We start from the raw sequence: 225,369 nt of genomic DNA on the forward strand, positions 1-225,369 counted from the left end.
TCAATGTAATCGTGGACATCACGGATGAAACCGGCACCAAGGTCAACGAAATGACCGTGGCTTGGCATGTCACTCCCGCCAGGACCTGACAGGTCACAGCGCGGAAGGCTTATGCATACACGCGCCGCGCGTGGCTTTCACTTTCCGAAATATCCGCGCCGCAGGCATCCTACCGACGTCTGGAGCGTGTGCTTTTATTTCCCCGCGCGCCCGTCACGACCGGCGTGTTGTCGCGGTTTTCGTCCGATAGCTTGCGCCAGCGATCCAACCGCGCCGGGTCCAGCGTTCCATCCGCGATTGCGAATTGGACAGCGCATCCGGGCTCATGCGCATGGGTGCAGTCGCGAAACCGGCACCGGGGGGCCAGTTCGGTAATCTCCGCGAACACGATATCCAGCCCGTCGGCCACATCGCTGACATGCAGGGTGCGCATTCCCGGCGTATCGATGACCAGACCACCGCCCGCGATCGGGTGCAGGGAGCGGGCCGTGGTCGTGTGCCGACCCTTGGCGTCACCCTCACGAATGCCGCCGGTGGCCTGTGCGTCCGCGTCCGATTTCCGGGTCAGGGTGTTGAGCAATGTCGATTTGCCAACGCCCGAGGAACCGACCAGCGCCACCGTCTGCCCCGCGCCACACCATGGTGACAGGATCGCGGTCGCCTCCACCGACTTTGCGTTCAGGCTGACAACGGCCAAATCGCGCTGCAACGCTGCGGCTTCGATCTGATAGGAGGCTGCGTCCATCACCTTATCCGCCTTGGTCAGAACGATCACCGGGCGGGTGCCAGCCTCGTTCGACAGGGCCAGATAGCGCTCCAGCCGGGCAGGATTGAAATCATCGTTGCACGAGGTGACGATGAACAGCGTGTCCACGTTCGCCGCGATCAATTGCTGCGCCCGCGCGCCCTCGGTGCGCCGCAGAAGCAAGGTGCGTCTGTCGAGACGCCGCACGACGGTGGCATCCCCGACACCCAGCAGCACCCAGTCGCCGACCGCGAAATCCGTTGTCTTCATTGGCGAAGGAAGGATAAGCCGCATCTGTCCCAAGGCGGTCTCAGCCCCGATGCGCGACCGATGGACCGTCGCGATACGGGCCGGCAGCAGACCAGTTTCCCCCTCCCCAACCTGATCCGCGAAGAACGCGGACCATCCGAGATCGGCAAGAGAAACAGCATGGGGACCGGACGAAATCGACATATCCGCCTTGATGATCCGGGCACCCGTGCGATGCAAGCGTTTCCGATACTCGGCCACATAGCACAGGCGGGTCATGTCCCGTCAGGGTGCTACAGTATCATGTCAGCAATATCATGGTGCCCGCTGCCGGACTCGAACCGGCACGGCCTGAGGCCGGGAGATTTTAAGTCTCATGTGTCTACCAATTCCACCAAGCGGGCAGGCCTTGTTTGTGTCGCCTGCCTGCGCGGCGGGGTCAAGCGAGTTGGCGCAGTTCGACCATCGCCGCTTCGAGCAGGGCGGCATCCGTACAGCGGGCCACGATATTGACGACGAAACCGCCGTTCACAACGCGCGGATACGAGCCGATGGAGACATCGGGATGCCGGCAGGCGATTTTTGCCAGCGGACCGGCCAGAGCCCCCTCCCCCTTTTCGATCAGCACATCGTCGGACAGCATCGGCACACCCCCGGTCAGGGTCGGCATGACGCTTTCCACCATGCAGGCAAAGACCTTGGGCACGCCCGCCATCACGTGCACATTGCCCAGGGTAAAGCCGGGTGCCTTGCTGACCGGGTTGTCGATCAGGGTCGCCCCGTCGGGGATGCGGGCCATGCGCAGGCGGGCCTCGTTCAGATCGCGCTCCGGATTGACGTAGTTCGTGGCGAGGATCGCACGGGCATCGTCGCGGACCGAAATCCCGACACCGAAGGCCTGCGCGATGCAATCGGCGGTAATATCGTCATGGGTCGGTCCGATGCCGCCGGAGGTAAAGACATTGTCCACCTGTCCGCGCAGCGCATTCACGGTGCCGACGATGGTATCCACGTCATCGGGTATCATCCGCACCTCGCTCAGCGCGATGCCGCGCGCGCCCAGTGCCTTGGCCAGTACCTGAACGTTCACGTCCTGTGTCCGGCCGGACAGAATTTCGTCTCCGATCACGATCATTGCGGCTGTGGGCATGGTGCGGTTCCTTCATCTGCGATAGGCGGGGGAATGGAATTCGATCCCCCTTTGATCCCGGCTGTCCTGATCCGCAGGTATAAGCGGTTCCTTGCCGATGTCATCCTGCCTGATGGTCGCGAGGTGACGGTGCACTGCGCCAATCCCGGCCGCATGATCGGCGTGGCGCGGACGGGCGCGAAGATCTGGCTGCAACCCAGCACCAATCCCAGGCGCAAGCTGCAATGGTCCTGGATGCTGACCGAGGTGGAGGGCGGCGGCCTGTCAGGTATCGACACCGGCCTGCCAAACCGCATCGTCGGTGATGCCCTGCGCGCCGGTCAGATCGCGGAGGTTGCCGCCTATACCGGCATCCGCGCCGAGGTGCCCTATGCCGATCGCAGCCGCGTGGATTTCCTGTTGAGCGAACCGGGACTGCCCGATCTGTATCTGGAGGTAAAGAACGTGCATCTGAGCCGGGATGGCACGCTGGCCGAGTTTCCCGACTGCGTGACCGCGCGGGGCACGCGGCATCTGGGCGACCTGATGCAGATGGTGGATCGGGGGCACAGGGCGGTGATGCTATACGTCGTACAACGAACCGATTGCGATGCGGTGAGCTTCGCCGCCGATCTGGATCCCGCCTATGCTGCAAAAGCGGCGGAGGCAGCGGCGGCGGGGGTTCGGATGATCGCCCGCGCCACGCAGATTTCCACCGCAGGCATAAGTCTGGGCCGCGCCCTGCCTGTCATCCTGCAATAAAAGCTCCTATATGAGAGAAGATCGAATCCCCGAGGACCGCACCATGAACCGAGCCGATACCGCACTGTCCATCCCGACGAACCGCGACGGGATCTATATCCACTCCGCCGAAATGTTCGACGGGATGCGAAAGGCCGGACGGCTGGCGGCGGAAATCCTCGACGAAATCGGGCCGCATGTGGTGCCGGGCGTCAGCACCGCCACGCTAGATCAGGTCATCCAGGATCGTATCGTCGCCGCAGGCGCGACCTCGGCCACTATCGGGTACAAGGGGTATCAACACGCCTCGTGCATCTCGATCAACCATGTGGTCTGCCACGGCATTCCGGGGCCGAAGGTCCTGCGCGACGGCGATATCCTGAACATCGACGTGACCGTGATCGTCGATGGTTGGTACGGCGACACCAGCCGGATGTATTGGGCAGGCAAGCCCAGCCGCAAGGCGGAGCGGCTGATCCAGATCACTCACGACGCCCTGATGCAGGGGATCGCAGCCGTCAAGCCCGGCAACACCTTCGGCGATATCGGCCACGTCATTCAGCGCTTCGCCGAGGCGCAGCGATGCTCGGTCGTGCGGGATTTCTGCGGTCACGGGCTGGGCCGCCAGTTCCATTCCGCGCCCAACGTGCTGCATTACGGTCGTGCCGGCGCGGGGGCGAAGCTGGAACCCGGCATGTTCTTCACGATTGAACCGATGGTGAATCTCGGACGGCCCGAGACGAAAATTCTGGCCGACGAATGGACCGCCGTAACCAAGGACAGATCGCTCAGCGCGCAATACGAACATTCCATCGGCGTGACGGAGGAAGGCTGCGAGATCTTCACCCTGTCACCGGCAAATGTTTACGCTCCCAACTTCTCGATCTGAGATATCCCGTTTCTGGTTAAGGTTCGGTTAACCACTGCGCCCCATGTTGAAACGCATGAGTGCGCGACCGCCCCTTCCCGGATTCTCGGAAATGCCGCTGCCAACGATGGGGGCCGCGCGGCCCGACCAGATGAACCACCGTGCGCGCCTGCGTGAACGGTTCATGCAGGGCGGGGCGGCGGCGCTGCCGGATTACGAATTGCTGGAACTGGTGCTGTTTCGCGCAATCCCGCGGCGCGACGTAAAACCACTGGCCAAGGCGTTGATCGCGCGGTTCGGCGGCTTCAACGCCGTTATCTCCGCCCCGCCCGCCCGGTTGACCGAGGTTCAGGGCGTCGGCTCCGCCGTTGTGCAGGAGCTAAAGATCGTGGAGGCCGCCGCCCATCGTCTGGCCCAAACCCGCGTGGCGAAAAAGAACGTGCTGGGCAGTTGGGACGCCGTGCTCGACTATTGCCGCGCGATGATGGCCCACCGTGACACCGAGCAATTCCACATCCTGTTTCTGGACCGCAAGAACGTGCTGATCGCGGATGAGGCGCAGGCCAGGGGCACCGTCGATCACGTGCCCGTCTATCCGCGTGAGGTCGCCCGGCGGGCGCTGGAACTGGGGGCCACGGCCATCATATTGGTGCACAATCACCCCTCCGGCGATCCATCACCCAGTGAGGCGGATATCACGATGACCGGATCCATCGTCGCGGCCCTGATGCCCCTGTCCATCGTCGTGCACGATCACCTGATCATCGGCAAGGGGGCGGAACTGAGCTTTCGCGGCAGCGGCCTGTTGTAGGGGTGCGCCTCCGGCGGGGGTATTTGGGGAAAGTGAAACGAAACCGGCGCCACTGGGGCGCCGGAATCGCAAGGTTCAGCCCATGAGGCTCAGACCCATGAGGCTCAGACGCGGTCGCGCACCCAGATTTCCACGCGACGGTTGACCTGACGACCAGTAAAGGTCTCGTTGCAACCCACCGGTGAAATCTCACCGAAGCCCAGCACCGAAATCTGATCCGTGTCGATCGTTCCACCGGGGGCGGCGTCCAGGATCGCGCTCAAGACCTGATCCGCACGCCGCTCGGACAAGGCGCGATTCAAGTCCGGTCGGCCGATGGAGTCCGTGAAGCCGACAAGCAGAACTTCCTTGTTGTCGAACCCACCGCGCGAGAGCGATTCAGCGATACGTACCACGTCGCGCTGCGCCTTGGCATCCAGCAGCGAGGAGCCGGGCTGGAAACGCAACGTCGTGGACAGACGTTCCGCATTCAGCATCAGCGAGGCAAAATCCCGCACGTCAGACAGCTGGTCCAGATCCTCGGCCGCCATCATTGCGGAGGCGAGGCGAAGGCCCTGCTCGTTCATCGAAGCGCCAGAGATACCCTGATCGATGAAGCCCGCATCGGCGATGATATCCTGCGCCGCGTCGGAGTTAACGAACTCGATCAGGTTGCGGGCGTGGTTCGGCAATGCGGCATTGGTCGTGTACAGATACAGACGACGGGCCAGCGGATATTCCTCGGCCTTGATGTTGAAGGCGGAGGGCTGGGTGACGATACCGCAAACCTCCTCGATCCCTACAGGCTGCGCGTTGCGGGCGCTGGCGTAGCCGGTGATGCCGATGCCGAACGGATCGGAGGCGACCGCGTCGGACAAATCCGCGTTGTTCTCGATCACTTCGGCGGTGGAGGAGATGCTGGCACCGATCACGTCCATGACGTTCTGTTCGAACACGGCGCGGGTGCCCGAACCCTCCTCACGAATGTAGACGTTGATCGGGGCATTCGCGCCACCGACCTGCGACCAGTTCGTAATCTCACCGGCGAAGATGCCCGCCATTTCCTCGATCGACAGATTGCGCACCGGGTTGGAGCGCGCCAGCACCACCAGGATGCCGTCGAGCGCCAGAATATGCTCCTGCGTGGGGTCGGTGACGTTGCCCAGATTGGCATCATTGAAGGCCTGCGCCTCACGCGGGCGGACGGGCCGGGACGCCATGCCGATGGAGGCGGTGCCGTCGAGCAATGCGTCGAAACCCTCCCCCGACAGCGATGCGATCTCGATATCAGCGATGCGTCCACCGCTCAGATCCTCGATCGCCAGACCGATGGAGCCGTCGGCGTTGATCTCGTTCGAGGCAATGTCAGCATCCAGCGCGAAGGAATACCCCTCGACCAGCGCGGGCATCAGATCGGCCCCGATGGTATCGGAGCCCGCAATGCGAAACTCGGAGCGCAGCAATGACGGGTCGGGACAGGCGTCCCCCTCGCATGAGACCTGATAGGCGTCGATGGTGATCGCACCGATAGCCGTGGCAATCTGATAGTTCTGTCCATCGAATTCGACGAGGTTTCCCCGCAGGGTGATCGAGCCGTCATAGGACTGCAATGTGACCTGTTGCGCCAGTGCCGGTATGGCAATCAGTGCCATAGCCGCAGAGAAGCCGGCGCGGATCAGCCCGCTGCGTGCCGTCTTGATCGATGTCATATGTCCCGTCCCTCGTCCTTGGTATTCTGTTTATTAGCGTTGATCGCCTAGATTTCCTGCGCTCAGCGGGCGGCTACGGAGATGCTCCTAACAGCCGCATCGATCGAGACCACTTCACTGTCCTCGCTACACCGTGCGGTTTCGATACTGACGCTTCGATGGTCAGCACGCAAAGCCTGATTGTTGTAAAGTGAAAGGACTTCGATACGTCCGTCGCAGATATCCGCATCATTGGTGAACCGGATCTGGGTATCTATGACACCGCTGTGCGTGCGCCTCGACACGGGCAGGGTGTAGACTTCGGCCTGACGCGCGCCGGGCAGACCCAAGCGGGTCAGATAGCCCCCGCCATTGCGGCGCGAGGCGCGATAGCTGCGCGCGTTCCCCTCCCAGACGTGGCCCTCGGAATTTTCGGCCGCTGTGTATTCGAATGCGTGAAGGTCGAGATTGGCGTCCCCCTCCCACGCGATGGCGACCCGTGCGATGCGGTCGATCCCCCGCACCGTGATGTCCGAGCTGGCGGAAGTGCCGTCCGCGAACTCCGCCGTGATGGCCGTCTGTTCGTCGAATGCGGGCACGTCGATCTGCAATGATCCCTCCGCATCGGTTATCGCGGTGAAGCTCAAGCCCGAATAACTGATGGTCACTTCGCTGTGTGGCCGGCAGGGAGAGGTCAGCGTCAGGGCCAGCATCTCACCCAGCTTGGATGAAGTCACCAGGTTGGCGTTGCATGTCACGTCCGCTCGTGCGGTTCGCGGCGTTGCATCGATGGCAGGCATGTCCGGCACATCCGCGCCCAGCGATGCGGAGCGGACAGGTGGTTCGTTCGGCGACGAGCCGCCGAAACTGGGCGTCTGCGGAACCATCCCGCCGCCGAGCGAGGCGATGGATTGTTCGACTGGCATCGAGGGTGCTTGCGGCGACGATCCGCTGCGCACGGCAGTCGTTTCCGTCGCCACGGGAACGATGATCTGGGCTGCACGCTCCGTCACGACAGCGGAACCTTGCAGCCCCGGGTTCAAGTTGACGCGGGGGCGCGCGCTCGCCTGTGCGGTCACGGTCGGCGTCTCATCTTCAACCGTGGAGCCGACGGGGCGGAACATCGAGGTGACGGACCGCAACGTCAGGCGCCCCGCGTTGCGCTGGGTCACGGCACCGCTTTCGGATGCGGCCGAAGCGAGTTGAGATTGGCCGGAGCTGATGACGGGTGGGGCGGTAGACCCGGATACGCGCACACCGGCCTGCGAAGGCGCGGGTGGCGTGCCCAGCCCGGTAGGCCGCGCACGGACCGGGGTTGATGGCACATTGGCGGCAAAGTCTCGCCCGACGCTGCCCAATTGCGGTGTTGCGCCCCGTGCGATGGTCACACGCTCCGGCGTGTCGCCACGGCTGAGATTAGGCAGGACTGAATCGGCACCGGGTGTCGCTGCGCCGAACCCGCCTGAAACCCCTGCCCCGCCGATGGAGACGGCGGCGCTTTGCTGAGGAGCGATACCGGCACCAGCGCCGGTGGCAGGACGACCGATCCGAACCGGCTGCACATCGCGGTTGCGAATCGCGGCAGTCGCCTCCGCAGGGGCCAGACCGACATCGCTGTCCGGCGTTGCCAGCGAAGGTGCGCGCAAGGTCGGAAACCCGGTGGCGCCCGCAGCCACGGCCATGCCGTCGCGCCCCGGCAGCGCCTCGGGGAGTGAGACGTTCAGCACGACCTGCGCACTGGGGCAGGTATCGCCCTGAATGACGCAATAGGTGAACACCATGCGTCCGCCACATGCGTCACTGTTGAAATACTCGATACGCCCGCCACTGCGCCGCGCGGTCCCGCACACCGGTTGCTGCACGATCAGGATGCGATCTGCATCGCCCTCCTGCGCATTGATGTCATTGGACAGAACATCCAGCGGTTGTGTCCGCCCGGCACGAACCGTAAAGGCATCGTCGACCGCCTCGTATTCATCGACGGAACCGAAAGCGGCCATGATAAATTCGCTGCGTTGCGCCATGGTGCCAATCGCCACCACGAGCACGACAGCGGTCAATACCACCATTAGCCGATCATCGGCCTTCATAAGCTGATCCCCCACGAATCATCTTTAACGAGTGAAGCTCACTCCATTTGAGGTATTAACCGATAAATGAAACTCGATTTCAATCCGGCAAAACTCGAATGACCCTCATTGTTCCAATTACATATCAAAATGCCACCTGTGTGACCAGTACGCTGCACTCTAGCCTGTGTTCGGCCCATAAATCGTTCTGTCGCAAACTCGCGGCACCTGCAGAATCGGAGGAAATCGCATGAAATTCGGCATCGGTCAGGCGGTGAAACGCACCGAAGATCCACGATTTTTGACGGGTCGCGGGCAATACGTCGATGATATCGACCTGCCCGAAATGCTGTTTGCGCAGGTTGTCCGGTCCGATTTTGCGGCTGGAAGGCTGGTCGGGGTCGATGCGGAGGAAGCGCGGCGAATGCCCGGGGTCGCACTGGTCTACACCGCTGCCGACATTGCCGGGCGGCTGGTGCCGATCAGTGCGGGCATGGGCATGGTGCAGGCCGACGGCAGCCCGTTTGTGGACGTACCGCACCCGCATCTGGCCGAAGACACCGTGGCCTATGTAGGGCAACCGGTTGCGGTCGTCTTCGCGAACAGCCGTCAGGCCGCCATGGATGCGGCGGAGGCTGTCGCGGTTGAAATCGAGCCCTCAGACGCCGTTGTCAGCGCGCAGGACGCCCTGCACGCCGCCCCCATTCACGAGGGGTTGGACGGCAACCGTATTTACCGATGGGAGGTCGGCGATCCCGATGCGGTCGCCCGTGCCTTTGACAATGCGCATATCGTGCAACTGGACGTTCGCAACCAGCGCCTCGCCGTGACGCCGATCGAGCCGCGCGGCATCGTCGTGCGATACGATGCGCAGGGCTGGGAAATCTGGGTTTCCAACCAAGGGGTGCATTCGGCGCGCGACGATATCGCCCGCGACCTGCGCACCAAGCCCGACCGACTGCGCGTGCATGCACCCGATGTGGGCGGCGGCTTCGGGATGAAGCTGATCGACCACCCGGAATACGCCCTGTGTGCCCTTGCCGCGCAGCAGACCCGTCGCCCCGTCAAGTGGACATCCACCCGCGCCGAAGCGTTGCTCAGCGATGTGCAGGCCCGCGACCTGACGACACGTGCCGAAGCGGCATTCGACCCAGACGGCACCTTGCTGGGCCTGCGCTGGCGCTCCACCTCGAATGTCGGCGCATTCACGCCCGGTTTCGGCGCGGGGGTGCACACCTCCTTTTCCGCTCATCTGATCGGTGGGGTCTACGATGTGCGCGCGGTGCATCACGTGGTCGAGGGTGTGGTGACCAACACGACTCCCGTCGATGCCTATCGTGGTGCGGGCAAGCCCGAAGTCCTGCACGTGATGGAACGTCTGATGAGCACGGCCGCGCGCGAACTGGGGCTGGATCAGGTCGCCATACGCCAGCGCAACCTGATCCGTCCGGATCAGATCCCCTATCGCACGGCGGGCGGCGTGGATTTCGACGCAATCGACGCCCCTGCGATCCTGAATCGGGCCGCCGAACTGGCGGATGTCGTCGGGTTCGACGACCGCGCGCGCGGCAAGCTGGCCGGACTGGGCGTTGCGTATTATTACGAGCGCACCGGCGGTGGCCCGGTTGAGATGGCGACCATCCACATCGCAGCGGATGGCGCGATCATCGCAGATGTGGGCACCGAATCCGCAGGTCAGGGGCATGAAACCGCCTGGGCTCAGATCGTCGCCAACCAACTGGGCGTCCCGTTCGAGGCCATCACTGTGCGCCGCGGCGACACCGGATCCTTGCCGCGGGGCAGCGGCACCGGCGGCTCACGCTCCGCCGTGCAGGCCAGCCGCTCGTTTCTGATCGCGGCGGAGGATGTCGTGGAACAGGCGCTGATCCGGGCGGAGGATTTGCTGGAGGTCGCGCGCACCGATCTGGAATTTCGCGACGGCACTGTGCGCGTCACAGGCACCGACCGCGCGATGAGCTTGATCGAAATCGCGGCGCAGACCGGCCCTCTCGACGGTGTCGGTGAGGTCGATTCCGTCGTCACCACCACCCCCAACGGCGCCCATATCGCCGAGGTCGAGATCGACCCGGAAACCGGGCATGTCACGCTGACCCGCTACAGCGTGGTGGACGATTTCGGCAATGTCATCAACCCGATGATCGTCACCGGCCAGGTCCATGGCGGCGTGGCGCAGGGTGCGGGACAGGTTCTGTGCGAGGAGATGGTCCGCGATGCCGACGGACAGCCGCTGTCGGGCAGCTTCATGGATTACGCCATGCCCCGCGCCGCCGATCTGCCGATGATCGACGTCGAACTGGTGAGCGTGCCGACCCCGTCCAATCCCCTGGGCCTCAAGGGATGTGGTGAGGCTGGCGCGATCGCCGCCGTGGGTGCCGTGGCCAACGCGGTGGAGGATGCGCTGGCCCGTGCCGGGGCCGCCCCTTGCATGCCGCCCTACACCGCGGGACGGGTCTGGTCCGCATTACACCGGATTTGAGAACGACGTGTTTCCTTTGCAAAGCGCGATCCACCCCCCAAGTGTGGTGCCGCTACATGTGCAAGGAGCTAAGCATGACCAAGTTGTTCGATCCAATCACCGTGGGTGATGTAACACTCGCCAACCGCATTCTGATGGCGCCCCTCACCCGCAACCGGGCCCGGGCCGAGGATGACGCCCCCTACGACATCCACGCCGACTACTACGCCCAACGGGCGGGTGCTGGCCTGATCATCACAGAGGCGACGCAGATCTCGCCCGAGGGCAAGGGCTACGCCTGGACCCCGGGCATCCACTCCAAGGCGCAGATCGACGGCTGGAAGGCCGTGACCGACGCCGTTCATGCTAAGGGCGGCAAGATCGCGCTGCAATTGTGGCATGTGGGCCGCATCTCGCACACATCTCTGCAACCGGACGGTCAGGCGCCGGTCGCGCCCTCGGCCATCGCCGCACAGGCCCAGACCTTCGACGGCAAGGGCTTCGTCGACACCTCGACCCCTCGCGCGCTCGAAATCTCCGAGATTCCGCGCCTGATCCAAGAATACCGCACCGCGGCGCGCAATGCGATGGACGCGGGCTTCGACATGGTCGAGGTCCACGCGGGCAATGGCTATCTGCTGGACCAGTTCCTCAAGGATGGCGCGAACAAGCGCGACGATGCCTATGGCGGGTCGGTCGAAAACCGGGTGCGACTGCTGCGTGAGGTTCTGACGGCCGTGGCAGATGAGGTCGGCGCAGGCCGCACCGGCGTGCGGTTCTCTCCGTTCTCGAACGCAAACGCGATTTCGGACAGCGATCCGATGGCGACCTTCAGCGCGGCGATGGATGCAGCCGAGGAGGTGGGCATCGCCTACGTGCACATGGTCGAGGGCCAGACCGGCGGCAGCCGCGAATTGGACGAAGGGTTGAGCATCGACGCGCTCAAGTCCCGGTATTCCGGCACCTATATCGCCAATAACGGTTATAATCGCGACATGGCGATCGAGGCGGTGGACAGTGGCAAGGCCGATGCTGTGGCCTTCGGCGTGCCTTTCATCGCCAATCCCGACCTGCCCGAGCGTCTGCGCCAGAACGCGCCGTTGAACGAAGCGGATCAGAGCACGTTCTACGGCGGCGGGCGTGAGGGATATACGGATTATCCCACCCTGTAATTTGCCGTGATCGCCTGATCGGGCACGATAGACATGAAGGGGCGGCACTGCGGTGCCGCCCCTTCATGTCAAAGCTGAGGTCTGAGCGCCCCTGACCCTGCGACCCGATCCCGGATCACAGTTTGCCGTGGCAATGCTTGTACTTCTCACCGGAACCGCAGGGACACGGCTCATTCCGCCCCACGACGCCCCAGGTTTCGGGGTTTTGCGGATCGCGTTGATTGCGCGATTGCGGCGCGTTCGGCATGGGATTGGGCACTTGGTTCGGTTGGGTGGCCGATTGCGGATTGGTCCCTTCGGCCCGCCCCTGATTTTGCTGGTTCACGCCCAGCGCCTGCATCTTCGCAATGATCTCCGCGCGTTCTTCCTCCGTCAGGATCTGTATGTGGAACAACTGCCGGGTGACCTGCACGCGCAGACCTTCGAGCAGATTGCGGAACAGCTCGAACGCCTCCGTCTTGAACTCGTTCAACGGATCGCGCTGCGCATACCCCCGGAAGCCCACGACCGAGCGCAGATGGTCGAGCGTCAGCAAATGGTCGCGCCATTCCTTGTCGATGGTTTGCAGCAGGATCTGCTTTTCGACGGTGCGCATGGTTTCCGGACCGTGCTTTTCCGCCTTGGCAGCGGCGGCCTTGTCTACCTCCGCGGTGATCCGCTCCTCGATGGTGTCGTCATCGACGCCTTCCTCCGCCGCCCATTCGGCAATGGGCAGGTCGAGCGCGAAGATCTCCTTCACCTGATCGGTCAGTTCCTGCGTCTGCCACTGATCGGCATAGGCGCGGGCCGGGATGTATTCGGAGACGAGATTCTCGACCACTTCGTGACGCATTTCCTCGATCGTCTCGGACAGATCGGTCGCTTCCATGATTTCGCGCCGCTGACCGAAGATCGACTTGCGCTGGTCGTTCATTACGTCGTCGTATTTCAGCAGGTTCTTGCGGATGTCGAAGTTGCGACCCTCGACCTTGCTCTGCGCGCGCTCCAGCGCCTTGTTCACCCATGGATGGATGATCGCCTCGCCCTCACCCATGCCCAGCTTGGACAGCATGGTGTCCAGCCGGTCGGAGCCGAAGATGCGCATCAGGTCGTCTTCGAGGCTGAGGAAGAAGTTTGTGCGGCCCGGATCGCCCTGACGGCCCGAACGGCCACGCAACTGGTTGTCGATGCGGCGCGATTCGTGACGTTCCGTGGCCAGAACGAACAGTCCGCCCGCTTCGAGCACCTTCTGCTTTTCCGCCTGAACGGTCGCTTCGTGCTTTCGCTCCAGCTCGGCAATGGCGGCGGGATCGGTGATGCCCTGCTCGGCGGCCTCGACCTCGGCCATCATCTCTGAATTGCCGCCCAGTTTGATGTCCGTGCCGCGCCCGGCCATGTTGGTGGCGATGGTCACGGCGCCCAAGCGGCCCGCCTGTGCGATGATCGAGGCCTCCTGCTCGTGGAACCGGGCGTTCAGCACGTTGTGCTTGACCCCTGCCGCCGTCAGCATCTGAGAGATCAGTTCCGATTTTTCGATCGAGGTGGTCCCAACGAGGGTCGGCTGGCCCTTGGCGTGGGCCTCCTTGATGGTCTTGACGATGCCATCGTATTTCTCACGCGCGGTGCGATAGACCTGATCGTCGAAATCCTTGCGCGCGATGGGGCGGTTGGTGGGGATTTCCACCACGCCCAGCCCGTAGATCTCATCGAACTCGTCGGCCTCGGTCATCGCGGTGCCGGTCATGCCTCCGAGTTTTTCGTACAGGCGGAAATAGTTCTGGAACGTGACGGAGGCGAGGGTGACGTTCTCGGGCTGAATCTTGACGCCCTCCTTCGCCTCGATCGCCTGATGCAGCCCTTCGGACATGCGGCGGCCGGTCATCATGCGGCCGGTAAATTCGTCGATCAGCACCACCTCGTCGTTCTTGACGATATAGTCCTTGTCGCGGGCGAACAGCTTGTGCGCGCGCAGGGCTTGGGTGACGTGATGCACGATGGTGGTGGATTCCGGATCGTAGAGGGTCGCCTCCCCCTCGATCAGACCAGCTTCCTTCAGTTTGTCCTCCAGAAACTCGTTGCCCTCCTCGGTCAGAGTGGCGGAGCGGGCTTTCTCATCCAGCTCGTAATGCTCATCGGTCAGATCGGGAATGAACTTGTCGAGCGTGATATACAACTCGGACCGGTCCTGCGTCGGGCCCGAGATGATCAGCGGCGTGCGCGCCTCGTCGATCAGGATCGAATCAACCTCATCCACGATGGCGAAGAAGTGATCGCGCTGCACCATCTGGTCAACGCTGGTCTTCATGTTGTCGCGCAGATAATCGAAGCCCAGTTCGTTGTTCGTCGCATAGACGACATCGCAGGCATAGGCCTTCTGCTTGGCCGGCTCATCCATGCCGGGGACCACGACGCCGACGCTCAGCCCCATCCAGTTATACAGCTTTGCCATCCACTCCGCATCGCGGCGGGCGAGGTAGTCGTTGACGGTGACGACATGCACGCCCCGTTTGGTCAGCGCGTTTAGGTAGACGGGCAGCGTCGCCATCAGCGTCTTGCCCTCACCGGTCTTCATCTCGGAAATATTGCCCTGATGCAGGAAGATGCCGCCGATCAACTGCACGTCGAACGGGCGCATTCCCAGCGCGCGAACGGCCCCCTCGCGCATTGCGGCGAACGCCTCGGGCAGCAGGGCGTCCAGAGTCTCGCCCCCGTTGTGCCGCTCAATGAAGTCCTGTGTCTTTGCCTTCAGCGCGGTGTCATCCAGCGCCTGCATCGCGGCCTCGTGGCCGTTGATCTGATCGACGAGTGATCGCACGCTTTTGACCTTGCGGTCATTGGCGGTGCCGAACACCTTTTTCGCCACCGTTGCCAGTCCCAGCATAGAGTATCCTCGCGTCTCGTCCTGCGGCCAGGCCGCCCGCGTCGTTCACCAAACTGATACCAACGGGTGGTTGCCCGACCGTGATCGACAATCTAGGTTGGCGCGGCGGCGGTGCGGCTGGCCCTAAAAGCTGATCGGGATGTAAGTCCCGCACCTGACACTGTCAACGTTACCGGCACCGGGCTGAACCGCTGCCGCGCTCTATTTCAGGAAGACCGCTCCGGTCGATACCGAGCAGTTCGGAGAACTTATGAACAAGCTGATTGCACCTTACGCGATTGCATTCGCCCTCACCCTGTCGGGCACCGCCTTCGCACAGGATACGACGACCCCCGCTGAGGAAAGCCCTGAGGTTACCACGGATTACGATCTGGACACTGTTGTCGCCACCGTCGATGGCGTCGACATCACGGTCGCCCACGTCATCGCCGTGCGCGACCGCCTGCCGGAGAATTACCGCTCCTTACCGCCCGAGGTTCTGTTCCCCGGTCTGGTCGATCAGTTGATCGATCAACAGCTTCTGGCCGAGGCCGCGAAGGAAACCGGCGCCGCCGAGACGCGCCGCGTCCGCGTCCAGCTCGACAACGAACGCCGTGGCGTCCTGTCGAACGAGACGATCGCATCCGTCCTTGAGGATGCCGTGACCGAGGACAAGATCACCTCCGCATACGAGGCGCTGACCGCCGAGATGACGCGCACCACGGAATACAATGCCTCCCATATCCTGCTGGAGACGGAGGAGGAGGCCCTCGAAGTGGTCGCGGCCCTGAACGACGGTGGGGACTTCGAAACGCTGGCTCAGGAACGCTCCACCGGCCCGTCCGGCCCGACAGGGGGTGAATTGGGCTGGTTCGGTCCGGGCCAGATGGTTCCCGAATTCGATGCGGCGGTTCAGTCGCTGGAGGTGGGCACCGTGTCGGAGCCTGTGCAGACCCAGTTCGGCTGGCACGTCATCGTCGTGAACGAAACCCGGCTCAGCCCCTTGCCCCCGTTGGAGCAGATCCGGCCCGAAATCGTGGGTCAGCTCAATCAGGACGCGCTTCAGGCGCATATCGACAGCCTGCGTGAGGGCGCGGACATCACGACGCCCGAGGTCGCAATTTCGCCCGAGGCGATCACGACCCTTGATCTGACGAACGAATGACCTCAATCCTCCCGGACAAAGCATCAGTCGCGTCCGGGAGGACACCATGACCACGATCACCCGTCTCTTGCCCCGGACGCCCCGGGCGAATGCAGGCCCGCTCGCCCCGACCGAGGGCGCGACCGCCCTGCCCGTCATCGACGGCGTGCGCCTGTCCGCAGTTGAGGCCGGCGTGCGCTATTCCGGCAGGCTGGATGTCATGCTGGCCGAGATTTGCGCCGGGGCGTCCATCGCTGGCGTCTTCACCAAATCCTCCACCCGCTCCGCCCCGGTCCTGATGTGTCAGGAACATCTGGCGAAGTTCGATGGCAGCGCCGGCACTGCGGCGATTCTGGTGAACTCCGGCAATTCCAACGCCTTCACGGGCAAGAACGGCTTCGACGCCACGCAGACATTGGCGGAGCGGACGGCCGCTGCTCTAGGTTGCCCTGCGACCCATGTCTTTCCCGCCTCCACCGGCGTGATCGGTGAGCCGCTGCCGCATGAGCGTATCACCGCCAAGCTGGATGAGCTGGTCTCCACCCTCTCCCCCGATGCGGGTGCGGACGCCGCTGCGGCGATCATGACGACCGACACTTATGTGAAGGGGGCCTTCTGCACCGTCGATCTGGGGGCGGAGGTCACCATCTCCGGCTTTGCCAAGGGATCGGGCATGATTGCCCCCGACATGGCCACGATGCTGGTCTATATCTTTACCGACGCCGAAATCGCACAGCCGGTATTGCAGGACATCCTGTCCGAACACAACCAGCGCACGTTCAACGCCATCACGGTGGACGGCGATACCTCGACCTCAGACAGCCTCGTCATCGCGGCGACGGGACGTGCGGGAAATGATCGGATCGAAAGCCGGGACGACCCGCGCGCCGAGCAGTTCGCCGACGCCCTGCACGCCGTGATGCTGGACCTCGCCCATCAGGTCGTGCGCGACGGTGAGGGTGCGACAAAGTTCGTTGCCGTCAACGTCACCGGCGCGGCCTCCGACACCTCTGCGCACAAGGTCGGGCTGTCCATAGCCAACTCGCCGCTGGTCAAGACCGCCATCGCGGGTGAGGATCCCAACTGGGGCCGCATCGTCATGGCCATCGGCAAATCGGGGGAGCCTGCGGACCGCGACGCCCTGACGATCCGCTTCGGTCACATGCTGGTCGCAGAAAACGGCTGGCGCGCCCGCGATTACCGCGAGGAAGACGCCGCCGCCCTGATGAAACAGCCCGAGATCGAGATCAACGTGGACATGGGCATCGGTGGCGGGCAGGCGACCGTCTGGACCTGCGATCTGACCCACGACTATATCAGCATCAACGCGGATTACCGGTCGTGAGCCAGCCGCTCAGAACCGTTCTGGTGGCCGCCGTCGCCCTGATCGACCCCGACGGGCGCGTGCTGATGGCCCAGCGCCCCGAGGGCAAGAGCATGGCGGGTCTGTGGGAGTTTCCCGGCGGCAAGATCGAGCCGGGCGAAACCCCCGAGGTGGCCCTGATCCGCGAGTTGCAGGAGGAGTTGGGCATCGACACTTGGGCCAGTTGCCTTGCCCCGCTGACCTTTGCCAGTCACAGCTACGAGACGTTTCACCTGCTGATGCCGCTGTTCGCGTGTCGCAAGTGGAAGGGCATCCCGCAGGGGCGTGAGGGGCAGGCCCTGAAATGGGTCCGCGCCGACGCGCTCATGGACCTGCCGATGCCTGCCGCCGATGTGCCGCTGGTGGCCCATCTGCGCGACTGGCTCTAACGCAACGCGGCCTGCAACCGCCGCATCCCCTCAACAATATCGTCGGTGGAGGGCAGCGAGAAGCTCAACCGCATGGTGTTGCGCCCGCGCCCGTCCGCATGGAACGCGTGACCGGGGACAAAGGCGATGCCGTGATCCGCGACCGCGCGCGCCAGGATTGCGGCGGCGTCCATCCCCTCGGGCAAGGTCACCCAGACGAACATGCCGCCCTCCGGCTCGGACCAGCGCGAGCCCTCCGGCAACGTTCTCGCCATCAGCGACAGCATGACATCACGCTTGGCGCGATAACTGTCGCAGGACCGGGCCACCTGCTCGTCCCAGACATTGCGGGCCAGATGCAGCATTACGCGCTGGTTGATCGCCGGGCTGTTCAGATCGGACGATTGCTTGATAAGCCCCAGTTTCGTGATGATCGACGTGGCGGCACAGACCCAGCCGACCCGCAGACCGGGGGTGAATATCTTGGAGAAGGATCCGCACGAAACGACCCGCGACCTCTCGATGCTGCCACAACGGGCTATGTCGAGCGATTGCAGGCTTGGCTGATGCTGCCCCTCGAACCGCAGCGCGGAATAGGGGCTGTCCTCGATGATCGGCATTTGCAGTTCGGCGGCTAGCGTCAGCAGTTCCTCACGCTCGGCGATGTCCAGCGTCTGCCCCGTCGGATTGGCGAAATCCGGCACCACATAGGCGAAGGAGACGCGCCCCCTCGCCGCCTCGGAATATGAGGCCGCCGTTCGGGTCCTGCCCGCAAGATCCAATTCGTCAAAGACCGGCTGCGACGGCGCGAAGGCTTGCAAGGCCCCCAGATAGGTCGGTGCAGTGACCAAGGCGGTGTCGCCGGGCGACAGGAACAACTTGCCCAGAAACTCCAGCGCCTGCTGCGATCCACTGGTGATCAGAATGTTGTCCGCCGTGCAGTCCACCCCCTGCGCGCGGATATGGCCGACGATCCACGCGCGCAGGTCCGGATCCCCCCTCACTGATGGAATATTGTAGCGCCGCAGCTGCCTGCACATCGTCGCCCAGAATGGCATCGTAAGCCTGCCGGATCGCCGCCTTGGGAAACAGCGCCGGGTCAGGTATGCCGCCGGCAAAGGAGATTACCCCCGGCTGCGCGATCACCTTGAGCAATTCGCGGATTTCCGAAGCATGCATACCCTGCATCCGCTCGGCATAATGCGGGGTCCACTCTTGTGCGTCGGACATGTCAAATCTCATGTGGAAGGTATTTTAGGTCACAAAGCCATACCTAATGCCGGGACGCGAGTCATTTTCCGTGTTGCGTCGCATCAGAGCCTGAAGCAAAAGCATTGTCAGATTTGGACCGCAACGCGGTACAAGCCTGCCCCGCTGGGCTTTGCGAGTACTCAGACTTCGGCAGACAGCCTACCGCACCGCAATAAAACTACCCTTCATGCCAAATTTCACGCAACAATATTACGTATGAAATTGACAGGTCTGTGATATTCACTAATCTGAGCTTACTCGAGGACAAAAACATAACGAAGGGACACCCCATGCTCCGCACCATAATGCTCAGCCGCTACATTGCCGCGCAGGGGCGACTTGTCGAAGTGCTTACGGATGGTCGCATCACGATCCGCGTGGGTGAAAAACTGTTGCAGGGCTATCCGGTAACCTGACCGATACCCTGACGTCCGCATGAAATTCGAAAGGGGGAGGCGCAGTCACCTGCGTCTCCCCCTTTTTCGTGCGGTGATCGGGTGTCAATCCAGCCAGCCGGCCAGTTCGCGCTCCAATATGGCGGCCATCATGTCGATATGCGCCGGGGCGTCGTTTAGACACGGGATATAGGTGAACGTCTCGCCGCCCGCATGTTCGAAGCTCTCCTTGATCTCCTCGTTGATCTCCTCAAGCGTCTCGACGCAATCGGAGGAGAAGGCAGGTGCCATGACGGCGATGTTCTTCTTCCCATCCTCGGCCAGCCGCGCGACATGCTCGACCGTGTAGGGTTGCAGCCAATCCTCGGGTCCGAACTTCGACTGGAAGGTGGTGACGATCTGCGTCTGATCCCAGCCCAGACGTTCACGCAGCAGGCGCGTCGTCTTCTGGCATTGGCAATGATAGGGGTCGCCCTCCATCAGATAGCGTTTGGGCATGCCGTGGTAGGACACGACCAGAATGTCGGGCCGCCTCTCCACCTTGGCATAGGTTTCCTCGATCGAGAGGGCCAGCGCCTCGATATATTTCGGGTGGTCGTAATAGGCGGGCACGGTGCGAATGTAGGGTTGCCACTTCATCTGCATCAGCGCGCGGAACGCCTCGTCATTCGCGGTGGCCGTCGTGGCCCCGGCATATTGCGGGTAGAGCGGGAAGAACACGATCCGCTCCGCGCCTTGCGCCTTGACCCGCTCGATCACCGATTTGGTTGAGGGGTTGCCATAGCGCATGGCGAAATCAACGATAACGTCATCGCCGTAGCGGGACTTCATGACCTCGGCCACCTTCTCCGCCTGACTGCGGGTGATGGTCAGCAGCGGGCTTTCGTCACGCTCCTTGTTCCAGATGCCCGCATAGGCCTTGCCTGAAGAAAACGGCCGCTTGGTCAGGATCACCAGTTGCAACAGCGGTTGCCACAGCCAGGGCGAATAGTCGATGACGCGGCGGTCGGACAGGAACTGCCCCAGATAACGGCGCATGGACCGGTAATCGGTAGCGTCGGGTGTGCCCAGATTGGACAGGATCACCGCGACCCTGGCGCGCGGAATCGGCGGATGATCGGCATCGGCATGGGCCAGACGCCCCTGTCCCGGAGCATCCAGGGTTGGCTTGATATCATCTGGCATCGGACCCTCCATATCTGGTGCGCCGTGTGTGACGGGACTGGGGGTCACGGTCAACTCAAACCCTGCACCTCGGACACTGCGCGGGGTTTTGTCGCATGGTCTGCGCGGGGCGGGCTACTCCCCCAGCGGGCGTTCGGGAACGCGCAGCGCATCGGCAAGGCGTGTCCGGGCCGACCCGGGACGCAGGGGTTGCTGCTGGCCGTCCGCAGGTGCCCAGCCGGTCAGGAAAACGATCTCGAACGTGGCATCGATCCGCCCGTCGGGGCGCGCGAAATGCGTCGCGTAATGGCTGACGGCGGCCATCAACGTCTCACGCCGCAACCCGCCGCGTCTGCGCGCGGCCATAGCGTTCGTTTCCCCCATCGCGCGCAAATCGCGACACAGGACCAGCGGATCGGCGTAATCCACCGTCAGGGCCAGCGAATCCGCCACAGGCAGCGCCAGATTCGCTCTTTGCAACAAGGCCCCGAGGTCGCGGATTTCTCCCATCGGGGCGACGCGGGGGCTCAGCCCGCCCTCCACCGCGATTTCCGCCTCGGCAAAGGACGTGCGCAATTCGTGCAGTGTCCGCCCCCCGAACAGGGCCGCGATCATCATGCCGTCGGGGCGCAGCGCCCGGCGCATCTGGACAAGCTGACCCACCGGATCCTCCGCCCAGTGCAGCGCCAGCCCGTGCACGATCAGGTCACACTCGCCAACCTTCAGATCCAGCGTCGCATCATCCGCGATGCAACGGCCCGGAATGCCTGTCAGCCGGGACCAGAGCGCGGCTTCCGGCCCGATGAAAACCGCGTTGGTAAACGTCCTGTTAACCTCTTGCAGTCTTTCTGAAAGCTCATGCGCCGCAGCCTCGTGCAGAAAAGTGGCGCCGCCCGCGCGCTGTCGGTGCAGGGCCAGGGCAGTTTGGTCGAACAGGTCGGGGCGGTCGGTCTGGGTCATGATGGCATCATCTATGCCGCGACGGCTTCTGTGGAAAGGGGTGGCACAATGTTGAGCGCGATACGCGATCTGATCTACCCGCCCCGGTGCCTGTCCTGCACGGAGGAGACGGACGTCGCAGGCGGTCTGTGCGCCACATGCTGGCGCGATGTGCAATTCATCAGCGGCCCGGTCTGCGCGCTGTGCGGCACCCCCGTGGATGGCGGCGGGCGCGCGGCTGACCTGCGCTGTGACGAATGCGAACGTCACCCGCGCGATTGGTCCGCGGGCCGCAGCGCCGTAGTTTATGGCGGGGCGGGGCGCACGGTGGTGCTGCAACTGAAACATGGCGACAGGCTGGACATCGCGCCGACGCTTGCCCGCTGGATCGCCCGTAGCGCCGGGGACCTGATCGCAGCGGCGGACATTATCGCGCCGGTGCCCCTGCACTGGTCACGTCTGGTCAAGCGCCGCTACAACCAATCCGCCGAACTAGTCGGCGCCCTGTCGCCGGACAAGGCCGTGCCGGACCTGCTGCGCCGCACGCGCCGGACGCCCAGCCTCGACGGCGCGACCCGGGTTGAGCGGGGGGCAATTCTGGACGGTGCAATCGCCGTCGGTCCATCGCACGATGTGACTGGACGCCGGGTGTTGCTGGTGGACGATGTGCTGACAACCGGTGCCACACTGGGCGCCTGCGCCCGCGCCCTGCGCGCGGCGGGTGCGGCCGACGTCACGATATGTGTCCTCGCACGTGTTGTGCGCGATGCCGCCGATCCTATATCCTACCCCAACAGGAGGGATCCCCCATGAAGACTGTCGAGATCTATACCACCCCGATTTGCGGGTTCTGCCACGCCGCCAAGCGCTTGCTGACCGCCAAGGGCGTGTCCTTCACCGAATATGACGTCATGTCCGACCCGGCCAAGCGGACAGAAATGACCAAGCGGGCCGAGGGCGGGCGCACCGTGCCACAGATTTTCATCGACGGCACACCGATCGGCGGCAGCGATGAACTGCACGCGCTGGAACGCTCGGGCAAGCTGGACGGGTTGCTGGCGTGAGCTTGCTGCGGGTCGCCCTGGTCCAGATGACGTCCACCGACGATCCGGCGGTCAACACGGCCTATGTGACGCAGGCGATTCGCGCGGCGGCTGACGGCGGTGCCAGCCTGATCGCCACACCCGAGGTGACGAACTGCGTCTCCGATTCTCGCAAACATCAAGCTGAGGTCCTGCGCCGGCAGGAGGACGACCCGACCCTCGCCGCGATACGCAGCTTGGCGGCGGAACTGGGCGTTACGATCCTGATCGGCTCCCTCGCGCTGCTGGGCGGTGCGGGGGGCAGGTTCGTCAACCGCTCGTTCCTGATCGGGCCGGATGGGGGCATCCTCGACCATTACGACAAGATCCACATGTTCGATGTGGATGTGGACGCGGAGAATACGTACCGCGAATCCGCCGGCTTCGCGCCGGGCGACCGTGCGGTCACGGTGGATGCGGCTGGCACCACGCTGGGCCTCAGCATCTGCTACGATATGCGGTTCCCGCCGCTCTATGCCGCGTTGGCCCATGCCGGTGCGCGGATCATCACGGCCCCTGCCGCCTTTACCGTGCCCACCGGTCGCGCCCATTGGGAGGTGCTGCTGCGCGCCCGCGCGATCGAGACCGGCTCTTTCGTCCTGGCGCCCGCGCAATGCGGGACACATCCCGGTTCGGGGCGCAAGACCTGGGGCCACTCGCTGATCATTTCCCCCTGGGGGCGCATTCTGGCGGAGGGAGGCGACACACCCGATATCATCACCGCCGATCTGGATGTGGGGGAGGTGGAATCTGCCCGCGCGGCGATCCCTGCTCTTGCCAATGGAAGGGCGTTCACGGCACCTTCGCGCACATGACCGAAAGCCCGTCAGACCCGCTCGCCATCGCCCTGTTCAGTGAGATCGACACTCTGGAACAACTTGTGCAATCGCGGCTGCAACGCGCCCTGCCCAAGGGGATGGAGCTGTCCCAGTTCTCCGTACTGAACCATTTCGCCAGATTGGGGGGGGAGAAGACGCCCGCCCAGCTTGCCCGCGCATTCCACGTCACGCGCGGCACCATGACCAATACGCTCAAGAAGCTGGAGGCATCGGGCTGGGTGCACATCCGCCCGGACTGGGATGACGGTCGCAGGAAGTGGGTCACGATCAGTCCCGCCGGTCGCGCCGCCCGCGACTATGCCGTGCAGTGCATCACCCCCCTTTTCGAGGATGTGATCGAGGGGTTGGGCCGGGAGCGCATTCGCACCGCCCTGCCGTTTCTGCGCGACCTGCGCAAACATCTCGACCGCTGAGCCCCCGCCCGACACAGAGCATGTCGCGCGCCATGATCGTCACTATCGGTGCGTTCGCATTAGCAGCCACAACATGTAGGCGATGATGCGGCAAGGCCGATCCGGCTTGCGCATTTCGGCTCCTTCCGATCGCAGCCGCTCCGTGTCAGGGTGGCAGGACAGATCCGGCGCGGCATGGGGCGAGGTCGGCGCACAGCGAGGCAATCACATGTCCGATGCATTCTTTCATCCGATTTCAGGGCAGGAGTTGCCCCGCTTCGCCGGGGTGCCCAGCTTCATGCGCCTGCCCCATCTGGTGCCTGAGGATACAAGACGCGCGCAGGTCGAGATTGGCCTGATCGGCATTCCGTGGGATGCCGGAACCACGAACCGCCCCGGCCCGCGGCACGGCCCGCGTCAGTTGCGCGACTACTCGACAATGATGCGCCGGGTGAATCCTGCCTCCGGCATTGACCCGTTCGACCTGTGCAATTGCGCCGATCTGGGCGATGTGAACCCCAATCCGGTGGATGTGCAGGACACGCTGGGCCGCATCACCGAATTCTACGCCGCCGTCGCGGCACAGGGCATCGTGCCGATGACCGGCGGGGGCGATCACCTGAGTTCGCTGCCCGTGTTGCGCGCCCTGTCCGCCGCCCACGCGCAACCGCTGGGCATGGTGCATTTCGATGCGCACACGGATCTGTACGACACCTATTTCGGCGGCTACCGCTACACCCACGGCACCCCCTTTCGCCGTGCGATCGAGGAGGGCATCCTCGACCCCACGCGCGTCGTTCAGATCGGCATTCGCGGCCCGATGTACGATGGTGAGGATATCGAGTTCGGGCGCTCCGTCGGGGTGCGGATCATCACGATTGAGGAGTTTTTCGACCTCGGCGTGAAGGAGGTCATGCGTCAGGCGCGTGAGGTTGTGGGCAATGGTCTGACCTATTGCAGCTTTGACATCGACTTCATCGACCCCGCCTACGCGCCCGGTACCGGCACGCCGGAAATCGGCGGTCCGACCAGTTTTCAAGCCCAGCAATGTGTGCGCCTGCTCGACGGTGTGAACCTGATCGGCGCGGATCTGGTCGAGGTCTCGCCGCCGTTCGACCAGTCCGGCGGCACCGCGTGGCTGGGCGTAAACATCATGTTCGAACTGATGTGCGTCTTGTCGAGAGCGATTGCCGGACGGCGCTAATCCTTCAGCCGCGCCACGACCCAGACGCCGGTCATCAAGGCCCATCCCAGCGCCAGCCCGAACCAGGTGATGACATATTCCAGGTGCCGGTTGTGATACGCGGCTGTCAGCGGAACCGGTTGCGGACCACCCTCGATCGAGCTGGCCGCGACCGCGATCATGACCTCCTCCGTTCCCAGAACCTCAGCCATCTGATCGACATCGCGCGCCAGCCAGTAATTGTCCTCGACGTCATTTTCCGGCGTGTCGAAGGTTCGCTCGTCCGGCCAGTGCAACACACCGTTCAGCTGCGCCGCGCCGATGGGGCGTTCCGCGTTCTTCTGCTCCTCGGGCACATAGCCGCGATCGACCAGAATGCGCCGGCCTTCATTTGTTTCAAATGGTGCAATAATCCGAAAACCCGGCCCCGCGATACGCTGGGTGGTCAGGACGTGAACTTCACCCTCGCGAATGAAACCGTCGACGAAAACGGGTACATATTCGTCGGTCGCCTCGGTCGGCGCTTCGGGAAGGGCGATGGGCTGGGCCGACATCATCCGCTCCGTCGTGTCGATCAGATCCTTCTTCCACGCAAGCCGCTGCATCTGCCAGACGCCGAGTGAGATCAGAATCGCGCAACCGATTGCGCCAAACGCCAACGGTCCCAGAATACGTTTCATGCAAACCCCTGAAATAGGACGGAAAACGCCGCGCAAGCTGTGCTGCGCGGCGTCACTACAAACCTGCGATGCGAAATTCAGCCGCCCCAGATATAGACTGCGGCGAACAGGAACAGCCACACCACGTCAACGAAGTGCCAGTACCAGGCCGCGGCCTCAAACCCGATATGCTTGTCAGCGGTGAAGTCACCCCGACGTGCACGAACCAGACAGACCAGCAGAAACACCGTTCCGATCAGGACATGCGCGCCATGAAACCCGGTGGCCATAAAGAAGTTCGCGCCGTAGATCGAGTTGGAGAACCCGAACGCCGCGTGGCTGTATTCGTAGGCCTGAAACATGGTGAACACTGCCCCCAGCAGAACGGCGATCAGCAGGCCCTGCGACATCGCCTTGCGGTCATTGTCGTGAACGATCGCATGGTGTGCCCATGTCACGGCGCAGCCGGACAGGAGCAGGATCAGGGTGTTGATGAGGGGCAGGTGCCACGGGTCGAACGTCTCCACCCCGACAGGAGGCCAGACACCGCCAACTGTTTCGACACCGGCCGGATAGATCGCGTGTTTGAAGAAGCTCCAGAACCAGGCGACGAAGAACATGACCTCGGAGGTGATGAACAGGATCATGCCATAGCGCAGACCGATTTGCACGACGGGGGTGTGGTCGCCAACCTTGGATTCGACGATCACGTCGGACCACCAGCTGTACATGACGAACAGCACGCCGACGAAACCGATGGCGAACACCCATGGCTGCTGCATGGGGGAGTGCGGGGACATCCACAGTACCGCGCCGAACAGCATGACAAACGCCGAGACGGCGCCCGCGAAGGGCCAATAGCTTGGCGCGAGAATGTGGTAGTCGTGATTCTTGGCGTGGGCCATTTTATCCCTCTTCGTCAGCAGGCTGCGCGGGGGCGAGGCTGACCTCACCCTCCGGAATGTCTATTTCAAAGAATGTATAGGACAACGTGATCTCCTGCACAAACCTCGCTTCGCGATCGTTCAGGATTTCAGGGTCCACATAGAAGGTGACGGGCATCTGCACCGTCTGTCCGGGCTGCAAGACCTGCTCCGTAAAGCAGAAGCAGTCGATCTTGGTGAAGTACGCGCCGGCGGAATAGGGCGTGACGTTGTATGACGCCTGACCGGCGATCACACGATCCGTGGGGTTGTGAGCCTCAAAGAACGCCAGCCCGGTCTGACCGATCTGCAAGCTGGAGACACGCTGTTCGGGCGCGCGAAACTCCCACGCCATGTCGCGGTTTTTCGAGGCGTCGAACCGGATGGAGATCATCTGGTCCAGCACGGTGTCGGAGCCGCGCCCCTCTGCCGTTGTGCCGCCGTAGCCGGTAACGCGGCAGAACAGATCATAGAGCGGCACGGCAGCGAAGCTCATCCCCACCATGAACACGACGAGGCCCAGCAGGCCAAAGGCTGTGCGTTTGGGGCTCATTCGCTCACCTCGGGCAGGATCGAGGGGCGGATCGCGTGGTCGAAAGCCTCCATGCTGGCGCCATTGCTCATCTTCACGATGGTGACGGCGAAAACCAGCGCGACGAAGGCCAGCAGGATCAACAGCACGGCGACATTGCGGCCCTTGCGGCGGGTATAGATCTCATGGGTCGCGGTTTGGTCAATGGACATGATCGCTCCTCAGAACAGAACCGGCCAGCCGGACCAGCTCAGATCCAGCGCGCGCAGTATGATTTCGATCCCCAACGCAATGAACAATGCAAAGAGGTATCCGATTGATTCGAGGAAGACGCGAAGCTCGGTCTTGAACTTGTCAGCGGTCGCAGTCGCCTCATCCCGCTTCCAGATCGACCATGCGCCCCAAAGGAAGCGGGCGTTATAGGCCAGCGCCACGGCAAAGTAGACCGGCCCGCCGACGGAGGTGAATGCCAGCACCATCGCAACCGGGAACAGAAGCAATGTGTAGACCAGGATCTGGTTGCGGGTCGCGCGGTCGCCCGCCACCACCGGCAGCATCGGCACGCCCGCCTTGACGTAATCCTCGTTGCGAAAGATCGCCAAGGCCCAGAAATGCGGCGGTGTCCACAGGAAGATCAGCGCGAACATCAACAGTGATTCGAGGCTGACACCCCCCGTTGCCACGGCCCAGCCAATCATCGGGGGAAACGCACCGGCAGCACCGCCGATCACGATATTCTGCGGCGTCGAACGTTTGAGCCACATGGAGTAGATCACGACGTAGAAGAAGATCGTGAAGGCCAGGAACACGGCGGAGAAGATGTTGCCGAAGATGCTGAGCATCAGGACCGACATGATCGACAGCGCCACACCGATACCCAGCGCCTCACCCGGTTCCACCACGCCCGACGGCAGGGGACGGTTGGCCGTCCGCTTCATCACCGCATCGATATCGGCATCCCACCACATATTGAGCGCGCCCGAGGCTCCTGCCCCGATGGCGATGCACAGGATGGTTGCGAGGGCGATCACCGGGTGAACTCCGCCGGGTGCGGCGAACATGCCGATCGCCGCCGTCAGGACAACCAGCGACATGACACGCGGCTTCATCAGCGCGAAGTAGTCCTTCACCTGCGCCTCACCGGTCTGTGTGGTTTCAATATCCATGGCGGTATCGGTCATCGAAGATCACTCGCAAACTTAAACTACGCAAATAGCAGCGACGAAGGGACCGGGCAGCACCCGGTTCCCTGCAAAGCGCGTGCGCCCCGATCACTCGCGGGCGGCAAGCTGCGTCGTCGCGCCACCGCCGTCAGCATAGCGCGCGACGGCAGCCTCAAGCCATGCGTCATATTCGTCCTGCGGCACGGCCTTGACCGTGATCGGCATGTAGGAATGCGAAATCCCGCACAGCTCGGAACACTGGCCAAAATAGATGCCTGGCGCGTCTACGCGGAACCAGGTTTCGTTCAGACGGCCGGGAATGGCATCCAGATGCACACCGAAGGCCGGGATTTTCCACGCGTGGATCACATCCGCCGCAGTCGTCTGCAACTTCACGACTGCGCCGACCGGAACCACCACGGCAGTGTCCGTGGCCAACAGATAGGCTTCAGGGCCGTAGCCGTATTCGGCAAGCTCATCCTCGGCCAGCATGAAGCTTTCGAAATAGACGCCCGAATCGGGATATTCATGACCCCAGTACCACTGGTAGCCCGTCGCCTTGATCGTCAGATCAGCCTCGGGCACCTCAAGCTGATCGAACAGGCGCGGCAGCGAAAATGCGCCGATCACGACAAGGATGATCACGGGAATGATCGTCCAGGCGATTTCGATCGTGCTGTTATGGGTGAAGCGTGCGGCCTGATGTCCGCGTCCGGCGCGGAACTTCACCGCGACCACGACCAGCAGCATGGTCACAAACAAGGTAATCAGCGTGATGATCACCAGCAGCATGTTGTCGAGGAAGTGGATATCCTGCGCAACGCTGGTCGCGGCAGGCTGAAACGCGATACCGCCCGGCTGTGGCATGCCGATGATGGGAAGATCGCTGGTCAGCACCTCTTCCTGAGCGTAGGCGGCACCGCCTGCAAGAAAGCCGAAGAAGGCTGCCGAAAGGGTCTTGGCAAGTTGCATGTGTCGAATCCCGGATCGTCGTCTTGCAACCACGCGCGTCAGGGCATCGCCACTGAAACGGCGCGGTCAATTGATTGCTGCTTAAAACCACACTAGGTGCCTCAGGACAAGGCGGGAGTATGCCGCAAACCGTCGCATGGCAAAACCGCCGCATTTCGATCCAGGAGCTTTCATGAGCACACCGACAGCGCCATTTCGCCCTTTCGAGACCGATCTGGACCCCCAGGCGTCCCTGACGACCCTGCGCGAGGCCCTGAACGGCGCGGATGATGGGGAGCTTTTTCTGGAACGGCGCCGGTCGGAAGTCCTGATGCTGGACGACCGGCGCGTCAAGACCGCGAACTACACCGCATCCGAGGGGTTCGGCCTGCGGGCGGTCCGGGGGGAAATGGCGGGATATGCACATTCCACCACGCTGGATGCGGCGGCCCTGCGCCGGGCCAGCGAAACCGTGCGTCTGGCCATCCGCGACGGCAACGGCGTGGTCGCCGGCGATCCGGTGCGCACCAACCGCAAGCTCTACGATGAGATCGACCCGACGGCAGACGCCGAATTCGCGGTAAAAATCGACGTGTTGAAGCAGATCGACGACTATCTGCGCAGCCGCGATGCGCATGTGGTGCAGGTCAGCGCCTCAATGGCGGCGAGCTTTCAGGAGGTCGAAATCCTGCGCGCCTCGGGCGAACGCTATGTCGATGCGCGGCCGATGGCGCGGGTCAACATTTCCGTCATCGTGGAACGTGACGGGCGCCGCGAATCAGCGGCGGCGGGGGGCGGCGGGCGGTTCGGCCTCGCCGGTATGCTGGAACCGTCGCACTGGCAACCGGTCGCGGATGAGGCGTTGCGCGTGGCGCTGGTGAACCTCGACGCCGTACCTGCCCCCGCCGGAACCATGGATATCGTGCTGGGGCCAGGCTGGCCGGGCATCCTGCTGCATGAGGCCGTGGGGCACGGGCTGGAGGGGGACTTCAACCGCAAGAAAACATCCGCTTTTGCCGGGTTGATGGGCCAACAGGTAGCCTCGAAGGGAGTGACGGTCATCGACGACGGCACGATCCCGGACCGCCGCGGCTCGATCACCTTCGACGATGAGGGCACGCCGTCGGCGCGCAACGTGCTGATCGAGGATGGCGTGCTGGTCGGCTATATGCAGGACCGTCAGAACGCGCGCCTGATGGGGGTGGAGCCTACGGGCAACGGGCGGCGGCAGGGATTCGAGCATGCCCCGATGCCCCGCATGACGAACACCTACATGCTGGGCGGCGACGCGACCCCTGCGGACATGCTGTCGGGGTTGAAGGACGGCATCTACGCCGTCGGCTTCGGCGGCGGACAGGTGGACATTACGAATGGCAAGTTCGTCTTTTCCTGCACCGAAGCCTACAAGGTGGAAAACGGCAAGGTCGGCCCCCCGGTCAAGGGCGCGACATTGATCGGAGACGGAGCCACTGCCTTGCAAAAGATCCGCGCCATAGGCAACGACATGGCGTTGGACCCCGGCATGGGCAATTGCGGCAAGGCTGGCCAGTGGGTGCCGGTGGGCGTCGGGCAACCGTCCCTGCTGATCGGCGGCCTGACGGTTGGCGGCAGCGCCTGAGTGGGCTTCGCCACGGTCAGCAAGACGCAGTACGCCTGCTAGCTCAGGAGCGATTTCAAATCGATTTGCGGGTTCGCGACCGCTTCGGCAGCCGGGGACGTGCCCGCTTCGATCATGCGCTTTCCAATCATGTAGGCGCGCGGATCGTTCATCGCATCGACGGCCAGCAGGTCCGCTCCGCGAAAATACCAGACCGATTGCGTCCCTTCGCGCGGGCCGGGTCGCACCACGATATTGTCATAGCCTGTGTTCAGGCCCGCAATCTGAAGCTTCGTGTCGTATTGATCCGACCAGAACCACGGCTTCGCGTGGTATTCCGCATCCCCACCAGCCATGTTCTGCGCGGCGATTTCAGCCTGTTCGATGGCGTTCGGCACGGATTCGAGGCGAATGCGGGCGCTGCGATAGGGGAACGAGGCGCAGTCACCTGCGGCGAAGATTGCCGGATCGCTGGTGCGGGCATGCGCATCCACGCGGATGCCGTTCTCAACCTGCAAACCCGCCTGCTCGGCCAGGGCGGTCTCGGGCACGATGCCGATCCCGACGACGACGAAATCCACGTCCAGCTCCGTTCCATCGCTGAGGACCGCGCCCGAAACGTGGCCCTCGCCCGTCAGATGATCGAGGCCGGTGCCCTCACGAATATCCACGCCCTGCGCGGCGTGCAGCGCGCGGAAATAGTCCGAGGTCTGCGGCGCGGCGACACGTTGCAGGATGCGGTCCATCGCCTCCACCAATGTGACGTCGAGACCGCGAGAGGTCGCCACGGCGGCGGCCTCTAGCCCGATATAGCCGCCCCCGACGATCAGGCAGCGCGCACCGGGCGCGAAGACCTTCGCCATCTCGTCGATATGCGCCAGCGAACGGACGGAATAGACCCCCTTCAGCCCTCCTCCGGCGGAGGCAGGCAACCTCCGGGGGGTGGAGCCGGTGGTCAGGGCAAGCGTTCGGTAGGACAACACCTCACCCGATTGCACCGTTACCGTCCTGGCCGCACGGTCGATGGCCGTGACCCTTGTGGACAGGCGCAGGTCGATATTCTGTTCGTCGTAGAACCGTGCGGGGCGCAGGTACAGACGCTCCAAATCCATCTCACCCATCAGGTATTTCTTGGACAAGGGGGGGCGTTGATACGGGGGCACGGGTTCCTCCCCGATCAGGGTGATCGGGGTATCGGGGTCCATCTGCCGCAGCTTTGCCACCAGTGCCGCGCCGGCCTGTCCTGCGCCGATTACGATATGTCCGTCCATGACCCTCGTCCTTTGCCTCGTTCGCCCCTACCTTACTTGCGTCAAACGAAGCCAAACCGAAAGGTCACAAACACCATGACGATCGCCAAAGGGGACATGCTGCCCGACGCTACATTCATCACCATGGGTCAGGAAGGACCGCAATCCGTCAAAGCCGCCGATCTGTTCACCGATAAGACGGTCGTGCTGTTCGCACTGCCTGGTGCATTCACCGGGGTCTGCACGACCGCTCATATGCCCAGCTTCATCCGCACCGCCGATCAGTTCCGTGAAAGGGGTGCGGACCATATCGTCTGCGTCTCCGTCAACGATCCGTTCGTGATGAAGGCGTGGGGCGATTCCACCGGCGCGACCGAGGCTGGCATCGAAATGCTGGCCGATCCCGTATCCGAGTTCACCAAGGCCGTGGGCATGAATTTCAGCGCACCGCCCATCGGCTTCGTCGACCGGTCGCAACGCTATGCGTGCATCGTGCGTAACGGAGAGGTCACGGCCGTCGGTGTCGAGGCATCGCCGGGTGAATGCGACCTGTCGGGCGGTGAGGCCCTGCTTGAACAGATGTAAACTATTCGGCCCCCGGTTCGCACCGGGGGTCGAGAATCAAAGCGCGTCGAACTGCGCGGCCAGCGCGAAATCGCGCTCGGTCAGGCCGTTCGCATCATGGGTGGTCAGCATCACCTCCACCCGATTGTAGACGTTGAACCATTCGGGGTGATGGTTCGCCTTCTCCGCGAGGATCGCGGCAGAACTCATCCAGCCGAACGCCGCGACGAAGGACTTGAACTTGTACGTCTTGGTGATGGCCACCCCGTCGCGGGCAAAATCCCATCCGGTGAGGTCGGCCAGTGCGCGCTCACAATCTGCCTTATCCAGTTTCGCTGTCATCAGTCCTCTCCCTGTACCTTTCGAAACGGGCCGTATTCGGTGAGGATTTCGATCTCCTCATCCACGGCGGCGCGTTCCCTCTCCAGATACTGCTCCACCGCGCGGCGAAATCCAGGGTCCGCGATCCAGTGCAGCGAATAGGTCGGCGTGGGCAGATAGCCGCGCGCCAGCTTGTGCTCCCCCTGCGCGCCGGCCTCTACCCGAGACAGACCGTGCGCCAGTGCCCAGTCGATGGCCTGATAATAGCACACCTCGAAATGCAGGCAGGGGTGATCCTCGACACAGCCCCAATAGCGACCATAGAGCGTATCCGCCCCGATCATGTTCATCGCGCCCGCGACCCAGCGCCCTTCGCGCTCGCACATGACCAACAGGATATCGTCGCGCAGCGTGGCGTGGGCCTCCTCGAAGAAAGCGCGGGTCAGGTACGGCGTGCCCCATTTGCGCGCGCCCGTATCCTGATAAAACTGCCAGAAAGCATCCCAGTGCTGCGGTTCGATCTGGTCCCCGGTCAGCAGGTGGATCGTGCCGCCGAAATCCTGCGCTGTGCGGCGCTCCTTGCGAATGGTCTTGCGCTTGCGGGAGCTGAGGTCGGCGAGGAAAGCGTCGAAATCGGCGTAGTCGCGGTTGAACCAGTGGAATTGCTGCCCGGTCCGCTGCAACAGGCCAGCCGCACCGCCCGCCTCATATTCCTGCTGCGTGCAGAAGGTAACATGGGCGGAGGAAAGCTCATTCTCACTGGCAAGCTGTACCAGACCTTGCAGCAGCGCGGACTGGCCCACGGCCTCCTGCCCCGGACGGCACAGGAAGCGGCGCCCGGTCGCGGGGGTGAAGGGCACCGCCGCCTGCAACTTCGGATAATAGCGCCCGCCCGCCTGCTCATAAGCATGGGCCCAGTTGTGATCGAAGATGTATTCGCCCTGCGAATGCCCCTTGGCATAAAGCGGCATCACCGCGATGACCTGACCACCGGCGCGCGCGACCAGATGGCGGGCCTGCCAGCCCGTTCCCCGCCCGACGGAGCCGGAGCGTTCCAGCGCGCTTAGAAATCTGTGCGTGGTGAACGGATCATGCGGACGGTCGTCACTGGGACAGGCGCAGGCATCCCACTGCGCCGCCTCGATCTGCGAAAGGTCGTCCAGAACGTCGATCTCGATCCGTGTGTCGTCGCGCATATGTCGCCTCCTGCCGCCTCACACTTGGCGTCGCGCCGGAGCAGATCAACCTGCGCAATGTCGCCGGGGGGCCTATCGCGGGGTAAATCCCTCGAACGTAATCTGATCCGCGATCTCCAGGGCCGCGTCCGCCTGCTCCTGCGAACGGACGGTCCACGTCAGGATCGGAAAGTCCCGATCGCGCAAGGCCAGCACCTGTGGCAGATGCAGGCTTTTCCTGTTGTGAGAGATAAACGTCGCGCCGCACGGGATCAGATCGCGCATCGCGGCAAGTTTCTGCCGTCGTGCCAGGGGCACCATCGGCCAGTCGTCCGCAGTGAACGCATCCGTGACCAGACCGCGTGGAATGTCAGGAGCGAATCCGCCGAAGACCCGGACCGAATTGGGGTTGAAGCTCATCACAGCCAAGGGCCCGTCATAGCGGCGCAAGACCTCGGCCGTGGCCCGCTCCAACGCGCCGACGGAGGGGCCGAGGCTGCCGTCCTGGTCCTTGATCTCGACAATCAGGGGCACCTGCCCCGCCACCTCATCGAGTACCTGCTGCAAGGTCGGAATACCCTCCTGCCCGCCCAGCAGATGGATGCCCTGCAACTGTTCGACATCGTGCATCCGGACCCAGCCCTCACGCCCGGTCAGACGCTCCAGCGCGTAGTCATGAAAGACCATCGGCGTGCCGTCCGAGGCAGGCTGGACATCGACCTCAATCCCCCATCCCGCAGCCACCGCCGCGCGGATACCGGACAGGGAGTTTTCGGGGCAACCTGGCCCGTGCAAGGCACGATGCGCCAGCGGGCGGGCGAGCATTTCGCGTGGAAACTTCATTCGATTTCAAAGATGCCTTCAACCTCGACCGCGACCCCGAATGGCAGCGAGGACGATCCGACGGCGGACCGGGCATGGCGACCCTTTTCGCCGAACACCTCGACCATCAGGTCGGACGCGCCGTTGATCACCGCCGGGTGTTCGCCGAAATCGGCGGTGGCGTTGACGAAGCCGTTCAGCTTGAGCACCCGAACCTTGTCCAGATCGCCGGAGGCCTTGCGCACCTGCGCGATCAGCGACAGGCCGCACAGCCGCGCCGCCGCCTTGCCATCCTCGACACTGTAGCCCGCGCCAAGCTGGCCCACGACCAGTTTGCCATCCTGCTGCGGCACCTGCCCGGACACGTAGAGCAGATTGCCCGTGCGCACGAAGGGCACGTAATTTGCGGCTGGCGCGGCGGCGTCCGGCAGGGCAATGCCGAGTTCGTTCAGACGGGCTTCGATGGACATGGTATCTCCTTTCGGCGCACGCTCAGGTTTCGCGAAACGCCTTGGTGAAATAATCGGTAAGAGGTTTGGTCAGGAAGGTCAGCGGGCTGCGCTCCCCCGTCTGGATGAAGGCATCGACGGGCATGCCGGGGACCAGTTCCAGCCCCTGAAGCTTGTCGATCTCACCATCATAGGGCAGGATCTGTGCCTCGTAATAGTTCATGCCCGAGACCTCATCCGTCAGCACATCCGCGGAAATGCGGGTGACGACACCGTAGAGTTCAGGCGTGGTACGCTGGTCGAAGGCGGCGAAGCGCAGAACGGCCTCCTGCCCCACGACGACCTGATCGATATTGATCGTTTCGATCCGGCTGGTGATGACCAGCGGACTGTCCTGCGGCACGATGAACATCACCGGATCGGCGGGCCGGATGACCGACCGCACCGCGTGGACAGTGGAACCGTAGACGATGCCTGAGACGGGCGCGCGAATTTCGAGACGCGACAGCGTTTCGATTGCGGACAGGCGCCGCTCACGCAGTTCGTTCTCACGATATTGCATGTCGCGCAGGGTGGTGATCGCCTCCTCCTGCCGGGTGGTTTGAAGTCGGATGATCTCGATCTCCAGCTCTGCGATGCGGCCCCGGCTTTCCGCGACCGAGGCGACGAGTTCACCGACCTGCCCGCGCAGCGACGCGTCCTCACGCCGCAGGGAAAGCACGCGGCTGGCCTGTGCCAGCCCGCGATCCAGCAGGGATTGCTGGTCGATCAGTTCCTCCGAGATCAGGCCGAGCTGTTCGTTGAGCGCGGCAAGCTGCACATTGCGCCCCTCGATCAACTCCTCGATCTGGATCTGGCGTTCGCGAAGCTGGCTGATTTGCTGCGCGTTGGAGGCGATGCGCGCTTCGAACAGGCGGATCTGGCCGCCGACCAGTTCGGCGATCTCCTCGTTCTGTTGCGCGATTTCCAGCAAGCCCTCATCGAAGCGGATCGCGGGCAAATCCTCGCTCTCCGCCCGCAGGCGGCCGCGACGGGCGATCAGTTCGTAATACTGACTCTCGATAATGGCGAGTTCGGAGCGCAGCATCGTGTCGTCCAGACGGATCAGGATTTCCCCCGCTTCGACCATGTCACCGTCATTCGCATAAATCGTGCCGACCACGCCCCCCTCGGGGTGCTGTATGATCTGCCGGTTCGATTCGACCTCCAACTGTCCCGATGCGATGACCGCGCCCGCGATGGTGGTGGCGATAGACCAGGTGAAGACCCCGCCGACAAGGAACAGAAGGGCGAGCACCCCCAGCATGATCGGACGAACGGCGCTCCACTTCTCGGGCTGGCTCATGTTCCCTGCTCCGTCCCTGAGGGTTTTACCGGCGCGATCTGACCGATCCGGGCGGATGATTGCGGCGACGGCGCAACCTTGGGCGGCTGGGATGGCTGGGCTTGGGCGACACGTTTCGCAGGGGTGGGCTTGCCCGCGACCTGTTCGTAATTCTTGACGTTGTTGCGCAGCACATCGTCGCGTTTGCCGAAGTCCTTCACGCTGCCGTTCTCCATCACCATCAACAATTCGCATTGCGTGATCGCGGCCGGGCGGTGCGCCATGATGATGACGCTGCCCCCCGCCGCCTTCATGCCCTCGATGGCGGAATTGAGCGCATTTGAGCCCTCGCTGTCCAGATTCGCGTTCGGCTCATCCAGCACCAGCAGGACCGGCGCGCCATACAGCGCGCGGGCCAGGCCCAACCGTTGGCGCTGACCGCCCGACAGGCGACTGCCACCGGACTGGATCCGGGTGTCGTAGCCGTCGGGCAATTTCAGGATCATCTCATGGGCGCCGGCCTTCTTGGCCGCCTCGACGATCTGGGCGGGGTCGGGATTGGCGGACAGGCGGGCGATGTTGTCAGCGACACTGGCGTCGAACAGCGACACGTCCTGCGGAAGATAGCCGATATGCTGACCAAGTGTCTCGCTCGAAAACTGCTCCAACGATGCGCCGTCCAAGCGGACCTTGCCCTGAAAAGCGGGCCAGATGCCGGTAATGGCGCGGGCCAGCGTGGATTTGCCCGATGCGCTCTGCCCGATCACCCCAAGGGCCATACCCGGACCGACGCGGAACGATACCGCCTTTAGCGTGGGAATCTTTTCCCCCGGCGGGATGACCGTCAGGCCAGCCACGTCGAGCATGGCGCGCGGACGCGGCAGTTCGGTCTTTTCCTCTTCCTCCGGCGTCGCCTCGAGCAGTTGGGTCAGTGATACCCAGCCTTGCCGGGCGCGTTGAACCAGCGACCATTGCGCGATCGCCTGCTCGACCGGGGCCAATGCGCGGCCCAGCAGCACCGAGCCCGCGATCATGGCACCGGGGCTAAGCTCCCCCTGAAGGACGAGATATGCCGCGAGTGCGAGCATCCCCGATTGCAGGAAGAAGCGCCACGTCTTGGAAAAGGTCGAGAATGTGCCGGATACGTCCGCCGCTCGGATGGACGTATCCAGCGCCATGTCACGCTGTTGCCGCCAACGGCCCAGAACGGCACCGCGCATCCCGAGGCTCTGCACGACCTCAGCATCGCGGCGCACGGATTCAGCGAAGGATTCGGCCGTGGCCGAGGCCTGCATACTCTCACGCTGCGGTGCTTTGGACAGAACCTGATTCAGCACGGTCGCCACGATCAGCACCAGCCCGCCGGCAATCGCCAGCCAGCCCAGCAGGGGGTGGAAGATGAAGATCGCGAACAGGAACAGCGGTGTCCACGGCAGATCGTAGAACGCAAACAACGCGGGAGAAGACAGCAGCCGCTGGATGGATTCCAGATCGCGCAGCCCCGTGGCGGGTCGATTGCGAAAATTCGGATCGACCGAGCGCCGCAGCAGGGCATCGAAGACGCGGCGGTCCAGCATGCTTTGAAACCGCGCGCCGACACGGCCCAGAATGCGCCCCCGGGCATAATCCAGCACACCCATGATAGCGTAGAGCACAGCAACCAGCGCGAACAGCGCCACCAGTGTCGCCTCGGACCGGCTGGACAGCACACGATCGTAGACCTGCAACATGAATAGAGGGCCCGTCAGAACCAGGATGTTCGCGAACACGCTGAACAGCAATACGACCCGGAACAGGCTACGGCTCTTGCGAAGCGTCGCGCGCAGCTCTTCACGTCCGGGTGCGGGGCCTCTTGCCGCCATGTTCACCTACCTGTACTGATCGTCATATACCGTGCTGACACTAAAATATGACCAATTCGTGCAGCTGGTCGTTTGTCTTGTTGAAAATGGCTATAGCACCGCTTTTCGGCAGGTCCAACGATTGGCGACCTTGATGTGCACGATATCTGATACTGTAAACTGCATACCGTACCCGACCTGTTTCCGAGTGAATGAGAGCCCAGTGATGAAATCTGCCCTGCCCGCCGTCGTTTTTTCCGCCCTTTTCGTGATGTCGGCCTGCACCGGCGATACCACCGACCAGACCTCCCTGATCGCGGATCCGCTGGAGCCTGCGAACCGCGGGATTCATGCGTTCAACAAAGGGGTCGATACGGTGGTCCTGCGCCCTGCCTCGCAGGTCTATGGCGCCGTACTGCCCGAACCGGTGGAGCGGACTGTCGAGAATTTCATCGGCAATCTGGCGCTGCCGGGCGACATCATCAACAATACGTTGCAGGGTGACACTGTCGCACTGGGCGACAATCTGGGCCGGTTCCTGATGAACACGACGCTGGGATTTGGCGGCCTGCTCGACATTGCCGGCGAGGCTGGGATCCCGCGTCATCCCGCCGATTTCGGACAGACGCTGGCAGGGTACGGCGTGGCCGAGGGGCCGTATGTCGAACTTCCGATCTTTGGGCCCAGCACCGCGCGTGACGCGACGGGAACCGTGGTGGATTTCGTCCTGAACCCCTTCACGTGGAGCGAGAGCGATACCGCCGAGGAGGTTCTGATCACCTCGGGCGTCGTGGATGCCATTGATACGCGCGATGATCTGGGTCCCGTGCTCGACGGTATCCTCTACGAGTCCGAGGACAGCTACTCCGCCGCGAAAACCGCCTACATCCAGAATCGTCGCGCATTCGTGAATGGAACCGATGGTGGAGACGACGGGTTCGTAGACATATATGCTGAATAATTCAGTTCGGAGAGTACAGTTTACCATGTTCATTTTGAAATCTGCCCGCGCGACCATGCTTGCCGCTGCCATGGCAACCCTGCCGATCAGCGCTCAGGCGCTGACCCCGCAGGAGGCGACCGCGCTGACGAACACCATCGCTGACGAGGTCGAAGGTTACGTGAACAGCGATATGTCGCTGGCGCAAAAACAGGCAGCGTTCCGTCAGACGATGGATCGCTATGCCGACACCTCCGCGATCGGTCGATACGTCCTGGGCGTCGCATGGCGCAGCGCGACCCCCGCGCAGCAGGAGGCCTTCACCACCGCGTTCGCGGAATATCTCGCCAACAAGTACGGATCGCAGTTCAGTGGCTATGAGGGTGGTGAAATCACCATCGGTAGCGCGAACGATCTGGGCAATCGCGGCATCGTCGTTGAAAGCACGGTCACGCGGCCCGGTTCGAGCCCATTCATCGTGCAATGGCAGTTTTCCGATCGCTCCGGGCAGCCGCTTCTGATCGACATTGTGGCGGAGGGTGTCAGCATGCTGACAACGGAGCGGTCGGCCATCGCCTCCATGCTCGACCGTCGTAATGGTGATCTGGACGCATTGATTGCGGACCTGCCCACGGCAGGGTGATGGCGCAGACAAGACGTGCGGCATCGGACCACGCGTTTTGAAAGCACCCTGAAACAACCGACCGCACCAACTTCGGTTCGGTTTTCCACAGCTATGTTCAGTGAGAATATCACGTTTGACGGCGGGGGAAATCCTCGCCGTCTATACCTTTATCAAGAGAAAAGAGCGTCCAGCGCGTCGTCCACTGCCTTGGCGTCCGTCAGACTCAACCGCACCGGCAGCGGCATCACGTGGGGGCGAAACCAGTCCGGCAGACGGGCAATGTCCTTCTCCGTCGTGACCAGACGCGCATTCTCACCCTGCGCCTCATGAAGGAGACGGTTCAGAACCGTCTTGGAATACGGTTCGTGATCACCGAAGGCATGGCTGGCGATCAAATCGACACCCAGTTCACTCAATGTCGCGAAGACCTTTTCAGGCCGCCCGATCCCGGCAAAGGCTATGACCCGCATTCCCTGCCAGGGCATTCCTGTCTGCAAGGGCAGGATCTCCCCCCTCGCGACGGGCACCCCCCGGGTGTCAGGTAGCGTGCCAGCGCCTATGGCCAGCATCACATCCGCCCGCGACAGGCCCTCTGCCACCGGTTCGCGCAACGGGCCTGCCGGCAGAACCCGGCCATTCCCGAATCCGGTTTGGGTGTCCACCACCAGGATCGAGATGTCCTTGATCAGCGCGGGGTCCTGAAATCCGTCATCGAGGATCAGCGCATCCGCCCCCGCAGCACAGGCGGCGCGCGCCCCGGCCACCCTGTCGCGTGCGACCCAGACAGGTGCGAACGCGTCGAGCATCAGCGGCTCGTCGCCTACCTCATCCGCCGTCATGTCCTGCGTGACACGGATCGGCCCGGTCTGCGTGCCGCCATAACCTCGGCTGAGGATGTGCGGCGTCAGATTGCGGGCCTGCAACCGTTCGATCAGGGCGATGACTGTCGGGCTTTTGCCCGTGCCACCGACGGTCAGATTGCCGACGCAGATCACCGGAACACCAACGGCCTCCCCCCGCCCGCGCGCCTGTCTGCGTTTGGCACCGACGCGCCAGAGAGCTTCGAGCGGTCGCAGCGCCAGTGCCTGCCAGCCCGGGCGGGCGTACCAGAAATGCGGCGCCTTCACCGCTGCACCGCGGCTGTCACGACAGGCGTCAGCAAGGACAGCACCCGGTCCAGCGTGCCCGCCCCGGCGGAGGAAAGATCCCACGCGGCGGTCGCCATGACTGCCGCCCGGTCAGGGCGAAGCAGATCGGAAATCGCGGCTGCCAGATCGACGGCACCCTGAACCTCCACCGCGGCACCGGCGCTGTGCAGTTGCCGGTAAGCCTCGGCGAAGTTCGAGATATGTGGACCATGCACGATAGCGGAGCCGAGGGCCGCCGGCTCGAACGGATTGTGCCCTCCGATCGGCACGAGGGAACCGCCGACCAGCGAGACCGGGCACAGGCGATACCACAGGCCCAGTTCGCCGAGTGTGTCCGCCACGTAGATCTCGACGTTTTCCCCGATCTCGTCCCCCGCGCTGCGCAGACCGACGCGCCAGCCATCATCCGCCAGATCCGATGCAATCTGCGGCCCCCGGTCGGGATGGCGCGGCACCAGGATCAAGGCCAGATTGGGCGCGCCACGTCGCGCCAGCCGATGCGCCTGCGCGACGACGGCCTCCTCACCCGGATGGGTCGAAGCGGCACACCAGACCAGCGTGGCGCCCAGCCGCGCGCTCAGGCGTTTGCGCTGCGTCTCATCATGCGGCAACGGCGCGGCACTGTCCTTCAGTGAGCCTGTCACCTCGACGCAATCGGGCAAGGCCCCCATGCGCAGCAGCCGGTCCCGTGTGGCCTGATCCTGCGTCATGATCATATCGAACTTGCGAACGATTTGTTTTCCCGCAGATGGCGCCCAGCGCCAGACCTTCGCGGATTTTTCCGATATCCGGGCGTTCAGAAGGATCAACGGGGTGCCCCGTCGTTTCACCTGATCCAGCATGGTCGGCCAGAACTCGCTCTCTGTCCACAGAACCAGATCGGGTTTCCAGTGGTCGAGGAACCGCGTCACACTTGCCTTGAAATCCAGTGGATAGAATTGATGGATCGCACCCTCGGGCAAGCGGCTGACCATCAGTTGCGCCGAGGTGACGGTTCCGGTCGTCACGAGCACGTGCAGTTCCGGCCAGCGCCGCTCGATCCGCCGGATCAGATCGAGGACGGACAGCGATTCCCCGACGGAGGCCGCATGGAACCAGACCAGCGGACCGTCGGGACGGGCCACCTCGGTATAGCCCATCCGCTCGCCCACACGCTCGGGGTCTTCCTTGCCCTGCCCCATACGCTTGTCCAGCGCGCGCTGGCCCATACGCTCACCCAGGCGCGCGAAGACATCATATGCTCCCAGACCAAGCGATGGCATCACTTCGCCCCACCCTGACAGAACGGTTCCGCACGACCGGCATTTCGGTCGGCTGCCAGCGTCACGTCAAGCAGGGCGCGTTCGACCTCGCCGCGAAATTCCTCGATCACGGTGCGGTCCGCCGTGGCGGCCGGTGGGGTCAGCGCCTGCCCCCAGATCAGATGGATGCGGCTGAAGGGCAACGGGATCAGCGCCCGGTCCCAACTGTTGAACGTCAACGCGTGTTTCGATGACCAGGCCACGGGCACGACCGGGGCACCGGTTCGGACCGCGATCGCAGCCACGCCGTGCTGGCAGACCCCACGAGGTCCCTTCGGTCCGTCCGGCGTCAGCGCGAGGATCCCGTTATCGGTCTGGCGCAGGAACCGCAAGGCAGCGGCGAGTGCTGCCGCCCCGCCCTTTTGCTTGGTCGGTTTGTTGGGATTCGCACTGGAACCACGGATCAGGCGAAATCCGAAAAGCTCAAGGAACCGGGTCGCGAATTCACCGTCGCCGGATCTCGACGCGATACCTGTAATGGTGGCCCCTTGTAACGCATCATAGGTCACGCCGGTCAGCCGCCCATGCCACAGGGCATAGACGAACCGCGCACGCCCCTGCAAAGCCTGCGCCCGCAGGTCTGTGTTACCCGAAACCTGCACCCGCGCGGTGAACCAGACCAGCCGCAGATAGTAATACATCAGCCATCCCAGAACCCGCATCGCGGCCGCTTCAGTCCAGTTCTTCGGTGGGCGACGCGGCGATTTCCTCATCGCGCAGGCGGTGCAGATGGGCGATGAAATAGCGGGTCTGAGCCTCATCCACCGTGCGGTGAGCGGCGTCCTTCCATGCGCTGTAGGCGCTCTTGTAATCGGGATAGATGCCTACGATGTCGATCTTGGACACGTCCGCGAACGTCGTCCTTTGCGTATCGATCAGTTCGCCGCCGAATACCAAGTGCAAGCGCTGTGTCATAGGTCTCTCCACTACCGGGATTGAAGTTGCCCGCACCGTAGCCACGGCGCGTCGAAGGTCAAGTTCGCGCCGTGCGCGTCATCAGATCGGCATGCAGGTCAGGTGCCGCCGCGATCAGTCCGTTCAACTGCGCGCTGGGCGAATTAAAGCTCAGGTCCAGGCCGGCCCGGTCCGATACCCGCGCCCCTGCCTCCGCCGCGATCAGGGCGCCCGCCGCGATGTCCCATTCCCACACAGGCCGAAATGTGACCGTGCCGTCCACATCCCCCTCGGCCAGACGGGTCAGGCGCAGGGCCAGCGCCCCGCCATGCACCGGAGTGATCTGGGCAGGGCCCGCGGGCCAGAATTCGGCTGCCAACTGGTTCTTAGGGATCGAGATGCGCGGCAGGTCCGCGACCCGTGTCAGCGTCATCGGCTGTTCGTTCCAGATCGCCCCACGCCCCCGTGTCGCGCTGTAGACATGGCCGGTTACGGGCATTGCGACGACCGCCGCAACCGGCGTACCGTTTTCCACGACAGCGAGAGAGATCGCCCAGCTCGGCTTGCCCTTGAGGAAACTGACCGTCCCGTCGATGGGATCGACCACGAAGCAACGTTTGCGGCGCAACCGGTCGGGCGCGTCGGCGGTTTCCTCTGACAGCCAGCCGTAATCGGGGCGCGCGGCCAGCAGGCCTTCGCGCAACAACTGGTCCACTTCCAGATCGGCGGCGGAAACGGGGCCTTGGCCGCCGCTCTTCTGCCAAACCTGCGGCGAGGCTCCGAAATGGCGCAGCGCGACCTGCGCCGCGTCCTGCGCAGCCTCGATCAACAGTGTGCGGTCGGCTTCATGCTCCGGCAATGGTCAACCCCTCGACCAGCAGGCTGGGGACAACCCTGCTCAAATGCGGACGGGCGTCGTTGCCGGGGACGATGCTCATCAACATGTCACGCAGATTTCCCGCGACCGTGCATTCGTTGACGGGGCGCACGATCTGGCCGTTCTCGACCCAGAAACCCGATGCGCCGCGCGAATAATCGCCGGTCGTGGGATTGATCGACGATCCGATCAGCGAGGTAATCAGCAAGCCGGTCCCCATATCGGCCAGCAGATCCTCGCGCGTTCTGTCACCTTGGGTCAGCGTCAGGTTGCCTACTGCGGGCGATGGCGCACCGCCCGTTCCCCGCGCCGCGTTCGCGGTGGATGTCATGCCCAGTTGCCGCGCCGTGGACAGGTCCAGCGTCCAGCCTGTCAGGCGGCCATCCTCGACCAGAGCACGGCGCCTCGTGCGCAGACCTTCGCCGTCGAAGGGACGGGAGCCTGCGGCGCGGACGCGGTGTGGATCCTCGATCAGGTCAATGCCATCAGGCAGAACCTGCTTGCCCAGCGCATCGTTCAGCCAGCTTGATCCACGCGCGATGCTGGCACCGTTCGACGCCTGCACCAGATGTCCGATCAGGCCGGAACTGATCCGCTCATCATAGAGCACAGGGAACCGGCCCGTGGGCGGTTTGCTGGCACCTGAGCGCATCACGGCCCGCTCACCCGCCAAGCGTCCGATTTCCGTCGGGCTCATCAACTCATCCGAATGGGTGCGGCTGTCGGCGTAGTAGTCACGCTCCATCCCCAGCCCCTCGCCCGAGATCGCAACGGAGGAGACGGACCAGCCGGTGCGGCCATAGCCGCCGCTGAAGCCATTGGTCGCCGCCAGATGCATCCGGCGTCGCGACCAGCCCGCGCCCGAGGCCTGCGTCTGCATGACGCCACTGACCTGCAGTGCCGCGGCCTCAGCCTCCAGCGCCCAGCGTTCCAGCTCCTGCGGATCGGGCTGGCTGTCGTCGATCAGGTCGAGCGTACCGGCATCCCGCACATCCGACAGCATGTCCGCATCGGCCAGCCCGCACCAAGGGTCGTCCGGCGCGATGCGCGCCATTGCAACAGCGCGCGCCGCCAATGTGGCAATCATCTCAGACCGCGTGTCGGAGCCTGAGACGCTCGCCTGTTTCTGCCCGATCATGACGCGCAGGCCGATTTCGGTCCCCTCGGACCGTTCCGCATGTTCCAGGGCACCCTTGAGCACCTCGATCGAAAGGCTGTCATCGGAAATCGCGACAGCGTCAGCGGCATCGGCACCCGCCGATCTGGCGGCGTCGATCAGGGCGTGGGTCAGGTCGGAGAGGTTTTGTGTCATGTATCCGACTTGGCGCGCGGGCGGGTCCTGGTCAAGGCCGCAGAGGGTCTGCCGCGCCACAATCCGACGCGCCCAAGCTGGAACCGGTCCACCTCGGGCCGCGCCAAATGGCCAAATCTCCCCCACCCTTCGCAAGTCATAGAGCAGGAGATTCAAATCACACAGGTTCTTCACCCGCAATTTGCGCAGGATGGATCCGCGTGTCAGCCTTGTTGCAAGGGGAGCGCGCGCACCATTACCAGCGCGTCCACCATGCCCCCGCCACGGCGATAATATCCCGCCCGCCGTCCCGTCTGGACGAAGCCTGTGGCACTGTAGAGGGCAAGGGCAGCGGCATTGTCCGCGGCGACCTCCAGAAACATCGCTGTCGCACCGCGCGCCTGCGCCTCTGCGATCAGGCGGTTCAGCATCGCGCGCCCGCGACCCGCCCCCTGCGCGCCGGGATCGACGCAGATCGTCAGCAACTCCGCCTCATCCCCGACCACCCTGACCACGCCTAGTGTATCGGGGCCGTGCAGGACGTAATCCAGATCGGAGGCCAGAAAATCCGCGAACTCCGTCACGCTCCACGGTCGCGGGCCGTCACTGAAACAGCGTGCATGAAGCGCCGCGAGCCGTTGCGCCGTCATGGCAGCAGAACCGGCGGTGCCTCGCTGGAGATCGCGGCATCGGCGGGCCGCAGGTATAGCGGTGACGGGCGTGTCACGTCGCCTGCCGACACGCGTGCCTGCGCAATGCGGGCCATGTTTGACAGGTCGGCATGGGCAGTCTCGTCCCAGCTCGGCGCGGCAAGTGCCTGCGCGACCTCCTCCGCTCTATGACCGACGATGTGCCAGTTTTGCGGTGCGGCCTGCGCGATTTCTTCCATCTGCATCATATCGGGGTCGCGCACCGCCTGCCCGTCCCGGTACAGCTGTGTATAGAGCCGCCCTTGGCGTGCATCGGCGAGGACCAGAGCCTCCCCTTCGCGCGGCGCGAGGCTTTCGAGCAGGCTAGCACCGACCGCTGGAATGGACATTGCCATCGCCAGCCCCCGCGCCGCAGCGACAGCGATGCGGATGCCCGTAAAGTTGCCCGGCCCGGTGCATACGGCCAGCGCGTCTACGTCGAAACCGTTACCGACGGAGCTGAGCATCGGCATCAGACGATCCGCCTGTCCGCGGTCCATCTCCTCACGCTGATGGGCAAGCATCCGTCCTCCCGCGAACAGAGCGACCGCGCAATGCGCGGCCGATGTGTCGAAGGCGAGGATGCGCAGGTCAGACCCCGACAGGACGAACCTCGGTCACTTCGGGGATGTAATGGCGCAGCAGATTCTCGATCCCGTGCTTCAGGGTCATGGTGGAGGAAGGGCATCCCGCACACGCGCCCTGCATGTGCAGATAGACCACGCCACGGTCAAAGCCGTGAAATGTGATGTCACCGCCATCCTGGGCCACGGCCGGGCGAACGCGGGTGTCCAGCAGGGATTTGATCTGGGTGACGATTTCCTCATCCTCACCGGAATGTTCCGCATGATCGACCGTGCCGGCATCAGTGCTCATCACCGGGGCGCCAGACTGGAAATGCTCCATCACGGCACCCAGGATCGCAGGCTTGATGTGATCCCACATGACCGCATCCGTTTTGGTGACCGTCACGAAATCCGGGCCGAAGAACACACCGGCCACACCCTCCACCGCGAAGATGCGCATGGCTAGGGGCGACGCCTCGGCGGCCTCGACGCTGGGAAAATCGGCGGTGCCGGCTGACATGACCGCCTGACCGGGCAGAAACTTCAGGGTCGCGGGGTTCGGCGTTGCTTCGGTCTGGATGAACATGGGGGTACTCCTTGGTTACTTTTCAAAATGCCCATCCTGAGCGAAATGTTCAAGATATATCTGGAATGATTCCAAGTTGGCGTGGCGGTTCCCCATCCTGTGTGACCTTCCACGCCATTGCAGACGCCGCCAGACAACTCTGCCTCAGGCAACCTAATCGTTTTGAAGGCCGATAGGCCAGGTCCGCGATTCAACAAACCGAACGAATCTGCTCCAGTGTCATCCCCCCCGGCACCACCGTCACGGGCACGGGCATGTCGCCCGCCATCCGTCCCGCAAGCTGCGTGACCAGCGGGCCGGGCCCGTCGCCATGCGTGCCCGCCGCCAGAACCAGAACGCCGATTTCGCGATCCTCCTTGATCTGGGCGAGGACTTCCTTCGCCGTTTCCCCCTCACGGATGACCAGCTCGGGGTCGATCCCCTCGTTCTGGCGCATCTTTTCCGCGAAGAAAGCGAATTTTTCCTCGATCACCTGTCGCGCCTCGGCCCGCATCAGATCACCGACCCCCACCCAGTGCTGAAAGACTTCGGGCTGGATCACCGACAGGATTTGCACCCCGCCGGTCGTGCTGCACGCCCGCAACGCGGCGAAGCGAATGGCGTTGATGCACTCAGGGCTTTCGTCCAGAACCACCAGGAATTTGCGCATTGTAGAGCCTCCCTCTCAATCGCGCGGCACAGGCGCGTCGGTGAGGATGACCTATCGCCTTGCACCGCGCAACCGCCTGTGCCGGGTCAGATGATGGACCAGCAGACTGGCGATGATCCCAGAAATCTGTGTCAGCAGGGCCAGAATCAGGACGCCGAGCGCGATCATCGGCCGGCTGAGCCTGACCAGCGCGCGAAAGACCCGGCCCTTGCCCAGAACCTCGAAATGCCCGCGCGTGGCGGGACCGGCGGCCTCCGCTACGCGGGCCAGGCGGGCGGCGTCGCCTGCATCATCCACATGCGCCAACAATGCTACCGTATCGGCCAGCGACGTGTGCTGTCGCACATCCGCCAGATCGCCCGCCATGACGCGCAAGCCGCGCAGTCCCGCCGCGCTGTCCGCACCTTGCGACACCGCGTGCAACAGGCGGGCGTTCACACGACCCAATCTGTGACCGACCCGCAGGACAGACGCGCCAATCTTTACCGTGACGCTGGTTCCCCCGCTGGCCACCGCCAGACCCGTCGCCGCCAGCCCGACCGATGCCAGTGCCACGTCGAACCTATCCACCGGCTGATCCTGCCACCAATCGACGGCCCCGCGCCGCAGGGCGTTCACGTCTCCCAGCGGGGTCAGCTCCACAGGCAGATTGCACGAAACGACTTCGGCCAGACCGGGGCAACTGTTCAGATCGTAGGCGCAGGCGCCGCACACGATCACGCCTTGCGCAACGGAGATCTCACCCACCTGATCCGCCTGCGCCTTCAACGCCGGGTCCAGCGGCACGTCATATCGCTCGGCCAGCCCGGCAATCAGAGCGACGCGGTCGCGATCCTGCGCGGTGACGGCCAGACGAAGCTGCGCGTCCACCCAGCCCGGGTCGAGGTTTCGCGCCGTCGCCGCGTCGAGGATAAGGGCGACATCCCGGGCCGAACGCTCCACATAGGGGGTCAGCCATGGGTGCGATTGCGCCACGCCCCACATCAAACCGACCGTGGTCATCAAGGCCGCGATCCGCGCTGCGATCCGAACTGCGTGAATGGGTGCCAGCCCCGATCCTTTCGAAGATCGCCTTGCCCGAACCAGCCTCACCGCAGTAGCCTCGTCGCCATGTCCGGGTGCATCCAGACCGGACGGCCCGCTGCGAACGTCGCCATCAGTGACAGGTTGTCCGCGTTCAGCACGACGAGGTCCGCCCGCGCCCCGATCGCGATCTTGCCCCGATCCGACAGCCCCATCAATCGGGCCGGGTTCGCGGAAACATACGACCATGCCTGGCCCAGCGCCATCCCCCCGGCCACCAGTCTGTGCACCGCCTGCAGGGGGGCGGGATAGTGATAGTCAGAGGTCAGCGCGGTACATTTCCCCTGCCCGATCAGGTCAATGGCCGAAGGCCCGCGCCCGTGCGACCGCCCCCGGACCACATTCGGCGCACCGAGGATCACAGCCCCCTGTGCGACCCCATGCGCAGCCTCAGGCACGAGGGGAAATTCCGCTATGGCGACCCCCATGCCAGCGAAGGTTTCCCGGACCGTGGCGCTTGTATCGTCATGCGAGCCCAGCCGGATCGGCGGCAACTCCGCGATCAGACGGGCCAACGCCACCGGGACTTGCGGCGCGTTCGCGGCCAATGTGCGGATCAGGCGCAGATGCGCCTCAGGCGACCGCTTTGCCCGCAACGCCGCGCCGGTCAGACGCTGCGGTATGACTTCGCGGGCCAGGGCCGCGTGGGGCAGATGATCATTGAACACGACGTAGTCGATACCCGCCTTGCGCACAAATCGTGCGATCGCGTTGAAATCCGCGATCATGTGCGTTTCAATTCGCAACTGCATACGCAGATCAACGTCGCCGCGCCAATCGGCCAGCGCATGTGCCAATGCTTTTGCGAAGTCGGGACTGCGCATTCCGCCCTCCCAGCTCCAGAATTGAGCCAGATAGGCTGTGGTGATGCCGCATGCCGCCAGCTCGGACGACAACATGGGCAGCCCGTCAGCCGGAGTGCGGACCATACCCCTCCGGGGCGCAACGTGCCTGTCGAAGGCATCGCCGTGCAGATCGACGATCCCCGGCAGCAGCAGGCACCCCGACAGATCCACATCCCGCCCGCCACTGGCCGCGATCCGCCCCCCCACGATGGAGATTTCGGCAGGTTCGGTGTGCAGATCGAACAGGGCCCGCGCCCCCACCAGACGCAAGGCCGGTGCGCCCTCATCCTCCGTACGAATTTGCGAACTGACAGGAATGGGAAAGGCCCCGATACGTTGGAAAGAAGGTGAACCAGATGCGTCGCACAGTATGCAACGCATCGTGGCGCTGCAATTCCCGCGAACGCGATGCGCCCTAGCGAGCGCAGTACAAACTGTGAAGCGTCTTCAGCACGACCGCTACTTCACGGCCCTTAATGGCGTAGAAGATCGTCTGCCCCTCCCGGCGGCCAGTGACCAGCCCTGCCTCTCTCAAACGCTTGAGTTGTTGTGACATGGTCGGTTGCGACAGGCGGCATGCCTGCGCCAGATCGCCGACGGATCGTTCCCCTTCCAGCAATCGGCAGAGGATCTGCAATCGCGCCTCGGAAGCAAGCATCGTCATCAACGACGCCGCACCGGCAATATCCCCCTCCAGAAAATCGTCCGCGCCAATCATATTCCACCCGTTGAATATTCGCACACATGAATATAGGATCACAGCAAGACGAGCAAGGCGCATCGTAGCAGGCAGCACGGCACGGAGTTGCAAGATGGAAACCGAATTTACCCCCTGGCTGTCACTGGGCGGCGGCATGATGATCGGCGGCGCATCCGTGCTGCTGATGGCCACAACCGGAGGAATTGCAGGCATCAGCGGGCTGACATCGAACATATTCGCCCGCAAGACAAAGGGTGAGGAGCGCGGCGTTTCAGCGGCCTTCATTCTGGGTCTGCTACTCGCCGCGCCGATATGGTTTCTGGTAACGGGCGGATGGCCACAGCAATGGGTGCCGTCCAATTCGGCTTTGATGGCACTTGCAGGCCTGCTGGTGGGATTCGGCTCGGTCTATGGCAACGGTTGCACATCAGGGCACGGCGTGTGTGGTATCAGCCGAGGTTCGGCCCGGTCCATCACGGCCACTGCGACCTTCATGGCCACCGCGTTCGCGACCGTGTTGATCGCCCGCCATTTGACCGGAGTTTGACATGAAGCAGCTTTTCGCCCTCATATCCGGTTTGATCTTCGGTCTTGGGCTGATCATCTCGGGCATGTCCGATCCTGCGAAAGTTTTGAACTTTCTGGATGTTTTTGGCACTTGGGATCCCAGCCTGGCCTTTGTCATGGGGGGCGGGATCCTCGTCACCGCGCCCGGCTTCGCTTGGCTGACCCGCCGCTGTGACCGCCCGTTTTTCGACGAACGGTTCCAGATGCCGCGCCGCACCGATCTGGACCCGAAATTGCTGACCGGCGCGGGCCTGTTCGGCATAGGCTGGGGGCTTGGCGGGTTTTGCCCGGGTCCGGCGCTGACGGCCCTGCCCATTAGCGCAACGGGCACTCTGGTGTTCGTTCCGTTCATGCTGGCGGGCATGTGGCTGGCCCGCCACACACCCGATCCGACCGTATTCCGCAGGAAAGGAGCCGTTTGATGGAAGACCCTCTGAACAGTCGCACCGTGCGCCGCTCACCCTCGACAGGACAGGGCAGCCCCGATGTCTGGGGCGTTTATGAGCCGGACACAGGTTCCATACAGTATATTTGCGCCGATCCGAAAACCCGCGAAGCCGCATTGATCGACGTGGTATGGAATTTCGATCCCAAGAATTATCGCTTTTCCACCGGGAGCATGGATCAGATCCTCGATATCGTACGCGACAATGACCTGACCGTGCGCTGGGTGCTCGACACCCATCCTCATGCGGATCATGTCATGGCCTCCGCCCAGTTGAAGGAGCGGACAGGCGCGCCCAACGCCATCGGCGCTATGGTGCCCCGGATCGCGGAGATCTGGGCGGACCTGTACAATATGCCGGATACGTTCGACGTGAACCGTGATTTCGATCATCTGTTCGAGGATGGTGAGACCTTCATGATCGGAGAGTTGGAGATGCGCGTGATGCTGTCGCCGGGCCATACGCTCGGGTCGATCACCTATGTCTGCGGGGACGCGGCCTTTGTGCACGATACACTGATGCAACCGGACGCCGGGACATCACGCTCGGATTTTCCGGGCGGCGACACGGCGGAGTTGTGGGATTCGATCCAGGCCATCCTCGCATTGCCGAAAGAAACCCGCCTGAATGTCGGCCATGATTACGGCACGGACCAGCGTGACCATCCCGCGTGGGAGGCCACGGTTGCCGAACACCGCGCGCACAATATTCACGTCAAGGACGGAACCGACCGACAGGATTACATCGCGCGACGGCAAAAGCGTGATGCGACGCTTTCCCTGCCGAACCGCATCCTCGCGGCGCTGCAGGTGAACCTGCGGGGCGGCAGGCTCCCCCCGGCGGAAACTGACGGAAACGTCTATTTGAAACTGCCGGTCAATCGCTTCGACTGAGAAGGCTCAGGGCCGCTGGCAGGGTCGGCGGCACTGCCTGAGAAGCCCCGAAAATCAGTCCTGATCGCAGGGCGCGTCGAGTTCGGCGGCGATTTCCTGTAGTTTTCGGGTCACATGGCCCATCGCATATGGCTTTTGTATCACCACCGACCCATTCGGCAGGGGTGACTGATCCACATTGAAAATTCCCGATGTGATGAGGATCTTCACCGACGGTCGGGTGTCCCTTACATGGGCGGCAAGCTCCAACCCGTTCATGGAACCGGGCATATCGACATCCGTAAACAGGATCGCAATGTCATCGACACGCTCCATCACCAGCAAAGCGGCATCGGCGGAGGCGGCCTCATAGGTTCGGAACCCCGCATCCTCGACAATATCAATGGCGTCCATACGGATCAGCGGCTCGTCCTCAACGATGAGAACGGCAGGAGGTTTGCGGGTATTCACGGTCATTCGGCACTCATATCGTTAACTTCGGCTCGCATTATTGCAGCGTCAAACCAGTCAACGGTGCTGTGAGGTCAAAACTCAAACCCGCGGGGTCATAAGACAGTTCCGCCCGTCCGTTAAAATATCCGGCGAGGGCCTGTTCGATCATGCGGCTGCCGAAGCCACGACGTGAGGGCGGGGCGACCGTGGGGCCGTCACGCTCAACCCAATGGAACCGAAACGTGTTGTCATCGTTGTGAGATTCAACGCACCAGGTGACGCACACCTTTCCCTGCTGCACTGACAAGGCCCCGTATTTGCTGGCATTCGTGGAAAGCTCATGCAGCGCCATGGTCAATCCCAGTGCCTGTTTGGAACCGATGGGGATATCCGGCCCCTCGATCTCGAATCGTTTCTCACCCGTGCGATGGGGCGCCAGGGCGGCGTTGATGACCTCGCGGATATGGGTCTCCGTCCAGGTTGCGTTGATCAATTGGTCATGCGCCTGCGCCATCATCCCGATCCGCGACTGGATTGAGAGCTGCGCGTCCTCCAGGCTGTCGGCCCGGCGCAAGGTCTGGGAGACCATGACGTTAACCATAGCGAGGGTGTTCTTTACCCGGTGATTCATCTCACCCAGCATGAGTTGGCGCTGTTCCTCCGCCATCTTGATCTCATGTATATCGGTACAGGTGCCGTACCAACGCACGATCGTACCGTCCTTGTCCCGGACAGGCTGCGCCCGGCCCAGCACCCAGCGGTATTCGCCGGATCTGTGACGCAAACGATATTCGATCTCATACGGTTCACCCGTTTTCAGGGACCGGTCCCATCGCTGCCACGCGCGCTCCTGATCATCGGGGTGGAACATTCCGTTCCATCCCTCCCCGTCCGTCGATCCATGGGGAACGCCGGTAAAGGCGTACCAGCGATCGTTGTAATAATCGTGGAACCCATCCGGCAGTGTGGACCAGATCATCTGGTCCACGGAATTGGTGATCGCATGGAATTTCGCCTCACTCTCGTACAACTGACGTTCACGAAGCTGCAACTCCTCCATCTGATCGCGCGCGGTGTATTGCCGGCATCTGGCCGTCAGGGCAGACCGGATCGCGCGGATCAGTTCCTCGGCGTGCAACGGACGCGACAGCAGGACGGCATTTCGGAGCACGTCCATCTTGCTCGCAGCATGATCACTTCGACGGGCGATGGTGCCGTTCGCCAGAACAATGAACGGCACATCCGACCAGGACGGTTGCGATGCGATAGCCTGCGCCACTGCGTCCGCGCCGGGGCCGCTCAGAGCTTCCTCCGTGATCAGGATCGCCCCGATCTGTCTTTCGATCAGGTACGCCAGTGCCTGCAAGTTCGGAACGGATTGCGATGGAATCCCGGCTTTGGAGAACACCTGAACAGCGACCGCCGCGTCGCGCCCCTTGGGTGCGAGCACAGCGACCGACGTCGAAACATCCGCCGAGGTAGCCCCCCCGCCATCGAGGTGATCGGATGACGTGCTCACTTCTCGCTGCCCTCCTCCGAAAGCAGGTTGCCCAGTTCTCGAGTATAGACCGGCGATCCGGACAGAATGCCGGTAAAGCTGCGGATGGGCTCGCCTATCCCGATCCCGTTCGGGGTGATCGTAAATTCGCGTATGCTGCGTTCATGATCCGATGTTCGGGTCTTGATAACGGCGATAGATTTGCGAACCTCGCCCCCCGCCTCGAAGAAGCGCAGCATCATGACGGTATCGGCCAGATAGCTGATGTCGAGATCTGTTCGCAGATCGCCCGTCACCCCATGCTGGCCCAAGATCATAAGCGCCACGACACCTTGTTGCGAAAGATAGCTGAGCAATTCGTGCATCTGAAGAACGAGGAAATTATCGCTCGGCATCGCGTGCAGATATGCGTTGAGGCTGTCGATCACGACAACGCTTGCCCCGTCACCCTCAACCGAGTCGCGCACGGCGCTGGCAAACTCCCCCGGGGACAATTCGGCGGGATCAATCTGGCGAATTTGAAGAAGACCGTTGTCGATATAGGGCTGCAGATCCATCGACAAAGCCTTGGATCGGATCATGAGTGTGGACAGCCGTTCGTCGAACAGGAAGTAAGCGGCCCTCTGCCCACGCTTCAACGCCGCGATCATGCAATGCACAGCCGTGGTCGTCTTTCCGATCCCCGCCGGCCCCGTCAACAGCGCATTGGTGCCTGGAAACAGACCCTCGCCCAGCAAGGCGTCCAGCTCCGCCAGACCTGTCGTGACTGGTTCGGCGGGAAATTCCCGATGGTGATGTGCCGCGATCAGGCGAGGATAGACACAGATGCCCCCCGTTTCGATGGTGAAATCGTGATAGCCCCCCCGATATTTGAGGCCGCGCATCTTGATGACCCGCAGCCGGCGGCGCTCGGAGCCAAAATCGGTGGCGAGATGTTCAAGCGAGATGACACCGTGCGCGATCGAATGAAGTTGCAGATCGCCGGGTTCCGCGGTGCGATCGTCCAGCATCAAAACGGTGCAGTTGCGACGCGCGAAAAAGTGTTTCAGCGCCAGGATCTGACGGCGATACCGCAAGGGGTTTTGCGCCAGAAGGCGCAGTTCGGACAGGCTGTCGAGCACAACGCGGGCGGGGTCGAGCCTCTCGACCAATTCGATGATTCCGCGCACAGTCTCACCCAGTTCCACCTCACTGGGATGCAACAGGGACTGCTCGTTCGCCGTGGCGAATTCATCCTCGGCGATGATTTCGAACAGTTCGATCCCGTCGAGAGTCCAGTCATGCGATCGGGCGACTGCGGTAAGCTCGTTCACGGTTTCGGACAGAGTGATATACAGACCGGTTTCGCCCTGTGATCGCCCCTCCATCAGGAATTGCAACGCCAGGGTCGTCTTGCCCGATCCGGGCGTCCCCTCGACCAGATACAGGCGACGCGGCGTGATCCCGCCATTCAAAACATTGTCCAAGCCAGCCGTGCCGGTTGCCAGCCTCCGGTCGGGATCTGTCGTGGAGGTGCTTGGCATAATTACGTCTCCTGTCTGGCGCTACACGATTCCTCAAATACAACTGGGACATGCTAGCAATATTTCACGTTTAATTTGCCTGAACTTGGGCAAAGCGTCGGGTATTTATTTCGCAGTTGCTCAAGAGCGTAACACAATCGGGCCCGACGCTGTATCTCCGTCGCAATACCTGCCACAGGATGACGTCGCGTGCCGCCTCCTTGTGTGGCGACGTACCTCGCGGGCGGGGCGGTCCGCTCGCCCGCTCATTCACAAACAACCCGTCTGTATGGCGCGGCACTTGCGGCACCATGCAGACGGGCAACGTCATTTGTGGAGTGTCGGAATGTTCCGCGTATCAGCGGACAAACTTCTTGTGCTTCATCCGCTTCGGCTCCAACGCATCGGCACCCAGACGGCGTTTCTTGTCTTCCTCGTAATCCTCGAAGTTGCCTTCGAACCATTCGACATGGGCTTCGCCCTCAAAAGCGAGGATGTGCGTACACAGACGGTCGAGGAAGAAGCGGTCGTGGGAGATAACGACGGCGCAACCGGCGAAGTCCACCAAGGCATCCTCCAGGGCGCGCAGGGTCTCCACGTCCAGATCGTTGGTCGGCTCATCGAGCAGCAGGACGTTGCCCGCTTCTTTGAGCAGCTTGGCCATGTGGACGCGGTTACGCTCCCCACCTGACAGCATGGCGATCTTCTTTTGCTGGTCGCCGCCCTTGAAGTTGAAGGCGCCTACGTAAGCGCGTGAGTTCATCTCCGCATCGCCCAGCTTCATGATGTCCAGCCCGTCGGAGATCTCATGCCAGACGGTCGCGTCGCCATCGAGCGCATCGCGCGACTGGTCCACATAGCTGAGCTTGACGGTATCGCCATATTCCACCGTGCCCTCATCCGGCTGTTCCTGCCCGGTCAACATGCGGAACAGGGTCGATTTACCCGCGCCGTTGGGACCGATCACGCCGACGATGCCACCCGGCGGCAGCGAGAAGCTCAGCCCCTCGATCAGGGTGCGATCGCCGTAGGATTTCTTGAGGTCCGCGACCTCGATCACCTTCGCGCCGAGGCGGGGACCGTTGGGGATGACGATCTGGGCGCGGCCGACCTTGTCACGCTCGGATTTGTTGGCCAGTTCGTTGTAGGAGTTGATGCGGGCCTTCTGCTTGGCCTGACGGGCCTTGGGCGATTGGCGCATCCATTCCAGCTCACGCTCCAGCGTCTTCTGGCGGGAATTGTCCTCACGCGCTTCCTGCTCCAGCCGCTTGGCCTTCTGCTCCAGCCACGCGGAATAGTTGCCCTCGTAGGGAATGCCGCGGCCGCGATCCAGCTCCAGAATCCAGGAGGTGATGTCGTCGAGGAAATAGCGGTCGTGGGTGACGATCAGGATCGTGCCCTTATAGTCCATCAGGTGCTGTTGCAGCCAGGCGATGGTTTCCGCATCCAGGTGGTTCGTCGGCTCATCGAGCAGCAGCATGTCGGGCGCTTCGAGCAGCAGCTTGCACAGCGCGACGCGGCGGGCCTCACCACCCGAGAGCGTATCGACCGAGGCCTCGTCGGGCGGGCAGCGCAGAGCCTCCATCGCGACGTCGATCTGACTGTCGAGATCCCAGAGGTTCGCGGCGTCGATCTGGTCCTGAAGGGCCGTCATCTCGTCCATCGTTTCTTCGGAGTAATTCATGGCAAGCTCGTTGTAGCGGTCGAGGATGGCCTTCTTCTCCGCCACGCCCAGCATGACGTTTTCGCGCACGTTCAGCCTGTCGTCCAACTTGGGTTCCTGCGGAAGGTAACCGACCTTCGCCCCCTCGGCGGCCCATGCCTCACCGGTGAAGTCCTTGTCCATGCCGGCCATGATCTTCATCAGCGTGGACTTGCCCGAACCATTGGTGCCCACGACGCCGATCTTGACACCGGGCAGGAAGGACAGGCGGATGTTCTCGAACAGCTTCTTGCCGCCGGGATAGGATTTGGACACGCCGTCCATGTGGTAAACGTACTGGTAAGCGGCCATGGGAACACTCCGGGTCTGAATTCAGGTTTGGAGTGGAGATAAGGGTTTTGAAGGTGAGGAGCAACGGGAGCAGTGATGGAACTCAAGGAACTGATCGCGCTCACCGGCGGGCCCGGGCGGGTGGAGTGGATCGGCATCCGGCCCGCCCGGCGTGAGGCCCTGCTGCCGTGCGAAGAGGTCGAGATCGGCGCAGACGGACTGACGGGCGATCATGGCCGACCGGGCAAGCGGGCGGTGACAGTGATACAGGCGGAGCATCTGGACGTCATCGCCGCGTTGATCGGGCGCAACGTGCTGCCTCAGATGCTGCGTCGAAACATCGTGGTCAGCGGTATCAACCTGACCGCGCTCAAGGGACGGAGCGTCCGTATGGGATCGGCACTGCTGCGCTGGTCGACGGTTTGCGCGCCATGTTCGCGGATGGAGGAGGTTCTGGGAAATGGCGGATACGCGGCTCTGCGCGGACATGGCGGATGGTGCGCCGAGGTGATCGAGCCGGGCACCGTGCGCGTCAATGATCGCGTATCCGCCCTGCCCGTCGGTTGACAACGGGTCCTTGCAAATCCGACAAGCACACATCGCAAGCGGTTGGAGCGCGAAGCAAATGCAAACGGGGCAGCCGCGCGCCGCCGACGGGCAGATCGTCGGGTTGTTGGGGGGGTCGTTCGATCCGCCCCATGCCGGGCATGTCCATATCACGCGTGAGGCGCTGAAACGGTTCGGGCTGGATCGCGTCTGGTGGCTGGTGTCACCCGGCAATCCACTAAAGGCCGATGCACCGGCAGCGCTGGCCCGGCGCGTTGCGGCCTCACGCGCGATCATGCGACACCCCCGTGTAGATGTGACTGATATCGAGGCTCAGCTTGGCACGCGCTACACGGCCGAGACGATCCGCGCCTTGCAGGCACGGTATCTACGGGTGCGGTTCGTCTGGCTGATGGGCGCGGACAATCTGGCGAGCTTTCACAAGTGGGATGACTGGCAGCGGATCGCCCGATCGGTTCCGATCGGCGTTCTGGCCCGACCGGGGGAGCAGGTCCGCGCGGGTCTGTCACCGGCCGCGCGGATGTTCACGGATGCACGGCTGGAAGAAGGAGCGGCGCATCTGCTGCCGCATATGACACCGCCGGTCTGGACCATGGTGACCGGCCCGATGGTCGATCTCAGCTCCACCGCGATCCGCAATGCGGGTCTTTGGACACGCTAGGACTTGCCTCGCACGCGACGCTCACGCGGGCGTGAGGGTATAATCATCCTCACTTACTGCGTCCAGCCAGACGGTCTCCCCTTCCGGTTCCTCCTGAAAGGCGATGTGGCTCATCCCGGTGGTCGGCGTGGCGCCGTGCCAATGCTCGACATCCGGCGGGATGAAGACGGTATCGCCCGCGCGGATTACCTGAGGAGCCTCGCCGCGCAACGCCACCAGCCCCATGCCGGAGGTCACGCGCAAGGTCTGCCCCATCGGATGGTGGTGCCAGAACGTCCGCCCACCGGGCGCGAAGCTGACATCGACGGAACGGATGCTGGCAGGCTTTGGCGTCACGATCACGGGGGAGATCAGGACAGTTCCGGTAAAGGCTTCGGCAGGGGCGGACACGGTCGCGCGGTCGCCGTTGCGGTGGATGATCAGGCTCATCGTCGGATCCTTCTTGGTCGGGTCGTGGGAAATATTCCCGTTTGAGGCGCACCTGCCCCGCAGGAGCTCAGCCGGGCAATCTGGCATGGCGGGCACGGGCCCCCCGCTCGATAGCGGAGGCGACCAGTCGATCGACGTTCATGTCGTGCCGGATGATTTCGAGCAGGCGCAGTTCCTCCATCTGCACGGTGCCGTCGGCGGCGGCGACATCACAGGCCAGCGCGTACGCTGTCTCGTTCAGGGTGCCGGGCAACGCATCATCCACCAACCCGACCAGAGCATCGACGCCGTCCTCATCCTCGAACAGGTCGAACACGATCTGCGCCACAGTGGGCAGATGGGCGGGATCGTAGCCGTCGAAGATCGGCAGCACCGCAATCATCCGTCTGATCGAATCCGTTTCACGGTCGCTGAGCGCGCCATCCGCGGCAGAGACGGCAATCATGGTTGCGACAAGCGCATCCTGCGCCGAAAGCTGAGCTGTCATGGAATTCTCCTGTTGTCGGTCAATTCCGATATATTGACGCGGCACCGCCCCCTCAATAGGTGTGCGCGCATTCCATGGAGTATGACCCGATGACCGACCTCGCAGAACTTGCACTGACATCCAAGGCCTGGCCCTTCGAGGAGGCGCGCAAGCTGGTCAAACGGTTCGAGAAGAAGCCGCCTCAAAAGGGCTTCGTCCTGTTTGAGACGGGCTACGGCCCGTCCGGTCTGCCCCATATCGGCACGTTCGGGGAGGTTGCGCGCACCACGATGGTGCGTCAGGCGTTCGAGACGCTGTCGGATATCCCGACGAAGCTGCTCTGCTTTTCGGACGATATGGACGGTCTGCGCAAGGTGCCCACGAACATACCGAATGGCGAAGTGCTGGAGCAGGATCTGAACCTGCCGCTGACCCGCGTGCGCGATCCGTTCGGCACGCATGACAGTTTCGGGGCGCATAACAACGCGCGGCTTATGGCGTTCCTCGATTCCTACGGGTTCGACTACGAATTCGCCTCCTCCACCGATTATTACCTCTCTGGCCGCTTCGATGAGATGTTGCAGCGCGCGCTGGAGCGGTTCGACAAACTGCTGTCGATCATGCTGCCCACTTTGGGGGAAGAACGCCGCGCGACCTACTCTCCGTTCCTGCCGGTGTCGCCCAAGACGGGCCATGTGTTGCAGGTTCCGACGCTGGAACGCAACGTGGCCAAAGGCACCATCGTCTATGCCGAGCCGGATGGCGAGCGCGTGGAAATCCCCGTTACCGGCGGCCACGTCAAGATGCAGTGGAAGCCGGACTGGGCGATGCGCTGGGCCGCACTGGGCGTGGATTATGAAATGTCGGGCAAGGATCTGATCGACAGTGTCACGCAGGCCAAGAAGATCTGTGCAGCCCTGGGTGAACCGCTGCCCGAAACGCTGACTTATGAGTTGTTCCTTGATTCCGCAGGGCAGAAGATTTCGAAGTCCAAGGGCAATGGTCTGAGCATGGAGGACTGGCTGACCTATGCCAGCCCCGAAAGCCTGTCACTGTTCATGTACCAAAAGCCGAAGACTGCGAAGCGATTGCATTTCGATGTGATCCCCAAGGCTGAGGATGAGTATCACCAGCATTTGCGTGCCTATGTGGATCAGGACGACGCCCAGCGATTAAACAATCCCGTGCATCATATCCATGGCGACACGGTGCCGGTCAGCGACATGGAGGTGACGTTCTCGATGCTGCTGAACCTCGCCTCGGTCGCGAATGCCGAGGACAAGGATGTTTTGTGGGGGTTTATCCGCAAATATGCGCCGAATGCGTCAGCTGAGAGCCATCCCGGGCTGGACCGCGCCGCAGCCCACGCGGTGCGCTATTTCCAGGACTTCGTGAAACCTGCCAAGGTCTACCGCTTGCCCACCGAACAGGAGCGCGCCGCGCTGAGCGATCTGCGCGAACGACTGGCGGCGTGGGACGGCCCGGTGGAGGCGGAAGCATTGCAATCCGAGGTCTTCGCTGTTGGCAAGGCGCATGGGTTTGAGCCGCTGCGCGCGTGGTTCGCGGCGATCTACGAGGTGCTGCTGGGAGCAACCCAGGGACCACGTTTCGGAGGATTCGTGGCGCTCTACGGCGTGAATGAAACGGTGGCCCTGATTGATCAGGCGCTGAACGGGGTCTTCGTCACCAACTGAGCCGTGAAACAAACAGGAGTGGTGGCGCGTAGCTTCCATAGAGTTTCGATATGTCGCTGCGGGACGCTTCGCTGCGGCATGCTATCGAAGCACCGGAGGAGGATCGTCATGCGCATACTACTCAGACTGATCGTCGTGCTCGCGCTGATGCTGCCCGGTGCGGCACGGGCGGATGAGGCGGCAGTACGCGACGTGATTGCCCAGCAGATCGACGCCTTTCAGCGCGATGATTTCGATGCGGCGTTCGCGCATGCCTCACCCATGATCCAGAACATGTTTGGCACCGCCGACGGTTTTGGCGCAATGATACGGGAGGGTTATCCGATGGTCTGGCGGCCCGCCTCCATTCGGTTCTCACTGTTACGGCAGGAGGGTGAAAGGTTCTTTCAACAGGTCGTGCTGGGAGGGGACACGCGCAGTTACGTCGCTGAATACGAAGTGGTGCAGGTGGACGGAATCTGGCGGATCAACGGCGTTCAACTGCTGCCCGAAAGTGGTACCGGGGCCTGAATTAACCCCACGTTAACGGGCATATGCGACAAAGACCTTCGCCGGATTCGTCCCGGTGATATTTTTCAGTGGAGATTTTCAGCACCGGCACAGTCGGCGCGATACCGATTTTCACTTCAAATCCTTCGCGCCCGTCGGGCGAAAGGATTTGATCGATGAACAAGGCAGTCACCGACGGTATCGACCTGATGCCGCCCGCATTTTCCGACGGTCTCTCCGTCTGGTCCAGTCAGGACGGATTGGCAGGTCAGGCGACCTATCAGGACGCCCCGAACGCGGCATTGGTTGCGGGGGATGCGGATTTTGGCGAATGCCTCGAAATCTTCAAGACCGACAGCGTGCAGCAACTGCGCTATACTGAACAGACTGCCATCACTCCAGGTTGCTATCTGCGCGTCTCCGCCCGGGTCAAGCTGGTCGGCGGCAATCGCCCCTCGGTTCGCATCGCGGCCTATCCCCTGACCAATGGCGGGGCAGAGGCAACGATGCCGACCACCGGCGACGCCGTCTTTCTGGAAACCTATGGCGAGGTTTACGAGGTCTCCGCAATCGTCGGCCAGGGCGCGCGCGGCGGGGTCGATCTGGTCTGGGCTCAGAATGTCGCCGGGGCACATTTTGGGCTGGACCTGATCGGCGACAACAATTGTTCCGTGCGGATTGAGAGCATCGTGATCGAGGACGCCACCTCCAACTTTCTGCGCAATCTGATGGATTGGGTGGATGTGCGCGATTACGGCGCGGTAGGCGATGGCGTCACCGACGATACCGATGCGTTCTATGCGGCCGACGCGGCCAGCGCCGGGCGCGATCTGCTGGTGCCTGAGGGCGAGTTCTATATCGGGTCGGAACTGACGCTGGACGCGCGGGTGCGGTTCACGGGAAAGATCGCGCATTCCTCACCCGGTCGGGTCGCACTGACGCATAACTACAATTACGACACCTATCTGGACGCATTTCAGGACGAACAGGTCGCGCTGGAACGCGCGCTGGGGGCGCTCTATGCCTTTACCGACCATGACAGCCTGGACCTGTGCGGACGTCAGATCCGCTTGACGCGCCCGGTGGATGTGCACGCCGCTGTGGGCGACCGCGACACGTTCGGAAACCGCCGCGCGATCCGCAATGGCTATCTGGAGGCGGCCAGTTCCTCCGCCTGGAACGAGGCCACAGCCACCTCCTCCGCCAGCTATGACAGCGCGAAACCGCTGGAACTGACCGATGTGGTCAACGTCGCGCAGATCGAACAGGGCAGCCTGGTCGAAGGCACCGGCGTGGGGCGTGAAGTTTATGTCCGCGAGGTCGATATCCCGAACGCGAAGCTGATCCTGAGCCAACCCCTCTATGCCGCAGCGGGCACGCAGACCTACAGCTTCACCCGGTTTCGCTACATGCTGGATTATTCGGGATTCACCTCGATCAACCGGCAATGCCTGATGCAGATCGAGTTTCTGTGCAACCGCCGGGCCTCCGCCGTGATGCTGGCGCAAAGCGGTACAGCCTGGCACATCCACGATTGCTGGTTCGTGCGGCCCAAGGATCGGGCCATCACCTCGATCGGGGAGGGTTGCAACGGCATCTCGATCGAGAGCAACGAATTTCTGTCACCGGATGGCGATCAGGATGTGGGACAGCGGACCTCCATCGCGTTCAACACCAACAAGAACGACATGAAGATCCGCAACAACCGCGCCGTGCAATTCCTGCATTTTGCCGTCGTGGCGGGTGGCGGGCATCTGTTCGTTGGCAACCACTGGTGGCAGGGTGACAATGCGGGGGAAGGCGCCGCACGCTCCGCCGGGGTCGTGCTGACCAACAAGAACGTCAAGACCGTGTTCACCGGTAACTACTGCGACAATGCGTTCATCGAACTGACCGATGAGCACAATGCCAACACGACAAACGACAATCCCTATGGAAACCTGACGATCACGGGCAATATCTTCACCTGTTCCGACGTGCTCAGGAGCTTTACCTATATCCGCATCGCCCCGATCGGAGCGAACCGGTATATCGACGGGATTTCAGTGACAGGCAATGCGTTCAAGACCATCGGGGGCGATATCATCCAGCGTGTGGACGATGTCGATACGGACCGGGGGACGCTGGACCCGACGCGCACGCGCGGCGTGACCTTTACGGGCAACGTCTATGAGAATGTTGTGATACGGACGCAAAACCCTGCGGCGGTGCCCTACACCAAGTTCGGGTCCGCGACGACCTGGACTGTTCCGACTGCGGGGCGTCTGCCCTTCGGCTTGAGGGCGTTGACGGTCGATGGGGTCAGTCCAACATACGCGATCAACTCCGGCTGGGACGGACGCCTGCCGCGCGTGGCGGTCAAGCAGGGCAGTTCCGCCGATGCGATCGGGCTGACCTGGTCCGAACCTGTGGGCGGCGGTGTCATCGTGCATGTCCGTTGCGATCTTCACAGTTGATCCTGCCCTCGAAGACGGAGGAGATTTCCGCGCGCAAGGCTCTTTTGTCGAGCGGTTTTGCCAGATAGCCGTCGAGGCCCGCACGCAGATAGCGTGCGGTGTCCTCGGGCATGGCGTCAGCGGTCAGGGCGATCACGGGAATCGAGGCCCATGCCGTGTTCGAGGCCCGGATGGCTTGAAATGTTTCCAGGCCGGACATCTGCGGCATGTTCATATCCAGCAGCACGAGGTCAAACTGGCCCCGAGCAAGAAGATCGAGCGCCTCGGCCCCGCTTGCCGCCTGCGTCGCGTTGAGGCCTTCCGCCTCGACGAACGCGGCGGCGACCATGCGATTGGTGGCGATATCGTCCACCACAAGGATGTTTCGCACAGCCATCGTCAGGGGATTTGCGGCGGTGTCGGTCGTGTCGGGCTGCTTCGGACCAGCCACCTGCGCTGTGAAGGTAAAGCGGAATGTCGCGCCCATCTGAGCATCGATCTGGGAAACCAACGTGATGTCCCCACCCATTTGCCGTGCGAGCATACGCGAGATGCTCAGCCCCAGACCAGCACCGCTCGGACGGTGGCAGGAGGATGAGGCGGGGGGAACGTCAGACTGGTATCCGCTTTCGAACAGATGGTGGCGCATTCCGGGCGGAACACCGATGCCCGTATCGCTGACCTCGATCTCCACCCGGACCTCGTCACCCTGCGCTTGCGCGGTCCTGACGGTCATGCTGACATTTCCGCGATCCGTGAACTTCAGCGCATTGTTCAGCAGATTGGTGGCGCATTGGCGTACCCGCAACGGATCGAAGATAAGGTCTTTTGGTATATTCCGCGCGAAGCGCAGTTCGAAGGACAGCCCCTTCGCGATCGCGACGGATCGGTGCAGCTCCGCTATGGCGGAGATCTCGTCCTTCAGGTTCGTGCGAACCGGACGCAATTCGATCATGCCCTGCTCGATCCGCGTCAGGTCCAACACGTCGTCCACCAGAGCCTTGAGACTGAACGATGCCCTTTGCAGCGCCGCGATGCGAACCGCAGAGGCCGGATGATGCGGTTGATCGTGCAACAGCTGGCTAACACCCATGATCGCGTTCAGCGGGGTGCGCAACTCATGACTCATCGTGGCGAGGAACTGACTTTTCGAGGTGCTCGCCGCCCGTGCGGCGTCGCTGGCAATCAGCAAAGCGCGCTGGAAGCGGTTGTAGGTAAACACTGCCAACATGAAATACGCGTTGAATGCGGTCACGCCTAGCAGACTTACGAGCAGAACCCCCACATCTGCTCTTTCAAAATATTGCAGTATTATCAAATAGTAGAAAGCGCAGATCAACGGGATGGTCGTGACAACTGCGAATCTCAAGTGGGGCGAACGGATCAGTGCGACGTGCAGGAATGTCGCCGTCAGGATCGAGACGCATATCACGCGCGGATACATGGTCCCCAGATGCCACATCATGACGACAGGCAACAGGACGCTGCTGACCGCGAGGGTCGAAGCGATCATCATCTGGGCGTAATGTTCTTTGCTGGGATTCTTGATGTATTTGCGTCCGATGCGATACTGCATGAGCTCACAAATATAATAGATCGCACCTGAATAGATGGCCGCCGACAGGTCCACGAAGTACAGGAAAATGATCAGCATCACGGTCGTGGCCGGGACGCGAAACCTCATATCGCTGTTCAGCACGGAAATCTGTCGCGTGACTTCGGCTGTAGTGGTTGTGGCCCCCGTCGGCACGTCGCATCGCCCCCTCTGCTGAGGGCCAGCATGCCATCCCACACAAGCGGTTTACAGCCCTTATCGCTACGTCACCCTCCGAATTTCTTCTGACTCTTGCCCCTGTAGTGCCGGGTTCCGCCCTTGCCTGCCGTGGAACGACCGGAGGCTCTCTTCGCATCAGTGACGGCCTGTTCCACCGCGCTTTGCCGGGCGAGCGGATCGTCCGCGATGGTCAGTTCGACCGTTTCCAGGCGCTTGACCTCATCGCGAATGCGGGCGGCCTCCTCGAATTCCAGGTTCTCGGCGGCCTTGATCATATCCTTGCGCAGCGCCTCCAGATGGGCGGCCAGGTTTTCGCCCACCATCGGCTTGTCCACCTTGACGGTGATGCGGCTCTGATCTGTATCGCCCTTGTAGAGACCGGCCAGAATGTCATCGACGTTCTTCTTGACGGTTTCGGGCGTTATTCCGTGTTCCTCGTTGTAGGCTTGCTGCTTCTCACGTCGGCGGTTGGTCTCTCCTATCGCCCGCTCCATTGAGCCGGTGATGCGGTCGGCATACATAATAACGCGCCCATCGGCATTCCGGGCCGCCCGCCCGATCGTCTGCACCAGCGAGGTTTCGGAGCGCAGAAAGCCCTCCTTGTCCGCGTCCAGAATCGCGACGAGGCCGCACTCGGGGATATCCAGACCCTCACGCAGCAGGTTGATGCCCACCAGAACATCGAACGCGCCCAAGCGCAGGTCGCGCAGGATCTCGATCCGTTCCACCGTGTCGATATCCGAGTGCATGTAGCGGATGCGGATGCCCTGCTCGTGGAAATATTCCGTCAAATCCTCGGCCATGCGCTTGGTCAGAACAGTCACCAGAACCCGCATTCCCTGCGCTGCAACGATGCGGATTTCGTCCATCAGGTCATCGACCTGCATTTCCACTGGCCGAATCTCGACAGGCGGATCCAGCAGGCCGGTGGGGCGGATCACCTGTTCGGTAAAGACGCCGCCCGCCTGCTCCAGCTCCCACGCGGCGGGGGTGGCGGAAACATAGATGGATTGCGGGCGCATCGCGTCCCACTCCTCGAATTTCAACGGTCTGTTGTCCATGCAGGACGGCAGGCGGAATCCGTGTTCGGCCAGGGTGAACTTGCGCCGGTAATCGCCCTTGTACATGCCGCCGATCTGGGGGACCGAAACATGGCTTTCGTCGGCGAAGACGATGGCATTGTCGGGGATGTATTCGAACAGGGTGGGCGGCGGCTCGCCGGGCGCGCGGCCCGTCAGGTAGCGCGAATAGTTCTCGATCCCATTGCACACACCGGTTGCCTCCAGCATTTCCAGATCGAACTGGGTGCGTTGTTCCAGGCGCTGCGCCTCCAGCAACTTGCCCTCGTTTACCAACTGATCGAGCCGCTGCCTCAGCTCCTTCTTGATGCCGACGATGGCCTGCGCGATGGTCGGGCGCGGGGTCACGTAGTGCGAATTGGCGTAGATGCGGACCTTGTCCATCGTGCCGGTCTTCGCTCCTGTCAGGGGGTCGAACTCGGTGATGCTTTCCAGTTCCTCGCCAAAGAAGCTGAGCTTCCAGGCGCGATCGTCCATATGGGCGGGCCAGATCTCAACGGTATCGCCGCGCACGCGAAACGAACCGCGCTGAAAGGCAGCATCGTTGCGCTTGTATTGCTGGGCGACCAGATCGGCCATGACCTTGCGCTGGTCATAGCTTTGCCCGACGACGACATCTTGCGTCATCGCGCTGTAAGTCTCGACCGAGCCGATGCCGTAGATGCACGACACCGATGCCACGATAATCACGTCATCGCGTTCGAGCAGGGCGCGCGTGGCCGAATGGCGCATCCGGTCGATCTGCTCGTTTATCTGCGATTCCTTCTCGATATAGGTGTCGGAGCGCGCGACATAGGCCTCCGGCTGGTAATAATCGTAGTAGCTAACGAAATACTCGACGGCGTTGTCCGGGAAGAACCCCTTGAACTCACCGTAGAGCTGCGCCGCCAAGGTCTTGTTGGGGGCGAGGATGATGGCGGGACGCTGCGTCTCCTCGATGACCTTGGCCATGGTGAACGTCTTGCCCGTACCCGTGGCGCCCAACAGAACCTGATCCTGTTCGCCACCCTTCACCCCGTCTGACAGCTCGACAATCGCCGTGGGTTGATCGCCGGCGGGGGAGAAGTCGGTTCGCATCACGAATTTGCGCCCACCCTCCAACTTGGGCTGTTCGGGGCGGACGACTTCAGGAAGCGTGATGGTGTCGTTCATGTTTTTCCCCTCGGCTGCACTGATGAGATATAGCGAGGATTGCACATGCTTCAATCACCCGCGCGGCCTCCGGTAATGACTAAAATTGAATCGATCTCTTGCAAAAAGCGAATTGTCAGAGTGTGGCGCGCCCCTATGTTCTGAAGTGCAAGCAGCAGAGCCGTCGGTGTCTGGCAATACCACCACCTACCCACGCTCCCTTGTCAGGGATCGACGGCGTCTTGTCCTCACGTTTCGGTCGAAACGTCTTCCGATACATTCCACGAACCGTATTCAACGGCTTTATTCCGTGGCGGAATTCCATGGCGGGAAATTTGCGCGGCAATTGCAGAAAATTCATCTGAAATGATTCTTTTTCTGAATCGGCGGGAACTTGCCGACGGATGCCGAGTTGATACTGCATACAACGAATAAATTATGTTATTTCAATGGAGTGTATAATGCGTACCCTTGTGAACGCCCTGTTTGGCTTGTCTGCTCTTTTCACCTTGATCATTGCGACAACCGCCCCCAGACCGGCGGAAGCAGAACTGGCCGCCGTGGCTTCTGCCTTTACCAACGGAGTCGGCGCAGCGGGCAGCGGTTACCTTGATACGCTCTACCTGACCCAGCAAAGCAACGTTGAGCGTGGCTTCGTCGTCGCATCGGCCGATTGAAGACAGCAGGCGCGCCGGAATGCGCGCCAGACACTTCCAATCCACATCACGCCCGCGCCCCTTGCGCGCGCGTTATTTTTTGCACATACCCTATAGCGGAATTCTAATTGGGATATGATCCATGTTTGCCCGTATCTATCAGCCAGCAAGAGCCGCTATGACCTCCGGAACGGCGAATCTGAACCACTGGGTTCTGGAATTCGAAGCCGCTCAGGCGAAAAGACGTGATCCTTTGATGGGCTGGCAGGGATCGGGGGATACGAACGGTCAGGTACATATGCAGTTCGACACCCGCGAGGCGGCTATCGAGTATGCACGGCGGCACGGAATTCCGCATCAGGTCATGGAGCCCAAGAAACGCAAGCCGAACATCAGAAATCGCGGTTACGGCGACAATTTCGCCCATAACCGTCGGGGCGCCTGGACCCACTGACCCCCTACGGCCCCTTAGCTCAGCTGGATAGAGCAGGTGACTTCTAATCATCAGGTCGGGGGTTCGAATCCTCCAGGGGTCGCCATTTGCTTTCGTTGTTGTAGATGGCGCATATGAATGCGCAAAATGGCGTTTTTCCATGCGCACCGTGTCAAGCGTTTTTTTTCGGCAATTCCCGAAGAAAAGCGCAAACATCTGGTAAATATAAATTATATTAAGATTCAAATCTCACGAGCATCGGATGGGGGAAACGCCCCGAGTGGCCATAGGACCGATGACACGGAGTTCCCAAGAGCGTCGATGAGACTAAAGATTGTACAATCAGCAGGCCCAGTGACTGAGGCGGGCATCCTGACCACGGCACGATTCACATTTCGACTGACTGAAATTCCCGAATTGTCCCAGTGACAGGTCGTGACCTGCCGGCCCGTCCAGCGAGGTTGCGAGAAAGCCACTTCAGCCTAGAGCTGAACTTCACTGAGGTGGTCACCGCTACGGTGCCTCGTCCTGCTGACCGGCCCATACCGGACTTTTGTCGTCTTTGTCGCTGCTGCAGTCGTTCGGGACCCCGCGCTTCAACCGTTTCACCTAACATAGACTACCTTGGCTTCGTCACGGCCAGCGACGGGCATGGATACACCCCAAGGATAGGCGACAGGCTCGCCGCGCTCATACTGATAAACTACGATTTCCGGCAGGTTCCGCTTATCGTAGCGCCTACCAAATGTGAAAACCACGCTGTTCGGTGCGGCCAGCACCAGATGCAACCGCTTCACGCCTTTCCCGGCGAGGTTCTTCACGACCTCCAGAAATTCCTGGGCCAGGCGGTTCTGCTTTTGTTGCGACCAGTGTCCGTCCGAAGATATGCCATCAAGGGTAAGTCTGATCCTTGGGAAGTTAAAAGTCGTCGCCAACTCGTCATCTTGAATCGGATATGAAAATGCCGTTGCTAATACGACTTCTGGCGCACCCTCGATCGCTTCGACCCCGTCCACATGAAATTGGGCGCCGTCGTCAGGGCCTTCGATCTTGCGCCATGCTTCCTGAGTGCGGTCCCAGTCATACGTGATGATGCTTCCTTCATCGTCGAGCAACACGCCCGTCAGGAATGTGTAGGGGACCGATGTCAGCCCGCCATAAATCGTCCTAAGATCAGCTCTGTCTCCATCCTTCTTGCTCTGCAAACAGATCGGTGCATTGACGTTATCTCTTGCAGGGCTCTTTCTGGCGCGATCACCAGGCCGTCCAATCTGTTTCTCAAGTCCAGCAAAACGGGCACCACTGTGCCCTTCTGGTGTTTCGCCACCTTGTCTGCCAGTGGGTTGCCGTCGTCGTCCCGCAAACCGCGCGCCTCGATAACCATATTCCGCAACTTCGATCGCGCCCGGGCCTCTCCCACGAAGCTGACAGTCGCAAATGCAAGGCCGGCGGCTATGAGAAGGAGCGCGACTCCAAAGATGAGGACATCGATGGTTTCGAGTGCGGTTTCAAAGCGGACAACGCCTTCTGGAAGGGCCCCAAGCACAAATCGCAAAAACTCAAGGATCAAGGGCACGCCACCAAAGATCGCGATCAATAGACCTACGCCTGTTCCGATTAGGAACCGCTCGATTGTCGTGACGCGAAACCACCAGTCGATGAGCTTGGTAAGAAAGTTGTCGAAGTGTCGTCTTAGCATTTGTGAATAGGTCTTTCTTCTAAGGGTTCGACTCCACACGTGCGACGCTTACCACGGACGGTGAATGGCCGCGCACAAAGAGATGTGCGCTGCATTCAAAGCCCCAATTCCATCTCAGCCGACTGATGAAGAGCACGGCAAAATCAACGCCTCCAGAGCCGTCGACGAGATCTTGCATGGCATGTATATCTTGAAGACTGGGGTGTACGCTGAAGCTTGGGTGGCTGTGCCATTCGCCCAGATAGTTGAAGCGACCGTACTCTCCGCCCGTTCTTTCAAAGAAGGCCGAAAGGGCCTCATCATGCTGATCGGCGTCGCGCACAAATTGGGCACGCGTCCCGCTGGAGGTGTCTACGCTGAAATCAACAATCTGGAACTCTTCGTCGCCGACCTCTTCGCCCATCAAAACCCCGCCGATCTCACGTGACCCTGACTTAAGAAGATGGCGTCGCATTCGTCGCAGAACATCAGTCGGTAACTGCAACTGCTGAAGTGGTCCCAGAAAACTGGACAGTTGGCTAAGGTGTATCCCGAACCTTTGAAGGGATACGAGAATGGCGAAGCGCCGGAAGTTTACAGACCAGTTTAAGGCCAAGATCGCGTTGGAAGCGCTGCGTGGCGACAAGACGATCCAGGAGATCGCCGCGAAGCATCAGTTGCATCCGAACCAGATCAGCACGTGGAAGCGTCAGGCTGTCGAAGGCATGGCCGATGTGTTTGCGCGTGGCGGCAGGCCGGAAGGGCCGACAGAAGCAGAAATCAAGGAGCTCCATGCCAAGATCGGGAGGCTGGCCGTCGAGAACGATTTTTTGTCCGAAGGGCTGAAGCGGTGAGCCCGGAGAAGAAACGCGCGATGATCAAACGGGATCATCCTGAACTGAGCATAAGCCAGCAGTGCAAACTGGTGCGGCTGAGCCGGTCGGCCTTCTACTACACGCCGGTCGGTGTTGATGCGGACACGCTGGGATGATGAAAGAGATCGACCGGATATTCACCAAATACCCGTTCTTCGGCAGCCGCCAGATCGCTGCCTACATGCGGCGGGAAGGAACCATTGTCGGACGTCATCGCATCAGGCGGCTGATGGCCAAGATGGGCCTGCAAGCGATTTACAAACGCCCTCGGACCAGCCAGCCCCATCCTCAGCACCCGGTCTATCCGTACCTGCTCAGAGAGATGCAGATCGACCGGCCCAACCAGGTCTGGTGCGCCGACATTACCTTCATGCCGGTGCGAAACGGGTTCTTGTATCTGGTCGCCATCATGGATTGGGCGTCGCGCAAGGTTCTGAGCTGGCGCTTGTCGAACACAATGCACGCCGACTTCTGTGTGGAGGCCCTGCACGAGGCCATCGCCAAACACGGCCCTCCCGAGATCATGAATACCGATCAGGGCAGCCAGTTCACCGGTTCGGCCTGGATCACGACGCTGACCGAAGCGGGCATACGTATCTCAATGGACGGTCGCGGTAGATACCTCGACAACATCTTCATTGAGCGCCTGTGGCGGAGCTTGAAACAGGAAGCGATCTACCTCGAAGAGATCAATGACGGCTTCCAGGCCCGAAAGGTCGTCAAAAACTGGATGGCATTCTACAACAGCGAACGCCCCCATTCCGCGCGTGATCGGCTGACGCCCGAGGACGCATATTGGGCAGGCTTGGAAGAGCAAAGAGCAGCATGAAATCTAAACCCGATACACCTTAGAAAAGCTGCAAAACTGTCCGAAAAGGTGGGACCACTTCACCCTAATGGAATGGGCCGAAAACAAGGGCATCGCCTTGGCCCACATTCAGCCGGGGAAACCGCAGCAGAACGCTTATGTCGAGCGCTACAACCGGACGGTCCGGCACGAATGGCTGGACCTCCACATCTTCGAAAGCATCGACGAGGTGCAGCAGATTGCTACTGAATGGCTCTGGTCTTACAACCATGAACGCCCCAACATGGGCAACGGCGGGATGACCCCCGCCCAGAAACTGAGAATGGCCGCGTAAATTCTACGGCCAAGCCCCCGCAAAAATGGGGGGATTACCGCTCAAAAGTATCCCGATCGACAAGTAGCCCTCGGGCTTTGCCATCATTGTCCAAGTAGCGCCGTAAGGCGATGGAGTAAGGTGAATTTGCCACGGCCAATTTGCCCTCATCCTACTTGAGGATCGATGACCTTCAAAAGGAGGCCGACCGACTCGCGCACGTGGAATACATCCCCATGGCGCGCACCGGACCAACGATCGCCCCGGGCAGTATCATGGATCGAGTTCCAGGGCATTCACCCATGATCCCGGAACTCCCTCACGAGGGGGAAAACGTGAACCCTGAAAATACCGGACCTGAAACGCCTCCTTCGAAAGCCCATCCCAACACCGAGGAAGCAGCTATGGATATCGCGCCCGACACCCGACTGGCCCGTTCCTTCAAGCCTATCACGGAGAGTAAATTGTGAACGAATTCGTCATCCCTGAGGTCCGCAATACGGTAGCCGATACCGTCGACTGTGTCTTTCCACTCGAACGGGCAGTACGCCTCAGAGATGAGTTTGCCCGCGTGTTCAGCCAGCACCTTGGATCTCTTGAAAGTGGGTCACGGTTTGAAACGGAAAGCATTCTTGTCACCGGACAGTCCGGAAGTGGCAAGACCAAGGAAATCGCTGAACTCTTGAAGCGGTTCAACAGCAGCGAAATCCCGTTGCCTTCGGGTCGTTCAGCCCTGTTCGCCGAATGCATCCTGACGGGCACCCAAGGCTGGAAGGATTTGGGCCGCAATACCATCCGCGCCATCGGCTATCCTCTCGACGACAGATCGCGCTCACCCAAGCAGAAATCTGGGACCGCGTCGTCACCGAGGCAAAGTTGGCCGGTGTTGTCGGCATCCACTATGATGAAGCACAGCATATTTTCCGCAAGAAGAGCGACACGGACCGGCTTGCGGTTCTTGATTCTTTCAAGACCCTCATGAAGTCGCACGATTGGCCGCTGATCCTTATCTTCTCCGGTGTTCCTGAACTCAACGGATATCTTCGCCAGGAGCCCCAACTCTATCGCTTGGTCAACCGCATCCAGTTCGACGACGTCTCGTTGCCGGAGGACTATGAAACGGTCCACGAGATTGTCGGAAGCTATGCCATCAAGTCGGGGATTGGGGTGGGCGAGACCATTCCTACCGAAGAGTTCTATGATCGCCTCGTCGCCGCCGGTGCCTTTCGTTGGGGGCTCATCATCAAGCTTACCATCAGCGCGATCAGCGCGGCCCGTGTCGCGGGCGCAAATACTCTCATGATTGACCACTTCATCGACGCATGGGTCGCGAAGACGCAAGCGAACCGTGCCGCAACCCCGTTCACCCACACCAGGTTCGAGACCATGTACCGGAAGGATCATCCTTTCGTCGAAGCCCTGACTGGCTGAACACCACAACAGCTCAAGAGCCCGAAGGCCCGCGTCCCCCCGACGCGGGCTTTTTCGTGTTTTCGGCTCCGTTCACCCTGGGCGAAAAGTTCCAAAAAAATCTGCGCGTACTATTGGTTTCCTGCGCAGGCTATTGGTTTATCGCGATTTTTCGAACCGGATAACATCTTGAGAACACGAAAGGAATCATAGGCGCATGTTCACACTACGTTCTTTTCGCGCGCACTTCTGGTTTCTCTGGCAGTTGTGCCCGTGCATTGTAACTTTTCACGTTTGCCAGCTTTCATGCGCCGTTCCTGACAACGTGAAACTGTCAGGGGCACTCATATGGCAAGCGCGGGAAAACGCGCTATTCTGTCTGTCGTAACAAGATGGAGAAACCGGTGCGCATTCTTATATCCGCCCTTGCCATGCTGGCCGTGACGGCCTGCGAACCCACCTTTCAGGTGCCTGACGCCGCGGGCGCCGTGGCCCCGCCTGCAACTGCCGCGCCTGCGGCGAACAGATCGCTGTCGCAGGGGGAGGACCTAATGCGTCAGGTTGCTCAACGCATTGAGCCGATTGCAGAAAGCACCTGCCGTGCCGAAACGGGTCGCAGCGGCAATTTCTGCGATTTCCAGTTTCAAATCGCGGCGGGCGATCAGCCCAACGCCTTTCAGACCTTCCAGAACGGCTACCCTCTGATCGTGTTCAACGAGGCGATGCTGCGCACCGTGCGCAACGCCAATGAGGTGGCCTTCATCATGAGCCACGAGGCAGGTCACCACATCGCCGGGCATTTGCAACGTCGCCAGCAACAGGTCGGCCTCGGCGGGCTGGCCGGGGCGCTGATCCTGGCGGGACTTGGCGGTGATGCGCAGGCCGGCGCGGACCTTGGCCAGCAGATCGGCGGACGCGCCTATTCGCAGAGCTTCGAGCTGGAGGCCGACGTTCTGGGCACCTATATCGCGGAGCTTGCGGGCTATGATCCCGTTGACGGCGCGGCCAGCTTTGCCCGTTTTGCCGGGTCCAGCTCCATTCTTGCCACGCACCCCCCCGGCGCGCAGCGCTATGGCACCGTCATCGCCACCGCCCAACAGATCGAGGCCCAGCGCGCGCAGGGTTTGACGCCTACCATACCGCGCAACTGAGCCCGCAACTGAGATTGAGGAGTTGCGCGGACGTGCCCGTGCACCTACCTCCGGTTCACGCCTGTAAACGAATCGAGGATACACCATGTCCCTGCGCATCAACGATACCGCCCCCGACTTCACCGCCGACACGACTGAGGGTGAGGTAAAGTTTCACGACTGGATCGGTGACGGTTACGCCGTTCTGTTCAGTCACCCGAAGGATTTCACACCGGTCTGCACCACCGAACTGGGCGCGATGGCCGGTATGATCGACGAGTTCGAGAAGCGGAACACCAAGGTGATCGGAATCTCCGTTGATCCGGTCGAGGATCACCAGCGGTGGAAGGCCGATATCGAAACCGTATCGGGATCAACCGTCAGCTATCCAATGATCGGCGATACCGACCTGAAGGTGGCCAAGGCCTTCGACATGCTGCCCGCGGAAGAGACAGCGGGTGAGGAGCGCACAGCCGCGACCAACGCCACGGTACGCTCGGTCTTCGTGATCGGACCGGACAAGAAGGTGAAGCTGTCGCTGACCTATCCCATGACAACGGGCCGCAATTTCGCGGAAATCCTGCGCGCCATAGACTCGATCCAGCTGACCGCAGAACACAAGGTCGCGACCCCCGCGGACTGGAAGCAGGGCGATGACGTCATCATCACCCCCGCCGTCAGCGATGAGGAAGCAGAACAGAAGTTCGGATCGTTCGAGCGCATCCTGCCCTATCTGCGCAAGACGAAGCAGCCGGTCTGAACCGAACCGAAGCGACTATGATCGAGGGGGCCACGCGCCCCCTCTTTCGTCAGGTGTCACGTTCGCGGGACGTTGACGCAAGACTGCCATTGGGGTGAGAAGGAGGCGAACGCCTCGTCCCCCTCAAACCGCGTGGTAAACCTCATGAAACGCTCCCAAATCAATCAGATCCTTGCGGATGCCGCCGCGTTCATCGCGCAGCATGGCCAGCACCTTCCCGGTTTTGCAAACTGGTCGCCCGAGGATCTGGTGGCGCGCGTGCGCAGCGATGCGCGGCAGATCATGGACCGCCGTCTTGGTTGGGACATTACCGATTACGGCGCCGGGCGGTTTGACGAGATGGGATTGTTCCTGTTCACCACCCGCAACGGCGATCTTTCGGAACGCGACAGTGGCACCGGTATGCTCTACGCGGAGAAGATCATGATCTCGCGCCGCGATCAGCTCAGCCCGATGCACACCCATGTGCACAAGGTCGAGGATATCATAAACCGGGGCGGGGCGACGCTGGCCATCGAGTTGTTCGGCTCGGACGATGCGGGCAACTTCGCGCAGGATCGCGGTTGCACCGTCGCGTGCGACGGCATCGCGCGCACCGTCGCACCTGGTGACAAGTTGATGCTCGCCCCCGGCGAGAGCGTCACCCTGCGCCCCGGCGACTGGCATGCCTTCTGGGGTGAGGGCGGCGACGTCCTGATCGGTGAGGTTTCGACCGTCAATGACGATCTGACCGACAACATCTTCCGCGAACCCATTGGACGGTTCGCCACCATCGAGGCGGACGTCGCGCCAACCCATCTTCTGGTATCCGATTATGACGATTGGGTGACCCAGGGCTAAAGCTCTCGACAGTCCGGCGCCATGGGAATAGGGGAGGGTCACTGACCTTTCTTTCCCTTCCTGACCGGACAGTTTCCATGACAGATTCCAGTTCCCGCCACGCTCCGCTCGGCTTCAACGCCTTTGTCGCCATCATGGCCGCGCTGATGGGGCTGAACGCGCTGGCCATTGATATCATGTTGCCGGGGCTGCCCTCTATCGGGGCTGCGTTCCTGCTGGACGATCCCAACCGGGCGCAGACGGTCATCGTCGCCTACATGACGGGCTTCGCCGCTGGGCAGCTGGCCATTGGATTGCTGGCGGACCGGTTCGGGCGCAAGCCGATCCTGATGGTCGGACTGGCCGCCTATACGGTCGCAGCGATCGGCTGCATCTTTGCGCCCAGCTTCGAGCTTCTGCTTCTGGCGCGTGTGGTGCAGGGGGTCGCGTCCTCCGCGCCTCGCGTCATCAGCACCGCGATCGTGCGCGACTGCTATTCCGGACGACAGATGGCGCAAGTGATATCGCTGATCATGATGGTGTTCATGGCGGTTCCCGTCGTGGCGCCCAGCATCGGCCAACTGGTCCTGTTCATCGCGCCCTGGCAGGCCGTGTTCGGTGTGCTGGCGCTCTATTCCATCGTGATGTGGTGGATCTGCGCCAGGTTCCTGCCGGAAACGCTCGCACCACAGAACCGGCGCGAGATCCGCCTTCCCGCTGTGGCAGATGCCTTCCGCTCGGTTCTGACCTCGCGTTTGACGATGGGCTATACACTGGCCGCAGGGACGTTCATGGGGGCGCTGTTCGGCTTCATCACATCCGCGCAGCAGATTCTGGGCGATGTCATGGGGCTTGGCGTGTGGTTTCCGCTGGTGTTCGCGCTGATCGCGGGCAGCATCGCGCTGTCATCCTTCGCGAATGCCTGGCTGGTGGAGCGGTGGGGGATGCGCTTTCTAAGCCACGGCGCGGTCCTCGCCTTCATCGTGCTGAGCACGCTGCTGGTCCTGACGGCGGACATCATTACCGTGGTGCCGTTTCTGCTGGTCGTCTCGATGTCGATGTTCATGGTGGGGATGACATTCTCGAACTTCAACGCGCTGGCGATGGAGCAACAGGGGCATGTGGCCGGCACCGCGGCATCCCTGATCGGAACGATCACGACTGTGATCGGCACGCTTATCGGTTTTATGATCGGGCAGTCCTTTGACGACACGATCGTCCCCCTCGCTGTGGGGTATCTGTCATGTGGCGTGCTAACCCTCGTCGTCCTGCTGGTGACCGAGAGCGGGCAACTTTTCCGTCGCACGGCCTAAAAATATGGAACGAAATCACATCACCGGACGTTCGGTCCCTTAAACGCAAAGTTGCACGCAGACACCGGAAAGACAGCACCACATGAGTTTCATCGCGCGCGCGGCACTTTTCCTGCTGCTCAGCTTCTTCGTCATGCAACCGGCCAACGCACAGGTCATTCCGGGATTGGGCTCCGGCACAGCATCCGAGGAAAGCTCGGCGGAGGATCCCGCCCAGGAGCCGGACGTCATAAGCGGACAAGTCGATGCGTTGGTGGATTTACTGCGCAATCCCGGTGTTCTGGACGCGCTGACCGAACGGCTGGCAGCCTCCGAAGCGCCGGTTGAGGTGACCCCGGAGCCCGTCGAAAACGATCCCCCCGCTTCCTTTGGCCGTCGCATCGCCAATGTCACAACCGACGCGGCCGAGGATGTCGCGCGATCCGCAAATCGTCTGTGGCTGGGCATCAGCCGCCTGCCGACTATCATCGAACGGTCCCTAGGGGCATTCGACCAGCTGGTGCTGATGACGGCGCTGACCGAACTGGCGCTGGTCGTGGTCATAACCTATGCCGTGTTCCTGACGTTGCGCTATCTGGGGCGGCGCTACGATCTGCGGATCGCACGCCGTGTGAACGAAGCGAACGGGGCCGTCCTGTTCGCATTCGCCCTGCTGGCATCGTTCAAGGATCTGGTGATCGCCATCGTCGCGGGGGCTGCTGGATATGGGCTGCTGCTCGTCTTTACCCGCAACAGCGGCGGTATCGGAGAGACGCAGGCGCTGTACCTGAACGCCTTCCTGCTGGTCGAAGCCACCAAGATCCTCATTCGCACGGTTCTGTCGCCCCGCGTTTCTGCCCTGCGACTGGTCCGCTTGCCGGACCGGGGCGCGGTAATTCTGGCGCGATGGCTGACCGTCTGCACGACGATATTGGGATACGGCCTGATGCTGGTGGTCCCGCTGGTGAACGTGAACGCATCCGTTCTGGCCGGCAGCGCGACGGGAACCGTGATCTCCATCGCGGTGGTGCTCAGCGCGCTGGTGATGGTGTTGTATCACCGAAAGGCCATTACGGCGTGGCTGATACCTCGAAACGCCTCGCGCCGCGGGATCGTCCGGGTGCTGATCTCTCTCTGGATCGTACCGACGGTCATCTACCTGCTGGGGCTGCTGGCCATCGTGGCGACACGTCCGGGGGGCATTCTGGTGCCGCTGTTGCAAAGCACGGCCATCATTCTGGGTGCAATCATCCTGGCGATGATCACGCTTCAGTTCCTGACCGGAGCCATCGCGCGCGGCGTAAGGCTGCCGGAAAGCTGGAAGATGCGGTTTCCCTTGCTGGAACGTCGCCTGAATTCCTTTGTGCCCAAGATCCTGTGGGTGCTGCGATTTGTCCTCTTCATCGTAGTCATCGGTGTCATTCTGAGCGTCCTTGGCGTTTTTGATTTCAGGGAGTGGGCCAGCAGTGATCTGGGTGCGATGGTGCTGTCCAGCGGCTTCAGCGTCCTGTTGATCACCATCGTGGCGTTCGCGATCTGGCTTCTCCTCAGCTCGTGGGTGGAGTTTCGCCTGAACCCCGATTTCGGCAAGGCGGCGACCGCGCGTGAGCAGACCCTGCTGACATTGCTGCGCAACGCCGCGACCATCGCGTTGCTGATCATCACCGCGATGATCGTGTTGAGCGAGCTGGGCCTCAATATCGGGCCGCTGCTTGCCTCCGCCGGGGTTCTGGGTCTGGCCATCGGTTTCGGTGCGCAAAAGATGGTGCAGGACATCATCACCGGCGTGTTCATCCAGTTCGAGAATGCGATCAATGTGGGCGACGTCATCAGTGTAGGTGGCATCACCGGCGCGGTGGAGCGGTTGACCGTCCGCTCCGTCTCGCTGCGCGATCTGCACGGTGTGTTCCACATCATACCGTTCTCCTCCGTCGATCTGGTATCGAACTACATGCGCGAATTCTCGTTCTACGTCTGTGACATGGGCATCGCCTACCGTGAGGATATCGACGACGCCAAGCTCGCGATGCACGATGCCTTCGAGGAGTTGAAGCGTGAGGAAGCCGGTCGCGACATTCTGGGCGATCTGGAATGGTTTGGTCTCAACAGCTTCGGTGACAGCGCGATTGTCGTACGCGCGCGGATCAAGACCCTGCCCGGCCAGCAATGGGGCATCGGACGCGCTTACAACCTGATCCTCAAACGGATGTTCGACGAACGCTCCATCGAGATTCCGTTCCCGCATCAGACGATCTATTTCGGTGAGGACAAGCAGGGCAAGGCGCCCCCGATGCGCGTGCTCAGCGAACAGGTTCAGGCCGCGCGCGAAACCCCAAAGCCGGAGGAGTTCGAGCGCCGCGAAACCGAACGGCCCGAAACCACGGTCGAGAACGATCCGCACAAGCACATGCCCGAATCCGACGAAACCCCCGATGGCGGGGACGCACCCCGATAGGTGCTCTGCCGGCGCGGCTGGCCGCCTCAGGCCGCCTGCCGCGCCCGGCGGTCACGCCGTACCGTCACCACGAAGCTGAACACGAAGACCGCCGTCAGCAGCAGAATGATCGTCGGCGCGGGGGCCGAATCCAACCAGAAGCTGAGATAGACCCCCGCCACGGCAGCAACCACGGACACCACCGTCGCGATGATCAGCATCGCGCCGAAGCGGCGCGTCCACAAAAAGGCGATGGCGCCCGGTGCGATCAGCAATCCGATGGCGAGGATTATGCCGATGGCCGTCAGGGCGCTGACCACGCTCAGCGATATCATCGCCAGCAATCCGTAGTGCAGCCACCGCACCTTCAGCCCGATCGCCTGCGCATGGGCAGGGTCGAAGATCAGCGCCATCAGGTCGCTGCGCAGCAGCAGCAGTGCCAGCGTGATCCCCACAGCGACCGAACCGGTCCAGACGATGTCGCGCCACCCGATGCCCAGCATGTCACCGAACAGGATGTGATCCAGATGCAGGTTGGACGGCACCGCCGCGAACAGCACGATGCCCAGACCGAACATGCCGGAAAACACGATGCCCATCACCGTGTCCTCCTTCAGCCGGCTGTTGAGGTTCAGCCAGCCTGTCGAGACGGCACAGAACATTCCCGCCAGAAACGCCCCGATGGCCAGCGGAATGCCCGCCACATAGGCCAGCACGATCCCCGGCAGGACGGCGTGCGAAATCGCGTCGCCCATCAGAGACCAGCCGCGCAGCACCAGAAAACAGCTCAGCAACGCCATGGGGACCGCGATCAGTATCGAAATCGCAAAGGCACGCTGCATGAAGTCGAATACGAAGGGTGTCGTCCAGTCCATCATGCGGCCCCTGTTCGTCGTGCCCGGCGCTTCGCCGCGAGAATGCCATGCTTGGGTGCGAACACGAATGCCGCCAGAAAGATCAGCGTTTGCAGGCACACGATGATTCCGCCCGTCGCACCGTCCAGAAAGAAGCTGAGATACGCGCCGAGAAAGCTGGACCCCGCGCCGATTGAGATGGCGATCACGATGACGCGTGACATCCGGTCGGACAGCAGATAGGCCGTCGCCCCCGGCGTCACCACCATCGCGATCACCAGAAACGCGCCCACCGTCTGCATCGCCGCCACGGTGGAAGCAGCCAGCAGGGTGAAGAACAGCACGCGCAAGCCCTGCGTCGGCAACCCGATGGAGCGTGCATGCGCCTCATCAAAGAAGGTCAACAGCAGGTCGCGCCACTTCACGATCAGCACCAGCATCGTCACGGCCCCGATGATCGCCAGTTGCAGCGTATCGGCGGGCGTGATCGCCAGAACGTTGCCCATCACGATGGTCTGCACGTTCACGCTGGTCGGGTTGAGTGAGACCATGAACAGGCCCAGCCCGAAGAAACTGGTGAAGATCAATCCGATCACCGCATCCGCCTTGAGCCGGGTGCGCGCCTGCAAGAACAGGATCGCCACCGCCGCCAGTCCGCCCGACAGGAACGCGCCCACCGCGAAAGGCAATCCCAGCATGTAGGCCCCCGCCACTCCGGGCACGATGGCATGGCTCAACGCGTCGCCGATCAGGGACCAGCCCTTGAGCATCAGGAACGCGCTGAGAAAGGCGCAGATCGCCCCGACAAGGGCGCTGACCCACATTGCGTTGACCATGTAGCCATAGGTAAACGGCTCAAGAAGCATCGTCGTCCCGTTCCCCATAGATCACGAAGGGTCGCTCATCATCGGAAATCACCGTGACGTGACGCGCATCGTCGTCGTCATGGTGCAGATCCGCGCCGCCCAGAACGAAGTGCCGCAGCACCCCGCCAAAGGCCATTTGCAGGTTCTCGGCGGTAAAGACCTCCTCCGTCGGGCCCTCCGCCAGAACGGTCTTGTTGATCAGGACGGTCCGGTCGCAGAATTCCGGTACAGAGCCGAGATTGTGGGTCGAGACCAGCATCACCCGCCCCTCGTCACGCAATTCGCGCATCAGGGCGACGATCTGCTCCTCGGTCGTGACGTCCACGCCGGTGAACGGTTCGTCCAGCAGGATGATCTGTCCCTCCTGCGCCAATGCGCGGGCGAGGAAGACCCGTTTTTTCTGTCCGCCCGACAGCTCCCCGATCTGGCGCTTGGCGAAATCTGTCATGCCCACGCGGGCCAGCGCGTCGTGCACAGCCTCACGATCCACGGCCTTGGGGATGCGCAGCCAGTTCATGCGGCCATAGCGGCCCATCATCACCACATCCTCGACCAATACGGGGAAGTCCCAGTCCACCTCCTCCGCCTGCGGCACATAGGCCACCAGATTGCGTTTCAGCGCCGCATCGCGGGAGCCGCCGAACATGGTAACAGACCCGTCCGAGACGGGGACAAACCCCATCAAGGCCTTGAACAGCGTTGATTTGCCCGAGCCGTTCACCCCGACAAGTGCGGTGATCGAGCCCTTGGGAATCTCGAAACTGGCATCGTGCAATGCGGTGTGGCCATTGCGGTACGTGACCGTCAGGTCCGCCACGCTGAGGCCGGGGCTGACGACGTCCTTCATTGCGTCAACCCGGCGGCAATCGTCTGAGTGGTGACGCGCAGCAGGTCCAGATAGGTGGGCACAGGGCCGTCCGCCTCGCTCAAACTGTCGACATACAGCACCCCGGCATAGTCCGCGCCGGTTTCCCGCGCTATCTGACGCGCCTGATCGTCAGGCACCGTGCTTTCGGAGAAGACGGCCCCGATATTGTGCTCCCGCACCGCGTCGATGACCTGACGGACCTGCTGCGGGGTGCCCTGCTGATCGGCGTTGATCGGCCAGATATACAGCTCCTTCAGGTCGAAATCGCGGGCCAGATAGCTGAACGCGCCCTCGGACGTGACCAGCCAGCGGCGGTCCTGCGGCACGTCGGCCAGGCTGTCACGGATCGGCTGCACCATGGCGTCGATCTGGGCCATGTAGGTCTCGGCGTTGGCGATATAGGTCTCGGCATTGTCAGGGTCATGGGTGACCAGCGCATCGCGTATATTCGCGACATAGATCTTCGCATTGTCTGGCGACATCCACGCGTGGGGGTTGGGCAGCCCTGCATAAGGACCGGACCCGATGCCGACAGGTTCCACCCCTTCGCTGACGGTCGCCTGGGGAATCTCACCAATATTGCGAAAGAACCGCTCGAACCATTGTTCCAGGTTCAGCCCGTTCCACAGGATCAGATCGGCGTCCTGCGCGGCCATAATGTCGCGCGGCGTCGGCTGGTAATAATGCACCTCCGCCCCCGGTCGCGTTATGCTGCGCACCTCCGCCGCATCGCCCGCCACGTTGCGCGCCATGTCCGCGATGATGGTGAACGTCGTTACGACCTTGAAATCCTGCGCCTGGGCCAAGGCAGGAAACATCAGGGCGACGATCAATGTCAGACGGATAAGCATGTAATCCTCCAGTGGGTTCGATGGAAAGCTATGGCCTTGCCCGGCCTTGTCAATGCAAATGCGACTTATTCTCATTAAGACTTGCTGTTGCGACGCAAATGCTGCTTATTGCGAAACATGAACGAGCTTTCGCGATATGAACGACAGATCAAGCAGGCCGGCCTGCGCTTGACGGCGCCGCGCCGAATCATCCTGCGCATTCTGGAACAGAGCGGCGACCACCCCGACGCGGCGGAGATTTTCCAGCGCGCGGCCAAGATGGATGCCCGCATATCGCTCGCCACGGTCTATCGCACCATGAAGGTGCTGGAGGAGACCGGCGCGGTTGAGCGTCATGCCTTTCAGGGTGGCCCTGCCCGGTTCGAGCAGGCCGACCGCGAACATCACGATCACCTGATCGACATCGAAACCGGTGCGGTGGTCGAATTCACCTCCCCCCGGATCGAGGAGTTGCAGCGCGCCATAGCCGAGGAACTGGGCTATGAGATCGTCGATCACCGATTGGAGCTGTACGGGCGCAAGATGACATGAGGATCGTCGGCGGTGAATTTCGCGGGCGCGCGCTGGCGGCGCTGGGAAAGGGCGACGCAGCCGCGCATTTGCGCCCCACCACCGACCGCGTACGTGAGACGCTGTTCAACATCCTGCGCGCCTATGACCTGCCCCAGGGGGCGCGGGTATTGGATTTGTTTGCCGGAACCGGCGCGCTGGGGCTGGAGGCGCTGTCACGCGGGGCCGTGCATCTGACGGCGGTCGATAACGGCGCGAAGGCATCCTCGCTGCTGCGGCGCAACGTCGAGGTGCTGGGCGTCCCGGATCGTACGCGCATTATCAGGCGGGACGCACGAAAGCTGTTCGTGACCGACACGCCGAACGACCTGATCTTCCTCGACCCGCCCTATGGCAGGTCTATGGGCACCGCAGCCCTGACCAGCGCCCTGGATGGCGGCTGGATCGCGCCCGACGCCCTGATCGTGTGGGAGGAAGCCACCCCGCAACCCGTGCCTGTCCCCCTGCGTGAGGTTGAGCGGCGCAGCTTCGGCGATACCTCGGTGCAGTTTCTGACGCCCGACTAAGCCAGCCCCACGATGTTCATCGGCGCGTCGGTGCTCCAGCCCGGCGGCACGGTCCGCTCGAATTTCGGCAGACGCTCGATCTTCTGCTCCCAATTCTTCAATGCCGGATTATGCATCATGTCGTGCAATTCGGACGGCTCCAGATGATCCAGCGACCGTCGCATCCACTGGATACCGGGATACAGCACGATATCGGCGGCGGAGATCTTGTTGCCACCCAGCCAGGGCATCAGGCGCAGACGATGCAGAATCGTCGCAAATTCCCGAACACCGACCTGCATCGCCCCGGCCAGATCGGCGGCCCGTGTTTTCTGTTCGCCGGTGAAGGCGATTGTCGCCAAGGTTACCATCGCGCCGCGCAGGTGATTTTCGTAATCCATGATCCATTGCCAGATCACCCCTGCCTCGGTCGCGCTGCGTCCGAACAACGGCGGCTCCGACTTAACCCGGTCCAGATAGGCAAGGATCGCCAGAGATTCGCGTATAGGACCGTCCGGCGTCATCAGAACCGGCACCTGCCCGCGCGGGTTGATTTGCAGAAAGGACGGGTCGGACATTTCGGCGCTGCCCGGATCGAACCTGGTTTCGGTGTAGCGGATTTTCTTGAGGTTGAGCGCCAGCATGACCCGCCAGACAGAGGGTACACCGCTGAGCCAGTAAAGGTGATACGCCATGTCTTGCCTCTCGTTTCGTCTAGCGGCCCCAATGGGCGCGCGTCTGTCGAGACATTCGCGTCCTGGAAGACCGAAATTCTCATGATGCTCCTCGCCCGGAAATGCGCGCTGTAACCGTTGCGCATTGTCCTGGGAGGAAAGTGGTGGGGGGGACAGGATTCGAACCTGTGTAGGGTTTCCCCGACGGAGTTACAGTCCGTTGCATTTGACCGCTCTGCCACCCCCCCGACGCGATCGTCTCTAGGTGACGTGGCGGGTGGATACCGGGGGGGGTGGGGCGCGTCAACACGAAATGCGCAAACCTTTACGCGGTGGGCGCACCGGACTATGCAAAACAGGACTATGCAAAACAGGCCTGTGCAAGAGGGGCCATGCAAACAGGCCTGTGCAAAGCGGCCCTCTGCAAAGACGACACCGGAACGGAGAGACCATGGCAGGCCAGGCAGACAAGAAACCCAAATGGGTCGTCGCAAAGGAACGCAGCCGCAACGGCCAGCCGGACACCGTCTGGTTGTTCGGCCTTCATGCCGTGCGCGATGCCCTACGCAACCCGAACCGGCAGAAATTGCGGTTGATGGTGACCAAGAACGCCGCCGACCGACTGGGCGATGCGTTGAGCATGGGGCCAGAGCCCGAAATCGTCGATCCGCGCAAATTCGACGCTCCCCTCGACCCGCAATCGGTGCATCAGGGGGCCGCGATGGAGGTCAAACCCCTCGACTGGGGGTCGGTCAGTGAGCGTTGCGCCTCGGGCGATGGCGCGCCCTTGGTGGTGCTGCTGGACCGGGTGACCGATCCGCACAATGTCGGCGCCGTGCTGCGCTCGGCCGAGGTATTCGGCGCACGGGCCGTCATCGCGCCGCACCGTCATTCCGCGCCCGAAACAGGTGCGCTAGCCAAGACGGCCTCCGGCGCGTTGGAGCGTCAGCCCTATCTGCGGGTCCCCAATCTGGCCAATGCCATGACAGCCCTGCGCGAAATGGGGTATTTCATCATGGGGCTGGACGGAGAGGCGGAGCACACGCTGTCCGGAACCCTTGCCGAACTGCCCAACGTGCCGATCGCCCTCGCCTTGGGGGCGGAGGGGCCGGGCCTGCGCGACAAGACGAAGGAAACCTGTCACCGGCTGGTGAAGATCCCGTTCGCAGGCGAATTCGGCTCTCTCAACGTCTCCAACGCGGCGGCGGTATCGCTGTATGCGGCACAGACACATATGAACCGCTAGGGGCCGCTTCAGCCCCCATCGCCCCCACGATATGCAGCATTGTGGATGCTACGTTGCACCCTCACCAGCCGCCCAGGTTCAGGCGCGGGGCGAAGGTTATTGCCAGATCCATCGACGCGCCGATGACATCTGACCGGCGAGCCTCGACAGGCAGAGAATCACCCTAGAGTTGTGTGGCGTGAAGAAGGCGGGATCGTGGTATTTTCGTGGCGAAGCACCGTATCGAATCGCACAAATATGACCCAAGCTATTGAACTATAATTGTTTTATACGCCTCCCCAAGGCGAGGTATGGCTTAGCGTTGAGGGAATCCCATGCTACACTCTAATTTGGAGGGGGGTGTGAACGGCCCCCGGTTTTCTCCACTACTGTCCCTCGTTCCCACCTCACGCCCGGAGCGCTGCTTCGGGCGTTTTTTTGTGACGGATCGCGGCTGCGGGACTATCGTGGGGATATGACCTATTCCGATGAGATGATGAAAACCGTCCTAGAACGCACACGCACGATCGCGTGTGTGGGTGTTTCGCTGAATGAGGTGCGGCCCTCCTACTTCGTTGCGCGATACCTCAAGCTGAAGGGCTTCGACGTGCATGGGGTGAACCCGGCTTACGCGGGCCAGACCGCCTTTGGTCATACGATCGTGCCTAGCCTGGCCGATCTGCCAGCCGACACCCGAATCGACATGGTCGATGTGTTTCGTCGATCCGATCAGGCGGGCACGGTGGTGGACGAGGCGCTGGAGGTCCTGGCCGAGCGGGGCCTGTCGACGATCTGGATGCAGATCGGTGTCGAGGATGCCGCCGCAGCCGCACGCGCGCAGGCACAGGGCATCACCGTCATCATGAACCGCTGTCCCAAGATCGAATACCAACGTCTGTTCGGCGAATTGCGGTGGGGCGGCTTCGCAACCGGGGTCATCTCGTCGAAGCGTTGATCGCGACAGGCAGCGACCACGGTGCCCTTCATTCCAAAATCGTATTTTGCCAGAAATGTGCAAAACCGGATGCGTTTTGCGACACGCGCAATTAGTGTTCGCGAAAACAACGGGGAGATTCCGAGATGACCGATACCGCACCCACCTATTCCTTCGAGACGCTGCAAATCCATGCGGGTTCTAAACCCGACCCCGAGACTGGTGCCCGGCAGACGCCGATCTATCAGAACACCGGCTACGTGTTTCGCGATACCGATCACGCGGCGGCCCTGTTCAACCTTCAGGAAGTCGGCTTCATCTATTCGCGCCTGACCAACCCCACCGTCTCCGTCTTGCAGGAGCGGGTGGCCACGCTGGAGGGCGGCGTCGGCGCGACCGCCTGCTCATCCGGTCACGCGGCGCAGATCCTGGCGTTGCTGCCGCTGATGGGTCCGGGCGACAACATTGTCGTCTCCACCCGCCTGTATGGCGGCACGGTCACGCAATTCTCGCAGACCATCAAGCGGTTCGGATGGGAGGCGAAGTTCGTCGATTTTGACGATCGCGGCGCCGTCAGCAGGGCCTGCACCAAGAAGACCAAGGCGATTTTCTGCGAATCCATCGCCAATCCCGGCGGTCACGTCACCGACCTGCCCGCCATCGCCAAGATCGCGGAGCGCAAGGGCGTGCCCCTGATCGTGGACAACACCACCGCGACCCCGTATCTGTGCCGTCCGTTCGAGCATGGCGCGCATATCGTCGTGCATTCGACCACGAAATACCTCAGCGGCAACGGCACATCCATGGGCGGGATCGTCGTGGATTCGGGCAATTTCGACTGGTCCGCCTCCGAAAAATTCCCGAGCCTCAGCCAGCCGGAACCTGCTTATCATGGCCTGAAATTTCATGAGACGTTCGGCCCCCTCGCCTACACGCTGCACGGCCATGCGGTCGGTCTGCGCGATCTGGGGCCGTGCCAGTCGCCGCAAAATGCCTTCCAGACCCTGCTGGGAATTGAGACGTTGAGCCTGCGGATGGAGCGTCACTGCGAAAACGCCAAGAAAATTGCCGAGTGGCTGGAAAACGACGACCGCATCGAGAGTGTCAGCTATGCCGGGCTGAAATCCTCACCCGTGTACCGCCGCGCCCGCAAGCTGTGCCCCAAGGGCGCATCCGGCCTGTTTACGTTCAAGGTAAAGGGCGGGTACGAGGCGTGCCGCAAGCTGGTCGAGTCGCTGAACATCTTCAGCCACGTCGCGAATCTGGGCGACACCCGCAGCCTGATCATCCACTCCGCCTCCACCACGCACCGGCAGCTGTCACCCGAGCAGCAGGAGGCAGCGGGCGCCGGGCCGGACATGGTGCGCGTGTCCATCGGTCTGGAAAATGCTGACGATCTGATCGCGGATCTGGATCAGGGGCTGAAGGCCGCGCTGGCCTGAGCACAGTAGGGATAGGAAACCGCGCGCCCCGGACGCTCCAGGGCGCGCGCCTGTCGCATCACTCGATGGCGAACACGACGTTGACGCGGGCGTTCAGGCCGACCTCGCCCTCCGCAATCGGAACGGACATGTCCGATGCCATCCGCGCCATTGCCATTTCCGGCTGAGGACGAGAAACGCCCCCGGCTTCGTCTATGCTGATAACAGGTCCCAGCGTCGCACCGGCGGCTTCGACATATAGCCGTGCGCGCGCCATCGCGTCCTCCACCGCTTCGCGACGGGCCTCCTCCATTAATGCGTCGGTATCGGACAGGCCGAAGCTGATACCGTTGATCCGGTTCGCGCCAGCCACGGTCACACCGTCCAGAACGTCGCCCAACGTGGGCAGCTTGGTCACGCGGATCAGCAGGGTGTTGGTCGCCTCGTACCCGACGATGCGCGGCCCCTGACCATTGCGCACCTCCGAATGGTCATAGATTGGTTGCAGGTTCAGCCCCGAGGTCTGCCTGTCCGCCCCTTCGATCCCGGCAGTGTCCAGCACGTCGAACAAGGCCTGCATCGCGCGGGTGTTCGCCCGCAGAGCATCGGTGGCGGTCTGCCCCTGCTCGCTGACGCCGATCGTTATCGTGGCAAGATCGGGTGCTGCCGTGACCTCACCCACTCCCGAAACGGTCACACGCCGTTCCGGCATGTCCTGTGCGACAGAGGCGGACCCGGCGGCCAGCCCCAGCAACATCACGGGAACAATCATCAAACGGCGCATGGCTCACTCCTTGAAACATCTGAAACTGTTCTAGCATGTAGGGTGCGCGCGATAGCGAACCAACTGCGACTGGCGATCTTGACCGGTCGCGCCTAGATATTGAGCAAGCAGCAGGAGAGAGACGTGCAATCAGGCGGTTTGACATCGACGCTAAGGTTCGCTTTCGCGGCAATCGTGATCGCGACGGGCGCACATGCGCACGCGACTGCGGATTTTCCTGCGCCCGCCTCCTCCGCTATCGGTCCCGCGCCCGCTGTCAGTATGGATATTCCACTGCACGGCCATCTGTCGCGCAACGTATCCCCGGTCGCGGGTCTTCGTGTTGCACAGGCCGGCGAACAGACAAGTGGAGCGGTGGAGACCTCCATGCCGCCCCGGCCCCGACCGAGCGGCATCAACATGTCCGGGCTGGTGGGTGAAAATTCGATCATCGGTGAACCGGTTGCCGTCGATCAGACCGGCACCATCGTTCGCCCGCGCCCCCGCGCGACCGTCGCGACCGACATCACCGACCGCGCCGTCGTCGAACAACTGCCTGACACCGATGCACCGATCGACGTGGTCAGCGAACCGGCCAGCGACATCCTGCGCCCCCGCCCCCGGCCCGAGGGGTTCGGGCGGGAGATCCGCTCTATCGTCACCCAGCAGCAGATCCAGCGCGTGCAGGAGGAGAACGAGAGCACGCCCGCCACCGCGACCGTGCGCAACGCGGCGAGCGATGATGACCGGATTTCGCTGGACCGCATCACCCTGATCGGCGTGTTCGGTACAGAGGAAACGCGCCGCGCCCTCCTGCGGATGCCCAATGGCGATTTCCAGCCCATTGCCCGTGGCACGCTCGTGGATGGCTGGCGTGTCCTGACGATTGATCGCGACACGGTGCGCATTGGTCGAAACTCCGAGGTGCTGATCCTCGAAATGCCTTGATCAACGCCCCTCGCGCCAGCTTTGCCATGCTTCTGGCGTGTCCAGATCGGTGGTCGCGGTCTGAGCGTCCAGCGCGACCTCGACCAGATATTCCTTCGCCTCGCGCAGCAGATCGCGCGCGCCGCGATCGCCCTCCAACCGGGCGAGACTCTCGAAAAAGCGGGCGCCGAACAGGATGGGATGCCCCGGTGTGCCGTCCTCATCGGTCGCGCGCACGATCTCCCGTCCGTCGGCGGGGCTGAACGCCGCGATCAGCCGGTCGATATGAGCGGATGTGATATCGGGCATGTCGGCCAGCATGACGATCACCGCGTCCGCATCGGTCCTGCGTGCGGCGAGCCCGGCACGGATCGACGCGGCCATCCCCTCACCCGGATCGGCGACCTTCACGATCTGCGCGCCCCTGTTCGCGACGCTGGCCTGCCGGGGGGAGGCGGGCGGCAACATGACGTGCACCCGGTCGGCCGAACTGGCCACCGCCTGACCCACGACACGAGACAACAATGCCTCCCCCCCCACCTGTTCCAGCAACTTGTCGCGCCCGCGCATCCGACTGGAGGTTCCGGCGGCGAGGATCAGAACCTCCACCCACGGTTTGCGCGATGATGCTTTGCGATCGCGCGGTTGCGGACGTGTCGGAATCTCCTTGAGCAAGCCGCCGACACCCATCCCCGCGATGTCGCCCCCGGTCACAGGCAGATCGGCGGCGAGACGCTCCAGTATCCAGTCGGCACCGTTCAGCGCCGGCGAACGTGCGCAACCGGGCAGGCCGACGACGCGCCGCGCGCCGATCTGCGCCAGAAACAGCAGATTGCCCGGATCGACCGGCATCCCGAACCGCTCGATCCGGCCCCCTGTGGCGATGACGGCGGCGGGGGCCACATCCGCACGGTCCGACGTGGCCGATCCGCCGAGGATCAGCGCCAGTTCCGTTTCGCTTTGCCCCAGCGCATGTGCCAGCGCCTGAACCTCGTGTGGCAGGTGGTGAACCTCACCCGTTGTCATTCCCAGCCGATCCAGCCGCCGGCGCACTGCGGCCTCGCCCTTGTCCAGCAGCGAAGGTTTCATGCCAGGGGTGGCTGTCAGAAAGAGGTCGATCCGTCGCGCGCGAAACGGATGCAGTGCCAGGGCGGGTTGGCCCAGACAGGCCTCTGCCGCAGCAACGACATCATCCGGCACCGCATAGGGAATGACCTTCACCGTCGCCAGCATGGTGCGTGCCTCGACCCGCGCGTAGTCGGGCAAGGTGGCGAGGGTGATCGCCTCATCCACACCGTTCAGCGCATCGACGACAGCGCGATCCACGCGCAACAGGCCTGCCGTTTCGGCATAGAGATTGACCCGTCCGGTAAAGGGCGACGCCACGCGCATATTCGGCCCCGCCATACGGGCCGCCACATTTTCCGCCGCACGGTCCTCGCCCATATCGGCATCGCCCAGGCGGGCCACCACCACGCGCCCCACGCCAGCCGTTGCCAGGGCCTCGATATCCGAAGGCGACAACCTGCGCCCCTTGCGCAACCGCAGGGTTCCCACGCTGACCGAATGGGCGAGGATCGCGCCTGCTGCCTCTGCGGTTTCCACCTCACCGAATTGCATGGTTCACCTGCCGGGCCGCGTCTCGACCCGGCGCAACCGCTCGGTGATCTGGGCGAGGATGGAAACGGCGATCTCCGCCGGGCTTTTCGCGCCGATATCCGCCCCGACGGGGGCATGGATCCGGGCTATCGCGTCGGGGCTGAACCCCGCCGCCTGAAGGCGGGTCACCCGCTTGGCATGGGTCCGTGTCGATCCCAGACAACCCAGATAGAACACATCCATTCCCAGGGCGGCCACGATAGCGGGGTCGTCCAGCTTGGGGTCGTGGGTCAGGGTCACGATCGCACTGCGGCCGTCCGGCCTTGCCTCTCTCAATGCATCATCCGGCCATTCATGTTTCAACTCGACCGTCGGAAACCGTTCGGTGGAGGCGAATGCCTCACGCGGGTCGATCACGGTAACGGCATAGCCCAGCATCTGCGCCATCTGGCTCAACGGTTGGGCGATGTGAACGGCCCCCACGATAAACAGGCGCAGGGGCGGGTTGTGCACCGCGATGAACCACTCCTCCCCCTCCACCGTGACGATGGCCGAACGGTCGGATGCGATCGCGTCACGGACATGCAGGCCCAGTGGCGTACCGGCAGACCCATCCAGCAAGACCCGCGACCAGTCGTGCAGGCTCGTCACGCAGGTCAGCGCCCGCCCTGACGCGCGCGCCTCAACCAGAACGCTCAACAAGGCCTCATCCAGCCCGTTCTCACCACCGACAGGTTCGACGAGGATGCGGATCGTGCCCCCGCAGGCCAGCCCGACGGCGAACGCGTCGTCATCGCTGACGCCATATGTCAGAACGCGCGGCTGACCGTCCTCCAGCGCGGCGAGCGCTTCCTCCACCACCGCCCCCTCGACGCATCCACCTGAGACGGAGCCCATCATTTGCGCTTCATCCGAAATGACCAGCTGCGAGCCGACGGGGCGCGGCGCCGATCCCCATGTCTGGATCACGGTCGCCAAGGCGATACGCCGCCCCGATTGCACCCAATCGAGCGCGATCCGGGGAATCTCATCCAGATGCTGCGTCATCGCACGGACCTCCATCGTAAACCGACGCAATACTATTGCCTGCCAGATAGATCATTTGAAACTTTCAATATCAATCGTTCGTAGCTTTTACTTAGGGCGCAAACAGCGAGGGACTTCAAAATGAGCCGAATACGAACGCCATCCTCACTAGGGACCGCACTTTTGACGGGGCGGGTCCCGGTTGAGGTCACGCCCGCGAATGCAACGATTGTGCCCGGTTTGGAAACAGCGATATGCCCATTTCCGGCCTTTTAGAGACCGCCGGTCACAGTCATATACGTCATCCCGATATAGTTGATTAAAGGTTCCATTATGTACCGTATTTTGAATACTGCCCTGATCGCAATTACGCTGATCGCCATGCCGATCGCCGCCCAGGCCGAAAACAGCCATCTTGGCGGTTTGACAGGGCTGAGCAGTGAGCAGCTCGCTGATATGACCCTTGAGGAAATCGCGCTGGTCATTCAGTCGCGCGGCGAAAAGTAAGCTCTGCCACGGGATCATCTGTCGGACATCATTCCCATCATCCGACGTTGCATCCCGGCATCCTCGGGCCGGGTCAACGCCTTGGACAGATCCTCCAGTGATGCAATGGAATGTGCGGAACGAAAGCTGTCCACATGTGGCAGCAATGCCCGCACGCCCCGAGCCCTTGGCGCGAAACCATCGAAGCGCAGCAGCGGGTTCAGCCAGATCAGCTTGCGACTGGACAGGCGCAACCTCTCCGCCTCGCGCAGCAGTTGCGCTGGCTCCTCCCTGTCCAGGCCATCGGTGATCAGCAGCACCACCGCCCCCTGCCCCAACACCCGCCGCGACCAGTCGCGGTTGAAGGTATGCAGGGAGGCCCCGATACGTGTGCCGCCCTCCCAATCCCGCGCCTCGGCCGCTGTTGCCGCGAGGGCCGCATCCACATCGCGGTGGCGCAGATGCCGTGTGATATTGGTCAGACGCGTGCCGAAGGTGAAGGCATGGACCTGTGCCCAACCGGCCCCCTTCTGATTGGCCGCGGCATGCAGGAAATGCAGCAACATCCGACTGTAGCCGGACATGGAGCCGGAGATATCGCACAGCGCCACCAGATTGGGCCACCGCTGCCGCCGCTCGCGCATGTGCAGCTTTCGCAGGTCACCGGACCGCATCGCATCACGCATCGTGGCGCGCCAATCCGGCAGATGCCCGCTGACCGCAGGGCGAGTCCTGCGTGAGGCGATGGGCTGTACCGGCAATTCCAGACGCGCGATGGCCCGGCGCGCCTCGGCCAGTTCGGCGGTGGTCATCTGTTCGAAATCCGTGTGGCGCAGCTTCTCATCGGCGGAAAAGGTCAGCGTGGCGTCGATCTCGATCAGCTCGTCGGATTCCTCCTGCTCGACCGGGGGCGGGGGCATGTCGGGCTCGTCCAGCAAGGCTTGCGCCGCCCGCCGTTCTGCCGGCTTCGGATCGGGTGCCTCGTTCACGCCGCGCATCATGGGCATCAACATTTCCATCATCTTTTCGAGGAATTGCGGGTCGCGCCAGTACAGCCGGAACACCTGCCCGAAAACATCGCGCTGCTCCGGCTTGCGCACGAAACAGGCGTGCAGCGTCCAGAAGAAATCCTCGCGGCGTGAAAAGCCTGCGGCCTCCACCGCGCGGATCGCGTCGAGCACTTGCGCAGGCCCGATCGGCAGACCCGCGCGGCGCAGCGCCCGCGCGAAATGCGTCAGGTTCTGGGCCAGCCTGGGGTTTTCCGGCAGGGGCAGGTCAGTGAACTCAACCACGCTTCGGCCTTTCTGATCGTGCAAATATCCCCGCGCAGCGCCGCGCGCTCAAAGCTCGGCCTTCGCGGCATCGAGCAGCCTCTTGGCCTCGGACCCCTGCAATTTCTGAATGTCGTCCTGATATTTCAGGATCGCGCCCAATGTATCCGCGATCACGGCGGGGCTAAGCTCCACCGCGTCGAGCGCGACCAGACATTTCGCCCAGTCGATGGTTTCGGCCACGCCGGGTTTCTTGAACAGATCCTCGCCGCGCAGTTTCTGCACGAAGGCCACCACCTCCCGGCTGAGGGTTTCGGCGGCTTCGGGCGCGCGGGCGGTGACGATCTCCATCTCCCGCTCGAAACTGGGGTAATCGACCCAATGATACAGGCAGCGACGTTTCAGGGCGTCGTGCACCTCACGCGTGCGATTTGAGGTCAGAATCACAATCGGCGGTTCGGGCGCGGTGATGGTGCCAAGTTCGGGAATGGTGACGGCGAAATCGCTCAGCGCCTCCAGCAGGAAGGCTTCGAACGGCTCATCCGTGCGGTCCAGCTCGTCGATCAGCAAGATAGGCGCGCCGCCCTCCTGCGGGCGCATCGCCTCCAGCAAGGGGCGCGAGATCAGATAATCCTCGGAGAACAGCTCACGCGTCAGGGCCGCGCGTTCCGCCCCACCCTGCGCCTCCGCCGTGCGGATCGCGACCATCTGCGCGGCGAAGTTCCACTCATAAACGGCGGAGGACGCATCGAGGCCCTCGTAACATTGCAGGCGGATCAACCGACGGTCGAGCGATGCGGCCAGCGCCTTGGCGATCTCGGTCTTGCCGACACCGGCCTCCCCCTCCAGAAACAGCGGGCGACCCAGTTTGAGCGCGAGAAACACCACCGTGCTCAGATCACGCCCCGCGACATAGCCGACATCCCCCAGCATGGTTTGTGTCGCGTCGATGCTTGCGGGTAATTGCGTCATGGTCGCCTCCTCGTGCCTGAGAGGCAAGGTGCCGCTCCACACGGCGGGGTCAAGATGCGAAAGGTCCTATTGACTCGGGCGTGCCCGCGGGCGGGCATATTCGACGACGTGAAAACCAAGGTCGGCTGTCCGTAGATACACGCCAGATCGGTCAGCGCGCAGCGCATCATCAACCGTTTCAACGATCCTAGCTTGGGCCATGCCGCAGCATCGCAAAAAATAATCACTGGAGATTACCGGGGCGACCGCTTCGCAAGTATCCTCTGCAAGGTCCGGCGGTGCATGTTCAACCGCCGCGCGGTCTCGGAGACATTGCGATCGCACAGTTCATACACGCGCTGGATATGTTCCCAGCGCACCCGGTCCGCGCTCATCGGATTTTCGGGCGGGGCGGGTTTATCCTCGGGCCGGGCAAGCAGGGCAGACACGATATCGTTGGCGTCAGCCGGTTTGGACAGGTAGTCAGTCGCCCCGATCTTGACCGCGGCCACGGCCGTGGCGATCGCGCCATAGCCGGTCAGGACCACGATCCGCGCGTCCGGGCGCGCCTCTCTCAAAGCTTCGACCACCTCCAGACCATTGCCATCGTCCAGCCGTAGGTCGAGCACGGCGTAGGCAGGTGGCGAGGCCTTAACGGCATTCAGTCCGTCGGCAATGCTTCCTGCCTCACGCACGTCGAAACCGCGCTTTTCCATCGCCCGGGACAGCCGCCGCAAGAACGGTTCATCATCGTCGAGCAGCAGCAGGGACGGGTCCGGACCCAAGTCAAGCTCGGCAGTAGCGACAGACATAGTGAAATTCCTTCCGGTTATCTGGCGTATGGTAAGTATACGCACGAACCTGCCAATTGGATCATTCGATCAGAGTTGCGAAGCGAAGCAGGCAACTCTGGACGCCATTTCCTCGGGCGAGGTCGAACTGGGGAAGAAATCCAGAAAGCCCTCCTCCGGCGCCATCAGATAGGTGTAGGAGGAATGGTCCATCAGGTAATCATCGGGATCGTCGCCGACCCGGTTGGAATAGACACGATATGCGGCGATCGCGGCATCTATATCATCGCGCGGCCCGGTCAGGCCCACCATATCGGGATGCATGAAGTCGGTATATTCCGACATCTGCTGTACGGTATCACGTTCTGGATCAACGGTGATGAAGACCGGCTTGACGTCAATCCCCTGCTCCTCCAGCGCATAGACGGCCTCACCGTTGCGAAACAGATCCACCGGGCAGACATCCGGACAGTAGGAATATCCGAAATAAACCAGGCTCAACCGATCAATCACGTCCACGTCGCTGACCCGTTCGCCCGTTTCCGAGATAAGGGAGAACGGTCCGCCGATGGAGCCACCACCACCGGTAACCACACCGGCCCGGCACTGCGCGAAGCGATCCTGCCCCTCACGCGGCCACAGCGCGACAAAGGCCGTTACCCCCAATCCAAGGAATACGACGGCGGCGGCGGCATAGGCGGCAAAGCGGGTCATTTCTGTCTCCATCCGGTTTTGCACGATGTGTAGAGGTCGGGCGCGGCAGATGCCACTCAAGCTTCCATGAGGATCGCACCGGGCCTACGCAGATCGGTCAATGTCTGCGCTCCGAATTGCGCCATCGAATTGCGCAGATCATCGGTCAAGATATGCAGTGCCTGATCGGCGCCAGCCTGCCCGGCCGCCGCGGCACCATACAGGAAAGGCCTTCCTGCAAAGCAAAAATCCGCGCCCAGCGCGATGGCGCGCGCGATGTCGCCGCCATATCTGATGCCGCTGTCAAACAGCACCGGAAGACGCCCGCCCAGCGCCTGCACGACCGGCGGCAGGGCCGTGATCGCCGCCGGAGCCGCGTCAAACTGCCGCCCCCCGTGATTCGACAGCCACACCGCGTCGGCCCCTGCCCTTTCAGCAATCAGGGCGTCCTCGGGGTGGAGCACGCCCTTCACCACCAGCGCGCCCTTCCATTCAGCGCGCAAGGCTTCGAGATAGGCTAGGGACGGGTTGTGCGAAAATTCGTTGACGAAATACTTCCGCACCCCCGCCAGATCTTGCGTTCCGGCATATTTGGCGATGGTCGCCAGCGTCGCATTGCCATGACGCAGCGTCGCGAGGGCCCAGGCCGGTCGCCGCGCCACATGGCTCAGCATCTGACGGCTGACCCCGGCCTGGATCGACAGACCGGCACGGCGCTGACGCTCCCTGCGGCTGGGCCTGGGGATATCGACGGTCAGCACCAGAACCTTCATCCCGCTGTTCCATGCGCGCGACAGCACGTCTCGCATCAGGTCATGTGATCGGGGCGGGTAGAGTTGGAACCACCCCATATCGCCCGCCACAGGCCCGACCTGCTCGGGCGTTTTCGCGGCGACGGTGGACAGGCAATAGGGCACGCCGCCCCGGCGGGCGGTATCGGCCAGCATCAGTTCCGCTCCCGGCCACATCACCCCGGTCATGCCAACCGGCGCCATGCCAATGGGCGCGTCATAGCGTTGGCCGAACAGGGTCGTGCCCAGGTCCGGCTCCTGCTCACCCTTCAGGACTCGAGGCAGCAGCCTGATCCGATCCAACGCGGCCCGGTTTGCCGTCATCGCCGCATCCGCTGTCGTGCCGCTGTCCAGATATTCCCATGCGAAATGGGGTATCCTGCGCTTTGCGGCCGCAGCCAGATCGCTGATTGAGGGAAACTTGTCGTCCAGATTTACCATCCGGGTACAAAGCACCGGAGCCACAAATCCGTCAAGCGCGGCAGGCCCGGAACCACAGGGTCAACTGTAGTCGACCCACCGTCGCGGGCCATGCAATCTATTGCGCCGCCACAGTGAATAACCTGCGAAAAAGGGAGTTAAAAACAAGCTAATCAAGCTGAAGCGCAGCCAGCTACGCCCGGTCAGATACGCTGCATATCCAATGCCCGCGGAAAAGGCGACCCACACGATAGCCAAGGCCCAGAGTAGCATCCCTGTCCATTCCCTTCTCCCCCCTGTAGTGTATCCCACCATGAACAGTATCATATTTCTGAAGCCATGCACGATATTTCGCAGTATTGAAACATTGTTACGAAGTCGGGAGGCTTCCATGTCTGCCCCCCTCCACTTCAAGCCTGACAGCACCTGAAATGGCGCCGACGCCTTTGAATGCCACGCCATTGCAACTGGTTCGAGATGCATTGCTGCCCCGTACCGCCCTGGCATGTCCCATGCCTCGACCCAGCGGAACGATACAGGAACGGCGCTTTAATTTCCGGACCGGGCGCGCTACATTTCGCGCATGAACGATTTCGACGACGACCCATTTGAGAGCTTCGAGCGTGAAAGCCTGTCAGCACGGGCGATGGCCGCACGTCCAGCGCCCTATCTCGACGATCTGAACCCTGCGCAACGCCAGGCGGTGGAGACTCTGGACGGGCCTGTCCTGATGCTGGCCGGTGCCGGCACGGGCAAGACAAAGGCGCTGACCACCCGCATCGCGCATCTGATGAACACCGGACGCGCCCAGCCGAACGAAATTCTCGCCGTGACCTTCACCAACAAGGCTGCGCGAGAGATGAAGACTCGCGTGGGGCGTCATGTCGGCGGCGTGATCGAAGGGATGCCGTGGCTCGGCACCTTCCATTCGCTGTGCAATCGCTTGCTGCGCCGCCATGCCGAACTGGTCGATCTGAAATCGAACTTCACGATTCTGGACATGGATGACCAGTTGCGCCTGCTCAAGCAGATCGTTCGCGCACATAATATTGATGAGAAACGCTGGCCGCCCCGGATGCTGGCCGGCATCATCGACACGTGGAAAAACCGCGGCTGGACGTGGGACAAACTACCGGCCTCGGAACAGGGCGCGTTCAACCATCGCGGGGCGGAGCTTTACGAGGAATATCAAAAGCGCCTCATCACGCTGAACGCCGTCGATTTCGGTGATTTGCTGCTGCATGTCGTGACGATCTTCCAGACATATCCAGACGTGCTGGCGAAGTATCAGCGCTGGTTCAAATACATTCTGGTGGATGAGTATCAGGACACCAACGTCGCGCAGTACCTCTGGCTGCGATTGCTGGCGCAGGGCCACAAGAACATCTGCTGTGTGGGCGATGACGATCAGTCGATCTATGGCTGGCGCGGCGCAGAGGTCGGCAACATCCTGAAATTCGAGAAGGATTTCCCCGGCGCGACCGTGATCCGGCTGGAACAGAATTATCGCTCCACCGAGCATATCCTCGCCGCGGCTTCCGGCGTTATCGCCTCGAATGCAGACCGGTTGGGCAAGACCTTGTGGACCGCCGCCGAGGGCGGTGAGAAGGTCCGCCTGATCGGCCACTGGGACGGGGATGAGGAAGCCCGCTGGATCGGTGAGGAAATCGAGAGCTATCAGCGCGGCACCCGCGGTCTCGACCCGATCGGGCTGAACGGTCAGGCGATTCTGGTGCGGGCCTCGTTCCAGATGCGCGCGTTCGAGGATCGGTTCCTGACGCTCGGCATGCCCTACCGCGTCATCGGCGGGCCGCGTTTCTACGAACGGCTCGAAATCCGCGACGCCATGGCCTATTTCCGTGTCGTGATCTCGGAGGAGGACGATCTGGCCTTCGAGCGGATCATCAACACCCCCAAGCGCGGTCTGGGGGACAAGGCGCTGGCCACCATTAACGGTTTCGCGCGCGACAACGGCGTCTCGATGATGGACGCGGCGCGAACCGTGGTCGCAGACGGCGCGATCAAGGGCAAGGGCGGCAAGAACCTGGGCGAACTGATCCGCAACCTCGATCGCTGGCGCGCGATCATGGCCTGGTCGGACAAGCCCGGTCCACACTCGGATGATGTGATCGACCTGGACGAACCCATCGTGGCCAGACCCACCGGGGTGGAGACGCCGTTGAGCCATATCGAGCTTGCCCAGATGATCCTGGACGAGTCCGGCTACACCGCCCATTGGCAGAACGACAAGACGCCCGAGGCACCGGGCCGTCTCGAAAACCTCAAGGAACTTGTCCGCGCGCTGGAGGAGTTCGAGAATCTGCAAGGGTTCCTCGAACACGTTGCCCTCGTCATGTCCAACGACACGGAGGACGCGGCGGAGAAGGTCACGATCATGACCTTGCACGCGGCCAAGGGTCTGGAATTCCCGGTGATCTTCCTGCCCGGGTGGGAGGACGGCCTGTTCCCCTCGCAACGCTCCATGGACGAAAACGGCCTGAAGGGGTTGGAGGAGGAACGCCGGCTGGCCTATGTCGGGATCACGCGGGCGGAGCGGCATTGCACCATCTCCTTCGTTGCGAACCGCATGACCTATGGACAGTGGAACAGCGCCATGCCCTCACGTTTCATCGACGAATTGCCTGCGGAGCATGTGGACATCCTGACGCCTCCGGGCCTTTACGGTGGCGGTTTTGGCGCGGCGGCGACGGCCAGCCCGCGTGAACAGGCCATGCAAGGCAGCGATCTGATGGACAAGGCGGCGAAGGCCGATGTCTACAGCTCCCCCGGATGGGCACGCATGCAGCGCAACACCAGCCGCCGCGCCGTTCGCGCCCCGGCCGAGGCGCGGAACATGACCATTGATGTCACCGCCACCCCCGCCTTTGAATTGGGTGAGCGTGTGTTCCATCAGAAATTCGGCTACGGCACGGTGGAAACGCTGGAGGGCGACAAACTGACTATTGCGTTCGAGAAGGCCGGTCAGAAGAAAGTCGTGGCGAGCTATTTGACGACAGCGGACGACGTTCCGTTCTAGGCGGCAGATGCTGCCTGTTCGGCCCCCAAAAACAAGAACGGCAGCGGCCAGCGGGGGGAGGACCCGCGTGCACACTGCCGTTCAGGTTAACCTCACGCTGCGCGTACGCGGCGTGGGTTGGCTCCCTCTTTCGAGGGAAAGCAATTAGTTTCCGTAGACGGCCCGATGGGCAGTGGCGTGGATCGACCCGCGCGTCAGGCCCAGATCGGCCAGCTCGCTGCCGCTCAACGCGGACAGTTCGTTTACCGTCTTGCGGTACACACGGTGGGCCACAAACGCCTCACGCTTTTTCGCCGCAAATGCGGTGATGCGCGCCATCAAGGTGTTTTCGGTGTTGAAGTCGGTTGCAGTTACAAATGCCATTTTTTCGGTCCTTCAAGTTTGAGGCCGTCCGTGGCCTCCATGCTGTTGCTGCAGTGCAATATATGGGTCGCAGCTTTCTCCACAATCGTCGTTCTATCCGCATCGCCATGCACAAAATGCATGGCTGTGAATTGGGGAACGGCGTTAATGACCCAGCGTCACCCGCGCATTCCGTAGGTGGAACGCCGCGCCAGATCGCGGATTTCACCCCGCGCGATACCGAGATCTTCGAGCTCATGCTCGTTCCGCAGGCTCAATTGCCGAACAGAATCACGGTATGTCCGCCAACGGGCGAAGTTCTGTGCCTGATCGTGCATCCATGCCGTCAGTCCACGTCCTTGGTTCGTATCGTGTGCTAGCATAGCCATATCAGGTCTCCTTTCTGATGCCGGTCACCTATCACCATTGATCGGCTCCGTTCGTGCTGCACCGCAATAAGTGTGCATGTGCCCGAACAATTCAAAGCGCTTTGACGCCGTGCCGCCTTGCAAGTCTCGCATGGCTCTGACGGCAAAGGGGTATATGTGTGGGGGATGATCCCATCCGCACTGACACACCGCGATTTCCGCATATATGTCATAGGCAATTTCTTCGGCCTGAATGGCGTGTGGATTCAACGCATTACCATCTCATGGCTCGGCTGGTCCCTGACCGACAGCGCCAGTTTCGTCGGTATCCTGGCCTTTCTGATGATGCTGCCGACACTGATCTTCGGCCCGTTTCTGGGTGTGATCGCTGACCGAACCGACGTGCGCCGCGCCGCCATTGGCACCCAGGCCGCGCTGTTCGGCGTAAGCCTCGCATTGATGACCGCCTATTTCACAGACCTGCTCAGCGCGGCCGTTCTGGCCGTCTGCGCCGTATCCATCGGTCTGGTCACGGCCTTGCACCACCCGATCCGCATGGCCATGGCCCCCCGGCTGGTCCCGATTGAGGCGATCGGGGCCGCCGTGCCGATCATCTCGATCAACTTCAACCTCTCACGCTTTCTGGGGCCTTTCATCGCGGGCACCTTGATCGCCACGATGGGCGTCGGATCGGCTCTGATCGTCAACGCCGCCGCATTCGTGCCCTTGCTGTTTGCGCTGAACATTATCCGCCCCCGGCCCAAGTCCGGGTCGCCAACGGACAGGATCGGATTTCTGGAGAGCTTCCGCGACGGCATCGCGCACACCCGGGCCGATCCATTGATCCTGACGGGCATTCTGGTCACCGCGATCACCTCCCTGTCCGCGCGCGGCGTGCAGGAGATTCTGCCGGTGATTGCCGATGGAGCCTTCGCGCGCGGGGCATCGGGCTTAGGGCAATTAACGGCGGCTGCGGGGCTGGGAGCAATGGTATCCTCCATCAGTCTGGCCAGACATCCCATCGCCCCGGCGGACGGGCTGCCGCGTGCGTCCCTGATCGGGGCGGCGGCGTCCCTCGTGCTGGTGATCGCGCTGGCCCATGCGCCGTACTGGTGGCTGGCCCTGCTGTGCACTGCAGGATTGGGCGCGGCGGGAACGCAGGTCGGGGTTGGTATTCAATCCGCGATCCAGATCAGGCTCGACGACGACATGCGCGGCCGGGTGATGAGCCTGTGGACCACAACGGCCATAGGCGCGACCGCTCTGGGTGCGCTGGCACTTGGGGCCGGGGCGGATGCGTTCGGCCTGAAGCCCGCGTTGGTCCTCGCCGCATTGTTGAGTGCGACGGCCCTTGGCGTGGTATTGCTGCGTTACCGCACGGCCTTGCGTGCCAGGGCATCCAGTTTGTCCAGAAACCGCGATCGGTCCGATTTGGAGAACGGCTTGCCCCCGCCCTGACGAAACGGATCCGCGGCCCGCAGATCGGTCATCAGATCGCGCATGGCCAGTTGATGCCCGATGGAGCTTGCGGTGAAGACCTCGCCATCGGGGCGAATCGCAGCAGCCCCCGACTTGATGATCCGGTCGGCTAGGGGGATGTCCGATGTGACGCAGATATCCCCCGGCCCCGTGCGATCCGCGATCCACTGATCGGCAACATCCGGTCCCGCCTCGACCACAACGGTCTGCACGTCCGGGTGCGGATCGGGCCGGATGCCACCATTCGAAACCACGAAAACCCGCAGCTTGTAGCGGTGCGCCACCTTCTTGGCCTCATCCTTGACCGGGCAGGCATCCGCATCGATGTAGAGGGGCATTGGCAAATCCTGCTCAAAACGCGATAACGCATCCGATCTATCCCGAGGGCTTATCGATGACCAGCTTCACCCCACGCGTTTTTTCCGGCATCCAGCCGACCAACCACCTTCAGCTCGGCAACTATCTGGGCGCGGTGAAACGTTTCGTCGCCATGCAGAACGACGGGATGGAGACGATCTATTGCATCGTCGATCAGCATGCGATCACCGCGAGCTTTCAAAACCCTGCCGATCTGCGCCACGCCACGAGGGAGCTTGCCTCCGCCTATCTGGCCTGCGGTCTGGACCCGGCAAAATCCGTCCTGTTCAATCAAAGCCAGGTGCCCGCGCACAGCCAGCTTGCCTGGGTGTTCAACTGCGTCGCGCGCATGGGCTGGATGAACCGGATGACTCAGTTCAAGGACAAGGCCGGTAAGAACGCCGAAAAAGCCTCCCTCGGCCTCTACGCCTATCCCGCCCTGATGGCTGCCGACATCCTGCTCTATCACGCGACGCATGTGCCGGTGGGTGAGGATCAGAAACAGCACGTTGAGCTGACCCGCGACATCGCCGCGAAGTTCAACCACGATTACGGTGTCGACTTCTTCCCCGAGACTCAGCCCATCATCGAGGGGGCGGCCACCCGCGTCATGTCCCTGCGCGACGGCACCAAGAAGATGTCGAAATCCGACCCGTCCGACGCCAGCCGCATCAATCTGACCGACGACGCCGACACGATTGCCAGGAAGATTCGCAAGGCCAAGACCGACCCCGAGCCGCTGCCCGAAACCGTCGAGGGTCTGGCTGATCGCCCCGAGGCCCGCAATCTGGTGAACATCTACGCCGCCTTGGCCGAAATCACCGCGGCAGACGTGATCGCACAGCATGGCGGCTCACAATTCGGCAGCTTCAAGCCGGCGCTCGCTGACCTCGCCGTCGACAAGCTGGCGCCGATCAGCACCGAAATGGCCCGACTGATGGGCGATGTGACCGAAATCGACCGCGTCTTGTCCCAAGGCGCGGAGCGTGCCGCCGCCATGGCCGAGCCGATCATCGCGCAGACCTACGACATCGTGGGCTTCGTCCGCTGAGCGTTTCACTTTCGCAAAATATCCCCGCCGGAGGCGCATCTTACGATATGCGCCTCCACCGATTGTTCAGCCTCAGCCCGCCTTCTCCAACAACAGTGATTTCAGGTCGAAGGCCGCACGCATCAGGTCGCGTGTATAGGCGGTCGCCGGGGTGTCGAATATCTGCGCCGTGGGGCCTTCCTCAACCACCACACCTTCCTTCATCACCATCACATAATCGCTAAGCGCGCGCACCACCGCCAGATCGTGACTGATGAAGATGTAGCTCAACCCGTATTCCAACTGTATCCGCCGCAGCAGTTCGATCACCTGCTTTTGCACGGACCGATCCAGCGCGGATGTCGGCTCGTCCAGCACGATCACATCGGGGCGCAAGATCACCGCGCGGGCGATGGCGATCCGCTGGCGCTGACCGCCTGAAAATTCATGTGGGAAGCGGTTTCGGAACGATTCTTCCAGCCCCACATCCTTCAGCGCCTGCGAGACCTTCGCGTTGCGCTGTTCCCGCGTCAGGTTTGGCTCATGCACGCTCAACCCCTCGGCAACAATCTCTCCCACGGTCATGCGGGGTGAGAGGGAGCCGTAGGGGTCCTGAAACACCATTTGCAGCTCGTCGCGGTACTTGCGCATCCCGGCGCGGTCCAACCCGTCAATGCGGTCGCCCTGATAGACGATCCGCCCCTCGGATGGCAGCAATTGCAGCAGGGCGCGGCCCAGCGTGGACTTGCCGGACCCGGATTCGCCCACCACGCCAATCGTCTGCCCCTTGTGTAGCGCCAGCGAGATACCATCGACGGCTGTCAGGGTCGTATCCTTCGAGAACAGGCCCGCAGGCGTGCCGAAAGTGACGCGGACGTCGTCGCCTTGCAGCAGCACCGGGGCGCCCTCGGCCACCGGCGCCTTGGTTCCGTCCGGCTCCGCCGCCAGCAGCATCCTAGTATAGTCCGTCTGCGGATTGCCGAAGATCGCCTCGGTCGGGCCTTCCTCCTCCAGCAGGCCCTTGCGCATCACGTAGACCCGGTCGGCGAAGGCCTCGACGATGGTCAGATCGTGTGTGATGAACAAGATCGACATGCCCAGTCGCGCCTGCAATTCCGCGAGTAGTTCCAGAATCTCCGCCTGAATGGTCACGTCCAGCGCCGTTGTCGGCTCATCCGCGATCAGCAGGTCGGGGTCGTTGGCCAGAGCCATCGCGATCATCACCCGCTGGCGCTGACCGCCCGACATCTCATGCGGATAGGCGCGCAGCTTCGCCTCGGGGTTGGGGATCTGGACCAGTTTCAGCAGCTCCAGCGCCCGGGCCATCGCGGCCTTCACGCTGAGCCCCCCGTGCACGCGCAACGGTTCGATCAACTGATCACCAATCCGGTACAGCGGATCGAGCGAGGTCATCGGCTCCTGAAAGATCATCGTGATCTTGGCGCCGCGCAGATCGTTGAGCGCGCGCGGCGCCAGCGTCAGCAGGTCGGTCCCGCGATAGCGCACGGCCCCTTCGGCCCGGCCATTGCCTGCCAGCAACCCCATGGCCGCCATCATGATCTGCGACTTGCCCGAACCGGACTCCCCCACCACGGCAACGGTTTCCCCCGGCATGACATGCATGGACACGCCCCGCACCGCGTTCACCGGCCCGTCCGCCGTGTCGAAGGTCACGCGGATGTCATCGATTTCCAAAACAGGTTGGGTCACTTTGCTCTCCATATCACCGATCCTTCGGATCGAGCGCGTCGCGCAGGCCATCGCCCAGGAAATTCAGCGCGAACAACAGGATCGTCAGCGTCAGCGCCGGGAAGATCAGCATGTCGGGCGCGTTCTGCATGTTCTTCGCCCCTTCCGAGATCAGCACCCCCAGCGAGGTCAGCGGCTCCTGCACGCCCAACCCCAGGAAGGACAGGAAGCTTTCCAGCAGGATCACCTTGGGGATCAGCAACGTCATGTAGATGATGACGGTGCCCAGCGTGTTGGGGATGATGTGCCGTTTCAGGATCGCGCCTGATCCGACGCCCAGCGCCTCCGCCGCTTGCACGAATTCCCGACGGCGCAGGGACAGCGTCTGCCCGCGCACGATCCGCGCCATGTCCAGCCATTCGACACAGCCCACCGCGATGAACATCAGCACCACGTTCCGCCCGAAGAACACCACCAGCAGGATCACGAAGAAGATGAAGGGCAGCGAATACAGCACGTCCACCACGCGCATCATCATGTTGTCGGTCCGCCCGCCCAGAAAGCCCGCCGTAGCACCATAGAGCACACCGATCACCAGCGCGACCCCCGCCGCCAGCAGGCCGATCCCCAGTGACACGCGCAGAGAGATCAGGACACGGCTGAACAGATCGCGCCCGTTGGCATCGGTGCCGAACAGGAAATAAAGCCGGTCCACATCCGCCTGCATCTCGATCCGGTTGCCATCGTCGGAAACCTCCACCACGCGGGCGTTGGTGAACAGGTCGGAGCGGTCCAGATAGCGCGTCACACGCTCATCCACCCCGCGCTCGGACGTGCCGATCACGGTCAGGACCTCGCCGTTCATCTCAACCAGTTCCAGATCCAGCCGCGCCCGGCGCAGGGCGCTCTGCGCCTCGGGGATCACGTCATCCGCGCGCGGATAGGCGCTGATCGAGGCGGGAACCTTGACGTAGGCGGGATAAACCTCGGCATAATCATGCGGCGCAATCATCGGGCCGAATATCCCGCACAGCCCCAGAAAGCCCAGCACGAAGATCGACAGCATCGCCGCCACGTTCTTGCGCAGGCGAATCAAGGCTGTCTGCCACAGCGAGCGGCTCTTCACCTCCGGCACCATGCCGGCGGACACTTCCGTCATATCAGTCATAGCGAACCCTCGGGTCGAGTACGGCGTAGAGCAAATCCACGATCAGGTTGAAGATCACGACGAACAGCGCGACCACGATCACCGTGCCCATTACCAGCGTATAATCGCGGTTCAGCGCGCCCTGCACGAAGTAGCGTCCGATGCCCGGAATGCCGAAGATCTGCTCGACAACGATGGACCCCGTCAGCAAGGCCGCCGCTGCCGGTCCCATATAGCTGATGGCGGGTAGGCAAGCGGCGCGCAGCGCGTGCTTGATGACGATCATCCGCGTGGGCAGGCCATAGGCCCGCGCCGTGCGCACATGGTCCGAGCGCAGCGCCTCGATCATCGCGCCACGGATCAGACGCGCCACGACCGCGATCTGCGGCAGGGACAGCGCGATCACCGGCAAGACGTAGCTTTGCCAGCCGTTCAGCCCGCCTGCGGGAAAAATGTCGAAATACAGCGCAAAAACCAGCAGCAATACCGGCGCGACCACGAAATTCGGGATGGTGATGCCGAAGGTCGCCACCGCGATAACCCCGTAATCCACCGCCGAGTTCTGCCGCAGCGCCGCGATGGAGCCGAGCGCGGAGCCGACCAGCATCGCCAGGGCCAGCGCCATGCCCCCCAGCTTGATCGAGACCGGCAATCCGATGGCCAAAATCTGATGTACCTTTAGATCGCGGTACACAAAGCTGGGCCCCATATCGCCTTGCACCAGATTGCCCAGATAGATCACGTATTGCTTCCACAACGGCTCATCCAGACCGAAGGTCGCGTTGAGGTTGGCCATCACCGTCGCCTCCAGCGCGCGCTCCTGATCGAAGGGGCCGCCGGGTGCCAGACGCATCATGAAGAACGCCGCCGTGATGATGAAGAATAGGGTTGGAATGGCGCCCAGTAGACGCCGGATCGCATATGAAAGCATGTCATTACGCCCGATAGGTGATGCGCCGCCCCCGCCATGGGGACGGCGCGGTTGTCACAGCCTTACTCGGCGATGCTCAGGAACCGTGTCGCGTGCACGTTCTGGATGTTGTCTTCCCACCCGTGCAGGTCGTCGGACACCATCGAACGGGACGAGTAATACAGCAGCGCGATCTGCGGTGTATCGGCCAGGAACATGCGCTCGGCCTCCGCCAGAATCTCGGCCCGGGTGTCCAGATCGGTCTCTGCCGCGGCCTTGTCCATCAGGGCGTCGTACTCGGGATTCTGATAGGCCGGGTAGTTGAAGCCGTCATTGTCGGATTCGACCAGGAACAGGAAGTTCTGCGGATCCGAATAATCCCCGATCCAGCCCGCCCGTGCGACGTCGAAATCCTTCTCGTCGCGCAGCATGGCGTAGTGGGCGGAGGCGTCGCGCACGTTATATGCCGTCTCGATCCCCAGAATGGACCACATATCCGCGATGGCGGTGGCGGCGTTGCGGTGATTTTCCGACGTGTTGTAGGAAATTTCGACGGGTAGCGGCGTGTCAGGGCCGTAGCCGGCTTCCTCCATCAGCGCGATCGCCGCATCCTCACGGTCCAGCATGGACATGTCCGCCCAGTCGAAGCGGGGCGAGTCCTCGACATAGTTGCCGATGCCCGGCGGCACGAAGCTTTCGGCCGGAACCATGGTGCCGGTGAAGATTTCTTCGGCCAGGAATTCCCGATCGATGACCATCGACATCGCCTGACGCACGCGCGGGTCGTCGAATGGCTCACGCGTGGTGTTCACGGAATAATAATAGGTGCCCAGATACGGCGCGATGCGCACGTTGTCGCCGTAATCTTCCTTCAGCCGGTTGATGTCCTCCGCCGGCAGGTCGGAGCATGAATGCACCTCGCCCGCCTCCCAACGGCGCACGCAGGTTGCGCGATCCTCGAAGGGCAGGAACTCCACTGTTTCGATGCTGACACTGTCGGCGCTATGGAACTCGGGGTTCTTGTTCAGCACGATCTTGTCGCCGAGCGAGAATTCTTCGAGCGTATAGGCCCCGTTCGAGACGTGGTTCTGCGGCTGCACGAAATCCGCGCCGAATTCCTCAACCGTGCCGGGATGTACAGGCAGGCCGGTCTGGTGGGTCAGCAATTCCAGGAAGAACGGCGTCGGCTGCTCCAGGTTGATCTGAAGCGTATGATCGTCCAGCGCCACGACACCCAGCGTCTCGGGCTCAGCCTCACCCGAGTTGATCGCGAGGGCATTCTTGATCGGATACAGGATGTTGGCGTATTTCGCGCCAGTCTCAGGATTCATGATCCGCTGTAGGGAATACACGAAATCGCCCGCGACGACGGGATCGCCATTCGACCATTTCGCATCGTCGCGCAGGTTGAACGTATAGGACAGACCGTCGAGAGAGACCTCCCAATCCGCCGCCACGCCGGGCACGACATTGGCCGAAGCGTCGTAGACCACCAGACCTTCGAACATGTCACGCAGCAGATTCGCCTCGACCACGGTCGAAGTCTTATGCTGGTCGAGCGTTTCAGGGTCGCCGTCCGAACCGCGAAAATAGGTCTGTGCAATGGCCTGCGATCCGATGGTCAACGCCAGAACGGACGTAAGCACCGCTGTATTCAGGATAGAGCGAGGCATCAGTAATCTCCCTGTGGTTGAATGGTCTGTCTGAAATGCTGACCCAATCACAGGGAGGTTGCAAGATGGCGTCATCACGCGACGTCGAGTCATCCCCGAACGAAAAAGCAGAATTTCACTGCGCTCCGCGTTCGGGAATCGCCCGCATAAATGCCCCGGCGCCCGCGCGGACGCGACGGTGATCGCCTGCTTCAGCCTTGCGGCGCGAGGCACCATTTCAGGACCGCCTTTTGCGCATGGACCCGGTTCTCAGCCTCGTCGAACACAACGGATTGCGGGCCGTCCATCACGGCATCGGTGACTTCCTCACCCCGGTGGGCCGGCAGACAATGCATGAACAGCGCCTGCGGACCGGCCGCGGCCATCAGCCGTTCGTTCACCTGATAGGGCTGCAACAGGTTGTGACGCCGCTCGCGCGCCTCGTCCGCGTCATGCATCGAAACCCATGTGTCCGCGACCACCAGATCGGCCCCGGCCACAGCGCTGGCCGCGTCGCGCTCGATCCGTACATCGACCCCCTTGGATCGGGCGAAGGCGATGGCCTCCTCGTCGGGGTCCAGGGCGTCGGGCCCTGCGAAGGTGAAGTCGAACCCGAACTGGCCCGCGGCATGCAGGAAAGAGGCGCAGACATTGTTGCCATCGCCGGTCCAGACCACACGCTTTCCGCGAATCGGGCCGCGATGCTCCTCGAAGGTCAGAATGTCGGCCATGATCTGGCAGGGATGCGTCCTGTCGGTCAGGCCGTTGATGACGGGCACGCTGGCGGCCTCTGCCATCTCCAGCAAAGTCTGCTCGGCAAAGGTGCGGATCATGATCAGATCGACGTAGCGGCTCAACACCCGCGCGGTGTCCGCGATGCTCTCCCCATGGCCCAGCTGCATTTCGGCACCGCTCAGCACCATGGTCTGCCCGCCCATCTGGCGCACGCCCAGATCGAACGAGGTGCGGGTGCGGGTGGACGGCTTCTCGAAGATCAACGCGACCATACGGTTCTTGAGCGGTTGATCCGCGTCGGGGGCGCCCTTGGGCTGACCGGCGCGCGCGTCCTTCACAGCGCGGGCGTCGTCGATCATGTCGCGCAACGCGTTCGCATCGGTCATGTGCAGATCGAGGAAATGTCTCATGTCGTCGTCCTTCCGGGGGCCTGTCCCCCATGGAATGTCATTACCCGCACCGGGGTTGCCTGCTCGCCCTGCGTGATCGTTTCGCCAGCGAATCCGGCTTTCTCATATGCCGATACCGCCTTCAAGTTGGCGGGATCGGGATCGACCGCGACGCACGGCGCGCCCGCCGCGATCAGCTCCCCGGCCCTGGCCCGCAGATAGCCCGGCGCGTGCCCCTGCCCCAGATAGGCGGGATCGCCCAGAAAGGTGTCCATCGCCCGACTGCCCGCAGGCAGGTGAGCATATTGTGGAATGCCCTCGTGATGCACATTCCGATCCTGAACATAGGCGAAGGGTGCGCTGTCCAGCCAGACCATTCGCATATCGGTCCGGCCCTGATCCAGATCCAGTTTCAGATCGTTGTCGATCAGGGCCAGCTCCCTGTCCGCCGGACCCCACCACCCGCCGATATGCGGGTGGGACAACCATGTGGCGATCAGCGGGAAATCCGCACGTGTCACCGGAACGAACCGATAGTCACGCAGCACGGCCGGAGAGGTCCGTGGCAGCAGCTTCCAACCGGCGCAAGGCTTCGTCCACGTCCTGCGTCGTGACGATCAGAGGTGGCAGAATGCGGATCACGTTGTCACCGCCCGGCACGGTCAGCAGCTTGTGATCGTATCCCGCCGCCACAACTTCGCCATTGGGCACGACGCATTTGACCCCGATCATCAGGCCGGAGCCGCGAACCAGTTCGAACACATCCGGAAAGCGGGCGACCAAGCTGTCCAGCCCCTGACGCAAGTGGCCGGAGACACGGCTGACATGTTCCATGAAGCCGTCCTCGGCCATCACTTCCATCACCGCGCAACCTACCGCACAGGCCAGAGGGTTGCCGCCATAGGTCGTGCCATGGGTGCCAGCGGTCATGCCGATCGCCGCCTCCTCCGTCGCCAGACAAGCGCCCAGCGGGAAGCCACCGCCGATCCCCTTGGCCACGGCCATGATATCGGGCGTCGCACCGGACCATTCGTGGGCGAACAACTTACCGGTCCGACCCATGCCGCACTGAATCTCATCATAGATCAGCAGAATGCCCTGTTCGTCACACAGCTTTCGCAACCCTTGCAGACACTGGTCGGGAACCGGCAGGATGCCGCCCTCGCCCTGTACCGGCTCGATCATGATCGCAGCGGTCCTGTCGTTGATGGCGGCGTGCAACGCATCGTGATCGCCGAACGGCACATGCACGAAACCGGGCAGCAACGGGCCGAAACCCTTGGTCAGCTTCTCCGCCCCCGCGGCCGAAATCATGCCCAGCGTCCGGCCGTGGAACGAGCCGTTGAAGGTGATGATTTCATCACGTCCGGTTTCCTTCGCATGATGGTACTTGCGCGCCATCTTCACTGCGGCCTCCGTCGCCTCGGTGCCCGAATTGGTAAAGAACACGGTGTCCGCGAAGGTCCGCTCCACCAGCATTTCCGCCAGTTTCGTCTGGTTGGGGATTTCATAGAGGTTGGACGTGTGCCACAAACGTCGACCCTGCGTTTCCAATGCCTCGATCAGACGGGGATGCGAATGGCCCAGGGCGGCCACGGCAATGCCGGCCCCCATGTCCAGATAGCGCGTCGCGTCTTCGGTCATCAGCCAGGGGCCTTCGCCTTCCACAAAGGAAAGCGGAGCCCGCGCATAGGTCGGCAATACGGGCGTGATCACATCGTTACTCCTCTAGATCACCGGCTGGAAGGATCGCCGCCCAGGTCCCAGCCAAACCTGTGCGGAAGATGCGGTTATCCGAAGCGTATGCGCCCAAGTCAACGCAAACGCGCGTTTTGAGGCTGTTTGGGGTACAATAAGCCGGATATTCGGAGGAAACCTGCGCCTCCGGCGGGGATATTTAGGGAAAGTGAAAGCGGAACGCGTTTGCTTCAGAGGCCTTCGCCCGAAGTATTTCCCCGTGCCAGCGCGATGATCCGGTGCGCGTCCTCAGCGGACCAGGCGCGGCTTTCCCCTGCCATTACCACACGGGTGTACAGGTCGCGCCATGCATCCTCGCGCATCAGTTCGGCAAAGCGGCTGTGGCGCCACGCGACGCCAGCGTCGTGCAGGCGGGCGATCTGTGCATCCGTCATCAGGTCTGCGCACTCCACCTGCAATGAAGTGTCCGTGACCTGATTGAAGTTCCGCTCCACCCAGTATCCGGCATCGACGGGGGAGCCTTCGCGATTGGCGCGCCCCCGCGCGGACTTGACCACGAAACTCTCCGCATCGCCAAGGGCGTAGTGGTTGAGTTGTACCAGATCGTAGGATGGCGCCAGATAGTTGGTGAACACCCCCCGCTGCGCAAACCGTTCGGGCAGGCGCGTGCCGTTGCTGTCCACCCAGACCGGCGTTCCTACCGGGTCCAGCGGGCGGTGCACACCGGGGCGGGCATGACTGCCCCGCCGCCATAGGGTCTTGATCATCGCGCAGCGCCACGGCCAGTTCAATGGGTCCGGCGCACAGCGGGTGAAGCGCTGCGTGACGGGCGCATCCTCATACCGGGTCAAGCCGGACGAGCCGAACATCCGCCATGTCAGCGCGATGCAATCGGCCTGCGGCACCTGCGCCACCAGATCGGGCAACCCACCTGCACGCACGTTGATGAACTCATCTACGTCCAGGCAAATCACCCAGTCCGCGACGCGCATCAAGGGATGCTCCGCCGCCTCACGCAGGGCGCGCCATTGCGGCCCCCGCTGGCCTGAGCGGCCGCGCATGTGCGTCAGCAGGCCCATCGCCTCGAACCGGTCCAGCATCGCATCCGTGCCGTCCGTGCAGTCGTTCGAGAAGGCCAGCACATCCGTCACGCCGATCTTGCGGTGATGCGCCAGCCACTCGGTCAGCACCGCGGCCTCGTCCTTGACGCAGAGGATCGCCAGAACCCTCACCGTCGCACGACCTTGCGCAGGCCTGCCAATGTCACGGCCTTGGTTACAAGCGCGAGTGCGCCATAGGTCACGGCGCCCATCACCACCAGCGCGAACAGCGCGGGATAGCGCCAGCCGGGCAAGTCGATCACTTCACCGAAGAACCGCACCAGCAGCGCCAACAGCAGCCCCATCAGCGCCGCCGACAGCAGAATGCGCGGCGCGGCATGCACCAGCCTCGGGTCCATCTTCGCCGCGTCACCGAACCGGCGCGAGGCGCGCCACAGCAGCGCGAAGTTCACCCAGGCCGCCAGGGTCGTCCCCCATGCCGCCGCCAGAAAGCCCAGCCACGGCGCGGCCCCGACAGCCACCACCACGTTCACCACCATCGAGATCGCGGCGAACCGGAACGGCGTCTTGGTATCCTCCCGAGCGAAGAAAACCGGAGAGATCACCTTGATCAGCACGAAGGCCGGCAAGCCCCACCCATAGGCCGCAACCGCCTGCGCCGTCAGCGCGGCATCGCGAAACTCGAACGCGCCACGCTGGAACAGCACCGCAACCAGCGGCAGAGGCACCATTATCAAGGCCACCGCCGCAGGCACCGCCAAGGCCAGCGAAAACTCCGCCGCGCGGTTCACCGCATCGCGCCCGCCCGCCGCATCGCCCGCGCCCAAACGGCGCGACAGATCGGGCAGCAGCACCACGCCGATGGCAATTCCCACCACGCCCAATGGCAGTTGGTACAATCGGTCAGCGTAGTTCAGATAGGCCACCGCCCCGTCGAAGAAGCTGGCCACTTGCCGCCCGACCAGCAGGTTGATCTGCATGACGCCCCCGGCCATCGCGGCGGGAAAGGCGATAATTGCCAGCCGCTTCAGTTCCGGCGTTAGACGCGGGCGGTGCGGCACGATGCGGAACCCGGCACGGGACGCCGCGATCCAGACCAGCACCAGCTGCGCCACGCCTGCCAGCGGCACGCCCCAGGCCAGCGCCATGCCGATATCCGCACCCAATGCGGCACCCGTCAGCATGGCAATCACCAATATGATGTTGAGCACCACCGGCGCCGCTGCCGCCGCCGTGAACCGGCCCAGCGCGTTCAACACTCCCGACAGCAGCGCCGCGAGAGAGATGAACAGGATGTAAGGGAACGTGATCCGCCCCATCTGCACCGCCATGTCGAACCGGGCATCGTCAGCGAAGCCCGACGCCATCAACAGAACCAGCCCTGGCATCGCCAGCTGCGCGATCAGGGTAAAGACGATCAGAATGCCCCCCAATCCCGCGAACGCATCGCGGGCGAAAGTCAGCGGGTCGCGGTCCTTCTCCAGCTTCTTGGAAAACATCGGCACGAAGGCCGTGTTGAACGCCCCCTCGGCAAAAAAGCGGCGGAACATGTTGGGCAGAGCGAAGGCAACCAGAAACGCCTCCGCCACCGGACCGGCACCAAGAAAAGCCGCGATCAGGATATCACGCCCGAAGCCGAACACCCGGCTGGCCAGTGTCCATCCCCCGACGGTCAGGAATGCGGACAGAAGTCGGATCGGTTTCATGGGGGCTCTCCGCGACGTGCCCCCCACCGATACAGATGTTTCCCGGCAATCGTAAGGGGTCACACGATGGCGCGCCGTTCCACATTTGCCTGCCGCAGGATCTGTACCGCCGATGTCGTGAACAGCCCCGCCATGATGCCCGCGACGATCAGGTCGGGCCAGCCGGTCGCCGTGCCCCAGACGCCCAACGCCGCGATCATCACCGCCACGTTGCCGATGGCGTCGTTGCGTGAACACAGCCAGACCGAGCGCACATTGGCATCGCCATCCTTGTACCGCAGCAGCAATGCGACGCTGATCAGATTGGCCAACAGGGCCAGGAACCCGATCACACCCATGACCTCGGCCTGCGGGACGCCTTGAACGAACACCTTGTGGATTGTCGAGCCGAAGACCCACGCCCCCATGGCCAGCAGGCTGAACCCCTTGATGATCGCCGCCGTACTGCGCACCCGAATCGAGGCACCGATGACCGCCAGCGACAGACCGTAGGTCGCCGCATCGCCCAGAAAGTCCAGCGCGTCGGCCTGCAATGCCTGTGAACGGGCCGCCTGCCCCGCCGCCATTTCCACCACGAACATTACGGCGTTGATCGCGATCACCATCCACAACCTGCGCTTGTAATCTGGCGAAAGGCCCTCAAACGTGGCCTCTTGATTGCAGCATCCTGCCGACATGGGAACTCCTGTACTTGCGTCAGCGAGCAACCTAATGTCTCTAGCTGCTAGAGGTTCAAGGGGTAATTCATGTTTTCCATCGGCACGATGTCCGACCGCACCGGGGTCAAAGTTCCGACGATCCGCTATTACGAGGATATGGGTCTGCTCGCCCCGGCCGAACGCACCGCAGGCAACCAGCGCCGCTACGACCAGGCCGCGCTCGATCGTCTGACATTCATCCGGCACGCCCGCGATCTGGGCTTTTCGATCGAGGCGATTTCGGAACTGATCGCGCTGGGCGAACACCCCGATCAGCCCTGCGCGGGGGCCTCACGCATTGCGCACGACCAGTTGGCGGACGTGCGCGCGCGTCTGGCGCGCCTGCAACGGCTGGAGGTCGAACTGACCCGGATCGTCGCAGGATGCTCGGGCGATGGAACGCTGGACCAGTGCCACGTCATGGCGGCACTGGCCGATCACGATCATTGCCTGACGGAGCATTAGGCCCGATATCCACCCGTTTCGGCGCGGCGGACCGCAGCGCTCCCGTTCAGCAGTCCCCCCCGGTCAGCGCGTTCCCTCGGGCCTGCGCATGACCGCGGTACGCAGGGCATTTTCCACCTGCCGCCGCTTGGAGTCAGAGGCAAGCTTCATCCCGAACAGATCCTTGACATAGAACGTGTCCACCGCCTGTTCACCATAGGTCGCGATGATGGCCGAGAATATGTTGATGTTTGCCGCCGCCAGCTCTCGCGTCAGGTCGTGCAGCAAACCGGGGCGGTCGCGGGTGTCCACCTCGATGATGGTGAACAGATCGGATCCTGAATTGTCGAAGGTGATATTCGTCGGCACCACGAAATCGCGCTCACGCCGTTTGATCTTGTCGCGTGTCTCCAGCTCCTTTCGGGCCAGAACCTCGCCCATCAATGTGCTGCGAACCGTTTTTGCCAACCGGTCCAGCCGCCGCGCCTCATAGGGGTTTTCCTCACCGTCCTGTATCCAGAACACCGAAATCGCATAGCCGTCCGAGGTGGTATAGCTGCGTGCGTCCAGAACGTTCGCCCCCACCATCGCCAGCGCCCCGGCCATGCGCGCGAAGGCACCCGGATGGTCGGAGTTCACGAAGGTGGCGCGGGTCGCGTCCCGGTCCGGGTCCTCGGTAAAATCGCTGCCGATGGAATTGTCGCCCACCGTTCCGATAATGCGTGCGACAGTGATATGCGTCGCCGTGGGCAGGCCCAGCCAGTAGGGCGTGTAGTGCCGGTCCAGCTCCCGCTGGATCTGTGCCTGCGGCAGGTCAGAGATAGCCGCGACCAGCGCAGCCTTTGCTTCCTCTTCACGCTGATGACGGCTGGGGCTGTTGATCCCGTCCGTCAGATAGTCGCGCGTGGCGGAATAAAGCTGGCGCAGAAGAGTCGCCTTCCAGTTATTCCAGGTGTTCGGACCGACGCCGCGAATGTCGCAGACGGTCAGGACCAGCAACAGCTTCAGCCGTTCCTGACTGGCCACGGTGCTTGCGAATCCACTGACCGTGCGGGCATCGGATATATCGCGTTTCTGGGCGGTATCGCTCATCAGCAAGTGATTGCGGACCAGCCAGACGACCGTCTGCGTGTCCGCCTCGTTCAGCCCCAGACGCGGGCAGATCTCGGCTGCTATCTCCGCGCCCACAATGGAATGGTCCTGTGGCAGGCCCTTGCCGATATCGTGCAGCAACACCGCCACATACAGGGCGCGGCGATTGACGACGCCGCCCATGATCGACGTGGCGTAAGGCAGTTCGTCCTTCAGCACGCCCCTCTCGATCCGCGACAGGACCGACAGGCAGGTGATGGTATGCTCGTCCACCGTGTAGTGGTGATACATGTTGAACTGCATCATCGCGACGATCCGGCCGAATTCCGGCATGAACGCGCCCAGCACGCCCGTCTCGTTCATGCGCCGCAATCCGCGTTCGGGGTTGGAGCGACCAAGCAGGATGTCCATGAAGATCGCATTCGCGCGCGAATCGTTGCGGATTTCCTCCAACCGATCCAGATTCGCCGTCGCCAGACGCAGCGCATCGGGGTGGATCAGCGCATCCACCTCCAGACCGATCTTGAAAAGCAGCAACATGTTGACCGGATCGCTCAGGAACGTCTCAGGGTCGGTGGCGGTCAACCGTCCATCCACCAGAGTGAACCCTTCGGGTGTCGTGTCGTCGTCGCGCCCGAAAATGCCGCGCAGCTTGCGCCCCAGCGACGGCTTGGCCTTGATGTGCTTGGCCTCCAGCGCGACGAGGAAGATCCGGCTCAACTCCCCGACCGATCTGGCGTGCAGGAAATAGACCTGCATGAAGCGCTCGACGGCGCGTTGCCCCTCGACATCCTCGAACCCCATCGCGGCGGCGACCTCGACCTGATTGTCAAAGCTCAGATGCTCGTTCGCCCGACCGGAGACCAGATGCAGGTGGCAGCGAACCGACCACAGGAATCCGTCCGCGGCGGTGAAGATCGCATATTCATCCTCGGTAAAGACGCCCTTCGCGATCAGCGATTGCGTATCCTCCACATCGTAGAGGTATTTCTCGATCCAGTAGAGCGCCTGCAAATCGCGCAATCCGCCCTTGCTCTCCTTCACGTTCGGTTCGACCAGATAGCGTGAGCCGCCATTGCGTTCATGCCGGGCCTCACGCTCGGCCAGCTTTGCCTCGACAAATTCCGGGCCGGTGTCGCGAAACAGCTCCGGCCAGATTCGGGTGTCCAGCTCCATCGACAGGCTTTCGTCGCCCCAGATCAGGCGGCGTTCCAGCAGCGAGGTTCGGATCGTCATGTCGTCACGCGCCAGTCGAAGGCACTGATCAACGGTGCGGACCGATTGCCCGACCTTCATCTTCAGATCCCACAGAACATAGAGCACCGCTTCGATCAGGCTCTCACCCCAGGCGGTCTGTTTGTGCGGCACCAGAAACAGCAGATCGACATCGGAAAACGGCGCCATCTCCGCTCGACCGAAACCGCCCACGGCCAGAACGGCGACCCGCTCGCCCTGTGTGGGGGTCGGATTGGGATGCAGCCACCGCGCGGCGGCGTCCATCGCCACACGCACCAGACTGTCAGTCAGGCGGGAATATGCACGGGCGGCCTCCGTACCGCAAAGCGGCGCGTCGGCCAATGCGGCTGCGATCTTGGCACGGCCCTGATCGCGTGCAGCGCACAGAACGTCGATGATTGCCTCACGCCGATTTTCGGGATCGGCAGCCTCCATCCGTGACAGGAGGGCCTTTGGGTCGACGATATAGTCCGCCAACTCGAACGAGCTGGCGGACGGATCTGTCATCGCAGTGTCAGAGACCGGAGAATCCGAGTGTTCCGGGGGCGGGATCAACAAGCTTGGGTCCGTCACGGGTCACTTCCATGATCGCGAGCGCACGATCCGTACCGCCATCGGCACGGAAGCGGAATGCGCCCTCCGCCCCGGTGAAACCTGCGGAACGGGTCAGGTTGCGCGCATCGAAGGCACGCGCGTCGCGGCTAGACCGCGCTTCCGCGATCAGCGTATCCGTTGCAGCAATACCATCATAGGCCAAGCTCGCAAGGGGATGTGGGCGCGCACCGTAACGCGCGCTGTAGCGGTTGGAGAACGTGGCGCTGCTGGAAGGATCAACCACGGTGTACCACGCGCCGGCCAGCGCACGCTCGGACGCCATCGCGCCTTCGGTCAGTTCCTGAAGTCCCATGACCTGCGTGCGATCGACGTTCAGCCCATGGAAGGGCAGGAACGAGGCGGCATAGACCAGACCCGTTCCGCGATCGGACAGCAGCAGATTGTCGACACCGTTGCGGATCATCTCATTGGTGAAGAATTCCGCCGCCGCAGGAATCCCCTCGCGCGACCGGGGGTAGGATGCGGTCGCCACCAGTTGCGAGCCTGTTTCACCCGCAGCCTGCCGAACGGCATCCAGGGCGGCTTGCCCTTCGGTATCCTGCGTGTAGATCAGGCCGGTGTTGCGCAGACCGCGAGATGCCGCGAAGGACATCAGGCGCCGCGCGCTGGTGCCGAAGCTGCGTCCCAGGATATAGACGTTGTCGCCCGCCACGGCAGAGTTGTTCGAGAACGACAGCACCGGAATACCCGCCTGCTGCGCAATCGGCGCGACCGCCGCAACGGAGGAGGAGAACAGCGGCCCCACGATGATGTCGGCATCAAGCGCGACCGCCGACGCCGCCGCATCCGCCGCCTGCCCCGGATCGCCGCCTGTCGACAGAACGCTCAGCTCGATGCTGGAATTCGGACGGTCGGCAAGCGCCAGCCGCGCCGCGTTCTCCAGCGCCGAGCCCAGCGCATCACGCTCCGCATCACCACTGCCCGTCGGAACCAGAAGCGCCACACGCACCGGCCCGCTCATGGGGATCTCACCCGGTTGGGGCGTGGACGGAGTGGTTTGCAGGATTGATCCCAGCGAGCCGGACGAGGTTGTCGGCGTGCATCCGGCAAGTGCCGCAAGGCCGAACAGCGCGGCGCCGACGATCCTCTTGAAACGGGGGGCAGGTAAGGTAAGGGCGGACATGAAAACCTCGCTTGGGCAAAACGCATCTGGATGACAGGATATCACAAAGTGTAGTACGGCGGCCTGAGCGGGCAACATTTCGTTTGCTTGCCGACGCATACCATCGGAAGGATCGCTTCATGGGGACAGGACCCGAGCCTGCGCTGCATCTGGTCGCGACGCCGATCGGTGCGGCGCGCGATATCACATTGCACGCCCTCGACATTCTGCGCGATGCGGATGTTCTGGTCGCCGAGGATACCCGCACCTTGCGCCGGTTGATGGAGATCCACGGCATCCCCCTCGCCGGACGCACCGTGCTGGCCTATCACGACCATAACGGACCCGCGATGCGGCCCCGTCTGATGGCCGCGCTGGCCGAGGGGAAGAGCGTGGCCTATGCCTCGGACGCGGGCACGCCGCTGGTCGCAGATCCCGGCTTTCAACTGGCCCGCTCTGCAATCGCCGAGGGGCACAAGGTCCGCGCTGCGCCGGGTGCCTCTGCCGTTCTGGCGGCGCTGACGGTCGCCGGTTTGCCCACAGATCGCTTTCTGTTCGCGGGGTTCGCGCCACAAAAACAGGCCGCCCGCCGTACTTTTCTAAGCACGTTCGGTCGGGTGCCTGCGACGTTGGTCTTCTACGAAAGCCCCAAAAGGGTGGCCTCGATGCTGGCGGACATGGCCCATTCGCTCGGCCCGGATCGACCCGTGGCGGTGTGCCGCGAATTGACGAAGCGGTTCGAGCAGGTGCGGCGCGGACCGCTGGGCCAGATGGCCGAGGAATATGCCCACGAAACCCCGCCGAAAGGAGAAATCGTCATCGTGGTCGGCCCGCCCGAGAGCGAACGCCACGATCAGGAAGATATAGACGAGATGTTGCGGAAAGCCCTCGAAAACCTGCGCTTGCGCGATGCGGCAGATGCGGTCGCACAGGCCACAGGCCTACCGCGACGGGACATCTATCGCAGGGCGCTGGAATTACAGGACGAGTATTAGGGATTTGTTAGCTTTCCGGCGCGATTGTAGCTGGATGAGCATCGAGCCACGCCAACTTGACTTTCTGTCCTGCCTGACCTCAGTGCAGGCCGCGCCTACGGATGCGGCAGCGCGAGCCAAATTTGCACGTCAGCAACGCGGCACCCGGGCATATCACAGCGGTCTGGCAGCCGAGGACACAGTCCTGCGGACATATCGCGCCATGGGCGCTCGCCTGCTCAAACAGCGCTACCGCGTGCGAGAGGGGGAGATCGACCTGATCTTCGAAATGGACGGTGGCATCGTTTTTTGCGAGGTGAAATCCCGACGCACGATCGAGGAGGCCGCTCATTCCATCAGCGCCAGGCAATGGCAACGCTTGGAGCAGGCTGCAAACAGATATATGATGGAGCAAGATGTGGGTGCCGCGACCGACCTTCGCTTCGATGCCGTTTTGATGGACCGCACCGGCGCGATGGAGATCGTTGAGAACGCCCACCTGTTCTGAGGCAGTTGTTTGCAGGTTCGAAAAGGGCGAAAGACGATGATTTTGCGAAATGGAATGATAGTGGCCGGGCTTGCCGCCATGGCGGTGTTGGGCGCGTGCGCGCCGGTCATCTTCGGGGGGGTTGCCACCGGCGCCGTTTCCACCGCCCAGACCCGAAGCACGGGCGAGGCTTTGACCGATGCCGAGATCAAGCTGCGCATCAGCGACGCTCTGCTTCAGGAGGACAGCACCCTCTTCTCACAGGTCGAGACAAGTGTCACCGAAGGGCGCGTGGTCCTGTTGGGCGCGGTTTCGTCGCAGGCCGACAGACAGCGGGCCGAACAACTCGCCCGGGGCATCAATGACGTGCGCGAGGTTATCAACGAACTGATAGTAGCCGATCGCGGCTGGCGCGAGATCGCCAACGATACGCGGATCGATACGGAGATCAGCGCCCGGATTCTGGGGGCAGAGGATGTTCTTTCCGTCAATTATGACATTGAAACGGTCAACGGCACCGTTCATGTGATGGGTCTAGCGCGCAGCATGGAGGAATTGCAGCGCGTCACTGAAATTGCGTCTCGCGTATCGGGCGTAAGGCAGGTGGTCAGCCACGCCCTGCTGACCACGGACCCAAGGCGGCGGCGCGACAACACCTGAAAATCCATTGGATTTCAGACGAAAGGATACGGAATGCCCCTCAAGGTCGCGGTTCAGATGGACCCGCTCGAACATGTCGATATCGACGCGGACAGCAGCTTTCGCATCATGGAGGAAGCGCAGGCCCGCGGGCATTCCCTATTCTACTACACCCCCGACAAGCTGAGCTGGCGCAACGGTCACGTCCATGCCACGGGGCGTCCGGTCGAGATACGGCGCGAGCATGGAAATCACATGGTCGCCGGTGATCCGGTCGAGGTCGATCTTGCCGACATGGACGTGGTCTGGCTGCGACAGGACCCGCCCTTCGACATGGGGTACATCACGACCACGCACTTGCTGGATTTTATTCACCCTGAAACGCTGGTGGTGAACGACCCCACCTGGGTGCGCAATTTCCCCGAGAAATTGCTGGTCCTGCAATTCCCCGATCTGACCCCTCCCACACTTGTGGCGCGGGATCTGGAGGCTTTGCGGGCCTTCAAGACGGAGCACGGGGACGTAATCCTCAAACCGCTCTACGGCAATGGCGGTGCCGGGGTGTTCCGTTTGACGAAGGAGGATCGCAACCTGTCCTCGCTGCATGAGCTGTTCACCAGCATCAACCGTGAACCGCTGATCATGCAGAAGTTCTTGCCGGCGGTCAGCAAGGGCGACAAACGTGTCATCCTCGTGGACGGGGAGCCTGTGGGCGCGATCAACCGCGTTCCGGCAAAGGGTGAAACCCGGTCCAACATGCATGTCGGCGGACGGCCGGAGAAGGTGGAACTGACCGCGCGGGATCGTGAAATCTGCGCGGCGATCGGGCCGACCCTGCGTGAGAAGGGTCAGATCTTCGTTGGCATCGACGTGATCGGTGACTGGCTGACCGAGATCAACGTGACCTCCCCCACCGGATTGCAGGAGCTGGAGCGGTTCGACGGCACCAATGTCACCGCGAAGATCTGGGAAGCGATCGAGCGGCGGCGCACCGGCTGATGTCGTTCCGGCTGACGCTGCTGAATCTGTTCTACCGGTATGTCGAACGACCCCTGCTGGCGCGGGCTACGGATTTCGGCAGGGTCGGCGCCAGACTGGACCGGCAGGCGGCAAGGCTTCACGAACCCGCGGGGACCCATGCCAACCCCGTTCGCATTCCGTATGAGGATGGCTGGATCGACGCCCGCTGGATCAGTACCGGCCGGGCGTCGCGCAGCAAGGTCATCCTGTTCTTTCACGGCGGGGCATATCTGTTCGGCAGCTCCACCTCGCATCGACCGCTTGCCGCTGCCATGGCGGACAGGACGCGGGCGCGGGTGCTGATACCGGACTACCGTCTGGCACCGAATCATCGCTTTCCGGCAGCGATCGAAGACGCGGTATCGTGCTACCGCCATCTGCTGAAGGTCGGTCATGCGCCCGAGGATATCGCCTTGCTGGGCGACAGCGCGGGGGGCGGCATGGTGATGGCCCTGCTGCATCTGTGCGGCACGACCGATCTGCCCTATCCCGCCTGCGCCGTGGCGTTCAGCCCCTGGGTCGACATGACGCTGAGCGGGGCCAGCCATGGACGCAATGCACAGCGTGAGGTCTTGCTGCCAGGACGGAGAATCCCGGAGGCCCGCGATCAATATCTCGGCTCGGCCCCGACCGACGATCCGCGAGCCTCGCCCGTCTTCGGCACCTTCGACGGTGCACCGCCGGTGCTGATACAGGCCAGCCGGGCCGAGATTCTGGAGGATGACGCCCGCGCGATGGCCGCGACACTCAGCAGGCAGGGTGTCGATGTACAGGTCGATTTCTGGGAGAAGACACCGCATTGCTGGCAACATTTGCAAGGGCGCCTGCCCGAGGCGGACGATGCGCTCGACAAGGCAGGGGCGTTCGTGCGGCGCCATTTGGGAACCGACCCACTGGAAACTGACCGTCAGGCGCGCTAGGGAACGCACGTATCCTTCGACGCGAGGCACTCATGACACATCGGATCAACGCGCAGCCCGGCATTCTGGACATCACCCCCTATGTTGGTGGTGAGGGAAAGACCCACGGCGCGAACCATGTGACGAAGCTGTCCTCGAACGAGAATCCGCTTGGCCCCAGCGCACGCGCGGTCGAGGCGTATACCGCCCTTGCCACGAACATCGCGACCTATCCCGACGGCAGCCATTTCGCCCTGCGCACCGCAATCGCCGAGGTGCATGGCCTGCGCGCGGACCGCATTATCTGCGGCTGCGGCTCGGATGAGATCCTCAGCCTGCTCTGTCAGGCTTATGCCGGGCCGGGGACGGAGATCGTCCACACGCAGCATGGCTTCGCGATGTATGCCATCTACGCCAAGGTAGCCGGCTCGACCCCCGTGGTCGTGGCAGAGGATACGCGGCGCACCGACGTGGACGCCCTGCTGGCGGCTGTCACAGACAGGACCCGGCTGGTCTTCGTCGCCAATCCCAACAACCCCACTGGCACGCTGATCCCCGATGCCGAGATTGAGCGTCTGGCCGACAATCTGCCGCCACATGTCCTGCTGGTGATGGACGGGGCCTATGCCGAATTCGTGCGCGAACCGGGCTATGACGGCTACGCCGGATTGGTGGGGCGGCGCGACAACGTGGTGATGACCCGGACGTTTTCAAAGGTCTACGGGCTGGGCGCGTTGCGCGTGGGCTGGGCCTACGGGCCGGATCACGTGATCGACGTGCTCAACCGTGTGCGCGGGCCGTTCAACGTGACGGCTGCCGGCCTCGCCGCAGCGGAGGCGGCGGTGCGCGACACCGAATGGACAGAACATTGCGTGATCCAGAACGAGGTCTGGCGCGAATGGCTGGCGCGGCAACTGGCCCGCGCCGGGATCGACAGCGACCCCTCGCACGGGAATTTCATCTGCGCCCGTTTCCCCGATGTGGACACCGCGAAGGCCGCCGATGCCGCGCTGCGCCAGCGCGGCTATATCGTGCGCGACGTGCAGGGCTATGATCTGCCCGGTTGCCTGCGGATCACCATCGGGGACGAGACGGCAACCCGAGCCGTTGCGGACATCCTGACGAAATTCATGGCCGCGCGATGATTTATGAACGTGTCGCACTGATCGGGCTGGGCCTGATCGCGGGATCCATAGCACTGGCCGCCAAGCGGCGCGGGCTCGCGGAGGAAATCGTCGGTACCGCCCGCACGGCGCAAACGCGAGAGACCGCGCTGCGCATCGGACTGGTGGATCAGGTGTTCGCCACCCCGGCGGAGGCTGTCGCCGGGGTCGATCTGGTGATCCTGTGCGTTCCGGTCGGCGCAATGGCCGATGTCGCGGCGGAGATCGGACCGCATTTGAAACCGGGCTGCGTCGTGTCGGATGTTGGATCCGTCAAGCAGGCGGTGATAGACGCCGTGGCACCGCATCTGCCCGCCGGAACAGTCTTCGTTCCTGCGCATCCGCTGGCGGGGACCGAGCATTCCGGCCCGGAATCCGGCTTTGCCACGCTGTTCGACAACCGCTTTTGCATCCTGACCCCGCCGGAGGATACGGCACCGCAGGATGTCGCCCGCTATCGCGGTTTCTGGGAAGGGATGGGCGCGCGGGTCGAGGAGATGGACGCCGAACATCACGACCGGGTGCTGGCGGTGACCAGTCATGTGCCGCACCTGATCGCCTATACCATGGTGGGTGTCGCGGACGATCTGCGCCGCGTGACCAATTCCGAGGTCATCAAGTTTTCCGCCGCCGGGTTTCGTGATTTCACCCGCATCGCCGCGTCCGACCCCACGATGTGGCGGGATGTGTTCCTGAACAACGAGGCCGCGACGCTGGAGATTCTGGGCCGCTTCACCGAGGAGCTGTTCACCTTGCAGCGCGCCATCCGCAAGGGCGACGGCGATCTGCTGTTCGATCATTTCACCCGCACCCGTGCAATCCGGCGCGGCATTCTGGATGCGGGTCAGGACACGGACGCGCCTGATTTTGGACGCAAGCGGAACGATTAACGCAGGCGCGGCGCCTCTCCCAACGGCAGGGGGCCGATCCGGGTAACGCCGTCCGAAAACGTCAGCGGTGCGTCCAGCGTGTTGCTGTCCCCACCCGCGGCGGCGAGCAGGCGCAACCCGAACTGGGCGGCCTGCGCCGTGCTCTGGTCCAACGCGCCGTTGGCCACTGCCAAGGCCAGCATATCCTCCCAATTGCGGGCCCGCACATTCATGCGACCCTCGGCAAACCCACGGGCATCGGCCACCACATCCCCTTGGGCCCGCAGGTCGAGCTGCCCCCAAACGGCGCTGATATCCGCGATGTCCAACGCGGCCAGCGGCGGGGGATCACGCTCCAACGTGCGCAGGCTGACCGGCGCTTCGAATGTGGCGAGGGCATCGACATGCACCGTCTCGATGGTGGCGGGCAATAGGTTTCTGGGGTCGAACTGCCGACGCAGATCGCCCGAAAGCGTGGCATCGGTCAGTGTCAGGCCGAATCTGTGCCGGGTCGGGTCCGGCGTATCCTCCGGCTGCTGCGTGGCGACGGCCAGTTCAGGCACCTCGACTGTCCAGCCGGCTGTGCTGTCGATGGTCACGTCGCGCCCTTCGATGCGCGCGCGGTCCAGCTCAAACTGTCCGTTCGCGGACACGGCCAGCGAGGCGCGCAGAACCTCACCCTCGACGCTCACACGCTGATAGGGGGACGCGATCATGTGCTGGCCGGGCCAGACGGCGATGATTTCGAACGGTTGATAGCTGAGGGTCAGCATCTCGAACCGCGGCCCCTGCCATGACCAGCCGCTGTCTGGATCGGCCAGCGCCACGTCGGTCAGGATCGTGTCGACGCGGTTGGGATAGCCGGTCACGCGCAGATCGCCATATTCCGCGACCCAGCCATCGGCCTGTCGCTCGGCGAACCATGTCTCCACCGCGTCGCGACGCATGCCGGCATTGACCCACCAATAGGCGGACCATCCGACCACGGCGACGATGAGCACTACGAATATTGCTTTAAACGACATGACGATCCCTCTCGATCCTTCGGTCTCAAGGGCCTATATCATGGCGCTGTCGGGAGGAAGAGCAATGGACATACGCGGATTATGGGTCTTCGGCTACGGTTCGCTGATGTGGAATCCGGGCTTCGCGCATGAGGAGCGGCAGGTCGCCACCTTGCAGGGATACCGCCGTTCGTTCTGCATGCACTCGATCGAACATCGCGGCACGCGGGAGGAGCCGGGACTGGTTCTGGCATTGGAGGAGATGGCCCCGGCCCATTGCTACGGCGTCGCCTTTCGCCCGGTTGCTGACCATGCGGATGCGACCCTGGCCTATCTGCGGGAGCGCGAGCTGGTGACCGATGCCTATCTGGAACGGGTCTGCCCGATCGAGTTGGCCGATGGGCGCGAGGTGCAGGCGCTGACCTACGTGATGGATCTGAACCACGTGCAATATGCGCGCGGTCTGACGTTGGAGGAGCAGGCCCGCATCATCGCGCGCGCGGTCGGCGGGCGTGGCCCGAATACGGAATACCTGACCGCCACCGTCGCCGCCCTGCGTGAACAGAACATCGCGGACGACGAACTGCACACGCTGGAGGAACTGGTGAGCGGCCTCAGCCGCCGCTGAGCTGTCGCGCCACGATACGGAACCACGACCCGTCGGCACGCATCGCCGCCAGCCCGCGATTGAGGCGGGAAATCGCCGCGACCCCCGCTGGATTGGACTGATTTGCGACCGCATGAAGGGTCACGCCACGTTCCAGCGCCGGAACCGCGACGACGCGCCCCTCCAGACCTGTCGCCGCGATGGCCGCGGGCGCCTGGTTTCGGGGAATGCTGACCACATCGGTCTGACCGGCGGCCAGCGCCTCGAAACAGGCGGTCGCATTGGCCGGAGTGCTCAACGCGCCCCCGCGACCGGGCAGACGGTCCGCGTCCAGATCGAAGGTAAACAGGCCCTCAGGACGGCAGATGCGCGACCCGCTCAATTCAGCAGGATCGACGGCCCCTGAAACCGGGCTGCCGCTCAACGTCCATGCCGCCATCGGGATCTCGTGAAATGGCTGGGAGAAGGCGTATTTCGCGCACAATTCGATCATCTCGACGGCCAGAGTCTCGATCACATTGCAATCGGGGCGGATGGACGGAAAGCCGACATCATAGGCCTCACTGCCCATCGCGCGCAGGAAACCGGGCAGATCGCGCACGACCGTGGTTTCGATCTGCGCATCGGGCAGAGTGTCGAGATACGCGGTTTCGAGCAGCTCCGTCGCCAGGCCACCATTGGGAAGGTCGCGCCCGGAATAAGGCGCGTTTCCGTCATATGTCACGAAGCTGACATTGAGGGCGGCGGGCGATTCCGGCGCGGTCATCTCGCTTTCGGGCACGGGGTCCTGCACTGGCGCGGCCGCCGGGACGGGCTGTTCGCGAGGCTCTGGCTCCTCCACGCGCACCGGTGTGCCGGCCGCAGTGCCGTTACCGGCACACGGTATATCCAGAACGCTGCCGACCTCGATCAGATTGGGGTTCGGCCCGATAACCAATTGATTGGCTTGGTAGAGAGGGCGAAAATTGTCTTCGCCATAGGCCCGCAGATTGATTGCGCGCAGGGTATCGCCGGGCTGAATCGTATAGGGCTGACATGCGGTCTGCGCCATGGCCGTGGTCGCGCCGAGCACGCCGATTGCGCCCACGGCACACAATAGTAGCTTCATTTTCACGCCTGTCCCCTGCGTATGGTCTTCGGTGGTGTCGGGACATTTGCGCATGAAACGCCAAGTCTTTGCAAGTCTGGCTGCGGTCCCCACCCTGGTCCCCCTTGCCGCGTCCGGACGCAAGTATGCGATTGGATTGCCGGGCCAAGCTGCGTAAGATCGCGAAAAAGACAGGCGGGCGCGCGGAATGCTATTGGAAACCGAAAAAGAACCTCAGTTCTCACAGCCGATCAGACAAGTCGTGCTTATGGTGCTGGTCCTGGTGCTGACAGCGATCGGGGGCGGCCTGATCTATAGCAGCATCGCGCCGATCTTCCTTGCGAACATCTATCTCAACGGCTTTATCCTCGCCATGTTTGTGGTCGGCGTGCTGGCGTGTTTCTGGCAGGTTCTGCAACTCATCAGCTCCGTGAACTGGATCGAGGGGTTCGCGCTGAACCGACCGGGCCACGAATTCGTGCAATCCCCGCGATTGCTGGCCTCGCTGGCGGCCTTGCTCAAGGATCAGCGGGCGCGGCTCGGCCTGACATCCAACTCCAGCCGGTCCATCCTCGATTCCGTGGCGACCCGTTTGGATGAGGCGCGCGACATCACGCGCTACATCATCAACCTTCTGATTTTCCTCGGTCTTCTGGGAACGTTCTACGGCCTTGCCACAACCGTGCCCGCGGTGGTGGAGACGATCCGCTCCCTCGCGCCGTCCGAGGGGGAGCAGGGCATCGCCGTGTTCGAGCGGTTGATGAGCGGTCTGGAAAGCCAGCTTGGCGGCATGGGCACGGCGTTTGCCTCATCCCTTCTGGGCCTTGCCGGATCGCTGGTCGTGGGGATGCTTGAGCTGTTCGCGGGCCACGGGCAGAACCGGTTCTATATGGAGCTGGAAGAGTGGCTTTCCTCGATCACGCGCATCGGCGTGGCAAGCGCCGATGGTGAGGGGGAGGCCGAGGGCGGCGTGGCCTATGACCTGGCCGGTCTGGGTGAACTGATGCACCGGGCCGAGGAACGCCGGGTCGAGGATGGCGCCCGCATGGCTGAGCTGATCGGCAGCATTTCCGCCCTGGCGCGCAATCTGGAGGGGGGGCACAACACATCCGACCCCACCCTGACTCGCATCGCCGACGGGCAGGATCGCCTGATCGCCCTGATGGAGGCCCGTGACGCGGAGTCCGGCGCACTGGACGACGAAACCCGGATGCGGCTCAAGAATATCGACGTGCAATTGCTGCGTCTGCTGGAGGAACTGTCCGCCGGGCGGCAGGACAGCATCACCGAGATCCGTGCCGAGATCGCGACCCTTACCGCCGCGCTCAGGGGCGACTGATGGCGTTGCGACGGCGATCCGGCGCGGGGTTCACCGCCAATATCTGGCCTGGATTCGTCGATGCGATGACGGCGCTTCTGCTGGTGCTGATGTTCGTGCTGACGATTTTCATGGTTATGCAGTTCGTGCTCCAGGAAACGATCAACGGGCAGGATCGCAGGCTTGAGGAACTCGGCTCCGAACTGGCCACCCTGGCCGAGGCATTGGGGCTGGAACAGCAACGGTCCGATCAGCTCGAAACCAATGTCGCCGATCTGGCCGGATCGTTGAGCGAGAGCGAAGCAATCTCCGAGACGCGCCGCCTGACCATCGCGGCGCTGGAGGCGGACATCGCCGACGCCACCACACGCATTGCCAGCTTTGAATCGCAGGTTGCCTCGTTGCTGGCCCGCAACTCCGATCTGGACACGGCCCTTGCTGCCGCCCGCGACGAAAGCGCCGAGCGCGCGGAACAGCTTGCCGCCACGACGGATGAGCTGACCGCCACGACCCAGGAGGTCGCCCGACTGCGCGATGCGAACGCGGAAGTCATCTCCCGCGCGGAAGCCCTGCAACTTGCCCTAGCCCAGGCCCGGGAGGAGATCGACGAAAAGACCGAAGCCGCCCGTCTGGCCGCCGCACAGCGGGAGGCGCTGGAAACCCTGATCGCCGACTTGCAGAGTGAGGCCGCCGCCCAGCAGGCAACCCTCGCCGATCTGTCCGTGCAACTGGATGCCAGCCGTGCCGAGGGCGACCGACGCGCCAGCCGCATCACCGAACTGGCCGCCGCCCTGCAGGACACCACGCAGGAGCGGGATGCGCTGAGCGAAGCCGGAACCGCCCTGCGGGCCGAACTCGATACCCTTGAAACCCGCCTGAGCGCCGAGCAACAGGCCCGGTTGGAGGAGCAGGCCGCCATCGCCGCATTGCAGGATCGGCTCGACACCACGCAAACCGCCCTGAGCGAGGAGGAGCGTGCCCGCTTGGAGGAAGCCGCCGCTGTCGAACGCCTCCGAACCCAACTGGCCGACAATCAGGAAGCGTTGAGCGAAGCAGAGCGTGCAAGCCTGGCCGAGGCCGCCGCGACCGCGGCCCTGCGCGCCCGTCTGGCCGAGGCGGACACCGAACTGTCCGCGATGACCCTCGCCCTCGAACAACAACGGCAGGAGGCGGAGGAGACGCTTACTCTACTCGCCGCCGCTGAATCCGCACGCGCATTGGTCGAAACCGCCCGCGCGGATGAGTTGAGCGAACTAGAACGTCAGCGCGCCCTGTTGGCGCAGGCCAACGCCTTGTTGACCGAACAAAGGTCAGAAACGACCGAGGCCCGTCGTGAGGTCGCCCTGCTCAACCAGCAAGCGGCCGCCCTGCGCCAACAGCTTTCCACCCTGCAAGCGTTGCTGGACGAATCCAACGCGCGCGACGCCGAAAACGAGGTCCGCATCGAAGCGTTGGGCAGCCAGTTGAACACTGCCCTCGCACAGGTCGCGGCGGAACAACGCCGCCGCGCCGACGCGCTGGAGGATGAGGCGGAGCAATTGCGCCAGTATCGTTCGGAGTTCTTCGGCCGGATGCGGGAGCTTTTGGGCAATCAGGAGGGGGTACGCGTGGTCGGGGACCGCTTCGTGTTCTCCTCCGAGGTGCTGTTCGAACCCGGCTCCGCTTCCCTGGGTTTCGACGGACGCAAACAGATCACCGACGTGGCTCGCGTTATCCAGAGCATCGCGGGCGAAATACCCGAGGATATCGATTGGATCCTGCAAGTGAACGGTCACACCGACCGCATTCCGGTCGGCACCACGTCCGAATACGCCGACAATTGGGAGTTGAGCCAGGCCCGCGCCCTGTCGGTCGTGCGCTATCTGTCCGAGGTCGAAGGCATCCCCTCCGACCGTCTGGCCGCCGCCGGATATGGCGAATATCAGCCCGTGGACGACGGAACCAGCTTCGAGGCCCTCGCCCGCAACCGGCGGATCGAGTTGAAATTCACCGAGCGCTAGGCGCGGGAGCACAACCACGTACGAAAAAGGGCCAGCGTGTGACGCTGGCCCTTCTCATTTCCGGCGATCAGCCTATTCCGCAGTCAGCAACGGCGGCCTGTCGTTCGACAGCTTCTTGTTGTCATCCGCGATGTCCAGCGTCAGCTTGTCATCCTTGACCGAGACCTTGACCACACCGCCCTTGGCCAGTTTGCCGAACAGCAATTCCTCGGCCAGCGGCTTCTTGATGTGCTCCTGAATGACACGCCCCAGCGGACGCGCGCCCATCCGGTCGTCGTAGCCTTTGTCAGCCAGCCATTCGGCAGCGCCACGGGTCAGTTCGAAGGTCACGTTGCGATCCATCAGCTGCGCTTCGAGTTGCAGCACGAACTTCTCGACCACTTTCAGGATTACCTCTTTCGGTAGGGCACCGAAAGAAATCACCGCGTCCAGACGGTTGCGGAATTCGGGGCTGAACGTCCGCTCGATCGCGGCTGTATCCTCACCCTGACGCCGCTCACGACCGAAGCCCATGGCAGATTTCGCCTGCTCCGCCGCCCCGGCGTTCGAGGTCATGATCAGCACCACGTTGCGGAAATCGACCTGACGCCCGTTGTGGTCGGTCAATTTGCCGTGGTCCATCACCTGAAGCAGGATGTTGAACACATCCGGGTGCGCCTTCTCGATTTCGTCAAGCAGCAGGACACAGTGCGGATCCTGATCGACGCCATCGGTCAGCAGACCGCCCTGATCGAAACCGACATAGCCCGGAGGGGCACCGATCAGGCGCGATACCGCGTGCTTCTCCATGTATTCCGACATGTCGAAACGCAGTAGTTTCACGCCCAGTGTGCTGGCCAACTGGTTTGCAACCTCGGTCTTGCCCACGCCCGTCGGACCCGCGAACAGGTAGTTGCCGATGGGCTTTTCCGGTTCGCGCAGGCCGGCCCGTGCCAGTTTGATCGCCGCGGACAGCGCCTCGATCGCCTCATCCTGACCGAAGACGACACGTTTGAGCGAAGCCTCCAGATCCTTGAGCACGGCACTGTCATCCTTGCTGACGGATTTCGGCGGGATGCGGGCGATCTTGGCCACGACGGCCTCGATCTCCTTGGCGGTGATGGTCTTGCGCCGCTTGCTGTCGGGCAGCAGATGCTGCGCGGCGCCGGCCTCGTCGATCACGTCGATGGCCTTGTCGGGCAACTTGCGATCATGAATATACCGCGCAGCCAGTTCGACGGCGGATTTGATCGCCTCCTGCGTATAGCGGATTTCGTGATGCTCCTCGAAGATCGGCTTGAGCCCCCGCAGAATTTTCACGGTGTCGTCCACCGTCGGTTCCTTCACGTCGATTTTCTGGAACCGGCGGCTCAGCGCGCGATCCTTCTCGAAGTGCTGACGGAATTCCTTGTAGGTCGTCGATCCCATGCAGCGCAGGCCACCGTTCTGCAAGGCAGGCTTCAGCAGGTTGGATGCATCCATCGCGCCGCCAGACGTGGCACCGGCGCCGATCACCGTATGGATCTCGTCTATGAACAGCACCGCATCAGGATGCTCCTCCAATTCCTTCATAACGGCCTTGAGCCGCTCCTCGAAATCGCCGCGATAGCGGGTTCCGGCCAGCAGCGCGCCCATATCGAGCGAATAAATCGTCGCCTCCGACAGGATTTTCGGTGTCTCGCCATCGACGATCTTGCGGGCCAGCCCCTCGGCTATGGCGGTCTTGCCCACGCCCGGATCGCCCACCAGCAGAGGGTTGTTCTTGCGCCGGCGGCACAGCACCTGGATGCAACGCTCGACCTCATCCGCGCGGCCGATCAGCGGATCGACATCGCCCTTGCGAGCCTTCGCGTTCAGATCGACGCAGTATTTTTGCAGCGCGGTTTCTTCCTTGCCGCCCTGCGGATTGCCGGTCTGCTCACCGGTTTCATCGCCCATTTCTTCAGCCCCCAGAACGGGCCGGGTATCGGAATGAGTCGGGTCCTTGGCGACGCCGTGGCTGATATAGTTGACCGCATCATAGCGGGTCATGTCCTGCTCCTGCAGGAAATAGGCCGCATGGCTTTCCCGTTCGGCAAACATGGCGACCAGCACATTTGCGCCTGTCACCTCGGTCCGGCCAGAGCTTTGCACATGAATCGCCGCGCGCTGGATCACACGCTGGAAACCGGTGGTGGGAGCGGCCTCGGATCCCTCGATATCGCTGACCAGGGCATCGAGCTCCTCATCTAGGAAATCGGTCACCGTTGCGCGCAACCGGTCCAGATCGACGGAACATGCGGTCATGACACGTGCGGCATCAGGCTCGTCAATCAAAGCGAGCAGCAGGTGTTCGAGTGTGGCAAGTTCATGTCTGCGTGCATTGGCCAGTGCCAGCGCATTGTGAATTGCGGCTTCGAGAGTGTTGGAGAATGACGGCATACCGCAAATCCTTTCGTCTGCCGTCGCGCGTGATGGCACGACGGACGAGCGCGACGCAGGCGCTCCTTATACATTTCGGCTTCAACGGGTGAGGATCAAGGGGTAAATGCCCGCAATCACCGTAAACTGAGCGATCCGCCCTGCGACCAAGCGCCCCGAACCACTGCCCCGTATCGCAGCCGGAAACACGATATCGGAACTGTGTTCGCATAATTCAAGATGTGCAGCCGCACCGAGACCAGTCCGGCACGCAGCATCCGACCTGTTCAAGATGATCCACGCGAATAGCGTGCGCAGCTAGATCTGCGCACGCTGATCCGAAGGTGACGCACGGCCTGCGGGGCACCCACGGGCCGATTCCCCCCGATCCAAACCGCGTCCGTTTACTCGAACGCGATCAGCAGATCCTTGGCATCGACCTGACTGCCCGCAGGGGCATGGATCGCCGCGATGGTTCCGGCGCGATCCGCGTGGATCGCCGTTTCCATTTTCATCGCCTCGATGGTCAGCAGCATGTCGCCCTCTGCCACTTCCTGCCCGACCGTCACCGCGACGGAAGCGATGACACCGGGCATCGGTGCGGCCACGTGATCGGCATTGCCGAGCTCTGCTTTCGGGCGCTTGGCGACACTCGCCACGGCCTTGCGGTTGGCCACGCGGATCACGCGCGGTTGGCCATTGATCTCAAAAAACACGCGGACGTCACCGTCCTCGTTCGTCTCACCTATGGCTTGCAAGCGGATGATCAGGGTCTTACCCGGGTCCAGTTCGGGCTGGATCTCCTGCCCCGGCTCCATCCCGTAGAAATACACGTTTGTGGGCAGGATGCGCACGGGGCCGTATTCCTGATAACGGCCCATATAGTCCATGAAAACCTTGGGATACATCAGATAGCCGTTCAGATCCTCATCGCCTATTTCCATCTCGTCGAGTTGCGCGGACAGTTCGGCGCGGGTCGCCTCCAGATCGACGGGGGGCAGATGCGCGCCGGGGCGCTCGGTCGAAGCGGTTTCGCCCTTGAGAATCTTCGCCTGCAACTTCTGCGGCCACCCGCCCGGAGGCTGGCCCAGATTGCCACGCATCATGTCAACGACCGAATCAGGGAACGAGACGTCGACATCGGGATCCTCGACCTGCGCACGGGTCAGCCCCTGCGAGACCATCAGCAACGCCATGTCGCCCACCACCTTGGACGAGGGCGTGACCTTCACGATGTCACCGAACATCTGGTTCACATCGGCATAGGTCTGCGCGACCTCGTGCCAGCGTTCCTCCAGCCCCAGCGATCGGGCCTGCGCCTTGAGGTTGGTGAACTGTCCGCCGGGCATCTCATGCAGCCAGACCTCGGACGAACCGGACTTCATCGTCGTCTCGAACGCGGCGTACTGATCGCGCACGTCCTCCCAATATTCCGACACGCGGCGCAATGCGGCGCGGTCCAGCCCGGTGGCCCGGTCGGTATTCTCCAAAGCCTCGACGATCGAACCGAGTGGCGGCTGCGAGGTCAGGCCGGAAAATGCATCCATCGCCACATCGACCGCATCCACGCCCGCCTCTGCCGCGGCCAGAACCGTCGCGCCCGAAATGCCCGACGTGTCATGCGTGTGGAAGTGAATCGGCAGGCCGACCTCCTCCTTCAACGCCTTGACCAGAACGCGGGCGGCGGCGGGTTTCAGCAGGCCAGCCATATCCTTCAGACCCAGCACATGCGCACCCGCATCGCGCAACGCCTTGCCCATCTCGACATAATATTTCAGGTCGTATTTCGCGCGATCCGCATCGAGGATGTCGCCGGTATAGCAGATCGTCCCCTCACAAACCTTGCCGCTCTCGATCACCGCATCCATCGCGATGCGCATGTTCTCTACCCAATTGAGGCTGTCGAAGACGCGGAACACGTCCACACCGGATTCCGCCGCCTGCGCGACGAAGCTTTGCACAACGTTATCGGGATAATTGGTGTAGCCGACACCGTTCGAGGCGCGCAGCAGCATCTGAGTCATGATATTGGGCATCCGCGCCCGGATGTCGCGCAGGCGCTGCCACGGGCATTCCTGCAGGAAACGATACGCCACGTCGAAGGTCGCACCGCCCCAGCACTCGACCGAGAACAGGCCCGACAGCTCATGCGCATAGGTCGGCGCGATGGCGATCATGTCGTCGCTGCGCATCCGCGTGGCCAGCAGGGACTGGTGCCCGTCGCGCATCGTGGTGTCGGTAATCAGCAGTTGTGGCTGGTCCAGCATCCAGTCGGCGAGGCCGCTGGCACCCTTCGCCTCCAGAATCTGCCTGGTTCCGGCGGGCGGTGCATCGACCGGCTGGCGCGGCGCACTGGGCAGCTTGGCATGGGCGGGCGGCCTTGGCCGGCCCTCCACGTCCGGGTGACCATTGACGGTGATGTCCGCCAAATAGGTCAGGATCTTCGTCGCGCGGTCCTGCCGCTTCTTGAACTCGAACAGCTCGGGCGTGTTGTCGATGAAGGTCGTGGTGTAGGTATTGTTAAGGAATGTCGGATGCTTGAGCAGGTTTTCGACGAAGGCGATGTTTGTCGCCACGCCGCGAATCCGAAACTCACGCAGGGACCGGTCCATCCGGGCGATCGCAGCCTCGGGCGTGGGGGCCCATGCCGTCACCTTGACCAACAGCGAATCGTAAAAGCGGGTAATGACCGCCCCCGCATAGGCCGTGCCGCCATCCAGTCGGATGCCCATCCCGGTCGCAGTGCGGTAGGCGCTGATGCGCCCGTAATCGGGGATGAAGTTGTTCTGCGGATCCTCGGTCGTGATCCGGCATTGCAGGGCGTGGCCATCCAGCTTGACGTCGTACTGGCTGGCGCAGCCGGTCGCCTCGGTCAGGGTCTTGCCCTCGGCGATCAGGATTTGCGCGCGCACGATGTCGATGCCGGTCACCTCCTCGGTCACGGTATGCTCGACCTGAACGCGGGGGTTCACCTCGATGAAATAGAATTCGCCCGAATCCATATCCATCAGGAACTCGACGGTGCCCGCGCATTCGTAGTTCACATGCGCACAGATCTTGCGGCCCAACTCGCAAATACGCTCCCGCTGCGTGTCCGAGAGGTAGGGCGCGGGCGCGCGTTCCACCACCTTCTGATTGCGCCGCTGGACGGAGCAATCACGCTCGTACAGGTGATAGATGTTGCCCTGGCTGTCGCCCAGGATCTGCACCTCGACGTGGCGAGCATTGCGCACCAGCTTTTCCAGATACCCCTCACCATTGCCGAAGGCCGCCTCGGCCTCGCGCCGCCCGGACAGGACCATCTCCTCCAGCTCGTCCGGGCCCATGATCGGGCGCATACCGCGACCACCGCCGCCCCAGCTGGCCTTGAGCATGAAGGGATAGCCGACCTCATCGGCCATGCGGCGGACCTCATCCATGTCGTCGGGCAGAACCTCCGTCGCGGGGACAACCGGCACGCCAGCCTCCATCGCGACCCGGCGGGCCGAGGCCTTGTCACCCAGCTCACGCATCGTCTGCGCCTTGGGCCCGATGAAGGTGAGGCCGTTTGCGGCGCAGGCGTCCACGAATTCGGGGTTTTCCGACAGCAGCCCGTAACCGGGATGGATCGCGTCCGCGCCCGACAGCTTCGCCACGCGGATGATCTCGTCGATGCTCAGATAGGCGGCGACGGGGCCCAGCCCCTCACCAATGCGATAGGCCTCATCCGCCTTGAACCGGTGCAGGCCCAGCTTGTCCTCCTCCGCGAAGACCGCGACGGTTTTCTTGCCCATCTCATTGGCCGCACGCATGATGCGGATCGCGATTTCACCGCGGTTGGCGATGAGGATTTTCTTGAAGTCAGGCATGGACGGCTCCCGGTTGAGGGTCACGATCTCGAAGTGTTAGCAATCGCACAATAATCTAATAACTGCTTATAACGCCGAAGATATGGGCCTGTCTCCCCCTGTTCGCCGGATCGCTACCGCAAATGCGAACAAGGCAGGATGCGGCCCGCACGACTAGTGCTTTGCGAGGGGCAAACTATGTTGAACGGGACATCCGATCGCAATCATAACCCCGGGGGGATCCCATGCATCTACAAGGCAAGACCGCCATCATCACAGGCGCGTCGCGCGGCATAGGAGAGGCGACGGCCCGTCTGTTCGCCGAACAGGGTGCCAACGTCGTACTGACCGCACGATCCAGCGATGCGATCACAACGATCGTGGAGGAGCTTCGCGCAGCCGGCGGCAAGGCCATCGCCGTGGCCTGCGACGTTTCCGACTATACCCAGATGGCTGAGGTCGTGACCGCCGCCACCGCCGAATTCGGGCGGCTCGACATCCTCGTCAACAATGCCGGCGTGATCGAGCCGATCAGCACCATCGCAGACAGCGATCCGGCCGCGTGGGCGCAGGCGTTCGGGATCAACTCGGTCGGGGCCTACCACGCCATTCGCGCCGTCCTGCCGGTAATGGCAAAGGGCGGGACGATCGTGAACATATCATCAGGGGCCGCGACCTCCGCGCTTGAAGGCTGGTCGCATTATTGCGCATCCAAGGCCGCGGCAAAGATGCTGACCGCCTGCGTCCAGATCGAGGAAGGCCACCGTCTGACCTGTATCGGCCTCAGCCCCGGCACCGTCGCCACGCAGATGCAGCGCGAAATCAGCGCCTCTGGCATCAATGCGGTGTCCCAGCTGGATTGGGAGGATCACGTTCCCCCGCAATGGCCTGCCGCCGCAATCGCATGGCTGTGCGGACCCGAAGGCGCGCAATACGCGGGTGAGGATGTCAGCCTGCGCGACCCGGCCATACGCCGCCGGGTCGGCCTGATCGACTAGGTCAATACGCCGCCGCCCGCTCCAGCGCCCTGCGGAATGCGGGGCGGGCGCGGCACCGCTTGCCGTAGGCATCGACGATTTCGCTGCCGGTTTCGAACTTCGCGGATTTGGCCCATGACAGGCAATGGGCCAGGATCACGTCCGGCACGGCGAACGCGTCGCCCGCCAGATACGGCCCCTGCCCCAGCCGGGTCTCCACCCGTTCCATGGCGCGGATAAACTCGAACCGCGCGGTGTCCTTGACGCCCTTGATCCGCAACTCCTCAGGCAGGGCGAAGCTGTGCTTCGCCGCGATCCACAGCGCGCCGTCCACCTCGTCGCAGATAAATTGCGTGTGTCCGTCCTGCGTCGCACGGGCGATGGTTCCGGCGGGGGCGGTCAGCTTGCCCTCCCGGTCCGCCAGAAACTGGCAGATGGCAACGGAATCGGTCAGCACGACATCGTCCACGCGCAGCGCGGGCACCTTGCCGCTGGGGTTCACGGCGCAAATCTCGGGCGCGTGGGGGCGGGCGGGCACCAGATCGTAGTCCAGCTCCAGCTCCTCCAACATCCACATCACGCGCATGGCGCGGCTTTGCGGGTATCCGATCAGGGTCAGGGTCATGGCGGGGTCCTTTAATTGCGAGGGCGCATCATGGCGATGCGAATCAGGGCACGTTCCAGCATCGCCTCCTGCGGTGTGCGGCTGGAGGAGCGAAGCATCAGGTCGGCATCGGTCAGTGTCGTCAGGGCGCGTTCCAGGCGGGGCGTTCCCCACGCCCGCACCTGCGCGGCCATCGCATCACGTCGCGGGCCAAAAACGGGCGGGCGCAGCCGGCCCAGTGCGTCCTCGGGCCGTCCGCCCATACATGCCGCCGCGTGTAATTGGCGGAAATGCCGTGTCATACCGATGCACAAAGTAGTGGGATTGGTGCCCTGCGCGGTCAATCGCATCATCGCAGGGCCGATCCGCGGCACGGCCCCGTTCGCGACGGCGGCGACCAGATCGTCCACGGCGGCGTCCGTGCTTTGCGGTGCCAGCTGGGCGATCTCCTCCACACTCAACGGGCGCGCATCACCGCGTTTGTAGAGCGAGAGTTTTTCCAGAAGCTGGGCGAAGTCCCCCTCGGGCATTCCGCGCCCCCGCGCGGTCAGATCGGCCAGCGCATCGGATGAGGGGTTGAGATCGACCCTCGCGATGGCTGCCTCGATTTCCGCGCGGCCCGGCGGATCGGAATAGACGGCGAGGGACAGCGCATTTCGAGCGCCCTCGAACAACTTTCGCAAGGCGGATCGCGCGGTCAATTGTCCGGCAGTAAAGATCAGGAACCCGTCGCCCTCGCGCCAATCCTCCAGCACCGGGGTGATGCCCTTGGCCAGACCATCGGTCGCGTCCTCCACCACCACGGCGCGCGGCCCGGGAAAGAAGCTCTGCGCCTTCATGGCGTCGCTCAACTTCGCAGGGTCGGAGCGTAGGTCGGCGCCGGTCAGACGTTCCAGCCGCATGTCCTCGGCCCCGTTCGGCCCGACGACCGCCAAGGTCAGCGCCCGCCGCCGCTGGGCGATACGTTCCGCATCCGGGCCATGGATCAGAATGCCGCTCCGCGTCAGATCGGGCCGCGCGAGGAAGGCGGCGGCGTCACGCGGCGCCAGCTTCATTGGGACAGCTGTTCCGATGCGATCAGCACACGATCCGCGATTTGTTCAGCCAGATACTGGGCCAATCGCCGCCCGGCATCCTGCTCCGCCGCGCGGGCTGCCACGTCGGAGGCATTGGGCGGAGCGGGCGGAACCGAGGACGGCGCGTTATAGCTGGCATCGCCCGAAACCTCATCCAGCAGGATCGGTTCGGCGACCCCGCTTCTGCGCAAGGCGATCAAGGCGACGCCGCTCAGATTATAGCGCGACACATCGTTGCCCTGCCGGATCGCCAGCGCCTCCGCCTCCGTCACCAGCGTGACGGAGAGTGTCAGCGGCGCATCCGCAGCCGGGCGCCCGAAGCGTTGCAGCAGCCGCTCACGCAGGAAATAGCCGTCCCGCCCGTCGATAGCCGTCACCCGGACCTGACCCCGCAATTGTGCCGCCGCCCCGTCGGAGCCGTAGAGCGGTTCGAACCCGCATCCCGCCAGTGGCACCAGCAATGGGCTCAACAACAACGCCGACAGTATCTGTCGCCTATGCAACGACATTCACGATCCTCCCCGGTACGACGATCAGCTTACGCGGGGCACCGCCATTCAGCGCCTTGACGACGGCGGGATCGGCCAGTGCCAGCGCCTCGATCGTGGCCTTGTCTGCGTCCTTCGCGACGGTGATCTCCGAGCGTTTCTTGCCGTTGATCTGGATCGGCATCAGCACCGTATCCTCGACCAGATAGGTCTCGTCCGCCACGGGCCAGGGGGCGTGCAGCACCATCCCCTCGCCCCCCAGCGTCGCCCACATTTCCTCGGCCAGATGCGGCGTCATTGGCTGCATCAGACGGGCGAGCGTCATCAGGGCGTCGCGCTTGGCACGCGCCACGTCGGCACTGCCCTTCGCCTTCGCGATGGCGTTGGTCAACTCATAGAGCTTGGCCACCCCCTTGTTGAAGGCGAACCCCTCGATCGCGGCGGTCAGATCCGCAATCGTCCGGTGCAGCACCCGACGCAGCGCAATCGCATCCGGCCCGTCGGGCGTGTCGAGCGCGGGGGGCGTGTCGAGCGCGGGGGGCGTGTCCTCCAACTCCACCACCAGACGCCAGACCCGTTGCAAGTGCTTCCAGGCCGCGTCCGCACCGGCGGCGGTCCATTCCACGTCCCTCTCAGGCGGGCTGTCGGACATCACGAACCAGCGGGCGGTGTCGGCACCGTACTGGTCGATAATGTCGAGCGGATTGACCGTGTTCTTCTTGGATTTCGACATCTTGATGACCGGGCCGACGATCACAGGATTGTCAGTCCCGACTTCAAATCGTCTGCCATCCCGAACCTCAACATCTTCCGGATATATGTATCTCGACCGGCGCACAGCGATTTCGTCAGGAAGTCCCTCAAGGCCCAATTGGTTGCGATCCGCTGGGCCGGTATCAACTTGATAGGTCTCATGCGTGACCATGCCCTGCGTGAACAGCGCATCGAACGGTTCGTTGGCCGAGGCAGGCAGGTGCCCGGTCTTTTCCATCGCGCGGGCGAAGAAGCGCGAATACAGCAGATGCAGGATCGCGTGTTCCACCCCGCCGATATACTGATCCACGTTCATCCAGTATTTCGCGGCATCCACATCCGTCGGCGTGTCAGCGTTCGGAGAGGTGAAGCGCGCATAATACCAGGACGAATCGACGAAGGTGTCCATCGTGTCCGTCTCACGCTTCGCCGCGGCCCCGCATTTCGGGCAAGCCGTATCGCGCCAGGTCGGGTGCCAGTCCAGCGGATTGCCCGGACGGTCGAAGGTCACATCCTTGGGCAGTTCGACCGGCAGGTTCTCCTTCGCCTCGGGCACCACGCCGCAGGTGTCGCAATGCACCACCGGGATCGGGCAGCCCCAGTAGCGCTGGCGGCTCAACCCCCAGTCGCGAAGGCGGAATTTCGTGACGCCGTGGCCCACGCCCTGCGCCTCGCAAAAATCTATGGCCTGCACGATCGCGTCCTCGCCGGTCATGGTTCCGGCCGCTCCCAAGGGACGGACATAGCGGACGGCATCCGTCTTGAACGGCACGAAGGCGGTGTTCTCCACCGGTTCGCCCCCTTCGGCGGGCAGGAACACATCATGGACCGGCAATTCGTATTTCCGCGCGAAGTCCAGATCACGCTGGTCATGCGCCGGGCAGCCGAAGATCGCGCCGGTGCCGTAATCCATCAGCACGAAATTCGCGATCCAGACCGGCAGGTGCCAGTCGGGGTCCAGCGGGTGTGCCACGGTCAGGCCGGTATCCATGCCGCGCTTTTCCGCCTTCTCCAGCGCCTCCTCCGAGGTGCCGGTGCGCCGGCAGTCCTCATTGAACGCCTTGATGTCGTCGCGCTGCTGCTCCAGCGCCTTTGCCAGCGGATGATCGGGGGAGATCGCGGCAAAGCTGGCGCCCATCAACGTGTCGGGCCGGGTGGTGTACACCTCCAGCGCCTCGAAACCGTCCAGCCCCGAGGAAAACTCGAATTCGAGTTGCAGGCCGCGCGACTTGCCGATCCAGTTCGACTGCATCAGGCGGACTTTCTCGGGCCACTTCTCCAGCCCGTCCAGCCCGGCCAGCAGTTCATCCGCCATGTCCGAGATCTTGAAGAACCACTGCGTCAGTTCCTTGCGCTCGACCACCGCGCCCGATCGCCAGCCCCGGCCATCCTCGACCTGTTCGTTGGCCAGAACGGTCATGTCCACCGGATCCCAGTTGACCATGGCGTTCTTGCGCGTGATCAGTCCGGCATCCAGCATGTCGATGAACAGCGCCTGCTGCTGGCCGTAATAGTCCGGGTCACAGGTGGCGAATTCGCGGGACCAGTCCAGGCTGAAGCCCAGCCTGGCGAACTGGGCACGCATCGCGTCGATGTTCTCATAGGTCCAGTCGCCCGGATGCACCCCACGTTCCATCGCGGCATTTTCCGCCGGCAGACCGAATGCGTCCCATCCCATCGGATGCAGCACAGAATGCCCCGTGGCCCGCTTGTAGCGCGCAACCACGTCGCCCATGGTGTAGTTGCGCACATGGCCCATGTGCAGCTTTCCCGAAGGGTACGGGAACATTTCCAGGACGTAGTATTTGGGCCGGTCCGGATCGGCGACCGCCTCGAACGCGCGGGCATCATCCCAGGCCTTCTGCCATTTCGGCTCGGCCACGCGGGCATTGTAACGGGACATTGCATTCTCTCATATAGACGGCGCGCGGCACCTATATGCCGCACGCACGCATAGGGTCAGTCTGTGATCGCGCCCTCACGGCGCAACTGGCGCGCGCGCAGCAGGATTGCATCCTCGATCTGGCGCACCGTCTCATCCGCGACGGGGGCATCCACCCAGGATCCGTTCGACTGCACCTGCCGGTACAGCGCCAACCGCAGCGAGTTCACCGCAAGCGCGTCCGAATCGATCACCGCCGTGGCGCGGAACCGTTCTGTCGTGACACCGGCTGGGCTGCCCCAATCGGTGGTGATGACACCGCCGAACGGGTCGGTGGACACCAGCGGCAGGAAATCCAGCGTGTCGAGCGAAGCCCGCCACAGGTATTGATTGACGTTCAGCGCCGGTCCGCGATTCTGGAACAGTTCGCCCGACAACAGTCGGTTGATGCTGATTCCCTCCGGTTCCGTGATCTGGTCACGCTCGGGTTGGAAGTCTCGATCCCCGCACGAGGCGAGGACGCCCATTGCCATGGTAACGCTTATAAACAGTTTCGCTGACATCGGTCCGCGCAGCCTCCGTATATACAGGTCCTGTTCCTCATATCGGCGCGACCGCCTAGCGACAAGGCTTTTGGGGCCTCAGACACCGATGCACGGGTCGATGCGCGGGCCGATCCGGGGCAATGTGCCGATTGGCGGACTGTGGCATCGGCGCATCAGAAAGATCCATTAGCGAATTGTTCGCTCGAAAGGTTTTGACGAGTCGGGGGGTTTTGGTGAGGTTCTCCTCATCCGGCTCACAGGGGTGTGAGTGTCGGGAACATTCAAACCATGAGGGACTTCCCATGAAAAACGTGCTCTTCGCCTCCACGGCACTTGTAGCATTTGGCTTCGCGGGCGCCGCGTTCGCCGAAGCACACTCTTCCACTTCCATCACCCTGTCCGGCATGGGCGAGATCGGTATCACTTCGACCGACAACGACTCCGGCGGCGCCAATACCGATGGTGAGCTGGAGCTTCACAACGACGTTGACCTGCGTTGGGCCCTGGTCGGCATGACCGACGGTGGCATCTCCTTCGGCGCCAACATCGACTGGGACGAAGCACCCAATGAAGAAGACGCCTCGGTCTTCATCTCCGGCTCCTTCGGTACGATCACTGTCGGCGACACCGACAGCGCTTACGAGAGTGCGATGATCGAAATCGCAACGGGCGGCATCGTCGACGAAGCAGCGTTCTACGAGAGCGAGTACGATGAATTCACCGGCGCGGGCGATAGCGAAGGGCAAACCGGCCGCTACGACATCGCATTCGGTGGCACCACGCTGTCCCTGTCCTACGAGAACGGAAACGACACCGGCGTAGCTGCGACGACTGATGATGAAGTCTATGGCATCGGTGCCAGCTTCACCTTCGGTACGGTTGACCTGGGCCTCGGCTATATTACGCAAGACGATGACGAAATCGCTGGTATTTCCGCAGGCTTCGACCTGGGCCAGGCAGGTCTCGTGATCGCGTATCAGGACGGCGAAATTGACGGCTTCGATGCTCAGAATATCCAGGGCTCCGTGACTGTTGATTTCGGTGGTGGCACCCTCGGAGCGAACTACGTCGTGTCTGAAGAAGACGATGCCGTCGGCACCAACGATCAGACCGCATACGGCCTGTTCTACAACTACTCCCTCGGCGGTGGTGCGACCTTCACCGCAGCTGCTGGTTACGAAGAGCTCGAAGATTCGGCTGGTGTAACCACCGAAGACACCCGCTTCGGCGCTGGTATCAGCATGGCATTCTGATCCTTCCGATCAGAAACTGTTTGGGAAGAGCGGGCCATTGGTCCGCTCTTTTCTTTTGTGCGAACCCTCCCCATAACGCTGCACAGGTTCACAACCCAGCGAAGGATGGAGGCGCATATGTCACTCAGCGAGATCCGCACCCGAATCGAGGACGCTTGCCAGAACGCGCAGCGCGATCCGGCCTCCGTCTCGCTCATCGCAGTGTCGAAGGTACAGCCGAACGACCGCGTTCGCGCCGTGCTGGAACAGGGGCACACCCTATACGGTGAGAACAAGGTGCAGGAGGCGCAGGGCAAATGGCCCGACTTCCGCACGGACTTCCCCGACGCACAGGTCCACCTCATCGGTCCGCTGCAATCGAACAAGGTCCGCCCGGCAATGGAGCTGTTCGACGCCATTCATACGGTGGACCGCGAAAAACTCGCCCGACGCATCGCCGACATGGCACAGCAGCTTGGCCGCTGCCCCGACCTGTTCATTCAGGTCAATACCGGCGAGGAGCCGCAGAAGGCCGGCATCCTGCCCGCCGAAACCGACGCTTTCGTCGAAACCGTGCGGGCAATGGACCTGACCGTCGCCGGTCTGATGTGCATCCCCCCGGTCGAGGAAACCCCCAGCCTGCATTTTGCCCTGCTCGCCAAGCTTGCCGCACGCAACGGGGTCGAAGGCCTCAGCATGGGGATGAGCGCGGATTTCGAGCAGGCCATCGCGTTCGGCGCCACACATGTGCGCGTCGGCTCCGCCATTTTCGGTGAGCGTGATTACGGCTGAACGATCAGGCGGCTTTCGGGTCGCCAGCGTGCCAGAATCCAGCGCAGGTCCACCTCCGCGAAGGCGACGCAGCCTTCGGTGTCGCGGCGCGGCCCTCGCCAGACATGGACGAAGATCGCGGACCCCGCCCCCGGCACCACCGGCGCACTGTTCTGGTCGGTGAACAGCACGATATCGTAAAGCCTGTCCCGCCGCCGCAAACGCTCATGCCCGAACCGGGGCAGCGCATCCTTGCGGAACCGGTTGTAGGCCGGGTCACGCGGGTCGTCGGACCAGATATCGTGACGCGCAGCAGGGGCCAGCGGCAAAACGCTGGCAGGACGGACCACGCGGTCGGCCCGCCACAGGCCCCCGGTCAGGGCGAAGCGCCCGACCGGCGTGCCCCCGTCGCCCTCAACCTTGTCCGCGACGATGCCGCCGCGCCCGATCGCGCAAACGAATTTGCGACCTCCGAAGCGGGCAGATCGGCCCCGCACCACCAAATCACGGCGGCTTGGTTTCACAGCAGATGGCCGCTCTTCGCCGCCTTGGTCGCCAGATAGGCCGCGTTCTGCGGCGTCTCACCCACGCGCAGGGGCACACGCTCCGCAACATGAACGCCGGTTGCCTGCATCATCGCGACCTTGCCGGGGTTATTGGTCAGCAGGCGCACGGCGGAAAAGCCGAGCAACTTGAGAATCTGCGCCCCGATTCGGAAATCCCGCTCGTCATCCTCGAATCCCAGCCTGTGGTTCGCCTCGACCGTATCGAATCCCTGATCCTGCAACGCATAGGCGCGCATCTTGTTGGCCAGCCCGATGCCGCGTCCCTCCTGATTGAGATAGAGCAACACGCCCTGCCCCTCCGCCCCCATCTGGGCGAGTGCTGCGCGAAGCTGTGGCCCGCAATCGCATTTCAGTGAGCCGATGACATCGCCGGTAAAGCAGGCGGAATGCAGTCGTGACAGCACCGGCACTGCGCGGTCCGGCTGTCCGATCTCGATGGCATAGTGTTCCTCCGCCCCGTCGCGCGGACGGAATACGTGCACCCGCCCGGCGGAGGACACCGCCAACGGCACCCGCGCGGCGGAGGTCTCATCGAGGATGACGACATCCGGATCCGGGTCCACCAGTGGTGCGGTGACAAAACCGTGCGCCGCCGCGAACGCCGCATCCCCGGCACCCTCGATCACCAGCGCGGCGGGTAGCAGGAATGCCTGCTTGCACAATGTGACAGCCGTGCGGTGCACATCCGCAGATCCCGTCCGATCGCTGACATACGGTCCCTTCATCGGGTGATCCAGGTCGCTGGCAGGGTCGGCACTGGCGCGCAGCCACGCCAGCGTCACGTCAGACGGCAGCTCGATCCGCGCCAGATCGCCATCATAGGCCCGCGCATTCAAGGTTGATGCCCGTCGCGCGGTCAGGACCAGACGCGCACGCTCCGGCCCCAGCGCCAGCAGCGCTTCGAACCGCTCACGCGTCAGATTCTCCACCGCCGCGACGACGCTGCCACCCACGCAGACCGGAATGCCCAGGCGCAGGTCGTTCCTCGCCCTTGCGATGCGTTCCTGATCCGTGGGGCGCAATGTCATGTCGTCAGCCTCGCTCGCGTGGTTTCACACAATATATAGGCTCTCAACGACAGGATGTGAAACAAATCGCCATCGCGGCACACGGCTGTGTGAGTGTTTGCCACGAACCTTGTTACACGGCCATTGCTGACGCATTTGTGTAGCGACAGACAAGGGAGTGGGACGATGGGCAATCTGAAGAAAATCCTGATGGTCGACGACGATCTGGATCTGCGTGAGGTTCTGGCCGACCAGTTGGTCCTGACCGAGGAGTTCGACGTGTTCGAGGCCGAGACCGGTGGCGACGGGTTGGAGAAGTCGAAGCAGAGCCTTTACGACCTCGTGATCCTGGACGTCGGTCTGCCTGACATGGACGGGCGCGAAGTGTGTCGCCTGATGCGCAAGCAGGGCGTGAAATGCCCCATTCTCATGCTGACCGGCCACATTACCGATGCGGACACGATCCTTGGCCTTGATTCGGGGGCCAATGATTACATCACCAAGCCGTTCAAGTTTCCGGTGCTTCTGGCCCGGATCCGGGCGCAACTGCGCCAGCATGAGCAAAGCGAGGATGCCGTCTTCTCGGTCGGGCAGTACACGTTCAAGCCTTCCGAGAAGGTGCTGATCACCGAGGATGAAAAGAAAATTCGCCTGACGGAGAAGGAAACCAATATCCTCAAGTTCCTGTACCGCGCGAATGACGGCGTGGTCGCACGCGATGTCCTGCTGCACGAAGTCTGGGGCTACAATGCGGCTGTAACGACTCACACGCTTGAGACGCATATCTACCGCCTTCGCCAGAAAATTGAATCCGACCCCAGCAACGCAACCCTGCTGGTTACCGAATCCGGTGGTTACCGCCTGGTGTCTTAACGAGATGTACGAATTTTCGTGCAAAATGTGATTCAAATCTGTTTCAGGTGGCTCTGCGAGTTGAAATACGCATTCCGAAAGACGTATTATAGAGTATCGACCGTCCCCCCCACTTATGACGGTCGTACCCGGCCACTTTATCCCCCCCTCCAAAGTGGCTGAATAAGGGATTGCCGCCTGATCCGCGAAAAACGGATCGGGCGCTTTCTCTTTGAGGACTGTTCCTACTCTTCAGATCTATTTCGGGCCGTGGCGGTGGACTTTCGCCTTGAGGCCATGCCGCCCATCGCGGACACTGCGCACCAATTCCGAATGGAGCGTCCAATGACCACCACGATCTGCACCTGGAACATCAACTCCGTCCGCCTGCGCGCCGATATCGTTCTGCGCCTGCTGGCCGAACAGGCGCCCGACGTGTTGTGTCTGCAGGAAACCAAGAGCCCGGTGGACAAGATCCCGCTGCAGATCTTTGCGGATGCGGGCTACGGACACATCGTGGCCGAGGGGAACAAGGGCTATAACGGCGTTGCCATCCTCTCGCGCTTGCCGCTGGTGGATGCTGGAACCATGGCGTTCTGCGATACCGGTCACGCCCGCCATTGCGCGGCGACCCTGCCCAACGGCCTGACGGTCCATAACTTCTACGTTCCCGCCGGGGGGGATGAGCCTGACCCCGCGACCAATCCGAAATTCGCGCACAAACTGGAATTCCTGGCCAATATGGCCAAGTGGGGCGCTGGCACCTCGCCCGCGAAATCCGTGCTGGTCGGTGATCTGAACATTGCCCCGCGCGCCGATGACGTCTGGTCGCACAAACAGTTGCTCAAGGTCGTGTCCCACACCCCGGTCGAGGTCGAGGCGCTGGAAAAGGCCCGCACCGATGGTGGCTGGATCGACACCACGCGCGCCGACATACCGGAGGGGCCGCTTTATTCGTGGTGGTCCTACCGGTCCAAGGACTGGTCGAACGCGGACAAGGGCCGCCGTCTGGATCACGTCTGGGCCACCGCCGATGCAGGCCATGTGGCAGGCTCCACCCGCATCCTGCGCGATGTGCGCGGGTGGGAGAAACCTTCGGATCACGCGCCGATCATCGCGGGGTTCGCCCCATGATCCGGCTGCACCGCGACGGCACCGTCGCCCGCATCGTGCTGGACGCGCCCGAACGGCGCAACGCCCTGCAGATCAAGGATATGGCCACGCTGACCACGCTGTTGAACGAGGTCGAGGACGATACAACCCTGCGTGTCGCGATCCTGACCGGAACCGGCACGGTCTTTTGCGCCGGGGCCGATCTGGCGGAGCTGGAACAGGGCCTGCGGCCTGACCTGCCCTTGGCCGACCTGTCCGACCGGATCGCCGCTCTGCGCGTTCCTGTCATAGGGGCGTTGAACGGCGGTGTCTTCGGGGCCGGGCTGGATCTGGCGCTGGCCTGCGATCTGCGGCTGGGAGTGAACGGCATGGTCGCGCAGGTTCCGGCCGCCGCCATCGGCGTGCACTATCCCGGCCCGGCGCTGGCGCGCGCCCGCGCGGCACTGGGACCAACCATCGCCAGCCGCCTGTTCCTGACGGCGGAGCGTCTGTCCGATACGCAGTGCCGCGATACCGAACTGGTCAGCGCCCTGTACGATCCCGCCATGTTGAGCGATGAGGCATTGAGGCTCGCCACCCGGATCGCCGGTCTTGCCCCCCTCGCGGTGGAGGGGATGAAACGCGCGCTGGTTCAGGCCGACGCCTCCGATGCCCGGGTCACGGACTGCTTTTCCAGTGCCGATCATGCGGAGGCGCTGAGCGCCCGCCGCGAAAAACGCAAACCTGTGTTCAGGCGCGCCTGACGGGTCGCGCCGCTATCGTCTGATCTGTTCGGGGATTAGTCCCTTGGGGAAGAAGCGCAGCGTCACCAGCAGAACCAGCCCCATGATGAGCAATCGCATATGGGGCGCGTTGTCCATCAGATGCGCGCGCAGCGCGCTGTCCCCCGCCATGCCCGAGGTGATGAACTCCATCGCCTGCGGTCCCCATGCCTCCGCCTGTGTCCAGGTGAACCAGATCAGGAACCCGCCCAGCACCGCCCCCCAGTTGTTGCCGGACCCGCCGACGATCACCATCACCCAGATCAGGAAGGTAAAGCGCAGCGGATTATACGTACCTGGCGAGAACAGCCCGTCCATCGTCACCAGCATCGCCCCGGCGATCCCCACCACGGCGGAGCCTAGGACGAAGATCTGCCGGTGCCGCGCCACCACGTCCTTGCCCATCGCCTCCGCCGCGTCGCGGTTGTCGCGGATTGCACGCATCATTCGGCCCCACGGTGACTTCAGCGCCCGTTCGCTCAACCACATCAGGATCGCCAGCACGATGACGAACAGGATGGTGTAGGAGCCGCGGACGAACACGATGGATGCATCTATGGGCATCATCCCCAGATCCGCCGCGAATGCGACGAACCAGTCCGAGGCCTGCAAATCGATCGCGCTGGGAACCGGGCTGTCCAGGCCCGCGACATTCTTGACGCCCCGCGCCAGCCAATCCTCATTCTTCAGCACGGCCAGCACGATCTCGGATATGCCGAGCGTCGCGATGGCCAGATAGTCGGAGCGCAGCCCCAGCGCGATCCGCGAAATCAGCCACGCAGCCCCGCCCGCGAACAATCCACCGACCAGCCAGCTGAGGATGATGGGTAGTCCGACACCACCGATATTTCCGTACACCGTGGGATCCTGCGCCTCGATGGCGTCCACCGCCGGGTCGAAGAATTGCCGGGTTACGAAATACCCCAGCACCAGCAACAGCACCGTCAACACACCGCGCCCGCGTCTGGGCAGGTGTTTGCGCACCCAGCCGACCGCCGCAACCGTCACCACGATCGACAGCAAGGCGGACACCAGCCCGGCGCCGCCCACGGCCCATGCCTCACCCCGCACAGGCTCACTGACCAGCACCGCCGCCACGCCGCCCAGCGCCGCGAAGCCCATGATGCCGACGTTGAACAGACCGCCATAGCCCCACTGCATGTTCACGCCCAACGCCATGATGCCGGAGATCAGGCACATGTTCAGCACCGACAGCGCCAGTGGCCAGCTTTGCACGAAGCCCAGCGCCAGCAAGGCCGCGAACATCAACGCATAGAGTGACAGGATACGCACGGGCTGGCTCATATCACTTTCCCCTTGAACAGTCCGGTCGGTCTGATCAGCAGCACCACGACCAGAATGACGAAGCTGACGGCGAACTTGTAATCCGTGCTCAGCAACTGGATCAGGCCCTCAGGCTCCCACCACGGGATCAGATAATCGAGCACCCGCTTGTAGGCATATGTCACCGTCACCTCGGAAAAGGCGATGATGAAACCCCCGGCGATGGCCCCCACGGGATTGCCGATACCACCCACGATGGCCGCAGCGAACATCGGCAGCAACAGCTGGAAATAGGTGAACGGCTTGAACGACTTGTCCAGACCATAGAGCGTGCCTGCGATCGTCGCCAAACTGGCGGCGATCACCCATGTCCAGAACACAACCTTCTTGGGGTCGATCCCGGACAGCAGCGCCAGATCCTCATTGTCGGAATAGGCCCGCATCGCCTTGCCCGTGCGCGACCGGTTCAAAAACAGGAACAGCGCGATCACCACGATCACCGCAACCACCAGGGTCAGAACCTGCGTGGACCGCAGAGCCAACCCCTCGTCCAGACCGCTCCACGCCTCGAAATCGCGCGCCCGGATCACGAACCGTGCACCGTCCGCGAACCTCTGATCGTCCGGACCGATCAGCAGGCGCGTCAATCCGTTCAGCACGAACATCACCCCAACCGACACGATGACGAAGATCACCGGGGCGGAGCGTTTTTCGCGGTAGAAGCTATAGACCGCCCTGTCCATCAGCAGCGAAATCGCCACCGCCGCGACAATCCCCACAGGCAGCGCCAGCAGAGCCGTGGGCAACACGCCGAGGCTGACGCCCATCGACTGCAACCACCACGTGAACAGGACCGTGGCCGCCGTGCCGAACGCCATCAGATCGCCATGTGCGAAGTTCGAAAACCGCAGCACCGCGTAGATCAGCGTCACCCCCAGCGCCCCCAGCGCCAATTGCGCGCCATAGGCCAGACCGGGGATGATCACGAAATTCGCGAACAGCACGATACCGTTGAGGATGTCTATCATGTCAAAGGCTCCGTTGCCGGTGGGCGCAGCATGTCGTTGGGATGTGATCGCGGCGGGTCATGCGGTTTCCTCGACGATCCAGTCGCATATGCCGCGTCCGCGGGAATTCGCCGGGGCCAGATCGGGCGTATCCGCGTCGGCATCGTGTCTGGCGAAATAGGCATTGCCGCCGACGAAGACGCTCAGGCCGCCGCCCCGCTGGTTCATCCGCAGATAGGCGCGGTCGAACCTGCTGCGCGTGATCAGAACGAAATCGACAAGCGGTTGAACCGTGCAATCCTGCGCCACACACCACTGCGTGAACCGGCAGGACATGCGGGGCGCCGCCTCGGCCGGCAGGCGCGTGTTCTGGCTTATGCGCTGAACATTCCACCACACGATTCCACCAATTCCTGCACAAAACACGGTGAGGAAGATCGCAAAGCTGAGATTTTCCCTGCTCACCCTCAGCCCCCCAGAAAGGTGCGGCGAACCTCGGGATTGGCCAACAGGGCCTCACCGGTATCGGTCCACGCATTGCGCCCCTGCACCAGCACATACCCCTTGTCCGCGATGTTCAGCGCCTGTCGTGCATTCTGTTCGACCATCAGGATGGCGATGCCGGTGCGCGCGACCTCGATGATGCGGTCGAACAATTCGTCCATCACGATGGGACTGACGCCGGCCGTCGGCTCATCGAGCATCAGAAGTTTCGGCTCCGTCATCAGCGCGCGGCCCACCGCGACCTGCTGGCGCTGCCCGCCCGACAGCTCTCCCGCCGGTTGGCGGCGTTTCTCGCGCAGGATCGGGAACAGGTCGAACACCTGCTCCATCGTGCCGGTAAAATCGTCATGGCGCAGATAGGCCCCCATTTCGAGGTTCTCCTGCACGCTCATCGAGGTGAAGACATTCGCGGTCTGCGGCACGAAGCCCATGCCCATCGCCACCCGTTCTTGCGGGCTGAGTCTGGTGATGTCCTGCCCATCCAGCGTCACCGTCCCCTCACGCAGCGGCAGCATCCCGAACACGGCCTTCATCGCCGTGGATTTGCCCGCGCCGTTCGGCCCGACGATGACCGCGATCTGCCCGCGATCAACGTTGATCTCACACGAATGCAGAATGTCCGTCGCGCCGTAGCCGCCCGTCATGTCGCGTGCCGACAGGAAACTCATGGCCTGTCCCCTTCGCTGTAGAACCATATTCCGCTCGCCGCAGCGCGCCCCCAGGGCAGGCACGGCGCAGTCAGCGCATTCTGTGCCTTTCGGCGGGCGATCGGAACGATATTCACGCGATTACCTTGTTTTTCAGACCGGTGCCCAGATAGGCCTCGATCACTCTCTCATCGGCCTTGACCGAGGCGACGTCGCCCTTGGCCAGCACGCGCCCCTCCGCCATTACGATCACCGGATCGCACAGGCGAGAGATAAAATCCATGTCGTGCTCAATCATGCAGAACGTATAGCCGCGTTCCCGGTTAAGCCGTTGAATCGCATCACCAATCGTATGGAGGAGCGTGCGATTGACGCCTGCGCCGACCTCATCCAGAAAGACGATCTTGGCGTCCACCATCATGGTGCGCCCCAGTTCCAGCAGCTTTTTCTGACCGCCAGACAGGTTTCCTGCCAGTTCATCCGCGACGTGGCTGATCTCAAGGAAATCAATGACATCTTCCGCTTTTTCGCGGATCGCACGTTCCTGCGCACGAACCTCACCGGGGCGGAACCACGCGTCCAGCAGCCTCTCCCCCTTTTGCGCGGGGGGGACCATCATCAGGTTATCGCGCACCGTTAGCGTCGAGAATTCATGGGCAATCTGGAACGTGCGCAACAGCCCACGGTGAAACAGCTCATGCGGGGGCAGCCCCGTGATATCCTCACCATCCAGGAACACCCGGCCCGAGGTCGGCGTGTAGTGGCCCGCCACCACATTGAAAAGAGTGGTTTTTCCCGCGCCATTCGGCCCGATCAGCCCGGTGATGGAGCCTTCTTCGATCTCGATACTGGCTCCGTCCACGGCACGGATACCACCGAAATGCATGTGGAGGTCTTCGACCCGGATCATGTGCGCACTCCGATTTCAACAAAGAGGCCCGGAGTTTCCTCCGGGCCATTTTCACAGGGAACTCAGGACGGTATCAGCGCACGCCCAAAGTCTGGAACGCGCCATCGATGACTTCGAGTTCGCGGTAGGAGCCTGCCGCCTCACCCGGTCCGATCAGTTCGACACCGGTCGCACCGACGAAATCGATCTCACCCCCATTTGCGAGGATCTCCAGTGCCTTGGCCAATTCACCCGGTCCGATCGGCTCACCCGGCGCATTGGCGACGTTGAGGATATTCGCCTGAATATCACCGCGATCGAGCGACCCTGCCGCCTGTGCGGCGAGGATGATCAGCGATGCGGCATCATAGCTTTCACCCCGGTAGGGGCCGTCCCCGGTGATGTTGTCCTCCCGTGCCATCGTCTCGAAGACCGCGAAGCCCTCACTGTCCGATCCCGGCGCGGTGCCGAACGTGCCCTCGATATCCGGGCCGAACGCCTCGGTCAGGCTTTCCCCGATCATGCCGTCGCCAAGGATGAATGTGTCGAACGCTCCAGTATCGACGGAGGATTGGATGATCCCGCGACCGCCCTGATCGACATAGCCCAAAACGGCCAGCGCATCGGCGCCGACAGCGGCCAGAGCACCGACTTCGGCAGAATAGTCGCCCTTGCCGTCCTCATGCGCGGCGACAATCTCAACCGTGCCGCCAGCCGCTTCGAATGCGGCCTGGAACGCATCGGCCAGGCCCAAGCCGTAATCGTTGTTGGTATAGGTGATTGCGACGGAATCGATCCCACGCTCGGTCACGATATCGGCCAGAATCTGACCCTGACGGGCATCCGAGGGCGCGGTGCGGAAGAAGAGGTCGTTATCCTCGATCGAGGACAGCGCGGGTGAGGTCGCAGACGGGCTGATCAGCACGACACCGTTCGGGACGGCCACGTTGCTGGCAATCGCGGTGGTCACGCCCGAACAATCCGCGCCGACGATCCCGATGACATTGTCGCTCGTGACCAGACGTTCCGCCGCCGCAGTGGCGGCACCGGCGTCGATGCAGGTGGAATCGGCCCGAATGGCGGCGAGGGTCGTGCCATCCAGGAACAGCCCCGAGGCGTTTGCCTCCGCGATCGCCAGTTGGGCGGAGGAGGCCATGTCCGGCGTCAGCGATTCGATGGGACCGGTGAAGCCCAGGACAATGCCGATATTCGCGGAGTCAGCATGGCTCTCGGCCAGCGCGCCCGACGATGCCAACGCCGCGATAGCCGTGCCGATCAGGAACGTCTTCATGATGTGATCTCCCGTTGATTTCTGTTGAACTGCACGCATCAAAAGCATGTTCGCCCCCGATGACAAGGGGCAAAGAACCGCTCCTCATACCCCTTACAGGGCTGCGCCGCCCGCCCACAGACCCGGTGCGGGCCGAACGAAGCCGGTGGCGATGCCGTTCCAGTTGCGTTGCGTCGGATTGAGCCGGGAGGCGATCAGCGGATGTTCCGCGTCCGCGACGCCCAGACGTGCCAGCAGAGCGGCGATGGCACATTCGGCGGCGCGGGTGGTGCCGTCCTCTATCTTGAGCGCGACGCCCAGCTTGCGTTCGGGCAGGATGGCGGCGAAGACAGCTTCCGCCCCGGTCTTGATCGCGGTGGCATTGGGCATGGCCGCCATCATCTCGGAACAGGCGCGCCCCTCCCCCGCGACGAGCAGCGGAAACCGGCGCATCGCGGCGACCAAACGGGTCGCGGCATCGCGGCGGACGGCACCCAGGCCGGATGGATCAGCCATGCGCGCCATTGCGCGGGCGAACCCGTGCAGCGTGCTGGCATGGTTCGGGGCGGAGCAACCGTCGATACCGTATCCGGGTGAGGTTTCGCCGGTCATCTCCTCATAGGCATCCTTGACCGCGCGCTGCACGGGATGGTCGATCTCATGATATTCAGCGCCGCCGCCCAGATGTCGGTTGAGGGTCAGGAAGCCCGCATGCTTGCCCGAACAATTGTTGTGAAGCTGACATGCGCCCTCGCCCGTCCGGCGCACCCGCTCCGCCTCGGCCTTGTCGCGGGGGAATTGCGTGCCGCAACGCAGATCCCCCTCCCCCAGTCCCAGACCGGCCAGCCAGTCCGCAACCCGCTCCGTGTGCAGCAGCGCGCCCTGATGCGAGGCGCAGGACAGGGCCAGTTCCTCGACCCCCAGACCGGCGGCATCGGCCGCCCCGCTTTCGACGAGGGGCAGCGCCTGAAGCATCTTGCAAGACGAGCGTGGATAGATGATCGCATCGGGAGCACCCCACTCGGCCACGATCTCCCCATCCGCACGACAGATCACGGCATGTCCGCGATGCGTCGATTCGAGGATGTCGCCCCGCCAGACCTCGACCAGTTCGGCGGCATCCGTGGAACGGTCAGTCATCGCGCAGCTCTCCTATGGTGCTTTCACCCAACCGTTCGCGCATATTGGCGAAGGCCAGACGTATTCTGGATTTCACGGTGCCCAGCGGCAACCCGTCGCGGGCGGCGATCTCGCTCTGGCTCAACCCTTCGAAGAACGTAGCGTAGAGCACCGCCCGCTGCGGTTCCGTCAGATCGTGCATCGCCTCACGCACGATCCGGGTGCGATCACTGCGCGACAGGACCTCACGCCCATCCGGTTCTGGTTCGGGTTGCAAACCGGGGTCCAGCGGATCGGCCTGCCGGCGCGCGCCATGGCGCACCGTGTCGATCCGCTTGTTGCGCGCGATCGCGAATATCCAGGTCGAGGGCGCCGCCCGTGCGGGATCATAGCTTGCCGCCTTGCGCCAGACCTGCACCATGACCTCCTGCGCGATCTCCTCCGCCTGATCGTCTGGCAGGGCATAGCGCAGAAGAAAGGATTTGACCCGCCCGGCATAGCGTTCGAACAGTTCGGCAAACGCGCCGCGATCCCGGTTGGCGATCCGGCACAGCAGGTCCGAATCGTCAGCCCGCGCTGCGCCATCTGGATCGGCGGGGCGGGTAAACTGGGCCGGGTCGGAATCTGACACTGGCGCGGAGTCCTCACTGCATCGCACGAACCCTCACACGTAAGGTGAAAAATCCGCTTGCGGGGTGGCGCATCCCGGCCCCTTGTCGCTACTATTATCGGAGTGGGACCAGGCGTTGGCAAGGTCCATGGTATGAGGCGTATTGCGCACCAAGTCGTCCAGGTACGAGACGGCAGCGCGCAGCAACGAAGGAGCAGGATATGAAAGCCAGTTTCATCGCGACGGTCACGGTTCTGGCGACGCTCGGCGTCGCGGCGGCGACAGGCGTCGCGGCACAGGAGCAAACCACTCGCGTCGATTCGCATGACCGGTGGAGCGTGTTTGAAAGCAGCGGCAGCACGAAGGAATGCTGGATCGCATCCGCCCCCACCAGCAGCCGCGCGACACGCAACGGTTCGACAGTGCAGGTCAATCGGGGCGAAATCAGGCTGATGGTCACCAACAGGCCCGGTCAGAACGTCGCGAACGAGGTCAGCTTTACCGGCGGTTACCCCTTCCGCGACGGCTCCTCCGTCACGGTCACCGTTGGCGGGCAGCAATACGAATTCTACACGCGCGGCGAATGGGCGTGGCCCTCCTCGCCTGCGGATGACCAGCGCATCGTCGCGGCCATGCGGGCCGGAGCAGACGCGCGCTTGGTCGGAACATCCGCGCGCGGCACGACAACAACTGATACAGTTTCCCTCATCGGATTTACCGCCGCATTGAGCGACGCATCGACACGATGTGCGTCCTGATACGGACATAAGGCCGGAACGACCCGTTACTGGACTGGAACATGTAGGGAGACGACCATGGATCTGAAGAGACTTACCGCCACGAGCTGTCTGGTGCTGGGGGCCTCCGCGCTTCCCGTGCTGGCACAGGAGGATACGTCGTCGCTATGTGCCGGCGCTGGCGCGGGCGCGCAGTGGGTGGGCGGAACGCAGGATGCATCCGATATCGCCTCGGCGGCCGACTATCTCGGGCTGACCGGGAACATTCCGGCCGGGGGGCAGTTGACCACCCTGTTCACAGTCAGTTCCCCGATGATGGTCCGGCTCGAGGCGCAGCCGACCGATGCCGGCGATACGGTGATCGACCTGCTCGACGCGACGGGGACGGTCATCATGTCGGATGATGACGGGGGCGGGTTCCTCGCCTCACGCGGTGAGATCTCCGTCGATCCGGGCACCTACTGCCTCGTGACGTCCAGCTATGACGGGGCGGACATGATGGCCGAGCTGCGCGTCTCCCGGTTGGAGCAGGAGGCCCTGACGGTGGGTGAGGATACCGGCGGATACGGTGCGGCCTGCTCGGCCGAGACGGAGGCATCGCCGTTCTACCCCGACGGTGCCCTCGATTCCGCCCTTGAGGACGGTGTCGCGCGCACGGCCTCCATCAACGCAGAACCGTTCTACCGGTTCACGCTCGACGGAATGCAGAGCCTCAGCATCACCGCCGAAAACCCCGAAGCCGACCCGGTGCTGTCGCTCTATGACGAATCCGGGCTGTTGCTGGCGGAGAATGACGATTTCGACGGTCTGAATTCCCGCGTTGATTTCATCGACGGACTGGCCGCGGGCTCCTATTGCATCGCGCTCGATTCCCTCGGTGATGCGAACGTGCCTGTAACCGTGACCGTCAGTGCCTTCAGCGAAGAGCAATACATGCAGGGCCTCTACAATAACGCCCAGGCCAGCCCGCCGCTGGATGGCAGCTATCCGGTCGTGGCGCTGGGCCAACTCGAAACCAGGATGCGCCGCGACATTCGTGACGGGGACGATATGGTCTGGGTCAGCTTCGACGTGGCCGAACCGGGCCTCGTCCTGATCGAGGGTATCGCCACCGCCGGAAACGACCCGATGTTGACGCTGTTCGACGATCTTGGGCGCCGTCTCGACCAGAATGACGATTACGGCGAGACCTATGACGCCCAGATTGCCGCGCGCGTGAATCCCGGCACCTACATGCTCGCCGTTGGACGGCCCGGCGGGTATTACGGCACCCCCGGCGTGACCCGTCTGGCCATCGAACGGTTCGTCTCCGCTCGCTGATCAGCGATGTCGAAATGGTGAGCGGATACGTCTTGTCCGTTCACAAGGGCTGTCTGGCCAAGGCGCGATAAATTTGCTATTCAGCATCAACGCCTCCCCTTCATCCGGGAGGCGTCTTTGTTGGAGTTGAGACATGACCGATGCTACCGCCCCCATCACGCAGGATCTGATGACGATCAAGCGTGCACCGATTACCGGCCTGCCGAATCTGGTCGGCATGACGCGTCTGCAATTGCGCGACGCGCTGATTGGTGCCGGCACGCCGGAAAAACAGGCGAAGATGCGCGTCGGCCAAGTGTGGAGCTGGATCTACAACAAGGGCGTCTACGATTTCGACGCGATGACCAACCTGGCCAAGCCGTTCCGCACCATGCTGGCCGAACAGTTCCGCGTCACCCTGCCCGAGGTCGTGACCAAGCAGGTCTCCACCGACGGCACCCGCAAATACCTGCTGCGCATCGAGGGCGGGCACGAGGTCGAGGCGGTCTATATTCCTGAAAAGGACCGCGGCACGCTGTGCATTTCCAGCCAGGTCGGGTGCACGCTGACCTGTTCGTTCTGCCATACCGGCACGCAAAAGCTGGTCCGCAACCTGACACCAGGTGAGATTATCGGCCAGGTCCTGCTGTGCCGTGACGATCTGGGTGAGTGGGAAAAGGGACCGGACGACAAGCGTCTGCTGTCCAATATCGTGCTGATGGGCATGGGCGAACCGCTCTACAACTTCGACGCCGTGCGCGACGCGATGAAGATCGCGATGGACCCTGAGGGCGTGGCCCTGAGCCGCCGCCGCATCACGCTGTCCACGTCCGGTGTGGTGCCCGAAATCGCGCGCACAGGCGACGAACTGGGCTGTATGCTCGCCATCTCGTTCCACGCGACCACGGATGAGGTGCGCAACAAGCTGGTTCCGATCAACAAACGCTGGAACATTGAGGCGCTACTGCAAGCGTGCCGCGACTATCCGCGCCTCAGCAATTCCGAACGGATTACCTTCGAATATGTCATGCTGCGCGACATCAATGACACGGATGAGGACGCGCGACGGCTGGTCAAGTTGATCGAGGGCATCCCTGCCAAGATCAACCTGATCCCGTTCAACCCATGGCCCGGCGCGCCCTATGAACGCTCCACCCGTAAGCGGATCGAGGCGTTCGGCGATATCGTCAACGCGGCAGGCTATGCCAGCCCGGTTCGCCGCCCGCGCGGCGAGGATATCATGGCCGCCTGCGGTCAGTTGAAATCCGCGACAGAACGGGCCCGCAAATCCCGCAAGCAGATCGCCGAGGAAGCCGGGCTTTAAGAAAGCGCCTCCGGCGGGGATATTTTCAGAAAGTGAAGCCACCACTCCGCAACGCTATGCCAAGGCGAGGCACGGGGGGCCAAAGCAAGGCAAGGTCGCCCGGAGCGGTTTTCACTTTCACGATCATCGGCGTCCCCGCATGTACCGTGATGGCATCGTGGCGCACCAAAGCTTTCACTTTCGTTAAATATCCCCGCCGGAGGCTAGGCCTCAGCCATGTTCGGCGATCGCGTTCAGGAAGTCCGGCCCGAAACGCTCCAGCCGGGCCTCATCCATTCCCTTGATCCGGGCGAGGGCCTCGCGACTGTCGGGCCTGGCCTCCGCAATCCGGGCGAGGGTCGTGGTCGGGCAATCCAGCCGCTTCGCCGTGCCGTCGATCCCGTAGGCCAGATCGCGTTGCAGCATGTGCAATTGGTCGAGCAGGTCGGCGGAGCCGCTCGCGGCGGCTTTCATTTTGGCCGGGTGCACCTCAGGCTCCGGCGCTCCGGTCAGGACCTCCAGAAAAATCCGACCGAATTTTTCCAGCTTCTTCGCGCCGACACCCGGCAAGGCGGCGAAGGCATCCAGGCTTTGCGGTTTTGCGTCGATCATCGCGACCAGCGTGCGGTCTGGAAAGATGACATAGGCCGGGACCTTCGCGGCCTCCGCCAATTCGCGTCGTTTGGATTTCAGCGCCCACAACAGGGGTTCATCGGCCTGCTGCACCATCGCCTCGACCCTCGGACGTTTGCGGTCGCGGCGGTCCAGGCTGTCCTTGCGCAGGGTCAGGCTCTGCTCCCCCTTCAGGACGGGGCGCGCGGCCTCGGTCAGGCGCAGCGCGTTGTGGCGGGCCGGGTCGGGGCGCACCAGATCCAGCGCCATCAACTGGCGAAACAGGGTCTGCCATTGTTTGCGACTGTATTCGCGCCCGATGGCGAAGGTGGAAATCTTGTCGTGCCCCCGGGCGAGGACTTTCTCCGTCTCCTCCCCCAGCAGGATGTCGATCAGATGGCCTGCGCCGAACCATTCGTCAGCGCGGAACACGGTCGAGAGTGCCTTGCGTGCCGCGTCGGTCGCGTCGAACGTCTCGGGCTTGTCGATGCACAGATCGCAGTTGCCGCAGGGCTGCGGCAGGGTTTCGCCGAAATAGGCCAGCAGGGTCTGGCGGCGGCAGACGGGCGCCTCGGCCAAGGCCAGCAGAGTATTGAGGCGGGCGTGATCGGCCTGTTTCCGCTCCACATTCGCCAACCCCTCCTCGATCTGGGCGCGGCGCAGGCGGATGTCATCGGGGCCGTAGAGGGTCAGGGTTTCCGCCGGATCACCATCGCGGCCCGCGCGGCCGATTTCCTGATAATAGCTCTCGATGCTCTTTGGCAGATCGGCGTGCAGAACGTAGCGAATGTCCGGTTTGTCCACGCCCATGCCAAAGGCGATGGTGGCGACGACGACGAGGCCGTCCTCGGTCTGGAACCGGGCCTCCGCTTGGCGTCTGTCGTCAGGGTCCATGCCGGCGTGATAGCTGATCGCACTCACACCCGCCTCTCGCAGGGCCTGGGCCAGCACTTCGGTCTTGTTGCGAGAGGCCGCATAGATGATGCCCGAGCGGCCGTTGCGTGCGACGGCGAAGTCCAGAAGCTGCCGCCGGGGCTGGTTCTTGGCCTGAAAGGCGAGGGTCAGGTTGGGGCGGTCGAACCCTTGCAGAAAGGTGCGCGGTTGCGTCCCGTCGAACAGCCGCTCGACGATCTCGGCACGGGTTTCGGCATCGGCGGTGGCGGTGAAGGCCGTGGTCTGCACGCCCAGCGCGCGGCGCAATTCACCGATCCGCAGATAGTCGGGGCGGAAATCATGGCCCCACTGGCTGACGCAATGCGCCTCATCCACAGCGATCATGTTGACCCCGGCGCGGCGCAGCAGCCGTTCGGTGCCGCCTGCGGCCAGACGTTCCGGCGCGATGTAGAGCAGACGCAGCGTGCCCGCGTCGATGGCCGCGAAGATCTCCTCGTTCTCCTCCTCGGTATTCGCCGAGGTCAGCGCACCCGCCACGACGCCCGCCGCGTGCAGCGCGCGCACCTGATCGCGCATCAGTGCAATCAGTGGAGAAATCACGACCGTCACGCCATCGCGCGCCAGCGAGGGCAGCTGATAGCACAGCGATTTGCCACCGCCCGTGGGCATGATGGCCAGAACATCCTCACCCGCCGCGACGGCGGTGACGATCTCCTCCTGCCCCGGACGGTAGGCGTCGAAACCGAAGACGGATGAAAGAAGGGGGGTCATATCCTGCATGGCGCCGGGTCTACCTGCCTTTGCCCGAGGCTTCCAGATACGAAGGCGCTTCGGATTGCGATCCGGCATGTCGGACTTTGCATTCGGGCCGATAGGGGCTAAGGCGGGCCGCGACATGCAGCGACAGGAGTATGCGCAATGGAATGGTGGTGGCTCGATCTGATCTTCGATGTGCTGGTGGCGTGCATCATCGCGGTGGTGGCGGTCTTCCTCGCCGGCTTCGTCAAGCGGCAGGTGCGCAATATCGGCAGGCGGCATGACCGCTTCGATGAGACATTGTTCAACTTCCTTGGCACGGTCGCGAACTATACGGTTCTGACATTCGCGCTGATCTTCATTCTGGCACGGTTCGGCATCCAGACGGCATCGCTGATCGCCGTCATCGGTGCGGCTGGTCTGGCAATCGGGCTGGCCTTGCAGGGCACGCTGTCCAACCTGGCCTCGGGCCTGATGCTGCTGGCGTTCCGACCGTTCAAGATCGGCGATTACGTCTCCGCCGGGGGGCAAGGCGGCACGGTCAAGGAGATCGGGCTGTTCACATGCGAGCTGACCACACCCGATAACGTGCAGGTTTTCGTACCCAACAGCGATATCTGGTCCGGGCCGATCCAGAACTACAGCGCCCATGACGAACGGCGCGTCGATCTGGTGTTCGGGGTCGGCTACGGCGTGAACCTAAAGGAAGCGGAGCAGGTGATCCGCGACACCTTGGCCGAAGAGTTGCGCATTCACGATGACAAGCCGATCTTCGTGAAGGTCACGGCCCTGGGTGACAGTTCCGTCGATCTGACGGTGCGGGTCTGGGTGGCGCGGGCGGATTACCTCGACGTGAAATGCGCCCTGTTGCAAGCGGTCAAGGAAGCGTTCGACGCGGCCGGGATCGACATCCCCTTCCCCACACGGACCATCGTCAAGGCTTGAGGTGCAGGCGGCCCGCCCCGGTTCGCCGGGGCGAGGCAGATCAGCGCGTGAAGGTGACGGCCAGCTCGACATGCGGCGACCAGCGGAACTGGTCGATCACGCGCACCGGCCCCATCCGGTATCCCGCCTTGATCAGAACCTCCGCATCGCGGGCGAAGGTCACGGGATTGCATGAGACGAAGGCGATGACGGGCACCGCGCTCAACGTCAGTTCCTGCACCTGTGCCGCGGCGCCAACGCGTGGCGGGTCTATGACCACGGCGTCGTAGCCCTTCATCTCACTGGCCAGGAGCGGGCGGCGGAACAGGTCGCGGCGGTCTGTGGTGATCCGGTGCAAGGCACCATCGGTGCGCCGCCATGCCAGATCCAGCGCGGCCAGCATCGGGCCATCGTTTTCCACTGCCAGAACCTCCGCCTGCTCCGCCAGTGGCAGGGCGAATGTGCCGCATCCGGCGAACAGGTCAATCACGCGGGACGCATTGCCGACCGCCTGCTTTACCGTCGCGACCAGAGCGGCCTGCCCGTGTGGCGTCGCTTGCAAAAACGCGCCGGGGGACGGCACGATGCGGGCCTTGCCCATGCGCTGCACGGGGGGGCTGGCATTGACGATCACCTCATCGTTCCAGGTCAGGCGGGCGAGGTCGTGGCGGCCTGCGATCTCCGCCAGTTGCGGCAGCATCGTCGGCTCCAGCTCGCGCGCCTCCTCGACCAGCACGTCCAGCCCTGCGGCGGACAGCGTCACCGACAGACGGATCGCCGCCGTGCGGGATGCGCCGATGGCGGTCAGCTCCTCCAATACGGGGATGGCGGCGAAAATCTTCGGGTCGATGACCGCGCATTCCTCGATCGCGATCAGAGTGTTGCTGGCCCGCTGGTGAAATCCGACGGTGATCCCCTTGCGCGTGCGCCGCCCGCCAAAGACGGCACGCCGGCGCGACCGGGGGGGAGAGGTGGCGATCCCGCCGACCTTCATGTCGATGCCCCGCGCGGACAGGGCGCGGCGCACCACGTTCACCTTCCACTCCGCCACGAAGGCGTCCGAGGCATGTTGAACCGCGCAACCGCCGCAGGTGCCGAAATGCTTGCAAACCGGGGTGATCCGCTGCTCCGACGGCTGCAACACCGCGTGCAATTCGCCCTCCGCCGTCAGTTCCACCACCTCACCGGGCAGGGTGTAGGGAACGAAAACCTCGCCCCCGCCCTGTGCCACGCCGTCGCCCTGATGGCCGAGCCTGTCTATTGTGATCTGTTCCATGCACGCGCGATACACTGCCGCGCCCGCAACCGCATCAGAAAAAGGTGCTGCAAAAAAACTTGCCCGTGTCCCGACAGCAGAATATCATGACGCTGTCTCACCGGGAGAACGCGGCCCCGCCGCTGCCGAAGAAGCAACCGCCCCGGAAACTTTCAGGTCACAGGACCGGTGGGATAGCTAATACTCTGGAGAGTGGCATTCACGCCCGCCGACGGGATAACGATCTCAGGCAACAGGACAGAGGGGGCATCACGGACCGTGCGATCCTCGCGCGGCCAGATGCAACGGGGCTATCGCATGACCGATTTGAAGACGACACCGCTGGCACAATTACACCGGACGCTGGGCGGAAAGATGGTGCCGTTCGCAGGCTGGGAGATGCCCGTGCAGTTCCCCATGGGCGTGATGCAGGAACATCTGCACACCCGCGCACATGCCGGCCTGTTCGATGTCAGCCACATGGCGCAGTTGCGGCTGGACGGCGCGAACCGGGTCGAGGCGCTGGAACGCCTGATGCCCGTCAACGTGGCGGAGCTGAAACCCGGTCGCCAGCGATATGGCCTGCTGACGGCGGCGGATGGCGGCATTCTGGACGATCTGATGTTCGCCAATATGGGCGACTGGATTTATGTGGTCGTCAACGCCGCGCGCGCCGATCACGACATTCCGCACATCCAGTCTGCAACCTCGGTCGAGGTTCTGGACCGGGCGCTAATCGCCTTGCAAGGACCGAAGGCGGAGGACGTGCTAGCCGCGCTCAATGACGCCGTGCGCGACATGCGGTTCATGGATGCCCGCGTCATGCCCTTGATCGACGGGGACTGCATCGTCACCCGCTCGGGCTATACCGGTGAGGACGGCTTCGAGATTTCCGTGCCTAAGGGTGAGGCTATCGCCGTGGTTGAGGCCTTGCTGGAGCAAGAGGGCGTGGCCCCCATCGGACTGGGCGCGCGCGACAGCCTGCGGCTCGAGGCCGGGCTGTGCCTGTACGGCAACGATATCGATGAGACGACCACCCCGGTCGAGGGCGGCCTGATCTGGGCCATGCAGAAACGGCGGCGCGAACAGGGCGGCTTTCCCGGTGCGGATGTGATCCAGCGCCAGCTGGCCGAGGGCACCACCCGCCAGCGTGTCGGATTGCAGCCCGAGGGGCGCGCCCCCGTCCGCGCCGGCACGACGCTGCACGCGGTCGAGGACGGGCCGGTCATCGGCACCGTCACCTCCGGCACGTTCGGCCCCTCCGTTGGCGGCCCCATTGCGATGGGCTATGTCGAAACATCGCATGCGCAGCCGGGCACCGTGCTCTACGCTCATCTGCGCGGCAAATACGTAGCGATCCGCGTCGCGACGCTTCCCTTCGTCCAACAGACCTACAAGAGGTAACCTAAATGACAGTCAAATATACCGAAGAGCATGAATGGCTGAAGCAGGACGGCGATGAGGTCATCGTCGGCATCACCGAACACGCGCAGGCCCAACTGGGCGATCTGGTCTTCGTCGAATTGCCCGAGCCGGGCATCAAGGTGGCCAAGGACGATGAGATCGTCGTGATCGAAAGCGTCAAGGCCGCGTCCGACATCATGGCCCCGCTCGACGGTGAGGTTACGGCCGTGAACGAAAAGATCGTCGAGACGCCCAGCCTGGTGAACGAGGATCCGCTGGAAGAAGGCTGGTTCTTCCGCATGACCCTCGACGATCCCAGCGAGTTCGACGACCTGATGGACGAACAGGCCTACAAGGCCTTCATCGGCTGATCCCATTCGGTCCCGGCCCGGTGCCGGGACCATTCCGCCCACAGACAGGATGATCCCCGTGAGCTATTCCCCCACCGATTACGCCCCCTATGATTTCGCCAATCGCCGCCATATCGGCCCCTCTCCGGCGGAAATGCAGGAGATGCTCGACGTGCTGGGTGCCGACAGCCTCGACACGCTGATCGACCGGATCGTCCCCGCCGGTATCCGACAGAAGGAGGCCCTCGATTTCGGCCCCGCCCTGTCGGAGCAGGAGGCCCTGCGCGCCCTGCGGCAGATGTCGAAGAAGAACAAGGTTATGACCTCGCTGATCGGTCAGGGCTATCACGGCACGGTCACGCCGCCGGTCATCGCGCGCAATATCTTCGAGAACCCAGCCTGGTACACCGCCTATACCCCCTATCAACCCGAGATTTCGCAGGGCCGGTTGGAGGCATTGCTGAACTACCAGACCATGATCGCCGACCTGACCGGGCTGGAGATCGCCAACGCCTCGCTGCTGGATGAGGCAACCGCCGCGGCGGAGGCGATGGCGCTGGCGCAGCGGGCCGGTAAATCCAAGGCCACGGCGTTCTTCGTCGATCACCATTGCCATCCGCAGACCATCGACGTGATCCGCACGCGCGCCGCCCCGCTGGGCTGGGACGTGATCGTGGGCGATCCCTTCACGGATTTACAGCCGGATCAGGTGTTCGGCGCGATCTTCCAATATCCCGGAACGTATGGCCACGTGCATGACTTCACCGATGTGATCGAGGCGCTGCATTCCGCCAAGGCGCTGGCCGTGGTGGCCGCAGATCCTCTGGCCTTGTGCGTGCTCAAGGCACCGGGAGAGATGGGCGCGGACATCGCCATCGGCAACACGCAACGCTTCGGCGTGCCGTTGGGCGCGGGCGGGCCTCATGCGGCCTACATGGCCTGCCGGGACGCCTATAAACGCGCGATGCCCGGGCGGATCGTCGGTGTTTCCATTGATGCACGGGGCAACCGGGCCTATCGCCTCAGCCTGCAAACGCGCGAGCAGCATATCCGGCGTGAGAAGGCGACCTCGAACGTCTGCACGGCGCAGGCTCTGCTCGCCGTCATGGCCTCGATGTATGCGGTGTTCCACGGGCCTGCGGGCCTGCGGGCCATCGCGCAGCGCGTGCATCTGAAGGCGGTTCGCGTGGCAGATGCCCTGCAAGCGGCAGGCTATTCGGTCGAGCCAGCGGCGTTCTTCGACACCCTGACGGTCGAGGTAGGCGCTCCGCGTGAGGCGATCCTGCGCGCCGCGGTCGAGGCAGGCATCAACCTGCGGCGCGTCGGTGAGACCAAGATCGGCATCACGCTGGATGAGGCCGTTTGGCCCGAGGATATCGTCCGCCTGATCGCCGTCTTCGGCGGCAGCGACGGGGGTGAGGCGACGCAGTACCGCCTGCCCGACGCCCTGATCCGCACATCGGACTACCTGACCCACCCAACCTTCCACCTCAACCGGGCCGAGGCGGAGATGACCCGCTACATGCGCCGCCTCGCTGACCGCGATCTGGCGCTGGACCGCGCTATGATCCCGCTGGGCTCATGCACCATGAAGCTGAACGCCACGGCGGAGATGATGCCGGTCAGTTGGCCGGAATTCTCCAACATCCACCCCTTCGCCCCCGCCGATCAGCGGCAGGGCTACAAGGAACTGATCGACGATCTCAGCGACAAGCTGTGCCGGATCACCGGCTATGACGCGATTTCGATGCAGCCGAACTCCGGCGCGCAGGGCGAATATGCCGGCCTGCTGACCATCCGCGCCTATCACGCCGCGAATGGCGACGATCGCGATGTCTGCCTGATCCCGGTCAACGCGCATGGCACGAACCCGGCCTCCGCGCAGATGGTCGGGATGAAGGTCGTCGTGGTGAAGTGCAACGATCTGGGCAATATCGACGTCGAGGATTTTCGCAGCAAGGCGCAGGCAGCGGGAGACAAGCTCGCCGCCTGCATGATCACCTATCCCTCCACCCACGGGGTGTTCGAGGATACGGTGCGCGAAGTCTGCGAGATCACGCATGAACATGGCGGTCAGGTCTATCTGGACGGGGCCAACATGAACGCGATGGTCGGCCTCAGCCGTCCGGGAAAAATCGGGGCCGATGTCAGCCACCTGAACCTGCACAAGACATTCTGCATCCCGCATGGCGGCGGTGGCCCTGGAATGGGCCCCATCGGCGTGCGGTCGCACCTTGCGCCATACCTGCCCGGCCACACGGATGAGGGGTCGGCGGGCGCGGTCAGTGCGGCGACCTACGGCTCCCCCTCGCTGCTGCCGATCTCATGGGCCTACTGTGCAATGATGGGCGGCGATGGCCTGACCCAAGCGACAAAGGTCGCCATCCTCAGCGCGAACTACATTGCGAAGCGGTTGGAAGGCGCGTTCGACGTGCTGTATCGCGGCGCTTCGGGGTACGTCGCGCATGAATGCATCATCGACACCCGCCCGTTGAAGGACACCGCCGACGTGTCGGTGGACGACGTGGCCAAGCGCCTGATCGACAGCGGCTTTCACGCCCCCACGATGAGTTGGCCGGTCGCGGGCACCCTGATGATCGAACCGACGGAGAGTGAGCCGAAGGCCGAGCTGGACCGCTTCATCGCCGCGATGCTCAGCATCCGGGCCGAGGCGCAGGCCATCGAGGGCGGCACGCTGGACCGCGCGAACAACCCGCTGACCAACGCCCCCCACACGATGGAGGATCTGGTCGGCGACTGGGACCGTCCCTACACGCGTGAGGCCGCATGTTTCCCCGCCGGTGCCTTCCGCGTGGACAAGTACTGGGCGCCGGTAAACCGCGTGGACAACGCCTGGGGCGACCGAAATCTGGTCTGCTCCTGCCCGCCGCTGGAGGACTATATGGAAGCGGCGGAATAACAGCGAATTCCGGGCGGCCGCGCGCCGCCCGGAACTTCCCTTCGGAATTCGGCGTTATGACCCCGAGCGAATGTTGAAATTGCTCGACCGCGCCATACATTAGAATCGTTCTAAGTTATACGCAGCGCAATCGGAGGATGTCATGGAAGATACCGCACACGAGCTTAAGAAGAACGAAAAGACAGCGATCATCGAGGGCTTGCATCAGGCGTTGGCCGATACATCCGTCGCAACGATGAAATCCCAGTTTTTTCATTGGAACGTGAAGGGCATGTCTTTCGGCTCCCTTCATGCGATGTTTCAGGAGATCTACGAGGATCACTTCGCCGGTCAGGACGAACTGGCCGAACGCGTCCGCGCATTGGGTGAACCGGTCGAGGGCAGCTACAAGTCCTTCCTGGAGCGCACCCGGATCAAGGAGGCGACACAAGTCATCTCCGCCAAGGATATGGTCGCGGACATGAAAGAGGCCGAGGAAACCATCGCGGCTACACTGCGCAGCCTTGCCAACGAAGCCGCTGAACAGCGCGACCCGCTGACCGAGGATTTGGCCATTGCCCGCGCCCAGGTTCATGAGAAGTTCGCCTGGATGCTGCGCGCCCATCTGGAAGGCTGATACTTGGTGACGCCGCTAATTAGTTGGCGCTACCATTATAAAGAACCCTGCTGACGCTCGGACTGGACAAGCCCATCCGAGCGTCGAGGGCACTAGGTTCTGGCCGTCAGTGATCCCCGTGACCGTCGGCGTCACTGCCATGCCCGCTCATATCATGATCGGACATATCTTCGCCGTCCGCCTGATCGGTCGGACGGCGCATTTCGGCCTCGAACACCACGGTGACATCGCCCGCGTGCTCAAAGTGCAGCGTGATATCTTGCACCGATCCCATTTCCAGGCCGTGCTCCAGCCCCATCAGCATCAGGTGATAACCGCCCGGGGCGAGGGTCATGCTTTCCCCTGCGGGTATGACGATGCCATCGGTCTGCTCCTGCATCCGGTTCACACCGTCCACCTGAACGGTTTCATGCACCTGAACCATTGCGAAATCGGCACTGGCCGACAGCAGGCGATCATCGACCGTGCCGTGATTGTGAACAGTCAGAAAACCGCCGGAAGATCGCGCGACGGACGTCGTGGCCCGGACCCATGGGTCGCTGATCGTCAGTTCGCCTGCCGTGATATGCTCGGCGAATACAGGAAGGGCGGTCATGCCGAGGGTTACGGCAAGGGCAAGTGTCTTGAACATTGAAAGCTCCGTTCTGAGATTGTCTGAAAAGATTAAGACGTTCTCAAACCGGGGGCGCGCGGGGCGCTGCATCGTAATCCCGCAGGAAATAACCTGCGACAGAAGCGCCGGTGACGACGACCTCCACCGGTTCCCACGCAAGGGCGACCGAAACAGACCCGACCGAGGGGCACAGCATCGCCTGCGCGATCCGGCAGACATCGCATTTCTGCGTCACATGCGGGTCTGTCCCCCCTTCGGAGGAGGCGAGACACAGCACCGCCACACTGCCATCCGGGCCGAAAACCAGCGGTCCCTCGACCACAGTCACCCGATGCCCGAACGATAGCAGCGACAGGGCAAGGATCACCGTCGCCGCCAGTGCGCAATTCAGCAATCGGTTTTTCAGCCCCATCATCATGCCGCATCAAGTGACGCAAGCCGTGTGCGACATCAAGTGCACATATTGTCCCGGAACGACTCTCATGCCTATACGTTAAAGCGTACACTCCTTCTTCATCCAACCTATGGCGGCCCCGATGCACGAACAGACGAGGCACATGTCCGCCTTTCCCGAGATGCCCGCCCGCGATTCCCGCGCCGCACAGGTGCTGAGCTTCGCCGCGCGGCTGTCGGTGATCGGGCTGTTCATCATCGTTCTGATCACAGGTCTGAAAAGCGCGTATTTCGTGCTGGCGCCGATCTGTCTGGGGGTTACGGCGGCGCTGGTCTTGGGCCCGGTCGCCACGCGTCTGGAACGCGGCGGCATGCCGGCCCCGCTGTCTGCGGGATTGATGACCGTTCTAGTGTTGATTGGATTGGCCGCCTTTGTCAGCGGCATCGTGCTACCGATCAATGACTGGATCGACCGTTCACCAGATATCTGGCAGCGGCTGGAAAGGCTAAGTTGGTCCCTGCAAGCCCGGTGGCGGGAAATCGAAAGCGCGGCGGTCGATATCTCGCAGGCGATGGGTGCGGATGCGCAGTCCGGGGGGCAAGCCATTGACCCTCTCAGTTCGATTCTGCCGGCCCTCAGACTGGCCCCGGCGCTGGTCGGGCAGTTCGTGATCTTCTTCGGAACGGTCTATTTCTTTATCGCGACACGTCATCAGATCCGCGATTTCGTGCTGTCGTTCTGCCTGTCCCGGCGGGCGCGGTGGCGGGTCGCGCGGATCTTTCGCGATATCGAGGCAGGATTCTCGCATTATTTCGGGACGATCGCGGCCATCAACGTTGTGTTCGGCTGCGCTGTCGGATTGCTGGCGTGGAGCTTCGGCATGCCGACACCCTATGTCTGGGGCGGATTGGCGGCGGGCCTGAACTTCGTGCCCTATATCGGACCCGCGCTGATGGCGGCGATCCTGTTCTCGATAGGGTTGGTGGTGTTCGACAATATCGAAACGGCGGTTTTCCTGACCGCAGGTTTCGTAATGCTCAACCTGCTGGAGGGTCAGTTCGTCACCCCCTCCGTCGTGGGGCGGACCCTGCTGCTCAATCCGTTTCTGGTATTTTGCACGCTGACATTCTGTCTGTGGTTATGGGGGGCGCCGGGTGCATTTCTGTCGGTGCCATTCCTGCTTAGCGGAAAGGTGGTGCTGTATCACTTGCGCCCCGGCCGTGCAGTCGGCCGGGGTCGCAGGTTAGCGCCGCATAGACCGGCCAAGCTCTGATCCCGCTGCGAAAGCTCCCATAATCTCCCCAAACAGAGTGGAGCTTGCGACCGGGGCCACAGGGGCGCCGGGTGCCGCAGGTGGCACCGCCGCTGTCGTCGCAACCGGCGGCACGGCTTTGAGACGTCGTGGCCTGCCCACCAGCAGGATGATGATCCCCACCAGCGCCAGCACCGCAGCGCAGATCATATTCGCGAAGATCGCGCCCAACTCGGCGGCCAAAGCCAGCCAGACCGCAGAAACGGCAAAGACGAGCGCGCCCAGCAGAAAGACGCCAGCCACGGCGGTCGCCACCAGACGCCGCCGTTTGATTTCGACCTTCGCGGCGAACCGTGTAATCATCGCCATCAGCATGGGATTACTTCCGGGATGTGAGGAAGCCGACCACCAGTCCCACGCCCGCCGCGATTGCCAGCGCGGTCATCGGCTTTTCGCGGATTGAACGCTCCGCCTCGCTGCTCAACCGGTCGAATTCGTTGCCGGCCTGATCGACCGCCATCTTTCCACGCTCCTTGAGCAACTGGGCGCGCAGTTCGATCTCTTCCTTCGTCTCATTGGCCTTTTGCTTGCCCAGAGCGGAAATCGTTTCGGTCAAACCTGCGATGTCGGCCTTCAGCGCCTCTACCTGCAGCGACAAGTCGCTGGTGCTGGGGGCGGAAGCCATATCGTTGGTCGTTTTTGCGGGAGTCTGTGCCATGCAATCTTCTCCATTCAGGTCGTTATGCCGACGCAAACTAAACGCGCGAAAGAACGCAAAAGTTCCCGCCGGCGGGCCCCGATGGCGCAAATTTGAAAAATCGAAGGAGGTTGTGGTGGCGGGGGGGAGACTTGAACTCCCGACCTCGCGATTATGAGTCGCGCGCTCTAACCAGCTGAGCTACCCAGCCACAACGGAGGTTGACTTATCCGCCCCCGTGCAGGGCGTCAAGCGGATTGCCTCAGCTTTCCGCGCATTTGCAGGGACACCCGGTTGAGCGCCACGAAATCCGCCGACCCTTCCAGAACGGCTTCGCCCAGAGCGATCGCATCTTCCAGCACCGCGTTGGGGGCGTCGATGCCCGCCGGGCGGCGCGTTTCGTTCGCCCAGGGGCGTTGCGCCGCCACATCCAGCAGAATCCGTGCAAGGTCATTTGCATCCGCCACCGGCCACGCCCGTTTCACGGCAAAGCGTGGCATCCGCCGTTCGACAAGGTCGCGCCAGCTTTGACGCAAATGATCCTCGCGCGGGTCGTCCAGCAAACTCATTTCAAAATCTCCCTTGCCAGCGCCTGACCGCTTTCAACGGCGTGGCCGCCATTGGGGCCAAGACACCAATCCCCCGCGGCCCCGATGGCCCGTTCGTCAGTCCAGAAACAGGCTTTGCCCGCTGGCGTTCGCACACGCCCGTACAACCATCGGTGCAAGGCGCGATGCGTGATCTCAGCGCCCATGGCAACCTGCCCGAACGCGGCCAGCAACTCCGCCTCGACCGAAGCGGGATCCGCATCGACATTTGCGCGCGACCAGCCCTGTGCGCCATGGACCACCCAGCGTTCGGGAACCGGATCCCGCCCCGGGCGGGACGATTGATGGATCGCCGTGAAGATCTCCGTTTCCAGCAGATCGCTGCGCATGTCGAGCGGACCGTCATAGGCGAGCATCAATGTCCAGATCGGTGACATCTGAACCTTGGAGATTTCCGCGAACACACCACCGGGCAGAAGTTCCAGCGCTTGTGGTGCGGGAATGCACAGCGCGACCTTGTCGGCCGAAACCGTTCCGCGCGCATTTTCCATCGCCAGGCTCCACTTGTCCGCGCGGCGATGCAACGCCGTCAACCGTGTGCCATGATGCACGGTCACGCCCGCCTCCATTGCGCGAGGGAGCGACGACATGCGCGGGTGCGCGACCACCCCACCGGGAACCGATGACAGACATTCCTGATAGGTGGCGATCAGATCCGCAGGCAATCCGTGAAGAGCGGCTGCCCCGTGATCGAACGCACCGAAATCACTGCGCCGTGTCGCCACGCGCCCACCCGGCCCACGGCCCTTGTCGAACACCTCTACATGAAGCCCCGCCGCAACAAGGGCACGCGCACAACTCAGACCGGCCAGCCCGGCCCCGATGACAGCCACATCCATGATTACGTTCCCCGCCTAAACTCTATGCCAAAGATGGGATGTTTATGGCGCGGGAACAGGGGTGGGGGCCGGCCCATCCGTTATTTTCCGCTGATGCGATCTGTGCTGGTTCCTGAAAACAAAAAATGCCCCAAACCGGGAACCGCAGCCGGATAAGGCAGGACTGCGCGCTCATCCCCCGAAGGCCACGTGGGCTGTCAGGATCATAGCCGATGCCCGAACATTGATCGGCTCAATCAGCGCAGGACGGCAGCGGCGTCGCGCGTGCGCGGGCCAGCCCGGCGACACTCATCCGTGCGCGCACACTTTCGCTCCAGACCTGTTCGGGGATCAGCGCCGTGGTGGGGGAGCCGAGCTGCATCAAACCCTGATGGCCGCCGATCGCGACGGCAATCTGCGACAGGCAGGCCGCGCTGCACTCCGCGCCACAAACCGCGCGGGGAAGCACCGCACGGGGATCGGTGGCCAGATCGTCCAAAACCGGATCATTGGACGCCCCCGGCATATGCCCGGCCACCGCATCGCTCAGCGAAGGCACCAGTGCCAGCGAGGCCGCCACGAGATCGTAATGCTCCCGCTTCGCCTGCGCCCGTATCGCCTCGCGCGAGAGGCGCCCCTCACCCATCTCGTGAAGCATCGCCACGGTCTGCGGCGCGGTCGGAACCCGGTCCAGATCGCGTAGAAGTTCGGCCAGATCGCCGGTGAGGCCGTCCAGCCACGAGGTTCCCGACAGACCACCGGGCGCGCGGAACAGGGCGATGCGCTCGGCCCGGTCCAGCGCGGCGATGGCGGGGCCATGCAGTTCCGCAATATGCTCGACCGTGCCCAGAAACAGGCGGGCCTCGTGATCGCCTTGGGCCGCGGCGTCGGCGATGATTTGCAAGGCGGGCAGGTCCTGCCCGTCCAACCAGTCCGCCAACGCCGTATCGAAGGACTGCGCCGCCGCCATCTGACCGCAGAAAACCAGAATGGCGGTGGTCAAGGCCCGGATCATCTCAGCCTCCACTTACCAGACTGCGCGCGAAGGCCCCCGCCTTTGCCAGCGCGGCGGGGTCGATGCCTGTTACAAAGCCACGCTGCGCCAGATGGTCAACGACGGCCTCCGTCGCGACGTTGCCCGATGCACCGGGCGCATAGGGGCATCCGCCCAGACCGCCCACGGCGGCGTCGAACGTGCGCAGTCCCCGCTCCAGCGATACATCTATATTCTCCAGCGCAGTGCCCTTCGTATCGTGGAAATGGCCAGCGAGCTGCGCGGCGGGAACGACTGGCAGGACAGCGTCCAGCATCCGGTTCGTGCTGTCCGCGTTCGCGTGGCCGATCGTGTCCCCCAGCGAGACCTCGTAGCAGCCCATCTCCATCAGGGCTTCGGCCATCCGCGCCACGTTTTCCGGCGGCACGGGGCCGTCGAACGGACAATCCGTCACGCACGACACATAGCCCCTGAGCAGGACACCTGCCTCCAACGCGGCCTGCGCCACAGGTTTCAGGCGGTCCAGGCTCTGCGCCATGGTGGCGTTGATGTTCGCCTTGGAGAATCCCTCGGACGCCGAGACGAAGATCGCAACCTCGTCCGCCTCGGCAGCCAGGGCCCCCTCCAACCCGCGCAGGTTCGGGGTCAGCGCAGCGTAGCGCACCCCCTCCCGGCGCTTGATTCCGGCCATCACATCCGCCGCGTCCGCCATTTGCGGCACCCATTTGGGGCTGACGAAACTGGCCGCCTCGATCCGGGTCAGACCTGAGGCGGACAGCATGTCCGTCAGCGCGATCTTGTCCGCTGTCGGGATCATCCGCGATTCGTTTTGCAGGCCATCGCGGGGGCCGACCTCGAACAATGTAACGTGATCAGCCATGATGCCTCCGAAGTGGGTGGGTGAGAGAAGGTGACTGCATGTTCACTCCTCCATCGGTTCAAGGCTGAGCAGGACATCGCCATCCGCGACCTGGCCACCCGGCTTCGCGGCCAGTTGTGCGACGATGCCGTCGCGGGGGGCAGTCAGTGTGTGCTCCATCTTCATCGCCTCCATCACGATCAGCGCGTCGCCCTGAGTGACCGTTGCTCCGGCCTCGGTGTTCACCACCTTGATGAGGCCCGGCATCGGGGCGATCAGAACATCACCGCCGGCCCCGGCCTCCGCCGCACGGCTGAGCGGGTCGATCCGGGTGAAGACATGCGGCACCGCCCGGTCGAACACGGTTACGATATCATTTTCGCACGCCACGCGGTAGCTCCCGCCCTCGTAACGTATATCGCTGCCGGTGGTGACGAGGCCACGGATGGGCACGTTCTGCCCGCCCTGCCCTTCATTTTGAACATCGATCTCGACATCGAAATCGCCTCCTCCCAGCACCGTGACCCGCACGAGCCGGTCGTCCAGCGTGACGCTGTGTGTCAGCGGGGTCCACAACGTGAACCCGGTCTGACCATTCGCCACACCCAGCGCCGCGATCGCGGCAATCGCCACCACGTCCGCCGGGGCGTCCGGGATGGCGGTCAGCGCCGCCTGATCCCGCTCGATCAACCCGGTATCGACCTCACCCGCGGCGAAGCCCTCGTGCCGGGTCAGCGCCGCCAGAAACGGCAGGTTCGTGACAGAACCGGCAACCACCGTCTGTTCGAGGGCACGGCGCAGCTGGCCCAGCGCGACCTCCCGCGTGGGACCGTGGGTGATCAGCTTTGCGATCATCGGATCGTAGAACGGCGTGATCTCATCCCCGGCACGCACACCGCTATCCGCGCGCACACCGTCCGGGAACTGCAATGCACCAAGGCGTCCCGTCGCGGGCAGGAAGCCCTTGGAGGCGTCCTCCGCATATAGGCGTGCCTCGAAGGCATGACCGGTGATCGAAATGTCATCCTGCCCGGCGGGCAGCGGCTCCCCCGAGGCGACCCGAAGCTGCCATTCCACCAGATCGATGCCCGTGATCTCCTCCGTCACGGGATGTTCGACCTGAAGGCGGGTGTTCATCTCCATGAACCAGAATCCGTCGGGGCGCAGACCGTCAGAGCCATCGACGATGAACTCGATGGTGCCTGCGCCGGAATAGCCGATGGCCTCCGCCGCTTTAACTGCGGCGGCACCCATGGCGCTGCGCATTTCATCCGTCATGCCGGGGGCCGGGGCCTCCTCGATCACCTTTTGATGGCGACGTTGCAGCGAGCAGTCACGCTCGAACAGATGCACGGCGCGGGTTCCATCGCCAAAGACCTGCATCTCGATATGCCGGGGGGTGGTGATCCACTTCTCGATCAGGACCGCCGCATCGCCAAAGGACGCCTGCCCCTCCCGCTGCGCACCTTCCAGACCGGCCTTGAAACCGGCGGGGGTGTCGATCTTTCGCATCCCCTTGCCGCCGCCGCCGGCGCGCGCCTTGATAAGGACGGGATAGCCGATCTTGTCCGCCTCTGCGGCCAGGAAATCGGCGTCCTGCTCTGCCCCGTGATAACCGGGCACAACGGGAACACCCGCTTCCTCCATCAGCTTCTTGGCCGCATCCTTGAGGCCCATCGCGCGGATCGCATCGGCGCTCGGCCCGATAAAGGTCAGGCCCGCCGCCTGCACCGCATCCACGAAATCGGGATTCTCGGACAGGAAGCCATAGCCGGGATGGATCGCCTGTGCTCCGGTGTCGCGCGCGGCCTGAATGATCCGGTCACCCTTGAGGTAGCTTTCCCCGACGGGTGAGGCGCCGATATGCACCGCCTCATCCGCCATCTGCACATGTTTGGCCCGCGCGTCCGCGTCCGAATAGACCGCGACGGTGGCTACACCCATTTTACGGGCCGTTTCGATGACCCGGCAGGCGATTTCGCCCCGGTTGGCAATCAGAATTTTGCTGAACATGGTCACATCCGGAACACGCCGAAACGTGTCTCCTCTATCGGGGCATTCAGGCAGGCACGCAGGGAAAGCGCCAGCACGTCGCGGGTTTTTTCAGGTGGAATCACGCCGTCATCCCACAATCGGGCGGAGGCGTAGAGCGGATGGGACTGTTCCTCGAACTGATCACGGATCGGCTGACGGAAGGCTTGCTCCTCCTCCTCCGTCCAGGTGCCGCCCTTGCGCTCGATCCCCTCGCGGCGAACGGTGGCCATGACGCCGGACGCCTGTTCACCCCCCATGACGGAGATGCGGCTGTTGGGCCAGGTCCACAAAAAGCGCGGCGAATAGGCCCGCCCGGCCATGCCGTAATTGCCCGCGCCAAAGCTGCCGCCGACGAGCACCGTGATCTTGGGCACGCGAGTGGTCGCCACAGCCGTCACCAGCTTGGCACCATGCCGGGCGATCCCCTCATTCTCGTATTTGCGGCCCACCATGAAGCCGGTGATGTTCTGCAGGAAGATCAGCGGAATCTTGCGCTGGCTGCACAGCTCCACGAAATGCGCGCCCTTCTGGGCGGCCTCCGAAAACAACACGCCATTGTTGGCGATGATGCCCACCGGGCAGCCCTCGATATGGGCGAAGCCAGTGACGAGCGTCTTGCCGAACCGCTCCTTGAACTCATCGAAGCGTGACCCGTCCACGATCCGGGCAATCACCTCGCGGATGTCGTAGGGCGTGGTCAGCGCGGCGGGCACGACGCCCGTTATCGTTTCAGGCGCGAATGCCGGCGGCTCGGGCTGCTGCCATTCCACCGTGGCGGGCGGCGTCAGGTTGAGGTTGCCGACCGCCTGTCGAGCCAGCGCCAGTGCGTGCGCGTCGTCTTCCGCCAGATAATCCGCGACGCCCGACAGGCGGGTGTGCACATCGCCGCCGCCCAGATCCTCGGCCGTGACGACCTCACCGGTCGCGGCCTTTACCAATGGCGGACCGGCGAGGAAGATCGTCCCCTGTTCCTTGACGATGATCGTGACATCCGACATCGCGGGCACATAGGCCCCGCCGGCGGTGCACGATCCCATCACCACCGCGATCTGGGGAATCCCGGCAGCGGACATGTTCGCCTGATTGAAGAAGATGCGTCCGAAATCGTCGCGATCCGGGAACACCTCATCCTGATTGGGCAGGTTCGCCCCGCCCGAATCGACGAGGTAGACGCAGGGCAGACGGTTCTGTTCCGCGATTTCCTGCGCGCGCAGGTGCTTCTTGACGGTCATGGGGTAGTATGTGCCGCCCTTGACCGTGGCATCGTTGCACAAAACCATGCATTGTCGCCCGGCGACCTGTCCGATCCCCGCGATCACGCCTGCGCAGGGGGCCACGCCGTCATACATTCCGTGCGCGGCGGTGGCGCCGACCTCCAGAAACGGCGTGCCGGGGTCCAGCAGGTTCGCCACACGCTCACGCGGGGGCATCTTCCCGCGGGAGATGTGACGCTCCAGCGCCTTTTGCCCGCCACCAGCGGCGGCGATCCGGGCTGCTTCGGCGATATCGGCTGCTGCCGCTGCATGGGCGGCGCGGTTTGCCTCATATGCGTCGGAACCGGGCAATGCGTCCGTGTTTAACCTGCTCATGTGCTCACTCGTTCTTTCATTCCTGCGTCTCCTCAATCGTTTCGGCATAACCGCGCGTCGCCAGCCAGCGTTCGCGGTAAGCATATTTTGCGGCCAGTGCCACATCGCTCAGAAAGGCTGCATTCACCGATGCCCCGATCACGGTGCCAAAGATCGGAACGATCTGTCCGGCCTTGCGCTGCGCCAGGTTCACGCCAAGCTGTTCGGACAGTTTGCGGATCGCGGTGACACTGGCGGTGCCCGGGCCGCCCATGCGGGCGATGGCCTGATAATCGTGATCCTGAATCGCCTCGGGGCGGTTGACTGCATCGACGAAGCGCAGGGCCTTTTCCTTGTCCGCGCGGTCGTTCGCACCGGCCAGCGACAGGATGCTCAGGACGAAACTGCGCTCTGCCTCGCCGCTTTCGCCGAATCCGTAGCACAGCCCAACGGACCGTGCGGTGCGCATCGCCAGCGCGATGGATGTCGGCACGTCCACCATCAATCCCACCGCCCCCACGGCCCCGGCCGCGCCGCCTGATGTCATTCCGTATCCGATTGCCCAGCGGCGGGCCTCGTGCGCGGCGTCGTCACATGCGTTCAGATCATTGAAATCGTGATCGAGCAGCGCACGGCGCAATGTGGCGTTCGCTGCGAAATCCGCGCCGGTCAGCGCCAGTTCAATCGCCTCGATCGGAAGCAGACGTGACGCGATCCAGCCCGCAGGGCGAGAGATTGCCCGCGCGAACCGGGGCAGAATCGCCGGCTTTTGCGCACGATACAGCGATTGCTGCGCCATGATTGCACGGTAAGCCTCCACCGACAGGGGGGTCCGTCGCGGTGCGGCGACCTCCTCCTCACGCGGGGTGGAAATATCATTCACCATCTACGAACCTCCGATCCGAAAGCGAGAGCCCCTTCACGATGTCATCGTGGAGTGCACCCCACAAGGCATACCCCGCAAGGCAACGGTCATCAGCGTGCTTGCTCTTCTCTGATCTCCCGTATTTCCCGGTCGAGAAAGAAACTGATCGCGGATCGGATGATCACCAACAGGCCCAGGAACAGCAGATCGTAGAGCTTCAGGCTCAACGCCGTATGGATGATGTCCGACACGATCAGCAGCTCCAACCCGGCGAGGATGTAGCGGCCCAGCTCCTGCCGTTCATGGTTGATGCCGTCCACCCGCCGTGCCGACTGCTTGCTGAACTCCGCCTTCACAACGCCGAGGACGAAGCGCACGGCCCCGATCAGCATCAGCGCGATGGCCAGCAGATCTATCCCGACCGCGATCCATTCCAGCCCGTGCGCCAACCCGGACAACGGACCGTGCAAAATGCCCGGCGATTGTTCGGGAAGGCTCTCCATCAGGCAGTGGCTTTCATCAATTCGCGACCGCACAGCATCCGGCGAATCTCGCTGGTGCCGGCACCGATTTCCATCAGCTTGGCATCACGCATGATCCGGGCCAGCGGCGAATCGTTCAGGAACCCTGCCCCGCCCATGGCCTGCACACCCTGAATGGCCTGCATCATCCCCTGTTCGGAACAGTACAGCACACAGGCCGCCGCATCCTGCCGGGTCACCTGACCACGGTCACACGCTGCCGCGACTGCGTAGAGATAGGCCCGCGCGGTGTTCATCGCAGTGTACATGTCCGCGATCTTTCCCTGCATCAGCTGGAAATCACCGATCTTTTGCCCGAACTGCTTACGCTCATGCATATAGGGCATGACGTGGTCGAGGATGCCGTGCATCAATCCGACACCGATGCCTGACAGCACCACACGCTCGTAATCCAGCCCAGACATCAGGACGTTCACGCCCTTGCCTTCCTCACCCAGAATATTCTCGAACGGCACTTCGACGTCCTCGAATATCAATTCCGCCGTGTCCGATCCGCGCATTCCCAGCTTGTCGAAATGCGGACCGACGCTGAAGCCGCTCATTTCCCTTTCGATCAGGAAAGCCGTCAGGCCGCGCGGTCCCGCATCCGGGTCCGTCTTGGCATAGACGACCAAGGTCGATGCCTGCGGCGAATTGGTGATCCAGTACTTGTTGCCATTCAGAACGAAGCGGTCGTTGCGCTTCTCGGCACGAAGGCTCATGGAAACGACGTCGGATCCGGCGCCAGCCTCGGACATGGCCAGCGATCCGACATGCTCACCGCTGATAAGTTTCGGCAGGTATTTTGCCTTCTGCGCGGCATTGCCGTTCAGTGAGATCTGGTTGACGCACAGGTTGGAATGCGCCCCGTAGCTGAGGCTGACGGAGGCCGATGCCCGCGCGATCTCCTCCACCGCGACGGCGTGAGCCAGATAGCCCATTCCCGCGCCGCCGTCCTCCTCAGACACTGTGATGCCCAGCAGGCCCAGATCGCCCATTTCGCGCCACAACTCGGTGGGAAACTCGTTTTTGCGATCAATCTCGGCGGCCATAGGGGCCACACGGTCCTGTGCCCAGCGGTGCACCATATCGCGCAGCGCTTCGATTTCCTCACCCAATGCGAAATTCATGGATGCGTTGAACATTGCTTTCCTCCAGATGCGATCATGGCCGCTTTCGGGGGATATGAACATATGTTCAGTTATCTGGCAACCAGCTTGTGCGCCCCCGTTTCAGACCGCCTTAAATCAGGCGACTTCGCGCCACATTGTCGCCGCCACGGCCCCCAGCCAAACCATGGTAACCAGGCCCAGCCCACGTTCCCATGCACCGTCGAAACCGGTCGGCAGCATGAAGAATATGATCGCGCCAATCCCCCAAAGGCCGGCACAGGTGTAGCTGAACATAGCCATTCCGCGACGATACTTGTCCAGATCCTGCGCCATGGAGATCATAGCCGCAGCAAACAGAATCCCCAGCCCGTAGACCAGATAGATATGGATGACGACGCCCTCCTGATCGCTGTCTCCGTATTCGTTGCGCGCACCTACCACCACGACGATGGCGGCCAGACATGCCAGCGCGAACACGCCCAGCGTCCAGCGATGCCCGCCGGGGTGAATATGCGCCGCGCCCAGACCGATGCCCAGCAGCCCCGCCGCATAACCGTACAGGGCCACGTCCTGAATGATCTCGTACCGTCCTGCGGCCAGATCGCTGATCGTATCGGCAACCCAGTCGTGACCGGGCACGACGATACTGCCGATGATGTTGCCCAGCAGCAGCGTCACGATCCCCGCGAAACCCAATACCGCACAGATGCCCAGCATCAGCCTGTTGGGCGGGCGGCCCGGGTAAGCCCGTCCCAGCTTTGTGTCGTCTGCCATGTCGTCCTCCATGCGATGTGACTATCAACCTCGTTCGCTGCAGGAAGGTTCCGCCGGGGTGCAAGACGCGGGAAGTCTTTGCGACCGGCTCCGCCCTGCCCTATAAGGCGCGCAGATCGCAACGGAGGCCCCCCATGCGCAGCGCCACCATCACCCGCAAGACCGCGGAAACGGACATCACGGTCGAAATCGACCTGGACGGAACCGGTCGGTACGACAACCGGACCGGCGTCGGATTCTTTGATCACATGCTTGACCAATTGTCGCGCCACGCACTGATCGACATGACGGTCAAATGCCAGGGCGACCTGCACATCGACGACCACCACACGGTTGAGGATGTGGGCATCGCGCTGGGTCAGGCCCTGACGCAGGCCATGGGCGACAAGCGCGGCATCGTGCGCTATGGCGCGTGCCTGCTGCCGATGGACGATACGCTGGTGCGCGCCGCGCTGGACCTGTCGGCGCGGCCCTATCTGGTGTGGAAGGTCGATTTCACCGCCCCCGCGATCAAGGGGTTCGACACCGAGCTGGTGCGCGAATTCTTTCAGGCCTTCGCGACCCATGGCGGCATCACCTTGCATGTCGAGAAACTGGACGGCATCAACTCCCACCACATCGCCGAGGCCGCGTTCAAAGCCGTGGCCCGCGCCCTGCGCGACGCGCTGGAAACCGATCCGCGCAAGGGCGACGCGATCCCCTCGACAAAGGGAATGCTGTGACCTGCGCGATCATCGACTACGGCTCGGGCAACCTGCACTCGGCCGAGAAATCCTTTCAGCGGATGCGGCGTGAGGCTGGTGGACCCGAAATCACCGTCACCTCCGACCCCGAGGCCGTGCTGCGTGCCGAACGGATCGTCCTGCCCGGCGTCGGCGCCTTTGCCGACTGTCAGGCGGGCCTGATGGCCGTACCCGGCATGGTCGAGGCCCTGCGCCAGCGGGTCGAGTCGGGCACGCCCTTCATGGGGATCTGCGTCGGCATGCAACTGCTGGCCACCGTCGGGCGGGAGTTCGGCGACACGCCCGGCCTGGGGTGGATACCCGGCGCGGTTACGGCATTACAGCCCTCGGACCCGGCGCTGAAGGTGCCACATATGGGATGGAACGAACTGCATATCGACCGCCCCCACCCGATCTTCGACGGGGTGGAACCGGGGGAGCACGCCTATTTCGTGCACTCGTATCATGTGACCCCTGACGACATCTCCCACCGTCTGGCGCACGTGAACTATGGCACGAAGGTCACCGCCGCCATCGGTCGGGACAACATCGTCGGCACGCAATTTCACCCCGAGAAAAGCCAGCGGACCGGGCTCCGTGTCATCGCGAATTTCCTGAACTGGGCACCCTAGATGGACCTTGAGCAGATCCTGCACGAGATCACGCAGGACATGGCCACACGGCCTGATCGTGGGCGCGTCGCCAACTATATTCCGCAGCTTGCCTGCATTGATCCCGATCAGTTCGCGATTTCCGTCTGCCTCGCGGATGGGACGCAATATTCCTGCGGCGATGCGGATATGTCGTTCTCGATCCAGTCGGTGTCCAAGGTCTTCGCCCTTGCCCTCGCGCTGGGACGTGTGGGCGATCATCTGTGGACCCGCGTCGGGCGCGAACCCTCGGGTCAGGCCTTCGATTCGATCCTGCTGCTGGAGCAGGAAAAAGGCCGCCCGCGCAATCCGTTCATCAACGCGGGCGCCATCGTCACCACCGACACCTATCTCGAAGGTCACAGCCCGGCGGAGGCGCTCGGCGGTCTGATGCGCTTCGTCCGGGAGGCGGCGGATGATGAGGATATCCACATCGACGATTCGGTCGCCCGGTCCGAGATCGCGACCGGCCACCGGAACTTCGCGCTGGCACATTACATGCTGTCCCACGGCAATCTGCGCCACGCGCCGGACCTGACGCTGGGCACCTATTTTCACCAATGCGCCATCGCGATGAACACCGCACAACTGGCGCGGGCGGGGCGGTTCCTGATGAACTCCCCCGATCTGGTGCGGATGCTGTCGCCGGGTCGGGTGCGCCGGATCAATGCGTTGATGATCACCTGCGGGCAATATGACGGATCGGGTGATTTCGCCTACCGGGTCGGCCTGCCGGGGAAAAGCGGTGTGGGCGGCGGCATTCTGGTGATCGCACCGGGGCAGGCCTCGATCGCGGTCTGGTCGCCGGGGCTGAACCACTACGGCAACTCGCATCTGGGCACATTGGCCGTTGAAACGCTGGCCCGCGACACCGGCTGGTCGATCTTCGGCTAGACCGCTTGTGGAAAGGGCGGCGGACCCTCGCCCGCCGCTCCAAAAATCGCCGGATCAGTTCATGCGCGTCCAGTTCTGCGAGCGGCAGATGAACAGTACGCAGCCCGATACCTCCAGAGTGTTTCCTGACAGGGACATCTTGGAATCGTAGGTCTTGTCCTGATCGGGCGCCCAGATCGTGCCCTGCGCCCAATTGCCCGGATTGGTCGGCTGCATGTCCCAGATGATCGGCTTTCCGATGATCGTCTGATCGCCGGCGGAACCGTCAGCCTCGAACACGCCGGTGATCGTTCCGCAGGTCTGTGCGGCGTTCGCGGCGCAATTGTCGATGGCGACCGTAACATAGCTGCCGGTCTCACCCGGTTCGGATTGCCACATTCCGTTGACGTCCTGCGCCTGCGCGGCCAGCGGTGCGCCCAGAACCAGAGCCGTCGCCAAGATCATTTTCTTCATTTTTTCCTCCCGTTTATTATTGCAAGGAAATCTGATGCGCTGTCGCGGCGCGGTCAACTGCGACGTAACGGGACACGCAGGCTTTGCAAAACCGCGCCCGGCCCGTTACGTGCAAGCGACCCTTGCGAATGGAGCCGCTGCGATGATCCTCTACCCTGCTATCGACCTGAAGGACGGGGCCTGCGTGCGCCTTTACAAAGGCGACATGGACAAGGCGACGGTGTTCGGCGAAGACCCGGCAGCGCAGGCGCGCAGTTTCGTGGATGCGGGTTGCGAATGGCTGCACCTTGTGGACCTGAACGGGGCCTTCGCCGGCAAACCGGTGAACGCAGCGGCGGTCGAAGCGATTCTGGCCGCGACGAACGTTCCCGCACAATTGGGCGGCGGCATTCGCGACATGGCAACGATCGAGGCTTGGCTGGACAGGGGCTTGGCTCGCGTCATCCTGGGCACCGTCGCGGTGCGCGATCCCGCGCTGGTCAAACAGGCCGCGAAAGCCTTCCCCGGCAAGGTCGCCGTGGGCATCGACGCGCGCGACGGTATGGTCGCGGTGGAGGGCTGGGCGGAAACGACGGACATAACCGCCACCGATCTGGCCCGCCAGTTTGAGGATGCCGGTGTCGCCGCCATCATCTACACCGACATCGACCGGGACGGCGCGATGCAGGGCCCGAACGTGGCGGCGACGGCGGCGCTCGCCAATGCGGTATCCATCCCGGTAATCGCATCGGGCGGTGTCTCATCCCTCGACGATTTGCGCGCGCTCAAGAGCAGCGGCGCGGCACTGGACGGCGCGATCTCGGGCCGTGCGCTTTACGACGGCAAGATTGATCTGGCCGAGGCCGTCGCCCTGCTGAAATCTCAGTAGAAAATGACGGTCGCCAGAAGGGCGAAGGCCGAAAAGAGTGCGAACGCGTTCAGTGCCATGATTTCCTCCATTTGCGCTGAGACTGATCTCGAAATATGAACGCTTCGTGAAGTCAGGAGTTCCCATGTTGAAGACCCGCATTATTCCCTGCCTCGACGTGAAGGCGGGACGCGTCGTGAAGGGCGTCAACTTCGAGGGCCTCGTGGATGCGGGCGACCCAGTTGAGGCGGCGATCGCCTACGATGCCGCCGGTGCGGATGAGCTGTGTTTCCTCGACATCGCGGCGACTCTGGAAAATCGCGGCACCATGTTCGACGTGGTCAGCCGCACGGCGGAACAGTGCTTCATGCCCCTGACCGTGGGCGGCGGCGTGCGCACCATCTCCGACGTGCGCGCCCTGCTGCTGGCGGGCGCGGACAAGGTCAGCTTCAACTCCGCCGCCGTCGCCAACCGCGATGTGATCGACGCGGCGGCCGAAAAATTTGGCGCGCAGTGCATCGTCGTGGCTGTGGATGCCAAGACGGTCGCGCCGGGCCGCTGGGAAATCTTCACCCATGGCGGCACGAAGCCGACCGGCATCGACGCTGTGGAGTTCGCCACCGACATGGCCCGGCGCGGCGCGGGGGAAATCCTGCTGACCTCGATGGACAAGGACGGCACGAAATCCGGCTACAACCTGCCCCTGACCCGCGCGATTTCTGACGCCGTACCCGTTCCGGTGATCGCCTCGGGCGGGGTCGGTACGCTGGATCACCTGGTCGAGGGCGTCACCGAAGGCGGCGCGAACGCCGTGCTCGCCGCCTCGATCTTTCACTTCGGCACCTTCACCATAGGCGAGGCCAAGGCCCACATGGCCGCCGCCGGCATCCCGATGAGGCTGACATGAACGTCCTGAACAGACTCGCTGAAACGATAGCCCAGCGCGCCGGGGCCGATCCCGACAGCTCCCACACAGCGCGGATGCTGTCCAAGGGGCCGGAAAAATGCGCCGAGAAATTCGGCGAGGAAGCCATCGAGGCGATCATCGAAGCCGCGAAGGGCGACACCGCCAAATTGACCTACGAGGCGGCGGATGTCGTTTATCACCTGATGGTCATGCTGACCGCCCGCGGGGTCGCCTGGGCGGACGTTCTGACCGAGCTGGAGCGCCGCGAGGGCACATCCGGCATCGCCGAGAAAGCATCTCGCTCGTGACCACGATCCTGTTCAACAAGCCGTTCGACGTCCTCAGCCAATTCACGGATGAGGGCACGAAGGATTCCACCCGCCGTACACTCTCCGATTTCATCGACATCAAACATGTCTACGCCGCCGGGCGGCTGGATCGTGACAGCGAGGGGTTGCTGGTTCTGACGGATGACGGGCAGCTACAGGCACGCATCGCCAACCCGCGTCACAAGACGCCGAAGACGTATTGGGTTCAGGTCGAGGGCGCGCCCACCGACCGCGATTTGGCCCCACTGCGCAGCGGCATCACCCTCAAGGACGGCAAGACCGCCCCGGCCGAGGTCGCGTTGATCGAGCCGCCGAAGGTTTGGCCCCGGACCCCGCCCGTGCGCTTTCGCAAGAGCGTTCCCGATTGCTGGCTGCAAATCACGATACGTGAGGGGCGCAACCGGCAGGTGCGCCGCATGACAGCCGCAATTGGCTTTCCCACCTTGCGCCTGATCCGCTACGCCGTTGGCGATTGGACCTTGGACGGGATTGAAAGCGGCAGCTGGCGCAGAGGATAACTGGAAAAGCACAGCCATTAGGATCGCCCAAGATGTGTCCGCATCAGCTTTCAAAGGTGAGACCCGAGTTCGCTAAGGTAGCGAAAAATCTTGCCCCAATTCTGTATGATTTACCGCCCGTCGTCATTTCCATCGACGGAAGGCCGGGTGTAGGCAAGACGACGCTCGGTCGCTTTCTCGCGTGGAACTTCAACATGACCCTTGTGGAAAGCGATCTTTTTCTCAATCGCCATGTCGGCACGTTGGTCTACAGATTGGATCACCTCAAGCCAATCTTCGAAGCTCGGCTCAGGAAACGCCCGATACTCGTTGAGGGGGCTGTCTCCCTTCGCCTCTTAGCCCAACTGGGATATATCTCGACCTATCATATTCGGGTAACCGCTGAGGGTGCCGGCGGAGATTCCATCTTAGATAGCGAGATGGAGAAGTACCTCAACGACTACCCAACACATGATCATGCGAATCTAATAATAGATCTGCCTATTCGTTATGACTGACAAACCTAGGCCGACTTGGTGATCTCGCGGAAGACATCCTCCAGATCCGGTTCCTCGGTCGCCATGTCGCGGATTACCACGCCCTGATTGCGCAGATGATCCAGCAGGTCCATCGCCGAATGGGCCGATTTGCGGTAGCTCAAAACCAGTGAGCCATCCTCGCGCCGCTGACCGCGGACGCCTTCGGGCAGCGCGGGCACGTCGGTGCCGTCGGTCGTGACCACCAGTGCCTTGCGGTCCATCCGGGCGAGCAGGTTCACCGTATCGTCGCACGCCACCAGATTGCCCTGAGAGATAATGCCGATCCGGTCGCACATCTGCTGCGCTTCCTCCAGATAATGCGTGGTCAGGATGATCGTGGTGCCTGCGTCGTTCAACTCTCGGACGTAATCCCACAGCATCTGACGCAATTCGATGTCGACGCCGGCCGTCGGCTCATCCAGCACCAGAACCTGCGGCGCGTGCACCAGCGCCTTGGCCACCAGAAGCCGTCGCCGCATTCCGCCCGACAGGGTGCGAGCATAGGCCTCTGCCTTGTCCAGCAGACCGACCTTCGCCAGAATCTGATCGGTGCGCCGCTGCGACTTGGGCACGCCGTACAGACCGGCCTGCACCTCCAGCGCGCCACGGGGGGAGAAGAACGGATCGACGTTCAGTTCCTGCGGCACCACCCCGATGGAGGCCCGCGACATGCGCGGATTCGTATCCTGATCGAATCCCCAGATGCGGACGGAACCGGAGGTCTTGTTCGTCAGGCCCGCCAGAATGTTGATGGTCGTAGATTTGCCGGCGCCGTTCGGCCCCAGCAGACCGAAGATCGAGCCCTGAGGAATGTCCAGATCCAGACCTTCCAGCGCGACCTTGTCCTCACCACCACCCTGACCGGCATACACCTTGCGAAGCGCCCTGAGTTCGATTGCATTTTCCATTGCGTCGCTCCTTCGCATCGCGTCCTGCGGCTTCGTTGTCAGAGAAGACCTCCGGGCCTTGTCGCCGGGGGTGCTATCGCTATCATGTGCGCCAACGCGATGTAGGCCGTTCGGCCCGCAACACCAAGTCCTATCCAAGTTCCGGCGGAGAACCATATGACCATTCAGGCCCCCGAAGTCGAGTACGTGACCAAGACCCGCATCCATTGCGACGGCGGTGGGGCCGGCCTCGGCCATCCGCGCGTCTGGTACACGATCGCACCCGAGGAAGGGTTCGTCGAATGCGGCTATTGCGACAAGAAATTCGTGCTGGAGGGCAGCGTCGCTGACGACCGCTGACACCCTCGCACGCGGGCTGGTGGCAATCACAAGGGCCAGTTCATCTCTTTACGGGATCTGGCCTACCGCTCGAAACGCAGCCGGTCCGAGGGCATGAAACCCGCCGCCCGCGCAGCACCTGTCGCGGACCCCGAACCAACCAAGGCGGTTCTGGTCCCCGGCGCAACCTTCCGCCGGGCCTTCATCCCCCGATCGTCATGGACGTCGGACATCCCGGCTTCACTTTCGTCAAATATCCCCGCCGGAGGCTCCTCGAAGCCCTCGCACCCCCTCGCCTTCCCCGCGCCGATCACCTACTCTGCGCGCCACAAATTGAAGGGGCACGACATGGCAATCGGCAAGGGACATCACCTGCATCTGATCGACGGATCGGGGTTCATCTTCCGTGCGTTCCACGCCCTGCCGCCCCTGACGCGAAAATCCGACAGTCTGCCGGTCGGCGCGGTGTCGGGCTTTTGCAACATGCTGTTCAAGATGCTGGAGGGCAACACGGGCCACGATGCGCCGACGCATCTGGCGGTGATCTTCGACCATTCGGCCAAGACGTTTCGCAATGACATCTACCCGCAATACAAGGCCCATCGCCCCCCGATGCCCGAGGATCTGCGCCCGCAAATCCCCCTGACGCGTGAGGCGACCCGCGCCTTCGGCATCTGCTGTATCGAGCAGGAGGGGTGGGAGGCCGATGACCTGATCGCCACCTTCGCCGTTCAGGCCCGCGACGCGGGCGCGCGGGTCACCATCATCTCCTCCGACAAGGATCTGATGCAACTGGTCGGCGGCGGGGTCGAGATGATGGACGGCATGAAGAACGTCACCATCGGGCCCGAGGAGGTCGAGGCAAAGTTCGGCGTCGGTCCCGACCGGGTGGTGGACGTGCAGGCTCTGGCCGGCGACAGCGTCGACAACATCCCAGGCGCCCCCGGCATCGGCATCAAGACCGCGGCCCTGCTCATCAACGAATACGGCGATGTCGAAAGCCTGCTCGCGCGGGCGGAGGAGATCAAGCAGCCCAAGCGCCGCCAATCCCTGATCGATAATGCCGAACAGATTCGCATTTCCAAACGGCTGGTCACACTGGAACAACACGTTCCGGTCGAGGTCGGCATCGACGCGATGGAGGTGCAACCGCTCGACCCGGAAACCGTGCTGCCGTTTCTGGCTGAAATGGAATTCCGCACGATCACCAACCGCGTCGCGGAAAAGCTGGGGGCCAAGGCGCCGACCATCGACGACACGCCCGCGAACGCCCCCGCGATGGATGAGCCGGACATGCCGCCCATCGACCCCTCGAAATACGAAATCGTGCGCGATGCCGAGGCCTTGCAGATCTGGATCGACCGGATTCACGAGCGCGGCTACGTCGCGGTGGACACGGAAACCACCGGTCTGGATGAGATGCGCGCCGATCTGGTCGGCATCTGCCTCAGCGTGGAGCCGGGTCAGGCGTGCTACATCCCGCTCGCCCATGTCAACGGCACCGGCGATCTGCTGGGCGGGGCCGAGAGGTCCGAGGGCCAGATGGATTTTGACCGGGCGCTGCAGATGCTCAAACCCGTGCTGGAGGATCCCGCGATCCTCAAGATCCTGCAAAACGCCAAATACGACATCAAGATCTTCGCCCGACTGAACGTAACCGTCGCCCCGATCGACGACACGATGCTGATTTCCTATGCTCAGCACGCGGGTCTGCACGGTCACGGGATGGACGCGCTCAGCGAACGATATCTCGATCATAAGCCGATCCCGATCAAGGAGCTGATCGGCGCGGGCAAGAAGCAGATCACCTTCGATCAGGTCAAGATCGACGACGCGGCCCCCTACGCGGCCGAGGATGCCGACATCACCCTGCGCCTGTGGACCGCACTGAAACCCGGCCTGATCCCCTCACGCACCACGACGGTGTACGAGACGATGGAGCGCCCCCTCGTCCCGGTTCTGGTGCAGATGGAGCGGCACGGCATCAAGGTGGACCGCGATCACCTCAGCCGCATGTCCAACAGCTTTGCACAGAAAATGGCCGGGCTGGAGCATGAGATTCACGAGCTTGCCGGTCGCAAGTTCAATGTCGGCTCCCCCAAGCAACTGGGCGAGATCCTGTTCGACGAAATGGCAATCGAAGGCGGCAAGAAGGGCAAGACCGGGGCCTATGGCACCGGGGCCGATATCCTGGAAACCCTCGCCGCGCTGGGTCATGATTTGCCCGCGCGGGTGCTGGACTGGCGGCAGGTTTCGAAGCTGAAATCGACCTATACCGATGCGTTGCAGGAACATATCCACCCCGAAACCGGGCGTGTGCACACCTCCTATTCCATCGCGGGGGCCAATACCGGGCGTCTCGCCTCCACCGATCCGAACCTGCAAAACATCCCCGTGCGCACGGAGGAAGGCCGCCGCATCCGCGAGGCGTTCATCGCGGAGGAGGGCAATGTCCTCGTCTCGCTCGACTACAGCCAGATCGAGCTGCGCATCCTGGCCCATATCGCCGAAATCGACTCGCTGAAGCAGGCGTTCCGCGACGGGTTGGACATTCACGCGATGACCGCGTCCGAGATGTTTGGCGTGCCGCTGGATGAGATGACGCCGGATGTGCGTCGTCAGGCCAAGGCGATCAATTTCGGTGTGATCTACGGCATCTCCGCCTTCGGTCTGGCCAACAATCTGCGCATCCCGCGTGAGGATGCGAAGGCCTTCATCGACCGGTATTTCGAGCGGTTCCCCGGCATACAGAAATACATGGACGACACCAAGGCCTTCGCCAAGGAACACAAGCGCGTCGAAACCCTGTTCGGCCGGCGCATCCACACGCCGGAGATTGCGTCCTCCGGCCCGCGTGCCGGCTTTGCCTACCGCGCCGCGATCAACGCGCCCATTCAGGGCACTGCCGCCGACATCATCCGCCGCGCCATGATCCGCGTGCCCGCCGCAATGCAAGCGGCGAAACTGCCCGGCCGGATGCTGCTGCAAGTGCACGACGAATTGCTGTTCGAGGTGCCACGGGACGCCGCTGACGATCTGATCGGCACGGTGCGCGAAGTGATGGAGCAGGCCCACCTGCCCGCCGTCGCACTCGACGTGCCGCTGGTCGTCGATGGTGGCACGGGGGCGAACTGGGCGCAGGCGCACTAGCCCCACTCGCACCTAGCGAATCAGTAGCTTGGCAAGTGATTCGCCGCATGGCAAACTGGCATCGCGGGGCCTGCCCTCGCGATGGAGGTGTCCCATGTCCATGCAAAATGCCGATGCCCACTCCCCCGCCAGTGCAGACGGCGAGCCGATCCCGATCCTCAGCGCCCCGGAATGCCATGCCTATCTGCTGCGCAATCCGCGTATCGCCAGCGCGCTGTGCTTCGTCCTGTGGGATCGCCACACGGCGCTGCCCTTCCTCTGCGGAGTAACCAACAGCATCGACCGGATGCTGGCGCAGTTGCGGATGGACACAGTGCGCGATGGCGCCATCGGGCTGATCCGCTTTCACCCCGAATTGCTGGAGTTCGTCATGGCGCAACCTCCGGGGTTTCTGGGGGTCAGCCTGTTTCCCTTCGACACGGTGGGGCAGGCGAAGGTCTGCGAGCATTCCATCGTCAGCGAATTCGGGCGGCGCGATGACGGCGGGCTGCTGCTCAACCGGCGGATCGAGCGGTAGGCGGGCCAATAGAGTAACGCCGCGCGGGATGGGACGGCGACACGATTTGTTTGATATTCTGCCCAGTCAACCCTGCGCGCCCCCCTGATCCAGACGGAGTGCCGCGAAAATTTCTGTTGCATTGCAGAGCACCCTCAGTGTGCACTTGCACTCGATATCGCATGGTCTAGAACCTGAGGTTGTGCCGTGGGGGCATGATTCACCGCGTTCATTACTGAATTGTCGCGATCATAACCGGGGAATTTCCATGTCCTTCGCAAGACTTTTTGCCATAGTCGCCATTACATTCGGGGCAGTCGGATCACCCGCCACAGCCGCGCCGCTGGACGACGCAGTTTCGCTCTGGCTCGACGATAACGACGCCGATGCGCTGCCGATGCTGTCTGAACTGGCGTCCTCCGGCGATGCCGATGCGCAGCTTCTGCTGGGTCAGATCGAGGCCATCCTGCCGCCGGGCGCCGGATCGGAGTTCATGACCGGCCTGTCCCGGCGTGAGCGGATCGACCTGCTACGCTCCCCCGGGGGATTGTCGGGCAAGTCATGGCTGCGCGTGCGCGCGGATGAGGGCGACCCCCTGGCTGTGGCGCTGCTGGCGTCACGTCTGCCGGATGCCGACATGGATGTGGTGCGCGCCCTGCTCGACGCGGGTGAGCGTGAAGCGGCGGAAAAGCTGGCGTGGGAGATCTTCGACCGGGGCCGCTGGAACGACATCTTTGCCCTCGCCCCTGACGATCCCCTGCTGGAACAGCTCGATTTCGTTCTGTGGATGCGCGCCTACTTTGCGTCCCCACCCATGGGCGATCACTGGAAATGGCTGGACACGACGCCTGCGACGGGCCGGTCGGGCGGGATGATGATGATATCCCTCGTCGCGCCTGTACTGGCCCCGCATCTGCGGCCCAGTGAGCAGATGCGCGAATACTCCATCGCGCAACGCGGCTTCCCGGCGGAGCTTGTGGCATCCGGCAACCTGCCGCGCGCGGCTGCCGTGATGGGCGGGCAGCTTGTCGGTGATGCGAATCTGGCGACGGTCGAAGCATATTGCGACCAGACCTGCCCCGGCGATGGTGGTCTTTGCGCCATGCAGGTGATCACGCAGGTCGGCGGTGCCGACAATATCAAGGCCGCCGACAGCCCGCTGGAGCGTCTGATCGCGCAGGACAGGTTCATGACCTCCGCCCGCGCGGTGGGCCAGTTGCGGCGCTGGATGGGCACGATCGGTGAAAATTCGCTCGGCAATCACGACCTGATCTCCCAATGCGTGCGTGACGATATCCGCGAGGCCTCGGCCGGTCGGTAGCGGATCGCCCCTGCGCAGGCGGCATCTTGCGCAGGGGCCCTTGCGGGCGTAGGTTCCGCGCATGTCGCACCTGACCGCTCATATCCCGATCCTGGACGATCATGCCCGCCTGCCATGGCGGTTCTTCGGTCTTGCGAAAACGCTGGAATCGCAGTTGTGACGCGCCTGCGGTTTCGTGCGCGAAACCTGCTGACCGCGCTTTACCTACACCCATTTACCGATCCTTGAGGGACCCCCCATGGCCAAGACCCTGTATGACAAGATCTGGGACGCGCATGTCGTCCACGAAGCTGACGATGGCACCTGCCTGCTGTATATCGACCGCCACCTCGTGCATGAGGTGACCAGCCCCCAGGCCTTCGAGGGCCTGCGGTTGAACAACCGCACCGTGCGCGCGCCGGAGAAGACCATCGCTGTGCCGGATCACAACGTTCCCACGACGCTGGACCGCGCCAACGGCATCGAAAACCCGGAATCGAAGATTCAGGTCGATGCGCTGGACAAGAACGCCAAGGATTTCGGCATCCACTACTACCCCGTGTCCGACGTGCGTCAGGGCATCGTGCACATCGTCGGGCCGGAGCAAGGTTGGACCCTGCCCGGCATGACCGTCGTATGCGGTGACAGCCACACCGCCACGCACGGTGCGTTCGGTTCGCTGGCGCACGGCATCGGCACGTCGGAGGTGGAGCATGTGCTGGCGACCCAGACGCTGATCCAGAAGAAGTCCAAAAACATGAAGGTCGAGATCACGGGCCACCTGCGCCCCGGCGTCACGGCCAAGGACATCACCATGGCCGTCATCGGCGCGACCGGCACCGCAGGCGGCACCGGCTACGTCATCGAATATTGCGGCTCCGCCATCGAGGATCTGTCGATGGAGGGTCGCATGACCGTCTGCAACATGGCCATCGAGGGCGGCGCGCGCGCCGGTCTGATCGCACCGGATGAGAAGACATTCGCCTATTGCATGGGCCGCCCCCATGCCCCGAAAGGCGCCGCATGGGAGGCCGCGCTGACCTACTGGAAAACCCTCAAGACCGATGAGGGCGCCCATTTCGACAAGGTTCTGACCATCAAGGGTGAGGACATCGCACCGCTGGTCACGTGGGGCACCTCGCCCGAGGACGTTCTGCCGATCACCGCCACCGTGCCGTCGCCCGACGATTATACCGGCGGCAAGGTTGAGGCCGTGCGCCGCTCGCTCGCCTATATGGGCCTGACACCGGGCCAGAAGCTCAGCGACGTGGCCATCGACACCGTCTTCATCGGATCGTGCACCAATGGCCGGATCGAGGATCTGCGTGAGGTTGCGGCGATCATGAAGGGCAAGAAGGTCAAGGACGGTCTGCGCGCCATGGTCGTTCCCGGCTCGGGCCTGGTCCGCGCCCAGGCGGAGGAAGAAGGCATTGCCGATATCCTCAAGGATGCGGGCTTCGAATGGCGCATGGCGGGTTGTTCCATGTGCCTTGCCATGAACCCCGATCAGTTGGCCCCGGAGGAGCGTTGCGTGTCCACGTCGAACCGCAACTTCGAGGGGCGTCAGGGCCGCGGTGGACGCACCCACCTCGCCTCGCCCGCGATGGCGGCAGCAGCTGCGATCACCGGTCGTCTGACCGACGTGCGCGAATTGGGTTGAGGAGAAGAAAATGGAAAAGTTCACCACACTCGAAGGCGTCGCCGCCCCCATGCCGCTGGTCAATATCGACACGGATATGATCATCCCCAAGCAGTTCCTGAAGACGATCAAGCGGACCGGGCTGGGCAAGAACCTGTTCGACGAGATGCGCTATGACGCCCAGGGTCAGGAAATTCCCGACTTCGTTCTGAACCAGCCGGCCTATCGCGACGCGAAAATCCTTATCGCCGGCGATAATTTCGGCTGCGGGTCCAGCCGCGAGCACGCGCCCTGGGCGCTGGCCGATTTCGGGATCCGTTGCGTAATCTCCACATCCTTCGCGGACATCTTTTTCAACAACTGCTTCAAGAATGGCATTCTGCCAATCGTTCTGCCACAATCTGAAGTTGATAAATTGATGGACGATGCAGCGCGCGGTGCGAACGCCGTGATCACGGTCGATTTGGAAAACCAGACGATCAGCGGTCCCGATGGAGGCACAATCGCCTTTGACGTGGAGCCGTTCCGCAAGCATTGTCTGCTCAACGGGCTCGACGATATCGGGCTGACCATGCAGAAGGCGGCGGCGATCGACGCCTTCGAGGCACAGTACAAGACCGCGGCTCCGTGGATCTAGTGTGACAAGAGGGGACGCCGGATGGCATATGCGAGGGCTGGTGTTGGGACCGCACTGACCAGATTGGTCACAAGCCTGTCCCGGGCGTTCCTTGTTTTGGTGTTCATCGCCCTTCCGGCGTTCCTCCTGCCCGAAACCTCCCGGACCGGGCAGGAGATTTCGCTGATCATCGGCGCGCTGTTCGCCCTGTTCACGATGTTCGAATATGCGTCCTCGCATCCGGGGTTGATAGATTTCAGGTTCGCACCGCCCTATAACAGGTTCCGGTTCCTGACCTTCGCCGTGCTGATCGTGGCGCTGGTGTTCCTGTGCCGGGCCGATTCCGGGGCGGACTCGTTTTCCGACGACTATCTGGCGCTGTCCGATCGGCTGGTGGAGATCTTCAGCGTACCGTTCAGCCCGGTGGTTCTGGCCGATACGCTGATCGGCGCGGGAGTGAACCCGCTGGTCGAGCGTGCAGCGGCGCTGAGCTTCACGATCGCGCTGACCTCCATCATCTTTTTCGCGATCTATGTCTGGGTTTTTCGCTGGCCGGCGGAACGTGACAGCTTCAACCTGTGGATCAACCTGCCGACATTCGATCCGTCGGTCGGTCAGGATATCGCGTGGCGTCTTCGCCGGGCGGGCCTGTTGAACATCATCGTAGCACTGGCCCTGCCCTATGCCGTCCTGTCCATCGCGTCGCGCAGTGGCGGATGGTTCGATCCCGCCGCGTTGGGCAACTACCAGTCTCTGGTCTGGTGCTGCGTCTTCTGGGCGTTCTTTCCCGTGGCCCTGTTCAATCGCGGCAGTGCGATGCTGAAAATCGCATGGCTGATCGACCGGGCGCGCACCGATTGAGCTTGCGGGCCGCCCTCGCGCTATGCCTGTCGCTGACAAACGCAGCACAGGCAGAGACGCTGCGCTTGGCGACCTACAATGTGGCCCTGTCCCGCGATTATGCCGGGCATCTGGTCCAGGACGTGGAACGCCGCGACCAACCGATCCTTCAGATCGCGGCGGTCCTGCGGGAGGTTGCGCCCGATATCGTCCTGCTGACGGAGATGGACCGGGATCCGCAACTGCGCGCGCTTGCCGGTTTGCAGCAGATTCTCGCGGAACAGGGACTGATTTATCCGTACAGCTATGCCGGGCCCGTGAACGCTGGTGTGATGACGGGGCTGGATCTGGACGGCGATGGCTGGGTCAACGATCCGGAGGATGCGCAGGGCTGGGGCAAGTGGCCCGGTCATCGCGGCATGGCCTTGTTGAGCAGATACCCTATCGGGCCGGCGCGGACCTTTCGGCTGAGCCTGTGGGACGACGTTCCGGGCAGCATGATCCCGACGGGCGAACCGGCGCAGGTACGCGCGATCCAGCGCCTCTCATCCAAAAGCCATTGGGATATCGGGATCGCCTTGCCGCAAGGGGGGACGCTGCATGTTCTGGCCGCGCACCCGACCCCCCCGGTTTTCGACGGGGCGCAGGATCGCAACGGTCGGCGCAACGCGGATGAGATCGCCTGGTTCAACCGCTATCTGGATGGGGAGGCGATGCGCGACGATGCGGGTCTGACCGCCCCGCTGGCACAGGGCCCGGTGGCCGTTCTGGCCGACCTGAACGCCGATCCGTTCGACGGGGAGGCACGGCGCGGTTCCCTGCGCACCCTGCTGGGACATCCGCGCCTTCAGGACCCGGCACCAACCAGCCGCGGGGCGGTGATTGCAGGGGTCGGCGGTGCGAACGATGCGCATCTGGGACCAGCGGATCAGGATACAGCGGACTGGCGCGACGATCCGGGGCCGGGGAACCTGCGGGTGGATTACGTCCTGCCCGATGCGCGGTTGCGCGTCAGCGGCGCGGGCGTCTTCTGGCCCATACCGGACGCGCCATTGCATGAGGAGGCCATGGCCTCGGACCACCGGCTGGTCTGGGTCGATGTGGACCTGCCCTGAGGGCAGAGGCAGGCTTACCTCCACACCGCTCTCGCTTGACTTTCCGCCCCTCTCAGCCCAACACGCAGAAGGCTTTCAGCAAGGAGACCGCCATGAAAAATCCCTCCCTTCTCATTCTGGCCGGTGACGGCATCGGCCCGGAAGTCATGGAGCAGGTCCGGCGGATCATCGACTGGTACGCCGCGAACCGCGCGATGGCCTTCGACGTGTTCGAGGATCTGGTGGGCGGCGCGGCCTATGATGCACACGGCACCCCCCTGACCGACGACACGATGGCCAAGGCGCAATCGGTGGATGCGGTTCTGTTGGGCGCGGTCGGCGGCCCGAAATACGACGATCTGGATTTCTCCATCAAGCCGGAACGGGGTCTGCTGCGCCTGCGCAAGGAAATGGACCTGTTCTCGAACCTGCGCCCGGCGCAATGTTTCGACGCGCTGGCGGATTTCTCCTCGCTCAAGCGTGATATCGTGGCCGGTCTGGACATCATGATCGTGCGCGAACTGACCTCCGGCGTTTATTTCGGGGAGCCGCGCGGGATCTTCGAGGAGGGGAACGAGCGTGTCGGCATCAACACGCAACGCTACACCACGTCCGAGATCATCCGCGTTGCCCGCTCCGCGTTCGAGCTGGCCCGCCGCCGCGACAGCCGCGTCTGCTCGATGGAAAAGGCCAACGTGATGGAAAGCGGCGTCCTGTGGCGCGAGGAAGTACAAAAACTGCGCGACGCCGAATATCCCGATATCGAGCTGACGCACATGTATGCCGATGCGGGCGCGATGCAGCTGTGCCGCTGGCCCAAGCAGTTCGACGTGATCGTCACCGACAACCTGTTCGGTGACATCCTGTCCGACACGGCGGCGATGCTGACCGGCTCGCTGGGGATGCTGCCATCCGCGTCGCTGGGCGCACCGATGGAAAACGGCATGCCCAAGGCGCTGTACGAGCCTGTGCACGGCTCCGCCCCCGATATTGCGGGTCAGGGCAAGGCGAACCCGATCGCGTGCATCCTCAGCTTTGCCATGGCGCTGCGCTACTCGTTCGATCAGGGCGAGGAGGCCGATCGGCTGGAGCAAGCGGTGGAGCGGACATTGCAGGGCGGTGCACGAACCCCCGACCTGATGGGCGAAGAGGGCGGCACCCCGCTGAGCACCACGGAAATGGGCGATGCGATTCTCTCCGAACTGGATGCGTCACTGAACTGATCCGACATGCGGTGAGCATGCATTAAATCTGGCCGGTAGCCGTGTCGATGACAGGGTTTCCGGTCGAAACACCCTCAAACCGGATCGGCAAATCGCCCCGCTCGTGTAATTCGAACGGGGGATGCACCGGATGTTTCTGTCGCTGAACGCGCGACATGTTGCACGGGGACACGGCGGGGGTTTTCGAACCGCTGGTGGACAGGTCCGCACCCCCCTGCCCCGCGCCCTCCTGCCCCATGTCCTACCAGCAGAACATGCCCGGTATGAGGCGATGATCCTTGCATCGACACCGATACTGTCCTTTCGATAGACGCTGAGCCACACGAGGGAGGCGCCAGAAATGCAGATCCGGAAAAGCGGTGCCGTGACCGCCTTGGTGGGCTTCGGCTTTTTCGCCAGCCACGATGCGGTCATCAAGGCGTTGGGGGCGACGTATTCCACCTTCCAGATCGCCTTTTTCTCCGTTCTGTTCGGGATGCCGCTGGTCATGCTGATGCTGGTGCGCGATGCGAAACCCGGCACGTTGCGCCCGCGCCACCCCGGATGGGTCGCAACGCGGGCGGGGCTGGGGGTCGTCACCGGCTTTTCCGCCTTCTATGCCTTCACCCATCTGCCCTTGACCGAAGTCTATGCGATCCTGTTCGCGCAACCGCTGCTGATAACCGCGCTGTCCGTGCCCTTTCTGGGCGAAAAGGTCGGCTTGCGCCGCTGGATCGCGGTCTTTACCGGGCTGGTCGGCGTGCTGATTGTCCTGCAACCGGCAACGACCGAATTGAGCATCGGCCACCTTGCGGCGCTGACCTCCGCGATCTGCGGGTCATTCGTCTCCATCATCCTGCGAAAGATCGGCGCGCAGGAACGCTCCGCCGTGATGATCCTGTATCCGATGATGGCGAACCTCGTGGTTATGGGAACACTGATGCCGTTCGTCTATATCCCCATGCCGATCGGCGATCTGGGGCTGGCGGCCTTTCTCGCTGTCTTGGGATTCTGTGGGATGCTGGGGTTGTTGCTGGCCTATCAGCGGGCTGCCGTGTCGGTGGTCGCCCCGATGCAATATTCGCAGATCATTTGGGCCGTGCTGTTCGGTCTGATCTTCTTCGATGAGATGCCGGCCCTGGCCACGGCCATCGGAACCGCCGTCATCATCGCGAGCGGTCTGTATATCGTCATGCGTGAGGAAGGCGGCGGCACCACGACGGAGCGCCCCGTCACTGCCGGGCGCACACCGCGCGGCGATACGGCGCTGGGAATGCGAACCGGCGACATCATGCGTCTGTTCGGCCTGCGCGAAGGCCCCTTGCGCTCGGACAAGGAATAGGGCAAATCCTCGCCCACGGTCGGGCAGTGGCGCAGCCTGGTAGCGCACCTGCTTCGGGAGCAGGGGGTCGGAGGTTCGAATCCTCTCTGCCCGACCAGTTCATCATGACAATCAGAAGTTCAGCCGGAATTTCAGCGCGGCAGGTCCACGTTGAACGGTTGCCCCCATCCATACCGTGTGTCGTGGGCCATGACCTGCACCCGCGCGATATCCTGCGGAATCTCGATGCCGGACAGGCTGCGGGTAAAGGGCTGCTCCTCGACATGCGGATGGGTCAGGGTACGATGCGCCAGGACGGTGTCGCCGCTGCGGACCTGCCAGCCATCGGCGTAGTGATCCCACCCCGTATCGGCATGGGCCACGGTCACGTGGAACGTCCAGCCGGCCTCAGCCTCGACGAGGCGCACCTCGATAATCTCCGCACTGTCCGCCAGCGCGGGGGCCGTGGCCAGCAGCAGGGGCGCACTCCACTTCAGCACTGGCCCGGGCACCGCCCCATGATGCAGGATGTCCGCGCGGCGCAAAGGGCGCGAAGGATGAAAACCTCGAATATGCGGGTCAGACTAATGCGACGACGAAACATGAGCGTCTCCTTTCCGAATGAAGCCATGGTACACACGTCCCGCCCCGCCGTCCCTTCACAAAGCCGCGACGCGGGGAATCGCGAAATAGAGGTGTTCGACGGCTTCGCTCCGCAGCACCGCGCAGAGGTGACCGCCCTGTATCTGGATGCGTTCGGGCCGAAGCTGGCACGTTTTCTGGGACGCGGCGCGCGCATCCGCGATTTCGTGCACGACACCCTGAACGCGAATTTCGCCGTGGTCGCAATCGACACGCAGACCGGTCGCGTGGTCGGCGTCGCGGGTTTCAGGACCGAACAGGGCGGCCTGACCGAACGGTTTGGCGCCCGGCTGCACGGACATTACGGCCCTTTCGGCGGGTTCTGGCGTGGTCTGATCCTGAACCTGTTGCAGACGCAGGAACGCTCGGACAAGCTGTTGGTGGATGGCATCGCAGTGGCGGAACGCTATCGTGGCTCCGGCATCGGCACGGCGCTGCTGCACGCCCTGGATGCCAAGGCTGCGGCGTTGGGAAAGCAGGGCATACGGCTGGACGTGATCGACGAGAACCGGCGGGCGCAGGCGCTGTATGCGCGCCACGGCTACAGCGTTACGGATGCGCACGATATCGGCCTGCTTAGCGTGATCTTCGGGTTCCGGCGTGCGACCCAGATGACACGCATGTTGTAGGCATACAGCCTTCGCCGTTTCCCTTTTGCGCACCGATGGTCTAAGACGCGCCTGTTTGAAAACCATTATTAGGAGACAGAGGGAGATGGGTTACAGGATCGTCGTCGTCGGAGCCACGGGAAACGTGGGCCGCGAAATGCTCAACATCTTGTCTGAGCGTGAATTCCCCGTTGATGAAATTGCCGTTCTGGCCAGCCGCAAGAGCCTGGGCACGGAATGCGCGTTCGGGGATCGAACTTTGAAAACCCAGGATCTCGACACTTTCGACTTCACCGGTTGGGACATGGCGCTGTTCGCGATCGGATCGGACGCGACCAAGAAATACGCGCCCGTCGCGGCCAAGGCGGGCTGTGTGGTGATCGATAACTCCTCGCTCTACCGCTATGATGCAGATGTCCCGCTGATCGTGCCCGAGGTGAACCCCGACGCGATCGAGGGCTATGCGAAGAAGAACATCATCGCGAACCCCAACTGCTCGACCGCGCAGATGGTCGTCGCGCTGAAGCCGCTGCACGACCGGGCGAAGATCAAGCGCGTCGTCGTGTCCACCTACCAGTCGGTTTCCGGCTCGGGCAAGGAAGCGATGGACGAGTTGTGGATGCAGACCAAGGGCATGTACGTGCCGGGTCAGGAGCGTGCGCCCTCCGTCTATCCCAAGCAGATCGCCTTCAACGTGATTCCGCATATCGACGTCTTCATGGAGGACGGCTCGACCAAGGAAGAATGGAAGATGGTCGCCGAAACCAAGAAGATCATCGACAAGTCCATCAAGGTCACGGCGACATGCGTGCGCGTGCCGGTCTTCGTCGGCCATTCGGAATCGATCAACATCGAGACCGAGGATTTCCTGGACGAGGACGAGGCCCGCGACATCCTGCGTGAGGCCCCCGGCATCATGGTGGTCGATAAGCGGGAGGATGGCGGCTATGTCACCCCGGTCGAATGCGTGGGTGAGTTCGCGACCTATATCAGCCGCATCCGTCAGGACAGCACGATCGACAACGGCCTGAACTTCTGGTGTGTGTCCGACAACCTGCGCAAGGGCGCGGCCCTGAACGCGGTTCAGATCGCGGAACTGCTGGGACGCCGCATCCTGAAAAAGGGCTGAACATTCGGCATTTGCCGGAACGATCCGGTTCTGCCATCCTCCGTCCTGTCGGGCGGGGGATGGATGCCTCCGCGGCAGGCTGGGGGCCTTACATGCAACATCTTTTCATAACGGTTCTGGTTCTGGCCTCGTTTGCCGGAGCGGGCTCCGCCATGGCCTGCACAGCAGGTGAGGCCATCGTTCCAACCCTGATATTCGACGACCTCACCCCGGTGGAGCGGGAGGCCTTCGACACGCTGTTCACGGCCGAACGCGCCGTGATGCAGACGGAGAACACGGACGTGGACGCGGCCTTCGCATTCCAAAGATGCGATCTGGCCGCCGACGGCAACGCCACGGTCATGGTGTTCGCGAAGCCCGGCCTGTTCTGCGAGGTGGATTGTCTGAGCTGGGCGATCAACCGCACGCAGGACGAACACTGGCAGATCATCCTGGCCGCGCTCGGCCACGTCGAAGTTGCCGGATCCTATTCCATGAGCTGGCCCGACCTGATCGCGCGCGTTCAGGATCAACCCGCAATCGTGCACAAATACGACGGCGCCAGCTACCGGGAGGAGCTGGAGGGCCTGATCTATGGCGAGGCGTTCGACCTGCCGGAGGCTGTCGCGTGGGAGGCCGACGAATCCGGCTTCGTCGGAATCGTTCCCGGCTCATCCGGCCCGAATGGTGAGGCTGTGCTGGCGCTGGACATGCTGGCGAACACGATTGATCCCGGTTTGGGTGAGCTGGTTGCCGGGCTGACCGATCTGAACGGCGACGACGTGCCCGAAATCGTGGTTCAGGGCGAAGGTGCCGACTATTGCAGTGCCGATGGCTGCCGCACCTGGATCATCGGGATTCGGAACGGAGAGGCGCATGTCCTCGCGGACGTCACGGCACAGGGATCGCTGGAAATCGCATCGACAACCTCGGACGGTTATCGCGACGTGATCGTATGGGGGGACGCCGGGGCGCAGGTCCTGCGCCACGACGGAGAGGTTTACCGCTAGGGCATAGCCTAGATCGGGCGGAACTGATCCAGACTGCCGTCATAGGCGTGCAACTCGCCCGATCCGATATCTGTCCACGCGCCATGCATCGCCAATCGCCCATTATCCACCGCATCGCGGACGAACGGAAAGGTCAGAAGATTTTCAAGGCTGACCTTGATGCTTTCATGTTCCAGCGATTGCAGGCGCTCCGCACGATCCCCGGGGATGTCCTTGATCCGCTCGTATCCGGGCGTGAGGATGTCCATCCAACGGCTGATGAAGCTGGAATCCTCATCCAGCTTGCTGCCGGCACCTTCGCATTTCTCATAGCACGCCGCGACCCCGCCGCAGCCGGAATGGCCCAGGATGACGATATGGCTGACCCCCAGCACGGTCACCGCGTATTCAATCGCCGCCGACGTGCCGTGCAGCTCCCGATCGGGGGAGTATGGCGGCACGAGGTTGGCAACGTTGCGCACGAGGAAGAAATCCCCCGGCTCGCCCTCGAACATACCGACGGGATCAACGCGGCTGTCACAGCACGAAATGAACATCGCGCGCGGATGCTGGCCATGCTCGGCCAAGTGTGAATACCACTCGCGGTTATCCTCGAACGTGGTCTTGCGCCACCGTTCGAGCCGCTTCGCCAGATAGTTTGGCAGGACTTTGATATGTTGCATATGGTTCCCCGATTTTAACCTTAAGTTCAGCAATACAGGCGCGAAGGCAACGATTCAACGCAGGACAACGTTTACTCACCGGTGGGTCAGACACGCAACGCATTGGGTGTGCAAAGCGTGTTTGGCATAATGGAGAAGTGGGAGCTATTGTGATGTCGGATCGGGTGATCCGTATCACCGCGCAGGAATCTGCGCTGGTCGATACGTCCGCAGTCGTAGGATTGCAGCAGAGCGTGGGAACTCTGCGATGTCAGGAAATGGTGGAGGATGCGATCTATCAAATCACAGAACGCCTGGCGAAACTGGAGCGTGCCGAACGTGAGCAGGATTACGAAACCGCATCCGAGATCGCGCACGTGTTGGTGGAGCTTACAAACAGGATCGGATTGCCCCGGATGAGCGTCGTGGCAACCGATCTGGCCGATGTGCTGAGGCTGGGCGACACGATAGCGATCAGCGCGATCTGCGCACGGCTGATCCGACTGGGTGAGGATTCGCTGTTCACGCTGGTGCGTCTGGGCGGCGACGGGGTCTGAACCATCGCAATCGCAGGTCCTTCCTGATCCTGCGCCGGGGCGTGACACTCCGGCGTGTGATGCCTAGTCTTCGCGAACCTGATTTGCGGAGCGGACATGGACATGAACCTGACATTTTCGACTGAAACCGACGCAGCGATCGACCTGCATGTGGTGTCACCGGGCGATCACTGGCCCGTATCCGCCACGCACCGCAAATGGGCGGAATCGGCAGGGTTTTCAGGTGCGCTCGGCGATTTCTGCCTGCTGCCGGCAGAGGACGGCCAGATTTCGGCGGTCCTGATCGGATGGGGCACGGGGCGGCTGCGGGCGCGCGGGCGGATGCATCTGGCCCGCTATGCGCCGTTGCTGCCGGCCGGCACCTATCGCATCGCCAGCGCGCCCGAGGGATTCGACATGGATGAGCAGGCCCTGGGCTGGCTGCTGTCGGAATATTCGTTCGATCGCTACATTGCCGCCAAACCCGAAGCGGCGAAACTGATCTGTCCCGAGGGCTGCGCGGCGGATCGGTTGCAGATCATCGCCACGGGCGCGGCGCTGACCCAGCGCCTGATCGACACGCCCACCAGCGATATGGGCCCAGCCGAGCTGGAGGGGGAGGTTCGCGCGCTGGCGCAGATGCATGACGCCACGCTGGACGTGACACTGGGCGACGATTTGCTGGGGACGAACCTGCCGATGATCCATGCGGTCGGCCGGGCCTCGACCTCGGCCCCCCGTCTGCTCGATCTGAGCTGGGGCGACCCCGAGGCACCCAAGGTCACTCTGGTCGGCAAGGGTGTCTGTTTCGACACGGGTGGTCTGAACCTGAAGCCCGGTGCCTCGATGGGCATCATGAAAAAGGATATGGGCGGCAGCGCCAATGCCATCGGTCTGGCCCATATGATCATGGCGCTCGACCTGCCGGTGCGCTTGCGGCTACTGATTCCGGCGGTCGAGAATTCCGTGGCCGGCAATGCGTTCCGCCCTGGCGACATTCTGCGCAGCCGCAAGGGGCTGTCGGTCGAGATCAACAACACCGATGCGGAGGGCCGCCTGGTTCTGGCCGATGCGCTGGCGCTGGGTGATGAGGAAAGCCCCGACCTGATGCTCTGCATGGCCACGCTGACGGGTGCGGCGCGCGTCGCGCTCGGCCCGGACCTGCCGCCATACTTCACCGATGATGATGGACTGGCGGGCATGATCGGCGCGGCCGCCGACGCGGTTCACGATCCATTGTGGCGGATGCCCTTCTGGGAGCCGTATGAGAGCATGATCGAGCCGGGCATCGCCGATCTGGACAATGCCCCGGCAGGCGGCATGGCGGGGGCCATCACCGCAGCGCTGTTCCTGCGCCGGTTCGTGGAAAACGCCGGCAGCTTCGCGCATTTCGACCTGTACGGCTGGACGCCTTCCGCCAAACCTGCGAGGCCCAAGGGCGGCGCACACCAAGGTATTCGCGCCCTCTTGAGCGTAATCGAAAGGCGATATTCATGACATTCGATCCCCGCACCACACCCGCCCGCAGCGATCTGGCCGCCGAGCATCTGAAGGGAACGGTCGAGGCGTCGAGATATGTCGCGGGGCAGGACCGCATGGTCGCCACGTCCTCCGCCCCGATGACCGAGCGGGCGGAACCTGAAGCCGGACTGAGCTCGCAATTGCTGCGGGGTGAGGTCTTCACCGTCTACGATATAGACGACGATACCGGGCTGGCGTGGGGACAGGCCCGCCGGGACGGCTATGTCGGATGGGTGCCGAACTTCATGCTGGAACCGGTGGAGGCCGCAACCCACCATGTCACAGCCTTAATGACGCATTGCTACCCCGAGCCGGAGGTCAAAACCCGGCCCTTCGACATGCTTCCCATGGCGTCGGCGGTGACGGTCGTGGGTCAGGAGGGCAAATGGCTGGAGCTTGACACCGGCGGATGGGTGCCGGGCCGACACCTGTCCGATGCCCTGCCCGGCGGCAATTGGGTCGCCATCGCGGAGCGGTTTGCCGGCGTGCCCTATCTGTGGGGCGGCAGGACCGCATCCGGCATCGACTGTTCCGGACTGATGCAAATCGCAATGTACATGGCCGGTCTGGAGTGCCCCCGAGACAGCGATATGCAATCCGCGCTGGGGCACGACGTCGTCGGGGATCGCCAGCGCGGCGATCTGGCCTTCTGGAAGGGGCATGTCGGCGTTCTGGTCGACCCCGACACATTGCTGCACGCCAATGCCTTCGCCATGGCCACGGTGCGCGAACCCTTCGATCTGGCCTGTGACCGGATCGCGGCGCAGGGCGACGGGGCGTTGACTGGCCTTCGGCGGCTGTAGACTGCATTTGAGCGCTTTACCTTGCGTCGGTGTTCATGGTTTGTATGCGTCATGACCGATTGCGCATTCACCCTGGGCGACCTGACTTTGAGCCCGCGCCCCAGCGGTGCGCTGTGGTGCGCATCCGAATCAATACTGTGCGTATCGGATCTGCATCTGGGCAAATCCGAGCGGATCGCGCGGCGTGGCGGTGTGTTGCTGCCACCCTATGAAACGCAGGCCACGCTGGACCGTTTGCGTCAGGAGATCGACAGCTTGTCCCCTGCGACGGTGATCTGTCTGGGCGACAGCTTCGATGACCTTGCCGCCGCGCAGGCGCTGGACGCGGCGCATCGCGCGGACCTTGCCACGATGATGGCCGGCAGGCGGTGGATCTGGATCGAGGGCAATCACGATCCGGGCATGACCGATCTGGCCGGGGAGCATCTGACGGATGTTCGGATCGGCACCGTGCACTTCCGACATATCGCGGACACGTCCCGGCAGGAATTCGAGGTTTCCGGCCACTATCATCCCAAGGCCAGTCTGACCCTGCGTGGGCGGCGGCTAAGCTCGGCCTGTTTCGTAATGGATCGGACGCGGCTGATCATGCCGGCCTTCGGCACCTATACCGGCGGGCTGCACGTCAGCTCCCCGGAACTGCGGCGCCTGTTCCCGGCCGGTGCCACGGTCCGTCTGACGCGGGCGCCGCAGCATTCGATTCCGGCCTCGCTCTGCGCCTAGATCGTCAGCCCCTCGGGTTCCGGCAGGCCATTTGCCCGACAACAGGCCGTGACCGTGTTCGCCAGCAGACACGCAATGGTCATGGGGCCGACACCGCCGGGTACCGGGGTGATCGCACCTGCGACCTCTACCGCGCTGGCAAAGTCCACATCCCCGACCAGGCGGGTCTTCTCGCCATTGGGAACACGGTTTATGCCCACGTCGATGACGGTCGCGCCCGGTTTGATCCAGTCTCCGGTGATCATCTGCGGTCGGCCGACAGCGGCGATCAGGATATCCGCCGTTCGGCACAGCGCCTCGATATCCCTGGTGCGGCTATGGGCGATCGTGACCGTGGCGCTGTCGCGCAGCAACAGCTGCGCCATCGGCTTGCCCACGATGTTCGAACGACCAACCACGACCGCGTTCATCCCGGACAATGACCCGTGCCGTTCCCGCAGCATCATCAAGCAGCCCAGCGGCGTGCAGGGCACCATCGCCTTTTGCCCGGTCGCCAGCAGGCCGACATTGGAAATGTGAAAGCCGTCCACGTCCTTGGCCGGATCAATGGCGGCCAGAACCTTGTCCGCGTCGATATGGTCAGGCACAGGCAGTTGGCACAGGATGCCATGCACTGCGGGGTCCGCGTTCAATCGCTCGATCAGCGCCAGCAAATCCGCCTCGGAGGTGTTCACATCCAGCTTGTGCTCGAACGAGGCCATGCCGACCTCGACGGTCTGCTTGCCCTTGTTGCGAACATAGACCTGACTTGCCGGGTCCTCCCCCACCAGAACGACCGCCAATCCGGGGGTGATGTCCAGGCTGGCCAGGCGGCTGACATGCTCCGCCACCCGGGCGCGGACAGTGGCGGCAAACGCTTTTCCATCAATGATGTCGGCAGTCATGGGCTTCTCCAGTTCAGCGGGAAAGTAGGCGCTCTTCGCGGGCGATGGACCATTCGATGAGCGTGCGCCAGACATCCTCGGCCAAGGCAGGGTCCAGCCCGTGATCGGCGGCCATACCGCGCACATTGTCGATCACCTCAGCCACGCGAGTGTCGATCCGCGCGGGCAGGTTTTCCGCCGGTTTCAGCTCCGCCGCGCGGTCGATGAACGCGGCGCGTCGGACCAGCATCTGAACCAGCTGCGCGTCGAGCCTGTCGATTTCGGCGCGAAGCTCGGCCATGGAATTACAATCTGCGGGCAGGGTCATCGACCGTTCTCCTTTACGGGAACGTCCTGCCCCCCCGTCCGCGGCGCGTCAACACCCGATCAGAACAGCCCGTCGATCTGCCCCGCCCCGTTGAGCGTGATCGTCTCGGCGCTCGGCACGCGTGGCAAACCCGGCATGGTCATGATCTCACCACAGATGGCGACGATGAAGCCCGCGCCCGCGCTCAGGCGAACCTCACGCACTGGCACGGAATGGCCCGTTGGCGCACCGCGCAGGTTCGGATCGGTCGAAAAACTGTAGGGAGTCTTGGCCATGCACACCGGCAGATGGCCGTAGCCCGCATCCTCCCACGCGCGCAACTGGTCGCGGATTTTCTTGTCGGCCAGCACGTCGTCCGCGCGGTAAATGCGCCGAGCTATGGTCTGTATCTTCTCGAACAATGGCATGTCGTCGGGATAGAGCGGCGCGAAGTTCGCCATGTCCGCATCGGCAATCGCCGCGACCCGGATGGCGAGGTCGGTTATCCCGGCGGAGCCTTGCGCCCAATGCCTGCACATGATCGCCTCGGTGCCCTGAGTGGTGACGTAGTCCTTCACGGCGTTCGCCTCCGCTTGCGTGTCGGTCGCGAAATGGTTGATCGCGACGATGACGGGTACGCCGAAGCTTTTGACGTTTTCGATATGCCGCCCCAGATTCGCACAGCCCGCTTGGACGGCGGCGACATTCTCCTGCCCCAGATCGGCCTTGGCCACGCCGCCGTTCATCTTCATCGCGCGAATGGTCGCGACGACCACGACCACCGCCGGGGCGAGGTTCGCCTTGCGACACTTGATGTTCATGAACTTCTCCGCCCCCAGATCGGCGCCGAAACCTGCCTCTGTCACCACATAATCGGCCAGCTTCAGTGCCGTTTTCGTGGCCACAATGGAATTGCAGCCATGCGCGATATTGGCGAACGGGCCGCCATGGACGAAGGCGGGATTGTTCTCCAACGTTTGCACCAGATTGGGCTGCATCGCCTGTTGCAGCAGTACGGTCATTGCGCCGTCCGCCTTGATGTCACGACAATAAACCGGGGTCTTGTCGCGCCTGTAGGCCACGATGATATCGCCCAAGCGCGCGTTGAGGTCGGCCAGATCGGTGGACAGGCACAGGATGGCCATCACCTCGGAGGCGACGGTGATGTCGAACCCGGACTGGCTGGGGAAACCGTTCGTCACGCCGCCCAGCGATGTCACCACGTCGCGCAGGGCGCGGTCGTTCATGTCCATCACTCTGCGCCAGACGACACGGCGCTGGTCGATTTCCAGCGCATTGCCCCAGTAGATATGGTTGTCGATCATCGCGCTCAGCAGATTGTGCGCCGAGGTGACGGCATGGAAATCACCTGTGAAATGCAGGTTCATCTCCTCCATCGGGATCACCTGCGCATAGCCGCCGCCAGCCGCCCCGCCCTTCATGCCGAAACACGGGCCGAGCGAAGCCTCGCGGATACAGATCGCGGCCTTCTTGCCGATGGCGTTCAGTCCGTCACCCAGCCCGACGGTCGTCGTCGTCTTGCCCTCGCCCGCCGGGGTCGGATTGATGGCGGTCACGAGGATCAGCTTGCCATCGGGACGGTCGGCCAGCGACGCAACGAACGCCTCGGATATCTTTGCCTTGTCGTGACCGAAGGGCAAAAGGTGCTCCCACGCGATGCCCAGCTTCTGCCCGATCTGCTGTATCGGCAATTTGCTGGCCTTACGGGCGATCTCGATATCGGTCTTGTGCGCCATGTCGGGGGTCCTATCGGCCAGAATACACGAAACGGTATCGCATCACTCAAACCGAACGACGCCGCTGTGGGGCGCAGGTTTGCGACCCCTTCGCAACTGAGGACGACGTGGCGACGCGCTCGGGTTCAGGCCGGAAACGAAAACGCCGGAAGCTCTCAAGGCTTCCGGCGTTTTTATCATCCTGGCCCTGCCCGTTCAGGAGGGCTGCGGCTCCGCATCGCCAGCCCCGTCGGAGCGCGGCTTGTGAACCTTGGGAATTGCGGTCACGGAGGGCGTTCCGCCCTGATCGGCCTCATCGTCGTCACCGCCACGGTTGAGCGGTTCGCCGTTGATGACCTTGGTGATCTCGTTTCCGGTCAGGGTTTCGTATTCCAGCAGACCCTGGGCAAGCCGTTCCAGATCGGTAGCACGCTCGGTCAGGATACGGCGGGCCGTCTCATAACCCTGATCGACGATCTCCTTGACCTTGTCGTCGATCAGCTTTTGCGTATCGCCCGAATGGCTGGCGCCGCCACCGTAATTTCCCAGATAGGATTGCTGTTCATTGGCATAATCGACATAGCCCAGCTCCTCGGCGAAACCGAACTGCGTCACCATCGCACGGGCGATGCGGGTCGCCTGTTTGATGTCGGAGGACGCACCGGAGGTGATGTTTTCCTTGCCGAAGATCAACTCCTCCGCCACGCGCCCGCCCATCGCCATGGCGATCATCGACGTGTATTTGGTGAAGCTGACGGACAGCTGGTCCCGCTCGGGTAAGCTGAGCACCAGACCCAGTGCGCGACCGCGCGGAATGATCGTCGCCTTGTGAATGGGATCGTGCTGCGGTGAGTTCAGGCCGACGATGGCGTGGCCGGCCTCATGATAGGCCGTCAGCTTCTTCTCATCGTCGGACATGACCATCGAGCGACGCTCCGCCCCCATCATGACCTTGTCTTTCGCATTCTCGAAATCGTCCATCGTCACGAACCGCTTGCCGGTGCGCGCGGCTGTCAACGCGCTTTCGTTGACGAGGTTCGCAAGGTCCGCACCGGAAAATCCGGGCGTTCCCCGCGCGATGACCCGCAGATCGACATCGGGGCCCAGGGGAACCTTGCGCGAGTGCACTTCGAGGATGCGTTGACGCCCCTTGATATCGGGGTTGGGAACCTGAACCTGGCGGTCGAAACGACCGGGGCGCAACAGGGCGGGGTCGAGCACGTCGGGGCGGTTGGTCGCCGCGATCAGGATTACGCCTTCGTTCGCCTCGAACCCGTCCATCTCAACCAGCAGCTGGTTGAGCGTCTGCTCCCGCTCATCGTTGCCGCCGCCATAGCCCGCGCCACGCGACCGGCCCACGGCGTCGATCTCATCGATGAACACGATGCAGGGGGCGTTTTTCTTGGCCTGTTCGAACATGTCGCGGACACGGCTGGCGCCGACGCCGACGAACATTTCCACGAAATCAGAGCCGGAAATCGTGAAAAACGGCACCCCGGCCTCACCCGCAATGGCGCGGGCCAGCAGAGTCTTACCTGTTCCCGGCGGGCCGACGAGCAATGCGCCCTTGGGGATTTTACCGCCCAAGCGGGAAAACTTCTGCGGGTCGCGCAGAAATTCCACGATCTCCTCCAGCTCATCCTTCGCCTCATCAATACCGGCGACATCGTCGAAGGTCACACGGCCCGATTTTTCGGTCAGCAGCTTCGCCTTGGACTTGCCAAAGCCCATCGCACCACCGCGACCGCCGCCCTGCATCCGGTTCATGAAGAATATCCAGACACCGATCAGCAGCAGGATCGGCAGGAACGGGCCGATCATGGCCAAGAGTCCGGTTTGCTGCTGCGCCTCCGCCTCGACGGTGACGTCGTTTTCGCGCAACTCGGTGAACAACTCGCTGTCGTCCACGGGGCGAATGGTGCGGAATTCCGCGCCGCTCTCACCCATGGTGTAGGTCACACGCTCACCGTCGATGGTGACGCTGTTGACGCGACCGGCCTCCACCGACTCCAGGAAGGTCGAATAAGGCTGAAGCCCAGCACGCGTCGACGTGGACGACCCTTCGAACAGATTGAACAGTGCGATCACGAGGACGAAAAGAACCGCCCAGAACGCAAGATTTTTACCGTTGCCCAACAGAATACTCCCGCACACCTGCGCGACCCTCATGCCGCGCTATTGTGTTATGGCTCACAACATAGACCTCCGACGGCAGGCATTCAATGCGGGTCAGGCCTCGCAAAATGTCTCACCCGGAATGAGATGTCGCTGCGCGGTTTGAGCACGGGCGTCGCGACCACCTCATCCCCGTCCCATATGGCGGGCAAGGCATGGGCCGTCGTGGCACGCAAACCCCTTGGGCGGGGTCCGCACTGGCGCAACCCCTCCACGCCCAGCGGGCCGAGCTGGTATCCCGGTTTGAGAACGGAAACGGTCCAGCGATGATCCCAGATGATGCGGCGTTCATCCATCGCGACCATAGGCGGCACCAAGGCGGGTTCGCGTGAAAACCGGCAAATGCGGTCCGCGCCGCTGATCTGCACACCGCTGAGCGTGGAGGCCTCACCCGCCAGAATTCGGCCGTGCAATCGCACGATCGCCTCGAAACGCGGGGCGTGAATCGAGCCTGAGAAATAGCGCAGAATGTCGCGCAGCAACTGCTGCTGCAGGATCGCGGGAGCCTGCTCGAATACGATTTTCGACAGGATGATCTCTCCGAAACGCGTCTGGCTCAGGCAATTTCGGGCCAAATCCGCAATGTGCCGGTCCACCACGATTCTGCTGTCGCGCAAGCGGTGCGCTGTTTGCGCAATGCGGCCCGCGTCGATGTCGATGCCCTGTAGAACGGCGAGGGCCTTTCGCGTTCGGGCCCGCTGGTACAGGTCATCCTCGTTCGAAGGATCGTCGTGCCAGGTTTGGTTTCTCTCGGTCAAAAAGCCGCGCAAATCGCTGCGCCCGGTGTTCAGCATGGGCCGCAACCACCTGATGCCGTTACCGTCCGAAACGGCCTGCATCGCGCTCAGCCCTGCAAGGCCGGACCCGCGAGCCAGCCGCATCAGGAATGTCTCTGCCAGATCATCGCGTGTGTGCCCTAGAACGACGGTGCGACCGCCCTCAGCCACGATCCAGTCGGCCAGAAGGGCACGCCGCGCGTGACGAGCCTGCTCCGCCAGATTGCCCGTGGCGTCAGACGCGCGGTGCCAGTTCAGAACGACATGCGGCAGATCGAGGTCGCGGCACAGCCGTCCGACCCAGCGCGCCTCCTCGGCGCTTTCGTTTCGCAGGGCGTGATCCACGGTCGCGACCTTCAGTGCGACCTCGCGGGAGTTTGCCCAATCACGCAGCGCGATCAGAAGCGCCACTGAATCGCCGCCGCCCGATACGGCGACGCCCAGCGGACCGCGCAACCGCTGCGAGAGGACATCGTGGTCGAGCATGGTCTATACGCAGCCGAGCCCTTGCTTCGCCTCGATTATGCTCGACACATACTCGTCGCCCTGATCGGTGAAGCGGTCGAGCGCCTCGTCATAGGTCAAACAGGCTTCGGTCTGTTGCCCGATCTGGCCCAAAGCTCCCGCCAGGCGGCGCAAGGCCTCGGGCGCATTTTCCCCTTCGGGAGCGGCGGAAAATACGTTGAGATAGTTGATCGCCGCCGCCCGAGGCTGGTTCAGCCCATCATAGCTGAGGGCAGCGAAATACCGGGCCTTGGTGGTCAACGGGCCGCCGGGGAACGTCTCGATGAAGCGTTCGAACTCCGCCACCGCTGCGGAATAATCACCAGCATCGTACATCCTTTTCGCGGCGTCGAACGCCGATTGTTCGGTCAGCGCGACCTGCGGGGCAGCGGATGATGCCCCGTCCGGGACAACGGATGTGGCACCGCCCAGATCAGATGCGGGTGCGACGAATGCGGTGTCGCCGCCCTCCAGTTCGGTCAGCCGGAAATCCATGTCCGCGATGCGCCGTCCGCCATCCTCGGCCACGCTGCGGACCTCGAACTGGATTTCCTCAACCCGACCCGTCAGCGTGCGGATTCGCGCTTCGATTGCGTCGAGCCGCGCCAGAGTTTCCGCATCGAACGGCACCCCCGAAGAGACCTGCCCGGTGGTGACGAGTTGTGTCCTGAGTTGCTGCAAATCCTGATCGAGTTGCTGAAGGCTGAGCCGCACATCCTCCAGACTCATTTCCGGCGATTGTGTTCCGTCCAGCACTTCCTGCAGCGGATCGGCTCCAGTCTGTGCGCCCGCCGCCAACGGAGACATCGCAAGTCCGACGATCAGAATTCCACGCAACCACATAATTCGCCCCTTACACTGTCTGAAAGGCGCGACCGCATCGGCCGCGCCCCCACGTCGATATCAGCTGCCGACCGCGCCGGCGATGACCGTTACGGTGCGCCGGTTCTGTGCCCAGCACCGCTCGTCCGAGCACAGCTCGACCGGGCGTTCCTTGCCATAGCTGACGGTGCTCATCCGCGAGGGGGAAATTCCCTGAGCGACGAGGTAGTCGTATGCCGCCTGTGCACGGCGCGCGCCCAGGGCCAGGTTGTACTCCCGCGTGCCGCGTTCATCCGCGTGACCTTGCAGGGTCAGGTTGCGATCCGGAAACCGCTTGAGCCAATCCGCCTGCAGGTTCAGCGTGCTTTGCGCCGCCGTGCTCAACGAGCTGGATGCGGTGTCGAAGAACACCCGGTCCCCGACCGCAGTGGTGAAATATGCCAGCGAGCTTTGATCGACCGCATTGCTGGGGGCACCGCCACCCGCGCCCATACCGCCGAGCATTCCCGATCCGGCGGCGTCGTCATCTGCCGTGGTGCACGCCGCCAGCGACAGGGCCAGGGCCGCTGCTGCAACTAGTTTCATGGTTTTCATCTCTAACTGTCCTCTACTCTTGTCTGTAACGACGACCCGGGTGATGGGTCTCTGCTCAATTTGAGCGCAGCCTGGACCAGTTCGGGTCCGACGCTCCGCCCGGGGTTTGTACGTAACGCAGATTGCGACCGGTCACGTCGACCGATACGAGGGATGCCGCCCCCAACGGCCCCGGCGTTTCTCTGAAGAACATCAATACACGACCGTTGGGCGACCATGTAGGCCCCTCGTCGAGGAAGGATGCCGTCAACAATTGCTCGCCCGTGCCATCGACGTTCATCACACCGACATGGAACCGGCCGCTGACCTGCTTGGTAAAGGCGATCTTGTCGCCGCGCGGGCTCCACACCGGGGTGCCGTAAAGGCCCGTTCCGAAGCTGATGCGCTGCGCCGGCCCACCGGACGCGGACATGACGTAGAGCTGCTGCGATCCGCCCTGATCGCTCTCGAACACGATACGCTGGCCATCCGGGGAATAGCTGGGCGCGGTGTCGATCGCCGGGCTGCGCGTCAGGCGGTTGCGGGTCTGCGTGGACAGGTCCAGCGTATAGATATCCGTGTTTGCGCCATCGGTCTGGCTATAGATCACACGCCTGCCATCGGGCGAGAATCTCGGCGCGAAGGTCATGCCCTGCGAGACTCCCAATGTACGCCGCTGATCCGTGGCCATATCATGCAGATAGACCTGAGGTGAGCCTGAAGCATAACTCGTATACAGCACCGAACGCCCGTCCGGCGCAAACCGGGGCGCGAAGACCAGATCCTGCCCGCCCGTGATATAGCGTACGTTCGCGCCGTCCTGATCCATCACCGCGATGCGCTTGACGCGGCTGCTCTTGGGGCCCGATTCGGACACGAAAACGACTTCGCTGTCGAAATACGGCGCCTCACCCGTCAGCCGGGAATAGATCACGTCGGCTACGCGATGCGCGACCTGTCGCCAGTTCTGCGATGTTGTCGACAGGCTGACGCCCTGCCCGATTTCGGACGATCCGAAAACGTCCCACAACCGCATATCGACCGTCACACGCCCGTCCGAGCCGGTGGACACGTTGCCGGCGATCAAGGCCTGCGCGTTGATGATCTGCCAATCCGCAAAGACCGGCTGGGCATCGACCCCTACCGCAGGCGTGATGAAGGCCGTGGCAGGGATCTGCCGGAACAGCCCCGTATTGCCCAGATCGGCCAGAATCACGCTGGTAACCTGAGATGCCAGTTCGGCTGAGGCCGCGTCACGCGCCACGAAATTCGGCACCGCGATGGGCATCGGTTCGATCACGCCCTGATCGATCGTAACCCGCAGCGGGCCCGAGGATTGCTGCGCCACGGCCTGCGTCGCGCCGACCACCATCGCCAGAATGAGAAAAAATCTTGTCAACATACGCCAAGTCTACCTTTTCATACTGCTTTAAGAAAGAACCGTGCTCACGATCCGAATCCAACGACTGTCTTGCTGGGATCGAAGGTGATCTCGATTTCCTGCCATTGCCCGTACTTGTCCACCGGAAGGATGATCGCCCCGGCATTGCTCGCCTGCATGATGGCACTGCGCGCCACGCTGAATGCAAGGGCATAAGCGCCATCGGGTGAAGATGGTCTGATCGGGCGGACGTCGCCCACCACACGTCCATTGCGATCCAGCGTGATTCCAACAGTGACGACCAACTGATCGCCACCCTCCAGCCCGGCGACCCGACCGACATTCCACTTGCTGGAGATCGCGCTGGTCAGGTTGCCGATTTCGCCCGATGTCAGGGGCGGCCCCTGCGGGATGGACGTGGCCTGCCGTTCGGGTGCGTCGACCGCTGGCGGCTGATCCGGAGTGCTCGCGGCGGGTTCAACGGGTTCGGGGGGCTGCTCCGTCGTCTCGGCCGTTCGCACGGGCTGCGTGACCGGTTCGCGGATTTCAGGGCGTGCCTGCGGCCGGACCGAGGCGAGCGGTGCGCCATCATCCTGCGGCGCAGGCTCCGCCGCCAACTCGTCGAGCGGTTCCGAATCGAGGGGGGTGGGCTCCGGCTCCGGCAGGTCCTCGGCAATCTCGGGGATGATCTCCGTCGCGGCCTCCTCAGGCGCTGTGGCCTCCTGCGGGGGGAGATCTGTCGTTCCCTCAGTGCTGAGCCGGATTTCCTCCTGCGTCTCATCGGCGGTCCTGACATCCTCAGGCGGGGGGGCGGCTGGCGTCGTGTCGATGCGCAGACTGGGTGCCTGCGGGCGCGGTGGTGACATGCCCGCCGGACGGTCAAGGGATTGCGGACGCGGCTCAGGCCGAGCCACGGGGCTGTTCAACGCCGTATCGAACGCGCCGGGTAGTTCTGGCGCCAGGGTCGTGACCTCATCATCGACCGTGACCCGGTTTGTGGTCAGGACCGCCGACAGATCGGCCTGCGCGTCCGCCTCAGTCGGGGCGTCGGGTCCGTCCAGCTCGTTTATCGTGACGTCCATCTCCGCATCCGGTCGCGCCGCATCCAGGTTTTCCTCCCCCGGGGCGGCCAGTGCATCAAGTGTTGTCATCGGCACGGTTTGCGGCGCCTGTGAAACAGCGGCGTCAAACTGCGATTCCGTTAGGATCGAAACCTGCGCCACACGGATGGTTTCCTCCTCGTCCCGGTCGAACCACGGGATGCTTACCAGCGACGCCACGATCAGCAGGGCGTGAAGCCCGGCGGATATCTTCAGGGCGTTGCGCATGGCATCCTCACTCGGACGGAGCGGTCGGCGCCGCACCGTCGAATTCAGGGCCACCATTGCTGGTCACGAGGTTGATCTGGTTGAAACCCGCATTGTTTAACGCGCCCATGACCTGCGCCACCTGCGCATAGGGGATTGCCCCGTCGGCGCGCAGGAAAACCGCGTTCGAGGTCCGCTCAACCGCGATGGCGCGCATGCGCGGGATCAGTTCCTCCCGCGCGATGGGGGTGTCTTGCAGGACGATTTCCCCGGCGGCGGTCAGGCTCAGCGTCAGGGGGCGCTCCTCCTCCTGCGGCAGGGCACCGGCGGCCGTATCGGGAAGCTCGACCGGCACGCCCGAGGACAGCAGCGGTGCCGCGACCATGAAGATGATCAGCAGCACCAGCATCACATCCACGAACGGCGTCACGTTGATCTCGCTCATCGCGGCGGAGCGGCCGCGCCTGCGTCGCCGTCCCCCGCCGCCAGAGCGTTGTATGGTGCCTGCCCCCATCCCTCAGTCCGCCCGACGTTCGAGCTGGCGCGACAGGATCATCGCGAATTCATCGGCGAAATTCTCATGCGTGCCGCCGATGCGGTCACTGTCACCGCTCAACTTGTTGTAGAAGATCACCGCAGGGATCGCCGCGAGCAGACCCAGCGCGGTCGCCAGCAAGGCCTCGGCAATGCCGGGGGCCACGACGGCGAGGTCAGTCGATTGCTGAACGGCGATCTCCTCGAACGCATGCTTGATGCCCCAGACGGTGCCGAACAGGCCTATGAAGGGAGAAACGGCGCCGATGGTCGCCAGATAGCCCAGACCTCGGTTCAGCCTCTCGCTCTCCCGCGCGATGACCACGTTCATAGCCCGGTCTATGCGTTGCTGCGCCCCGGCAATGAAGCCGTGATTGGGTTGCGCCTTGCCCCATTCCTCCATCCCGGCGGCAAAGATCGTCGCGCAGGGTGCGTCGGGTTCCGGGCCTATATCGGCGTGAATCTCATCGAGCATGCGGCCTGACCAGAACACCCGCTCGAACTCGGCATCCGCGCTGCGCACCTTGCGAAAGGATGTCAGCCGGTCAAAGATGATCGCCCACGACCAGATCGAGGCGCAGACAAGCAGCAACATCACCAGCTTGACCGTGAGAGTCGCTCTCAAAAACAAGGCCAGCAACGAGAAATCGATTTCGCTTGCCGCGCCCAATACGTCCGTTTCCATATGCCTGCCGCCTGTTCGTTACGCCCGGCCTCCGGGTCGTGTTTTGTCAATCTATTCCAGTTTACCTGGCTGATATGCAAGTCTCGCCAGTGCTGAACACGTAAAATTCACCCCTGCGCACAGGCTAGCCCATGAACACGGCGAGTTTGCGGCGGATTTCCGCCGGAAGCCGCGCCGCGCGTCCTGACATGTCCATCACCGCGCAGTCGATCCGCGCATCGAGCAGTTTTTCATCCCCGCGCCAGACACTCTGCGGCATGGTGAACCGTGCGCCGCGCATATCCTCCAGCGTCGTCTGAACCCGCAGCAGATCCTCGAAGCGGGCGGGTCGCAGGTAATCCGCCTCCACCCGGCGCACCACGAAAACCAGACCCGCGTCGCGCATCTCCAGCTGGCTGATGCCAGCCTCACGCAC

At 63.0% G+C, this 225,369-nt stretch carries 222 protein-coding genes, 5 tRNA genes, 2 pseudogenes and 1 riboswitch (2 of these 230 running past the window's edge); of the genes and pseudogenes, 102 read left to right on the top strand and 127 right to left on the bottom strand.

Annotated features, from left to right (window positions below; translation table 11 throughout):
* On the top strand, window positions 1–89 hold the 3' portion of the coding sequence (locus G8E03_RS00270) for a PaaI family thioesterase (protein WP_166187307.1). 364 nt of this gene lie to the left of the window's left edge; 89 of the gene's 453 nt are visible here — the last part of the coding sequence; its start codon lies off the left edge, out of view; it ends in the stop codon at window positions 87–89.
* A gap of 80 nt (window positions 90–169) precedes the next feature.
* Here G8E03_RS00270 and rsgA read toward each other — a convergent pair whose 3' ends face one another.
* From rsgA to G8E03_RS00285, 3 genes are all read right to left on the bottom strand, one after another.
* Entirely contained in the window at window positions 170–1,198 is a 1,029-nt protein-coding gene (gene rsgA / locus G8E03_RS00275; protein ID WP_166193725.1) for a ribosome small subunit-dependent GTPase A, read from the bottom strand.
* A 114-nt stretch (window positions 1,199–1,312) separates the two neighbouring features.
* Window positions 1,313–1,398, bottom strand: a tRNA-Leu gene (locus tag G8E03_RS00280).
* A 35-nt stretch (window positions 1,399–1,433) separates the two neighbouring features.
* Complete coding sequence (locus tag G8E03_RS00285; protein WP_166187309.1) at window positions 1,434–2,144, bottom strand: competence/damage-inducible protein A; 711 nt, start codon at window positions 2,142–2,144, stop codon at window positions 1,434–1,436.
* Between the two features lie 33 nt (window positions 2,145–2,177).
* Between G8E03_RS00285 and sfsA the strand changes: the two genes are divergently transcribed.
* From sfsA to radC, 3 genes are read left to right on the top strand one after another with little or no spacing between them, the layout of a single operon-like run.
* Window positions 2,178–2,885: a DNA/RNA nuclease SfsA gene (gene sfsA / locus G8E03_RS00290; RefSeq protein ID WP_166187311.1), complete on the top strand. Its 708-nt coding sequence runs from the start codon at window positions 2,178–2,180 to the stop codon at window positions 2,883–2,885.
* Between the two features lie 43 nt (window positions 2,886–2,928).
* A complete protein-coding gene (gene map, locus G8E03_RS00295; RefSeq protein WP_166187313.1) occupies window positions 2,929–3,753 on the top strand; it encodes a type I methionyl aminopeptidase in 825 nt (274 codons plus the stop codon).
* Window positions 3,754–3,808: 55 nt separating this feature from the next.
* Window positions 3,809–4,543, top strand: coding sequence for a RadC family protein (gene radC / locus G8E03_RS00300; protein WP_430693228.1), 735 nt, complete (start codon window positions 3,809–3,811; stop codon window positions 4,541–4,543).
* A 104-nt stretch (window positions 4,544–4,647) separates the two neighbouring features.
* Here radC and G8E03_RS00305 read toward each other — a convergent pair whose 3' ends face one another.
* Window positions 4,648–6,231, bottom strand: a complete 1,584-nt coding sequence (locus tag G8E03_RS00305; protein WP_166187318.1) for a substrate-binding domain-containing protein — start codon at window positions 6,229–6,231, stop codon at window positions 4,648–4,650.
* A gap of 62 nt (window positions 6,232–6,293) precedes the next feature.
* On the bottom strand, window positions 6,294–8,300 hold the full coding sequence (locus G8E03_RS00310; protein WP_166187320.1) for a hypothetical protein: 2,007 nt from the start codon (window positions 8,298–8,300) through the stop codon (window positions 6,294–6,296).
* Window positions 8,301–8,529: 229 nt separating this feature from the next.
* On the opposite strand from G8E03_RS00310, the gene G8E03_RS00315 reads away from it, so the two are divergent.
* Both G8E03_RS00315 and G8E03_RS00320 read left to right on the top strand, forming a co-directional pair.
* Complete coding sequence (locus tag G8E03_RS00315) at window positions 8,530–10,776, top strand: xanthine dehydrogenase family protein molybdopterin-binding subunit (protein ID WP_166187322.1); 2,247 nt, start codon at window positions 8,530–8,532, stop codon at window positions 10,774–10,776.
* Between the two features lie 74 nt (window positions 10,777–10,850).
* Window positions 10,851–11,927 (top strand): alkene reductase, encoded by a 1,077-nt coding sequence (locus tag G8E03_RS00320; protein ID WP_166187324.1) that lies wholly within the window; start codon window positions 10,851–10,853, stop codon window positions 11,925–11,927.
* A 115-nt stretch (window positions 11,928–12,042) separates the two neighbouring features.
* Here the strand turns inward: G8E03_RS00320 and secA are convergent, their stop codons facing one another.
* Window positions 12,043–14,787, bottom strand: coding sequence for a preprotein translocase subunit SecA (gene secA, locus G8E03_RS00325; protein WP_166187326.1), 2,745 nt, complete (start codon window positions 14,785–14,787; stop codon window positions 12,043–12,045).
* Window positions 14,788–15,037: 250 nt separating this feature from the next.
* Here secA and G8E03_RS00330 point away from each other — a divergent pair, with 250 nt between their 5' ends.
* The 3 genes from G8E03_RS00330 (at window position 15,038) to G8E03_RS00340 (ending at window position 17,662) form a co-directional block, all read left to right on the top strand.
* Complete coding sequence (locus G8E03_RS00330) at window positions 15,038–15,931, top strand: peptidylprolyl isomerase (RefSeq protein WP_166187328.1); 894 nt, start codon at window positions 15,038–15,040, stop codon at window positions 15,929–15,931.
* 46 nt (window positions 15,932–15,977) lie between these two features.
* Entirely contained in the window at window positions 15,978–17,255 is a 1,278-nt protein-coding gene (argJ, locus tag G8E03_RS00335) for a bifunctional glutamate N-acetyltransferase/amino-acid acetyltransferase ArgJ (RefSeq protein ID WP_166187330.1), read from the top strand.
* A 65-nt stretch (window positions 17,256–17,320) separates the two neighbouring features.
* A complete protein-coding gene (locus G8E03_RS00340) occupies window positions 17,321–17,662 on the top strand; it encodes a (deoxy)nucleoside triphosphate pyrophosphohydrolase (protein ID WP_240910467.1) in 342 nt (113 codons plus the stop codon).
* Here the strand turns inward: G8E03_RS00340 and G8E03_RS00345 are convergent.
* Window positions 17,659–18,699 (bottom strand): aminotransferase-like domain-containing protein, encoded by a 1,041-nt coding sequence (locus G8E03_RS00345; RefSeq protein WP_347340506.1) that lies wholly within the window; start codon window positions 18,697–18,699, stop codon window positions 17,659–17,661. The two genes, G8E03_RS00340 and G8E03_RS00345, sit on opposite strands and share 4 nt — an antisense overlap.
* 483 nt (window positions 18,700–19,182) lie before the next feature.
* Between G8E03_RS00345 and G8E03_RS17560 the strand changes: the two genes are divergently transcribed.
* The gene (locus G8E03_RS17560) at window positions 19,183–19,308 is read left to right on the top strand and encodes a hypothetical protein (RefSeq protein WP_283810362.1); all 126 of its coding nucleotides are present in this window, start codon (window positions 19,183–19,185) and stop codon (window positions 19,306–19,308) included.
* Between the two features lie 84 nt (window positions 19,309–19,392).
* Here the strand turns inward: G8E03_RS17560 and hemH are convergent, their stop codons facing one another.
* Window positions 19,393–20,472 (bottom strand): ferrochelatase, encoded by a 1,080-nt coding sequence (hemH, locus tag G8E03_RS00350; RefSeq protein ID WP_166187334.1) that lies wholly within the window; start codon window positions 20,470–20,472, stop codon window positions 19,393–19,395.
* 114 nt (window positions 20,473–20,586) lie between these two features.
* A complete protein-coding gene (locus tag G8E03_RS00355) occupies window positions 20,587–21,411 on the bottom strand; it encodes a methyltransferase domain-containing protein (protein WP_166187337.1) in 825 nt (274 codons plus the stop codon).
* Between the two features lie 48 nt (window positions 21,412–21,459).
* On the opposite strand from G8E03_RS00355, the gene G8E03_RS00360 reads away from it, so the two are divergent.
* From G8E03_RS00360 to G8E03_RS00380, 5 genes are all read left to right on the top strand, one after another.
* The gene (locus G8E03_RS00360; RefSeq protein WP_166187339.1) at window positions 21,460–22,203 is read left to right on the top strand and encodes a ComF family protein; all 744 of its coding nucleotides are present in this window, start codon (window positions 21,460–21,462) and stop codon (window positions 22,201–22,203) included.
* Window positions 22,200–22,454 (top strand): glutaredoxin 3, encoded by a 255-nt coding sequence (grxC, locus tag G8E03_RS00365; RefSeq protein ID WP_166187341.1) that lies wholly within the window; start codon window positions 22,200–22,202, stop codon window positions 22,452–22,454. The genes G8E03_RS00360 and grxC overlap by 4 nt, the downstream gene beginning before the upstream one ends.
* A gap of 5 nt (window positions 22,455–22,459) precedes the next feature.
* Window positions 22,460–23,287, top strand: a complete 828-nt coding sequence (locus tag G8E03_RS00370; protein ID WP_166193728.1) for a carbon-nitrogen hydrolase family protein — start codon at window positions 22,460–22,462, stop codon at window positions 23,285–23,287.
* On the top strand, window positions 23,284–23,724 hold the full coding sequence (locus G8E03_RS00375) for a MarR family winged helix-turn-helix transcriptional regulator (protein WP_166187343.1): 441 nt from the start codon (window positions 23,284–23,286) through the stop codon (window positions 23,722–23,724). Before G8E03_RS00370 ends, G8E03_RS00375 begins: the two co-directional genes overlap by 4 nt.
* Window positions 23,725–23,932: 208 nt before the next feature.
* A complete protein-coding gene (locus G8E03_RS00380; RefSeq protein WP_166187345.1) occupies window positions 23,933–24,907 on the top strand; it encodes an agmatinase in 975 nt (324 codons plus the stop codon).
* On the opposite strand, the gene G8E03_RS00385 is transcribed toward G8E03_RS00380, so the two are convergent.
* The 6 genes from G8E03_RS00385 to coxB form a co-directional block, all read right to left on the bottom strand.
* Window positions 24,904–25,566: an SURF1 family protein gene (locus tag G8E03_RS00385; RefSeq protein WP_166187347.1), complete on the bottom strand. Its 663-nt coding sequence runs from the start codon at window positions 25,564–25,566 to the stop codon at window positions 24,904–24,906. The two genes, G8E03_RS00380 and G8E03_RS00385, sit on opposite strands and share 4 nt — an antisense overlap.
* A 77-nt stretch (window positions 25,567–25,643) precedes the next feature.
* Window positions 25,644–26,450, bottom strand: coding sequence for a cytochrome c oxidase subunit 3 (locus tag G8E03_RS00390; RefSeq protein WP_166187349.1), 807 nt, complete (start codon window positions 26,448–26,450; stop codon window positions 25,644–25,646).
* 1 nt (window position 26,451) lies between these two features.
* Window positions 26,452–27,021, bottom strand: a complete 570-nt coding sequence (locus tag G8E03_RS00395; protein WP_166187351.1) for a cytochrome c oxidase assembly protein — start codon at window positions 27,019–27,021, stop codon at window positions 26,452–26,454.
* Window positions 27,018–27,212, bottom strand: a complete 195-nt coding sequence (locus G8E03_RS00400; RefSeq protein WP_166187353.1) for a hypothetical protein — start codon at window positions 27,210–27,212, stop codon at window positions 27,018–27,020. The genes G8E03_RS00395 and G8E03_RS00400 overlap by 4 nt, the downstream gene beginning before the upstream one ends.
* Window positions 27,213–27,221: 9 nt before the next feature.
* A complete protein-coding gene (locus G8E03_RS00405; RefSeq protein ID WP_166187356.1) occupies window positions 27,222–28,181 on the bottom strand; it encodes a heme o synthase in 960 nt (319 codons plus the stop codon).
* Between the two features lie 90 nt (window positions 28,182–28,271).
* Complete coding sequence (coxB, locus tag G8E03_RS00410; RefSeq protein ID WP_166187358.1) at window positions 28,272–29,135, bottom strand: cytochrome c oxidase subunit II; 864 nt, start codon at window positions 29,133–29,135, stop codon at window positions 28,272–28,274.
* Between the two features lie 172 nt (window positions 29,136–29,307).
* On the opposite strand from coxB, the gene tldD reads away from it, so the two are divergent.
* Window positions 29,308–30,732: a metalloprotease TldD gene (gene tldD, locus G8E03_RS00415; RefSeq protein WP_166187360.1), complete on the top strand. Its 1,425-nt coding sequence runs from the start codon at window positions 29,308–29,310 to the stop codon at window positions 30,730–30,732.
* A 38-nt stretch (window positions 30,733–30,770) separates the two neighbouring features.
* On the opposite strand, the gene G8E03_RS00420 is transcribed toward tldD, so the two are convergent.
* On the bottom strand, window positions 30,771–31,982 hold the full coding sequence (locus tag G8E03_RS00420; RefSeq protein WP_166187362.1) for an NAD(P)/FAD-dependent oxidoreductase: 1,212 nt from the start codon (window positions 31,980–31,982) through the stop codon (window positions 30,771–30,773).
* A 75-nt stretch (window positions 31,983–32,057) separates the two neighbouring features.
* Here G8E03_RS00420 and G8E03_RS00425 point away from each other — a divergent pair, with 75 nt between their 5' ends.
* Window positions 32,058–32,546 carry a peroxiredoxin gene (locus tag G8E03_RS00425; RefSeq protein ID WP_166187364.1) on the top strand — a complete coding sequence of 163 codons (489 nt, stop codon included), beginning with the start codon at window positions 32,058–32,060 and terminating at the stop codon, window positions 32,544–32,546.
* A gap of 36 nt (window positions 32,547–32,582) precedes the next feature.
* On the opposite strand, the gene G8E03_RS00430 is transcribed toward G8E03_RS00425, so the two are convergent.
* The 6 genes from G8E03_RS00430 to G8E03_RS00455 all read right to left on the bottom strand — a co-directional run bounded on the left by G8E03_RS00430 (window position 32,583) and on the right by G8E03_RS00455 (window position 38,478).
* On the bottom strand, window positions 32,583–32,867 hold the full coding sequence (locus tag G8E03_RS00430) for a 4a-hydroxytetrahydrobiopterin dehydratase (protein ID WP_205793156.1): 285 nt from the start codon (window positions 32,865–32,867) through the stop codon (window positions 32,583–32,585).
* Complete coding sequence (locus G8E03_RS00435) at window positions 32,867–34,042, bottom strand: GNAT family N-acetyltransferase (RefSeq protein ID WP_166187366.1); 1,176 nt, start codon at window positions 34,040–34,042, stop codon at window positions 32,867–32,869. The genes G8E03_RS00430 and G8E03_RS00435 overlap by 1 nt, the downstream gene beginning before the upstream one ends.
* A gap of 72 nt (window positions 34,043–34,114) precedes the next feature.
* Window positions 34,115–34,864, bottom strand: coding sequence for a glycerophosphodiester phosphodiesterase family protein (locus G8E03_RS00440; protein WP_166187368.1), 750 nt, complete (start codon window positions 34,862–34,864; stop codon window positions 34,115–34,117).
* A complete protein-coding gene (locus G8E03_RS00445) occupies window positions 34,861–35,313 on the bottom strand; it encodes a RidA family protein (RefSeq protein WP_166187370.1) in 453 nt (150 codons plus the stop codon). Before G8E03_RS00445 ends, G8E03_RS00440 begins: the two co-directional genes overlap by 4 nt.
* A 22-nt stretch (window positions 35,314–35,335) precedes the next feature.
* The gene (locus G8E03_RS00450; RefSeq protein WP_166187373.1) at window positions 35,336–36,637 is read right to left on the bottom strand and encodes an HlyD family type I secretion periplasmic adaptor subunit; all 1,302 of its coding nucleotides are present in this window, start codon (window positions 36,635–36,637) and stop codon (window positions 35,336–35,338) included.
* Window positions 36,634–38,478 carry a type I secretion system permease/ATPase gene (locus tag G8E03_RS00455; RefSeq protein WP_166187375.1) on the bottom strand — a complete coding sequence of 615 codons (1,845 nt, stop codon included), beginning with the start codon at window positions 38,476–38,478 and terminating at the stop codon, window positions 36,634–36,636. The genes G8E03_RS00450 and G8E03_RS00455 overlap by 4 nt, the downstream gene beginning before the upstream one ends.
* A gap of 205 nt (window positions 38,479–38,683) precedes the next feature.
* Between G8E03_RS00455 and G8E03_RS00460 the strand changes: the two genes are divergently transcribed.
* Both G8E03_RS00460 and G8E03_RS00465 read left to right on the top strand, forming a co-directional pair.
* Window positions 38,684–39,418, top strand: coding sequence for an MlaA family lipoprotein (locus tag G8E03_RS00460; RefSeq protein ID WP_166187376.1), 735 nt, complete (start codon window positions 38,684–38,686; stop codon window positions 39,416–39,418).
* A 55-nt stretch (window positions 39,419–39,473) separates the two neighbouring features.
* Window positions 39,474–40,040: an MlaC/ttg2D family ABC transporter substrate-binding protein gene (locus tag G8E03_RS00465; RefSeq protein ID WP_205793158.1), complete on the top strand. Its 567-nt coding sequence runs from the start codon at window positions 39,474–39,476 to the stop codon at window positions 40,038–40,040.
* A 152-nt stretch (window positions 40,041–40,192) separates the two neighbouring features.
* On the opposite strand, the gene lpxK is transcribed toward G8E03_RS00465, so the two are convergent.
* From lpxK to G8E03_RS00530, 13 genes are all read right to left on the bottom strand, one after another.
* Window positions 40,193–41,149 (bottom strand): tetraacyldisaccharide 4'-kinase, encoded by a 957-nt coding sequence (gene lpxK / locus G8E03_RS00470; RefSeq protein WP_166187380.1) that lies wholly within the window; start codon window positions 41,147–41,149, stop codon window positions 40,193–40,195.
* The gene (locus G8E03_RS00475; RefSeq protein WP_166187383.1) at window positions 41,146–42,432 is read right to left on the bottom strand and encodes a 3-deoxy-D-manno-octulosonic acid transferase; all 1,287 of its coding nucleotides are present in this window, start codon (window positions 42,430–42,432) and stop codon (window positions 41,146–41,148) included. The genes lpxK and G8E03_RS00475 overlap by 4 nt, the downstream gene beginning before the upstream one ends.
* On the bottom strand, window positions 42,432–43,133 hold the full coding sequence (locus G8E03_RS00480; RefSeq protein WP_166187386.1) for a lysophospholipid acyltransferase family protein: 702 nt from the start codon (window positions 43,131–43,133) through the stop codon (window positions 42,432–42,434). Before G8E03_RS00480 ends, G8E03_RS00475 begins: the two co-directional genes overlap by 1 nt.
* A gap of 10 nt (window positions 43,134–43,143) precedes the next feature.
* Window positions 43,144–43,386: a DUF4170 domain-containing protein gene (locus G8E03_RS00485; RefSeq protein WP_166187389.1), complete on the bottom strand. Its 243-nt coding sequence runs from the start codon at window positions 43,384–43,386 to the stop codon at window positions 43,144–43,146.
* A gap of 58 nt (window positions 43,387–43,444) precedes the next feature.
* Window positions 43,445–44,224 (bottom strand): 3'(2'),5'-bisphosphate nucleotidase CysQ, encoded by a 780-nt coding sequence (locus G8E03_RS00490; RefSeq protein ID WP_166187391.1) that lies wholly within the window; start codon window positions 44,222–44,224, stop codon window positions 43,445–43,447.
* Window positions 44,211–45,554, bottom strand: a complete 1,344-nt coding sequence (locus G8E03_RS00495; RefSeq protein WP_166187394.1) for a TldD/PmbA family protein — start codon at window positions 45,552–45,554, stop codon at window positions 44,211–44,213. The genes G8E03_RS00490 and G8E03_RS00495 overlap by 14 nt, the downstream gene beginning before the upstream one ends.
* Window positions 45,555–45,757: 203 nt before the next feature.
* A complete protein-coding gene (locus tag G8E03_RS00500) occupies window positions 45,758–46,183 on the bottom strand; it encodes a GNAT family N-acetyltransferase (protein ID WP_166187397.1) in 426 nt (141 codons plus the stop codon).
* Window positions 46,180–46,746, bottom strand: coding sequence for a tRNA (adenosine(37)-N6)-threonylcarbamoyltransferase complex dimerization subunit type 1 TsaB (tsaB, locus tag G8E03_RS00505; RefSeq protein ID WP_240910376.1), 567 nt, complete (start codon window positions 46,744–46,746; stop codon window positions 46,180–46,182). Before tsaB ends, G8E03_RS00500 begins: the two co-directional genes overlap by 4 nt.
* A 67-nt stretch (window positions 46,747–46,813) precedes the next feature.
* A complete protein-coding gene (locus tag G8E03_RS00510; protein ID WP_166187399.1) occupies window positions 46,814–47,374 on the bottom strand; it encodes a NifU family protein in 561 nt (186 codons plus the stop codon).
* 190 nt (window positions 47,375–47,564) lie between these two features.
* Complete coding sequence (locus G8E03_RS00515) at window positions 47,565–48,023, bottom strand: universal stress protein (protein ID WP_166187402.1); 459 nt, start codon at window positions 48,021–48,023, stop codon at window positions 47,565–47,567.
* 51 nt (window positions 48,024–48,074) lie between these two features.
* A complete protein-coding gene (locus tag G8E03_RS00520) occupies window positions 48,075–49,025 on the bottom strand; it encodes a hypothetical protein (RefSeq protein WP_166187404.1) in 951 nt (316 codons plus the stop codon).
* 86 nt (window positions 49,026–49,111) lie between these two features.
* The gene (locus G8E03_RS00525) at window positions 49,112–50,332 is read right to left on the bottom strand and encodes an alpha-D-ribose 1-methylphosphonate 5-triphosphate diphosphatase (protein WP_166187406.1); all 1,221 of its coding nucleotides are present in this window, start codon (window positions 50,330–50,332) and stop codon (window positions 49,112–49,114) included.
* A 34-nt stretch (window positions 50,333–50,366) separates the two neighbouring features.
* Complete coding sequence (locus tag G8E03_RS00530; protein WP_205793160.1) at window positions 50,367–50,669, bottom strand: ArsR/SmtB family transcription factor; 303 nt, start codon at window positions 50,667–50,669, stop codon at window positions 50,367–50,369.
* A gap of 94 nt (window positions 50,670–50,763) precedes the next feature.
* Between G8E03_RS00530 and G8E03_RS00535 the strand changes: the two genes are divergently transcribed.
* Genes G8E03_RS00535 through G8E03_RS00545 form a run of 3 tightly spaced genes read left to right on the top strand, consistent with a single transcriptional unit; the run spans window position 50,764 to window position 52,557 of the window.
* The gene (locus tag G8E03_RS00535; RefSeq protein ID WP_166187408.1) at window positions 50,764–51,198 is read left to right on the top strand and encodes a YeeE/YedE family protein; all 435 of its coding nucleotides are present in this window, start codon (window positions 50,764–50,766) and stop codon (window positions 51,196–51,198) included.
* 1 nt (window position 51,199) lies between these two features.
* Window positions 51,200–51,640 carry a YeeE/YedE family protein gene (locus G8E03_RS00540; protein WP_166187410.1) on the top strand — a complete coding sequence of 147 codons (441 nt, stop codon included), beginning with the start codon at window positions 51,200–51,202 and terminating at the stop codon, window positions 51,638–51,640.
* Window positions 51,640–52,557: an MBL fold metallo-hydrolase gene (locus G8E03_RS00545; protein WP_166187412.1), complete on the top strand. Its 918-nt coding sequence runs from the start codon at window positions 51,640–51,642 to the stop codon at window positions 52,555–52,557. The genes G8E03_RS00540 and G8E03_RS00545 overlap by 1 nt, the downstream gene beginning before the upstream one ends.
* A gap of 54 nt (window positions 52,558–52,611) precedes the next feature.
* Here G8E03_RS00545 and G8E03_RS00550 read toward each other — a convergent pair whose 3' ends face one another.
* The 4 genes from G8E03_RS00550 to ettA all read right to left on the bottom strand — a co-directional run bounded on the left by G8E03_RS00550 (window position 52,612) and on the right by ettA (window position 58,003).
* Window positions 52,612–53,013 carry a response regulator gene (locus G8E03_RS00550; RefSeq protein ID WP_166187414.1) on the bottom strand — a complete coding sequence of 134 codons (402 nt, stop codon included), beginning with the start codon at window positions 53,011–53,013 and terminating at the stop codon, window positions 52,612–52,614.
* A 31-nt stretch (window positions 53,014–53,044) separates the two neighbouring features.
* Entirely contained in the window at window positions 53,045–54,508 is a 1,464-nt protein-coding gene (locus tag G8E03_RS00555) for a sensor histidine kinase (RefSeq protein WP_166187417.1), read from the bottom strand.
* Window positions 54,505–56,010 (bottom strand): ATPase domain-containing protein, encoded by a 1,506-nt coding sequence (locus G8E03_RS00560; RefSeq protein WP_166187419.1) that lies wholly within the window; start codon window positions 56,008–56,010, stop codon window positions 54,505–54,507. Before G8E03_RS00560 ends, G8E03_RS00555 begins: the two co-directional genes overlap by 4 nt.
* Window positions 56,011–56,347: 337 nt before the next feature.
* Window positions 56,348–58,003: an energy-dependent translational throttle protein EttA gene (ettA, locus tag G8E03_RS00565; protein WP_166187431.1), complete on the bottom strand. Its 1,656-nt coding sequence runs from the start codon at window positions 58,001–58,003 to the stop codon at window positions 56,348–56,350.
* A gap of 75 nt (window positions 58,004–58,078) precedes the next feature.
* Here ettA and G8E03_RS00570 point away from each other — a divergent pair, with 75 nt between their 5' ends.
* A complete protein-coding gene (locus G8E03_RS00570; RefSeq protein WP_166187433.1) occupies window positions 58,079–58,549 on the top strand; it encodes an MOSC domain-containing protein in 471 nt (156 codons plus the stop codon).
* Between the two features lie 58 nt (window positions 58,550–58,607).
* Entirely contained in the window at window positions 58,608–59,210 is a 603-nt protein-coding gene (locus G8E03_RS00575) for a nicotinate-nucleotide adenylyltransferase (protein ID WP_166187435.1), read from the top strand.
* A gap of 21 nt (window positions 59,211–59,231) precedes the next feature.
* Here the strand turns inward: G8E03_RS00575 and G8E03_RS00580 are convergent, their stop codons facing one another.
* Window positions 59,232–59,639, bottom strand: a complete 408-nt coding sequence (locus G8E03_RS00580) for a (R)-mandelonitrile lyase (protein ID WP_166187437.1) — start codon at window positions 59,637–59,639, stop codon at window positions 59,232–59,234.
* Window positions 59,640–59,706: 67 nt separating this feature from the next.
* Window positions 59,707–60,126 (bottom strand): tellurite resistance TerB family protein, encoded by a 420-nt coding sequence (locus tag G8E03_RS00585; protein WP_166187439.1) that lies wholly within the window; start codon window positions 60,124–60,126, stop codon window positions 59,707–59,709.
* Between the two features lie 89 nt (window positions 60,127–60,215).
* On the opposite strand from G8E03_RS00585, the gene G8E03_RS00590 reads away from it, so the two are divergent.
* From G8E03_RS00590 to G8E03_RS00600, 3 genes are all read left to right on the top strand, one after another.
* On the top strand, window positions 60,216–61,799 hold the full coding sequence (locus tag G8E03_RS00590; RefSeq protein WP_166187441.1) for a lysine--tRNA ligase: 1,584 nt from the start codon (window positions 60,216–60,218) through the stop codon (window positions 61,797–61,799).
* Between the two features lie 108 nt (window positions 61,800–61,907).
* A complete protein-coding gene (locus G8E03_RS00595; protein ID WP_166187444.1) occupies window positions 61,908–62,309 on the top strand; it encodes a DUF4864 domain-containing protein in 402 nt (133 codons plus the stop codon).
* A gap of 155 nt (window positions 62,310–62,464) precedes the next feature.
* Window positions 62,465–64,744: a glycosyl hydrolase family 28-related protein gene (locus G8E03_RS00600; RefSeq protein WP_166187446.1), complete on the top strand. Its 2,280-nt coding sequence runs from the start codon at window positions 62,465–62,467 to the stop codon at window positions 64,742–64,744.
* Here the strand turns inward: G8E03_RS00600 and G8E03_RS00605 are convergent.
* Together G8E03_RS00605 and uvrB are read right to left on the bottom strand one after the other, a co-directional pair.
* Window positions 64,710–66,407 (bottom strand): response regulator, encoded by a 1,698-nt coding sequence (locus G8E03_RS00605; protein WP_166187448.1) that lies wholly within the window; start codon window positions 66,405–66,407, stop codon window positions 64,710–64,712. The two genes, G8E03_RS00600 and G8E03_RS00605, sit on opposite strands and share 35 nt — an antisense overlap.
* A 137-nt stretch (window positions 66,408–66,544) precedes the next feature.
* A complete protein-coding gene (gene uvrB / locus G8E03_RS00610; RefSeq protein ID WP_166187450.1) occupies window positions 66,545–68,728 on the bottom strand; it encodes an excinuclease ABC subunit UvrB in 2,184 nt (727 codons plus the stop codon).
* A gap of 440 nt (window positions 68,729–69,168) precedes the next feature.
* On the opposite strand from uvrB, the gene G8E03_RS00615 reads away from it, so the two are divergent.
* The 3 genes from G8E03_RS00615 to G8E03_RS00625 all read left to right on the top strand — a co-directional run bounded on the left by G8E03_RS00615 (window position 69,169) and on the right by G8E03_RS00625 (window position 69,902).
* Complete coding sequence (locus G8E03_RS00615; RefSeq protein WP_166187452.1) at window positions 69,169–69,384, top strand: hypothetical protein; 216 nt, start codon at window positions 69,169–69,171, stop codon at window positions 69,382–69,384.
* Between the two features lie 121 nt (window positions 69,385–69,505).
* A complete protein-coding gene (locus G8E03_RS00620) occupies window positions 69,506–69,817 on the top strand; it encodes an ETC complex I subunit (RefSeq protein WP_166187455.1) in 312 nt (103 codons plus the stop codon).
* Window positions 69,818–69,825: 8 nt separating this feature from the next.
* Window positions 69,826–69,902, top strand: a tRNA-Arg gene (locus G8E03_RS00625).
* A gap of 499 nt (window positions 69,903–70,401) precedes the next feature.
* Here G8E03_RS00625 and G8E03_RS00630 read toward each other — a convergent pair.
* The 3 genes from G8E03_RS00630 to G8E03_RS00640 are packed head-to-tail and all read right to left on the bottom strand — an operon-like array spanning window position 70,402 to window position 71,949.
* Window positions 70,402–71,001, bottom strand: a complete 600-nt coding sequence (locus tag G8E03_RS00630) for an SAVED domain-containing protein (protein WP_166187457.1) — start codon at window positions 70,999–71,001, stop codon at window positions 70,402–70,404.
* Window positions 70,944–71,495 carry a hypothetical protein gene (locus G8E03_RS00635; RefSeq protein WP_166187460.1) on the bottom strand — a complete coding sequence of 184 codons (552 nt, stop codon included), beginning with the start codon at window positions 71,493–71,495 and terminating at the stop codon, window positions 70,944–70,946. Before G8E03_RS00635 ends, G8E03_RS00630 begins: the two co-directional genes overlap by 58 nt.
* Before the next feature lie 19 nt (window positions 71,496–71,514).
* Window positions 71,515–71,949, bottom strand: coding sequence for a Mov34/MPN/PAD-1 family protein (locus G8E03_RS00640; RefSeq protein ID WP_166187462.1), 435 nt, complete (start codon window positions 71,947–71,949; stop codon window positions 71,515–71,517).
* A 100-nt stretch (window positions 71,950–72,049) separates the two neighbouring features.
* Between G8E03_RS00640 and G8E03_RS00645 the strand changes: the two are divergent.
* The 10 genes and pseudogenes from G8E03_RS00645 to G8E03_RS00685 all read left to right on the top strand — a co-directional run bounded on the left by G8E03_RS00645 (window position 72,050) and on the right by G8E03_RS00685 (window position 81,336).
* Window positions 72,050–73,178, top strand: a pseudogene (locus G8E03_RS00645) (IS3 family transposase).
* A 64-nt stretch (window positions 73,179–73,242) separates the two neighbouring features.
* Window positions 73,243–73,491: pseudogene (locus G8E03_RS00650) on the top strand (integrase core domain-containing protein); the annotation flags it as partial.
* A gap of 281 nt (window positions 73,492–73,772) precedes the next feature.
* Window positions 73,773–73,940 carry a hypothetical protein gene (locus G8E03_RS00655; protein WP_166187464.1) on the top strand — a complete coding sequence of 56 codons (168 nt, stop codon included), beginning with the start codon at window positions 73,773–73,775 and terminating at the stop codon, window positions 73,938–73,940.
* Window positions 73,937–74,452 carry a P-loop NTPase family protein gene (locus tag G8E03_RS17360; RefSeq protein WP_240910377.1) on the top strand — a complete coding sequence of 172 codons (516 nt, stop codon included), beginning with the start codon at window positions 73,937–73,939 and terminating at the stop codon, window positions 74,450–74,452. The genes G8E03_RS00655 and G8E03_RS17360 overlap by 4 nt, the downstream gene beginning before the upstream one ends.
* Window positions 74,347–74,901: a hypothetical protein gene (locus tag G8E03_RS17365; RefSeq protein WP_240910378.1), complete on the top strand. Its 555-nt coding sequence runs from the start codon at window positions 74,347–74,349 to the stop codon at window positions 74,899–74,901. The genes G8E03_RS17360 and G8E03_RS17365 overlap by 106 nt, the downstream gene beginning before the upstream one ends.
* Before the next feature lie 383 nt (window positions 74,902–75,284).
* The gene (locus tag G8E03_RS00665; protein WP_166187474.1) at window positions 75,285–76,031 is read left to right on the top strand and encodes a M48 family metalloprotease; all 747 of its coding nucleotides are present in this window, start codon (window positions 75,285–75,287) and stop codon (window positions 76,029–76,031) included.
* A gap of 85 nt (window positions 76,032–76,116) precedes the next feature.
* On the top strand, window positions 76,117–76,770 hold the full coding sequence (locus G8E03_RS00670; RefSeq protein WP_166187476.1) for a peroxiredoxin: 654 nt from the start codon (window positions 76,117–76,119) through the stop codon (window positions 76,768–76,770).
* Between the two features lie 144 nt (window positions 76,771–76,914).
* Window positions 76,915–77,610, top strand: coding sequence for a D-lyxose/D-mannose family sugar isomerase (locus G8E03_RS00675; RefSeq protein ID WP_166187478.1), 696 nt, complete (start codon window positions 76,915–76,917; stop codon window positions 77,608–77,610).
* Window positions 77,611–77,687: 77 nt separating this feature from the next.
* Window positions 77,688–78,902, top strand: a complete 1,215-nt coding sequence (locus G8E03_RS00680) for a multidrug effflux MFS transporter (protein ID WP_166187480.1) — start codon at window positions 77,688–77,690, stop codon at window positions 78,900–78,902.
* An 82-nt stretch (window positions 78,903–78,984) separates the two neighbouring features.
* Window positions 78,985–81,336 carry a mechanosensitive ion channel domain-containing protein gene (locus G8E03_RS00685; RefSeq protein ID WP_166187482.1) on the top strand — a complete coding sequence of 784 codons (2,352 nt, stop codon included), beginning with the start codon at window positions 78,985–78,987 and terminating at the stop codon, window positions 81,334–81,336.
* A 26-nt stretch (window positions 81,337–81,362) separates the two neighbouring features.
* Here G8E03_RS00685 and G8E03_RS00690 read toward each other — a convergent pair whose 3' ends face one another.
* The 4 genes from G8E03_RS00690 to G8E03_RS00705 are packed head-to-tail and all read right to left on the bottom strand — an operon-like array spanning window position 81,363 to window position 84,754.
* Window positions 81,363–82,193 carry a metal ABC transporter permease gene (locus tag G8E03_RS00690; RefSeq protein ID WP_430693229.1) on the bottom strand — a complete coding sequence of 277 codons (831 nt, stop codon included), beginning with the start codon at window positions 82,191–82,193 and terminating at the stop codon, window positions 81,363–81,365.
* Window positions 82,190–83,035: a metal ABC transporter permease gene (locus tag G8E03_RS00695; protein ID WP_166187486.1), complete on the bottom strand. Its 846-nt coding sequence runs from the start codon at window positions 83,033–83,035 to the stop codon at window positions 82,190–82,192. Before G8E03_RS00695 ends, G8E03_RS00690 begins: the two co-directional genes overlap by 4 nt.
* Entirely contained in the window at window positions 83,025–83,882 is an 858-nt protein-coding gene (locus G8E03_RS00700) for a manganese/iron ABC transporter ATP-binding protein (RefSeq protein WP_166187488.1), read from the bottom strand. Before G8E03_RS00700 ends, G8E03_RS00695 begins: the two co-directional genes overlap by 11 nt.
* A complete protein-coding gene (locus G8E03_RS00705; protein WP_166187490.1) occupies window positions 83,879–84,754 on the bottom strand; it encodes a metal ABC transporter substrate-binding protein in 876 nt (291 codons plus the stop codon). The genes G8E03_RS00700 and G8E03_RS00705 overlap by 4 nt, the downstream gene beginning before the upstream one ends.
* A gap of 117 nt (window positions 84,755–84,871) precedes the next feature.
* Between G8E03_RS00705 and G8E03_RS00710 the strand changes: the two genes are divergently transcribed.
* Both G8E03_RS00710 and rsmD read left to right on the top strand, forming a co-directional pair.
* Window positions 84,872–85,285 (top strand): Fur family transcriptional regulator, encoded by a 414-nt coding sequence (locus G8E03_RS00710; RefSeq protein WP_166187492.1) that lies wholly within the window; start codon window positions 84,872–84,874, stop codon window positions 85,283–85,285.
* The gene (rsmD, locus tag G8E03_RS00715) at window positions 85,282–85,830 is read left to right on the top strand and encodes a 16S rRNA (guanine(966)-N(2))-methyltransferase RsmD (RefSeq protein WP_166187494.1); all 549 of its coding nucleotides are present in this window, start codon (window positions 85,282–85,284) and stop codon (window positions 85,828–85,830) included. The genes G8E03_RS00710 and rsmD overlap by 4 nt, the downstream gene beginning before the upstream one ends.
* Here rsmD and G8E03_RS00720 read toward each other — a convergent pair.
* Window positions 85,827–86,504: a glutathione S-transferase family protein gene (locus tag G8E03_RS00720; RefSeq protein WP_166187496.1), complete on the bottom strand. Its 678-nt coding sequence runs from the start codon at window positions 86,502–86,504 to the stop codon at window positions 85,827–85,829. The two genes, rsmD and G8E03_RS00720, sit on opposite strands and share 4 nt — an antisense overlap.
* Window positions 86,505–86,645: 141 nt before the next feature.
* Window positions 86,646–86,731, bottom strand: a tRNA-Tyr gene (locus G8E03_RS00725).
* Window positions 86,732–86,934: 203 nt separating this feature from the next.
* On the opposite strand from G8E03_RS00725, the gene rlmB reads away from it, so the two are divergent.
* The 3 genes from rlmB to G8E03_RS00740 all read left to right on the top strand — a co-directional run bounded on the left by rlmB (window position 86,935) and on the right by G8E03_RS00740 (window position 90,084).
* On the top strand, window positions 86,935–87,729 hold the full coding sequence (gene rlmB, locus G8E03_RS00730) for a 23S rRNA (guanosine(2251)-2'-O)-methyltransferase RlmB (protein ID WP_166187499.1): 795 nt from the start codon (window positions 86,935–86,937) through the stop codon (window positions 87,727–87,729).
* A 454-nt stretch (window positions 87,730–88,183) separates the two neighbouring features.
* Window positions 88,184–88,663, top strand: a complete 480-nt coding sequence (locus tag G8E03_RS00735; protein WP_166187501.1) for a CoA-binding protein — start codon at window positions 88,184–88,186, stop codon at window positions 88,661–88,663.
* Between the two features lie 125 nt (window positions 88,664–88,788).
* Window positions 88,789–90,084 carry an O-acetylhomoserine aminocarboxypropyltransferase/cysteine synthase family protein gene (locus tag G8E03_RS00740; RefSeq protein WP_166187503.1) on the top strand — a complete coding sequence of 432 codons (1,296 nt, stop codon included), beginning with the start codon at window positions 88,789–88,791 and terminating at the stop codon, window positions 90,082–90,084.
* 58 nt (window positions 90,085–90,142) lie between these two features.
* On the opposite strand, the gene G8E03_RS00745 is transcribed toward G8E03_RS00740, so the two are convergent.
* Window positions 90,143–90,847: an SIMPL domain-containing protein gene (locus tag G8E03_RS00745; protein WP_166187507.1), complete on the bottom strand. Its 705-nt coding sequence runs from the start codon at window positions 90,845–90,847 to the stop codon at window positions 90,143–90,145.
* A 261-nt stretch (window positions 90,848–91,108) separates the two neighbouring features.
* On the opposite strand from G8E03_RS00745, the gene G8E03_RS00750 reads away from it, so the two are divergent.
* Window positions 91,109–91,774 carry a hypothetical protein gene (locus tag G8E03_RS00750; protein WP_205793168.1) on the top strand — a complete coding sequence of 222 codons (666 nt, stop codon included), beginning with the start codon at window positions 91,109–91,111 and terminating at the stop codon, window positions 91,772–91,774.
* Here G8E03_RS00750 and G8E03_RS17635 read toward each other — a convergent pair whose 3' ends face one another.
* On the bottom strand, window positions 91,775–93,373 hold the full coding sequence (locus tag G8E03_RS17635; RefSeq protein WP_166187511.1) for an NTP transferase domain-containing protein: 1,599 nt from the start codon (window positions 93,371–93,373) through the stop codon (window positions 91,775–91,777).
* 3 nt (window positions 93,374–93,376) lie between these two features.
* Complete coding sequence (locus G8E03_RS00760; RefSeq protein ID WP_166187513.1) at window positions 93,377–94,399, bottom strand: XdhC family protein; 1,023 nt, start codon at window positions 94,397–94,399, stop codon at window positions 93,377–93,379.
* A gap of 312 nt (window positions 94,400–94,711) precedes the next feature.
* Between G8E03_RS00760 and G8E03_RS00765 the strand changes: the two genes are divergently transcribed.
* A complete protein-coding gene (locus G8E03_RS00765; RefSeq protein WP_166187515.1) occupies window positions 94,712–94,885 on the top strand; it encodes a hypothetical protein in 174 nt (57 codons plus the stop codon).
* Window positions 94,886–94,899: 14 nt separating this feature from the next.
* Here the strand turns inward: G8E03_RS00765 and G8E03_RS00770 are convergent, their stop codons facing one another.
* The 5 genes from G8E03_RS00770 to G8E03_RS00790 all read right to left on the bottom strand — a co-directional run bounded on the left by G8E03_RS00770 (window position 94,900) and on the right by G8E03_RS00790 (window position 99,802).
* The gene (locus G8E03_RS00770; RefSeq protein ID WP_166187517.1) at window positions 94,900–96,156 is read right to left on the bottom strand and encodes a vWA domain-containing protein; all 1,257 of its coding nucleotides are present in this window, start codon (window positions 96,154–96,156) and stop codon (window positions 94,900–94,902) included.
* A gap of 48 nt (window positions 96,157–96,204) precedes the next feature.
* Window positions 96,205–97,107: an AAA family ATPase gene (locus G8E03_RS00775; protein WP_166187520.1), complete on the bottom strand. Its 903-nt coding sequence runs from the start codon at window positions 97,105–97,107 to the stop codon at window positions 96,205–96,207.
* 233 nt (window positions 97,108–97,340) lie between these two features.
* Window positions 97,341–97,898: an ActR/PrrA/RegA family redox response regulator transcription factor gene (locus G8E03_RS00780; protein WP_166187522.1), complete on the bottom strand. Its 558-nt coding sequence runs from the start codon at window positions 97,896–97,898 to the stop codon at window positions 97,341–97,343.
* A gap of 69 nt (window positions 97,899–97,967) precedes the next feature.
* Window positions 97,968–98,591 (bottom strand): SCO family protein, encoded by a 624-nt coding sequence (locus G8E03_RS00785; RefSeq protein WP_166187525.1) that lies wholly within the window; start codon window positions 98,589–98,591, stop codon window positions 97,968–97,970.
* 56 nt (window positions 98,592–98,647) lie between these two features.
* A complete protein-coding gene (locus G8E03_RS00790; protein ID WP_166187527.1) occupies window positions 98,648–99,802 on the bottom strand; it encodes an alpha-hydroxy acid oxidase in 1,155 nt (384 codons plus the stop codon).
* Between the two features lie 562 nt (window positions 99,803–100,364).
* Between G8E03_RS00790 and G8E03_RS00795 the strand changes: the two genes are divergently transcribed.
* Window positions 100,365–102,818, top strand: a complete 2,454-nt coding sequence (locus tag G8E03_RS00795) for an ATP-dependent helicase (RefSeq protein ID WP_166187530.1) — start codon at window positions 100,365–100,367, stop codon at window positions 102,816–102,818.
* A 144-nt stretch (window positions 102,819–102,962) separates the two neighbouring features.
* Here G8E03_RS00795 and G8E03_RS00800 read toward each other — a convergent pair whose 3' ends face one another.
* Both G8E03_RS00800 and G8E03_RS00805 read right to left on the bottom strand, forming a co-directional pair.
* Complete coding sequence (locus G8E03_RS00800) at window positions 102,963–103,181, bottom strand: DUF1127 domain-containing protein (protein ID WP_240910379.1); 219 nt, start codon at window positions 103,179–103,181, stop codon at window positions 102,963–102,965.
* A gap of 158 nt (window positions 103,182–103,339) precedes the next feature.
* Entirely contained in the window at window positions 103,340–103,549 is a 210-nt protein-coding gene (locus tag G8E03_RS00805) for a DUF1127 domain-containing protein (protein WP_221892663.1), read from the bottom strand.
* A 165-nt stretch (window positions 103,550–103,714) separates the two neighbouring features.
* On the opposite strand from G8E03_RS00805, the gene G8E03_RS00810 reads away from it, so the two are divergent.
* Entirely contained in the window at window positions 103,715–104,986 is a 1,272-nt protein-coding gene (locus G8E03_RS00810; protein ID WP_166187532.1) for an MFS transporter, read from the top strand.
* On the opposite strand, the gene G8E03_RS00815 is transcribed toward G8E03_RS00810, so the two are convergent.
* Window positions 104,899–105,345, bottom strand: a complete 447-nt coding sequence (locus G8E03_RS00815) for a YaiI/YqxD family protein (protein ID WP_166187534.1) — start codon at window positions 105,343–105,345, stop codon at window positions 104,899–104,901. The two genes, G8E03_RS00810 and G8E03_RS00815, sit on opposite strands and share 88 nt — an antisense overlap.
* Before the next feature lie 56 nt (window positions 105,346–105,401).
* On the opposite strand from G8E03_RS00815, the gene trpS reads away from it, so the two are divergent.
* Window positions 105,402–106,415 carry a tryptophan--tRNA ligase gene (gene trpS, locus G8E03_RS00820; RefSeq protein WP_166187537.1) on the top strand — a complete coding sequence of 338 codons (1,014 nt, stop codon included), beginning with the start codon at window positions 105,402–105,404 and terminating at the stop codon, window positions 106,413–106,415.
* 72 nt (window positions 106,416–106,487) lie between these two features.
* On the opposite strand, the gene G8E03_RS00825 is transcribed toward trpS, so the two are convergent.
* From G8E03_RS00825 to G8E03_RS00870, 10 genes are all read right to left on the bottom strand, one after another.
* Window positions 106,488–108,104 (bottom strand): ABC transporter ATP-binding protein, encoded by a 1,617-nt coding sequence (locus tag G8E03_RS00825; protein ID WP_240910380.1) that lies wholly within the window; start codon window positions 108,102–108,104, stop codon window positions 106,488–106,490.
* 13 nt (window positions 108,105–108,117) lie between these two features.
* Window positions 108,118–109,251, bottom strand: coding sequence for an ABC transporter permease (locus G8E03_RS00830; protein ID WP_166187541.1), 1,134 nt, complete (start codon window positions 109,249–109,251; stop codon window positions 108,118–108,120).
* Entirely contained in the window at window positions 109,244–110,161 is a 918-nt protein-coding gene (oppB, locus tag G8E03_RS00835) for an oligopeptide ABC transporter permease OppB (RefSeq protein ID WP_166187543.1), read from the bottom strand. Before oppB ends, G8E03_RS00830 begins: the two co-directional genes overlap by 8 nt.
* A 62-nt stretch (window positions 110,162–110,223) precedes the next feature.
* Window positions 110,224–111,813 (bottom strand): peptide ABC transporter substrate-binding protein, encoded by a 1,590-nt coding sequence (locus G8E03_RS00840; RefSeq protein WP_166187545.1) that lies wholly within the window; start codon window positions 111,811–111,813, stop codon window positions 110,224–110,226.
* Between the two features lie 191 nt (window positions 111,814–112,004).
* The gene (gene argF, locus G8E03_RS00845) at window positions 112,005–112,937 is read right to left on the bottom strand and encodes an ornithine carbamoyltransferase (protein ID WP_166187547.1); all 933 of its coding nucleotides are present in this window, start codon (window positions 112,935–112,937) and stop codon (window positions 112,005–112,007) included.
* A complete protein-coding gene (locus G8E03_RS00850) occupies window positions 112,934–113,464 on the bottom strand; it encodes a GNAT family N-acetyltransferase (RefSeq protein WP_166187549.1) in 531 nt (176 codons plus the stop codon). Before G8E03_RS00850 ends, argF begins: the two co-directional genes overlap by 4 nt.
* Window positions 113,454–114,632, bottom strand: a complete 1,179-nt coding sequence (locus G8E03_RS00855) for an aspartate aminotransferase family protein (RefSeq protein WP_166187551.1) — start codon at window positions 114,630–114,632, stop codon at window positions 113,454–113,456. Before G8E03_RS00855 ends, G8E03_RS00850 begins: the two co-directional genes overlap by 11 nt.
* A 212-nt stretch (window positions 114,633–114,844) precedes the next feature.
* Window positions 114,845–115,846: a glycosyltransferase family 2 protein gene (locus tag G8E03_RS00860; protein WP_166187554.1), complete on the bottom strand. Its 1,002-nt coding sequence runs from the start codon at window positions 115,844–115,846 to the stop codon at window positions 114,845–114,847.
* Entirely contained in the window at window positions 115,843–117,381 is a 1,539-nt protein-coding gene (gene murJ / locus G8E03_RS00865) for a murein biosynthesis integral membrane protein MurJ (RefSeq protein WP_166187557.1), read from the bottom strand. Before murJ ends, G8E03_RS00860 begins: the two co-directional genes overlap by 4 nt.
* A gap of 59 nt (window positions 117,382–117,440) precedes the next feature.
* On the bottom strand, window positions 117,441–118,058 hold the full coding sequence (locus G8E03_RS00870; protein WP_166187559.1) for a cation efflux transmembrane domain-containing protein: 618 nt from the start codon (window positions 118,056–118,058) through the stop codon (window positions 117,441–117,443).
* A 69-nt stretch (window positions 118,059–118,127) separates the two neighbouring features.
* Here G8E03_RS00870 and G8E03_RS00875 point away from each other — a divergent pair, with 69 nt between their 5' ends.
* A complete protein-coding gene (locus tag G8E03_RS00875) occupies window positions 118,128–118,544 on the top strand; it encodes a MerR family transcriptional regulator (RefSeq protein WP_166187561.1) in 417 nt (138 codons plus the stop codon).
* Between the two features lie 63 nt (window positions 118,545–118,607).
* Here the strand turns inward: G8E03_RS00875 and G8E03_RS00880 are convergent, their stop codons facing one another.
* Both G8E03_RS00880 and G8E03_RS00885 read right to left on the bottom strand, forming a co-directional pair.
* Window positions 118,608–121,358, bottom strand: coding sequence for a [protein-PII] uridylyltransferase (locus G8E03_RS00880; protein ID WP_166187563.1), 2,751 nt, complete (start codon window positions 121,356–121,358; stop codon window positions 118,608–118,610).
* Between the two features lie 7 nt (window positions 121,359–121,365).
* Window positions 121,366–122,589, bottom strand: coding sequence for a penicillin-binding protein activator (locus G8E03_RS00885; protein ID WP_166187565.1), 1,224 nt, complete (start codon window positions 122,587–122,589; stop codon window positions 121,366–121,368).
* 119 nt (window positions 122,590–122,708) lie between these two features.
* On the opposite strand from G8E03_RS00885, the gene rsmI reads away from it, so the two are divergent.
* The 7 genes from rsmI to G8E03_RS00920 are packed head-to-tail and all read left to right on the top strand — an operon-like array spanning window position 122,709 to window position 128,640.
* Window positions 122,709–123,563, top strand: coding sequence for a 16S rRNA (cytidine(1402)-2'-O)-methyltransferase (rsmI, locus tag G8E03_RS00890; RefSeq protein ID WP_166187567.1), 855 nt, complete (start codon window positions 122,709–122,711; stop codon window positions 123,561–123,563).
* A 34-nt stretch (window positions 123,564–123,597) separates the two neighbouring features.
* Complete coding sequence (locus G8E03_RS00895) at window positions 123,598–124,050, top strand: YraN family protein (protein WP_166187569.1); 453 nt, start codon at window positions 123,598–123,600, stop codon at window positions 124,048–124,050.
* A gap of 36 nt (window positions 124,051–124,086) precedes the next feature.
* Window positions 124,087–124,689 (top strand): BON domain-containing protein, encoded by a 603-nt coding sequence (locus G8E03_RS00900; protein ID WP_166187571.1) that lies wholly within the window; start codon window positions 124,087–124,089, stop codon window positions 124,687–124,689.
* A 33-nt stretch (window positions 124,690–124,722) separates the two neighbouring features.
* Window positions 124,723–125,667, top strand: coding sequence for a glutathione synthase (gene gshB / locus G8E03_RS00905; RefSeq protein ID WP_166187574.1), 945 nt, complete (start codon window positions 124,723–124,725; stop codon window positions 125,665–125,667).
* Window positions 125,667–126,608: an alpha/beta hydrolase gene (locus G8E03_RS00910; protein WP_166187577.1), complete on the top strand. Its 942-nt coding sequence runs from the start codon at window positions 125,667–125,669 to the stop codon at window positions 126,606–126,608. Before gshB ends, G8E03_RS00910 begins: the two co-directional genes overlap by 1 nt.
* A gap of 32 nt (window positions 126,609–126,640) precedes the next feature.
* Window positions 126,641–127,732: a histidinol-phosphate transaminase gene (gene hisC / locus G8E03_RS00915; protein WP_166187579.1), complete on the top strand. Its 1,092-nt coding sequence runs from the start codon at window positions 126,641–126,643 to the stop codon at window positions 127,730–127,732.
* Window positions 127,729–128,640 (top strand): prephenate/arogenate dehydrogenase family protein, encoded by a 912-nt coding sequence (locus G8E03_RS00920; RefSeq protein ID WP_166187581.1) that lies wholly within the window; start codon window positions 127,729–127,731, stop codon window positions 128,638–128,640. Before hisC ends, G8E03_RS00920 begins: the two co-directional genes overlap by 4 nt.
* Here G8E03_RS00920 and G8E03_RS00925 read toward each other — a convergent pair.
* Entirely contained in the window at window positions 128,637–129,644 is a 1,008-nt protein-coding gene (locus G8E03_RS00925) for a DUF2125 domain-containing protein (RefSeq protein ID WP_166187583.1), read from the bottom strand. The genes G8E03_RS00920 and G8E03_RS00925 overlap by 4 nt on opposite strands.
* Window positions 129,645–129,708: 64 nt before the next feature.
* Between G8E03_RS00925 and G8E03_RS00930 the strand changes: the two genes are divergently transcribed.
* Window positions 129,709–130,251 (top strand): gamma-glutamylcyclotransferase, encoded by a 543-nt coding sequence (locus tag G8E03_RS00930; RefSeq protein ID WP_166187585.1) that lies wholly within the window; start codon window positions 129,709–129,711, stop codon window positions 130,249–130,251.
* On the opposite strand, the gene G8E03_RS00935 is transcribed toward G8E03_RS00930, so the two are convergent.
* Window positions 130,238–131,338: a transporter substrate-binding domain-containing protein gene (locus G8E03_RS00935; RefSeq protein ID WP_166187587.1), complete on the bottom strand. Its 1,101-nt coding sequence runs from the start codon at window positions 131,336–131,338 to the stop codon at window positions 130,238–130,240. The two genes, G8E03_RS00930 and G8E03_RS00935, sit on opposite strands and share 14 nt — an antisense overlap.
* Before the next feature lie 187 nt (window positions 131,339–131,525).
* On the opposite strand from G8E03_RS00935, the gene G8E03_RS00940 reads away from it, so the two are divergent.
* On the top strand, window positions 131,526–132,656 hold the full coding sequence (locus tag G8E03_RS00940) for a biopolymer transporter ExbB (protein ID WP_166187589.1): 1,131 nt from the start codon (window positions 131,526–131,528) through the stop codon (window positions 132,654–132,656).
* A complete protein-coding gene (locus G8E03_RS00945) occupies window positions 132,656–134,635 on the top strand; it encodes a peptidoglycan -binding protein (RefSeq protein WP_166187591.1) in 1,980 nt (659 codons plus the stop codon). Before G8E03_RS00940 ends, G8E03_RS00945 begins: the two co-directional genes overlap by 1 nt.
* Window positions 134,636–134,707: 72 nt before the next feature.
* Here G8E03_RS00945 and clpA read toward each other — a convergent pair whose 3' ends face one another.
* Both clpA and G8E03_RS00955 read right to left on the bottom strand, forming a co-directional pair.
* Window positions 134,708–137,035 carry an ATP-dependent Clp protease ATP-binding subunit ClpA gene (gene clpA / locus G8E03_RS00950; protein ID WP_166187593.1) on the bottom strand — a complete coding sequence of 776 codons (2,328 nt, stop codon included), beginning with the start codon at window positions 137,033–137,035 and terminating at the stop codon, window positions 134,708–134,710.
* Window positions 137,036–137,418: 383 nt separating this feature from the next.
* Entirely contained in the window at window positions 137,419–140,862 is a 3,444-nt protein-coding gene (locus G8E03_RS00955; RefSeq protein WP_166187596.1) for a pyruvate carboxylase, read from the bottom strand.
* 224 nt (window positions 140,863–141,086) lie between these two features.
* Here G8E03_RS00955 and G8E03_RS00960 point away from each other — a divergent pair, with 224 nt between their 5' ends.
* The gene (locus G8E03_RS00960) at window positions 141,087–141,839 is read left to right on the top strand and encodes an SDR family oxidoreductase (protein ID WP_166187598.1); all 753 of its coding nucleotides are present in this window, start codon (window positions 141,087–141,089) and stop codon (window positions 141,837–141,839) included.
* Between the two features lies 1 nt (window position 141,840).
* On the opposite strand, the gene G8E03_RS00965 is transcribed toward G8E03_RS00960, so the two are convergent.
* From G8E03_RS00965 to G8E03_RS00985, 5 genes are read right to left on the bottom strand one after another with little or no spacing between them, the layout of a single operon-like run.
* Window positions 141,841–142,443, bottom strand: a complete 603-nt coding sequence (locus G8E03_RS00965) for a glutathione S-transferase family protein (RefSeq protein WP_166187600.1) — start codon at window positions 142,441–142,443, stop codon at window positions 141,841–141,843.
* Between the two features lie 11 nt (window positions 142,444–142,454).
* Window positions 142,455–143,477 (bottom strand): DNA polymerase III subunit delta, encoded by a 1,023-nt coding sequence (holA, locus tag G8E03_RS00970; RefSeq protein ID WP_166187602.1) that lies wholly within the window; start codon window positions 143,475–143,477, stop codon window positions 142,455–142,457.
* On the bottom strand, window positions 143,474–144,007 hold the full coding sequence (gene lptE / locus G8E03_RS00975) for an LPS assembly lipoprotein LptE (protein ID WP_166187604.1): 534 nt from the start codon (window positions 144,005–144,007) through the stop codon (window positions 143,474–143,476). Before lptE ends, holA begins: the two co-directional genes overlap by 4 nt.
* Complete coding sequence (leuS, locus tag G8E03_RS00980; protein ID WP_166187607.1) at window positions 143,994–146,642, bottom strand: leucine--tRNA ligase; 2,649 nt, start codon at window positions 146,640–146,642, stop codon at window positions 143,994–143,996. The genes lptE and leuS overlap by 14 nt, the downstream gene beginning before the upstream one ends.
* Window positions 146,643–146,698: 56 nt before the next feature.
* Entirely contained in the window at window positions 146,699–147,184 is a 486-nt protein-coding gene (locus G8E03_RS00985) for a DUF3576 domain-containing protein (protein ID WP_166187609.1), read from the bottom strand.
* A 284-nt stretch (window positions 147,185–147,468) separates the two neighbouring features.
* Between G8E03_RS00985 and G8E03_RS00990 the strand changes: the two genes are divergently transcribed.
* Both G8E03_RS00990 and G8E03_RS00995 read left to right on the top strand, forming a co-directional pair.
* The gene (locus G8E03_RS00990; RefSeq protein ID WP_166187611.1) at window positions 147,469–148,419 is read left to right on the top strand and encodes a porin; all 951 of its coding nucleotides are present in this window, start codon (window positions 147,469–147,471) and stop codon (window positions 148,417–148,419) included.
* A 117-nt stretch (window positions 148,420–148,536) separates the two neighbouring features.
* Window positions 148,537–149,190 (top strand): YggS family pyridoxal phosphate-dependent enzyme, encoded by a 654-nt coding sequence (locus G8E03_RS00995; protein ID WP_166187613.1) that lies wholly within the window; start codon window positions 148,537–148,539, stop codon window positions 149,188–149,190.
* On the opposite strand, the gene G8E03_RS01000 is transcribed toward G8E03_RS00995, so the two are convergent.
* Both G8E03_RS01000 and ribA read right to left on the bottom strand, forming a co-directional pair.
* Complete coding sequence (locus tag G8E03_RS01000; protein ID WP_166187616.1) at window positions 149,181–149,693, bottom strand: L,D-transpeptidase family protein; 513 nt, start codon at window positions 149,691–149,693, stop codon at window positions 149,181–149,183. The genes G8E03_RS00995 and G8E03_RS01000 overlap by 10 nt on opposite strands.
* On the bottom strand, window positions 149,690–150,763 hold the full coding sequence (gene ribA, locus G8E03_RS01005) for a GTP cyclohydrolase II (protein ID WP_166187618.1): 1,074 nt from the start codon (window positions 150,761–150,763) through the stop codon (window positions 149,690–149,692). The genes G8E03_RS01000 and ribA overlap by 4 nt, the downstream gene beginning before the upstream one ends.
* Before the next feature lie 165 nt (window positions 150,764–150,928).
* On the opposite strand from ribA, the gene G8E03_RS01010 reads away from it, so the two are divergent.
* The 3 genes from G8E03_RS01010 (at window position 150,929) to G8E03_RS01020 (ending at window position 153,450) form a co-directional block, all read left to right on the top strand.
* Complete coding sequence (locus tag G8E03_RS01010; protein ID WP_166187620.1) at window positions 150,929–151,615, top strand: response regulator transcription factor; 687 nt, start codon at window positions 150,929–150,931, stop codon at window positions 151,613–151,615.
* A gap of 324 nt (window positions 151,616–151,939) precedes the next feature.
* The gene (locus tag G8E03_RS01015) at window positions 151,940–152,728 is read left to right on the top strand and encodes an exodeoxyribonuclease III (RefSeq protein ID WP_166187622.1); all 789 of its coding nucleotides are present in this window, start codon (window positions 151,940–151,942) and stop codon (window positions 152,726–152,728) included.
* Entirely contained in the window at window positions 152,725–153,450 is a 726-nt protein-coding gene (locus G8E03_RS01020; RefSeq protein WP_166187624.1) for an enoyl-CoA hydratase/isomerase family protein, read from the top strand. The genes G8E03_RS01015 and G8E03_RS01020 overlap by 4 nt, the downstream gene beginning before the upstream one ends.
* Before the next feature lie 12 nt (window positions 153,451–153,462).
* Here G8E03_RS01020 and G8E03_RS01025 read toward each other — a convergent pair whose 3' ends face one another.
* The 8 genes from G8E03_RS01025 to G8E03_RS01060 all read right to left on the bottom strand — a co-directional run bounded on the left by G8E03_RS01025 (window position 153,463) and on the right by G8E03_RS01060 (window position 160,819).
* Window positions 153,463–154,773 carry a branched-chain amino acid ABC transporter permease gene (locus tag G8E03_RS01025; RefSeq protein ID WP_166187626.1) on the bottom strand — a complete coding sequence of 437 codons (1,311 nt, stop codon included), beginning with the start codon at window positions 154,771–154,773 and terminating at the stop codon, window positions 153,463–153,465.
* A complete protein-coding gene (locus tag G8E03_RS01030; protein ID WP_166193741.1) occupies window positions 154,770–155,777 on the bottom strand; it encodes a branched-chain amino acid ABC transporter permease in 1,008 nt (335 codons plus the stop codon). The genes G8E03_RS01025 and G8E03_RS01030 overlap by 4 nt, the downstream gene beginning before the upstream one ends.
* Window positions 155,778–155,837: 60 nt before the next feature.
* Entirely contained in the window at window positions 155,838–156,224 is a 387-nt protein-coding gene (locus tag G8E03_RS01035; protein WP_166187628.1) for a hypothetical protein, read from the bottom strand.
* Between the two features lie 2 nt (window positions 156,225–156,226).
* Window positions 156,227–156,931 carry an ABC transporter ATP-binding protein gene (locus G8E03_RS01040; protein WP_166187631.1) on the bottom strand — a complete coding sequence of 235 codons (705 nt, stop codon included), beginning with the start codon at window positions 156,929–156,931 and terminating at the stop codon, window positions 156,227–156,229.
* A gap of 112 nt (window positions 156,932–157,043) precedes the next feature.
* A complete protein-coding gene (locus tag G8E03_RS01045) occupies window positions 157,044–157,820 on the bottom strand; it encodes an ABC transporter ATP-binding protein (protein ID WP_166187633.1) in 777 nt (258 codons plus the stop codon).
* A 73-nt stretch (window positions 157,821–157,893) separates the two neighbouring features.
* Window positions 157,894–159,090, bottom strand: coding sequence for an ABC transporter substrate-binding protein (locus tag G8E03_RS01050; protein ID WP_166187635.1), 1,197 nt, complete (start codon window positions 159,088–159,090; stop codon window positions 157,894–157,896).
* Window positions 159,091–159,183: 93 nt separating this feature from the next.
* A complete protein-coding gene (locus G8E03_RS01055) occupies window positions 159,184–160,209 on the bottom strand; it encodes an asparaginase (protein WP_166187638.1) in 1,026 nt (341 codons plus the stop codon).
* Window positions 160,202–160,819, bottom strand: a complete 618-nt coding sequence (locus G8E03_RS01060) for a sigma-70 family RNA polymerase sigma factor (protein WP_166187641.1) — start codon at window positions 160,817–160,819, stop codon at window positions 160,202–160,204. Before G8E03_RS01060 ends, G8E03_RS01055 begins: the two co-directional genes overlap by 8 nt.
* A gap of 200 nt (window positions 160,820–161,019) precedes the next feature.
* Here G8E03_RS01060 and G8E03_RS01065 point away from each other — a divergent pair, with 200 nt between their 5' ends.
* From G8E03_RS01065 to rlmN, 3 genes are all read left to right on the top strand, one after another.
* A complete protein-coding gene (locus G8E03_RS01065; RefSeq protein ID WP_166187643.1) occupies window positions 161,020–161,556 on the top strand; it encodes an invasion associated locus B family protein in 537 nt (178 codons plus the stop codon).
* 57 nt (window positions 161,557–161,613) lie between these two features.
* Window positions 161,614–162,855, top strand: a complete 1,242-nt coding sequence (locus G8E03_RS01070; protein ID WP_166187645.1) for a DVUA0089 family protein — start codon at window positions 161,614–161,616, stop codon at window positions 162,853–162,855.
* Between the two features lie 133 nt (window positions 162,856–162,988).
* The gene (gene rlmN, locus G8E03_RS01075) at window positions 162,989–164,158 is read left to right on the top strand and encodes a dual-specificity RNA methyltransferase RlmN (RefSeq protein ID WP_166187647.1); all 1,170 of its coding nucleotides are present in this window, start codon (window positions 162,989–162,991) and stop codon (window positions 164,156–164,158) included.
* Window positions 164,159–164,368: 210 nt separating this feature from the next.
* Here rlmN and recQ read toward each other — a convergent pair whose 3' ends face one another.
* Window positions 164,369–166,423, bottom strand: a complete 2,055-nt coding sequence (recQ, locus tag G8E03_RS01080) for a DNA helicase RecQ (RefSeq protein WP_166187649.1) — start codon at window positions 166,421–166,423, stop codon at window positions 164,369–164,371.
* 138 nt (window positions 166,424–166,561) lie between these two features.
* On the opposite strand from recQ, the gene G8E03_RS01085 reads away from it, so the two are divergent.
* Complete coding sequence (locus G8E03_RS01085; RefSeq protein ID WP_166187652.1) at window positions 166,562–167,344, top strand: mechanosensitive ion channel family protein; 783 nt, start codon at window positions 166,562–166,564, stop codon at window positions 167,342–167,344.
* A gap of 40 nt (window positions 167,345–167,384) precedes the next feature.
* Here the strand turns inward: G8E03_RS01085 and G8E03_RS01090 are convergent, their stop codons facing one another.
* Complete coding sequence (locus G8E03_RS01090; RefSeq protein ID WP_166187654.1) at window positions 167,385–168,599, bottom strand: class I SAM-dependent RNA methyltransferase; 1,215 nt, start codon at window positions 168,597–168,599, stop codon at window positions 167,385–167,387.
* 91 nt (window positions 168,600–168,690) lie between these two features.
* A riboswitch (glycine riboswitch) is annotated at window positions 168,691–168,777 on the top strand.
* Window positions 168,778–168,896: 119 nt separating this feature from the next.
* On the opposite strand from G8E03_RS01090, the gene gcvT reads away from it, so the two are divergent.
* The 4 genes from gcvT (at window position 168,897) to G8E03_RS01110 (ending at window position 173,868) form a co-directional block, all read left to right on the top strand.
* Window positions 168,897–169,982 carry a glycine cleavage system aminomethyltransferase GcvT gene (gcvT, locus tag G8E03_RS01095; protein WP_166187656.1) on the top strand — a complete coding sequence of 362 codons (1,086 nt, stop codon included), beginning with the start codon at window positions 168,897–168,899 and terminating at the stop codon, window positions 169,980–169,982.
* Between the two features lie 5 nt (window positions 169,983–169,987).
* Window positions 169,988–170,353 carry a glycine cleavage system protein GcvH gene (gene gcvH / locus G8E03_RS01100; protein ID WP_166187659.1) on the top strand — a complete coding sequence of 122 codons (366 nt, stop codon included), beginning with the start codon at window positions 169,988–169,990 and terminating at the stop codon, window positions 170,351–170,353.
* A 58-nt stretch (window positions 170,354–170,411) separates the two neighbouring features.
* Window positions 170,412–173,252: an aminomethyl-transferring glycine dehydrogenase gene (gene gcvP, locus G8E03_RS01105; RefSeq protein WP_205793170.1), complete on the top strand. Its 2,841-nt coding sequence runs from the start codon at window positions 170,412–170,414 to the stop codon at window positions 173,250–173,252.
* A gap of 142 nt (window positions 173,253–173,394) precedes the next feature.
* A complete protein-coding gene (locus tag G8E03_RS01110) occupies window positions 173,395–173,868 on the top strand; it encodes a Dps family protein (RefSeq protein ID WP_166187664.1) in 474 nt (157 codons plus the stop codon).
* Window positions 173,869–173,974: 106 nt separating this feature from the next.
* Here the strand turns inward: G8E03_RS01110 and G8E03_RS01115 are convergent, their stop codons facing one another.
* Window positions 173,975–174,499 carry a copper chaperone PCu(A)C gene (locus tag G8E03_RS01115; protein WP_166187666.1) on the bottom strand — a complete coding sequence of 175 codons (525 nt, stop codon included), beginning with the start codon at window positions 174,497–174,499 and terminating at the stop codon, window positions 173,975–173,977.
* 43 nt (window positions 174,500–174,542) lie between these two features.
* Entirely contained in the window at window positions 174,543–174,893 is a 351-nt protein-coding gene (locus tag G8E03_RS01120) for a hypothetical protein (RefSeq protein ID WP_166187668.1), read from the bottom strand.
* 145 nt (window positions 174,894–175,038) lie between these two features.
* Here G8E03_RS01120 and G8E03_RS01125 point away from each other — a divergent pair, with 145 nt between their 5' ends.
* Window positions 175,039–176,148 carry an AI-2E family transporter gene (locus G8E03_RS01125; RefSeq protein ID WP_166187670.1) on the top strand — a complete coding sequence of 370 codons (1,110 nt, stop codon included), beginning with the start codon at window positions 175,039–175,041 and terminating at the stop codon, window positions 176,146–176,148.
* Here the strand turns inward: G8E03_RS01125 and G8E03_RS01130 are convergent.
* The 13 genes from G8E03_RS01130 to G8E03_RS01190 form a co-directional block, all read right to left on the bottom strand.
* Window positions 176,119–176,496, bottom strand: a complete 378-nt coding sequence (locus G8E03_RS01130) for an FXYD domain-containing ion transport regulator (RefSeq protein WP_205793172.1) — start codon at window positions 176,494–176,496, stop codon at window positions 176,119–176,121. The two genes, G8E03_RS01125 and G8E03_RS01130, sit on opposite strands and share 30 nt — an antisense overlap.
* A 10-nt stretch (window positions 176,497–176,506) precedes the next feature.
* Window positions 176,507–176,845, bottom strand: a complete 339-nt coding sequence (locus G8E03_RS01135) for an ElaB/YgaM/YqjD family protein (RefSeq protein WP_166187675.1) — start codon at window positions 176,843–176,845, stop codon at window positions 176,507–176,509.
* A 113-nt stretch (window positions 176,846–176,958) separates the two neighbouring features.
* Window positions 176,959–177,035, bottom strand: a tRNA-Met gene (locus tag G8E03_RS01140).
* 37 nt (window positions 177,036–177,072) lie between these two features.
* The gene (locus G8E03_RS01145; protein WP_166187678.1) at window positions 177,073–177,393 is read right to left on the bottom strand and encodes a GCN5-related N-acetyltransferase; all 321 of its coding nucleotides are present in this window, start codon (window positions 177,391–177,393) and stop codon (window positions 177,073–177,075) included.
* The gene (locus G8E03_RS01150; RefSeq protein WP_166187680.1) at window positions 177,390–178,271 is read right to left on the bottom strand and encodes an NAD(P)/FAD-dependent oxidoreductase; all 882 of its coding nucleotides are present in this window, start codon (window positions 178,269–178,271) and stop codon (window positions 177,390–177,392) included. The genes G8E03_RS01145 and G8E03_RS01150 overlap by 4 nt, the downstream gene beginning before the upstream one ends.
* A 232-nt stretch (window positions 178,272–178,503) precedes the next feature.
* Complete coding sequence (locus G8E03_RS01155; RefSeq protein WP_166187683.1) at window positions 178,504–179,265, bottom strand: hypothetical protein; 762 nt, start codon at window positions 179,263–179,265, stop codon at window positions 178,504–178,506.
* Between the two features lies 1 nt (window position 179,266).
* Window positions 179,267–180,124 (bottom strand): hydroxymethylglutaryl-CoA lyase, encoded by an 858-nt coding sequence (locus tag G8E03_RS01160; protein ID WP_166187685.1) that lies wholly within the window; start codon window positions 180,122–180,124, stop codon window positions 179,267–179,269.
* Between the two features lie 42 nt (window positions 180,125–180,166).
* Window positions 180,167–182,116 (bottom strand): acetyl/propionyl/methylcrotonyl-CoA carboxylase subunit alpha, encoded by a 1,950-nt coding sequence (locus tag G8E03_RS01165; protein WP_166187687.1) that lies wholly within the window; start codon window positions 182,114–182,116, stop codon window positions 180,167–180,169.
* A gap of 2 nt (window positions 182,117–182,118) precedes the next feature.
* Window positions 182,119–183,726, bottom strand: a complete 1,608-nt coding sequence (locus G8E03_RS01170) for a carboxyl transferase domain-containing protein (protein ID WP_166187689.1) — start codon at window positions 183,724–183,726, stop codon at window positions 182,119–182,121.
* Between the two features lie 16 nt (window positions 183,727–183,742).
* Complete coding sequence (locus G8E03_RS01175) at window positions 183,743–184,591, bottom strand: EcsC family protein (RefSeq protein ID WP_166187691.1); 849 nt, start codon at window positions 184,589–184,591, stop codon at window positions 183,743–183,745.
* A gap of 89 nt (window positions 184,592–184,680) precedes the next feature.
* Complete coding sequence (locus G8E03_RS01180; RefSeq protein ID WP_166187694.1) at window positions 184,681–185,073, bottom strand: DUF1622 domain-containing protein; 393 nt, start codon at window positions 185,071–185,073, stop codon at window positions 184,681–184,683.
* Window positions 185,073–186,236: an isovaleryl-CoA dehydrogenase gene (locus G8E03_RS01185; RefSeq protein ID WP_166187696.1), complete on the bottom strand. Its 1,164-nt coding sequence runs from the start codon at window positions 186,234–186,236 to the stop codon at window positions 185,073–185,075. The genes G8E03_RS01180 and G8E03_RS01185 overlap by 1 nt, the downstream gene beginning before the upstream one ends.
* 102 nt (window positions 186,237–186,338) lie before the next feature.
* Entirely contained in the window at window positions 186,339–186,977 is a 639-nt protein-coding gene (locus G8E03_RS01190) for a DUF998 domain-containing protein (protein ID WP_240910381.1), read from the bottom strand.
* 134 nt (window positions 186,978–187,111) lie between these two features.
* On the opposite strand from G8E03_RS01190, the gene hisB reads away from it, so the two are divergent.
* From hisB to G8E03_RS01205, 3 genes are read left to right on the top strand one after another with little or no spacing between them, the layout of a single operon-like run.
* Window positions 187,112–187,699 carry an imidazoleglycerol-phosphate dehydratase HisB gene (hisB, locus tag G8E03_RS01195; protein WP_166187698.1) on the top strand — a complete coding sequence of 196 codons (588 nt, stop codon included), beginning with the start codon at window positions 187,112–187,114 and terminating at the stop codon, window positions 187,697–187,699.
* Entirely contained in the window at window positions 187,696–188,331 is a 636-nt protein-coding gene (gene hisH / locus G8E03_RS01200; RefSeq protein WP_166187700.1) for an imidazole glycerol phosphate synthase subunit HisH, read from the top strand. The genes hisB and hisH overlap by 4 nt, the downstream gene beginning before the upstream one ends.
* The gene (locus G8E03_RS01205) at window positions 188,332–189,243 is read left to right on the top strand and encodes a glutaminase (RefSeq protein WP_166187703.1); all 912 of its coding nucleotides are present in this window, start codon (window positions 188,332–188,334) and stop codon (window positions 189,241–189,243) included.
* A 54-nt stretch (window positions 189,244–189,297) separates the two neighbouring features.
* On the opposite strand, the gene G8E03_RS01210 is transcribed toward G8E03_RS01205, so the two are convergent.
* On the bottom strand, window positions 189,298–189,696 hold the full coding sequence (locus tag G8E03_RS01210; protein WP_166187706.1) for a DUF2147 domain-containing protein: 399 nt from the start codon (window positions 189,694–189,696) through the stop codon (window positions 189,298–189,300).
* 142 nt (window positions 189,697–189,838) lie between these two features.
* On the opposite strand from G8E03_RS01210, the gene hisA reads away from it, so the two are divergent.
* From hisA to G8E03_RS01235, 5 genes are all read left to right on the top strand, one after another.
* Window positions 189,839–190,564, top strand: coding sequence for a 1-(5-phosphoribosyl)-5-[(5-phosphoribosylamino)methylideneamino]imidazole-4-carboxamide isomerase (gene hisA, locus G8E03_RS01215; RefSeq protein WP_166187709.1), 726 nt, complete (start codon window positions 189,839–189,841; stop codon window positions 190,562–190,564).
* A gap of 124 nt (window positions 190,565–190,688) precedes the next feature.
* Window positions 190,689–191,450 (top strand): imidazole glycerol phosphate synthase subunit HisF, encoded by a 762-nt coding sequence (gene hisF / locus G8E03_RS01220; RefSeq protein WP_166187711.1) that lies wholly within the window; start codon window positions 190,689–190,691, stop codon window positions 191,448–191,450.
* The gene (locus tag G8E03_RS01225) at window positions 191,447–191,758 is read left to right on the top strand and encodes a phosphoribosyl-ATP diphosphatase (protein ID WP_166187714.1); all 312 of its coding nucleotides are present in this window, start codon (window positions 191,447–191,449) and stop codon (window positions 191,756–191,758) included. The genes hisF and G8E03_RS01225 overlap by 4 nt, the downstream gene beginning before the upstream one ends.
* Window positions 191,755–192,297, top strand: coding sequence for a pseudouridine synthase (locus G8E03_RS01230; RefSeq protein ID WP_430693230.1), 543 nt, complete (start codon window positions 191,755–191,757; stop codon window positions 192,295–192,297). The genes G8E03_RS01225 and G8E03_RS01230 overlap by 4 nt, the downstream gene beginning before the upstream one ends.
* Window positions 192,298–192,329: 32 nt before the next feature.
* Window positions 192,330–192,794 (top strand): hypothetical protein, encoded by a 465-nt coding sequence (locus tag G8E03_RS01235; RefSeq protein WP_166187717.1) that lies wholly within the window; start codon window positions 192,330–192,332, stop codon window positions 192,792–192,794.
* Between the two features lie 5 nt (window positions 192,795–192,799).
* Here G8E03_RS01235 and G8E03_RS01240 read toward each other — a convergent pair whose 3' ends face one another.
* On the bottom strand, window positions 192,800–193,723 hold the full coding sequence (locus tag G8E03_RS01240) for an ABC transporter ATP-binding protein (protein ID WP_240910382.1): 924 nt from the start codon (window positions 193,721–193,723) through the stop codon (window positions 192,800–192,802).
* Window positions 193,724–193,879: 156 nt separating this feature from the next.
* On the opposite strand from G8E03_RS01240, the gene G8E03_RS01245 reads away from it, so the two are divergent.
* From G8E03_RS01245 to G8E03_RS01295, 11 genes are all read left to right on the top strand, one after another.
* Window positions 193,880–194,062: a zinc-finger domain-containing protein gene (locus G8E03_RS01245; protein WP_166187722.1), complete on the top strand. Its 183-nt coding sequence runs from the start codon at window positions 193,880–193,882 to the stop codon at window positions 194,060–194,062.
* 327 nt (window positions 194,063–194,389) lie between these two features.
* On the top strand, window positions 194,390–197,191 hold the full coding sequence (polA, locus tag G8E03_RS01250; RefSeq protein ID WP_166187724.1) for a DNA polymerase I: 2,802 nt from the start codon (window positions 194,390–194,392) through the stop codon (window positions 197,189–197,191).
* A gap of 94 nt (window positions 197,192–197,285) precedes the next feature.
* Window positions 197,286–197,708, top strand: a complete 423-nt coding sequence (locus G8E03_RS01255; protein WP_166187726.1) for a hypothetical protein — start codon at window positions 197,286–197,288, stop codon at window positions 197,706–197,708.
* Between the two features lie 247 nt (window positions 197,709–197,955).
* Complete coding sequence (locus G8E03_RS01260; RefSeq protein WP_166187728.1) at window positions 197,956–199,008, top strand: hypothetical protein; 1,053 nt, start codon at window positions 197,956–197,958, stop codon at window positions 199,006–199,008.
* 238 nt (window positions 199,009–199,246) lie between these two features.
* The gene (gene leuC, locus G8E03_RS01265) at window positions 199,247–200,647 is read left to right on the top strand and encodes a 3-isopropylmalate dehydratase large subunit (protein ID WP_166187731.1); all 1,401 of its coding nucleotides are present in this window, start codon (window positions 199,247–199,249) and stop codon (window positions 200,645–200,647) included.
* A gap of 10 nt (window positions 200,648–200,657) precedes the next feature.
* Window positions 200,658–201,263, top strand: a complete 606-nt coding sequence (leuD, locus tag G8E03_RS01270; protein WP_166187733.1) for a 3-isopropylmalate dehydratase small subunit — start codon at window positions 200,658–200,660, stop codon at window positions 201,261–201,263.
* Between the two features lie 21 nt (window positions 201,264–201,284).
* Complete coding sequence (locus tag G8E03_RS01275; RefSeq protein ID WP_166187735.1) at window positions 201,285–202,103, top strand: hypothetical protein; 819 nt, start codon at window positions 201,285–201,287, stop codon at window positions 202,101–202,103.
* A complete protein-coding gene (locus G8E03_RS01280; RefSeq protein WP_166187737.1) occupies window positions 202,073–203,197 on the top strand; it encodes an endonuclease/exonuclease/phosphatase family protein in 1,125 nt (374 codons plus the stop codon). The genes G8E03_RS01275 and G8E03_RS01280 overlap by 31 nt, the downstream gene beginning before the upstream one ends.
* A gap of 92 nt (window positions 203,198–203,289) precedes the next feature.
* Window positions 203,290–204,399, top strand: coding sequence for a 3-isopropylmalate dehydrogenase (leuB, locus tag G8E03_RS01285; protein ID WP_166187739.1), 1,110 nt, complete (start codon window positions 203,290–203,292; stop codon window positions 204,397–204,399).
* Window positions 204,400–204,739: 340 nt separating this feature from the next.
* Window positions 204,740–205,720 (top strand): DMT family transporter, encoded by a 981-nt coding sequence (locus tag G8E03_RS01290; RefSeq protein ID WP_166187742.1) that lies wholly within the window; start codon window positions 204,740–204,742, stop codon window positions 205,718–205,720.
* Between the two features lie 20 nt (window positions 205,721–205,740).
* Window positions 205,741–205,817 (top strand) — tRNA-Pro (locus tag G8E03_RS01295).
* A gap of 34 nt (window positions 205,818–205,851) precedes the next feature.
* On the opposite strand, the gene G8E03_RS01300 is transcribed toward G8E03_RS01295, so the two are convergent.
* On the bottom strand, window positions 205,852–206,199 hold the full coding sequence (locus G8E03_RS01300) for a hypothetical protein (RefSeq protein ID WP_166187745.1): 348 nt from the start codon (window positions 206,197–206,199) through the stop codon (window positions 205,852–205,854).
* A 129-nt stretch (window positions 206,200–206,328) separates the two neighbouring features.
* On the opposite strand from G8E03_RS01300, the gene G8E03_RS01305 reads away from it, so the two are divergent.
* From G8E03_RS01305 to G8E03_RS01315, 3 genes are all read left to right on the top strand, one after another.
* The gene (locus G8E03_RS01305) at window positions 206,329–206,970 is read left to right on the top strand and encodes a GNAT family N-acetyltransferase (RefSeq protein ID WP_166187747.1); all 642 of its coding nucleotides are present in this window, start codon (window positions 206,329–206,331) and stop codon (window positions 206,968–206,970) included.
* 85 nt (window positions 206,971–207,055) lie between these two features.
* Window positions 207,056–208,078, top strand: coding sequence for an aspartate-semialdehyde dehydrogenase (locus G8E03_RS01310; protein ID WP_166187749.1), 1,023 nt, complete (start codon window positions 207,056–207,058; stop codon window positions 208,076–208,078).
* Between the two features lie 92 nt (window positions 208,079–208,170).
* Window positions 208,171–209,067, top strand: coding sequence for a hypothetical protein (locus G8E03_RS01315; RefSeq protein WP_166187751.1), 897 nt, complete (start codon window positions 208,171–208,173; stop codon window positions 209,065–209,067).
* A gap of 8 nt (window positions 209,068–209,075) precedes the next feature.
* On the opposite strand, the gene G8E03_RS01320 is transcribed toward G8E03_RS01315, so the two are convergent.
* A complete protein-coding gene (locus tag G8E03_RS01320; RefSeq protein WP_166187753.1) occupies window positions 209,076–209,729 on the bottom strand; it encodes a carbonic anhydrase in 654 nt (217 codons plus the stop codon).
* 152 nt (window positions 209,730–209,881) lie between these two features.
* Here G8E03_RS01320 and G8E03_RS01325 point away from each other — a divergent pair, with 152 nt between their 5' ends.
* The 4 genes from G8E03_RS01325 (at window position 209,882) to pdeM (ending at window position 213,291) form a co-directional block, all read left to right on the top strand.
* On the top strand, window positions 209,882–210,265 hold the full coding sequence (locus tag G8E03_RS01325; RefSeq protein WP_166187755.1) for a hypothetical protein: 384 nt from the start codon (window positions 209,882–209,884) through the stop codon (window positions 210,263–210,265).
* Window positions 210,266–210,367: 102 nt separating this feature from the next.
* On the top strand, window positions 210,368–211,741 hold the full coding sequence (locus G8E03_RS01330; protein ID WP_166187757.1) for a leucyl aminopeptidase family protein: 1,374 nt from the start codon (window positions 210,368–210,370) through the stop codon (window positions 211,739–211,741).
* Window positions 211,738–212,568, top strand: a complete 831-nt coding sequence (locus G8E03_RS01335) for a C40 family peptidase (RefSeq protein WP_166187759.1) — start codon at window positions 211,738–211,740, stop codon at window positions 212,566–212,568. The genes G8E03_RS01330 and G8E03_RS01335 overlap by 4 nt, the downstream gene beginning before the upstream one ends.
* 51 nt (window positions 212,569–212,619) lie before the next feature.
* Window positions 212,620–213,291, top strand: a complete 672-nt coding sequence (gene pdeM, locus G8E03_RS01340; RefSeq protein ID WP_166187761.1) for a ligase-associated DNA damage response endonuclease PdeM — start codon at window positions 212,620–212,622, stop codon at window positions 213,289–213,291.
* Here the strand turns inward: pdeM and folD are convergent.
* The 12 genes from folD to ybgC all read right to left on the bottom strand — a co-directional run.
* Window positions 213,288–214,175: a bifunctional methylenetetrahydrofolate dehydrogenase/methenyltetrahydrofolate cyclohydrolase FolD gene (gene folD / locus G8E03_RS01345; protein WP_166187763.1), complete on the bottom strand. Its 888-nt coding sequence runs from the start codon at window positions 214,173–214,175 to the stop codon at window positions 213,288–213,290. The genes pdeM and folD overlap by 4 nt on opposite strands.
* 13 nt (window positions 214,176–214,188) lie before the next feature.
* Complete coding sequence (locus G8E03_RS01350; protein WP_166187765.1) at window positions 214,189–214,482, bottom strand: chorismate mutase; 294 nt, start codon at window positions 214,480–214,482, stop codon at window positions 214,189–214,191.
* Window positions 214,483–214,541: 59 nt separating this feature from the next.
* Window positions 214,542–216,218, bottom strand: coding sequence for a formate--tetrahydrofolate ligase (locus G8E03_RS01355; RefSeq protein ID WP_166187767.1), 1,677 nt, complete (start codon window positions 216,216–216,218; stop codon window positions 214,542–214,544).
* A gap of 195 nt (window positions 216,219–216,413) precedes the next feature.
* Window positions 216,414–218,333 carry an ATP-dependent zinc metalloprotease FtsH gene (gene ftsH, locus G8E03_RS01360; protein WP_166187769.1) on the bottom strand — a complete coding sequence of 640 codons (1,920 nt, stop codon included), beginning with the start codon at window positions 218,331–218,333 and terminating at the stop codon, window positions 216,414–216,416.
* Window positions 218,334–218,416: 83 nt separating this feature from the next.
* The gene (gene tilS / locus G8E03_RS01365) at window positions 218,417–219,634 is read right to left on the bottom strand and encodes a tRNA lysidine(34) synthetase TilS (protein ID WP_166187772.1); all 1,218 of its coding nucleotides are present in this window, start codon (window positions 219,632–219,634) and stop codon (window positions 218,417–218,419) included.
* A 3-nt stretch (window positions 219,635–219,637) separates the two neighbouring features.
* Window positions 219,638–220,495 (bottom strand): outer membrane protein assembly factor BamD, encoded by an 858-nt coding sequence (gene bamD / locus G8E03_RS01370; RefSeq protein ID WP_166187774.1) that lies wholly within the window; start codon window positions 220,493–220,495, stop codon window positions 219,638–219,640.
* 60 nt (window positions 220,496–220,555) lie between these two features.
* Complete coding sequence (gene pal / locus G8E03_RS01375; protein ID WP_347340507.1) at window positions 220,556–221,059, bottom strand: peptidoglycan-associated lipoprotein Pal; 504 nt, start codon at window positions 221,057–221,059, stop codon at window positions 220,556–220,558.
* Between the two features lie 64 nt (window positions 221,060–221,123).
* Complete coding sequence (gene tolB, locus G8E03_RS01380) at window positions 221,124–222,449, bottom strand: Tol-Pal system beta propeller repeat protein TolB (protein WP_166187778.1); 1,326 nt, start codon at window positions 222,447–222,449, stop codon at window positions 221,124–221,126.
* 44 nt (window positions 222,450–222,493) lie between these two features.
* Entirely contained in the window at window positions 222,494–223,756 is a 1,263-nt protein-coding gene (locus G8E03_RS01385) for a hypothetical protein (RefSeq protein WP_166187781.1), read from the bottom strand.
* Window positions 223,757–223,763: 7 nt separating this feature from the next.
* Window positions 223,764–224,249, bottom strand: a complete 486-nt coding sequence (locus tag G8E03_RS01390; RefSeq protein ID WP_166187783.1) for an ExbD/TolR family protein — start codon at window positions 224,247–224,249, stop codon at window positions 223,764–223,766.
* A 3-nt stretch (window positions 224,250–224,252) separates the two neighbouring features.
* Window positions 224,253–224,954 carry a protein TolQ gene (tolQ, locus tag G8E03_RS01395; protein WP_166187785.1) on the bottom strand — a complete coding sequence of 234 codons (702 nt, stop codon included), beginning with the start codon at window positions 224,952–224,954 and terminating at the stop codon, window positions 224,253–224,255.
* A gap of 124 nt (window positions 224,955–225,078) precedes the next feature.
* On the bottom strand, window positions 225,079–225,369 hold the 3' portion of the coding sequence (gene ybgC, locus G8E03_RS01400) for a tol-pal system-associated acyl-CoA thioesterase (RefSeq protein ID WP_166187788.1). It continues 108 nt past the right edge of the window; 291 of the gene's 399 nt are visible here — the last part of the coding sequence; its start codon lies beyond the right edge, outside the window — the gene reads right to left on this strand; the stop codon is at window positions 225,079–225,081.

It is taken from the genome of Pontivivens nitratireducens (genome assembly GCF_011290545.1).
Lineage (GTDB): Bacteria > Pseudomonadota > Alphaproteobacteria > Rhodobacterales > Rhodobacteraceae > Pontivivens > Pontivivens nitratireducens.

What these genes read in the sequence shown, in the direction of transcription:
- rsgA (WP_166193725.1), bottom strand. Translation starts at nt 1,198, where the DNA reads ATGTCGATTTCGTCCGGTCCCCATGCTGTTTCTCTTGCCGATCTCGGA.
- G8E03_RS00285 (WP_166187309.1), bottom strand. Translation starts at nt 2,144, where the DNA reads ATGCCCACAGCCGCAATGATCGTGATCGGAGACGAAATTCTGTCCGGC.
- sfsA (WP_166187311.1), top strand. Translation starts at nt 2,178, where the DNA reads ATGGAATTCGATCCCCCTTTGATCCCGGCTGTCCTGATCCGCAGGTAT.
- map (WP_166187313.1), top strand. Translation starts at nt 2,929, where the DNA reads ATGAACCGAGCCGATACCGCACTGTCCATCCCGACGAACCGCGACGGG.
- radC (WP_430693228.1), top strand. Translation starts at nt 3,809, where the DNA reads ATGAGTGCGCGACCGCCCCTTCCCGGATTCTCGGAAATGCCGCTGCCA.
- G8E03_RS00305 (WP_166187318.1), bottom strand. Translation starts at nt 6,231, where the DNA reads ATGACATCGATCAAGACGGCACGCAGCGGGCTGATCCGCGCCGGCTTC.
- G8E03_RS00310 (WP_166187320.1), bottom strand. Translation starts at nt 8,300, where the DNA reads ATGAAGGCCGATGATCGGCTAATGGTGGTATTGACCGCTGTCGTGCTC.
- G8E03_RS00315 (WP_166187322.1), top strand. Translation starts at nt 8,530, where the DNA reads ATGAAATTCGGCATCGGTCAGGCGGTGAAACGCACCGAAGATCCACGA.
- G8E03_RS00320 (WP_166187324.1), top strand. Translation starts at nt 10,851, where the DNA reads ATGACCAAGTTGTTCGATCCAATCACCGTGGGTGATGTAACACTCGCC.
- secA (WP_166187326.1), bottom strand. Translation starts at nt 14,787, where the DNA reads ATGCTGGGACTGGCAACGGTGGCGAAAAAGGTGTTCGGCACCGCCAAT.
- G8E03_RS00330 (WP_166187328.1), top strand. Translation starts at nt 15,038, where the DNA reads ATGAACAAGCTGATTGCACCTTACGCGATTGCATTCGCCCTCACCCTG.
- argJ (WP_166187330.1), top strand. Translation starts at nt 15,978, where the DNA reads ATGACCACGATCACCCGTCTCTTGCCCCGGACGCCCCGGGCGAATGCA.
- G8E03_RS00340 (WP_240910467.1), top strand. Translation starts at nt 17,321, where the DNA reads ATGGCCCAGCGCCCCGAGGGCAAGAGCATGGCGGGTCTGTGGGAGTTT.
- G8E03_RS00345 (WP_347340506.1), bottom strand. Translation starts at nt 18,699, where the DNA reads ATGCCATTCTGGGCGACGATGTGCAGGCAGCTGCGGCGCTACAATATT.
- G8E03_RS17560 (WP_283810362.1), top strand. Translation starts at nt 19,183, where the DNA reads ATGCTCCGCACCATAATGCTCAGCCGCTACATTGCCGCGCAGGGGCGA.
- hemH (WP_166187334.1), bottom strand. Translation starts at nt 20,472, where the DNA reads ATGCCAGATGATATCAAGCCAACCCTGGATGCTCCGGGACAGGGGCGT.
- G8E03_RS00355 (WP_166187337.1), bottom strand. Translation starts at nt 21,411, where the DNA reads ATGACCCAGACCGACCGCCCCGACCTGTTCGACCAAACTGCCCTGGCC.
- G8E03_RS00360 (WP_166187339.1), top strand. Translation starts at nt 21,460, where the DNA reads ATGTTGAGCGCGATACGCGATCTGATCTACCCGCCCCGGTGCCTGTCC.
- grxC (WP_166187341.1), top strand. Translation starts at nt 22,200, where the DNA reads ATGAAGACTGTCGAGATCTATACCACCCCGATTTGCGGGTTCTGCCAC.
- G8E03_RS00375 (WP_166187343.1), top strand. Translation starts at nt 23,284, where the DNA reads ATGACCGAAAGCCCGTCAGACCCGCTCGCCATCGCCCTGTTCAGTGAG.
- G8E03_RS00380 (WP_166187345.1), top strand. Translation starts at nt 23,933, where the DNA reads ATGTCCGATGCATTCTTTCATCCGATTTCAGGGCAGGAGTTGCCCCGC.
- G8E03_RS00385 (WP_166187347.1), bottom strand. Translation starts at nt 25,566, where the DNA reads ATGAAACGTATTCTGGGACCGTTGGCGTTTGGCGCAATCGGTTGCGCG.
- G8E03_RS00390 (WP_166187349.1), bottom strand. Translation starts at nt 26,450, where the DNA reads ATGGCCCACGCCAAGAATCACGACTACCACATTCTCGCGCCAAGCTAT.
- G8E03_RS00395 (WP_166187351.1), bottom strand. Translation starts at nt 27,021, where the DNA reads ATGAGCCCCAAACGCACAGCCTTTGGCCTGCTGGGCCTCGTCGTGTTC.
- G8E03_RS00400 (WP_166187353.1), bottom strand. Translation starts at nt 27,212, where the DNA reads ATGTCCATTGACCAAACCGCGACCCATGAGATCTATACCCGCCGCAAG.
- G8E03_RS00405 (WP_166187356.1), bottom strand. Translation starts at nt 28,181, where the DNA reads ATGACCGATACCGCCATGGATATTGAAACCACACAGACCGGTGAGGCG.
- coxB (WP_166187358.1), bottom strand. Translation starts at nt 29,135, where the DNA reads ATGCAACTTGCCAAGACCCTTTCGGCAGCCTTCTTCGGCTTTCTTGCA.
- tldD (WP_166187360.1), top strand. Translation starts at nt 29,308, where the DNA reads ATGAGCACACCGACAGCGCCATTTCGCCCTTTCGAGACCGATCTGGAC.
- G8E03_RS00420 (WP_166187362.1), bottom strand. Translation starts at nt 31,982, where the DNA reads ATGGACGGACATATCGTAATCGGCGCAGGACAGGCCGGCGCGGCACTG.
- G8E03_RS00425 (WP_166187364.1), top strand. Translation starts at nt 32,058, where the DNA reads ATGACGATCGCCAAAGGGGACATGCTGCCCGACGCTACATTCATCACC.
- G8E03_RS00430 (WP_205793156.1), bottom strand. Translation starts at nt 32,867, where the DNA reads ATGACAGCGAAACTGGATAAGGCAGATTGTGAGCGCGCACTGGCCGAC.
- G8E03_RS00435 (WP_166187366.1), bottom strand. Translation starts at nt 34,042, where the DNA reads ATGCGCGACGACACACGGATCGAGATCGACGTTCTGGACGACCTTTCG.
- G8E03_RS00440 (WP_166187368.1), bottom strand. Translation starts at nt 34,864, where the DNA reads ATGAAGTTTCCACGCGAAATGCTCGCCCGCCCGCTGGCGCATCGTGCC.
- G8E03_RS00445 (WP_166187370.1), bottom strand. Translation starts at nt 35,313, where the DNA reads ATGTCCATCGAAGCCCGTCTGAACGAACTCGGCATTGCCCTGCCGGAC.
- G8E03_RS00450 (WP_166187373.1), bottom strand. Translation starts at nt 36,637, where the DNA reads ATGAGCCAGCCCGAGAAGTGGAGCGCCGTTCGTCCGATCATGCTGGGG.
- G8E03_RS00455 (WP_166187375.1), bottom strand. Translation starts at nt 38,478, where the DNA reads ATGGCGGCAAGAGGCCCCGCACCCGGACGTGAAGAGCTGCGCGCGACG.
- G8E03_RS00460 (WP_166187376.1), top strand. Translation starts at nt 38,684, where the DNA reads ATGAAATCTGCCCTGCCCGCCGTCGTTTTTTCCGCCCTTTTCGTGATG.
- G8E03_RS00465 (WP_205793158.1), top strand. Translation starts at nt 39,474, where the DNA reads ATGCTTGCCGCTGCCATGGCAACCCTGCCGATCAGCGCTCAGGCGCTG.
- G8E03_RS00475 (WP_166187383.1), bottom strand. Translation starts at nt 42,432, where the DNA reads ATGCCATCGCTTGGTCTGGGAGCATATGATGTCTTCGCGCGCCTGGGT.
- G8E03_RS00480 (WP_166187386.1), bottom strand. Translation starts at nt 43,133, where the DNA reads ATGCGGGTTCTGGGATGGCTGATGTATTACTATCTGCGGCTGGTCTGG.
- G8E03_RS00485 (WP_166187389.1), bottom strand. Translation starts at nt 43,386, where the DNA reads ATGACACAGCGCTTGCACTTGGTATTCGGCGGCGAACTGATCGATACG.
- G8E03_RS00495 (WP_166187394.1), bottom strand. Translation starts at nt 45,554, where the DNA reads ATGACACAAAACCTCTCCGACCTGACCCACGCCCTGATCGACGCCGCC.
- G8E03_RS00500 (WP_166187397.1), bottom strand. Translation starts at nt 46,183, where the DNA reads ATGACGGCGCAACGGCTCGCGGCGCTTCATGCACGCTGTTTCAGTGAC.
- tsaB (WP_240910376.1), bottom strand. Translation starts at nt 46,746, where the DNA reads ATGCTTGCCCATCAGCGTGAGGAGATGGACCGCGGACAGGCGGATCGT.
- G8E03_RS00510 (WP_166187399.1), bottom strand. Translation starts at nt 47,374, where the DNA reads ATGTTCATCCAGACCGAAGCAACGCCGAACCCCGCGACCCTGAAGTTT.
- G8E03_RS00515 (WP_166187402.1), bottom strand. Translation starts at nt 48,023, where the DNA reads ATGCGCAAATTCCTGGTGGTTCTGGACGAAAGCCCTGAGTGCATCAAC.
- G8E03_RS00520 (WP_166187404.1), bottom strand. Translation starts at nt 49,025, where the DNA reads ATGACCACGGTCGGTTTGATGTGGGGCGTGGCGCAATCGCACCCATGG.
- G8E03_RS00525 (WP_166187406.1), bottom strand. Translation starts at nt 50,332, where the DNA reads ATGCGTTGCATACTGTGCGACGCATCTGGTTCACCTTCTTTCCAACGT.
- G8E03_RS00530 (WP_205793160.1), bottom strand. Translation starts at nt 50,669, where the DNA reads ATGATTGGCGCGGACGATTTTCTGGAGGGGGATATTGCCGGTGCGGCG.
- G8E03_RS00535 (WP_166187408.1), top strand. Translation starts at nt 50,764, where the DNA reads ATGGAAACCGAATTTACCCCCTGGCTGTCACTGGGCGGCGGCATGATG.
- G8E03_RS00540 (WP_166187410.1), top strand. Translation starts at nt 51,200, where the DNA reads ATGAAGCAGCTTTTCGCCCTCATATCCGGTTTGATCTTCGGTCTTGGG.
- G8E03_RS00545 (WP_166187412.1), top strand. Translation starts at nt 51,640, where the DNA reads ATGGAAGACCCTCTGAACAGTCGCACCGTGCGCCGCTCACCCTCGACA.
- G8E03_RS00550 (WP_166187414.1), bottom strand. Translation starts at nt 53,013, where the DNA reads ATGACCGTGAATACCCGCAAACCTCCTGCCGTTCTCATCGTTGAGGAC.
- G8E03_RS00560 (WP_166187419.1), bottom strand. Translation starts at nt 56,010, where the DNA reads ATGCCAAGCACCTCCACGACAGATCCCGACCGGAGGCTGGCAACCGGC.
- ettA (WP_166187431.1), bottom strand. Translation starts at nt 58,003, where the DNA reads ATGGCCGCTTACCAGTACGTTTACCACATGGACGGCGTGTCCAAATCC.
- G8E03_RS00570 (WP_166187433.1), top strand. Translation starts at nt 58,079, where the DNA reads ATGGAACTCAAGGAACTGATCGCGCTCACCGGCGGGCCCGGGCGGGTG.
- G8E03_RS00575 (WP_166187435.1), top strand. Translation starts at nt 58,608, where the DNA reads ATGCAAACGGGGCAGCCGCGCGCCGCCGACGGGCAGATCGTCGGGTTG.
- G8E03_RS00580 (WP_166187437.1), bottom strand. Translation starts at nt 59,639, where the DNA reads ATGAGCCTGATCATCCACCGCAACGGCGACCGCGCGACCGTGTCCGCC.
- G8E03_RS00585 (WP_166187439.1), bottom strand. Translation starts at nt 60,126, where the DNA reads ATGACAGCTCAGCTTTCGGCGCAGGATGCGCTTGTCGCAACCATGATT.
- G8E03_RS00590 (WP_166187441.1), top strand. Translation starts at nt 60,216, where the DNA reads ATGACCGACCTCGCAGAACTTGCACTGACATCCAAGGCCTGGCCCTTC.
- G8E03_RS00595 (WP_166187444.1), top strand. Translation starts at nt 61,908, where the DNA reads ATGCGCATACTACTCAGACTGATCGTCGTGCTCGCGCTGATGCTGCCC.
- G8E03_RS00600 (WP_166187446.1), top strand. Translation starts at nt 62,465, where the DNA reads ATGAACAAGGCAGTCACCGACGGTATCGACCTGATGCCGCCCGCATTT.
- G8E03_RS00605 (WP_166187448.1), bottom strand. Translation starts at nt 66,407, where the DNA reads ATGAGGTTTCGCGTCCCGGCCACGACCGTGATGCTGATCATTTTCCTG.
- uvrB (WP_166187450.1), bottom strand. Translation starts at nt 68,728, where the DNA reads ATGAACGACACCATCACGCTTCCTGAAGTCGTCCGCCCCGAACAGCCC.
- G8E03_RS00615 (WP_166187452.1), top strand. Translation starts at nt 69,169, where the DNA reads ATGCGTACCCTTGTGAACGCCCTGTTTGGCTTGTCTGCTCTTTTCACC.
- G8E03_RS00620 (WP_166187455.1), top strand. Translation starts at nt 69,506, where the DNA reads ATGTTTGCCCGTATCTATCAGCCAGCAAGAGCCGCTATGACCTCCGGA.
- G8E03_RS00635 (WP_166187460.1), bottom strand. Translation starts at nt 71,495, where the DNA reads ATGCTAAGACGACACTTCGACAACTTTCTTACCAAGCTCATCGACTGG.
- G8E03_RS00640 (WP_166187462.1), bottom strand. Translation starts at nt 71,949, where the DNA reads ATGCGACGCCATCTTCTTAAGTCAGGGTCACGTGAGATCGGCGGGGTT.
- G8E03_RS00655 (WP_166187464.1), top strand. Translation starts at nt 73,773, where the DNA reads ATGATCCCGGAACTCCCTCACGAGGGGGAAAACGTGAACCCTGAAAAT.
- G8E03_RS00670 (WP_166187476.1), top strand. Translation starts at nt 76,117, where the DNA reads ATGTCCCTGCGCATCAACGATACCGCCCCCGACTTCACCGCCGACACG.
- G8E03_RS00675 (WP_166187478.1), top strand. Translation starts at nt 76,915, where the DNA reads ATGAAACGCTCCCAAATCAATCAGATCCTTGCGGATGCCGCCGCGTTC.
- G8E03_RS00680 (WP_166187480.1), top strand. Translation starts at nt 77,688, where the DNA reads ATGACAGATTCCAGTTCCCGCCACGCTCCGCTCGGCTTCAACGCCTTT.
- G8E03_RS00685 (WP_166187482.1), top strand. Translation starts at nt 78,985, where the DNA reads ATGAGTTTCATCGCGCGCGCGGCACTTTTCCTGCTGCTCAGCTTCTTC.
- G8E03_RS00690 (WP_430693229.1), bottom strand. Translation starts at nt 82,193, where the DNA reads ATGATGGACTGGACGACACCCTTCGTATTCGACTTCATGCAGCGTGCC.
- G8E03_RS00695 (WP_166187486.1), bottom strand. Translation starts at nt 83,035, where the DNA reads ATGCTTCTTGAGCCGTTTACCTATGGCTACATGGTCAACGCAATGTGG.
- G8E03_RS00700 (WP_166187488.1), bottom strand. Translation starts at nt 83,882, where the DNA reads ATGAAGGACGTCGTCAGCCCCGGCCTCAGCGTGGCGGACCTGACGGTC.
- G8E03_RS00705 (WP_166187490.1), bottom strand. Translation starts at nt 84,754, where the DNA reads ATGCTTATCCGTCTGACATTGATCGTCGCCCTGATGTTTCCTGCCTTG.
- G8E03_RS00710 (WP_166187492.1), top strand. Translation starts at nt 84,872, where the DNA reads ATGAACGAGCTTTCGCGATATGAACGACAGATCAAGCAGGCCGGCCTG.
- rsmD (WP_166187494.1), top strand. Translation starts at nt 85,282, where the DNA reads ATGAGGATCGTCGGCGGTGAATTTCGCGGGCGCGCGCTGGCGGCGCTG.
- G8E03_RS00720 (WP_166187496.1), bottom strand. Translation starts at nt 86,504, where the DNA reads ATGGCGTATCACCTTTACTGGCTCAGCGGTGTACCCTCTGTCTGGCGG.
- rlmB (WP_166187499.1), top strand. Translation starts at nt 86,935, where the DNA reads ATGGCAGGCCAGGCAGACAAGAAACCCAAATGGGTCGTCGCAAAGGAA.
- G8E03_RS00735 (WP_166187501.1), top strand. Translation starts at nt 88,184, where the DNA reads ATGACCTATTCCGATGAGATGATGAAAACCGTCCTAGAACGCACACGC.
- G8E03_RS00740 (WP_166187503.1), top strand. Translation starts at nt 88,789, where the DNA reads ATGACCGATACCGCACCCACCTATTCCTTCGAGACGCTGCAAATCCAT.
- G8E03_RS00745 (WP_166187507.1), bottom strand. Translation starts at nt 90,847, where the DNA reads ATGCGCCGTTTGATGATTGTTCCCGTGATGTTGCTGGGGCTGGCCGCC.
- G8E03_RS00750 (WP_205793168.1), top strand. Translation starts at nt 91,109, where the DNA reads ATGGATATTCCACTGCACGGCCATCTGTCGCGCAACGTATCCCCGGTC.
- G8E03_RS17635 (WP_166187511.1), bottom strand. Translation starts at nt 93,373, where the DNA reads ATGCAATTCGGTGAGGTGGAAACCGCAGAGGCAGCAGGCGCGATCCTC.
- G8E03_RS00760 (WP_166187513.1), bottom strand. Translation starts at nt 94,399, where the DNA reads ATGACGCAGCATCTGGATGAGATTCCCCGGATCGCGCTCGATTGGGTG.
- G8E03_RS00765 (WP_166187515.1), top strand. Translation starts at nt 94,712, where the DNA reads ATGTACCGTATTTTGAATACTGCCCTGATCGCAATTACGCTGATCGCC.
- G8E03_RS00775 (WP_166187520.1), bottom strand. Translation starts at nt 97,107, where the DNA reads ATGACGCAATTACCCGCAAGCATCGACGCGACACAAACCATGCTGGGG.
- G8E03_RS00780 (WP_166187522.1), bottom strand. Translation starts at nt 97,898, where the DNA reads ATGTCTGTCGCTACTGCCGAGCTTGACTTGGGTCCGGACCCGTCCCTG.
- G8E03_RS00785 (WP_166187525.1), bottom strand. Translation starts at nt 98,591, where the DNA reads ATGACCCGCTTTGCCGCCTATGCCGCCGCCGCCGTCGTATTCCTTGGA.
- G8E03_RS00790 (WP_166187527.1), bottom strand. Translation starts at nt 99,802, where the DNA reads ATGGTAAATCTGGACGACAAGTTTCCCTCAATCAGCGATCTGGCTGCG.
- G8E03_RS00795 (WP_166187530.1), top strand. Translation starts at nt 100,365, where the DNA reads ATGAACGATTTCGACGACGACCCATTTGAGAGCTTCGAGCGTGAAAGC.
- G8E03_RS00800 (WP_240910379.1), bottom strand. Translation starts at nt 103,181, where the DNA reads ATGGCATTTGTAACTGCAACCGACTTCAACACCGAAAACACCTTGATG.
- G8E03_RS00805 (WP_221892663.1), bottom strand. Translation starts at nt 103,549, where the DNA reads ATGGCTATGCTAGCACACGATACGAACCAAGGACGTGGACTGACGGCA.
- G8E03_RS00810 (WP_166187532.1), top strand. Translation starts at nt 103,715, where the DNA reads ATGATCCCATCCGCACTGACACACCGCGATTTCCGCATATATGTCATA.
- G8E03_RS00815 (WP_166187534.1), bottom strand. Translation starts at nt 105,345, where the DNA reads ATGCCCCTCTACATCGATGCGGATGCCTGCCCGGTCAAGGATGAGGCC.
- trpS (WP_166187537.1), top strand. Translation starts at nt 105,402, where the DNA reads ATGACCAGCTTCACCCCACGCGTTTTTTCCGGCATCCAGCCGACCAAC.
- G8E03_RS00830 (WP_166187541.1), bottom strand. Translation starts at nt 109,251, where the DNA reads ATGACTGATATGACGGAAGTGTCCGCCGGCATGGTGCCGGAGGTGAAG.
- oppB (WP_166187543.1), bottom strand. Translation starts at nt 110,161, where the DNA reads ATGCTTTCATATGCGATCCGGCGTCTACTGGGCGCCATTCCAACCCTA.
- G8E03_RS00840 (WP_166187545.1), bottom strand. Translation starts at nt 111,813, where the DNA reads ATGCCTCGCTCTATCCTGAATACAGCGGTGCTTACGTCCGTTCTGGCG.
- argF (WP_166187547.1), bottom strand. Translation starts at nt 112,937, where the DNA reads ATGAGACATTTCCTCGATCTGCACATGACCGATGCGAACGCGTTGCGC.
- murJ (WP_166187557.1), bottom strand. Translation starts at nt 117,381, where the DNA reads ATGAAACCGATCCGACTTCTGTCCGCATTCCTGACCGTCGGGGGATGG.
- G8E03_RS00870 (WP_166187559.1), bottom strand. Translation starts at nt 118,058, where the DNA reads ATGTCGGCAGGATGCTGCAATCAAGAGGCCACGTTTGAGGGCCTTTCG.
- G8E03_RS00875 (WP_166187561.1), top strand. Translation starts at nt 118,128, where the DNA reads ATGTTTTCCATCGGCACGATGTCCGACCGCACCGGGGTCAAAGTTCCG.
- G8E03_RS00880 (WP_166187563.1), bottom strand. Translation starts at nt 121,358, where the DNA reads ATGACAGATCCGTCCGCCAGCTCGTTCGAGTTGGCGGACTATATCGTC.
- G8E03_RS00885 (WP_166187565.1), bottom strand. Translation starts at nt 122,589, where the DNA reads ATGTCCGCCCTTACCTTACCTGCCCCCCGTTTCAAGAGGATCGTCGGC.
- rsmI (WP_166187567.1), top strand. Translation starts at nt 122,709, where the DNA reads ATGGGGACAGGACCCGAGCCTGCGCTGCATCTGGTCGCGACGCCGATC.
- G8E03_RS00895 (WP_166187569.1), top strand. Translation starts at nt 123,598, where the DNA reads ATGAGCATCGAGCCACGCCAACTTGACTTTCTGTCCTGCCTGACCTCA.
- G8E03_RS00900 (WP_166187571.1), top strand. Translation starts at nt 124,087, where the DNA reads ATGATTTTGCGAAATGGAATGATAGTGGCCGGGCTTGCCGCCATGGCG.
- gshB (WP_166187574.1), top strand. Translation starts at nt 124,723, where the DNA reads ATGCCCCTCAAGGTCGCGGTTCAGATGGACCCGCTCGAACATGTCGAT.
- G8E03_RS00910 (WP_166187577.1), top strand. Translation starts at nt 125,667, where the DNA reads ATGTCGTTCCGGCTGACGCTGCTGAATCTGTTCTACCGGTATGTCGAA.
- hisC (WP_166187579.1), top strand. Translation starts at nt 126,641, where the DNA reads ATGACACATCGGATCAACGCGCAGCCCGGCATTCTGGACATCACCCCC.
- G8E03_RS00920 (WP_166187581.1), top strand. Translation starts at nt 127,729, where the DNA reads ATGATTTATGAACGTGTCGCACTGATCGGGCTGGGCCTGATCGCGGGA.
- G8E03_RS00925 (WP_166187583.1), bottom strand. Translation starts at nt 129,644, where the DNA reads ATGTCGTTTAAAGCAATATTCGTAGTGCTCATCGTCGCCGTGGTCGGA.
- G8E03_RS00930 (WP_166187585.1), top strand. Translation starts at nt 129,709, where the DNA reads ATGGACATACGCGGATTATGGGTCTTCGGCTACGGTTCGCTGATGTGG.
- G8E03_RS00935 (WP_166187587.1), bottom strand. Translation starts at nt 131,338, where the DNA reads ATGAAGCTACTATTGTGTGCCGTGGGCGCAATCGGCGTGCTCGGCGCG.
- G8E03_RS00940 (WP_166187589.1), top strand. Translation starts at nt 131,526, where the DNA reads ATGCTATTGGAAACCGAAAAAGAACCTCAGTTCTCACAGCCGATCAGA.
- G8E03_RS00945 (WP_166187591.1), top strand. Translation starts at nt 132,656, where the DNA reads ATGGCGTTGCGACGGCGATCCGGCGCGGGGTTCACCGCCAATATCTGG.
- clpA (WP_166187593.1), bottom strand. Translation starts at nt 137,035, where the DNA reads ATGCCGTCATTCTCCAACACTCTCGAAGCCGCAATTCACAATGCGCTG.
- G8E03_RS00955 (WP_166187596.1), bottom strand. Translation starts at nt 140,862, where the DNA reads ATGCCTGACTTCAAGAAAATCCTCATCGCCAACCGCGGTGAAATCGCG.
- G8E03_RS00960 (WP_166187598.1), top strand. Translation starts at nt 141,087, where the DNA reads ATGCATCTACAAGGCAAGACCGCCATCATCACAGGCGCGTCGCGCGGC.
- G8E03_RS00965 (WP_166187600.1), bottom strand. Translation starts at nt 142,443, where the DNA reads ATGACCCTGACCCTGATCGGATACCCGCAAAGCCGCGCCATGCGCGTG.
- holA (WP_166187602.1), bottom strand. Translation starts at nt 143,477, where the DNA reads ATGAAGCTGGCGCCGCGTGACGCCGCCGCCTTCCTCGCGCGGCCCGAT.
- lptE (WP_166187604.1), bottom strand. Translation starts at nt 144,007, where the DNA reads ATGTCGTTGCATAGGCGACAGATACTGTCGGCGTTGTTGTTGAGCCCA.
- leuS (WP_166187607.1), bottom strand. Translation starts at nt 146,642, where the DNA reads ATGTCCCGTTACAATGCCCGCGTGGCCGAGCCGAAATGGCAGAAGGCC.
- G8E03_RS00985 (WP_166187609.1), bottom strand. Translation starts at nt 147,184, where the DNA reads ATGTCAGCGAAACTGTTTATAAGCGTTACCATGGCAATGGGCGTCCTC.
- G8E03_RS00990 (WP_166187611.1), top strand. Translation starts at nt 147,469, where the DNA reads ATGAAAAACGTGCTCTTCGCCTCCACGGCACTTGTAGCATTTGGCTTC.
- G8E03_RS00995 (WP_166187613.1), top strand. Translation starts at nt 148,537, where the DNA reads ATGTCACTCAGCGAGATCCGCACCCGAATCGAGGACGCTTGCCAGAAC.
- ribA (WP_166187618.1), bottom strand. Translation starts at nt 150,763, where the DNA reads ATGACATTGCGCCCCACGGATCAGGAACGCATCGCAAGGGCGAGGAAC.
- G8E03_RS01010 (WP_166187620.1), top strand. Translation starts at nt 150,929, where the DNA reads ATGGGCAATCTGAAGAAAATCCTGATGGTCGACGACGATCTGGATCTG.
- G8E03_RS01015 (WP_166187622.1), top strand. Translation starts at nt 151,940, where the DNA reads ATGACCACCACGATCTGCACCTGGAACATCAACTCCGTCCGCCTGCGC.
- G8E03_RS01020 (WP_166187624.1), top strand. Translation starts at nt 152,725, where the DNA reads ATGATCCGGCTGCACCGCGACGGCACCGTCGCCCGCATCGTGCTGGAC.
- G8E03_RS01025 (WP_166187626.1), bottom strand. Translation starts at nt 154,773, where the DNA reads ATGAGCCAGCCCGTGCGTATCCTGTCACTCTATGCGTTGATGTTCGCG.
- G8E03_RS01040 (WP_166187631.1), bottom strand. Translation starts at nt 156,931, where the DNA reads ATGAGTTTCCTGTCGGCACGCGACATGACGGGCGGCTACGGCGCGACG.
- G8E03_RS01045 (WP_166187633.1), bottom strand. Translation starts at nt 157,820, where the DNA reads ATGATCCGGGTCGAAGACCTCCACATGCATTTCGGTGGTATCCGTGCC.
- G8E03_RS01050 (WP_166187635.1), bottom strand. Translation starts at nt 159,090, where the DNA reads ATGAAGACGTTCCTGATCGGCACGGCTATCGCGGCGTTGGCATCGTCG.
- G8E03_RS01055 (WP_166187638.1), bottom strand. Translation starts at nt 160,209, where the DNA reads ATGACTGACCGTTCCACGGATGCCGCCGAACTGGTCGAGGTCTGGCGG.
- G8E03_RS01065 (WP_166187643.1), top strand. Translation starts at nt 161,020, where the DNA reads ATGAAAGCCAGTTTCATCGCGACGGTCACGGTTCTGGCGACGCTCGGC.
- G8E03_RS01070 (WP_166187645.1), top strand. Translation starts at nt 161,614, where the DNA reads ATGGATCTGAAGAGACTTACCGCCACGAGCTGTCTGGTGCTGGGGGCC.
- rlmN (WP_166187647.1), top strand. Translation starts at nt 162,989, where the DNA reads ATGACCGATGCTACCGCCCCCATCACGCAGGATCTGATGACGATCAAG.
- recQ (WP_166187649.1), bottom strand. Translation starts at nt 166,423, where the DNA reads ATGCAGGATATGACCCCCCTTCTTTCATCCGTCTTCGGTTTCGACGCC.
- G8E03_RS01085 (WP_166187652.1), top strand. Translation starts at nt 166,562, where the DNA reads ATGGAATGGTGGTGGCTCGATCTGATCTTCGATGTGCTGGTGGCGTGC.
- G8E03_RS01090 (WP_166187654.1), bottom strand. Translation starts at nt 168,599, where the DNA reads ATGGAACAGATCACAATAGACAGGCTCGGCCATCAGGGCGACGGCGTG.
- gcvT (WP_166187656.1), top strand. Translation starts at nt 168,897, where the DNA reads ATGACCGATTTGAAGACGACACCGCTGGCACAATTACACCGGACGCTG.
- gcvH (WP_166187659.1), top strand. Translation starts at nt 169,988, where the DNA reads ATGACAGTCAAATATACCGAAGAGCATGAATGGCTGAAGCAGGACGGC.
- G8E03_RS01110 (WP_166187664.1), top strand. Translation starts at nt 173,395, where the DNA reads ATGGAAGATACCGCACACGAGCTTAAGAAGAACGAAAAGACAGCGATC.
- G8E03_RS01115 (WP_166187666.1), bottom strand. Translation starts at nt 174,499, where the DNA reads ATGTTCAAGACACTTGCCCTTGCCGTAACCCTCGGCATGACCGCCCTT.
- G8E03_RS01120 (WP_166187668.1), bottom strand. Translation starts at nt 174,893, where the DNA reads ATGGGGCTGAAAAACCGATTGCTGAATTGCGCACTGGCGGCGACGGTG.
- G8E03_RS01125 (WP_166187670.1), top strand. Translation starts at nt 175,039, where the DNA reads ATGTCCGCCTTTCCCGAGATGCCCGCCCGCGATTCCCGCGCCGCACAG.
- G8E03_RS01130 (WP_205793172.1), bottom strand. Translation starts at nt 176,496, where the DNA reads ATGGCGATGATTACACGGTTCGCCGCGAAGGTCGAAATCAAACGGCGG.
- G8E03_RS01135 (WP_166187675.1), bottom strand. Translation starts at nt 176,845, where the DNA reads ATGGCACAGACTCCCGCAAAAACGACCAACGATATGGCTTCCGCCCCC.
- G8E03_RS01145 (WP_166187678.1), bottom strand. Translation starts at nt 177,393, where the DNA reads ATGAGTTTGCTGGACGACCCGCGCGAGGATCATTTGCGTCAAAGCTGG.
- G8E03_RS01150 (WP_166187680.1), bottom strand. Translation starts at nt 178,271, where the DNA reads ATGGATGTGGCTGTCATCGGGGCCGGGCTGGCCGGTCTGAGTTGTGCG.
- G8E03_RS01155 (WP_166187683.1), bottom strand. Translation starts at nt 179,265, where the DNA reads ATGATCCGGGCCTTGACCACCGCCATTCTGGTTTTCTGCGGTCAGATG.
- G8E03_RS01160 (WP_166187685.1), bottom strand. Translation starts at nt 180,124, where the DNA reads ATGGCTGATCACGTTACATTGTTCGAGGTCGGCCCCCGCGATGGCCTG.
- G8E03_RS01165 (WP_166187687.1), bottom strand. Translation starts at nt 182,116, where the DNA reads ATGTTCAGCAAAATTCTGATTGCCAACCGGGGCGAAATCGCCTGCCGG.
- G8E03_RS01170 (WP_166187689.1), bottom strand. Translation starts at nt 183,726, where the DNA reads ATGAGCAGGTTAAACACGGACGCATTGCCCGGTTCCGACGCATATGAG.
- G8E03_RS01175 (WP_166187691.1), bottom strand. Translation starts at nt 184,591, where the DNA reads ATGGTGAATGATATTTCCACCCCGCGTGAGGAGGAGGTCGCCGCACCG.
- G8E03_RS01180 (WP_166187694.1), bottom strand. Translation starts at nt 185,073, where the DNA reads ATGGAGAGCCTTCCCGAACAATCGCCGGGCATTTTGCACGGTCCGTTG.
- G8E03_RS01185 (WP_166187696.1), bottom strand. Translation starts at nt 186,236, where the DNA reads ATGTTCAACGCATCCATGAATTTCGCATTGGGTGAGGAAATCGAAGCG.
- G8E03_RS01190 (WP_240910381.1), bottom strand. Translation starts at nt 186,977, where the DNA reads ATGGCAGACGACACAAAGCTGGGACGGGCTTACCCGGGCCGCCCGCCC.
- hisB (WP_166187698.1), top strand. Translation starts at nt 187,112, where the DNA reads ATGCGCAGCGCCACCATCACCCGCAAGACCGCGGAAACGGACATCACG.
- G8E03_RS01205 (WP_166187703.1), top strand. Translation starts at nt 188,332, where the DNA reads ATGGACCTTGAGCAGATCCTGCACGAGATCACGCAGGACATGGCCACA.
- G8E03_RS01210 (WP_166187706.1), bottom strand. Translation starts at nt 189,696, where the DNA reads ATGAAGAAAATGATCTTGGCGACGGCTCTGGTTCTGGGCGCACCGCTG.
- hisA (WP_166187709.1), top strand. Translation starts at nt 189,839, where the DNA reads ATGATCCTCTACCCTGCTATCGACCTGAAGGACGGGGCCTGCGTGCGC.
- hisF (WP_166187711.1), top strand. Translation starts at nt 190,689, where the DNA reads ATGTTGAAGACCCGCATTATTCCCTGCCTCGACGTGAAGGCGGGACGC.
- G8E03_RS01225 (WP_166187714.1), top strand. Translation starts at nt 191,447, where the DNA reads ATGAACGTCCTGAACAGACTCGCTGAAACGATAGCCCAGCGCGCCGGG.
- G8E03_RS01235 (WP_166187717.1), top strand. Translation starts at nt 192,330, where the DNA reads ATGTGTCCGCATCAGCTTTCAAAGGTGAGACCCGAGTTCGCTAAGGTA.
- G8E03_RS01240 (WP_240910382.1), bottom strand. Translation starts at nt 193,723, where the DNA reads ATGGAAAATGCAATCGAACTCAGGGCGCTTCGCAAGGTGTATGCCGGT.
- G8E03_RS01245 (WP_166187722.1), top strand. Translation starts at nt 193,880, where the DNA reads ATGACCATTCAGGCCCCCGAAGTCGAGTACGTGACCAAGACCCGCATC.
- polA (WP_166187724.1), top strand. Translation starts at nt 194,390, where the DNA reads ATGGCAATCGGCAAGGGACATCACCTGCATCTGATCGACGGATCGGGG.
- G8E03_RS01255 (WP_166187726.1), top strand. Translation starts at nt 197,286, where the DNA reads ATGTCCATGCAAAATGCCGATGCCCACTCCCCCGCCAGTGCAGACGGC.
- G8E03_RS01260 (WP_166187728.1), top strand. Translation starts at nt 197,956, where the DNA reads ATGTCCTTCGCAAGACTTTTTGCCATAGTCGCCATTACATTCGGGGCA.
- leuC (WP_166187731.1), top strand. Translation starts at nt 199,247, where the DNA reads ATGGCCAAGACCCTGTATGACAAGATCTGGGACGCGCATGTCGTCCAC.
- leuD (WP_166187733.1), top strand. Translation starts at nt 200,658, where the DNA reads ATGGAAAAGTTCACCACACTCGAAGGCGTCGCCGCCCCCATGCCGCTG.
- G8E03_RS01275 (WP_166187735.1), top strand. Translation starts at nt 201,285, where the DNA reads ATGGCATATGCGAGGGCTGGTGTTGGGACCGCACTGACCAGATTGGTC.
- G8E03_RS01280 (WP_166187737.1), top strand. Translation starts at nt 202,073, where the DNA reads ATGGCTGATCGACCGGGCGCGCACCGATTGAGCTTGCGGGCCGCCCTC.
- leuB (WP_166187739.1), top strand. Translation starts at nt 203,290, where the DNA reads ATGAAAAATCCCTCCCTTCTCATTCTGGCCGGTGACGGCATCGGCCCG.
- G8E03_RS01290 (WP_166187742.1), top strand. Translation starts at nt 204,740, where the DNA reads ATGCAGATCCGGAAAAGCGGTGCCGTGACCGCCTTGGTGGGCTTCGGC.
- G8E03_RS01305 (WP_166187747.1), top strand. Translation starts at nt 206,329, where the DNA reads ATGGTACACACGTCCCGCCCCGCCGTCCCTTCACAAAGCCGCGACGCG.
- G8E03_RS01310 (WP_166187749.1), top strand. Translation starts at nt 207,056, where the DNA reads ATGGGTTACAGGATCGTCGTCGTCGGAGCCACGGGAAACGTGGGCCGC.
- G8E03_RS01315 (WP_166187751.1), top strand. Translation starts at nt 208,171, where the DNA reads ATGCAACATCTTTTCATAACGGTTCTGGTTCTGGCCTCGTTTGCCGGA.
- G8E03_RS01320 (WP_166187753.1), bottom strand. Translation starts at nt 209,729, where the DNA reads ATGCAACATATCAAAGTCCTGCCAAACTATCTGGCGAAGCGGCTCGAA.
- G8E03_RS01325 (WP_166187755.1), top strand. Translation starts at nt 209,882, where the DNA reads ATGTCGGATCGGGTGATCCGTATCACCGCGCAGGAATCTGCGCTGGTC.
- G8E03_RS01330 (WP_166187757.1), top strand. Translation starts at nt 210,368, where the DNA reads ATGAACCTGACATTTTCGACTGAAACCGACGCAGCGATCGACCTGCAT.
- G8E03_RS01335 (WP_166187759.1), top strand. Translation starts at nt 211,738, where the DNA reads ATGACATTCGATCCCCGCACCACACCCGCCCGCAGCGATCTGGCCGCC.
- pdeM (WP_166187761.1), top strand. Translation starts at nt 212,620, where the DNA reads ATGACCGATTGCGCATTCACCCTGGGCGACCTGACTTTGAGCCCGCGC.
- folD (WP_166187763.1), bottom strand. Translation starts at nt 214,175, where the DNA reads ATGACTGCCGACATCATTGATGGAAAAGCGTTTGCCGCCACTGTCCGC.
- G8E03_RS01350 (WP_166187765.1), bottom strand. Translation starts at nt 214,482, where the DNA reads ATGACCCTGCCCGCAGATTGTAATTCCATGGCCGAGCTTCGCGCCGAA.
- G8E03_RS01355 (WP_166187767.1), bottom strand. Translation starts at nt 216,218, where the DNA reads ATGGCGCACAAGACCGATATCGAGATCGCCCGTAAGGCCAGCAAATTG.
- tilS (WP_166187772.1), bottom strand. Translation starts at nt 219,634, where the DNA reads ATGCTCGACCACGATGTCCTCTCGCAGCGGTTGCGCGGTCCGCTGGGC.
- bamD (WP_166187774.1), bottom strand. Translation starts at nt 220,495, where the DNA reads ATGTGGTTGCGTGGAATTCTGATCGTCGGACTTGCGATGTCTCCGTTG.
- pal (WP_347340507.1), bottom strand. Translation starts at nt 221,059, where the DNA reads ATGAAACTAGTTGCAGCAGCGGCCCTGGCCCTGTCGCTGGCGGCGTGC.
- tolB (WP_166187778.1), bottom strand. Translation starts at nt 222,449, where the DNA reads ATGTTGACAAGATTTTTTCTCATTCTGGCGATGGTGGTCGGCGCGACG.
- G8E03_RS01385 (WP_166187781.1), bottom strand. Translation starts at nt 223,756, where the DNA reads ATGCGCAACGCCCTGAAGATATCCGCCGGGCTTCACGCCCTGCTGATC.
- G8E03_RS01390 (WP_166187783.1), bottom strand. Translation starts at nt 224,249, where the DNA reads ATGGGGGCAGGCACCATACAACGCTCTGGCGGCGGGGGACGGCGACGC.
- tolQ (WP_166187785.1), bottom strand. Translation starts at nt 224,954, where the DNA reads ATGGAAACGGACGTATTGGGCGCGGCAAGCGAAATCGATTTCTCGTTG.